Source organism: Aureisphaera galaxeae, from assembly GCF_028561275.1.
Classification (GTDB): domain Bacteria; phylum Bacteroidota; class Bacteroidia; order Flavobacteriales; family Flavobacteriaceae; genus Aureisphaera; species Aureisphaera galaxeae.
Map to the genome: position 1 here is coordinate 288357 of NZ_JAQQTF010000002.1, position 230686 is coordinate 519042.

At 42.0% G+C, this 230686-nt stretch carries 213 protein-coding genes and 1 tRNA gene (2 of these 214 only partly in view); 134 read left to right on the forward strand and 80 right to left on the reverse strand.

All coding sequences use genetic code 11. From position 1 onward, the window contains the following. Window positions 1–772, forward strand: partial view of an amidohydrolase gene (locus tag POV27_RS01110; protein WP_272860882.1) — the 3' portion only. The gene continues 8 nt to the left of window position 1, outside the view; the window shows 772 of its 780 coding nt (coding positions 9–780); the start codon falls outside the window, past its left edge; its stop codon occupies window positions 770–772. Here POV27_RS01110 and POV27_RS01115 read toward each other — a convergent pair. Next, window positions 759–2384, reverse strand: coding sequence for an Ig-like domain-containing domain (locus tag POV27_RS01115; RefSeq protein WP_272860883.1), 1626 nt, complete (start codon window positions 2382–2384; stop codon window positions 759–761). The two genes, POV27_RS01110 and POV27_RS01115, sit on opposite strands and share 14 nt — an antisense overlap. A 300-nt stretch (window positions 2385–2684) precedes the next feature. Between POV27_RS01115 and POV27_RS01120 the strand changes: the two genes are divergently transcribed. Beyond that, on the forward strand, window positions 2685–3260 hold the full coding sequence (locus tag POV27_RS01120) for a TetR/AcrR family transcriptional regulator (protein WP_272860884.1): 576 nt from the start codon (window positions 2685–2687) through the stop codon (window positions 3258–3260). A gap of 22 nt (window positions 3261–3282) precedes the next feature. On the opposite strand, the gene POV27_RS01125 is transcribed toward POV27_RS01120, so the two are convergent. Next, on the reverse strand, window positions 3283–3813 hold the full coding sequence (locus POV27_RS01125; protein WP_272860885.1) for a ComF family protein: 531 nt from the start codon (window positions 3811–3813) through the stop codon (window positions 3283–3285). 217 nt (window positions 3814–4030) lie between these two features. On the opposite strand from POV27_RS01125, the gene POV27_RS01130 reads away from it, so the two are divergent. After that, window positions 4031–4912, forward strand: coding sequence for a hypothetical protein (locus POV27_RS01130; protein WP_272860886.1), 882 nt, complete (start codon window positions 4031–4033; stop codon window positions 4910–4912). 63 nt (window positions 4913–4975) lie between these two features. After that, complete coding sequence (locus tag POV27_RS01135; RefSeq protein WP_272860887.1) at window positions 4976–6511, forward strand: glycine--tRNA ligase; 1536 nt, start codon at window positions 4976–4978, stop codon at window positions 6509–6511. A 16-nt stretch (window positions 6512–6527) separates the two neighbouring features. Here POV27_RS01135 and POV27_RS01140 read toward each other — a convergent pair whose 3' ends face one another. Continuing rightward, a complete protein-coding gene (locus POV27_RS01140) occupies window positions 6528–6920 on the reverse strand; it encodes a hypothetical protein (RefSeq protein ID WP_272860888.1) in 393 nt (130 codons plus the stop codon). A gap of 271 nt (window positions 6921–7191) precedes the next feature. Between POV27_RS01140 and POV27_RS01145 the strand changes: the two genes are divergently transcribed. Then, window positions 7192–9888 (forward strand): GEVED domain-containing protein, encoded by a 2697-nt coding sequence (locus POV27_RS01145; RefSeq protein ID WP_272860889.1) that lies wholly within the window; start codon window positions 7192–7194, stop codon window positions 9886–9888. Window positions 9889–10141: 253 nt separating this feature from the next. After that, window positions 10142–13099 carry a proprotein convertase P-domain-containing protein gene (locus POV27_RS01150; protein ID WP_272860890.1) on the forward strand — a complete coding sequence of 986 codons (2958 nt, stop codon included), beginning with the start codon at window positions 10142–10144 and terminating at the stop codon, window positions 13097–13099. A gap of 55 nt (window positions 13100–13154) precedes the next feature. Here POV27_RS01150 and POV27_RS01155 read toward each other — a convergent pair whose 3' ends face one another. Next, window positions 13155–16571, reverse strand: coding sequence for a hypothetical protein (locus POV27_RS01155; protein ID WP_272860891.1), 3417 nt, complete (start codon window positions 16569–16571; stop codon window positions 13155–13157). Window positions 16572–16694: 123 nt separating this feature from the next. On the opposite strand from POV27_RS01155, the gene POV27_RS01160 reads away from it, so the two are divergent. Together POV27_RS01160 and POV27_RS01165 are read left to right on the forward strand one after the other, a co-directional pair. Beyond that, window positions 16695–17459, forward strand: a complete 765-nt coding sequence (locus POV27_RS01160; protein WP_272860892.1) for an exodeoxyribonuclease III — start codon at window positions 16695–16697, stop codon at window positions 17457–17459. Between the two features lie 92 nt (window positions 17460–17551). Next, window positions 17552–18505, forward strand: coding sequence for an OmpA/MotB family protein (locus POV27_RS01165; protein ID WP_272860893.1), 954 nt, complete (start codon window positions 17552–17554; stop codon window positions 18503–18505). A gap of 92 nt (window positions 18506–18597) precedes the next feature. On the opposite strand, the gene POV27_RS01170 is transcribed toward POV27_RS01165, so the two are convergent. Together POV27_RS01170 and POV27_RS01175 are read right to left on the reverse strand one after the other, a co-directional pair. Then, complete coding sequence (locus tag POV27_RS01170) at window positions 18598–19332, reverse strand: hypothetical protein (protein ID WP_272860894.1); 735 nt, start codon at window positions 19330–19332, stop codon at window positions 18598–18600. 6 nt (window positions 19333–19338) lie between these two features. After that, window positions 19339–19923: an RNA polymerase sigma factor gene (locus POV27_RS01175; protein ID WP_272860895.1), complete on the reverse strand. Its 585-nt coding sequence runs from the start codon at window positions 19921–19923 to the stop codon at window positions 19339–19341. Window positions 19924–20052: 129 nt separating this feature from the next. Between POV27_RS01175 and POV27_RS01180 the strand changes: the two genes are divergently transcribed. From POV27_RS01180 to POV27_RS01215, 8 genes are all read left to right on the forward strand, one after another. After that, entirely contained in the window at window positions 20053–22617 is a 2565-nt protein-coding gene (locus tag POV27_RS01180; RefSeq protein WP_272860896.1) for a T9SS type A sorting domain-containing protein, read from the forward strand. Window positions 22618–22752: 135 nt separating this feature from the next. After that, the gene (locus POV27_RS01185; protein WP_272860897.1) at window positions 22753–24495 is read left to right on the forward strand and encodes a T9SS type A sorting domain-containing protein; all 1743 of its coding nucleotides are present in this window, start codon (window positions 22753–22755) and stop codon (window positions 24493–24495) included. Between the two features lie 151 nt (window positions 24496–24646). Further along, the gene (locus POV27_RS01190) at window positions 24647–25678 is read left to right on the forward strand and encodes a hypothetical protein (RefSeq protein WP_272860898.1); all 1032 of its coding nucleotides are present in this window, start codon (window positions 24647–24649) and stop codon (window positions 25676–25678) included. 117 nt (window positions 25679–25795) lie between these two features. Continuing rightward, window positions 25796–26791, forward strand: coding sequence for a hypothetical protein (locus POV27_RS01195; protein ID WP_272860899.1), 996 nt, complete (start codon window positions 25796–25798; stop codon window positions 26789–26791). Between the two features lies 1 nt (window position 26792). Beyond that, entirely contained in the window at window positions 26793–28787 is a 1995-nt protein-coding gene (locus POV27_RS01200) for a DUF7849 domain-containing protein (protein WP_272860900.1), read from the forward strand. Beyond that, on the forward strand, window positions 28775–31384 hold the full coding sequence (locus tag POV27_RS01205; protein WP_272860901.1) for a CHAT domain-containing protein: 2610 nt from the start codon (window positions 28775–28777) through the stop codon (window positions 31382–31384). The genes POV27_RS01200 and POV27_RS01205 overlap by 13 nt, the downstream gene beginning before the upstream one ends. Before the next feature lie 76 nt (window positions 31385–31460). Beyond that, window positions 31461–32501 (forward strand): NADP(H)-dependent aldo-keto reductase, encoded by a 1041-nt coding sequence (locus POV27_RS01210; RefSeq protein ID WP_272860902.1) that lies wholly within the window; start codon window positions 31461–31463, stop codon window positions 32499–32501. A gap of 111 nt (window positions 32502–32612) precedes the next feature. After that, window positions 32613–34052: a hypothetical protein gene (locus POV27_RS01215; protein WP_272860903.1), complete on the forward strand. Its 1440-nt coding sequence runs from the start codon at window positions 32613–32615 to the stop codon at window positions 34050–34052. Window positions 34053–34057: 5 nt separating this feature from the next. Here POV27_RS01215 and POV27_RS01220 read toward each other — a convergent pair whose 3' ends face one another. Both POV27_RS01220 and radA read right to left on the reverse strand, forming a co-directional pair. After that, entirely contained in the window at window positions 34058–34474 is a 417-nt protein-coding gene (locus tag POV27_RS01220; protein WP_272860904.1) for a nuclear transport factor 2 family protein, read from the reverse strand. Window positions 34475–34578: 104 nt separating this feature from the next. Continuing rightward, window positions 34579–35943 (reverse strand): DNA repair protein RadA, encoded by a 1365-nt coding sequence (radA, locus tag POV27_RS01225; RefSeq protein WP_272860905.1) that lies wholly within the window; start codon window positions 35941–35943, stop codon window positions 34579–34581. 28 nt (window positions 35944–35971) lie between these two features. Here radA and POV27_RS01230 point away from each other — a divergent pair, with 28 nt between their 5' ends. From POV27_RS01230 to POV27_RS01265, 8 genes are all read left to right on the forward strand, one after another. After that, a complete protein-coding gene (locus POV27_RS01230) occupies window positions 35972–38986 on the forward strand; it encodes a sensor histidine kinase (RefSeq protein WP_272860906.1) in 3015 nt (1004 codons plus the stop codon). Further along, window positions 38983–39630 (forward strand): response regulator, encoded by a 648-nt coding sequence (locus POV27_RS01235; RefSeq protein ID WP_272860907.1) that lies wholly within the window; start codon window positions 38983–38985, stop codon window positions 39628–39630. Before POV27_RS01230 ends, POV27_RS01235 begins: the two co-directional genes overlap by 4 nt. 89 nt (window positions 39631–39719) lie before the next feature. Beyond that, window positions 39720–43850: an HYR domain-containing protein gene (locus POV27_RS01240; RefSeq protein WP_272860908.1), complete on the forward strand. Its 4131-nt coding sequence runs from the start codon at window positions 39720–39722 to the stop codon at window positions 43848–43850. Window positions 43851–43855: 5 nt separating this feature from the next. Next, entirely contained in the window at window positions 43856–44350 is a 495-nt protein-coding gene (locus tag POV27_RS01245; RefSeq protein ID WP_272860909.1) for a T9SS type A sorting domain-containing protein, read from the forward strand. Window positions 44351–44358: 8 nt separating this feature from the next. After that, window positions 44359–45036 carry an outer membrane protein gene (locus POV27_RS01250; protein ID WP_272860910.1) on the forward strand — a complete coding sequence of 226 codons (678 nt, stop codon included), beginning with the start codon at window positions 44359–44361 and terminating at the stop codon, window positions 45034–45036. 5 nt (window positions 45037–45041) lie between these two features. Beyond that, on the forward strand, window positions 45042–48386 hold the full coding sequence (locus POV27_RS01255; RefSeq protein ID WP_272860911.1) for a hypothetical protein: 3345 nt from the start codon (window positions 45042–45044) through the stop codon (window positions 48384–48386). A 10-nt stretch (window positions 48387–48396) separates the two neighbouring features. After that, window positions 48397–51822: a translocation/assembly module TamB domain-containing protein gene (locus POV27_RS01260; protein WP_272860912.1), complete on the forward strand. Its 3426-nt coding sequence runs from the start codon at window positions 48397–48399 to the stop codon at window positions 51820–51822. Beyond that, window positions 51806–52384: a hypothetical protein gene (locus POV27_RS01265; RefSeq protein ID WP_272860913.1), complete on the forward strand. Its 579-nt coding sequence runs from the start codon at window positions 51806–51808 to the stop codon at window positions 52382–52384. The genes POV27_RS01260 and POV27_RS01265 overlap by 17 nt, the downstream gene beginning before the upstream one ends. Window positions 52385–52463: 79 nt before the next feature. Here the strand turns inward: POV27_RS01265 and POV27_RS01270 are convergent, their stop codons facing one another. Genes POV27_RS01270 through panC form a run of 4 tightly spaced genes read right to left on the reverse strand, consistent with a single transcriptional unit; the run spans window position 52464 to window position 55887 of the window. Then, complete coding sequence (locus POV27_RS01270; RefSeq protein ID WP_272860914.1) at window positions 52464–53618, reverse strand: alpha/beta hydrolase; 1155 nt, start codon at window positions 53616–53618, stop codon at window positions 52464–52466. A 54-nt stretch (window positions 53619–53672) separates the two neighbouring features. After that, on the reverse strand, window positions 53673–54638 hold the full coding sequence (locus POV27_RS01275) for a lysylphosphatidylglycerol synthase transmembrane domain-containing protein (protein ID WP_272860915.1): 966 nt from the start codon (window positions 54636–54638) through the stop codon (window positions 53673–53675). Between the two features lies 1 nt (window position 54639). Then, window positions 54640–54990, reverse strand: coding sequence for an aspartate 1-decarboxylase (panD, locus tag POV27_RS01280; RefSeq protein ID WP_272860916.1), 351 nt, complete (start codon window positions 54988–54990; stop codon window positions 54640–54642). Between the two features lie 45 nt (window positions 54991–55035). Then, window positions 55036–55887, reverse strand: coding sequence for a pantoate--beta-alanine ligase (gene panC, locus POV27_RS01285; RefSeq protein WP_336375824.1), 852 nt, complete (start codon window positions 55885–55887; stop codon window positions 55036–55038). 101 nt (window positions 55888–55988) lie between these two features. Here panC and POV27_RS01290 point away from each other — a divergent pair, with 101 nt between their 5' ends. The 13 genes from POV27_RS01290 to nagB all read left to right on the forward strand — a co-directional run bounded on the left by POV27_RS01290 (window position 55989) and on the right by nagB (window position 71709). Continuing rightward, window positions 55989–56798 (forward strand): glycogen/starch synthase, encoded by an 810-nt coding sequence (locus POV27_RS01290; RefSeq protein WP_272860917.1) that lies wholly within the window; start codon window positions 55989–55991, stop codon window positions 56796–56798. Window positions 56799–56820: 22 nt separating this feature from the next. Beyond that, window positions 56821–58422 carry a BamH family beta-barrel-assembly machinery protein gene (locus POV27_RS01295; protein ID WP_272860918.1) on the forward strand — a complete coding sequence of 534 codons (1602 nt, stop codon included), beginning with the start codon at window positions 56821–56823 and terminating at the stop codon, window positions 58420–58422. 15 nt (window positions 58423–58437) lie between these two features. Beyond that, window positions 58438–60285, forward strand: a complete 1848-nt coding sequence (gene glmS, locus POV27_RS01300; protein ID WP_272860919.1) for a glutamine--fructose-6-phosphate transaminase (isomerizing) — start codon at window positions 58438–58440, stop codon at window positions 60283–60285. Window positions 60286–60414: 129 nt separating this feature from the next. Continuing rightward, entirely contained in the window at window positions 60415–61920 is a 1506-nt protein-coding gene (gene atpD / locus POV27_RS01305) for a F0F1 ATP synthase subunit beta (RefSeq protein ID WP_272860920.1), read from the forward strand. Between the two features lie 75 nt (window positions 61921–61995). Continuing rightward, entirely contained in the window at window positions 61996–62271 is a 276-nt protein-coding gene (locus tag POV27_RS01310; protein ID WP_272860921.1) for a FoF1 ATP synthase subunit delta/epsilon, read from the forward strand. Between the two features lie 50 nt (window positions 62272–62321). Next, the gene (locus tag POV27_RS01315) at window positions 62322–63458 is read left to right on the forward strand and encodes a hypothetical protein (RefSeq protein ID WP_272860922.1); all 1137 of its coding nucleotides are present in this window, start codon (window positions 62322–62324) and stop codon (window positions 63456–63458) included. A gap of 107 nt (window positions 63459–63565) precedes the next feature. Next, on the forward strand, window positions 63566–65941 hold the full coding sequence (locus POV27_RS01320; protein WP_272860923.1) for a TonB-dependent receptor: 2376 nt from the start codon (window positions 63566–63568) through the stop codon (window positions 65939–65941). 4 nt (window positions 65942–65945) lie between these two features. Continuing rightward, a complete protein-coding gene (locus POV27_RS01325; protein ID WP_272860924.1) occupies window positions 65946–66791 on the forward strand; it encodes a DUF4249 domain-containing protein in 846 nt (281 codons plus the stop codon). A 103-nt stretch (window positions 66792–66894) separates the two neighbouring features. Next, window positions 66895–67428, forward strand: a complete 534-nt coding sequence (locus tag POV27_RS01330) for an RNA polymerase sigma factor (RefSeq protein WP_272860925.1) — start codon at window positions 66895–66897, stop codon at window positions 67426–67428. A 2-nt stretch (window positions 67429–67430) separates the two neighbouring features. Next, window positions 67431–67967: a hypothetical protein gene (locus POV27_RS01335; protein ID WP_272860926.1), complete on the forward strand. Its 537-nt coding sequence runs from the start codon at window positions 67431–67433 to the stop codon at window positions 67965–67967. Next, window positions 67945–69030, forward strand: coding sequence for a hypothetical protein (locus POV27_RS01340; RefSeq protein WP_272860927.1), 1086 nt, complete (start codon window positions 67945–67947; stop codon window positions 69028–69030). Before POV27_RS01335 ends, POV27_RS01340 begins: the two co-directional genes overlap by 23 nt. Before the next feature lie 18 nt (window positions 69031–69048). Next, complete coding sequence (locus POV27_RS01345) at window positions 69049–69708, forward strand: hypothetical protein (RefSeq protein ID WP_272860928.1); 660 nt, start codon at window positions 69049–69051, stop codon at window positions 69706–69708. Between the two features lie 84 nt (window positions 69709–69792). Next, window positions 69793–71709 carry a glucosamine-6-phosphate deaminase gene (gene nagB, locus POV27_RS01350; RefSeq protein ID WP_272860929.1) on the forward strand — a complete coding sequence of 639 codons (1917 nt, stop codon included), beginning with the start codon at window positions 69793–69795 and terminating at the stop codon, window positions 71707–71709. On the opposite strand, the gene POV27_RS01355 is transcribed toward nagB, so the two are convergent. The 5 genes from POV27_RS01355 to POV27_RS01375 all read right to left on the reverse strand — a co-directional run bounded on the left by POV27_RS01355 (window position 71710) and on the right by POV27_RS01375 (window position 77843). Continuing rightward, window positions 71710–72249: a GNAT family N-acetyltransferase gene (locus POV27_RS01355; protein ID WP_272860930.1), complete on the reverse strand. Its 540-nt coding sequence runs from the start codon at window positions 72247–72249 to the stop codon at window positions 71710–71712. A 93-nt stretch (window positions 72250–72342) separates the two neighbouring features. Then, window positions 72343–73875, reverse strand: a complete 1533-nt coding sequence (locus POV27_RS01360) for a S8 family peptidase (protein ID WP_272860931.1) — start codon at window positions 73873–73875, stop codon at window positions 72343–72345. A 147-nt stretch (window positions 73876–74022) separates the two neighbouring features. Further along, complete coding sequence (locus POV27_RS01365; RefSeq protein WP_272860932.1) at window positions 74023–74760, reverse strand: MIP/aquaporin family protein; 738 nt, start codon at window positions 74758–74760, stop codon at window positions 74023–74025. 22 nt (window positions 74761–74782) lie between these two features. Continuing rightward, on the reverse strand, window positions 74783–76273 hold the full coding sequence (glpK, locus tag POV27_RS01370; RefSeq protein ID WP_272860933.1) for a glycerol kinase GlpK: 1491 nt from the start codon (window positions 76271–76273) through the stop codon (window positions 74783–74785). A 7-nt stretch (window positions 76274–76280) separates the two neighbouring features. After that, window positions 76281–77843, reverse strand: a complete 1563-nt coding sequence (locus POV27_RS01375) for a glycerol-3-phosphate dehydrogenase/oxidase (protein ID WP_272860934.1) — start codon at window positions 77841–77843, stop codon at window positions 76281–76283. A gap of 148 nt (window positions 77844–77991) precedes the next feature. Between POV27_RS01375 and POV27_RS01380 the strand changes: the two genes are divergently transcribed. The 4 genes from POV27_RS01380 to bioA are packed head-to-tail and all read left to right on the forward strand — an operon-like array spanning window position 77992 to window position 81463. Further along, on the forward strand, window positions 77992–79137 hold the full coding sequence (locus tag POV27_RS01380) for an aminotransferase class I/II-fold pyridoxal phosphate-dependent enzyme (protein ID WP_272860935.1): 1146 nt from the start codon (window positions 77992–77994) through the stop codon (window positions 79135–79137). After that, the gene (locus POV27_RS01385; RefSeq protein ID WP_272860936.1) at window positions 79134–79547 is read left to right on the forward strand and encodes a putative signal transducing protein; all 414 of its coding nucleotides are present in this window, start codon (window positions 79134–79136) and stop codon (window positions 79545–79547) included. The genes POV27_RS01380 and POV27_RS01385 overlap by 4 nt, the downstream gene beginning before the upstream one ends. Further along, window positions 79544–80161 (forward strand): dethiobiotin synthase, encoded by a 618-nt coding sequence (gene bioD, locus POV27_RS01390; RefSeq protein WP_272860937.1) that lies wholly within the window; start codon window positions 79544–79546, stop codon window positions 80159–80161. Before POV27_RS01385 ends, bioD begins: the two co-directional genes overlap by 4 nt. A gap of 36 nt (window positions 80162–80197) precedes the next feature. Continuing rightward, window positions 80198–81463: an adenosylmethionine--8-amino-7-oxononanoate transaminase gene (bioA, locus tag POV27_RS01395; RefSeq protein WP_272860938.1), complete on the forward strand. Its 1266-nt coding sequence runs from the start codon at window positions 80198–80200 to the stop codon at window positions 81461–81463. On the opposite strand, the gene POV27_RS01400 is transcribed toward bioA, so the two are convergent. Further along, window positions 81460–81894, reverse strand: coding sequence for a cytochrome c oxidase assembly factor Coa1 family protein (locus POV27_RS01400; RefSeq protein WP_272860939.1), 435 nt, complete (start codon window positions 81892–81894; stop codon window positions 81460–81462). The two genes, bioA and POV27_RS01400, sit on opposite strands and share 4 nt — an antisense overlap. A 46-nt stretch (window positions 81895–81940) precedes the next feature. Between POV27_RS01400 and POV27_RS01405 the strand changes: the two genes are divergently transcribed. From POV27_RS01405 to POV27_RS01435, 7 genes are all read left to right on the forward strand, one after another. After that, window positions 81941–83113, forward strand: coding sequence for a beta-ketoacyl synthase N-terminal-like domain-containing protein (locus POV27_RS01405; protein WP_272860940.1), 1173 nt, complete (start codon window positions 81941–81943; stop codon window positions 83111–83113). A gap of 65 nt (window positions 83114–83178) precedes the next feature. Further along, a complete protein-coding gene (locus tag POV27_RS01410) occupies window positions 83179–83754 on the forward strand; it encodes an SH3 domain-containing protein (protein ID WP_272860941.1) in 576 nt (191 codons plus the stop codon). A gap of 1 nt (window position 83755) precedes the next feature. Further along, the gene (locus POV27_RS01415; protein ID WP_272860942.1) at window positions 83756–85156 is read left to right on the forward strand and encodes a flotillin family protein; all 1401 of its coding nucleotides are present in this window, start codon (window positions 83756–83758) and stop codon (window positions 85154–85156) included. 70 nt (window positions 85157–85226) lie between these two features. After that, complete coding sequence (gene bioB, locus POV27_RS01420; RefSeq protein WP_272860943.1) at window positions 85227–86318, forward strand: biotin synthase BioB; 1092 nt, start codon at window positions 85227–85229, stop codon at window positions 86316–86318. Between the two features lie 107 nt (window positions 86319–86425). Further along, window positions 86426–87067: a fibronectin type III domain-containing protein gene (locus POV27_RS01425; RefSeq protein ID WP_272860944.1), complete on the forward strand. Its 642-nt coding sequence runs from the start codon at window positions 86426–86428 to the stop codon at window positions 87065–87067. A gap of 170 nt (window positions 87068–87237) precedes the next feature. Continuing rightward, window positions 87238–88128, forward strand: coding sequence for a fibronectin type III domain-containing protein (locus tag POV27_RS01430; protein WP_272860945.1), 891 nt, complete (start codon window positions 87238–87240; stop codon window positions 88126–88128). Between the two features lie 99 nt (window positions 88129–88227). Then, window positions 88228–89088: a cupin-like domain-containing protein gene (locus POV27_RS01435; RefSeq protein ID WP_272860946.1), complete on the forward strand. Its 861-nt coding sequence runs from the start codon at window positions 88228–88230 to the stop codon at window positions 89086–89088. Here POV27_RS01435 and POV27_RS01440 read toward each other — a convergent pair. The 7 genes from POV27_RS01440 to POV27_RS01470 form a co-directional block, all read right to left on the reverse strand. Beyond that, window positions 89085–89936 carry an HAD family hydrolase gene (locus POV27_RS01440; protein ID WP_272860947.1) on the reverse strand — a complete coding sequence of 284 codons (852 nt, stop codon included), beginning with the start codon at window positions 89934–89936 and terminating at the stop codon, window positions 89085–89087. The genes POV27_RS01435 and POV27_RS01440 overlap by 4 nt on opposite strands. A gap of 1 nt (window position 89937) precedes the next feature. After that, window positions 89938–90627 carry an SDR family NAD(P)-dependent oxidoreductase gene (locus POV27_RS01445; RefSeq protein ID WP_272860948.1) on the reverse strand — a complete coding sequence of 230 codons (690 nt, stop codon included), beginning with the start codon at window positions 90625–90627 and terminating at the stop codon, window positions 89938–89940. Beyond that, on the reverse strand, window positions 90627–91349 hold the full coding sequence (locus tag POV27_RS01450) for a phosphoribosylaminoimidazolesuccinocarboxamide synthase (RefSeq protein ID WP_272860949.1): 723 nt from the start codon (window positions 91347–91349) through the stop codon (window positions 90627–90629). Before POV27_RS01450 ends, POV27_RS01445 begins: the two co-directional genes overlap by 1 nt. Beyond that, window positions 91346–91957 (reverse strand): type 2 periplasmic-binding domain-containing protein, encoded by a 612-nt coding sequence (locus tag POV27_RS01455; protein WP_272860950.1) that lies wholly within the window; start codon window positions 91955–91957, stop codon window positions 91346–91348. The genes POV27_RS01450 and POV27_RS01455 overlap by 4 nt, the downstream gene beginning before the upstream one ends. 16 nt (window positions 91958–91973) lie before the next feature. After that, the gene (locus POV27_RS01460) at window positions 91974–93395 is read right to left on the reverse strand and encodes a phenylacetate--CoA ligase family protein (RefSeq protein ID WP_272860951.1); all 1422 of its coding nucleotides are present in this window, start codon (window positions 93393–93395) and stop codon (window positions 91974–91976) included. A gap of 120 nt (window positions 93396–93515) precedes the next feature. After that, a complete protein-coding gene (locus tag POV27_RS01465) occupies window positions 93516–93920 on the reverse strand; it encodes a hypothetical protein (RefSeq protein WP_272860952.1) in 405 nt (134 codons plus the stop codon). Window positions 93921–94118: 198 nt separating this feature from the next. Further along, window positions 94119–94595: a regulatory protein RecX gene (locus POV27_RS01470; RefSeq protein ID WP_272860953.1), complete on the reverse strand. Its 477-nt coding sequence runs from the start codon at window positions 94593–94595 to the stop codon at window positions 94119–94121. A 140-nt stretch (window positions 94596–94735) separates the two neighbouring features. On the opposite strand from POV27_RS01470, the gene POV27_RS01475 reads away from it, so the two are divergent. Then, window positions 94736–95467, forward strand: coding sequence for an energy transducer TonB (locus tag POV27_RS01475; RefSeq protein ID WP_272860954.1), 732 nt, complete (start codon window positions 94736–94738; stop codon window positions 95465–95467). 44 nt (window positions 95468–95511) lie between these two features. On the opposite strand, the gene POV27_RS01480 is transcribed toward POV27_RS01475, so the two are convergent. Both POV27_RS01480 and POV27_RS01485 read right to left on the reverse strand, forming a co-directional pair. After that, window positions 95512–97056, reverse strand: coding sequence for a ribonuclease E/G (locus POV27_RS01480; protein ID WP_272860955.1), 1545 nt, complete (start codon window positions 97054–97056; stop codon window positions 95512–95514). Between the two features lie 334 nt (window positions 97057–97390). Next, window positions 97391–97681, reverse strand: a complete 291-nt coding sequence (locus POV27_RS01485; RefSeq protein ID WP_272860956.1) for an HU family DNA-binding protein — start codon at window positions 97679–97681, stop codon at window positions 97391–97393. A gap of 136 nt (window positions 97682–97817) precedes the next feature. Between POV27_RS01485 and mutY the strand changes: the two genes are divergently transcribed. The 9 genes from mutY to POV27_RS01530 all read left to right on the forward strand — a co-directional run bounded on the left by mutY (window position 97818) and on the right by POV27_RS01530 (window position 105093). Continuing rightward, window positions 97818–98879 (forward strand): A/G-specific adenine glycosylase, encoded by a 1062-nt coding sequence (mutY, locus tag POV27_RS01490; protein ID WP_272860957.1) that lies wholly within the window; start codon window positions 97818–97820, stop codon window positions 98877–98879. A 60-nt stretch (window positions 98880–98939) separates the two neighbouring features. Further along, a complete protein-coding gene (locus POV27_RS01495) occupies window positions 98940–99419 on the forward strand; it encodes a single-stranded DNA-binding protein (RefSeq protein WP_272860958.1) in 480 nt (159 codons plus the stop codon). Window positions 99420–99440: 21 nt separating this feature from the next. Next, a complete protein-coding gene (locus POV27_RS01500) occupies window positions 99441–100751 on the forward strand; it encodes a gliding motility-associated protein GldE (protein WP_272860959.1) in 1311 nt (436 codons plus the stop codon). Between the two features lie 10 nt (window positions 100752–100761). Beyond that, the gene (gldD, locus tag POV27_RS01505; RefSeq protein ID WP_272860960.1) at window positions 100762–101337 is read left to right on the forward strand and encodes a gliding motility lipoprotein GldD; all 576 of its coding nucleotides are present in this window, start codon (window positions 100762–100764) and stop codon (window positions 101335–101337) included. Window positions 101338–101455: 118 nt separating this feature from the next. After that, complete coding sequence (locus POV27_RS01510) at window positions 101456–102358, forward strand: DMT family transporter (RefSeq protein ID WP_272860961.1); 903 nt, start codon at window positions 101456–101458, stop codon at window positions 102356–102358. A gap of 67 nt (window positions 102359–102425) precedes the next feature. Next, the gene (locus tag POV27_RS01515; protein WP_272860962.1) at window positions 102426–102863 is read left to right on the forward strand and encodes a DUF4199 domain-containing protein; all 438 of its coding nucleotides are present in this window, start codon (window positions 102426–102428) and stop codon (window positions 102861–102863) included. A gap of 121 nt (window positions 102864–102984) precedes the next feature. Beyond that, window positions 102985–103701 carry a 50S ribosomal protein L21 gene (rplU, locus tag POV27_RS01520; RefSeq protein ID WP_272860963.1) on the forward strand — a complete coding sequence of 239 codons (717 nt, stop codon included), beginning with the start codon at window positions 102985–102987 and terminating at the stop codon, window positions 103699–103701. A 36-nt stretch (window positions 103702–103737) separates the two neighbouring features. Then, window positions 103738–104001 (forward strand): 50S ribosomal protein L27, encoded by a 264-nt coding sequence (rpmA, locus tag POV27_RS01525; RefSeq protein ID WP_272860964.1) that lies wholly within the window; start codon window positions 103738–103740, stop codon window positions 103999–104001. Window positions 104002–104154: 153 nt separating this feature from the next. After that, window positions 104155–105093, forward strand: a complete 939-nt coding sequence (locus POV27_RS01530) for a hypothetical protein (RefSeq protein ID WP_272860965.1) — start codon at window positions 104155–104157, stop codon at window positions 105091–105093. A 4-nt stretch (window positions 105094–105097) separates the two neighbouring features. Here POV27_RS01530 and POV27_RS01535 read toward each other — a convergent pair whose 3' ends face one another. Together POV27_RS01535 and POV27_RS01540 are read right to left on the reverse strand one after the other, a co-directional pair. After that, window positions 105098–105640: a DUF1569 domain-containing protein gene (locus tag POV27_RS01535; protein ID WP_272860966.1), complete on the reverse strand. Its 543-nt coding sequence runs from the start codon at window positions 105638–105640 to the stop codon at window positions 105098–105100. An 11-nt stretch (window positions 105641–105651) separates the two neighbouring features. Further along, complete coding sequence (locus POV27_RS01540; RefSeq protein ID WP_272860967.1) at window positions 105652–108030, reverse strand: TonB-dependent receptor; 2379 nt, start codon at window positions 108028–108030, stop codon at window positions 105652–105654. A 250-nt stretch (window positions 108031–108280) separates the two neighbouring features. Here POV27_RS01540 and POV27_RS01545 point away from each other — a divergent pair, with 250 nt between their 5' ends. Beyond that, a complete protein-coding gene (locus POV27_RS01545; RefSeq protein WP_272860968.1) occupies window positions 108281–109351 on the forward strand; it encodes a sensor histidine kinase in 1071 nt (356 codons plus the stop codon). Then, a complete protein-coding gene (locus tag POV27_RS01550; RefSeq protein WP_272860969.1) occupies window positions 109351–110103 on the forward strand; it encodes a LytR/AlgR family response regulator transcription factor in 753 nt (250 codons plus the stop codon). Before POV27_RS01545 ends, POV27_RS01550 begins: the two co-directional genes overlap by 1 nt. Window positions 110104–110124: 21 nt before the next feature. Here the strand turns inward: POV27_RS01550 and POV27_RS01555 are convergent, their stop codons facing one another. The 14 genes from POV27_RS01555 to POV27_RS01620 form a co-directional block, all read right to left on the reverse strand. Beyond that, window positions 110125–110655 (reverse strand): hypothetical protein, encoded by a 531-nt coding sequence (locus tag POV27_RS01555; RefSeq protein ID WP_272860970.1) that lies wholly within the window; start codon window positions 110653–110655, stop codon window positions 110125–110127. A gap of 2 nt (window positions 110656–110657) precedes the next feature. Then, the gene (locus POV27_RS01560) at window positions 110658–111368 is read right to left on the reverse strand and encodes a hypothetical protein (RefSeq protein ID WP_272860971.1); all 711 of its coding nucleotides are present in this window, start codon (window positions 111366–111368) and stop codon (window positions 110658–110660) included. Between the two features lie 208 nt (window positions 111369–111576). Further along, on the reverse strand, window positions 111577–112833 hold the full coding sequence (locus POV27_RS01565; RefSeq protein WP_272860972.1) for an ABC transporter permease: 1257 nt from the start codon (window positions 112831–112833) through the stop codon (window positions 111577–111579). A gap of 4 nt (window positions 112834–112837) precedes the next feature. Continuing rightward, the gene (locus POV27_RS01570) at window positions 112838–113242 is read right to left on the reverse strand and encodes a hypothetical protein (RefSeq protein ID WP_272860973.1); all 405 of its coding nucleotides are present in this window, start codon (window positions 113240–113242) and stop codon (window positions 112838–112840) included. 9 nt (window positions 113243–113251) lie between these two features. Next, window positions 113252–113623: a DUF6804 family protein gene (locus POV27_RS01575; protein WP_336375825.1), complete on the reverse strand. Its 372-nt coding sequence runs from the start codon at window positions 113621–113623 to the stop codon at window positions 113252–113254. An 18-nt stretch (window positions 113624–113641) separates the two neighbouring features. Next, entirely contained in the window at window positions 113642–114010 is a 369-nt protein-coding gene (locus POV27_RS01580) for a hypothetical protein (RefSeq protein ID WP_272860975.1), read from the reverse strand. Window positions 114011–114152: 142 nt separating this feature from the next. After that, window positions 114153–114602, reverse strand: a complete 450-nt coding sequence (locus tag POV27_RS01585) for an SH3 domain-containing protein (protein ID WP_272860976.1) — start codon at window positions 114600–114602, stop codon at window positions 114153–114155. A gap of 4 nt (window positions 114603–114606) precedes the next feature. Beyond that, complete coding sequence (locus tag POV27_RS01590) at window positions 114607–114792, reverse strand: YegP family protein (protein ID WP_272860977.1); 186 nt, start codon at window positions 114790–114792, stop codon at window positions 114607–114609. A 12-nt stretch (window positions 114793–114804) separates the two neighbouring features. Continuing rightward, window positions 114805–115086: a membrane protein insertion efficiency factor YidD gene (gene yidD / locus POV27_RS01595; RefSeq protein WP_272860978.1), complete on the reverse strand. Its 282-nt coding sequence runs from the start codon at window positions 115084–115086 to the stop codon at window positions 114805–114807. Further along, window positions 115083–115313 (reverse strand): hypothetical protein, encoded by a 231-nt coding sequence (locus POV27_RS01600; protein ID WP_272860979.1) that lies wholly within the window; start codon window positions 115311–115313, stop codon window positions 115083–115085. Before POV27_RS01600 ends, yidD begins: the two co-directional genes overlap by 4 nt. A 45-nt stretch (window positions 115314–115358) precedes the next feature. Next, complete coding sequence (locus POV27_RS01605; RefSeq protein WP_272860980.1) at window positions 115359–115529, reverse strand: hypothetical protein; 171 nt, start codon at window positions 115527–115529, stop codon at window positions 115359–115361. A gap of 94 nt (window positions 115530–115623) precedes the next feature. Beyond that, window positions 115624–116292, reverse strand: a complete 669-nt coding sequence (locus POV27_RS01610) for a DNA-binding response regulator (RefSeq protein ID WP_272860981.1) — start codon at window positions 116290–116292, stop codon at window positions 115624–115626. Window positions 116293–116302: 10 nt separating this feature from the next. Next, a complete protein-coding gene (locus POV27_RS01615) occupies window positions 116303–118264 on the reverse strand; it encodes a tetratricopeptide repeat-containing sensor histidine kinase (RefSeq protein ID WP_272860982.1) in 1962 nt (653 codons plus the stop codon). A gap of 35 nt (window positions 118265–118299) precedes the next feature. After that, the gene (locus POV27_RS01620; RefSeq protein ID WP_272860983.1) at window positions 118300–118449 is read right to left on the reverse strand and encodes a hypothetical protein; all 150 of its coding nucleotides are present in this window, start codon (window positions 118447–118449) and stop codon (window positions 118300–118302) included. Between the two features lie 332 nt (window positions 118450–118781). Here POV27_RS01620 and POV27_RS01625 point away from each other — a divergent pair, with 332 nt between their 5' ends. Together POV27_RS01625 and POV27_RS01630 are read left to right on the forward strand one after the other, a co-directional pair. After that, window positions 118782–119513 (forward strand): hypothetical protein, encoded by a 732-nt coding sequence (locus POV27_RS01625; RefSeq protein ID WP_272860984.1) that lies wholly within the window; start codon window positions 118782–118784, stop codon window positions 119511–119513. A gap of 67 nt (window positions 119514–119580) precedes the next feature. Continuing rightward, the gene (locus tag POV27_RS01630) at window positions 119581–120312 is read left to right on the forward strand and encodes a hypothetical protein (protein ID WP_272860985.1); all 732 of its coding nucleotides are present in this window, start codon (window positions 119581–119583) and stop codon (window positions 120310–120312) included. A 21-nt stretch (window positions 120313–120333) separates the two neighbouring features. On the opposite strand, the gene POV27_RS01635 is transcribed toward POV27_RS01630, so the two are convergent. Together POV27_RS01635 and ahcY are read right to left on the reverse strand one after the other, a co-directional pair. Beyond that, window positions 120334–122334, reverse strand: coding sequence for an endo-beta-N-acetylglucosaminidase (locus POV27_RS01635; RefSeq protein WP_272860986.1), 2001 nt, complete (start codon window positions 122332–122334; stop codon window positions 120334–120336). A 240-nt stretch (window positions 122335–122574) separates the two neighbouring features. Further along, a complete protein-coding gene (gene ahcY, locus POV27_RS01640; protein ID WP_272860987.1) occupies window positions 122575–123885 on the reverse strand; it encodes an adenosylhomocysteinase in 1311 nt (436 codons plus the stop codon). Window positions 123886–123959: 74 nt separating this feature from the next. Here ahcY and POV27_RS01645 point away from each other — a divergent pair, with 74 nt between their 5' ends. From POV27_RS01645 to POV27_RS01690, 10 genes are all read left to right on the forward strand, one after another. Beyond that, window positions 123960–124598: a 4'-phosphopantetheinyl transferase family protein gene (locus POV27_RS01645; protein WP_272860988.1), complete on the forward strand. Its 639-nt coding sequence runs from the start codon at window positions 123960–123962 to the stop codon at window positions 124596–124598. Then, entirely contained in the window at window positions 124598–125215 is a 618-nt protein-coding gene (locus tag POV27_RS01650; protein ID WP_272860989.1) for an HD domain-containing protein, read from the forward strand. Before POV27_RS01645 ends, POV27_RS01650 begins: the two co-directional genes overlap by 1 nt. Continuing rightward, window positions 125215–125907, forward strand: a complete 693-nt coding sequence (locus tag POV27_RS01655; protein WP_272860990.1) for a geranylgeranylglyceryl/heptaprenylglyceryl phosphate synthase — start codon at window positions 125215–125217, stop codon at window positions 125905–125907. The genes POV27_RS01650 and POV27_RS01655 overlap by 1 nt, the downstream gene beginning before the upstream one ends. A gap of 1 nt (window position 125908) precedes the next feature. Next, on the forward strand, window positions 125909–126169 hold the full coding sequence (locus POV27_RS01660; protein WP_272860991.1) for a thiamine-binding protein: 261 nt from the start codon (window positions 125909–125911) through the stop codon (window positions 126167–126169). Next, window positions 126153–126785, forward strand: coding sequence for a nicotinamide riboside transporter PnuC (gene pnuC, locus POV27_RS01665; protein ID WP_272860992.1), 633 nt, complete (start codon window positions 126153–126155; stop codon window positions 126783–126785). The genes POV27_RS01660 and pnuC overlap by 17 nt, the downstream gene beginning before the upstream one ends. After that, entirely contained in the window at window positions 126746–127306 is a 561-nt protein-coding gene (locus POV27_RS01670; protein WP_272860993.1) for an ATP-binding protein, read from the forward strand. Before pnuC ends, POV27_RS01670 begins: the two co-directional genes overlap by 40 nt. 6 nt (window positions 127307–127312) lie before the next feature. Further along, window positions 127313–128839, forward strand: coding sequence for a DUF4301 family protein (locus tag POV27_RS01675; protein ID WP_272860994.1), 1527 nt, complete (start codon window positions 127313–127315; stop codon window positions 128837–128839). Continuing rightward, window positions 128839–129243 carry an alternative ribosome rescue aminoacyl-tRNA hydrolase ArfB gene (gene arfB, locus POV27_RS01680; RefSeq protein WP_272860995.1) on the forward strand — a complete coding sequence of 135 codons (405 nt, stop codon included), beginning with the start codon at window positions 128839–128841 and terminating at the stop codon, window positions 129241–129243. The genes POV27_RS01675 and arfB overlap by 1 nt, the downstream gene beginning before the upstream one ends. Before the next feature lie 212 nt (window positions 129244–129455). Beyond that, window positions 129456–129764 (forward strand): hypothetical protein, encoded by a 309-nt coding sequence (locus POV27_RS01685; RefSeq protein ID WP_272860996.1) that lies wholly within the window; start codon window positions 129456–129458, stop codon window positions 129762–129764. 121 nt (window positions 129765–129885) lie between these two features. Continuing rightward, entirely contained in the window at window positions 129886–131235 is a 1350-nt protein-coding gene (locus tag POV27_RS01690) for a sigma-54-dependent transcriptional regulator (RefSeq protein ID WP_272860997.1), read from the forward strand. On the opposite strand, the gene POV27_RS01695 is transcribed toward POV27_RS01690, so the two are convergent. Continuing rightward, entirely contained in the window at window positions 131225–133687 is a 2463-nt protein-coding gene (locus tag POV27_RS01695; RefSeq protein WP_272860998.1) for a hybrid sensor histidine kinase/response regulator, read from the reverse strand. The two genes, POV27_RS01690 and POV27_RS01695, sit on opposite strands and share 11 nt — an antisense overlap. A 373-nt stretch (window positions 133688–134060) precedes the next feature. Between POV27_RS01695 and POV27_RS01700 the strand changes: the two genes are divergently transcribed. Further along, window positions 134061–136451 (forward strand): TonB-dependent receptor, encoded by a 2391-nt coding sequence (locus POV27_RS01700; RefSeq protein WP_272860999.1) that lies wholly within the window; start codon window positions 134061–134063, stop codon window positions 136449–136451. An 81-nt stretch (window positions 136452–136532) separates the two neighbouring features. On the opposite strand, the gene POV27_RS01705 is transcribed toward POV27_RS01700, so the two are convergent. The 3 genes from POV27_RS01705 to POV27_RS01715 form a co-directional block, all read right to left on the reverse strand. Further along, window positions 136533–138806: a hypothetical protein gene (locus POV27_RS01705; protein ID WP_272861000.1), complete on the reverse strand. Its 2274-nt coding sequence runs from the start codon at window positions 138804–138806 to the stop codon at window positions 136533–136535. A gap of 179 nt (window positions 138807–138985) precedes the next feature. Then, window positions 138986–139753, reverse strand: coding sequence for a hypothetical protein (locus POV27_RS01710; RefSeq protein ID WP_272861001.1), 768 nt, complete (start codon window positions 139751–139753; stop codon window positions 138986–138988). Between the two features lie 74 nt (window positions 139754–139827). After that, a complete protein-coding gene (locus tag POV27_RS01715) occupies window positions 139828–140271 on the reverse strand; it encodes a hypothetical protein (protein WP_272861002.1) in 444 nt (147 codons plus the stop codon). Between the two features lie 182 nt (window positions 140272–140453). On the opposite strand from POV27_RS01715, the gene greA reads away from it, so the two are divergent. Next, window positions 140454–140930 carry a transcription elongation factor GreA gene (gene greA, locus POV27_RS01720; RefSeq protein ID WP_272861003.1) on the forward strand — a complete coding sequence of 159 codons (477 nt, stop codon included), beginning with the start codon at window positions 140454–140456 and terminating at the stop codon, window positions 140928–140930. Beyond that, window positions 140930–141319, forward strand: coding sequence for an HIT family protein (locus POV27_RS01725; RefSeq protein ID WP_272861004.1), 390 nt, complete (start codon window positions 140930–140932; stop codon window positions 141317–141319). The genes greA and POV27_RS01725 overlap by 1 nt, the downstream gene beginning before the upstream one ends. Before the next feature lies 1 nt (window position 141320). Here the strand turns inward: POV27_RS01725 and POV27_RS01730 are convergent, their stop codons facing one another. Further along, the gene (locus POV27_RS01730) at window positions 141321–141659 is read right to left on the reverse strand and encodes a hypothetical protein (RefSeq protein WP_272861005.1); all 339 of its coding nucleotides are present in this window, start codon (window positions 141657–141659) and stop codon (window positions 141321–141323) included. Between the two features lie 2 nt (window positions 141660–141661). Beyond that, a complete protein-coding gene (locus tag POV27_RS01735; protein ID WP_272861006.1) occupies window positions 141662–142819 on the reverse strand; it encodes a sensor histidine kinase in 1158 nt (385 codons plus the stop codon). Between the two features lie 305 nt (window positions 142820–143124). Here POV27_RS01735 and POV27_RS01740 point away from each other — a divergent pair, with 305 nt between their 5' ends. The 6 genes from POV27_RS01740 to POV27_RS01765 all read left to right on the forward strand — a co-directional run bounded on the left by POV27_RS01740 (window position 143125) and on the right by POV27_RS01765 (window position 148950). Further along, window positions 143125–143964: a flavin reductase family protein gene (locus POV27_RS01740; protein WP_272861007.1), complete on the forward strand. Its 840-nt coding sequence runs from the start codon at window positions 143125–143127 to the stop codon at window positions 143962–143964. 19 nt (window positions 143965–143983) lie between these two features. Further along, window positions 143984–144361, forward strand: coding sequence for a DUF3127 domain-containing protein (locus POV27_RS01745; protein WP_272861008.1), 378 nt, complete (start codon window positions 143984–143986; stop codon window positions 144359–144361). A 64-nt stretch (window positions 144362–144425) separates the two neighbouring features. Continuing rightward, complete coding sequence (locus POV27_RS01750; protein WP_272861009.1) at window positions 144426–145799, forward strand: short-chain fatty acid transporter; 1374 nt, start codon at window positions 144426–144428, stop codon at window positions 145797–145799. Window positions 145800–146004: 205 nt separating this feature from the next. Further along, entirely contained in the window at window positions 146005–146646 is a 642-nt protein-coding gene (gene aat, locus POV27_RS01755) for a leucyl/phenylalanyl-tRNA--protein transferase (protein ID WP_272861010.1), read from the forward strand. A 54-nt stretch (window positions 146647–146700) separates the two neighbouring features. Continuing rightward, window positions 146701–148440: an agmatine deiminase family protein gene (locus tag POV27_RS01760; RefSeq protein ID WP_272861011.1), complete on the forward strand. Its 1740-nt coding sequence runs from the start codon at window positions 146701–146703 to the stop codon at window positions 148438–148440. A gap of 168 nt (window positions 148441–148608) precedes the next feature. Continuing rightward, window positions 148609–148950, forward strand: coding sequence for a tetratricopeptide repeat protein (locus POV27_RS01765; RefSeq protein ID WP_272861012.1), 342 nt, complete (start codon window positions 148609–148611; stop codon window positions 148948–148950). Here the strand turns inward: POV27_RS01765 and POV27_RS01770 are convergent. Next, window positions 148947–149507 carry a DNA-3-methyladenine glycosylase I gene (locus POV27_RS01770; protein ID WP_272861013.1) on the reverse strand — a complete coding sequence of 187 codons (561 nt, stop codon included), beginning with the start codon at window positions 149505–149507 and terminating at the stop codon, window positions 148947–148949. The genes POV27_RS01765 and POV27_RS01770 overlap by 4 nt on opposite strands. Window positions 149508–149584: 77 nt before the next feature. Here POV27_RS01770 and POV27_RS01775 point away from each other — a divergent pair, with 77 nt between their 5' ends. Next, complete coding sequence (locus POV27_RS01775) at window positions 149585–150196, forward strand: thioredoxin family protein (protein WP_336375826.1); 612 nt, start codon at window positions 149585–149587, stop codon at window positions 150194–150196. Here POV27_RS01775 and POV27_RS01780 read toward each other — a convergent pair. The 6 genes from POV27_RS01780 to POV27_RS01805 all read right to left on the reverse strand — a co-directional run bounded on the left by POV27_RS01780 (window position 150193) and on the right by POV27_RS01805 (window position 153955). Further along, a complete protein-coding gene (locus POV27_RS01780) occupies window positions 150193–150903 on the reverse strand; it encodes an energy transducer TonB (protein ID WP_272861015.1) in 711 nt (236 codons plus the stop codon). The two genes, POV27_RS01775 and POV27_RS01780, sit on opposite strands and share 4 nt — an antisense overlap. A gap of 63 nt (window positions 150904–150966) precedes the next feature. Next, complete coding sequence (truB, locus tag POV27_RS01785; protein ID WP_272861016.1) at window positions 150967–151659, reverse strand: tRNA pseudouridine(55) synthase TruB; 693 nt, start codon at window positions 151657–151659, stop codon at window positions 150967–150969. Continuing rightward, a complete protein-coding gene (locus POV27_RS01790) occupies window positions 151656–152450 on the reverse strand; it encodes an undecaprenyl-diphosphate phosphatase (protein WP_272861017.1) in 795 nt (264 codons plus the stop codon). The genes truB and POV27_RS01790 overlap by 4 nt, the downstream gene beginning before the upstream one ends. A gap of 3 nt (window positions 152451–152453) precedes the next feature. Continuing rightward, window positions 152454–152714, reverse strand: coding sequence for a DUF3098 domain-containing protein (locus POV27_RS01795; protein WP_272861018.1), 261 nt, complete (start codon window positions 152712–152714; stop codon window positions 152454–152456). A 2-nt stretch (window positions 152715–152716) separates the two neighbouring features. Continuing rightward, window positions 152717–153070 carry a hypothetical protein gene (locus tag POV27_RS01800; protein ID WP_272861019.1) on the reverse strand — a complete coding sequence of 118 codons (354 nt, stop codon included), beginning with the start codon at window positions 153068–153070 and terminating at the stop codon, window positions 152717–152719. Between the two features lie 6 nt (window positions 153071–153076). Then, window positions 153077–153955 (reverse strand): cell division protein FtsX, encoded by an 879-nt coding sequence (locus POV27_RS01805; RefSeq protein ID WP_272861020.1) that lies wholly within the window; start codon window positions 153953–153955, stop codon window positions 153077–153079. A gap of 111 nt (window positions 153956–154066) precedes the next feature. On the opposite strand from POV27_RS01805, the gene POV27_RS01810 reads away from it, so the two are divergent. From POV27_RS01810 to POV27_RS01820, 3 genes are all read left to right on the forward strand, one after another. After that, the gene (locus POV27_RS01810) at window positions 154067–157132 is read left to right on the forward strand and encodes a leucine--tRNA ligase (RefSeq protein WP_272861021.1); all 3066 of its coding nucleotides are present in this window, start codon (window positions 154067–154069) and stop codon (window positions 157130–157132) included. Continuing rightward, window positions 157132–157395 (forward strand): SemiSWEET family sugar transporter, encoded by a 264-nt coding sequence (locus tag POV27_RS01815; protein ID WP_272861022.1) that lies wholly within the window; start codon window positions 157132–157134, stop codon window positions 157393–157395. The genes POV27_RS01810 and POV27_RS01815 overlap by 1 nt, the downstream gene beginning before the upstream one ends. A 92-nt stretch (window positions 157396–157487) precedes the next feature. Continuing rightward, window positions 157488–158177, forward strand: a complete 690-nt coding sequence (locus tag POV27_RS01820) for a zinc metallopeptidase (RefSeq protein WP_272861023.1) — start codon at window positions 157488–157490, stop codon at window positions 158175–158177. 81 nt (window positions 158178–158258) lie between these two features. Here POV27_RS01820 and POV27_RS01825 read toward each other — a convergent pair whose 3' ends face one another. Beyond that, a complete protein-coding gene (locus tag POV27_RS01825; RefSeq protein WP_272861024.1) occupies window positions 158259–159629 on the reverse strand; it encodes a saccharopine dehydrogenase family protein in 1371 nt (456 codons plus the stop codon). 69 nt (window positions 159630–159698) lie between these two features. On the opposite strand from POV27_RS01825, the gene POV27_RS01830 reads away from it, so the two are divergent. Together POV27_RS01830 and pckA are read left to right on the forward strand one after the other, a co-directional pair. Continuing rightward, window positions 159699–160094, forward strand: a complete 396-nt coding sequence (locus POV27_RS01830) for a DUF423 domain-containing protein (protein WP_272861025.1) — start codon at window positions 159699–159701, stop codon at window positions 160092–160094. Between the two features lie 71 nt (window positions 160095–160165). Further along, window positions 160166–161773 carry a phosphoenolpyruvate carboxykinase (ATP) gene (pckA, locus tag POV27_RS01835; protein ID WP_272861026.1) on the forward strand — a complete coding sequence of 536 codons (1608 nt, stop codon included), beginning with the start codon at window positions 160166–160168 and terminating at the stop codon, window positions 161771–161773. Window positions 161774–161853: 80 nt separating this feature from the next. Here the strand turns inward: pckA and POV27_RS01840 are convergent, their stop codons facing one another. After that, window positions 161854–162603 (reverse strand): uroporphyrinogen-III synthase, encoded by a 750-nt coding sequence (locus POV27_RS01840; protein WP_272861027.1) that lies wholly within the window; start codon window positions 162601–162603, stop codon window positions 161854–161856. A gap of 28 nt (window positions 162604–162631) precedes the next feature. Beyond that, window positions 162632–163285 (reverse strand): DUF4271 domain-containing protein, encoded by a 654-nt coding sequence (locus tag POV27_RS01845; protein WP_272861028.1) that lies wholly within the window; start codon window positions 163283–163285, stop codon window positions 162632–162634. Window positions 163286–163424: 139 nt separating this feature from the next. Between POV27_RS01845 and POV27_RS01850 the strand changes: the two genes are divergently transcribed. Genes POV27_RS01850 through POV27_RS01860 form a run of 3 tightly spaced genes read left to right on the forward strand, consistent with a single transcriptional unit; the run spans window position 163425 to window position 165963 of the window. After that, on the forward strand, window positions 163425–164156 hold the full coding sequence (locus tag POV27_RS01850; protein ID WP_272861029.1) for a polyprenol monophosphomannose synthase: 732 nt from the start codon (window positions 163425–163427) through the stop codon (window positions 164154–164156). Continuing rightward, window positions 164153–165496: a dihydroorotase gene (locus POV27_RS01855; RefSeq protein WP_272861030.1), complete on the forward strand. Its 1344-nt coding sequence runs from the start codon at window positions 164153–164155 to the stop codon at window positions 165494–165496. The genes POV27_RS01850 and POV27_RS01855 overlap by 4 nt, the downstream gene beginning before the upstream one ends. Next, the gene (locus tag POV27_RS01860) at window positions 165496–165963 is read left to right on the forward strand and encodes a DUF4296 domain-containing protein (protein WP_272861031.1); all 468 of its coding nucleotides are present in this window, start codon (window positions 165496–165498) and stop codon (window positions 165961–165963) included. The genes POV27_RS01855 and POV27_RS01860 overlap by 1 nt, the downstream gene beginning before the upstream one ends. Here the strand turns inward: POV27_RS01860 and POV27_RS01865 are convergent. Beyond that, on the reverse strand, window positions 165945–166952 hold the full coding sequence (locus POV27_RS01865; RefSeq protein ID WP_272861032.1) for an NAD-dependent epimerase/dehydratase family protein: 1008 nt from the start codon (window positions 166950–166952) through the stop codon (window positions 165945–165947). The genes POV27_RS01860 and POV27_RS01865 overlap by 19 nt on opposite strands. Before the next feature lie 98 nt (window positions 166953–167050). Between POV27_RS01865 and POV27_RS01870 the strand changes: the two genes are divergently transcribed. Continuing rightward, window positions 167051–167866, forward strand: a complete 816-nt coding sequence (locus POV27_RS01870; protein WP_272861033.1) for a class I SAM-dependent methyltransferase — start codon at window positions 167051–167053, stop codon at window positions 167864–167866. 48 nt (window positions 167867–167914) lie between these two features. On the opposite strand, the gene POV27_RS01875 is transcribed toward POV27_RS01870, so the two are convergent. Continuing rightward, entirely contained in the window at window positions 167915–168562 is a 648-nt protein-coding gene (locus POV27_RS01875) for a TIGR02117 family protein (RefSeq protein ID WP_272861034.1), read from the reverse strand. A 139-nt stretch (window positions 168563–168701) separates the two neighbouring features. On the opposite strand from POV27_RS01875, the gene POV27_RS01880 reads away from it, so the two are divergent. Then, window positions 168702–169853 (forward strand): T9SS type A sorting domain-containing protein, encoded by a 1152-nt coding sequence (locus tag POV27_RS01880; protein ID WP_272861035.1) that lies wholly within the window; start codon window positions 168702–168704, stop codon window positions 169851–169853. A 64-nt stretch (window positions 169854–169917) separates the two neighbouring features. Next, the gene (gene tyrS / locus POV27_RS01885; protein ID WP_272861036.1) at window positions 169918–171213 is read left to right on the forward strand and encodes a tyrosine--tRNA ligase; all 1296 of its coding nucleotides are present in this window, start codon (window positions 169918–169920) and stop codon (window positions 171211–171213) included. 125 nt (window positions 171214–171338) lie between these two features. Here the strand turns inward: tyrS and POV27_RS01890 are convergent, their stop codons facing one another. The 4 genes from POV27_RS01890 to POV27_RS01905 all read right to left on the reverse strand — a co-directional run bounded on the left by POV27_RS01890 (window position 171339) and on the right by POV27_RS01905 (window position 175661). After that, window positions 171339–171854, reverse strand: coding sequence for a DUF350 domain-containing protein (locus tag POV27_RS01890; protein WP_272861037.1), 516 nt, complete (start codon window positions 171852–171854; stop codon window positions 171339–171341). 7 nt (window positions 171855–171861) lie between these two features. Further along, window positions 171862–172893, reverse strand: a complete 1032-nt coding sequence (locus tag POV27_RS01895; protein ID WP_272861038.1) for a hypothetical protein — start codon at window positions 172891–172893, stop codon at window positions 171862–171864. Beyond that, entirely contained in the window at window positions 172890–173867 is a 978-nt protein-coding gene (locus POV27_RS01900) for a LuxE/PaaK family acyltransferase (protein ID WP_272861039.1), read from the reverse strand. Before POV27_RS01900 ends, POV27_RS01895 begins: the two co-directional genes overlap by 4 nt. A gap of 93 nt (window positions 173868–173960) precedes the next feature. Then, window positions 173961–175661: a T9SS type A sorting domain-containing protein gene (locus POV27_RS01905; protein ID WP_272861040.1), complete on the reverse strand. Its 1701-nt coding sequence runs from the start codon at window positions 175659–175661 to the stop codon at window positions 173961–173963. Between the two features lie 212 nt (window positions 175662–175873). Here POV27_RS01905 and POV27_RS01910 point away from each other — a divergent pair, with 212 nt between their 5' ends. After that, entirely contained in the window at window positions 175874–176557 is a 684-nt protein-coding gene (locus POV27_RS01910) for a response regulator transcription factor (protein ID WP_272861041.1), read from the forward strand. Beyond that, window positions 176557–177600, forward strand: a complete 1044-nt coding sequence (locus tag POV27_RS01915; RefSeq protein WP_272861042.1) for a sensor histidine kinase — start codon at window positions 176557–176559, stop codon at window positions 177598–177600. Before POV27_RS01910 ends, POV27_RS01915 begins: the two co-directional genes overlap by 1 nt. On the opposite strand, the gene POV27_RS01920 is transcribed toward POV27_RS01915, so the two are convergent. After that, on the reverse strand, window positions 177553–178665 hold the full coding sequence (locus tag POV27_RS01920; RefSeq protein WP_272861043.1) for a glycosyltransferase: 1113 nt from the start codon (window positions 178663–178665) through the stop codon (window positions 177553–177555). The two genes, POV27_RS01915 and POV27_RS01920, sit on opposite strands and share 48 nt — an antisense overlap. 85 nt (window positions 178666–178750) lie before the next feature. On the opposite strand from POV27_RS01920, the gene trmB reads away from it, so the two are divergent. The 17 genes from trmB to POV27_RS02005 all read left to right on the forward strand — a co-directional run bounded on the left by trmB (window position 178751) and on the right by POV27_RS02005 (window position 194555). Beyond that, complete coding sequence (gene trmB, locus POV27_RS01925; protein ID WP_272861044.1) at window positions 178751–179431, forward strand: tRNA (guanosine(46)-N7)-methyltransferase TrmB; 681 nt, start codon at window positions 178751–178753, stop codon at window positions 179429–179431. 31 nt (window positions 179432–179462) lie between these two features. Continuing rightward, the gene (locus POV27_RS01930) at window positions 179463–180089 is read left to right on the forward strand and encodes a lysine transporter LysE (protein WP_272861045.1); all 627 of its coding nucleotides are present in this window, start codon (window positions 179463–179465) and stop codon (window positions 180087–180089) included. After that, entirely contained in the window at window positions 180089–180418 is a 330-nt protein-coding gene (locus tag POV27_RS01935) for an MGMT family protein (RefSeq protein ID WP_272861046.1), read from the forward strand. Before POV27_RS01930 ends, POV27_RS01935 begins: the two co-directional genes overlap by 1 nt. A gap of 83 nt (window positions 180419–180501) precedes the next feature. After that, window positions 180502–180993: a T9SS type A sorting domain-containing protein gene (locus POV27_RS01940; protein ID WP_272861047.1), complete on the forward strand. Its 492-nt coding sequence runs from the start codon at window positions 180502–180504 to the stop codon at window positions 180991–180993. 8 nt (window positions 180994–181001) lie between these two features. Further along, the gene (locus POV27_RS01945) at window positions 181002–181643 is read left to right on the forward strand and encodes a hypothetical protein (protein WP_272861048.1); all 642 of its coding nucleotides are present in this window, start codon (window positions 181002–181004) and stop codon (window positions 181641–181643) included. Window positions 181644–181670: 27 nt separating this feature from the next. Further along, the gene (locus POV27_RS01950) at window positions 181671–183878 is read left to right on the forward strand and encodes an autotransporter outer membrane beta-barrel domain-containing protein (protein WP_272861049.1); all 2208 of its coding nucleotides are present in this window, start codon (window positions 181671–181673) and stop codon (window positions 183876–183878) included. A gap of 176 nt (window positions 183879–184054) precedes the next feature. Next, complete coding sequence (locus POV27_RS01955) at window positions 184055–185194, forward strand: Mrp/NBP35 family ATP-binding protein (RefSeq protein WP_272861050.1); 1140 nt, start codon at window positions 184055–184057, stop codon at window positions 185192–185194. Between the two features lies 1 nt (window position 185195). Next, window positions 185196–185438: a NifU family protein gene (locus POV27_RS01960; RefSeq protein WP_272861051.1), complete on the forward strand. Its 243-nt coding sequence runs from the start codon at window positions 185196–185198 to the stop codon at window positions 185436–185438. A gap of 65 nt (window positions 185439–185503) precedes the next feature. After that, a complete protein-coding gene (locus POV27_RS01965; RefSeq protein WP_272861052.1) occupies window positions 185504–186556 on the forward strand; it encodes an NAD(P)/FAD-dependent oxidoreductase in 1053 nt (350 codons plus the stop codon). Window positions 186557–186569: 13 nt separating this feature from the next. Next, a complete protein-coding gene (locus tag POV27_RS01970) occupies window positions 186570–186899 on the forward strand; it encodes a 2Fe-2S iron-sulfur cluster-binding protein (protein ID WP_272861053.1) in 330 nt (109 codons plus the stop codon). Window positions 186900–186956: 57 nt separating this feature from the next. Then, window positions 186957–188084 carry a tetratricopeptide repeat protein gene (locus POV27_RS01975; protein WP_272861054.1) on the forward strand — a complete coding sequence of 376 codons (1128 nt, stop codon included), beginning with the start codon at window positions 186957–186959 and terminating at the stop codon, window positions 188082–188084. 26 nt (window positions 188085–188110) lie between these two features. Further along, complete coding sequence (locus POV27_RS01980; protein WP_272861055.1) at window positions 188111–189250, forward strand: tetratricopeptide repeat protein; 1140 nt, start codon at window positions 188111–188113, stop codon at window positions 189248–189250. A 54-nt stretch (window positions 189251–189304) separates the two neighbouring features. Next, the gene (locus POV27_RS01985) at window positions 189305–190435 is read left to right on the forward strand and encodes a tetratricopeptide repeat protein (RefSeq protein ID WP_272861056.1); all 1131 of its coding nucleotides are present in this window, start codon (window positions 189305–189307) and stop codon (window positions 190433–190435) included. A 176-nt stretch (window positions 190436–190611) separates the two neighbouring features. After that, complete coding sequence (locus tag POV27_RS01990; protein WP_272861057.1) at window positions 190612–191760, forward strand: tetratricopeptide repeat protein; 1149 nt, start codon at window positions 190612–190614, stop codon at window positions 191758–191760. Between the two features lie 83 nt (window positions 191761–191843). Next, window positions 191844–193037, forward strand: coding sequence for a helix-turn-helix domain-containing protein (locus POV27_RS01995; protein ID WP_272861058.1), 1194 nt, complete (start codon window positions 191844–191846; stop codon window positions 193035–193037). A gap of 122 nt (window positions 193038–193159) precedes the next feature. Beyond that, complete coding sequence (locus POV27_RS02000; protein WP_272861059.1) at window positions 193160–193654, forward strand: DoxX family protein; 495 nt, start codon at window positions 193160–193162, stop codon at window positions 193652–193654. A gap of 13 nt (window positions 193655–193667) precedes the next feature. Further along, a complete protein-coding gene (locus POV27_RS02005) occupies window positions 193668–194555 on the forward strand; it encodes a GIN domain-containing protein (RefSeq protein ID WP_272861060.1) in 888 nt (295 codons plus the stop codon). On the opposite strand, the gene POV27_RS02010 is transcribed toward POV27_RS02005, so the two are convergent. From POV27_RS02010 to POV27_RS02020, 3 genes are all read right to left on the reverse strand, one after another. Then, window positions 194548–195444, reverse strand: coding sequence for a metallophosphoesterase family protein (locus POV27_RS02010; protein WP_272861061.1), 897 nt, complete (start codon window positions 195442–195444; stop codon window positions 194548–194550). The two genes, POV27_RS02005 and POV27_RS02010, sit on opposite strands and share 8 nt — an antisense overlap. A gap of 105 nt (window positions 195445–195549) precedes the next feature. Beyond that, window positions 195550–196728 carry an acyl-CoA dehydrogenase family protein gene (locus POV27_RS02015; protein ID WP_272861062.1) on the reverse strand — a complete coding sequence of 393 codons (1179 nt, stop codon included), beginning with the start codon at window positions 196726–196728 and terminating at the stop codon, window positions 195550–195552. A gap of 85 nt (window positions 196729–196813) precedes the next feature. After that, window positions 196814–197902: an aromatic ring-hydroxylating oxygenase subunit alpha gene (locus tag POV27_RS02020; RefSeq protein ID WP_272861063.1), complete on the reverse strand. Its 1089-nt coding sequence runs from the start codon at window positions 197900–197902 to the stop codon at window positions 196814–196816. Window positions 197903–197976: 74 nt separating this feature from the next. Here POV27_RS02020 and POV27_RS02025 point away from each other — a divergent pair, with 74 nt between their 5' ends. Beyond that, window positions 197977–199287: an amino acid permease gene (locus POV27_RS02025; RefSeq protein WP_272861064.1), complete on the forward strand. Its 1311-nt coding sequence runs from the start codon at window positions 197977–197979 to the stop codon at window positions 199285–199287. Next, entirely contained in the window at window positions 199284–200162 is an 879-nt protein-coding gene (locus POV27_RS02030) for a dimethylarginine dimethylaminohydrolase family protein (RefSeq protein ID WP_272861065.1), read from the forward strand. Before POV27_RS02025 ends, POV27_RS02030 begins: the two co-directional genes overlap by 4 nt. Here POV27_RS02030 and POV27_RS02035 read toward each other — a convergent pair whose 3' ends face one another. Genes POV27_RS02035 through POV27_RS02045 form a run of 3 tightly spaced genes read right to left on the reverse strand, consistent with a single transcriptional unit; the run spans window position 200163 to window position 201959 of the window. Then, complete coding sequence (locus POV27_RS02035; protein ID WP_272861066.1) at window positions 200163–200876, reverse strand: tRNA1(Val) (adenine(37)-N6)-methyltransferase; 714 nt, start codon at window positions 200874–200876, stop codon at window positions 200163–200165. It lies immediately after the preceding gene. Beyond that, window positions 200876–201400, reverse strand: a complete 525-nt coding sequence (gene rimM, locus POV27_RS02040) for a ribosome maturation factor RimM (protein WP_272861067.1) — start codon at window positions 201398–201400, stop codon at window positions 200876–200878. The genes POV27_RS02035 and rimM overlap by 1 nt, the downstream gene beginning before the upstream one ends. Before the next feature lie 10 nt (window positions 201401–201410). Then, complete coding sequence (locus POV27_RS02045; protein ID WP_272861068.1) at window positions 201411–201959, reverse strand: 30S ribosomal protein S16; 549 nt, start codon at window positions 201957–201959, stop codon at window positions 201411–201413. A 131-nt stretch (window positions 201960–202090) separates the two neighbouring features. On the opposite strand from POV27_RS02045, the gene POV27_RS02050 reads away from it, so the two are divergent. Continuing rightward, complete coding sequence (locus tag POV27_RS02050) at window positions 202091–202909, forward strand: DUF6252 domain-containing protein (protein ID WP_272861069.1); 819 nt, start codon at window positions 202091–202093, stop codon at window positions 202907–202909. A gap of 133 nt (window positions 202910–203042) precedes the next feature. Beyond that, on the forward strand, window positions 203043–207395 hold the full coding sequence (dnaE, locus tag POV27_RS02055; RefSeq protein ID WP_272861070.1) for a DNA polymerase III subunit alpha: 4353 nt from the start codon (window positions 203043–203045) through the stop codon (window positions 207393–207395). Here the strand turns inward: dnaE and POV27_RS02060 are convergent. Further along, entirely contained in the window at window positions 207392–207805 is a 414-nt protein-coding gene (locus POV27_RS02060; protein ID WP_272861071.1) for a DUF3052 domain-containing protein, read from the reverse strand. The two genes, dnaE and POV27_RS02060, sit on opposite strands and share 4 nt — an antisense overlap. A 256-nt stretch (window positions 207806–208061) precedes the next feature. Between POV27_RS02060 and trxA the strand changes: the two genes are divergently transcribed. The 5 genes from trxA to POV27_RS02085 all read left to right on the forward strand — a co-directional run bounded on the left by trxA (window position 208062) and on the right by POV27_RS02085 (window position 210687). Then, window positions 208062–208382, forward strand: a complete 321-nt coding sequence (gene trxA, locus POV27_RS02065; RefSeq protein ID WP_272861072.1) for a thioredoxin — start codon at window positions 208062–208064, stop codon at window positions 208380–208382. A gap of 142 nt (window positions 208383–208524) precedes the next feature. Then, window positions 208525–209070, forward strand: coding sequence for a ClpP family protease (locus POV27_RS02070; protein WP_272861073.1), 546 nt, complete (start codon window positions 208525–208527; stop codon window positions 209068–209070). Window positions 209071–209122: 52 nt separating this feature from the next. After that, window positions 209123–209476, forward strand: a complete 354-nt coding sequence (locus tag POV27_RS02075) for a four helix bundle protein (RefSeq protein ID WP_272861074.1) — start codon at window positions 209123–209125, stop codon at window positions 209474–209476. A gap of 50 nt (window positions 209477–209526) precedes the next feature. After that, a complete protein-coding gene (locus POV27_RS02080; RefSeq protein ID WP_272861075.1) occupies window positions 209527–210456 on the forward strand; it encodes a DUF58 domain-containing protein in 930 nt (309 codons plus the stop codon). A gap of 157 nt (window positions 210457–210613) precedes the next feature. Next, window positions 210614–210687 (forward strand) — tRNA-Asp (locus POV27_RS02085). A 228-nt stretch (window positions 210688–210915) separates the two neighbouring features. Here POV27_RS02085 and POV27_RS02090 read toward each other — a convergent pair. The 3 genes from POV27_RS02090 to POV27_RS02100 all read right to left on the reverse strand — a co-directional run bounded on the left by POV27_RS02090 (window position 210916) and on the right by POV27_RS02100 (window position 214474). Continuing rightward, the gene (locus POV27_RS02090) at window positions 210916–212427 is read right to left on the reverse strand and encodes a tetratricopeptide repeat protein (protein WP_272861076.1); all 1512 of its coding nucleotides are present in this window, start codon (window positions 212425–212427) and stop codon (window positions 210916–210918) included. A 194-nt stretch (window positions 212428–212621) separates the two neighbouring features. Further along, window positions 212622–213356 (reverse strand): LytR/AlgR family response regulator transcription factor, encoded by a 735-nt coding sequence (locus POV27_RS02095; RefSeq protein WP_272861077.1) that lies wholly within the window; start codon window positions 213354–213356, stop codon window positions 212622–212624. Beyond that, window positions 213353–214474, reverse strand: coding sequence for a sensor histidine kinase (locus POV27_RS02100; RefSeq protein WP_272861078.1), 1122 nt, complete (start codon window positions 214472–214474; stop codon window positions 213353–213355). Before POV27_RS02100 ends, POV27_RS02095 begins: the two co-directional genes overlap by 4 nt. Before the next feature lie 278 nt (window positions 214475–214752). Between POV27_RS02100 and POV27_RS02105 the strand changes: the two genes are divergently transcribed. Then, window positions 214753–215247 carry a hypothetical protein gene (locus tag POV27_RS02105; protein ID WP_272861079.1) on the forward strand — a complete coding sequence of 165 codons (495 nt, stop codon included), beginning with the start codon at window positions 214753–214755 and terminating at the stop codon, window positions 215245–215247. An 86-nt stretch (window positions 215248–215333) separates the two neighbouring features. On the opposite strand, the gene POV27_RS02110 is transcribed toward POV27_RS02105, so the two are convergent. Next, entirely contained in the window at window positions 215334–217526 is a 2193-nt protein-coding gene (locus POV27_RS02110) for an amino acid permease (RefSeq protein WP_272861080.1), read from the reverse strand. Window positions 217527–217883: 357 nt separating this feature from the next. Here POV27_RS02110 and POV27_RS02115 point away from each other — a divergent pair, with 357 nt between their 5' ends. The 11 genes from POV27_RS02115 to POV27_RS02165 all read left to right on the forward strand — a co-directional run bounded on the left by POV27_RS02115 (window position 217884) and on the right by POV27_RS02165 (window position 227861). After that, entirely contained in the window at window positions 217884–219710 is a 1827-nt protein-coding gene (locus POV27_RS02115) for an ATP-binding protein (protein ID WP_272861081.1), read from the forward strand. A gap of 4 nt (window positions 219711–219714) precedes the next feature. Continuing rightward, entirely contained in the window at window positions 219715–220134 is a 420-nt protein-coding gene (locus tag POV27_RS02120) for a response regulator (protein WP_272861082.1), read from the forward strand. A 19-nt stretch (window positions 220135–220153) separates the two neighbouring features. After that, window positions 220154–220843, forward strand: coding sequence for a hypothetical protein (locus POV27_RS02125; RefSeq protein ID WP_272861083.1), 690 nt, complete (start codon window positions 220154–220156; stop codon window positions 220841–220843). A gap of 6 nt (window positions 220844–220849) precedes the next feature. Further along, a complete protein-coding gene (locus POV27_RS02130) occupies window positions 220850–221617 on the forward strand; it encodes an ABC transporter permease (RefSeq protein ID WP_272861084.1) in 768 nt (255 codons plus the stop codon). 22 nt (window positions 221618–221639) lie between these two features. After that, entirely contained in the window at window positions 221640–222632 is a 993-nt protein-coding gene (locus POV27_RS02135; RefSeq protein WP_272861085.1) for an ABC transporter substrate-binding protein, read from the forward strand. Between the two features lie 6 nt (window positions 222633–222638). Next, window positions 222639–223427, forward strand: coding sequence for a class I SAM-dependent methyltransferase (locus POV27_RS02140; RefSeq protein WP_272861086.1), 789 nt, complete (start codon window positions 222639–222641; stop codon window positions 223425–223427). 46 nt (window positions 223428–223473) lie between these two features. Further along, window positions 223474–224226 (forward strand): ABC transporter ATP-binding protein, encoded by a 753-nt coding sequence (locus tag POV27_RS02145; RefSeq protein ID WP_272861087.1) that lies wholly within the window; start codon window positions 223474–223476, stop codon window positions 224224–224226. A 12-nt stretch (window positions 224227–224238) separates the two neighbouring features. Continuing rightward, the gene (locus POV27_RS02150; RefSeq protein ID WP_272861088.1) at window positions 224239–224874 is read left to right on the forward strand and encodes a DUF2490 domain-containing protein; all 636 of its coding nucleotides are present in this window, start codon (window positions 224239–224241) and stop codon (window positions 224872–224874) included. A gap of 181 nt (window positions 224875–225055) precedes the next feature. Beyond that, window positions 225056–226690 carry a hypothetical protein gene (locus POV27_RS02155; RefSeq protein WP_272861089.1) on the forward strand — a complete coding sequence of 545 codons (1635 nt, stop codon included), beginning with the start codon at window positions 225056–225058 and terminating at the stop codon, window positions 226688–226690. A 97-nt stretch (window positions 226691–226787) separates the two neighbouring features. Continuing rightward, window positions 226788–226976, forward strand: a complete 189-nt coding sequence (locus tag POV27_RS02160; RefSeq protein WP_272861090.1) for a hypothetical protein — start codon at window positions 226788–226790, stop codon at window positions 226974–226976. 498 nt (window positions 226977–227474) lie between these two features. Further along, complete coding sequence (locus tag POV27_RS02165; protein ID WP_272861091.1) at window positions 227475–227861, forward strand: hypothetical protein; 387 nt, start codon at window positions 227475–227477, stop codon at window positions 227859–227861. Window positions 227862–227877: 16 nt separating this feature from the next. On the opposite strand, the gene POV27_RS02170 is transcribed toward POV27_RS02165, so the two are convergent. Continuing rightward, a complete protein-coding gene (locus POV27_RS02170; RefSeq protein ID WP_272861092.1) occupies window positions 227878–228327 on the reverse strand; it encodes a hypothetical protein in 450 nt (149 codons plus the stop codon). Between the two features lie 658 nt (window positions 228328–228985). Here POV27_RS02170 and POV27_RS02175 point away from each other — a divergent pair. Continuing rightward, window positions 228986–230686: the 5' portion of an alkaline phosphatase PhoX gene (locus tag POV27_RS02175; protein WP_272861093.1), read on the forward strand. The gene runs 153 nt beyond the window's last position; the window shows 1701 of its 1854 coding nt (coding positions 1–1701); the start codon lies at window positions 228986–228988; the stop codon falls past the right edge of the window.

Sequence of the window (230686 nt, forward strand, 5' to 3'; positions counted from 1 at the left end):
CACATTAAATGTAACCATCATTCAATCCCATCTTCATTGGGAGAATGCCGAGGCCAACAGAGCGATGTTTTCGGAAAAGTTGGTATCCATTCCCGAAGGGACCGATCTCGTTATTTTACCAGAAATGTTTACTACGGGCTTCACCATGAACGCGACACCCCTGGCCGAAACTATGGAAGGGAATACGATTGCTTGGATGAAACAAGAAGCCATTCGCAGCAAAGCTGCCATTATGGGTAGTATCATTATTGAAGAAGAAGGCAACTATTACAACCGACTCATCTTCATGGATGAAAAAGGGGAATGGCAATCGTACGATAAAAGGCACACCTTTACCCTGGCAGGCGAACATAAAACCTATACACGAGGCGAAGCGCATTTGTTGTTGGAATACAAGGGATGGAAAATAAATCCCCTTATTTGTTACGATCTCCGTTTTCCGGTATGGGCAAGGAACACCCAGAATTATGACCTCCTCATTTATGTAGCCAATTGGCCTAAGCGGCGTATTGTGGCTTGGGATGCCCTGTTAAAAGCAAGAGCCATTGAGAATATGGCGTATTGCATTGGGGTGAACCGCGTAGGATTGGATGGCAACGGCCACGAGTATGTTGGGCACAGTGCCGTATATGATGTATTGGGGGAGCAAGTATCCACAGAAGATTTTGAAAAAGAGTTTGTAGAACACCTTGTGCTTTCCAAAGAACACATAGAGAAAAACCGAAGGCATCTTCAGTTCTTAAATGACAGGGATGCTTTTAGTCTAGAATAAAAGTTTCTGGCAGACTCCAGTTAGCACGGACCTCGATGGGTTTAGGATAGTACGCCACTTCTTCGGGCTGTACCTTCATTAAATAATTACCTGTATCCCAACTTCCATTTTCGTTTTCATCGTAGATAATCCGAATGTAGTAGTTGTCGGGTTCCAAAAAGTCGAAAAAGGAAGGAGCGTCTTCGGCCGAAGTGATGTAATTGCTACGGATCAATTTGTATTTACTATCTACCAATTCCACTATGATAGGGAATTTTTTCGCATTCTGAAGGGTAAAGGTAATGGTGCCATAATCGGCTTCCGTTTGCGTCCTAAAATTATATGCCAAGGTATCCAGGCTCTTGTTGCCATAGAAATCGGTAAAGGCTTCTGGAAGGATTTGAACGCTGTAAAGTTGGTCCACTTGCTTTTCAAAAATTAAGGAAGCCACATTGTAGCGTTCATCTATATAGGTGGTGACGGGTATTTGCATGGAATCCTTGTCCATGACCGTAATCTTTTCTGTATCCAAGGCCACCAACGGATTGTTCCCTTTTAGCTTAATACTGTCTCTAGGGATGACAGTTCCTGGGCTCACTTTCGATATTTTCAAGGTATCCAGATAAAGGTCTTTCATGACCACTGTTAATGTGTCCAGTTGCTCGCGATTCTGGGCCAAGAATTGAAGGGTGTCGGTAGTTGTTTCAAACTCAAAAGGAGGCTTAAAGAAGTAATTCAAGGTATCGGTAGCCGATTCCCAATAGGTTTTGTATTCGTATCCTTCGGGCAAATCGAACAAGGGAGTAAGCTTTAACGAATCTACATTTCCTTCGTATCCAAAGATGATTCTTTGCTTGCTTGGATAATTAGGGCGGGCCATGCGGTATTCCAGAACCTCTTTGAACATTTTAATCTGGAAGGAACTATCGGTTGGCGTACTTACGACACCCTCTATAAACCCAATTTTGTCGGTTTTGGGTTGAAAGATATAATCGTTCACGCTTTCCTGTAAGGCTACCAAGAGAAAGTTACCTTCCTTTATATTGGTAAGTTTGTATGCATAGGTAGAATCTCTTGTGGTGGTGATATAGGTTGGCTTTTCTAGGTAGACGATGGAATCTGTAAAGGCTTCGTTTCGTTCGTACAACATAACGGTAACCGGGTCCTTCGATTTCAATAACAGCGCATCCTTTATAGTTCCTTCTACGGTGAGACTGTCGATAAAGTCACCCGTTGAGAATACATATTTATAGTAGTCGAAACTGTTATCCTCGTTATTGTCTACGATACTTTTCCCAAAGTTGAAAGAGTAGGTGGTGTTTTCCTTTAATGTATCCTGAATCTGAATCTTCAACACTTTAGAAGTACTCAAAGGTGTAATTACAGGCTGGTTGGTAAAGGGAGGGGATACGATTAAATTACTCTGAAGGTCTTTCAGTTTAATGTACTCGTCGAAATAAATTCGAATTTCATCTCCTTCATATAAAGTGCTGTAGTTCTCAGGATTGCTTTTTATGATCACTGGCGGAATGGAATCCTTGGGACCTCCCGAAGGGGTTCCCCTCTTGGCACATTGCGAAAAAAGCAGGATACAGCCGAAAACCAATAAGAAATGTAGGAGTTGCCTATTCATCGCCGCAAAATTAAAGAAATTGTATTAGGCAATAACGGCTTTTTGTCAATACTATTAAGTTACCCCTTATAAATTCTAAAATCTGTCTGTACTTGGCTTCTTGTCAATAGTTCCCTGTCGGATTTCACGACTTGTTACGGAATGAACTCCGAAAGCGTGCCTCAAATTCGAAAAAATCATTAAGTTAGGGGGCAAAAAAAAGAACTCAACCGCCTGTGAAACAACCTCAAAAGCTTCCGTGGGGAGAAGAAATGGAAAGGTGAAAAAGGAAAAGGATTGGGATCCCAAATAGTTTGAATTATGAACACTGACACGAAAGACGTTCGAAGCGCTATTATTGACACTGCCTCACAACTGTTCTACAAAAACGGATACAATAATACAGGAATAGACGAGATCCTTACGGAGGCAAATATTAATGAAAAAACCCTGAATACGTATTTTGATTCGAAAGAAGAAATATGCCTTGCCCATCTAAAGCATAGGAATGAAGAGTTTTCAAAACAAGTATTTTCTTACACACAACAAGCACCGGAGGGTAAGGATAGAATCCTAGCCGTGTTTAATTTTTTGGAACTTTTTTATAAGATGGAAGAGTTTAATGGGTGCTGGTCGGTCAAGGTGTTGTCCGAACTTCCTCCCAATAACATTGTGTTACGATCTGAAATCATGTCGCAAAAAAAGGGTTTACTCGGTTTCATTGAAACACTGCTGGTTGAAAACGCACAAAAGGGTTCCAAGGAAGACTTCAAAACACTGGCACAAAGAATATATCTGCTATTAGAAGGAGCAGTAGCCCAAAGTAATATTCACAAGGAAGAATGGCCCATCGTACAGGCCAAGGAAATGTGCCGCAATCTTTTGAAGGATTTCTAATGACCTTTTTTGAACGGGTTTGTTAAGCAATCGCAATCGTGGCAATACTAATTTTAGCGCCAGAATCTTTCAATAATTGCGTGGCGCAGGATTCTAGAGTGGCTCCTGTCGTAATGATATCGTCTACCAATAAAATGTGCTTGTTTCGAAGTGGGTCTGCGTTGGGCACGGTAAAGATTTCATCCGTTCCAAATCGGGTAATCCGTTTTTTAAATACCTGCGAATTGGTTTTAGAAGTCTTTAGCAGGACCTTTTCAGAAAAAGGAACCTCCAAGGCCTTTGCGATTTCCATTCCGAATCCTGTAACTTGATTATATCCCCTTTTCCTTCGCTTCTGTCTGTGTATGGGTACTGGAATCACCATATCAATATCCCCATAGCTTTCTATGGTTTGCAATTCGCTCCCTAACCACTCCCCAAAAAAGGGCGAAATTTTTTCTTGTCCACGATATTTTAGGTTATGCAAAATCTCCTGCGTTATACCATTTTTTTGAAACCGAAATAGAGCGGTAGCCTCGACCAAAGGAAACCTTCCATAGAAGATATTTCTCATACTTGGGTCGCCAGATCGATGATGACAGGCCAAAGGCAAGTCATGCCTGCATTTCGTGCAAATAATCCGTTCCGCCTTTAATAACGGGGCTTTACAGCCATTGCAAATTTTTGGAAATAAGATATTTAACATATTTTAATATTTTTTACCATTTCCTAAACTTTCCCTATTTTGGCCTTTTATTACATTTGACCTACAAACCTAAATCTTACATGTTATGAGTAACGAGAATAACAGTACAAAGTTTAAAGTACTAATTGGATTACTTTCCGCAATGTTAATTGCTTTGGCCGTTTACACGGTCTCACTTTACAATGATAGTAAAAGTAATATAACAACGCTCGAAACCCAAAAAACCGAAATTGAAGACGAATTACAAGAACTTATCGCCAATTACGATGAGGTAATTCAAGACAATGAGCTAAAGGACAAAGATCTTTTGGCCGCGAAAGAGCGTATTGAGGTATTACTGGATTCTGTAAAGACAGCAGAAGCTAACGTCGCTTTAATTAGACGCTATCGCGCCGAAATTGGAAGATTGAAAGATGAGCGAAAGATACTTTTTAGAAGAGCCGATAGTTTAGCAAAAGCCAATGAAATGCTAGCCATGAGAATGGATAGCACCACCACTATCCTTAACGAAACCATTCGCGTGGTAGACTCTGTAGGAGAGGAAAACATCGCCATGGCAGAAACCATTAAAAGAGGTTCTGTGGTAAAGGCTACCGATCTTCGTGGAGAGGCGGTAATTGTTCGTAAAAGTGGTAAAATAGTAGATACCAAGCGATCCAGTAGAGCCGATAAGGTAAGAGCTTGTTTCACATTGGCTCCCAATATCATCGCCAAAAAAGGAGATCGTCTGTTGTACATTCAAGTAATTAATCCGAAGAGCAACTTACTAGGAGATAAAGCCACTATGGAGTTCGAAGAGGGGACACTTGATTACAGTGCTACTACCAAAGTGTTCTATGAGCAGGAAGAATTGGATGTTTGCGTATTGGTAGATGCGACCGAAGAAGACCTTGTGGAAGGAAGATATATCATCAATGTTTTCGATGGTGCTACGCAAGTAGCGACAGCTTCCATGACGCTTAAGTAAATACATCTTAAAAAAGATAGAGCCGCTACGATGTTATCGTAGCGGTTTTTTTATTTTTGCGCCATGGCAAATAAGGAAGATCACTTTAAGAAGGTAATATCGCACGCCAAAGAGTATGGGTACATATTTGGATCCAGCGAAATCTATGATGGATTGAGTGCGGTATATGACTACGCGCAGAATGGTGTAGAACTCAAAAAAAACATTCGGGAATACTGGTGGAGAAGCATGGTATACATGCATCAGAACATCGTGGGGATCGACGCTGCGATCCTTATGCACCCTACGACCTGGAAGGCCTCTGGTCACGTAGATGCATTTAACGATCCACTTATCGACAACAAGGATTCTAAGAAGCGCTACCGCGCCGATGTTTTGGTCGAAGACTATGCCGAGAAACTGAATCAGAAAGCACAAAAGGAAATTACCAAAGCCAAGAAGCGCTTTGGGGATGCTTTCGATGAAGCCCAGTTCGTAACCACCAATCCACGTGTGGTAAAGTATCTTTCTCAAAAAGAAGCGGCTTTAAAGCGCTTGGCCAAGTCATTGGAAAATGAGGATCTGGCCGATGTAAAAGCCTTGATCGAGGAGCTAGAAATAGCCTGTCCCGAAAGTGGATCCAGAAATTGGACCGATGTGAAGCAATTCAACCTTATGTTCGGGACCAAATTAGGAGCTTCTGCCGAGAGTGCTACCGATCTTTACTTACGCCCAGAAACCGCACAAGGGATCTTCGTCAACTTTTTGAATGTTCAGAAAACCGGTAGGATGAAAATTCCTTTCGGAATTGCACAAACCGGTAAGGCGTTCCGTAACGAGATTGTAGCGCGCCAATTCATTTTCCGTATGCGCGAATTCGAACAAATGGAAATGCAGTTTTTCGTGCGCCCAGGAGAGGAAATGAAGTGGTACGAATACTGGAAGGAAACGCGCCTTAAATGGCACCTGTCCTTAGGAATGGGAGAGGAAAACTACCGTTTCCACGATCATGAAAAACTAGCGCATTATGCCAATGCTGCGGCCGATATAGAATTCAATTTCCCATTCGGATTTAAGGAATTGGAAGGGATTCACTCCCGTACCGATTTCGATTTAAAAGCACACGAAGAATACAGTGGTAAGAAACTACAGTTCTTCGATCCTGAGATGAACGAAAGCTACGTTCCCTATGTGGTGGAAACTTCCATTGGATTGGACCGTATGTTCTTGGCAATTTTCAGTAATTCCTTGAAAGAAGAAACGTTGGAGGATGGAAGTTCCCGTGTAGTACTGAAGATTCCTTCTATCCTGGCACCAGTAAAAGCCGCTGTTTTACCTTTAGTGAAGAAAGATGGGTTGCCTGATATCGCTAAGGAAATCGTAGATACACTACGTTGGGATTTCAATGTAATTTATGATGAGAAGGATGCTGTAGGGCGTCGTTATAGAAGACAGGATGCGGCAGGTACTCCGTTTTGTATCACCGTAGATCATCAGACGCTCGAAGATCAAACAGTAACCCTTAGGGATCGGGATTCTATGGAGCAAGTGCGTATTCCTATTGCTGAAATTTCTACACACTTAAAAGACACCATTTCCTATCAGAAATGGCTATCATAAAGTAAAAGAGCGGAATCTATTCCGCTCTTGCAAATATTTCGGTAATTTCTACGGGTCTGGCTTCTGGACAACGATTCTGCATACGTAATCCACGGAATTTTATCCACACTTTCTGAGTATCGCTTTTAAACGCATCGGTGAGGTTAGTAGGGTCCACTTTTTGCTCTGCAAATCCACCCTTAACATCGATCACATATTCACAGGAGCCTTCGCCTTTTCCAGCGACAATGACACCTTTTAGATAGCCTTCGCTTTCCATAGTGGCGGCACTTTTATCTGTTGTTTGCATATCTTGAGTATCGGTCACTTCTTCGGTAGCATCTGTGGCTTCAGTGACGGTCTTTTTTGTCGAATTACAGGAAGCAATAGCGATGCAGGATAATAGAATGAGGGTTTTCATAAAGTTCATGGTGTACGATTTAATTATCTGAAACTAAAATTACAATAAATATGCCATTCGTGGGTCCAACGGCATATGTATGGGCTTTAGAACCCCCTCATTTTTTTCTCATAAGTAAGTATTTAAAAACTCCTTAAAATCTCCTAGAAATAGGCATAAAAATGATTTAATCATCTGTAAATCAATAATTTAATAAAATTAGGGGATTTTGTAATGGGTTGATTTCTAAGGTTTTGATAAATACTTTTACTTCAGCTAAAACCTAAAAAATTGCTCAGATATGAAACTTTATTATGTAGTAACTATGTTGTTGCTTCTTATTGGAATAGAAGCATCGGCACAACAAGCCCCCAACGTGGAGTCGCCCGCAACCTATCATTCGGAATCCGTCTCCATGTATCATGTAGCATCCCTGGCATCTAGAGTCACAGACCTAGTTCCTGCGGATACTAGCCCTAAACCGATTAAAGATAAGCGCCACTTTGGAAATAAGGTGATTATCGGAAAAGACCCGCAACGCCAAAACGATTATTTGGCAAGCAACCCGCATCCTAACACAGGAACCGTTCGCGTATCTCCCCCAAGTTTGGTGTTCGATTCTTACAGTACGGGCGGGTCTCCTTCCGATCCAGCATTGGCCGTGGGGCCCAATCACGTATTTGTGGTGTTCAATACTGGATTTATCATTTATGACAAGAACGGAAATGCCCTTACCGCACAATTGGACGACAGTAACATCTTCACCAATAACGATACGTGCTGCGACCTCACTGTATCTTACGATGCAGCAGCAGATCGTTGGGTGTTGAGTATTCTTTCGGCCACCGCGGCTGGGAACTCCTTTAGTGGTATTCAAGTAGCCGTATCCGATGGCCCTGATCCTGTTACCGCAGGCTGGAATAGCTATCAATTCAATATGAACACAGATTACCAAAAGTTATCCGTTTGGAGCGATGGCTACTATATAGCTGCCAACAAGGGTGGAGGTGAAAAAATCCACGCTATAGAAAGAGATGCTATGCTTGCAGGTGCTGCAAGTGCCGGAATTCAAGGATTCGACTTGCCGGGAATCCAGACAGGTCCTGGAGGATTTTTTGCCCCACAAGCTTTCAATGTTGCAGATGATAACTATCCTGCTGCTGGAGATGTTCCTTTTGTGTTTCTACAGGACGACGCCTTTGGTGGTATAAGCGATGACCACATTAAACTATGGACCGTAAATGTAGATTGGACAACGCCTGGAAATTCTACCGTTTCGGCTGCTACCGAATTTCCGGTAACCCCTTTTATAGGTGTATTCGATGGGGGTGGATTCAGTAATCTGGACCAGCCGGGCGGTGGAGTAGCCATCGATGCCATTCAACAAACCATAATGAACCAAGCTATGTTCCGCAAATTCGGAACGCACAACTCGGCTGTGTTCTGTCACGTAGTAGATACTGATGGTGGTAGTGGAGAGTTAGCAGGGATTCGTTGGTACGAATTCCGTCAGAATGGCGATGGGCAACCTTGGTCTTTGTACCAAGAAGGAACATATACTTCGCCTAATGGAAAGCACGCTTGGATGGGAAGTTTAACGATGGATTCTAACGGAAACATCGCCATGGGATATTCTGCCATGGCCGGACCTACCACGCCCAACCCTACCGATTTTAGGGTAAGTTCTTACTATACGGGAAGATTTGAAAGTGACCCTCTTGGGACCATGACCGTAATTGAAGAAAACATTGATATGGGAACCGCTAACATTGGTGGATTCCGCTATGGAGACTATGGTAAAATAGACATAGACCCTACTAACGACGGTACGTTCTGGTACATCACCGAATACAGAAAAAGTGCTACCCATGGAGTAGTGGGAGCCTTTACCATTGAGCCTCCGGGGCCAGACGATATTGGTGTTATTGCCATTACGGAACCTAACGACGGTATCCTAACCGCAAATGAGGATGTTACCATCGAGATTAGAAACTTTGGTAGCAACGATATTACCGATCCAGAGGTACAGTACACCATCGATGGGGGAACCCCTGTAGTAGAAAATTACTCAGGAACCATTGCTGCAGGAGCCATCGAAACTTTCACTTTTGCGACACAGGCCGATTTGTCGGTGCCTGGCGATTATACCATTGTGGCCCAGACCAATCTTTCTGGGGATACCAATACTTCGAACGACGCTACAACGAGGGTCGTAACGCATGGGATTTTGTATTGCGAGCCTACTGCGGTACAAGGGTGTAACTTGGACGGAATCAAGAAATTTATCCTGAATACCATCGATGCCGACGACGGAGGCGATGGATGTAATACAGAGCCAGCATCAAGCCCTGCAGGGTATGCAGATAGAACTCACTTGTCTACTGTACTGAGCAACCAGGCAGGATCTAATGTGTACACCTTGCAGGCACAACATAACTGGGACGCAGGAGCCGGTGTAGAAGCATTATCGGTATGGATCGATTTTGACGACAACGGCACCTTCGAACCGACAGAACAATTAATCGCAGGGGAGTTCTTCCAAAGTGCCGATGTGCTTGAGGACTTTACCCTAACCATTCCTGTAGGAGCACCCATAGGGCAGCACCGATTAAGAGCAAAATCTATCGACACTTCTGCAGATGGTGATGTAAACGATCCTTGCACGGATTTCGCGTACGGGGAAGTACAGGATTACACCGTAGATATTCAATCTGTTTTAGGTGTGAACGACCTTTCCATAGAAGCTGCCGAATTATTGGTAGTGAACAAAGGAAACAATCAGTTCGAAATCTCCTTAAGAACATCGTACGATGCGGTAGGTTCCATTGGAGTTTATAATCTTTTGGGACAGCAATTGGCCTTCAATAATATAGAAAAAGAAGGTGACCGTTATCTATACGATTTGGATATGTCCTATGCTTCTAAAGGTGTGTACCTCATTAAAATGGGGAACCTAGGACTAAGAACCTTTAAGGCAGTTAAAATTGTAGTTCAATAGTAGTTAAATAAGTTTTTTTGTGAAAGTGAAAAGAGCAGGATCCGTCCTGCTCTTTTTCGTTCGTAGCCGTTTACCTACCTAAACATTACCCTTTTTTTAGTTCAAAACCTACCAAAACAATAGGAAAATAAAACATAAAAGACTGAAATTTAACTGTTTAAGCTATTCAAATAATTGGCTTAAATGCTTGATATTTAAAGAAATGGTAGTATTTTTAAAGCCTCAGTAAAAATTTAACCAAAAACTTGTTGAAATGAAATTAACTTACGTATTACTGTCGTTTCTACTCCTTGCCAGTTTTGGAGTGGTAGCGCAGGAAAATCAACCTGACGGTCCCTTCTACGTAGGGGAGATTACAAGGACTTACGTTCCTCCGATCAATCAGAGATTGTCCGAGATCCCTCAATGGGTAGACAACAACGAAGAGAAGTTGGATGGTCGTTCTTCTAGAGCTAAGGTTGTTCCTGGAAAGGACAAACAAACCGAAGACGATTACTTCTCAAGAAATCAGCACCCGCTTACTTCAAGTATTCAGGCACAACCGCCAATCTTGGTATTCGATGCTGCTGTTTCTAGTTCACAACCAACCGATCCTGCCTTGGCAGTAGGACCGGATCACGTACTGGTTGTATTTAACACAGGATTTATTGTATACGACAAAAATGGTGTTGCTCAATCAGGGCAAATGCCACCTAACCCATCTATTTTCCCAAGTAGTGGTTGTTGTGACCTTACGGTTTCCTATGACCAAGCTGCAGAGCGTTGGGTTCTTTCCTTCTTAGGAGGTGGAGCGCAAATCGCTATTTCCGATGGTACCAGTACTGACCCATTGGCTACTGGATGGAACGTATACAACATTCCTCAGATTAGTGATTACCAAAAACTTTCTCAGTGGAGTGATGGATACTACTTAACCGATAACACGGGAAGTAGTAACCGTGTTTGGGCAATGGACAGAGCCGCAATGATTGCTGGTGATGCTGGAGCGAGTATCCAAGGTTTCGACCTTCCTGGTATCGTAACTAGTGGTTTCTACAGCCCACAAGCACTTAACGTAACCGACGATAACCTACCTGCTCCTGGAGGTCTTCCGGTAGTATATCTGCAGGATGACGCATGGGCTGGTGTATCTACGGATCACGTAAAACTTTGGACCATTGATGCCGACTTTGCAGACCCAGGTAACTCTACCGTTTCTGCGGCTACCGAATTAACAGCTACTCCATTTATCTCTGTATTCGATGGTGGTAGTTTCTCTAACTTAACACAGCCAGGTGGTGGTATTGCTATCGATGCATTGCAAGCTACTATCATGAACCAAGCTCAGTTTAGAAAGTTTGGATCTCACAACTCTGCTGTCTTCAACTTCGTTATTGATGTAGATGCTTCTAGTGGTGAGAAAGCTGCAGTTCGTTGGTACGAATTGCGTCAGTCTGGCGACGGAATGCCATGGTCTGTATTCCAAGAAGGTACTTACGAATCTCCTGATACTCCAACGGGAGGTGAGAAGCACGCTTGGCATGCGAGTATGATGATGGACGTTCAAGGAAACATCGGTATGGGATATTCAGCGATGACTGTAGATCCAGGAGATCCTAACCCAATCCAAGTAAGTTCTTACTATACAGGACGTTTTGCTGCAGATCCTCCTGGAACCATGACGATCGCAGAGGAGCTTATCCGTAATGGAGACGCTAACATCCCTGGATTACGATACGGTGACTACAGTAAGATCGATATTGATCCTGCCGATGATAAAACATTCTGGTTCATCAACGAATACATGAGCCCAGAGCCAGGTACTTCTAGAGCCGATGTTGTTGGGGTATTTAAAATTGCTCCAGACTTTAATACAGACGTAGGAGCTATTAGTATCGACGCTCCTAACGATGGTGCTTTAACTGCTACAGAGCAAGTTGATATTACTATCTTCAACTTCGGACAAGACCCACAGTCTAACATTCCTCTTGAGTTGTACTTGGACGGATCTTTAGTTGCTACAGAAAATTTCGCTGGGCCACTAGATCCTACTACTAACGACACATATACATTCACCGCTACCTTAGATCTTTCTACAGAAGGTCAGACATACGAAATCGAAGTTCGTACCAACCTAGGGGGTGATGAGGACAACAATAACGATGGTGTTACCAAGATGGTAACTCACGTATTGGCTAACGATATTGGTGCTATCGAGATCACTTCTCCAAACACAGGTGAAGGTCTAGGGAACGAAGATGTAACCATTACTATCGAGAACTTCGGTACTGCCGAGCAGTCTAACTTCGATGTATCGTATACTATCGACGGAGGTACTCCAGTAGTTGAAACGGTTGCAGGTCCTCTTGCGGCTGGCGGAACTATTACGTACACGTTCGCTCAGCAAGCAGATCTTTCAACACCTGGACAGTCTTACCTTATCGAAGCTTCTTCCGAACTAGGTTCAGACGGAGATGCTTCTAATAACAGTGTGGCTAAAGGTGTTACTCACTTAGTATGTTCTACACTTACTAATGATACAGATCAGCCTGTAGGTCCAGATGCTGGAACCGTAACTGTCTCTACAATTACTGTTACCAACGATTTCACGATCAATGATGTAAATGTTACTCTTAACATCGATCACACTTGGGTAGGAGACTTGGATATTCAGTTGGTTCACCCAGATAACTCTACTGCGATCACATTGATCGATCGAGTATGTGGAAACTGTCAGAACTTTACCAACACTACTTTAGATGATGAAGCTACCGATCCTATCGCAGGAGGTACACCACCATTTACTGGATCTTTCCAGCCAAGTGAGCCATTGTCTACTTTCGACGGTCTTTCTTCTGTAGGAGATTGGAGATTGGTAATTACGGATAATGCGAACCAAGATGGTGGTACACTACTAGACTGGACACTTAACCTATGTGAAGGTGGAGTCTTAAGTGTAGGTGATGAAGTTGCCAACAACTCCGAGCTTGTTGTATTGGATCAAGGAAATGATCAGTACAAAGTGTTGTTACCAACTACTACTGTTACCGAAACATTAGAATTCAGCGTACTAAATATGAGAGGTCAGATTTTGGCATCTTACCGTTTGAATAACGAAAGCGGAACTGGGTACGAGTATGATCTAGATATGTCTCACGTTCCAGCGGGTGTTTACATCATTAGAATTGGAGACAAGAACTTTGGAGGTGTAAAACGAATTATCGTGAGATAAGCGTAAGCACATCAATTCATATAGAAGAGCGGGCTTTGTCCCGCTCTTTTTTGTTTTAGAAATATGCCCGTAATTGAATGGTTCCTGTATGAATGGTGCTAGAGGATTCACTCTTCCTTCCGAAGTAGGAGAGATTAGCATCGAGGTATTTGGTTATACGTTTTTGAAACAAAAGGTTCCAAGTAAAGTTCACCCCAGGTTGTAGTCCTTCTAACATAGTATAGGCAACAGGAGAAAAAGCAGCCCCTTCGAATGCGTTGTCTATATAATTGAACTCTCCCGAAATGGAAATTTTCTGAACATTGTTATAGGCAAAGGAAACCCCAATTTTCTGTTGGTCCAGGGTTTCCATAGCACCCAGTGCATTTTCCTTATTTAGGAACTGATAAAAAACATCGAATCGTGTCTGCCGGTTTAGGAGGTAAGACAGTTTTGGGTTAAGGGAATAGGTGTCCAGATCGAAATTTCTATTTTCAAAATTCTCTGAACGACTGTCCGTATTCCCTAAGGTAGCCTTTAGATTGGCTAGCCAAAAGTCCTTGAATTTATGGTTGAAGTTGAGTTGATGACTCTCTAACATGTTTTCCTGAAGCCCTAGGGAAATAAGATTACTGGCCGAACTGGAAATATAGGTATAGCTTGTGGTATACTTCTGCTTTCCACGATTGAAGAACAAGGCATTCCTGAAATTTAAGGTAAGGCCCAATTGCCCATCACCGCCACCCTTAAAAGGATTGATATCCGCAATATCGTTGGTGCGTTCTATTTTGCGATCTATGACATAACTCGTCTGATTGTAAAAATGGGAAAGGAACTTTTTGAACCCCGTAGCATTCTGCCATGATTTGGGATTCAAGGTGACGGTCTGGCTCAATTTGTTGTTCCGAATTCGCACAAATATCTGATTGGGCAATAATACACGAACATATTCCGCCTGATCCTGAAACTGGGCCACTTCAAATTCATTCAGTTCTTGGACGCCATTGTCATTGTAATCGATCCAGGTAAAGGTTCCCTGTCCGGGTTCTACCTGTACAAATGTGAATTCCTGTTGTGGAATTACACCGCTATTGGATTCTATAGCGGTATTTAATCGAACACCTCCTTTCCAAAGGTTTTGGGAGTACAGCAAACGGGTGTTGATGATCTTTTCATCCTCTTGGTTTTCGTCTTCATTTTCCAAAAGACGATAGCTTCCAAAAAGGGATAATTGCGTGTTTTTATTTTGAATGAGCCGCGCATTGGCAAAGTAGTCATGAGAAGTACTTACCCGTTCCACTCGGTTATTTCGAAGACTGTCATTAATCCGATAGCGATATCCTACCTGTCCATATACTTTTGTACTGTCACCTACACCAGTATATACTTCGTACGCAGCAAAACGTTGGCTTAAAGGTGTAAGACTATCGTTGGCAATGGCTTTTACCTCGTTGTCTTCTGCGAGGTACTTGGCACCCACCCATGCTTTTTCAAAAGAATAGGCCGCATTTACCTGTCCCCTTGCGAATTTGGATTCTAGCACTTCCCCCTTGCTATCCAAATAACTACCATTCAGCAATAACTGTAGTTTGTTCCATCGAGTGTTCGCTGCAAGGACATGCCGCGTCCCTTCAAAATTTTCGGAATAGTCTAGATTTTGGAATTCGTAGCGCCCCCCTCCATATTTGGGATGCGAAAGTTCCACTCCGGAAGTGACAAAACGTTGGTCTCCCAGTGGATTTTCAAGGTTCCAATCTCTATTGAATTCAATATTGTACAGTCGCTCTATGGTTTGGAAATCCTTATGTAAATAATCCAAGGATGCAAAGGCATCGACCCTAAGGGTATCTTGGGTGGTCCACAGGCGTTGTTTGGCTTTAAAATGTCCCCCAAAGCCATCGTTGTCACCGTTATCTATATTCGAGAAGAGATTGACATCGTTGATGCTTCCAGTAAGTTCAAAATCCACGAGTGTCTTTTCGGAAGGGCGGTAACTTCCATAGACACCTCCCAATTGTAATTTCTCGGGAGCGTCTAACCTAATGATGGGCTCATAATTTCCTTGTGGAATACCATCTATGGGAGCAACGTATTCAAAAATACGGGTAATGGCACTTTCGTCGCTAATAATATAATTTCCCAAATTATCCCCCACCAAACTGAAACGGACATTGAACAGTTCATCTTCAGGATTGTTGGAAAACACAAAAATTTCGGTTCCGTTAAGGTCTTCCTTTCGGTACAAAATCTTGTTTTCAGAAAATGTATCGGGAACGGCACTTGGAGCATTCATGAGATTCAAATTGTCACCAGCAGCGGAAAGAATACCCACTTGTTCTTCGGTGAGACTTTGTTGCAGCGGCTGATTTTTAGCATCACTTTCAGAATACACATAGGCACCTACCTTAAATGTTTCGGCTTCGTATTCACCGCCACCATACCCGATAAAACGGGTGTAGCTCTGGTCGGTAAACTGGTATTCTACCGTAATACGCATATTGGCATTGATGGGGTATGTGGGATTGAATTTTATTTCCCCTGCGTTGTAATCGATTACATAATCCTCGTTTTCCCCGCGCTTTAGGAGTAGTCCATTCACATATACGCGCTCACTGCCGGAAACAATAAGAATAAAGAGTTCGCCATTGGGACCTACAAGTTTATAGGGTCCTTGATTTCCTTCCTGTCCTTGAAATTGACTTCGTTGAAAAACCCCACGTACCAGAGCACCGGAAGCATAAGCAGAAGTTTTAGAACCATCTTTATGGTCGAAAGTGCCGCTTAAGGAAATCCCCTGCACTTTTTTGGTAAAGCGCCCAAAATAGGTATGACTGTTCTGAAGGTCCACATCTCCTGCCCGAATGTTCCATTTATCGCCGTACAATTCAATAAAAATCTGGTCGAACTCGTCCAAGCTTTGGGAATAGCCCCCTTCTTGGGTAGGAATGTTGGCATCCTGTATGGAAGCCCGGATATTGATTTTATCACTCAGTTTTCCTGTAATCTGAAGATCAAGCTCGCTATTAACCACAGCATTCTGGTTACTTCCTATGGTAATACCCCGGGTAATGCTTCCCAAGGTGTTCAATCCCGCAAAAGGGGAATTGGTGACGGTTCGATTGCTTTGTCCCAAGGTATATAACTGATCCAGTTTTCCTGTGTTTTCAGAAATAATGTTAGGATCTAACAAGAAGTAATCCTTAGTGAGATAGGAAGGGTATTCCAAATAGTTGATGGTAATGGTGTCATGCCGTTGTAATGCATCTTCTGGAAAGACCACCCAACCCTTTTCGAAATTGATTTGGTAGGAGATACTATCGATAGGGGTTCCCGCTTTGTCCAGTACCGAAAACTCAGAAGGATTTATACCTGCTTTGTTCAGGTAAATGGTATCTTTTATAGGGAGCCGTTTCGTTTTGTAATTGGAAAGGGTATCCTGTGCATGGACAGTAAGGCCCAAACAAAATAAAAAAAGACAGAAATACCATTTCATACGTACTACAACTTGCCCTTAGGGTTTTTATTTTGTTGATTGTTTTGTGAAAACCTTTCTGGGGAGCCTATCTGTAAATATACATTGTTATTTATTTTAGCCTAACTCGTAACAGATCAGAATATGAAAATAATATCCTATAATGTAAATGGTATTCGTGCGGCCATGAGAAAGGGGTTTCTGGATTGGTTAAAAAGTGCTAATCCGGATGTTATCTGCATCCAGGAAACCAAGGCCATGCAAGAACAAGTGGAGGTATCAGAAATTGAAGCTGCCGGCTATCCGTATCACTATTGGTTCAGTGCCGAAAAGAAAGGTTACAGCGGAGTTGCTATTTTTTGTAAAGAAGAACCCAAGCATGTGGAATACGGTACCGGAATTGCCTCTATGGATATGGAAGGACGTAATATAAGGGTAGACTATGATGGAGTTTCTATTATGAGCCTCTATCTGCCCAGCGGGACCAATCTGGCCCGATTGGAACATAAGTTGGAATACATGGCCCTTTTTCAGGAATATGTGGATGAATTGAAAAAGTCTGTTCCCAATTTGGTGATTTGTGGCGATTACAATATTTGCCATGAAGCCATCGATATTCACGATCCTGTTCGTAATAAAAATGTTTCTGGGTTTCTTCCTGTAGAACGTGAATGGATCGGGAATTTTATAAAAAGCGGTTTTATAGATTCGTTCAGACATTTCAACAAAGAACCCCATAACTATACGTGGTGGAGCTATCGCGCTAACTCTCGAGCCAACAACAAGGGCTGGAGAATCGATTACAACATGGTGGCACAGCCTTTGCAAGAAAACCTGAAGCGGGCCGTTATATTACCCGAAGCGTACCATAGCGACCATTGTCCGCATATGGTGGAATTAGAATTTTAATGACATCCTTTGTCTGGTCGAGCGCAGTCGAGACCTTGTAATATTTAAACCTCTCGACTGCGCTCGAGGAGACATCCCCAAAACCTAACATCATGAAAAGAATAATCCTAGGAACCTTACTTATAGCACTTACCACTTCCTGTGTATCCTCGAAAATATACGAAGACCTGAAGGCCCAACACGATGCCCTTAAAGCCGAAAATGAAGCCTTGATGGCTCGATTGGATGGAGAAGGAGGCGGAAATGGTGAAGCCTATACCATAGAAAACCTGAGAAAAGAACTGGAAAAGCTACGCGCTGAAAAGACTCAGGCCGAAATGGAATTGGCTGCGGCCAAAAGCAATTATGATCGTATGAAGGAATCCTACGACGCACTGGAGGCCAATAGTTCTTCTACTTTGACCGAAAACCTAGAGCGCAATAGAAGGCTGCTGGAAGAATTGGAAGCCAAGGAAAGAGCCCTTATGGAGGAGGAGCAGCGATTGGCCGAAATTCAAAAACAGTTGCAGGAACGGTCCAACAGGGTGGACGAATTGGAATCCATCATCGCTTCCAAGGATGCCAAAATGAGGGATCTTAAAAATGCTATATCGGATGCCTTGACCAATTTTGAAGGAAACGGACTCACCATAGAACAACGGGATGGAAAAGTGTACGTTTCCATGGAAAACAAATTACTATTCGAAAGTGGAAGCTGGGCAGTGAATACCCGTGGACAAGAAGCCGTAGTGGCTTTGGGAAGGGTGCTGGCCCAGAACAAGGAAATTGCTGTGCTCATTGAAGGGCATACGGACAATGTCCCTTACGGCGGAAATGGAAACATAAAAAACAACTGGGATCTTTCTACGAAAAGAGCCACAGCTATTGTAAATATCCTCGCCCAAGATCGAGGAATTCCCAAAGAAAACCTTACAGCAGCTGGCCGGGGGGAATATGCACCAATCGTTTCTAATGCTACCTCCGAAGGACGTGCCAAAAACAGAAGGATAGAAGTGATCTTAACGCCAAAGCTGGATGAGATTACCCGTTTGTTGAATGATTTATAACAGGTCTCCTCGAGCGCAGTCGAGAGGTCCTATGAACGTATGTAGGTCTCGACTGCGCTCGACCTGACATCCCATTAAAGACATAACTCCGTTTATAGTTTCTTCAAAATATGCTGAGCGTCCTTGTATTCGTCCGCAGTATCGGGAATCGTTCTAAAGAGGGCTTTAGCCTCTTCTATATTATTCCTTTTCCATAAGCTAACGGCCTTATAGAAGGTCGCTTTGTACTTGTAGAGCGAATTGCCCGTTTGTAGACGCTCGTATAGACTGTCCGAATCCGAATATTGCGCTAAGGCATCATGGGACAACGCCTTGTAGAAAAGTAGTTCTGAGTTCTCAGAGTCATTTTCCAATGCAATGGTGAAATTGGCAATTGCATCTTCATAGGAACCTTCATTGAATGCGGTTTCCGCTTGCTTAAGGACTTCAGTATCTGCACTACGTTCGGTTAAGGTGATTTGCTCAGAAAAGCTGTAATCTCCAGGTGCTGCAGGCCCCATATTCTGAATCACAAAAAATCCGATGAGTAGCGCTATGGAAGCTGCGATTCCGTATTGCCAAGGACGGAACTTGATTACTTTGGTTTCTTTCTCTTCAGAAGACCCTTTGTCGAAATAGTCATTTCCTATGTTTTCCAGTTGGTTTTTGAAATCGGCCCGTTCTTCAGAAAATTCGTGCGCCAAATGGGTCCTAAGTTCTTTGTAAGTATCAAAATCCTTGGCGAAGGATGTATCTTCGGCCAAGCGTTTTTCGAATGCCAATCGATCGGCTTCAGAAAGGAGTCCTTCCAGATAATCTTCAAATAATATGGTAGTAGCCTCGTCCATGGGGTATTAAAGTTCTTTTAATTGTTTGTACACTTGGGATTCCTGAGCCCACTTGGTGAGTTGGCCAATACAAAGGGACTTTTTCTTTCGCGCATACGCATAGGAAATATTAAGCTGTGACGCTATTTCTTCCATAGAAAAACTTCCGAAGGACAACTGCAAGATTTCTTTACAGGTATCTCCCAATTTTTGAAACAGTTCCTTGAACAGCTGCATTTTGGTTTCGAAATGTTCGGTTTGCTGCACCTGATCTTGTAGTGTTTCAGAATCAAATCCAGCTAAGGGGTCATTTGTTACCCTTTCCTTCGCACTTTTTTTCAATCGAGTGAACCACTTCCGCTTACAGATCATAAAAAAGTAAGCATCGAAAGGACAGGTAAGCTTTAAATCTTTGGTTTTGGCTTGGTCATAAATAATGAGTAGTACTTCTTGGATAAGATCCTTGGCGGCGTCTTCGTCACCACTGTTTTGCTTTACAAAGCCAATCACCTTAGGAGCGAATTTGGTATAAATCTCTTGAATGCGCTTGCCATCGTTCTGTAGCAATGCATCGATATATTTTTGGTCATCATGAACCGTGTTTTGCCCCATAAACACTTGTAAAAGTAGTTTAAAGGTAAAAAATTTATCACAGAGGGGTAACAATTAAAAGGCTAGTGGATATAGGAATATGATTCCAGTGAAGAACACTGAAACTAATAACCTTAAAACCTTTTAATTATGAAAACTATCCATTCACTTACAATGCTATTGCTATTGTTCGTATCGAACGTGGTAATAGGACAAATGAAGGACACCTTAGTGACCTTTCAAGGAAAACAACTCCATTTCGATTACGATGTGAGTTGGTCTCCTTCCGAATTTCAGGACCGGCTTAACGAATTTAAAGCCAATCAAGCCATGCGTTCGTTTAAGGCTTCGCCTTCTATTAGTGCGATTTTAGACGACATTCCCATTAGCAACGACCCTTGCCGTAATGGTGGGTTCGAAGATGGGTATAACGATTGGACCGGATTAAGTCTCACACACAGTTTAACCACCATCCCTATTGAAAATGGTTTGGTAACCAGCCCAGGAATTGCACCGCTTCCCTTTACCGGAACGGGTTTTGGACAGAACTATACTTCTTTGGAAACTACGGGGCTTGACCCGGTTATTTCGGTAGCTTCCCCACCATTTCCCCTTCAGCGAACGGCTCCCGGAACTTCGGGAACGCAATCCTTACGATTGGGGAACGATCAACCCGGCTTCGGTGCCGAAGGAGTAGCCAAGCGATTCATTGTGACTCCAGACAATGCCGAATATTATTTTCAGTATGCCATTGTCATGGATAGGAGCCATTCCAATCCCGATGGCTCTATAAACGGGACAGAGGTATTTTTTATCGCTGAGGCCTCAGACATGTCCGGTGCTACCATCGACAAAGTAGTGGATGTGGGTAATCCGGGAAATCCATTCATCAATGCCGTTAACGGCGGATCTACTTACTTCCGCGATTGGCGTTGTGCTTATTTGGACCTTACGTCGCATATTGGACAGGAAGTGGTGATCATGTTCATCAATTCCGACTGTTCTGCTGGAGGGCATAAAGGGTATACCTATGTTGATGATGTTTGCGAAGAATGCGAAAACGTAAACGAAGGGGATATCGATTTGAACCTTGAAGATGGCGATTGCTTGTACTTCCCATATACAGTAAATGGAGACTTCTTAGTCCCTGCGGGAGCTACGAGTGTAAACATTACGTTAGAAATTTATCAAAGTAATGTACTGGTAAACACCATTACCTCTCCTTCCATTTCGCCACCTAACTACTCCTTCACTTTGGCGCCGACAGATTTTCCAGATCAGACCCCGGGTTCATGTTATGACTTGGTTGCCGTACTTACCTTCGATCTTGTAGATCTTAACGGAAACGTAGTAACAGTAACGCAAAAGTCCTCCAAGGAGGTATTGGGCGTACAGGATGGAGAGCGTCCAGGGCTTAACAATGATGTTTGCTTCTGCGATGACAGCCAGAATGGTGAAGAAGGATCGTATTGCTGTCCAGGAGAGAACCTAGTAACCAATGGGAATTTCGAGTTTGGAAATACAGGTTTCTCCAGCAGTTATATTCAAACTGCTAGTACCTATCCAGGCGAATATGATGTAACGAATACGGCTGCGAATTTCGGCGCTACGGTAACCGATCACTCTTTCTGTGAAGATCCTATTACCTATGCAGTGAACGATCAGTTTATGGTCGTAAATGGTCGCACTCAACAAAGTGGTACCGCAATTATTTGGGATCAGACGCTCACCGGTTTGGAGCAAGGGGAACGTTATAAGTTCTGCGCGAATTTCAAAAATATGCCGCAATGTACTTTCGATATTCTACCTGTAGTTTATATGAATGCAGGAACGACTTCCTCGGGAGCACAGACCATAAATACCAACCCCACCGATCCTTGCGATTGGCAGACGGTGGAAATCACTTTTACCGCTAGTGGAGGTTCTCAAAACATAAGGATCTTGTTGGATGAAGGCGGCAATGGAGATGGCAATGACGTGGCCATAGATGACATTTTTGTAGGGCAATTGGCCGATCCGGATTTGCAAATTACCGTACAACATGATGGTACCACTAATACCATTACCGGCTCTTTGAATACCATTTCCACGACCGATGATACCTTACACGGTTCCGACTGTGAGTACTACTGGTTTGTGGCAGAAACAGGATTCCCGTTGTCCATTGACTTTAGCACTTTCGCTTATGGAAATGGCAGTGGTAGTATGTTACCTCCGTTTGCATCAGTGCCAGGACCTGCATGGGGACTAACGACGAATTTCCCAGGGTACACCTTTGTGGACAATCAACTTTACATTATAGGGATGTACACGCCAGAATGTGGTTGCTACGATGCTGGGTTTACCTATCAGTTAACCTTTAACACCTTGCATTCGCAAGATATGGAGGATCAAATGCGGGAGGCTATTATCGATGCCATCCTCAATGGACTCGACGGTACACTATCCAATGATAATGAAGTGGAGATAGTACAGGAGAAGATGGTACTCTATCCAAATCCTGCGGAGGATGCATTTACCATTCAATTATTGGATGATACCATTACCGAGATTCAAGTTTTGGACATTAGTGGAAAAACGGTAATAGGAGAGAAGAGAAGAGGAGAAAATCAAGCAGAATCTATCGATGTAGCTTCCTTGTCTACCGGAGTATACTTCGTGAAAGTACAGAGTGCACTTGGTAAGTCCTATAAATCGAAATTAATTAAGCGATAGCCTTAGAGCCCTTCGCTAAAAGCCCTTTGGATACCCTATCTCCAAGGGGCTTTTTAATTTTTTTCAAAATAAGGGGTAACAATGTTTAGGGTGGTGGATATAAGGTCAAATAACAAAAACTAAAATCTTTCAATTATGAAAACTAAATTACTTCTTTCGACCCTAACCTTTTTTATGAGCCTTTACATGGCCGCGCAGTACCAAACCAATGTAAGCGTAGCCAATGAACACTATCACGATCTAAATCAGACTATCATTAACGATGGTACCGATGACATTATGGTCGCTTCCAATTTATTCGATCCCGGTATGACCAATCAAGTAATTTCTTTGAAGAGAATTAATCAATTTGGAAATGTAGTTTGGGCAAGGGAATATGACGCCCTTCCTTTGGTAAACGCAAGGGTATTCGACATTGTAAACCGTTTCGATTTGGTATACATCACCGGATCGGTAGATGTAGGAGGAATTAAGAGAGTCTTTATCGCCGAGATTGACGCTGCCACTGGCGGGGTATTAAACTCACAATTCTATGACATTGTTTCTCCTAACTTTAATTCAAGAGGATTGCATATTGAATACACCGAAAGCGACGCCGATGGCGATGGAGCTCCAGACCCAGGATTGGTAGTAGGTGGTTTCTTTAGCGATTGCTATAATTTGAGTACTACCTGTATTAACAATATAGGGTTTGTATTACGCACGGATGCTGGTCTAAACCACATTTGGGCAGCTGAGTTAGATGCTCTGGCTCCCGGTGCTTCGGCAGACTACGATTTTGTAAACCGTATCACAGAAACCAGCGATGGCTTTTTCCTTACCGGAAGTGCTACAGGATTGAATTCCTCTAGCTTTACCCAACAAGGAGTATTGGCCCATAAGATCGATTTTATGGGGAACCCGATTTGGGACAATAGCTATCTCTTTGGAAACTCTCAGGATGTCAGTGTAGATGCTTACTATGATGCTGGAACCAATGAGATTTATATGTTGGCCAACTATTCCGTTTCCCACTATTTCGGGGTAACGGTTTATAATAATACCACAGGTGTAATCAACCTCACCAAATCTTGGTATGCTAGCTCTGGTGACTTGGACCGTTACGGATTCACCATTATGGAGTCCCTTTCCAACCCTAATAACTTGGTAATTGCTGGATACGACCGTGACGAGAATTGGACCAGTGGGGGAACCTCCTTCTCTGGACAGAGCAATGTGTTCGTATACGAATTTGATAAGGCTTCAGGAAACCCGGTGGGAATCAACTACCAATTCTTGGTGCCTCATACAGAACCTATCGGAGATGAATTCAATTTCTGGATCGGGCAGATGCCATTAATCTACTATCCGGAAATGAGTTTCGTTCATAGAAATGCTGTAGGAACGGTAAGCGATTACTTCCACGTAGGATACAGAAGAAATAACACGGCTAGTTTTACGGCTGCCGAATTGTACAAAACGGATCTTACCAAACGTAATATCTGTGAAAACCTGTTGTTGAATATCGGTCCAGTTGGGATAAGCACCTTTACGATTCAGGTGAGTTCTGGGGTCATCCCCGCATTCACCTCGCCTTTGGGGATGAATGTAAACGCATACAACTATACAGAAGATCTTTGCGATACAGGATTATCTACAGGCGACCAAGAAATAAAGACAGGGGTCATCTACCCGAACCCGGTGAGCAATACCTTATATACCACGATCACTGGAGCTACTTCCTACATCATCCATGATGCCCTGGGAAGAAAAGTAGCCATGGGACAGTTGGATGCTTCAAAAGCGATTAACGTAGAAGGCTTTACTTCGGGCATGTATTTCATCTCTATTACCGACGATAGCAGAAGTGCTCAGACCTTTAAATTCATTAAGAATTAATAGCCAATTTCAACTGGCTAACCTTAGGTTCCGTATGCCCTTGTGGTGTGCGGGACCTTCTTTTTTTAGGGGCTCGATAAATTTTTTCCATAGAGGGGTAACAATTCAAAACCGTATGGATATAAGGGTGTAAAACACTAAAATAAGAATTATGAAAACTGTACAAATGAACAACATCATTACAACAAGCTTTTTGAAGAGAACACTCACAAATGGATTGATAGCAACGGCCCTATGCTTGGGGATGACAAGTTGTGACATATCCGACGATAACGATCCAGTGGTCGTTGTAGACCTTCCTATAGAAATTGATGGAACCGAATTGATGAATGATATTCAAAGCAATCGTGAAGAAGCCTTACAAACCTTCACCATCGATGCAGGTTTTGGAGGAACGGCTATCGGTGCCCAAGGAACCAATGTGGTATTTGGTCCAAATGCCTTTGTAGATGCCAACGGAGATCTAGTCACCGGAGCAGTAACCTTAGAATTACTGGAGGTATATAACAAAGCAGCAATGGCTCTTCAACGCTTAGCTACCAATGGAAAAAATGACAACGGTGATGTAGAAGCCCTAATTTCTGGAGGTGAATTTTTTATACGTGCCGATAAGGACGGAGAAGAGGTTTTTCCTGCCAATCCCTTTCAAGTATTTGTGCCTAGCGAAACTTTCGATCCCGACATGAGACTATTCTCTGCCGAGGGCGGTTGCGATACCCTAGACTGTGAAGTAGTTTGGGAAGAAGATGAAGAAGAAGTGATGCAAGGAGAAGGTATGGGACCTGATGGAACCTATGTTACAGGTTATGCCGGATTTAGAGAAGAATTCGGGTGGACCAATCTAGACAAGTGGTATAACTATGCCGGTCCTAAGACTATGATTTTTGTAGATACGCCAGAGGGATATGACGAAACCAATTGTAGTGTGTTCATTTCCTATGATGGGGAACCTGGCCTGGCCCTGTTGGATATTTATGATGAAGAACAAGGCATGTTTACCGAGCACTATGGACAACTGCCAATTGGACTTGAAGTGCATATTATTTTCATGTCCAAGCAGGATGGAGATTATATCTACGCCATTCAGTCTGCCACTATTGGAGCAGATCATATAGAGGTGATTGGTGCGACGCAAACCGCTACCGAAGCCGAACTTTTTGCCCTAATCGACGCACTTCCCTAGGATGTTGTTGGTTTGTTGATGGAGCGTCCCGGTGAGAATGGAATTCGAGCCGGGATAGCTCCATATATAAGCTGTCTAGTCAATTTTTAGTAACTTTAAACAACTAAACTAACCGCCATGAAAATCAGTAACTTCACATACATTCTGCTGGCATGTACGTTATTGCTGTCCTGTTCCAACGACGGTGATGAAAACTGCGAGGTAGGGGCCATTCACAGCCCCAATGCCCAAGCTCCTATAGATGGAGCTGAATATCAGGCAAGTTTAATGGAGTGCCGAATGCCCAGGGTACAGAATTTTAGAGCTTCCAACATAGCAGGAGCCGAAATAGAGGCAGCACAGGGAACACGCATTTTTGTGAATCCACAGACCTTTGAACAAAACGGGATCTTCATCGATGGCGATGTGGATATTGCTTTGATAGAAATGTACGAACCTGGCGAGATCATCGCTTGCCAATTGTCAACCAATGGAATTAATTTAAGCGGAAATGTGGAGCCTCTTTTTAGTGAAAGTATCTTCTATATCGATATTACCTACCAAGGAGAGCCCGTATCTTTTCTTCAACCCATTCGGGTATTTGTGCCATCCGATAATTTAGGGGAACATCAATTCCTTTTTTATTCGCCTACCTGTCCAGAGCTGAATTGCACAGTACTATGGGAAGAGGAAATCACTTCTGTCCCCGTTTTCGAAAAACCTATTGTAGATGCTACAGGAGTGAAGATATTTGGCTATCAGACCATATTGCAAACTTTAGGTTGGAAAAACATCGGTAGATACAATGAGGACACGGCTCCGAGAACCATTGCATATAATAAAGCGCCCACGGGATACAATAAAACCAATGGGAACGTATTCCTGTGCTACAATACGGCCAGTACAGCTATAGGATTGTTCGATGAATATGACAGTAATTTGGATGTCTATTCCGAAACCTACGCCCAGATTCCGGAAGGAGTTACCACAGATGCTATTTTCGTGACCCTTCAGAATAGTCAATACGTTTATGCAACAAAACGAGGCACAGTTACTTCGGACTTTTTAACGGCAACGCTCAACACCCAATTGACAGACGAAGCCGGACTTATTAATGCCATAAATGGTCTGTAAGATGAAAACAAAATTGTGGATATCGATATGGGTCTTATTCCTTTTTACAGGAAGCTTTGTATGCGCACAAGAAATTCAGCAAGATACGCTTACCCGAAATGCACCGGTCTTTTACGATGTGTTGGGGAACCGTGTGAACTTCCGGGCAGAGATGCCGCCTCTGAACCAGATTGCGGGTGCACCCAAAGCCTTTTATACCTACTATTGGGAGTTCGGGGATGGAAACTATAGCTTCAAAGAGAAACCGTCTCATAACTATGAGAAGCCTGGGGAATACAAAGTCAAATTGTGGAGTACCAACAATTATGACAACGGGAAACCACCTGAAAGTAGACCCGAACAGGTATCGGTGAACTTTCCTCCCGAGGATCAAACAGATATGGCAAGTTCGGAAGAATATGCTCCCTTTGTTGGAGAAGATGATTTATTGGTTAGAACCAATAGGGATGCCTTGCCAGAACAAGAAGTAGTACTTATTACACGATACAAGAATACCAAGGATTATGTAACCAACGGGAAATTATATCTGTTTTATAATGATACCCAATTCAAAGACAACAACTTTATCTTAGAGGATACACGGACGCACCATGGGGAACAAATTTCCAGTGAAATTCTATTTGCGAATACGAGGGAAGCCAATGATAGTAGAAGTTATTGGGCGTCCGAAGGCAATGAATTGATAATTCAAAAACAAGCGGTTCAGGATACCACCAAACGAACCGTGCTTCCTGCCACTTTGGAAGAGTCCGAAGAATTGTATCGCGACTATCAGGTGATTGAATTCAATGATATGCAACCAGGAGAGGAACGAAACCTTTTCAGGACCCTTAGGACCACCCCAGAAATGTTGAAGGACACCAGTGCCATCGTTACCTTACGAAGCATCTATGTACCCGATGAAAACTTTGGAAACCACACCGTAAAGGATACCGAATTGGAAATTGTCACTTCACATGACCCTAATAAAATGTCTTCCAGCGGAACCATTATGAACTATCGTTTTATCCGTCATAAAAAGGTGAAGTTCAAGGTGCGCTTTCAGAACGACGGAGAAGGACCTGCCAATACCATTCGGTTGGAGGTTGATACCCCAGAAATGTTCGATAAATCAACATTAGAGGTCATGGACATGTATCCCAAATGCCCTATTTGTCCGAAGCGGGAAGTCAATTATTCCTGTTTGGATACAACCTCAACAGACGACAAACTCATATTTACGTTCAAGAAAATTTATTTACCGGGGACCGCCCAAAAAGGGGTAACCCAAAAGGATTCTACTAAGGGATTCGTAAAGTACAAGATGAAGTTTGGCAAGGACTTCCATAAGAAGAAAACCAGGAGCCGAACGGCAATCTATTTCGACAAAAACGAACCTATCTTGACCAACTACAGTACGACTAGATTTCTGCCAGGTATTTCCATTGGAGCCAAGGCGGGCTACATTTTCAATCCAGATTTGGACAATAGCAGGGAGTATTTTGTAGGGGCGACCTTATCGCCTTTTAAGAGTTATCGTGGCTATTTACAAGCCGAGGTAATGTTCTCTGCGAAGTCCTTTGATGATCTGAAGAATTTTGAAACCATCAATGTCAACGACATTGGCATTTCCGAAATCGTCCGATTTACAGAAGCCAATGAAGAAAAGGGAATTACAACCTATCTCGTACCTATTTCCTATAGATACAATCTCAATAATTTTCTGGCAGTAGGTGCTGGAGTACAGCTAAAACTGGATTTAAGCACTACCTGCATTTCGGAAACCACAGGGGAGTTCTTTTTGGATATTCCTGGGGAAGGCGAAATACGGGACACCACTAGGGATACTTTTCAACGGATTGAGTGCGACGAGAGTTTTACGAATTTCCAAAGCGGGGTGTTTCTTGGAGCCAATGTGGGAGGTGTGCGAATTGGTCCTAGTGTAGGCGCTCGGTATGTATTTAATTTTAACGAACCCACCTCACAGATTCAAGTGTACGGAATTTGGAAATTTTAAGATGCATTATCCTCTGTTTGGGGCTTGTTTTCATTACATCCGAAGGATTTTCGCAAATCAACTCGGCAGAGGAAGCCTATGAAGCATTGGATACCTTTCGGATAAACCCCACAGAAAACGCGACCGCAGAATTTTCAAAAAAGCTACAAGTCTGGGAACCCAAAAATGAGGAGGAGTACCTAGCCAAGGTCATTTCCTATTGCAATGTAGGGTACTTTCAATATCAATTCTTTCAGTTTCAAGAAGCCATTATAAGCTATGAGACAGCCAAACGGATTTTTCAGGAAAATGGGCTGAAGCGCTACGACATGATCAACTTTTGCTACAAACCCTTGGGAAATTTGTATACCAAAACCAATGCATTGGCCGAGGCCGAAAATACGATCCGCGAGTATATTCTACTAGCACAACAAAAAGGCCTAAAGGCGGAGGAAGCTTCTGGACTATTGAACCTTTCGGTGGTTCTTCAGAATAAGGGGAATTATAGGCAAGCTATTCAGGTGTTGGAACAAGGAGCACAATTGGCAGTGGAAGACGATCGATTTCTTCAGAACATGGCAACTAACTATGTTAGCTTGAATGAAGTGGATACAGCAGAAAACCTTGTAGGGATCTTGCTGGAAAAGAATGAAGACAATGCCAAGGCACTGCAATTGCTGGCTACTATTCAGTTGAAAAAAGGAGCTCCAAAACAGGCACTGTCGACCTTAGAGAGATGTCAGGAGTTACTTCAAGAATCGAGAGGAGCTTCTTTACGGGAATGGGCAAAATTGAAGTTGATCTTGGCACAAACAGAACGGATTTCAGGAAGTACGCAGAGGGCATTGAGGTATTTGGACGAATTGTACAGGATATTAATGCCCCATTTTAAGGGAGAGACGGAGTTCCCAGCAGAACATCAATTGTTCCCAGACAATACTTTGGTAGATGCCTTCGATCTGCACGCGGAAATCCTGAATAGCGAAAACAGGAAGGAAGCAGCATTAGAAGCTTACGAAAGGGCCTTTTATATGGCCGATTTATTAGATACACCTTCGGGATTGCAAGACTCAAAACTATTACAACAGAACAACCGCAAAATTAGAACCGAAAAGTGTTTGGACATATTGTTTTCACTATATCAAAAGAAGAAGGAGGCCATTTGGTTGGAGAAGGCGTTCTCCCTAGAACAAGCATCCAAACATCCCGTGTTGCAGGAAGCAAGGTATCTGCAGGAGTCGCTTTTGCAGGAGAACGATACATTGGCGGAACAGATAAAGGGAACAAGAAAGATACTTGCCGCAACCACAACTGAAATGGAAGAGTTACGTAGGCTTGGGCGGTATAACGGTCAGGATTTTCTTGAATTACAGGAAGCCTATAATAGTGCATTGTTAGCACAGCGGAGGTTGTATGATACCTTGAAGAAAAGGAATCCAAATACTCAATGGATACAAGCCATAGATGTTTCGGCAGTAATGGATTTTATGCAGGAAAGGGATGAGATTGTTGTAAGCTATTTCTTTGGAAAACAAGCGGTTTACCAATTTGTTGTAGATGATCAGAGCATCACTTGGCAACGCTTAGCCCAGTCAGAAGAGGAAGTAAATGTAATATTGCAATATATAACTAATTATATAGGCTATTTTGAAACTTCCAATCGAATTGCCAATGACATTTCGGGATTTGTGGTATCTGCCCATCAACTTTATTCCGCACTTCAGCTTCCTTCTAACGAAAAATTGATTGTAATTCCAGACGGCCTATTAGCCTTTGTTCCTTTTGCATCCCTTTGTACGGAAGAATCATCCACCATACAATTCGACAAGATGCCTTTTCTTATAAATGAGGTCCAGGTTTCGTATGCACTGTCTGCAAGTGATTATATGAATGGTATTTCGGAAAAGACCGAAGGAAAGACGAGCGTACTGGGCGTATTTCCCGTGTTTAGTGACACCCCTAGAGCATTGACGTATTCTTTGGAGGAAGCCAAGGGAGTCAAAAAATATAGTAAGACGACTTTACTCATGAACGAAGAAGCCACTGCTGATGCATTTTTTAAGCAGTCTTTGGATCACTCCATTTTACACATTTCTACCCATGCCCAAGGAGGGACTTTTTCGACCCCAGCGGCTATAGAATTTGTAGACAGGACCGTTCCCTTGGAGGAATTTTATGGTTATGAGTTCGATAAGGAATTGGTAGTGTTGAGTGCTTGCGAAACAGGAGTAGGGAAGGTGATTCGGGGAGAAGGGGTTCAAAATATGGCTAGGGCTTTTCAGTATACTGGGACAGATAATGTCCTTTTCTCCTTGTGGAATGTAAACGACTACAGTACTTCCGAAATCATGCGTTATTTCTATATGGAATTACATGTACAACGTATGAAAGGCACTTCACTTCGCAATGCGCAATTGGGTTATTTAAAAGATACGCGTTTGGACAACACCAAAAGATCTCCATATTACTGGGCAGCCTTTGTTTACTATGGCGATGCCGAGGTTCCAGAAAGTGATTTGCGAACCATTCTTTGGTACCTCTTTTGGGCTGCTCTTGTTTTTGTGCTACTCTTTATTTCGCGCAAGTATCTAAAGGGAAAATTGGGGCGCGAAAAATGAGTTGAAATCCGTACCTTGCTGTTCCAAATTTTAGTAACCTCTAATGTCACCCCGATCTTAATTGAGGGGTTCCAAGATGAAATATACGCAACTACCCAACACCGATCTTCAGGTTAGCAAAATCTGTTTAGGAACGATGACCTTTGGTCGTCAGAATACGGAAGCTGAAGCCCATGAACAATTGGATTATGCCCTAGAAAAAGGAGTGAATTTTGTAGACACTGCCGAAATGTATGCAGTGCCCTTCACTATGGAGACCCAGGGACTGACCGAGAAATACATCGGGACTTGGCTAGCCAAAACAGGAAACAGGGATAAGATCGTCTTGGCCACAAAAATCACTGGGCCGGGAAGAGGAATTTTTAAAGACATTCGTCCTAAGTTGGATTTCAGCAAGGAATCCTTGGAAGATGCCCTTCATAAAAGCCTGAAGCGATTGCAAACCGATTATATTGACCTGTATCAGCTGCATTGGCCAGAGAGAGCGGTGAATGTATTCGGGGTACGTGATTACAGCCATGTTCCAAATGCGGAGTGGGAAGATAATATTGGTGAAATTTTGGACCGATTGGAAGGGTATGTAAAACAAGGGAAGATTCGGCATATCGGACTTTCCAATGAAACGCCTTTCGGGATTATGCGATACATGGAAGAGCATCGGAAAGGAAAACTGAAGATGGTCTCTACTCAAAATGCGTATAGTCTTTTGCAACGTAGGGATGAGGTAGGACTTACCGAAGTCTTGCAAATGGAAAACGTAGGGTATTTGGTGTATTCACCTTTGGCTTTCGGTGTGCTTTCAGGGAAATACTTGAACGGTCAGAAACCGGAAGGTGCAAGGGTAACGTTGTTCCCCAACTACAGTCGATACAGTAGTGATTCTTCTTTGGCTGCCACACAGAAGTATGCGGATATTGCAAATAAGCACGGTATGTCCCTTTCGCAAATGGCCTTGGCTTTTGTCAATGAGCGTCCCTTTGTGACTTCGAATATTATTGGAGCGACCTCTCTGGAGCAACTTTCAGAAAATATAGAAAGCATTACTATATCCCTGTCTGAAGAGGTCTACAGGGACATTCAGAAAGTGCATGCCGAAATGCCAAATCCTGCGCCTTAACAACAGATTCTCTCAATTAATAGGTCGGTTCCCTCAATGGAATGAACTCTTAACGCATTTTATGTAACAAGAGGATTATTCAATCGTTAGTTTTATTGAAAACTACTGATTATGAGATTTCTATTCATCCTTTTCTTTTGTCTTTCTTTTGCCTTTACCCACGCTCAAACTGAATTCGAAGCCCACGAGAATGGACTTATTTATTCGCCCGAAGCCATGTCCAAACTTTCAGAGATTGTGGCGATGGAAAATCAGCAGTTCCGTGTATGTGATTTATCCAAAGACTTTAAATCCAATTTACAGACGACGGGTTATGTTCTTAAGGTATCCGATAAACATAGAAAGGACCTCGCACGAGACGTAAAGGCATCCATTCCCTTATCGGATTTCTTGGAAAAATACAAGGTTGAACTTGGGGATAAACAACTCATGGTGCTGAGCGAGTATGAAGGCTATGACGGGGAGATGATTTCCGAATTAAACACCTATCCCGCGGAGAACTCCTTTTACATAAGTAAAGATGAAATCCAACCGGGAAAAGGAAACCCTTGGATGATGCGGGATACCTATGGCGGTAAAATCCGTTTGTTGTACATGGAACGGCCAATGACAACTTCAAAAGTGCCCTATAAATATGCCCGAATGATTCAGTACTCGGAATGTTTGGTAGATACCACGGCGACCATTCACCCGAAAGGGGCTAAGGAATCCTATTTTAACTTTTCAAATAAAGGCAAAAAGCTGAAGCAGGGTCAATTGATACAGGAAATCAGCTCGAAATTTGGTAAAGAAGAACCTGAACCGAAATATGGTAATATGGGCGAATATGAGGCCTATCAGGAAGATTTGAAGGCTTATGAAACCGAAATGTTTGCCTTCGCAAAGAGAGAACTCATGGGCAACGCCGATTTCGATCAACTGCTAAAGGAGTCGTATGAGGAGGCTTTGGAGCTCAAGATGTCTTCGGAAACCTATGAACGATATGTGGCTGGACTACTTTCAAAAAAAGAAGCTCTTCAATTAAAGCGTAATAGAATTGTAGTAGGAAGTTGTAGTCAGGATTCAAGTCCGAGATATCATGCCATGGATATCGCCCAATTATCGGCCGAAAGTTATAGTTGGGAAATCTTCCTAAGGGCCCATTTGGATATTATGAACGATAATTTTCGACGTGCTTCAGATGGCAGTTACGCTTGGGGTAGAAGGCATACATACATCAAGGAATTGGAAGAACTGGACATCAATGTTCCCGATTTATTGTTGGGGATTACTTTAAGAACTTCCAATCCGTCCAAAAATCACTATTACGGAAGCATACGAAGGGTAGGTAGAGCCATAGCCGAAAGCAAAGACTTGGACGTTTTTAAAACCGAAATATTAAATGCAGTGGGTAATGAAGAACTGGACGATTACAATAGATTAATGTTTTTCTATACCTACGCCAGTCTTCAGTACAATTTGGATATGAATCAGGAAAAGGAGTTTAACAAGACCAAAGTAGAAGGGGTTCGGGATCTGTTACCGAAACATTTAAGAACCATAGAGTACTAAAGGTACTACTCGATGAAATACCAAGATCGGGTAATCTTTCCATCCTTTATTTGGTAGGCTCCCATGGAAGAGGATTGCACCTTTTTGCCCTCTTTGTTGAGATAACTAACGGTTTCCTTAAAACTGATAATACTTCCTTGAACTACGTATTCGGAAATTTCTGAAGTGACCTTTATACCGGAACCGAAGTACTGTTCCATCGCGTTTCTAAAGGCTTCTTTTCCCACCACTTCCAAGACCAATTCGTCCTTGGTGATGTAGAAATATTTGAAATCTTCACTCACATTATTCACCAAGGCATCTACATCCTGAGTGTTGAATGCCTTGATCTGACTTTGGAAGAGCTCTAACAACGAACCGTCCTGAGCCCAAAGTAGGGAACCAGATAGTAAAAAAACGAGGGCAAAAAGATACTTTCTCATATGGGTTGAAATTTGCTAATACTCAAATATATAGATAATATTACGTAAATCGCTAATAAACGATTTAATAATGTTGCCTTGAGTCTTTTCGGAACTGTTACATCCTAACCGAATAGATGCTGAACTACGTCATGCACCTTGGCCAATTTTATGACCTGGATACCGTAGTTCTCTTTGGGAAGTTTGCAGTATTTAGAAATGATGATACTTTCAAAACCGAGCTTTTCGGCTTCAGAAATACGCTGATCTACACGTGTCACGGGCCGAACCTCGCCCGCTAGGCCGATTTCAGCAGCAAAGCACATACGCTTATCGATAGCGATGTCAATATTGGAAGATAGAACCGCAGCAACTACGGCCAAATCGATCGCTGGATCGTCAACCGAGATGCCGCCCGTAACATTCAAAAAGACATCCTTAGCGCCCAGCTTAAATCCGGCGCGTTTTTCGAGAACGGCCAGTAGCATATTCAATCGTTTCACGTTGTATCCCGTAGTGCTCCGTTGAGGAGTTCCGTATACCGCTGTACTCACCAATGCTTGGATTTCGATCATCAATGGGCGCATGCCTTCCAAAGTGGCAGCGATGGCGGTACCGCTGAGGTCTTCTTCATTTTTCGAAATGAGAATTTCACTGGGATTGGGGACTTCCCTAAGGCCGCTTCCCTGCATTTCGTAAATGCCCAATTCGTGGGTGCTTCCAAAACGGTTTTTATGGGCGCGTAGAATACGGTACACATGATTGCGATCTCCTTCAAACTGCAACACAGTATCTACCATATGTTCCAAAATCTTAGGCCCAGCGATATGCCCATCTTTGGTAATATGTCCAATAAGGATTACCGGTGTGGCTGTTTCCTTGGCAAATTTTATGAGCTCCGCTGTGCATTCCCGAATTTGGGATACACTTCCGGCACTGCTTTCAATATGATTGGTTTGCAGGGTTTGTATGGAGTCGATCACCAAAATATCCGGTTGCATTTCCCCGATATTCCTGAAAATGTTTTGGGTATTGGTTTCGGTAAGAATAAAACAATGTTCCGAATTGGGATGAATGCGTTCCGCACGCATCTTTATTTGTTGTGCACTTTCCTCCCCAGAAACATACAGGGTTTTATAGGGTAACTGCAATGCCACTTGAAGCATCAAAGTACTTTTTCCAATGCCAGGTTCCCCGCCCAAAAGCGTAAGCGAACCGGGCACCAAGCCACCACCCAACACACGATTCAATTCTTGATTTCGAGTATTGAGGCGCGCTTCTACCGTGGTATCAATTTCGGAAATGCGAACAGGTTTCGCCACCCGTTTACTGGGGGGTTCTGAAGTGGCATCCCAACCTGTTTTTTGGGTTTTCTGAACCACTTCTTCGGCAATGGTGTTCCACTCCTTACAAGAGGTACATTGCCCTTGCCATTTAGAGAATTGAGCGCCACAATTTTGGCAGAAAAAAGTAGTCTTGGTTTTGGCCATAATGGTTTCAGCTAAAATAGATATATTTATGATCGTGGTAAAAAAAATACTCCCCTTCTTTTTTTATTTCCTAGCTAGTAGTGCCTTGGCGCAATCGGGGAACGTAATTCACAAAACCTTTACGAAACAGGACGGATTGGATTTGGATGTAATCCATACCGTAGCGTTCGATGATGACGGATTTCTGTGGCTAGGGGGAGCGCAACTTGAAGTTCGGGATATTATATTGAGCGATGAGAAAATATCCCTACATCGTTTTAACGGGGTTTCCTTTCATCAAATTCCCTTTCCGGAAGGGGATCCTAGGATTCTTAGTGTGCATGAGTTGTACAAAAGAGATGACGGGCAGTTCTATGTAAGTACTCGAACCCCTGAGGGAGATGCTCTTTTCCTATTCAATCCTTACACGACACAATTTATCCAGGTAGTACTTCCCAGTTCCAATACCTTCGATGTGGCCATATCGAAGGTATTTCGTTATAAGGATAAGGATTACATACTAACGCAGTTGCATAGGGAGATCACCCTCAATATCCTCAATGAGGACGTAACGCTCACCCCTTTATTCAGTTTTACCAGTAAAGAAAACAAGTTCCGCTTAGATGAATCCACTAGATTCATTCCTTATGAAGACCAGCTCATCATAGGTGATGACAATTTCGCGATTGTGTTTTTGGATTGGAAAGGCAATGTGCTAAAACGATTTTCTGAAGATACCTTTTTGCGAGACCGTGATTCGACAGTTGACAAATTTTGGTTGGACGAAATATTCGAAGCCAACGAAAAAAAATATGCTTTTGTAAATGGAAGGGAACAATTACATGAAGTTTTAGATTCAGATAAGGATATAGTTCCGGTTGAAGGGGATGGGTTCCATCTGCCTTCAGAAGTATTGAAAGCATATAACGATCCCTCGGGGAATCATATCATTGCCAATAAAAACAAGGGTCCGCTTAAGTTCTATGCAAAGGGAAAAGACGGATTTGTCCAACTATTCGAAAGTGATGCCTTTGAAAATACGAGTTCGGTAGAACTGATTTCCAATGACCTGACCAAAGATGTGTGGGTGACTTCTAATTGGGGCGAACTGCATTACTTCAAATTTCGCGAACAAAAAATTAAAACCTTTCTGCCCGATAAACAATTAAGAACCCTAGCTTCTTTGGGAGAAGACAAGTATATGGTGGCTACAGAAAGCAAAGGTTGGTTCGTTTTGGATTTGAATTCAGGAACAACAGAGCCATTCATCCTCAGGGAAAACGATAGGGTCTTTTCCCCAACATCTTCCAGAACAATGATGCAAGAAGGCGACTTTATTTGGAGCACCAGTTTTGGAAATATTTTGAAAGTAAATGCACAAAATGGAGAAACCATTTCTTATCGTCATTATCCAGTGAACAGTATGGTGGCTCCCACCGATTCTACTTTCATTTATGCTACCAACGGATATCACTTAATGGAGTTCAATAAGAACACCACCAAACATAATAAACTAGTGTTAACGGATACTTTGAAGATGTTCGATCTTGAGTTTCGTGATGAAGGATCCGTAGTTGTTGGAACAAGCAATGGAGTGCTCATCTATGATCTCCAAACCAAAAAAGCGAAGTTATTAAATGATACTACCCAACTTGAGGATCCCTATATTTTAATGATGGATTATCACCCGGATTATGGCTACCTGTTGGGAACCCGAGCCGGTCATTTAGTGGCTTTCAATTTACAATCGGAAACCTTCAATACGCTGTATAAGGATGATCTCAAGGCAGGAATCGCCACTGTTCTTTTTGAAGGTGATACTTGGTGGATCAACACCTTTAATGGTATTGTAGCCTATAATATGAACGACAAATCTAAAGTGCGCTTTTCCGAAAATGACGGATTGAGTAATAAAGAAGCCAATCGATACAGTGCTCTGGATACAGGCGATGGTTTTTTGGTAGGCTGTATTGCAGGGCTCAATTACTTTAAGCCATCCGAACTAAAACCGGACGTTTCCCATTCCGAACTTCGATTGTTGAAAGTGAGAAATTACGACAAGGAACAGCGTAAAATTATAGATCGTTTGGATCGTGAATATTTAGATGAACAGTCCCAAATTGTCCTTCCCACAGAATACAAAGAGCTGCAGGTAGATTTTGCTTTGACCCATAATGTGGAAAACAGAGATCATTCCTTCCGCTATCGCATGGACGATCAGGATTGGGTTGATCTAAAACAAGAACAGTCTATACGTTTTCCCAATTTGGGAGCAGGCACCTATCGCTTGGAGATAGAGGCCCTTAATTACTCGGGGAAGAAGATGGGGGAATCGTTGGTGCTTTCCATCAACTCCAAAAACTTCTTTTACAAAACCTGGTGGTTTTATTTGCTCATCACCGTGGGCGGTATAGGTTTGGCGTTCTATTTTCTGAAACAGTCCCAGGACAAGAGAAGGTTGCAAGAAGATTTTTCTGAAGGACTGTTGCTTTCACAAGAAAATGAGCGTACCCGTATCGCCAAGGAACTGCACGATAGTGTAGGGCAACAGCTAACACTTATTAAACGTAGGGCGCAGGATCTTTCCCAAGATGAAATTTCGAATATGACACATAGCGCGTTGGAAGAAATTCGAAGTATTTCCCGCGGACTGTATCCAGCAGTACTAAAGCAATTGGGCCTTTCTGAGAGTATCGAGCAATTGCTATATGATTTGGACGAACAAACCGAGTTATTTTGTACTTCGGAAATTGATGACATAGATCGTTATTTTTCTGAAGAGGATAGCCTAAATTTTTATAGATTTATTCAGGAAAACATTTCCAACATACTTAAACATGCAGAAGCTACCTCTTTGGTGGTCATGGTGAAGGATCAGGGGAAAAAAGTATGGGTTAGGATTAAGGATGATGGCAAAGGATTTACGGTAACCGAGGAAATGAAAAACAATAGTTTAGGATTGAAGACCCTTTCGGAAAGGATAAGGATACTGAAGGGAACCTTGCAGATAAACAGTAAAACAGGAGGAGGCACCGAAGTTGTAGCCGAAATACCCATTTCATGAACAAACAGGACATAACCATATTACCGGCCGATGATCACCCTATGTTGTTGAAGGGGCTTTCCGATCAATTAAAGGAATCGGGTTTTCCGGTATTGGAAGGTGCCCTAAATGGAGCACAGGCACTGGATAGTATTGTAAAGGATGATCCCACCATAGCCATTTTGGATATTGAAATGCCCCTGTTGTCGGGTTTCGAAGTGATAAAAAAATGCAAGGAAAAAGGGGTTTCCACTCGGTTCATCATCCTTACTTCCCACAAGGAAAAAGCCTTTGTACTTAAAGCCAAAAAATTGGATATTTCTGGGTATTTATTGAAAGACGAACCTTTTTCTGAAATAGAGGCTTGTGTTTTGGCTGTGGCTAACGGGAAAAGCTATTTCAGTAGTGCGTTCGATGATATTTTCAATAAAGAAATTAGTCCCCAACTGGAAAAAATAAAGTACTTATCTCCTTCAGAAAGAACAATTGTTCGACTCATCGCCCAGGAGAAAACAAGCAAGGAGATTAGTGACCTATTGAGTATTTCCCATAGGACCGTCCAAAAACACCGCGCCAATATCATAGCAAAGTTGGATCTTCCTAAAAATGTAGACTCCCTATCTGTTTGGACTTCAGAAAACAGGGAGATTATTCTTTCCCTCTAACTACGTACCCCTACGTATTTTTTGACTAGTCGTACGTATTTTCTTGCGTTGGTTTAGCGGCTACTTTTACCGTAGCTAAATTCTCAACCATGAAAAAGGTCATACCCCTAGTCTTTTTTCTTACCAGTTTCTTGACTTTTGGTCAGGATACCAACCCGCCTACGGCCGTTTGTACAAACTTTACTGCTTTGTTAGATGCCACGGGCTCGGTTACCATAATGGCGAGCGATGTAGACGGAGGATCCTTTGATGCCGAAGGCCCGGTGACCCTATCCATAGATATAGATACGTTTACCTGCATAGAAGCAGGCCCTAATACGGTAACCCTCACTGCAACGGATGGGGGAGGCAATACCGATACATGTATGGCCACTGTGACCGTTGCCGATTTGCTTGCGCCTACTGCGATTTGCCAACCCGTGACCCTAACGTTGGATGGTACAGGGAATGCGACATTACTAACCAGTCAAGTAGATAATGGATCGTCCGACAATTGTGGAGCTGTGTTTTTCTCCCTTTCCAAAACCAACTTTACTTGTGCCGATGTAGGGTCCGAAATGGTCACCCTTACGGTAACCGATAGTTTTGGTAATGCTTCCAATTGCATGGCGAACATTACGATTCAAGAAATGACAGAGCCGGTACAAGCTAATTGCCAGGATATCACCCTAACTCTAGATGCATCGGGATCAGTTTCAATCGTAGCACAGGATTTGGATGACCCTGGCAATCCTTCTACCGGATATAGTTCGTGTGGCACGCTTTCATTCAGTGCAAGCCAAACTACTTTCGATTGTGACGATGTGTTGAATCCATTACCCACCCGTGAACTTATTCTTACTGGAGTTATAGGTGACACGGCGACTACAGGGAGACCAAGGGCTATAGAATTGTATGCCATAAAAGACGTTCCCGTTGGCGATTTGGATCTATATGGTTTGGGATCGGCCAATCCGGCCGAAGGGGTAGTGACTCAAGAATTTACCTTTCCCAATAACGGTTCGGTCATTCCTGCAGGAACCCATATCACCATTGCACAAGATAATACGGTATTTACCAATTTCTTTGGGATTTCGGCAGACTATGTAGCCAGTACCGCTGCAGATATAGATGGAAATGATGTAGTGAGCCTCTTCTATAATGGAACTGCAGTAGATACGTTTGGAGATATTAATGCGGTCGAAATTCAACTAGGCGTAGAATTGGGCCGATTGGATCGTTGGGCCTATACCAATGGATGGGCGTATCGTATTGATAATACCGAACAAAACGGAGGCGTTTTCGATTTCGACGATGCTACGTGGGCCTACAGTAGTCCAGGAGCACTGGGAACATTCTTAACCAATCCTGCACCGCCACCACCGCCCGTACCACCGATTAGTGGAACCGGATTTCCCATAAACACCTATACATTTACCCCCTTTGGAGTGCAAAGCCCCCTTCAAGTTACTTTAACCATAGACGATGGTAACGGAAATACCGATAGTTGTATTGCCAATGTCACAGTAGTGGACAATGTGGTACCTACCTTCTTGGTCATGAACATCACCAAGACACTGGATGCAATGGGAAATGCCTTTGTGGAAGCTAGCGAATTATATACGGCAGAAGCAGTAGACAATTGCAATGGAGGTCAAGTACTCCGCTATCGTGTAGAACCCAGTCAATTCAACTGTAGCGATATTGTTAGTAATCCGAATCCCGTAGTGGTAACGGCCATCGATGTATTTGGCAATGAAACCAGTCAAACAGCTTTTGTGACCCTTCAGGATACCACAGCACCTCAAAATCTATGTGCAAATATTACAGTCACTTTAGATGCCAACGGTATGGCTACGATTACGCCAGCCGATATTCTCGGAGCCAGCGAGGACCCGTGTGGAATCGATGTTCAAAGTATTGACGTTTCTACCTTCGATTGCTCCAACATCGGTGTAAACAATGTGGTGTTAACCCTTACCGATCCCTATGGAAATACGTCTACCTGCACCGCTCAAGTAACCGTTCAAGACACAACAGATCCCAATGCGATTTGCCAAGATATCACAGTACAATTGGATGCCAGTGGAAATGCTACCATTACCGCTTCACAATTGGATAATGGAAGTAACGATGCCTGTGGAATTGCATCGGTAGTCGCGGACATCACAAGTTTCAGCTGTTCTGATATTGGGGTAAATGATGTAGTACTTACGGTAACCGATACCAATGGAAATATCGCAACATGTACCGCACAGGTAACGGTTGAAGATGCTATGAATCCAACGGCTATGGCTAGTGATATTTCAGTAGTATTGAATACCAGCGGGCAAGCATTTATCTCCGGTAGTGATATCGATAACGGTTCTACCGATAATTGTACGATTGTCTCGTTATCCGTTTCCCCGGATACATTTACTTGCTCGGATACAGGAAGTCCCGTAAGCGTGACCTTAACGGTGACCGATGATTCTGGAAATACCGATACGGCCACTGCCAATGTAACTGTTGTAGATACCACCGCTCCAGTAGCGAATTGCCAAGACATAACCATACAATTAGATACCAATGGAATGGCTTCCGTTACTGCTGCGGATGTAGATGGAGGAAGTACCGTTTCCTGTGGTACAGCTACGACAAGTATTGATATTGCCTCTTTCGATTGTTCCAATATTGGGCCCAACAGTGTGGTATTAACGGTAATGAATGCCAGTGGGTTGACCACCCAGTGTACAGCTGTGGTTACGGTAGAAGACACACTTCCACCCACTGTGAATTGCCAAGACATTACCGTTATATTGGATGCTTCGGGAAATGCAAGCATTCTGCCAAGTGATGTGGATGCAGGCAGTTCAGATAATTGTGGAATTGCATCTTCCAGTTTGGACATAAGCAGTTTTAGCTGCGCCGATGTGGGGACGAATACTATCACCCTTTCGGTGATGGATGTCAATGGAAATACAGCCAGTTGTACCGCTATGGTAACTGTGCTGGACGATATAAACCCAACGGCTGTTTGCCAAAATATCACTCTTCCTTTAGATGCTAATGGAAATGCAACACTCGATCCTTCACAGATCGATGCCGGTAGTTCGGACTTCTGTGGAATCGCTTCCCTAAGCGTTTCTCCAAATACTTTTGATTGTTCCAACCTTGGAGCCAATGCGGTAACCCTAACAGTGACCGATACCAGTGGAAATACGGATACTTGTACCGCCATTGTAACAATAGAAGATGATACCGATCCTGAAGCCGTTTGTCAAAATATTACCGTACAATTGGATGCCAGCGGAAATGCGTTTATCTCGGCAGCCGATATTGATGGTGGAAGCACGGATGCCTGTGGCATTGCAAGTATATCGGCTAGTAATACCCTTTTCAATTGTACCAATGTAGGATCCAATACGATATTGCTTACGGTTTTGGATACGAGTGGTAATGTAGACAATTGCAGTGCCATAGTCACGGTTGAGGATAACGTACCACCAGCGGTTATCTGCCAGGATATCACAATTTCATTGGATACTTCGGGAAGTGCCTTTATAACAGTAGCCGATATCGATGGAGGTACTACGGATGCCTGTGGCTTATCTTCGGTAACCATAGATACGAATACCTTCGATTGCGATGATCTAGGGCCTAATAATGTTACTCTCACAGCAACGGATATTTATGGAAATACAGCTAGTTGTCTGGCCGTCGTTACCATAACGGATACTACCGATCCAACGGTTTTCTGTCCCTCCAATCAGACAGAAGTAATCCTTATAGGAACTCAATTTACAGTACCGGATTACTTTGCCTTAGGATTGGCAACGGCAGACGATAACTGTACCGATCCTATTACGATCGTTTCCCAAAACCCTACACCAGGCACTCAATTAACAGAGGGAACCTATACCGTTTCCATCACTGCCGAAGACGACAGCGGAAATAGTGAAAGTTGCAATTTCCAGTTGATCGTAGATGAGGTGCTTGGGGTAGAAGAAGCAGGAAATCCATTTTCGGGCACATTGGTTCCCAACCCAACTTCAGGAGAGATCTACCTAAGACATTCGGGCACGGTTCAGATTGAAAAAATAACCATTTACGATCTATTGGGCAGAGTGCTTATGGAAAAGGAAGAAGGACTTTCCAGTACCGAAATCTCCATGGATGTTTCCCTATTGCCTTCGGCTCAGTACATCGTGAAGGTAACTACGGTTAATGGGATTTGGATTCAGCAACTCATTAAAGAATAAGGATTATGAAAACACGCTATATCATTGTCTTTTTCCTCCTTGGAAGCCTAACGGCAACTTCCCAACAAGTGATTCGTACGACGGTAAGTTCAGCAGGTGGATCGGAAACGGTCGCTGTGGGAGAGCAGGAATATACAGTACAACAAACCATAGGGCAGCAAAGTGTTATTGGTACCTATGCCACAGAAAGTATTACAGCGAGACAGGGATTTATTCAACCACCGATCAGGGTTCGAGGTATCATTGAGGAGGACACCGATCTCGATGCGGTGGTATATCCCAATCCGTTCGAAAGTTCCGTACGGATAAAATTCAATGAAGAAATCAGCGGGCCATTATCGGTAGTATTATACGATATGCAAGGGCGGTTGGTGTATGACAAAGCGTATGAGCCCGCAGGAGAAATAGAAGTGCAATTGGACTTCCTTTCCAAAGCCGCCTATGTGCTTTTGGTCTCTTCAGAAAACAAACAACTTAAGGCCAATCTATTAAAAAACTAACGATCGATATGAAAAAACTACTACTCCTAGTCTTTATATGCATCGGATCCTTCAGCTATGCACAACAAGTATTTGTAGAAGCTGGAAGGAATACCTCGCACTTCAAATTCAAAAACGATAGTGGAGAGGAATTAGAGAACCTTCAATCCAAAACCAAAAGCTACGTAAGTGCTGGGTACAAACATAAACTGTACAAGAGTTTGTCCTTGACCTCGGGCCTTGCCTATCAAAGCTATGGAGCTATAGGAAGCGATGACGTGCTCGGTAATTTCTTTGAATGGGATATCGACTACCTGAGTGTTAACCTTGGGTTGGATTATGATTTTACCATTACCGAAGATGTATCCTTTTATCTCATCGCCACTTTCAATGCAGAGGTAATGGTAGATGGCGTACAGACTTTAAATGGTCAGGTTTTTAACGTAAAGGATGTTGAAGAGTTTAACGATGTAGCAATGTTTTTACGGAGCGGAGGGGGAGTTCGCTTCGATATTTCCGAAAAAGCAAAAATCTATGCCCAATACCTGTACGGATCTGGATTGGTATTGGACGACGAAAACAACTCTGCCAATACAGAATTGAGAATCAACGTCCATTCCTTCGGAATAGGTGTTATGGTCGATATCCCCTGTAGAAAGCAAGAAGAATTTCCGGTAGAAGGAACCACTAATGAAACCCAAAACTAGAAGTCATGAAAAAGTTACTACTTCTATTGTTTATAGCCATCATTTCTGTAGCAACCTATGCTCAAACCGATGGATTGCATTATCAAGCCATGATCATAGATCCCAATGTGCAGGAATTGCCTGGGAACAATGCTACGGGGAATATTCTCCCCAATACGGATGTAACATTGCGTTTTACCATTTTTAATGCAGCAGGGAATAGGGATTATTCCGAAATTCAGAATACACGAACCGACGCTTATGGAATGGTAAACGTCATTATCGGTCAAGGACAACCCCAAGGAACCGATCTGTTCACTGAGATTTTCTGGGATGGAACACGAAAGGATTTAAAAGTGGAGATTCAGTTCAATGGTCGCTTTACCGATTTAAGCAACCAGTCACTTACCTTCATCCCTTATGCGTTTCATCGTGATATCATCGCGACAGGAAACATGGATGTAGATGGTAATGTCATTTTAGGGGGCAATCTGGTCGTAGAAGGCACTACCGATTTAAACGATCGCCTTTTGGTCAACAATGAGAGCCCAACCTTATTATCGGGATCCCTTACGGTAGACGGTGCCACCAATCTTAACAGCACCCTCGATGTGACCGACGAAAGTCCTACGCATCTCACGGGAATTTTACTGGTGGATTTAGAGACCCAACTGAGAAGTACCTTGGAAGTTGATGGTTTTACCGTGTTGAATGATAACCTAAGGGTAGAAGGAGCTACCGAATTGAATAGCACCTTGGGAGTAGATGGTGTTACCAATCTGAATAGTACATTGGAAGTAGACGGAGCCACGCAGTTAAACAGCACCTTAACCGTAATCGATGCTACCCAATTGAATAGCACGTTAGAAGTGGATGGAGCCACTACCTTAAACAATACCCTGGATGTAACCAATCAAAGTCCGACGCGATTAACGGGAACCTTAACGGTAGATGGGGTTACCAATCTGAATGACAATGTTTCTATAAACAATAACAGTTCCTTGAATGTTTCAGGGGATTTAGTGGTGCAAGGGTCTACTCTCTTTGAGGATGACCTCACCGTTGATGGGGATACCAATTTAAATGGACTTCTAAATGTAAATAACAATAGCCCCACCAACTTAAGTGGGACCTTGAATGTAGCCAATGCAACCACCTTGGGAAGCTCCCTTACCGTAGATGGCCCCACGAACTTGGAAAATGAGCTTAATGTGAACAATCAAAGCCCAACCAATCTTTCGGGAAGTTTAACCGTCGATTTGGGTACGGAACTCAACAGCAGCCTTTCGGTGAACAATGGAAGTCCAACGCTATTAACGGGTACCCTGGATGTAGAAGGAGCCATGAACCTTAATAACAACCTTACGGTAAATGGAGTAACCAATCTGAACAGTTTTGTTTTTGTGAATAATGGGGCGCCAACCAATTTGTCGGGTGAATTGAATGTAGCTGGAGATACTGATATGGATGGTACTTTAATTGTCGATGGAGCGACTACATTGAACCAAGGATTAACGGTTGCGAATGCTAGTGATACGTATTTAACAGGAACCTTGGAGGTAGATGGCGAAACCACTTTGAACAATTCGTTGGATGTGACCAATCAGAGCCCAACGTACCTTTCGGGAACACTTACGGTAGATGAGGCTACTACATTGAATAGTAGTTTGGATGTGACCAATGCGTCTCCTACAACACTTACGGGAACCTTGGATGTCGATGGAGCTACTACCATTAATAATTCGCTTTCTGTCTTAAATGGTTCGGAAACCAAATTAACAGGAACGCTTACCGTAGATGAGGATACCAATTTGAATAGCAATCTTACGGTGCTCAATGGAAGTGATACTAATTTAAGTGGGATTCTCAATGTTACGGGTGCCACTACTTTGGACAACACTTTGACGGTAGCTGGAGCGACTACCATAAATAACGATTTAACTGTAACGGGGAATACGTTCTTGGGAAGCCTCAATACCCAAAGCATCAATATTTCTGGAGATAATCCAGCTTTTGTGGCTACTTTCGAAAATACAAACACAGGAGATGGAGATGGTATTGCGATTCGTTTGGGGAAAAACCACGGTGCTTGGGACGGAACTCAAATCCTTCAGATTGTAAATCCGTTAATTGGTGATCCCGATGCTGGGATTCCGCCGATTGATCCTACCTATCAGAGTGCCATAAATATTATAAAGACCCAGTTTCAATCCCCCGGAACCTTTTCGGTTTCCGATATGATCAACTTAGCCCCAGGGGGGCTGCGATCGGGCGGTATTCTTTCGATTAATGAATTTGTGTTTCAGCAAATGAATTCCAGTTTGGGACTTCCCAAGAATTTACCTGGAGTGAATTTCCCTTTCACCACCTTGACTCAGACACCAACACCGCCACCACCGTTTCCAGGGGTGACCATTCCTTTTGTAAATGTGACTATTCCTGGATGGCAGGTGCCTTCGGTGAGTATTCCGAGCCAGGTGTTGAACAGTCCTATTGGCAATTTTATCCCTTCCTTACCCCTTACGGGAGATAATACGGGGGGATTACCAGGAATTGACTTTCCCACCATTCCTACCCAGGCCATTGCAGGTTCCCTGAACAAAAACAACGAATACGTTTCCTTCCAAGACAAAGATGGACGGGTAACAGGAAGCATCCGAGCACAATCCTTACAGGATTTTGCCAATGAGACGATTTGTAATCCAGTGTATTTAATGAATGTGATCTCCAAGTTCATTGGAGTGGACCTATTGGATAAAGTAGTGGCCGGATCGGTAGAGATGACCAATCTTATCGAAAAGTTCAATCATATTGGGGTAGAGTACACTTCGGGTAATGGGGATTACGCGGAATGGTTGCCCAGATCGAATGCCGAAGAATACATTACAGCAGGTGATATTGTAGCCGTGAAAGGCGGATTTATTACCAAAGATTTGGAAAATGTAGAACAGATCATGGTGGTTTCGCACCGTCCAATCATTTTAGGAAACACCCCCGATCCCGAGCGAACCCATTTGGGTAACAACGTGGCTTTTATGGGGCAAGTACCCGTTAAGGTCATGGGACCTGTGGAAACGGGAGATTATATCGTAGCAGATACTACCGTTCGAGGGTATGGTGTTGCGAAATCCCAAGAGGAGATGCAAGCCGAAGATTTTGTCTTGGCTGTAGGAAGATCTTGGGAAGAAAACCAGAACGAAGGTCCCAAAATGGTAAATACAGTAGTTGGGGTTCATAATGGGGATTGGGTAAGCGTAGTACAGAAACTTCAACAAAAACAGAAAGCCTACGAAGCACAATTTAAAGCCATAGAAGCCAAAGTAAATGCCTTGGATCAAAAGGCCGAAGAACTATTGGAAAACAATCACTAAATCCAAAACCATGAAACGTCTCTTACACATATTGATTTTTCTGCTTGGGGCTGGATTGTACGCACAGACGGACGGACTCACTTATCAGGCTGTTATTCTAGACCCCAATATTCAGGAATTACCTGGGGTAAATGCTAGTGGGAATATTTTACCCAATGCAGCGGTTACCTTGCGATTCACCATTACAAATAGCAATGGCGAAGTAGACTATCGTGAACAGCACAGTACGCAAACCGATGCGCACGGGATCATAAATTTGGTCATAGGGCAAGGAGAACAGATAAGCCAGAATGCGTTTACCGACATTTTTTGGAATGGCGCTCCTAAAAACTTGAGGGTAGAAATTAACCTCGGGGATCGATTCAATGACCTCAATGAACAGACATTGACATTTGTTCCCTATGCCTTTCACAGGGACATTACCGCCACGGGCACATTAAGAGCTGAAGGAGATGTGCTATTTGGAGGGAATTTAGTGGTGGACGGAATTACGAATTTGAATAGTTCGTTAGATGTGAATAACGAGAGCTCTTCGGAGCTAACAGGAATTCTACAAGTCACAGGTGCCACTCAATTGAATAACTCCTTAGATGTAAACAACCAACAACGAACACTTTTTACAGGGACTTTGGAAGTGGATGGAGCCACCCAATTGCGCAGTCGACTAACCGTGGCAGATTCAACCCAATTAAATAATACCTTGGAAGTAAATGGCCTTACACGATTGAAAAGTACATTGGATGTTGAAGGCGCTACCCGTCTGGGAGACCGTCTTATTGTGAGCGAGGCCACACAACTGAATAGCACGTTAACGGTAGAAGACGCTACTGTTCTAAGAAGAACCCTCGATGTGGATGGAGCTACGAGTTTAAACGATGATTTACGAGTGGACAACCAACGGCCCACATATTTGTCGGGGACACTTACGGTAGATGGGGAAAGCAATTTCAATTCGAATGTTCTTGTAAACAATGGGAGCAACGTGAATGTTTCTGGCGATATGTCAATCGGCGGGGATACGGTGCTTCAACAAGATGTCACCGTCGAAGGGGATACAAACCTTAATACCTCCCTTTCGGTTAACAATGGAAGTCCAACGACTTTAAGTGGTACTCTCAATGTGGAGGGACAAACGGCTTTAGCCAGTGAACTATTGGTCCTTGGAACCACAGATCTAAATAACTTTTTACGCGTAAACAATGCCAGTGAAACCCTATTAACGGGAGGACTTACGGTAGGCTTAGCTACGCAACTCAATGGGCGGCTTTTGGTGCTTAATGGCAGTCCAACCTTCCTTTCAGGACCCTTGAATGTAAACGGAGAAATCCTATTTGGAGATGACATGACGGTAACCGGAATTGCCAATTTTAATGATGAGCTCAATGTTCTTAATGGCGCCGCAGTCACCTTGTCCGGAGATTTAGATGTAGAAGGGAATACTAGTTTGGGAGGAATCCTAGATGTATTGAATCAAACGACCCTCAACGATGACCTTACGGTAACCAATACCGAAGCATCTGCGTTCACGGGAGCGCTCGAGGTAGACGGTAGTACCACCATAAACAATATGTTTCAGGTTACCGCTCAATCTCCCTCCTATTGGAGCGGTACCTTGGTGGTAGACGAAGCAACCGTTATCAATAATTCACTGGACGTTACCAATGGAAGCGCCACTGCACTTACAGGAAGCTTAACGGTAGATGGAATTACCTCGGTACAATCCAATCTTGATGTAACCAATGGGAGCCCTACCTTTCTTTCGGGAAGATTAGGGGTGGAAGGAATGACCGAACTCAACGCGCTTAATGTGAACAATGTTGCAGAGACGCGATTGAGCGGCACCCTAAACGTGGCGGGCGCCGTGAATCTCAACAACGTATTTACCATTGCCAACGCAACTACCGTAAACAACGACCTTACGGTAACGGGAGGCGCTAACTTAACGAGCCTTACCACTGGCGGAATTTCAGTCATCGATGATAACCCCAACTATTTGGGAATCTTGTCCAATGCCGACCAAGGAGATGGAGGAGGAATCCTCATTAAACTGGGTCGTGATCATGGTAGATGGACGGGGAGTAGTATTCTGAAAATCGATCAGACGCTCATTAGTAATGATCCAGTGAACAATACACCGCCTACGGATCCTTTGTATGTTACCGCACTGAATACGGTGAAAACCAAATTCCTGAATCCAGGACCATTCACCATGGGAGAGATTGTGGGACTGAGTCCTTTGGCCTTAAGAGCCGCTTCTATTGGGAATATCAACAATTTGGTCTTTCAAGAAGTACAAGCGCAACTTAATTTCCCAAAGAATGTACCTTCGGTTACCATGCCTTCTTTTGCCGTTCCTGGTTTCGAAAATGAAATCGTGTTCTTCAATGGGCTATCTCCCATTTGTTCAGGGCAATACTGTTATAGTGTATGTTTTCCATTTGCGGGTTGTATTCGGGTATGTATTCCTCCAGTGAATGTATGCGTGCCAACCATTCCAAAAATTGCATTTCCGGCTTTGCAGGTACCACAGGTGAATGTAGCGCCTACTTTCAATAATTTTCTTCCAGCATTACCAACTTTAAGCGAAGCTGGATTGCCAGATGTGGGAATTCCGAGCATCCCAACCGTACCTTTCCAAAATTCACTTTCTAGGGAAAACGAGTACATGACCTTTCAGGATAGGGATCAGAGAAAGACAGGAGCCATTCGTGCCATGTCTATAGCCGACTTTGCCGATAGTACGATCTTGGATGATGTTTACGCGATCAATGTCGCTTCCCGATTCATTAACATCGATTTATTGAAATCGATAGTGCGGGGAGGGGCCACGATGGTAGACCTTATCAATAAATTCAACAAAATGGGTGTGGAGTACACTTCGGGTAACGGGGATTATGCCGAGTGGTTGGAGCGCTTTTCACCGAGTGAATACGTAACACCGGGTGATATTGTTGGTGTAAGAGGCGGTAAAATATCCAAGGACCTTACCCACTTCGAACAATTGATGGTAGTATCGCATCGCCCCATTGTTTTGGGGAACGATCCTACGCATGAAAAGAAGCATTTAGGTAATGCGGTGGCTTTTATCGGTCAAGTACCTGTGAAGGTGATCGGACCCGCGCATAAAGGGGATTATATTGTTGCCAATCCTGACTTTTCAGGATACGGAAGGGCCATTGCCCCAGAGAATATGAAGACCGAAGACTTCCGATATGCCGTAGGGCGCGCTTGGGAGGAAAATGAGAACCCTGGCCCCAAGATGGTAAATACTGTAGTGGGGATTCACAATGGTGACTTTGCGAAAGCCCTTCAGCAGATAGCCTCACAGCAAAACTCCTTGGATTCAAAATTGAAAACACTGGAGGAGAGAATCGAAGAAATTTCAGAAAAACTCAATACAACAACTCAAATTGAAGATTATGCAGGTAAGGAATAAATTATGGTTAGGTCTATGCCTACTAATGGTAACCCTAGGATGGGGACAAGAGCAAGATACTTTTTACTTAAGTCAAGAGCAGTTAACGCAGATTCAAAAAAGTGAAGAAGCCTTAAGCGTTTGGTTCGAGGAAATAAAAACCCCAGGCGTGAAGATTGAAGGAAACCAAATGATCTTTAGTGAGGAAGCGCAGAAATTGATTAAAGATGTTTCATACCGCGAAAACGTGTATAAAGAAAACTATTCGTTCGCAGATGTACAACAGAGCTTGGCAAGGTTCGAAATGCAAAAAGCCTTTTGGCAAATGCTGAATTTATATCCGGACCACAAGGAAGATGTCGTGCGTTATATTTATGCTTATGACAAAGCTTTCCCAACCGATGAGGTGGTGGTAGCTTCCTTTTACACCTATGCTTTCTTCGATCCGGCCATTACGGATTTAAGCGAAGGGAAACCCAATGTTCACCGTCCCGATATTTTCGAGGACTACTTGCGAAGAACCCAAGAGATTGTTACGTATATCGAATACTTCCGAAACGAGGAAGCCAAAACCAAATCCTAATTTTCATTTCAACAACTAACCCAATTAAAAAGCCCTCACTGTTACAGTAGAGGGCTTTTTTTTGGAAAGGGATAAGCGGTTAGTACCCGAAATCCTCTTTTATTTTATCCGCTTTGTCCAGCATAAGGTCTGTGGTGATAAAGTCTACTTCTTCCTTGTCGAAAGCTCCCTGGAAGATACGCATGGCCTTTTTGGGTTCGCCCACTTCTTCATAATAGCGACCCAAATAATAGTCTCCCAAATTGGTATCGGGATATTGTTGTTTGGCCATGATGGCAATTTCTTTTAATGATTCCCACTGCTTTCGCTTTTCGCTCGCACGTGCCGTTGCTAAATAATCGTTCACACGAATGGGATTGGTAAGCCCAAAAAGATCTTCTATGGTTTTGTACTTATCAACGAGATACTGGTGAATGGGCATCTCCGTTTTCAGTAAAACATCTTTGTACTCTTGTTTTGAAATAGGGCGGTATACCGAAAATATCTTCTCCATGGCCGATGGAATGGCGCGCGCTACCAAAGAATAGTGCGTAGCACCTTCGAAGTTATCGTAGTAATAGGAGAAAGTTTCGGACTTTAACGGGCTTAGCTTCTTGTTAAGGTCTTCGGTTATTTCCATCAAGTCCTTAATATCGTCCGTTCCCGTAGCCATATAATAAAACAGTTTGGACTGAATGTTGGGAATTCGCTGTGGAAGGCGATCATCCAACATAGGAGCCAAGTCCGGGCTCAAACTAATGTATCCATTGAACAACGGCGGGTCTTTGAAAAGGTAATAATTAATGTAATTGGCCGTAAAGTCATGTCCTACGGCAATCACGAATTTGGCCGTACGGAAAGCACTATCAATATAAGGCATCAATTCTAACCCTACGAACTCGAAGAAATCGGCTCCCGTTTCTGCGGGCATAAAATTGGTGTCGTCGTAGTGACAGTCGTCATAGCGTTTATCCCCCTGCATGACTCCCACAACGATGGCCTCTGGCATGTCTTCCCAATAACTAAAGTAATCTACATTCCCTGCTACCGGTTCGAACAGGTAATTGGCATCTAGTACAAGTACTATAGGATAGGACTTGTCCACATTTTCTTCATAATCCCTCGGCAATTGAATTTTTAACCTTCGGGATTCCCCTAATTTCATAGAGGTAATCTCTTCATAAATAACCTTAGATTGGGCCAGACCCGAAAACGCAAGTAGTAAGCCAAAAACAGGTAGTAGGATTCGTTTCATGTTCAGCATTGATTTAGGAGGGTAAGATAGTAAATTTTGAAAAGCGATGTTCCCTTATAGCCTATTCCTATTGTATATAGGCAGGAAAATAAAGGAAAGTGCCCCGAAAAGTAAAATGGCTGCGATATTGGAGGTCCATACGATCCATCCGAAAGCCGTTCCCAAGGTTTCGGGAATGCCAAATACCAACAAAATTCCCATAATGGCTGCTGGGTAGGTCCCAAAACCGCTATTGGTAAAGGCGAAGGCAAAACTTCCCACAACGAAGGTAATGATCACCGTCCCGACACTAATTGTGGAAGTGTCTGGTAAGGCTTGGGTAGCCGTATAGAAGGATAGGATGTACAAAACCCAAATAAGAAGGCTGTGAATAATAAATGGCACTTTTTTGCGCATAGTAGCGATACTCAGCACACCATCCTTTAGTCCAGAAATCAACTTTTTTATTTTTAGGCTAAGCGCGTTTTTGGAGTATTTCATAAACAGAAGGAAGAGAATTCCCAATAGGGCCAGTCCAGCAATGGCAATACCGATTTTTTTAACCGGGACGATTTCCTTCAGATAGGTATACAAAGTGTCGAATTCCAATAACAGGGCAATCATAGTAAAGAGGAAAAGTAGAATAAGGTCAACGATCCTTTCAGAAATGATAGTCCCAAAGCCCTTATCGAAAGGAACCTTTTCGTATTTGCTCAATACTAAGGCCCGCGAAACTTCTCCACTTTTCGGAATGAAAATATTCATGACATAGGCAATGGAGACGGCCATGAAATTGTTTAGGAGCTTGGGGCGATAGCCAAGGGGTTCTAGCATGAAATTCCAACGATAGGCGCGTATCACATGACTAAAAATGCTCAGTAACACAGCCAATGCTACTATGGCGTAATTTGCATTTTTAAAATGAAACAACACCTGCTCCTTCTGTTCCGGCGTAAATTTTCCGTAGATGTACCAAATAAGGAATATCCCCAAAGCTAGGGGAATGGCAATTTGGAGGAATTTTGAGAGGGATTTATTCAAACTAGATGAGTAGGTTATTCTCCTCGTTAGGGAATACCAAAGCAGGCTTAAACTGCTTGGCTTCCTCTATACTCATAATGGCATAGGTAATGAGAATAAGGATGTCCCCAGGTGCTACTTTTCTGGCTGCAGCTCCATTTAGGGTGATTTCCCCACTGTTTCTCGGGCCAGGAATCGCATAGGTTTCGAGGCGCTCGCCATTGTTATTGTTTACAATTTGCACTTTTTCGCCTTCCACTATATTGGCGGCGTCCATAAGATCCTCATCAATTGTGATACTACCTATATAATTAAGGTCTGCACCCGTTACTTTTACTCTGTGAATCTTCGATTTAACTACGTGAATTTGCATGGCGCAAAGATACGATTATGATTTTAGTTTTTTTGAAACCCCAATTTATATTTTAGGGAGTTCCATATTGTCTATGAGTCTAATTTCCCCAGCATAGGCTGCCACGAAAGCACGATACGAATTGCCTTTTCGTTTTCGTCGCGCGGTCTTTAGATTCTCGATATTGGCGATTTCGAAATATTCCAATTCCAAATGAGCGCTTTCTGCAAAGATCCCCTCCGCCATAGCTTGTAGGGTAGGGATGCTTTCTTCGAGAAAATGTTCCCGTACCTTTTTCAAGGTCTTATAGATAAGATCGGCTTCCTTAAACTGTGTTGCCGTAAGTCGTTGATTGCGGGAGCTCATAGCCAGCCCGTGAGATTCCCTTAAAATAGGGCAGCCAACAACGGTAACCGGAAGTTGCTCAATCGCTACCAATCTGCGAACGATTTGCAATTGTTGAAAATCCTTTTCTCCAAAATAGGCTCTTGTGGGTTGTAAGGCACGGAACAACAAATTAAGCACTGTACCTACACCATCGAAATGCCCCGTTCTGTATTTTCCTTCCATGGCGTGCTCCAATCCACCGAAGTTATATTTTTTGGATATAACAGTTTCTCCATAAAGATCGGCCACATTGGGTGCGTAGATGAAAATGGTTCCCTTCAGGGTGTTGAGTAATTGGGCATCGGCCTTCAAGGTGCGGGGATACTTTTCGAGGTCGGAAGCATTATCGAATTGGGTGGGGTTTACGAAAATACTTACGACAACCACTTCGTTTTCCGAAAGGGCTTTTTCTACTAGTGAAAGGTGACCTTCATGCAATGCCCCCATAGTGGGAACAAAGCCAACGGATTGCTTTTTTTGAGAAAAAGAATCCAATTCTTTGCGTAGGATTTCCTGTTGGTGATATATCATAATAGAACGAAATCGCGCAAAATTAAGATATAAAGCGCAATCTGCATAAATTTTCGTAATTTTGCGCATTCTATAAATAAGCCAAGTAAATAATAGAATTTATGAAAGATAAGAGAGTCTTGTATGTGTCTTCTGAGGTGATTCCATATCTTCCGGAGACCGAGATTTCTTCCATGTCGTTCGAAGCTCCGCGCATGGTCAATGGCAACGGTGGTCAAATACGCATCTTTATGCCCCGATACGGAAATATTAACGAGCGTCGTCACCAACTTCACGAAGTCATTCGTCTTTCTGGGATGAATTTGGTCATCAATGATTTGGACATGCCCCTTATCATAAAGGTAGCCTCCATCCCCAAAGAGCGTATGCAGGTATACTTTATAGACAATGAAGATTACTTCAAGCGTAAGGCGACCTATGCAGACGAAGAAGGGAATTTTTACCCAGACAATGATGAGCGTGCGATCTTTTTCGCCAAAGGAGTGATCGAAACCGTGAAAAAACTGAATTGGTCTCCGGACATTATTCACGTGCACGGTTGGTTGGCTTCTTTCTTGCCGTTGTACCTTAGGACTTATTATAGTAACGAACCGTTGTTTGAGAACAGTAAAATAGTTACCTCTTTATACAATCAAGGCTTCAACGACACGTTAAATACAGAGCTGATCAATAAAATTAAATTCGACGAAATCCCTGAAGAAAAAGTGGCACACCTGTCCAGTCCGGATTATTTCAACGTAATGAAGACGGCCATAGACAACAGTGATGCGGTGATTGTAGCATCTAACGATATTTCTTCCGATTTCGATGCGTATCTTAAAAAACTCGAAAAGCCTGTGTTAAAATATCACAATAAAGAAGAAGTTGAACGGGCTTATTTGGACTTTTACCAAACAGAAGTGCTAGATTAATACCTTTATTTGAAGTATGAACATGAAGAATTTATTACTCAAGATCGGAGTAATTTTCACCCTTATCGTAGCCCTTGCTTCCTGCGAAGAAGATTTTAGTACCATAGATACCGATATCATTGTTCAAAATTTCACCACCCCAGATACGGTGATGGATGTTACCGCCTACAGTAGGGCATTGAACGGTGTACAGACCAACGGTTTGTCTGCTTATCAACTGGGAATCTTCAACGACCCGGTTTATGGACAATCCAAGGCTAATTTCTTGGGACAGGTGCTTATGGCGAATCCAGACCCTACATTCCCTAACGACACCTTAAGTCCAGAAATAGAAAGAGTCGTATTATACGTTCCTTATTTTTCCAATAACACCACTACCGATGGTGAAACTACCTTTACATTAGATTCGGTAGTTGGGAGTACGCCAATGCGTGTGTCTGTATACGAATCGAATTTCTTGTTGCGAAACTTAGATCCCGATGCCGATTTTGAAGAGGCACAGCAATATTATTCCAATCAGGCCAGTGAATTCGATCCAGAAATGGGAGAGTTATTGGCACAGGTTGATGATTTTGTGGTTTCCGATCAGGAGCAAGAAGTGATTTTTGAAAGTACGGGAGATACCATTACCCTAAATCCAGGATTGGTAATGGAGCTTCCCATTAGCTTCTTTCAGGAAAAGATATACGATCGCGAAGGTCAACCGGAATTGTTGACCAACAATAACTTCACAGAATTTTTCCGTGGATTATATATAAAGGTAGAAGAAGCCCAATCTGGAGATAATCTTTTCCTTTTCGATGAGCAGGAAATGACCCTTACCATGCATTATTCATCCGAAACTACAACCTTGGATGAAAATGGCAATCAGGAGACCGATGATAACGGTGATATTGTTCGTGTCCTGAGTAATTTTGAAATGAACTTTAGGGGAATTAATGTAAATGTATTCGATACAAATGTTCCCGCAGGCATTGCAGCACAGCTTAGTAGCCCCAACACAACAGATGGGGAAGAAAGGTTGTATGTAAGAGGAAGTGAAGGTATTGTCACTATGATTGACCTTTTCGGTACCGATGACAATGGCAATGGGATCGATGATCTTGAGGAGCTACGTGAGGAGGATTGGATCATCAATGAAGCCAACCTTATTTTCTATGTGGACCAATCCCAAATTCCTGGGGGTGCTAAAGAACCGGAAAGACTTATCATTTACGAAACCAAGAACCAAAGGGTATTGGCCGATTATTCGGTAGACCTTACCTCTAGTAACCAACCCGTTGATGCCATCACTACGCATTTGGGAAGGTTGGAGCGCGGTTCAGACAATATTGGGGATTTCTATAAAATTAGAATCACCACACACGTAAGTAACCTTATCAACAGGGATTCCCTAAACGTTCCCTTGGCACTTTTGGTTACCAATAATGCGAGCCAGGTGGATTTTAGGGACCTAAGAAACCCTATCGAAGTAGATGCTTCCGATCCATCCAACGTAATTTCGTTGGAAAGACTTCCTGCTACCTCAATTACTTCTCACGAAGGAACCGTATTGCATGGTAATAGATCTACAAATGAAGACAAAAGGCTAAGGCTGCAAATCTTCTTTACTGTACCTGAATAATTTAAAGTAAAGTTTATGTGTGGAATTGTTGGATATATTGGAGAAAGAGAAGCGTACCCAATCATCTTAAACGGTCTAAAACGACTAGAATATAGAGGGTATGATAGTGCGGGGGTAGCCTTGTACGATGGGACACACATTCAAGTTTCCAAAACAAAAGGTAAAGTAGCCGATTTGGAATCCCGCGTCGCATCGGAGATTTCTACTCAAGGAAAATTAGGGATAGGACATACCCGATGGGCAACCCACGGTGTGCCGAACGATATCAATTCGCACCCTCATTATTCCAATAGTGGGGACTTGGTGATTATTCACAACGGAATTATAGAAAATTACGCTTCGATCAAGCAAGAATTGCTAAATCGAGGGTATACCTTCACTAGCGACACCGATACCGAAGTCTTGGTGAACCTGATCGAGGAAATCAAGAAACAACATAATGTAAAGCTTGGAAAAGCCGTTCAAATTGCCTTGAATCAGGTGGTTGGGGCTTATGCCATTGCTTTATTCGATAGAAACAAGCCCAATGAGATTGTGGTGGCCAAATTAGGAAGCCCCTTAGCCATTGGTATGGGAGACGATGAGTTCTTCGTTGCCAGTGATGCTACTCCCTTCATTGAGTTTACCAATAATGCCATCTATTTAGAGGATGAAGAGATGGCCATTATAAGCAAAAGGAAAGGTGTAAAAGTTCGGAAGATAAAGGACGACAGTCTTGTAGATCCGTACATTCACGAATTGGCGCTGAATCTAGAGCAGATAGAGAAAGGTGGTTATGATCACTTCATGCTGAAAGAGATCAACGAGCAACCTTCCGTAATAAAAGATACGTATCGCGGTCGATTATTGGCCGATCGTGGGATTATCAAGTTGGGTGGATTGGAAGATCACATCCAAAAATTCCTGAATGCAGATCGCATCATCATCGTTGCCTGTGGAACCTCATGGCATGCAGGCTTAGTAGCCGAATATATCTTCGAGGATTGGGCCCGTATTCCGGTGGAAGTAGAATATGCTTCCGAATTTAGGTACCGCAATCCAGTGATCGGTGAAAAGGATGTGGTCATTGCAATTTCCCAGAGTGGTGAGACCGCAGATACCTTGGCAGCGATTAAATTGGCTAAAGAGCGCGGTGCTTTTGTATATGGGGTGTGTAATGTAGTAGGATCTTCCATTTCTAGGGAGACCCACAGTGGAACCTATACCCACGCTGGTCCCGAAATTGGGGTAGCGTCTACCAAGGCCTTTACGACCCAAATTACGGTTTTAACCATGATCGCTTTGCGACTCGCCAATGAAAAAGGAACCATTTCTAAAGGGGATTATATGACCCATCTTCGTGAATTGGAAATGATCCCATCGCATGTGGCAGAAGCGCTGAAAAGCGAGCCGAATATCAAAGAGATCGCGCATGTATTTATGGATGCGGCCAACTTCCTGTACTTGGGAAGAGGGTATAATTTCCCAGTAGCTTTAGAGGGTGCGCTTAAACTGAAAGAGATTTCCTATATCCATGCCGAAGGATATCCCGCAGCCGAAATGAAGCACGGTCCCATTGCTTTGATCGATGAGCAGATGCCCGTAGTTGTTATTGCGGTAAACAGTAACCACTATGAAAAAGTGGTAAGCAATATCGAGGAAATCAAGGCCCGAAAAGGAAAGATCATCGCTGTGGTAACCGAAGGAGATACGGTGGTAAGAAACTTGGCCGATTATGTGATGGAGGTGCCTAGAACCCCAGAAACCTTGAGTCCATTGGTAACTACGATACCTTTACAATTGCTGTCATATCACATTGCGGTGATGCTAGGTAAAAATGTAGATCAGCCGCGTAATTTGGCGAAGAGCGTTACGGTAGAATAATCCCGAAATTTCCATTCAAAATTTTACTTCATTCGGTTGCATTTTTGTGACAGAAAAACCTATCTTTGCACCGATTTTTAGGAGTGGGATTTTCCGTTCCTAACAGTACTAAAAAATAAACACTTAGAAATGTCACAAGTTACAGGAAAAGTTGCACAGATTATCGGGCCGGTAGTAGACGTTGCGTTTGCTACGGGAACAGAACTTCCGAAAATTTACGATTCATTAGAAGTACAGAATAACGGAGTTACCTTGGTACTAGAGGTACAGTCTCACATTGGTGAGAACACCGTACGTACCATCTCCATGGACTCTACCGATGGTTTGAGCCGTGGTGTGGATGCTGTAGCAACTGGAGCGCCTATCCAAATGCCAATTGGTGAGGAAGTATACGGGCGTTTGTTCAACGTAATTGGAGATGCGATCGATGGTATTGGGAACCTTCCTAAAGCAGGAGATAACGGTCTTCCTATCCACCGTGAAGCACCTAAGTTTGAAGATTTATCAACTTCTACCGAAGTGTTGTTTACCGGGATCAAGGTAATCGACCTTATCGAGCCTTATGCAAAAGGAGGTAAGATTGGATTGTTCGGTGGTGCCGGGGTAGGTAAAACCGTATTGATTCAGGAGTTGATTAACAATATTGCAAAAGGACACGGTGGTTTGTCTGTATTTGCGGGAGTAGGAGAGCGTACTCGTGAAGGAAATGACTTGCTTCGTGAGATGTTGGAATCCGGAATTATTAAGTATGGTGATGACTTCTTGCATTCTATGGAAGAAGGTGGTTGGGATCTTTCTAAAGTTGACAAAGCTGTAATGAAAGAATCCAAAGCAACTTTCGTATTCGGACAGATGAACGAGCCTCCTGGAGCACGTGCTCGTGTAGCACTTTCTGGATTGACCATTGCAGAGTATTTCCGTGATGGAGCTGGAGATGGACAAGGAAAAGACGTACTTTTCTTCGTAGATAACATTTTCCGTTTTACACAGGCCGGTTCTGAGGTATCTGCACTTCTAGGGCGTATGCCTTCTGCGGTAGGATATCAGCCAACCTTGGCAACCGAGATGGGTACCATGCAGGAGCGTATTACCTCTACTAAGAAAGGATCCATTACTTCTGTACAGGCGGTATATGTACCTGCGGATGACTTAACAGACCCCGCACCAGCGACAACTTTCGCCCACTTGGATGCAACTACAGTATTGTCTCGTAAGATTGCCGAGCTAGGTATCTATCCTGCGGTAGACCCATTGGATTCTACTTCTCGTATTCTTACAGCCGATATCCTTGGAAATGAGCACTACAACTGTGCACAGCGTGTAAAAGAGTTGTTACAACGTTATAAGGAGCTTCAGGACATTATTGCCATCTTGGGTATGGAAGAATTGTCTGAAGAAGATAAGCTTGCGGTAGGACGTGCACGTCGTGTACAACGTTTCCTTTCCCAGCCTTTCCACGTAGCAGAGCAGTTTACAGGAATCCCAGGATGTTTGGTAGATATTAAAGATACCATCAAAGGATTTAACATGATCATGGACGGTGAGTTGGATCACCTACCAGAAGCAGCTTTCAACTTGAAAGGTACGATCGAAGAAGCGATCGAAGCTGGAGACAAAATGTTGGCGGAAGCTTAAAAATTAAGTATACAGTTTACATAAGCAGTTTGCAGTTACTGCTTACTGAAAACTGAGAACTGAAAACTGAAAAACATGTATCTAGAAATAGTAACTCCAGAAGCATCTTTGGTAAGCGGTGACGTAGAAAGCGTAACGGTTCCAGGTGTGAATGGTGAATTCCAAATGTTGAACGGTCACGCACCTATCGTATCCTTGCTAGGAGAAGGAAAAGTGAAATTTGCTGGAAACCCTACTATTGCAGAAGGTTTCGAAAGCAAGTTCACCCAAGCAGACGGGAAATGGATATTGGAGATCAACAGCGGTACCGTTCAGATGAGTGACAACAAAGTGATTGTATTGGCTGACTAAAAAAGCCTAGTTAGGTCACTGAGTGATTCTGCTTGCAGAATTGTATCGAAGTGACAAAACACATCATTTCAAAATACGAATCCCGAATTCCGAAAGGAGTTCGGGATTTTTGTATTATTGCCCCCATGGCAGGAGTAATGGATTACGTCTATAAAATAGAAGGAAGACTATCCTATGGTCGTCGATTTCTATCGCTTTTCTTCTTTACCCTTTCCTTTTTCCTCGTAATTTACGGTTTTACGGTTCCTTATATTTTTGAAAACTACGACTCCAGAGCCTACCACCCAATCGCAGGATTCTTTGTAGCGACTATTCCCTTTTATGCCGGTTTCGTGCTAGGAACCCAAATTGACGTGCTTGTAAATGTTTCAAAAAAGCACATCGTCATTCATAAAAGTGTCGCTGGGGTTGTTTTTAAGAGATCGATTATAAAGTATGAACGTTTGGAATATGTTTCGGTATTGCGAAGCTATACAAAGCATCACGAAGGAAGGTTGTTCTACGATGATCATAAATACTTGAATCTATTCGAAATAAGGAAAGAATGGAAGGCCCTAAGCCGAGTGAATGAAATAAGCAACGCGCTTTCCATTCCCGTGCATAATGCGATTATTGAAGAATACTGGAAAAATAAAAAGGCCCCTTATGTATCTCCAGAAAACCGGGAAATTAGTGCCTATTTCAGCGAGGGGAAGCGTCCCTTTTGGCAAAACGCTCTGGCCTTGTTTCTTTTTGGTGCTGCGTTGATGGGCGTATTTTTCTTAATCGATCTTTGGGTGAGACAAGATTTTCAATTCGAAAAAGGATTACCCTTGCTGGGATATATAGTTCTTATGTTGACGGCTTTGGCGGCTACGCTCTTTTTGGTGAGGGACTATCTGTTCGATTTTAAAAATGGACAATACCGAAGAATCTATAGAATGGGTCCTTTGGAATACGGTCACTGGATGCTCATTAGAAACTATGAATATGTATCTGTATACAAGACGAAGGACGAAATGTACCGCATTCGTTTTGGATATAACAGAGACAAGTCTTTCAAATTGGGAAAATACGGGGACTATGAAACAGCCCTAAAAATGGGAAAACGATTGGCCTTAAAGTTTAACGTAGACCTCATCGATGAGACGGCGCCCTCTGGTCCAAGGAGCATTAAGAACGAGGATATTGATCTTCTTTCGTCGTAAGCGAGTCCTTCATTTGTTAAGTTTTTCTAAAGTTTCTCCCTTCATGCAACCCTTCATTTTGTGAAATGTCTATAGCAATGTAATAGCTAAAAAAGACAATCCATAAAATGAAAAACATCCTAATTGCATTCATCCTTTTGGCTTCCTCTCAAGCCTTTGCACAGAGCAAATACAGTATTAGGGGAACCGTAGAAGACAAGAAAAATGGGGAAACCGTTATTGGAGCGACCGTGTACTTGGAGGGCACCAATATTGGCGCCATGACCAACGAATACGGTTTTTTCTCCCTTACGGCTCCCGAAGGAACCTATCAATTGGTGATCTCCTATCTGGGTTACGCAGAGACCCGTACCGAAGTGATCCTGAATTCGAACCAAACCCTCAATTTTGAAATCAGTGAGTCCCGAACTGCTTTGGAAGAAGTGGTAATTACTGCAGAGGAATCGGAACGGATCAACATCCGGGAACCACAGATGGGAGTCACCAAACTAAAAGCCGAAACCATAAAACAAATGCCAGCGGTTTTGGGAGAGGTAGATCTTATTAAATCCATACAGATGCTCCCGGGAGTTACCCAGAATGGAGAGGGATCAGCAGGATTTAATGTACGCGGAGGAGCGGCAGATCAGAATTTAGTGTTATTGGATGAGGCCATTATTTACAATACCTCCCATTTTTTCGGATTCTTCTCCGTATTCAATCCAGATGCCATCAAAGACATTAAGCTCTACAAGGGAGATATGCCTTCCAAATTTGGGGGAAGGGTGTCTTCGGTATTAGATGTACGACAAAAAGATGGGAACAGTAAAAACTTTGGAATGACTGGGGGAATTGGTGTTATTTCCAGTCGACTTACAGCCGAAGGGCCTTTATTCAGTAAAAAGGGATCCTTTTTGGTAGCGGGAAGATCCTCATATGCACATTTGTTCACTCCGGCCATTGAAGAGGTGAAGGACGACAAAATTTCTTTCTACGATCTCAACCTAAAAGCCAATTATGAGATCAATGACAACAACCGTGTGTACCTTTCAGGATACTTTGGAAGGGACATCTTCAATATTTCGAATTTTATAGAAAACAACTACGGTAATTTTTCTGGAAATCTACGTTGGAATCACGTGTTCAACGATAAATTGTTTTCCAACCTTTCCCTTATCTACAGTAAATACGATTACCAAGTTGTTTTGGATTTCGTAAAGTTGGATTGGATTGCCGACATCCAGAATCAGCATCTTAAATACGACTTTGGGTATTATGCCAGCGACAAGCTGAAATTGGATTTTGGGGTAAGCGGTATTTATTATCGCCTGAATCCCGGCGAAGTACGACCCACTTCCGACGATTCTCCCATCAATTATTTGAAGTTGGATCAAAAAAGAGCTCTGGAAACGGGCGCTTATATAAGTGCTGAGCATAAGCTAACCGATAAACTTACAGCGCGCTACGGATTGCGATACAGTGCATTTTCTAGAATGGGAGGGCAAAATATTGCCAATTATGTGGACGGTCGTCCGGTAGTGTACAATGAGAACCTTGGAATTTATGAAGAAGGCGAAATCGTAGACGAAACCTTTTATGAGAAAAGCGAAAGCATCAAGAACTTCGGGAACCTGGAACCGCGTTTGGGATTGGCCTATCAATTGAATAACAATGCTTCCGTTAAGGCCAGTTATACCCGTTCTGCCCAGTATCTGCATCTATTGTCCAATACCTCTTCGGTTACGCCTTTGGATGTTTGGACCCCTAGTGGACCCTATGCCGATCCCCAATTGTCCAATCAATATTCGGTAGGGTATTACCGAAAATTCAATGACAATACGTTCTCTTTGGAAGTAGAAGCCTATTACAAGAACGTAGAGAACAGAATTGATTATGTAGACGGTTCGGATCTTATAGGAACCAATACGATTGAGACCGAAATTTTAAGCGGAGAAGCCCGTGCATATGGACTTGAAGTGTTGCTTCGGAAGAACAAAGGAAAGTTCACAGGATGGCTGGCTTACACCCTTTCCAAATCAGAACAAAGAACCCCTGGAGGAGATGCCGGAGGTCCCGGGATTAATGATGGAAAATGGTACAATACCCCATTCGATAGAACGCATGACTTTTCCTTAACGGGGTCGTATAAGTTGAGCGATAAATGGACCTTCAGTACCAATCTGGTTTTTCAAACAGGACGTCCGGTGACCTACCCAAATGGACAATACGAATATGAGGATTTGTCCATAGCCAGTTATTCCTTGAGAAATGAAGATCGATTGCCAGCCTATCATCGTTTGGACCTTTCGGCCATTTATCGTCCAAATAGTAAGAAGGATCGTCGTTGGCAAGGAGAATGGGTATTTGGTATTTACAATGTGTACAACAGAAGAAATGCCGCGACGATCTCCTTCAACCAAAACACAGAAACCGGGCAGAACGAATCTACCCGATTGTCCATCTTCGGAATCATACCTTCCATCACCTACAACTTCAAATTCTAAGAACATGAAAGCACTTATAAAATTCAGTTTAATTGCAATGGGAATCATTTTGGTTTCCTGTGAAGACCCTATTTCAGTAGATCTTAACGATGCTCCACCAAGATTGGTGGTAGAGGCTTCCCTAGATTGGGAAAAGGGAACCTCTGGGAACAATCAGACCATTAAATTGACTACCTCTACGCCGTATTTCGACACAGAGATTATTAATGATGTATTGGGTGCCTCTGTTAGGGTGACTAATACCAACACCCAACAGGTATTTATTTTTCAGGATCAGAACAATGGCTTGTACACTACTTCCAGTTTTGTGCCTAGAAGGAATGATCCCTACAGGTTAGAAATTCAATACAACGGGGAAACTTATACGGCTACGGAGACGTTGACGCCGGTAACTGAAATATTGGAAGTATCCCAGTCCTTGGAAGGTGGGTTCGACGATGAACTATTGGATGTAAGCATCTTCTTTCAGGATCCGGACGAAGAAGGAAACTACTACCTCATGCGTTTTATTGAAGAAGGGGATCAATTCCCGGTATTGGAGACGGAGTCCGACGAATTTTCCAATGGAAACCTCATCGATGAATTCTTCGAGAAGGATGGAGATGCAGGGACGCAAGAAGAAGAATTTCAGGTGGGCGATACCGTTACGATCTCGCTGTACGGAATTTCAGAACAGTACTTCAACTATATCGATTTGTTGATAGAGCAGTATGATAGTGGAGGCGATCCGTTCGCAACCACTCCGGCCCGTATACGGGGGAACTGTATCAATACCTCGAATCCCGATAACTATGCCCATGGTTACTTTAGGGTAACCGAAGTGGATGTTGTATCTTATACATTTGAGTAAAATTTTAAAAAAAAATTCGAATTGGTGCAACCCTTTATCCCCCACATGTGTCTATAGGGGTGATATATAGCAAAAAAAGGACAAATACATAGGCATCGTAATAGTGGATCAAGCCATACTATTTACACATAAAGAGCTTATAGAGAAAAGTAAGATTGGAGACCGCAAAATGCAGTACAAACTGTATTCCTTGTACGTGGATGCCATGTTCAATGTAAGCATACGTATTGTAAAAGTGAAGGAAGATGCCGAAGACATTGTACAGGACAGTTTTGTGAGTGCCTTTAAAAATCTGGATTCTTTCAAGTATCAAAGCACTTTTGGCTCATGGTTAAAGCGTATTGTGGTAAACAAGAGCATTAACTATTTGCGGGTAAAAAGGGTTCCTTTGGTGGCGTTGGAAGAACAAGAATATTGGCTTACCGAACCCGAGGAGATCGAAGACTCCAAATTGGACGTAAAGCGTATTAAACAAGGCATCGATGCCCTTCCCCAGGGCTATCAGACCATCATCAACTTGTACTTAATTGAAGGATACGACCATGTGGAAATTGGCGAGATTTTGGAAATAAGTGTTTCTACTTCCAAATCCCAATACCACAGGGCGAAGAAAAAATTAATTGAATTAATAGACTGATTATGAAGGATGAATTGAGAGATTTTATACAAGAGCATAGGAACGAATTCGATGAGCACAAAATCGATAAGGATGCCCTATGGAGTAAAATTGAGGCCGAACTGGAAGAAGAACCCAAGAAGGTAATTCCCTTGTGGAAACGACACCGTTGGAAAATAGCGGCCAGTATCCTAATTATTCTGGGAAGCACATTTTTCTTTGGTTACCTAAATTCCCCTGGTATTGAAGAAAACATAGTATATGAAGAGCTTCAGGAAGTGGATAATTACTATGGGTCTTTGGTGAATCAACAAATTCAACTCATTAAAAACCATCCCAACCTTTCCCCGCAGGAGCAAGAAGATTTCTTGGCCCTTATCGATGAATTGGACGTGGAGTACAAGGGACTGAAAGAGGAGCTAAAGGAAGGGATAAACAATGAAAAAATCATTGAAGCGATTATTCACAATTATCGCCAAAAAATAGAATTGATGGAAAAACTTTTACAAAGGTCACTTCCATCCAAAAAGGAATACGATGAACAGGAAATTGTATTATAGAAGTATCCTGTACCTGTGCATGTTACTACCCGGCATGCTCCTAGGACAGGAAACGGTAAGCAAGCAAATAGAGGAGTCCCGCGATTTTTCGGTAAACGGATCCCTTCTCATCGAGAACAAATATGGAGACATTTATGTTCAGGGATGGGATCAAGACGAGCTTGCCATTACCATAGACATTAGTGCAACGGACAATGATCCCAAAGAAGCACAGGCGCTTCTGGACCGAATTCGCCCAACGATCAGCGGATCGGGCAATCAAGTGATTATCACCTCGGAAATTGCTAAGAAAGAAGCAGGGCTTGTAGAACGGTTCTTCAATAGATCGAAGTCGGGAGGAAAAAAGGCGAAGTCCCAGATCGACATTACCGTGTATCTTCCAAATAATGCAAGGGTAGTGTTGACCAATAAATATGGCGATGTCATCGTTTCTGATTGGGATGGAAACTTGGAAGCTACCGTAGAGCACGGAGATATCAGATTACCGGACGCTTTGGATAGTTCCGAGCTTTCCATTAAATACGGAAAACTGAAAGCCAGTGCGTTGACCACTGCCAAGATAATGGCCAATAATGCCACGGTAGATGTGAGTAATGCGACACAATTGAATGTGGAATCGAAGAACTCAGAATTTACACTGGGAGACATCGCTTCCCTCACGTTAGACTCCAACAAGGATGAAATTGAAATAACATCCATGGGAGCCATATCGGGCTATGTTACCTATTCTAATGTGGTATTGGACAATGTGACCGAAAGTATCAATTTGAATTTAAACTTGGCCGAATTACGGGTCATGAAATTCTCTGATCCTGCTCCCAACGTTCGCGTGGATCAGGAAAATTCGGAAGTGTATATGAATATTCTGAATACCAGTTTCCGATTCCGTGCCAATCTGGAACAAGGAGTACTGCGTATTCCGAAAACCATGCAGGACATTAATTCCACCCTTTTGGACAAGAAGAAGAAAATACGGGACATCTCTGCGACCTATGGGAGTGAAAAACAAACGGTTTTTTCGTTTACCGGGAGGAAAGGCGTCATTATCTTAAAAGAACTATAACAACATCAATCAAATACAATGAAGACACAAATTGTTTTAGGGCTACTCATCTTTTTGGGCCTCACCGCGCTGGGGCAGACCGAAACAGATGATTATGTAGAATTCGATGACCGGAAAAATGTGGTGCATGGCGTCTATTTTGGGTTTAGTGGCCAATATGGACAGGTGGAAGGCAAAGGGACTGCTTTCGGAACCATGAAATTGGCTTATGTGGCCAATCAGCAATTGGAAATTGGGTTTGCCGCTACCGGGTTTTTCAATGACCGTCCCAACAATAGACCCGACCTATTCGATGGAGACAAAGTTGCCTTGGTAGGTGGTTACGCTGGATTTCATGTAGAACCCATTCTATTCGGAAAACGCTTTATTAGTGTGTCTTTTCCTCTTTTGGTAGGAGGTGGTATAGCAACCTTCACGGGAGTGGACACCTTGGAAAATGACGAAGATTTGGACAGTGATGATTTCGACGATTTTTTTATTGTAGAACCCGGAGTAAACGTACTCTATAATCTTACGCGGTATACGCAATTGGAAACAGGGGTGCGTTATCGGTTTACCAGCAGTTACGATTTATCACCTTTTAACGAGGACAACCTGAATGGGTTTTCGTTGGTTTTCGGGCTCAAGGTAGGGATCTTCAATATGGGAAGGAAGAAACCCGTTAAGGATAGGTTTTAATCTTTACGATTTTACGGGCGTTATACTAAATTGTTAATCAACAATTTGGTAACTTAGTAGGCTTAACCTCGTAAGCCGTATTGTATGTATAAAGCACCGTCCATTACTTACAAAGAACCGGGGATGTTTGAGGAAACCCGCTTCGAAAAGATCCACAACGTTATTTTCAATTCTTCCCTAGAAGCTTCCGCACTGGTCGCTAGAGAAATCGCTGAACTCATTCGGAAAAAGCAGCAAAAAGGACAGCTTTGCGTCCTTGGACTCGCCACGGGATCGTCTCCTATAAAAGTGTATGAAGAATTGGTGCGCATGCACCGTGAAGAAGAGTTAAGCTTTGCCAATGTCATTACTTTCAATTTGGATGAATACTACGGCATGGACCCGGGCAACATTCAGAGTTACTACTACTTCATGCACGAGCATTTGTTCAATCACGTGGATATCCCTCCTGAAAATGTAAATATCCCAGACGGTAGGGTAGCGGCTGAAGATCTACGGCAATATTGTCTGGATTATGAAGCCAAGATCAAGGAAGTAGGCGGTTTGGATTTTCAGTTGTTGGGCATTGGTAGAACAGGACATATCGGTTTTAACGAACCCGGTTCCCACGTTAATTCTGGGACAAGGATCATAACCCTGCATCATGTGACACGAGTAGATGCGGCTCCAGCATTTTTGGGAATTGACAATGTTCCGCGAAAAGCCATTACCATGGGGATAGGAACGACCAAAGGAGCTGGCCGTATTGTACTATTGGCTTGGGGAAGCAATAAAGCAGAGATCATAAAAAAGACGGTAGAAGGGGAAATTACCTCGAATGTGCCCGCTACCTATTTGCAGGATCATAACAATACCACCTTTGTACTCGATGAAGCCGCTTCGGCCGAACTTACCCGAATAAAAACGCCTTGGTTGGTTACCTCCTGCGAATGGGACGAACCCTTAAAACTGAAAGCTGTCGTTTGGTTGAGTGAATTGTTGGAGAAATCCATCCTCACCCTGACCAATAAGGATTATGCCGATCATGGCTTGGCCGATTTGCTCGCTGAGGTAGGATCTGCCTACGACCTGAATATAGAAATGTTCAATAGACTGCAACGCACCATTACTGGATGGCCCGGGGGAAAACCCGAAGCAGATGACACCTATCGTCCAGAACGCGCCGAGCCCAAACAAAAAAGGGTGCTTATTTTCAGTCCCCATCCGGATGATGATGTTATTTCCATGGGGGGAACGCTAGATCGACTCATTGAACAAGGGCACGACGTTCATGTAGCCTATCAAACCTCGGGGAACATTGCCGTTTCCGATAACGAAGCCTTGAAATTTGCGAAGATTGCACAGAGTCTGAATCCCGAGGCCGAATCGGTGAATAGGATTGTTGATTTCCTGACTTCCAAAGAAGAGAATGCCATAGATAGTCTTGAAGTCCGAAAGCTGAAAGGCCTCATTCGCAGAAACGAATGTTATTTGGCCGCCAAGTATTTGAGTTTGGAAGGGGAGAAGCTCCATTTTATGGATTTACCATTTTACGAAACCGGGACGATTAAGAAGAACAAACTATCTGAAATGGATGTGGAACTAATGTGCGCCCTTATTGAAGAGATCAAACCCCACCAAATATATGCGGCAGGAGATTTGGCCGATCCGCACGGCACCCACAAGGTTTGCTTGGATGCCTTATTTGAAGCCCTCGATCAGTTGAAATCCAAAGACTATATGAAAGATTGTTGGGTATGGTTGTACCGCGGTGCGTGGCAGGAATGGGAGCCCTATGAAATTGAAATGGCTGTGCCCATGAGTCCGGATCAGGTATTGAAGAAACGACATGCGATTTTTTACCATCAGTCACAAAAGGATGGCGTTATGTTTCAGGGGAATGATACAAGGGAATTCTGGGTACGCGTGGAAGATCGAAACCGACTCACCGCCTCAAAATACAATCAGTTAGGCTTGGCAGATTATGCCGCCATTGAAGCTTTCAAAAGGTATCATTTTTAATTAGGTAAGCACGATCAATTCCCAATCCCTTCCCCCAAAATGATAGGTGTGCAGGGTCTCAAAACCAATCGCCCTATGAGCTTCTAGGGATCGTTTATTTCTGTGGTCCACTTCCGTGATAATGCATGAATAAGGAGGAATTAGAAACTCTTTCATGGATTCATACAGCTTTCGGAAAATACCCTGTTTTCGGTAGGTAATGTCTATACATACTTGTCCCATGACCACGTAATTTTGGTATTCCTCCATATCGGCAATGGCCTTTTCAATCTCGGCAAACATAGGAACGAGCACTTCAATTTCATCCCCGAATTTGGGATGCATGGAAAGCGCATATCCTACCACTTTGTCCCCATCTTTGGCAATAGTATGTGGACAAGCATCGTTCATGGCCTTCAACAAATCGAAATCGTGATGTACTGTCACGAAGCCTTCGGCCTGTTGCTCATCTTCGGATAAGGCTTGTGGCAAATTGGTCTTTTGCAGAATAAGGATTTGGTCCAATTCCGAAAAGGTCTTACAACGTGAATAAGTGATCATGATAACTGGTTTGCTTCTTCAATATACACCAATTATCATAAAAAAAGCGCATCCATAGGACGCGCTTTTAGGGTTGTTGATGGTAGTGATTGATTATTGAACTGCCTGTAGGGCATCTATGTTCCCATAACCATAATTATTGCTTGGATTGTTATATAATTCTGCCGATTGGCGCATTTTCTGAAGCACCTGTTCACGACTCCATCCCGGATGTACAGACCATACCAAAGCGGCGATTCCAGCGGTAGTAGCGGTCGCTACCGAAGATCCTCCGATATAGGCATTGTCGCCGGCATAGAATCCTAAGGTAACTCCCATGCGGCTTGTGTCGTTTTGACGTTCCATGATCACCGTAAACTCTATTTGGGAACCGTCATGGCAATTGTTGCATTGGTCGTAAGAACCATTGCTTAAATCCCGAACGCCCGTTACCGCAACACATTCGCTCATATTGGCTGGGAAAATTACGGGATACCAGTTGGTCAATGCGGTGGAAGTCCCTCCAGCGGCAAAGATTAACTTGCCTCGATTGTGGGCATAACGAACTGCATCGCGAACGTTACCAATACCCCAAGGATATCCTATGGACATAGAAATGATTTTTACATCGCTTCGGTTGGCCAAGGCTTTTAAGGCATTAGAAACCCCTTTACGCTCATGGTAATCGTTAAGCACCACATCGGCCGTTCCACGATAAGAAATTAGATTACAGTTATAGGCTACTCCCAGTGCTTGTTGATCGTTATTGCGCGGGGCAGCTACGGTGGCGGTCATGGAAGTCCCGTGACCACAGCGGTCGTCTGGACCGTCTATATTGTTGCTCCACCACCAAGGGGAATCGATGTATGTACCGTACTTTTCTACGGTTCTGCTCGATACCGACCCGTCTGTGTTGAATTCGTTGTTCAGCTTGGGTTGATTGGGAGAAATCCCTGTGTCGATAACACCTACGGTGATGCCTTGTCCAGTACTTTGAGCCCAAGCCTGTGGAATGTTATGACGATCGAATGTCCATGAAACATAGGCTCCTGGGGATACGATGGAGAAGTCATTAGAATTAAGGTTGGAGGCGGACATATCGCATCCTGCGCTACGTTGGGTCGGTCCTTCCTTGGTTTTTATCTCGTAAAAAGAGTAGGCATTCGGTTCTAGATAGCGGATGTTGTCCACTTTCCTAAGGGCTTCGACCGTGACATAAGAGGTCACTTCCACATCGATATAATTAAAGGTGTCGTCTTCCAATACTTTCAAGGATTTTCTTGAGGTCCCCGAGGTATTGCTAATGACATCTATAATATTATCCTTAATGTCTGCGTATTGGTTGCTGCCCCTTTCCCGAAAACTGGCACCTTCGGGGCCATAGCCAATCGTGAGCATTTCTTCCCCGTGTACGGCGGCACTCCATAGTACGCGGGTGGTAGCTTCACTCCAATCGAAATAACCTTTGGTTTCGAAAGAGTTGTCGATAAATTCGTTGATTTCTTGAATACTGAGGAGCCGGGTTCTGTCGGCCAATTCACTTGTTAGGTCTGAGGAGGAATCGTCCAGTGGGGTTAGTTCCTCTGTACTGCATGAAGCTAAAAGCAATAGAATGCAGCTCCCAATTAAGGGTAAATGTTTTTTCATGTTGATGGTTTTTTGTGATTAAGCTAAATGCTATGCATGCATAGCATCTTATACTAAAGTTAGAAAAAAACTGAGAATATGATAATTTTTTAATTAAATATTTTTCAAATTCTCAACAAAAACACTCTAAACATAAAAATAGTGCGGTTATGACGTAAAGACAAGGTATAATCCAGCCGCCAATCCTCCGCCTAAAATGGGAGCAATAACCGGAATCCATGAATAGCCCCAATCGGTTTGTTTGTTTTTCAACGGAAGTAGGGCATGTACGATTCGCGGACCTAAATCACGCGCTGGATTAATGGCATATCCTGTGGTACCTCCCAAGGAAAGTCCTATAGACCAAACGACGAGGGCAACGGGTAGTGCACCCAAGGATCCTAATCCAATGGTTGCTGCTTCTCCTGAAGCGGTGGTAAATTCTGGTCCCGCGATATAAAACACGGCAAGCAAAAGCACGAATGTGCCAATCACTTCCGAAAAGACGTTGGAACCTGTATTTCGAATGGCTGGAGCGGTACAGAAAGTAGCCGCAATTCCCCCAGCATCCTCGGTCGTATCGTAATGTTTTTTGTGAAACAACCAAACACAAAAAGCCCCCAGCATGGCACCAATCATCTGCCCCGCAATGTAGGTGGGAACCAAGGCCCAATCGAAGAGTCCCGCAACGGCTAAGGATACAGTAACGGCAGGATTAATATGTGCTCCGCTCACGGGTCCAGCGATGAGCACTGCTACATATACAGCCAAGGCCCATCCCGTAGTGATGACAATCCAGCCCGAATTGTTTCCTTTGGTTCCATTTAAAACTACATTGGCAACCACACCATTCCCCAATAGAATGAGAATGAATGTTCCAACGATTTCTGCGATAAAAGGTGTCATATCTTTCTATTTTTTTGGTGAGTTATTCGATCCAATTTTTGCTTCTACCCACAGCTTTATGCCATTGGGCTATGAGTTGGGCTACCGCATCCGAATCCAGGGCGGGTTCGAAAGTTCTATCCTTGGCCCATTGTTCCTGTAAGCTTTCCTGATTTTCCCAATATCCTACCGCCAAACCTGCGAGGTAGGCCGCTCCCAAAGCCGTACTTTCCAATTGCTTGGGCCGCACCACAGGGAACCCAAAAATATCGCTCTGAAACTGTAGTAAGAAATTATTGGCTGTGGCACCACCGTCCACTCGCAGCTCACTGCCTTCTGTGTTGGCATCGGCTTCCATGGCCTTCACGATATCGTATACTTGATAGGCAATGCCTTCGAGTGTGGCTCGGGCAATATGCGCATGGGTACTTCCTCGGGTGAGTCCCACAATGGCACCCCGTGCGTAAGAATCCCAATAAGGAGCTCCCAGTCCTGCAAGCGCCGGCACAAAATACACTCCCCCGTTGTCTTCTACACTGGTGGCCAAAGCTTCGATTTCTTTGGCATCTTTTATAAGTTGTAATCCGTCACGAATCCATTGTACCGCAGCACCTCCCACAAAGACACTTCCTTCCAAGGCATAATGCACTGTATCGCCAATTTTCCAAGCGATGGTGGTAAGTAGATTATTTTCTGAGTAGACAGGTATTTCTCCTGTATTCATTAAAAGGAAACAGCCCGTTCCATAGGTGTTCTTTACCATTCCTTTCTGGGTACATTGCTGTCCGAAAAGCGCGGCCTGTTGATCCCCAGCGATTCCTGCAATAGGAATTTTGGTCGAAAAAAGCCCTTCATGCGTTTTGCCTACAACTTCGCTACTTCCCTTCACTTCAGGAAGAATAGCTTTGGGAATGTCCAATAGTTGGAGCAATTGCTCGTCCCATTCCAACGTATGAATATTGAATAATAAGGTCCTACTTGCATTGCTTGGATCGGTCACGTGAACCGCCCCATGGGTAAGTTTCCAAATGAGCCAACTATCAATCGTTCCGAAGCATAATTCTCCGTTTTCTGCTTTTTCACGAGCACCTTCCACATGATCTAAGATCCATTTCAGTTTGGTGCCGGAAAAATAGGCATCAATTACTAATCCGGTTTTCTTTTTGAAGGTTTCCACATGGCCTGCATCACGCAAACTGTCGCAAAATTTAGCCGTTCTTCGATCTTGCCATACAATAGCATTGTGAATGGGTTCGCCCGTTTGCCGATCCCAAACCACGGTGGTCTCCCGCTGATTGGTAATACCTATAGCCGCGATATCATTCCCGGAAGCATTGGCACTTGCCAGCGCACGTTCTATCGCAGTCCATTGAGAGTCCCAAATTTCTTTGGCATCGTGTTCTACCCATCCGGGTTGGGGGAATATTTGTTGAAAATCCTGCTGTCCCACGCCTTTGTTTTCCCCTTGTTCGTTGAAGAGAATGGCACGCGAGGAAGTGGTTCCTTGATCAATGGAAAGAATGTAAGTGCTCATGCGTTCGTTAATTTAAAATGTACTTCTCGGCAAGTGCCGAAAATTGCGATACTTGCTCTTCCTGCCAAGCAGGAGTTTGGTTGAGTTCCCGGGCCATAAGCTCGGCAACTTTTGGCGCAATGGTGACAGCTGCTCTGGCATCCAATAATAATAACCGAATACGCCGCGAAAGGAAATCTTCGATGGTTCGTGCCATTTCATGGCGCACCGCCCAAATCACCTGTCCGTTGGTATACGGATATCTGGGGTGCAAGGGTTGCTGGTAAAGTGGGTCCGATGACTCTAAAGAGGTGTAGGCCTCCAAATCACTCCCATAAGGTTTCAAATGTTCGGCATGTATCATATCGGAAGTATTTCCGTGAATGGGGATGGTTTTAGTAAGACATGCTACCTCGGGCAAGTCGAAGTGTTCGATAGCGGTATCGATAGCATCCTCGGCCATTTTACGATAGGTCGTCCATTTTCCCCCAACAATGCTAACTAGGTTGTCATCTACAATGATTTTATGCCCTCGGGATACTTCTTTGGTATTGGTCTCCTCTTTTTTTGGTTTGGCCAAAGGCCGCAGACCACTGAAGACTGATAGTACATCACTTCTGCTGGCTTTTTTGGTAAGGAAGGTATTAATGGTTTCCAAAATAAAATCCACTTCCTCCTGCAAGGGAACGGGTTCTATTTTCGGTTTTTTAATGAGTGTATCTGTAGTGCCGGCTATAACTTTGTCGTGCCATGGAATAATAAAAAGCACCCTGCCATCGGACGTTTTGGGAATCATAAGTGCTGCATCGCTATCCAAGAAGGAACGTTCTAACATCAAATGAATCCCTTGGCTGGGGATGACCGTTTTTTTGTGCGTGGGATCTTTCATCTTCAAAATCTTATCGGTAAAGATTCCCGTTGCATTGATCACCACTTTGGCCTTAATGTTATAGCCTTCCTGAGTTTCCGAATCGGTAACGACGATACTATCTACAGTAGCATTTTCTGTACTGTTAAGGGCAGAAACAGGGAAGTAGTTAAGAACGGTGGCCCCATGCTCAACCGCAGTTTGGGCTAGGTTAAGTGCTAGTCTCGCATCATCGAACTGGCCATCGAAATAAGACACTCCGCTACTTAAGTTTTCGGTCATTAAAGTAGGAAGCGCTTCGATAACGGTTTCCCGTTTTAGCCATTTGGAGCTTCCCAAACTCAACCGCTTGGCAAGTACATCGTAGAATTTAAGACCGAAGGTATAAAATGGACCGCCCCACCATTTGTAGTTGGGAATGATGAACTCTTGCTTCTTAAACAAATGTTGGGCATTTCGAGCCAAAAGCCCTCTCTCTTCCAACGCCTCCGATACCAGTTTTACGTTCCCCTGCGCTAAATAACGGACTCCCCCGTGAACCAGTTTGGTGCTTTTGCTGCTGGTGCCTTTGGCAAAGTCGTATTTTTCGAACAAGACGGTTTTAAAACCTCTTGAAGCAGCATCTACTGCGATGCCCAAACCGCTTGCACCACCGCCAATAATGGCAATGTCCCAGAGCGGTGTTTCGTTGAGATTTTGAATGAATTCGGAACGGGTTTTCAAGATGTTGGTTGGAAATAAATTCGTATAAGTTATAAATCTAGTGAAAAAGTAGGGAATGGCTAAAATGTTGAAGATCAATTTTTGGGAAGAAGAATTCCGCAGAAAATATTTTCCTTTATATGTGATTTCAAGATCGTATTTTTGAACCATGAAAGGACTCCCAGGGAAGCTTCAACAAAAACTATCCGAACGTAATGAGAATGGTTCATTACGACAGTTGGGAGTACCTAACGACCGTATCGATTTTTCTTCCAATGACTATTTGGGATTTGCCAATTCTGAAGTTTTATTCGATCGTGCGGAACACATTCTAGTTTCCCACAACCTTAAACAAAATGGAGCCACGGGATCGAGATTGCTTTCTGGAAATCATGAGTTGTATGAAATTGCGGAGAAGACGATTGCCCAATTCCATGAGGTGGCATCCGCCTTGATCTTTAACAGCGGCTATGATGCCAATGTGGGTATTTTCAGTAGCATTCCCCAAAGAGGCGATATCATATTGTACGATGAATTATGTCATGCCTCCATTCGGGATGGGATTAGAATGAGTCATGCCAAGGCCTACAAGTTTGACCATAATGATCTTACCCATTTAGAACAATTATGTCAAAGGCACCAAGCGGAAGGAGCCGAAATCTATGTGGTGACGGAATCCGTCTTTTCCATGGATGGTGATGCACCCGATCTGAAAGCATTGGTAGCCATTTGCAAAAAGCATAATGCCCTTTGTATAGTAGACGAAGCCCACGCATTGGGAGTGGTAGGAAAAAGAGGAGTAGGTGCCGTTCAGGACTTGAATCTACAGGATTCGATTTTTGCCAGAGTGGTGACTTTTGGAAAAGGGTTGGGAGTGCATGGTGCAGCTGTATTGGGCTCGAAGGAATTAAAAACCTATCTACTCAATTTCGCCCGAAGCTTTGTATACACCACGGGACTGCCGCCGCATTCGGTAGCTGCGATACAGGCTGGATATACCCAATTAAAGGAGAATTCCGAAGAAAACTCCATACTTCATTCTAATATTGCAATATTACGTAATCAAATAGAGGCTAGTGGATTGTCCGAGCGATTTATTGATAGCCAGTCGGCCATTCATTCCATGATACTGCCAGGGAACAAACAAGTGAAAGCCGCCGCCGCATTTCTCGCCGAAAATGGATTGGATGTAAAACCCATTCTTTCCCCTACGGTACCCCAAGGACAGGAGCGTTTACGGATATGCGTGCACAGCTTTAATTCGGAAGCCGATATTCGGAAACTTGTGCAACAATTGGCTACTTTTACGGCATGAACAAAACCTTTGAAACGGTAGCCCGTTTTACCTATCCCTCAGAAGCACAAATTGTAAAAGGACGATTGGAATCTGAAGGAATTCCTGCGTTTATAGTAGATCACAATGCGATCAACGTAGATCCGCTTGTGGTGAGTGGTAGCGGTGGGGTAAAACTGAATGTATACGTTGAGGACAAAGAGCGGGCACTCAAAATAATGAGTGAAATAAAGCCCTTTTCATTGGACGACGAAGGAATGGCCATACAATGCCCCGATTGCGGGAGTGATGAGATCGAGTTCTTCTCGAATGCAAGAGAGCATGCCTCCTTTATAGGTTCCTTGGCTCAATTGCTTTTCGGAAGATTTACCAAAAAAAGCGCATACGATTACCGTTGTAAAAGTTGTAAATACAAGTTCCTACTGCCATGAGTCAATCTTATTTCATTACTGGAATTTCTACCGATGTTGGGAAAACAGTGGTTTCTGCCATCATTACAGAAGCCTTGGAGGCCGATTATTGGAAACCCGTTCAAGCGGGCGAACTGGATAACACCGACCTGCATAAGGTGAAGCAATTTGTATCGAATACAAAGACCATTTTTCACGAAAGTGAGCACAACCTCGAAACGCCCATGAGTCCGCATGCCGCAGCTGCTATAGATGGAGTAACGATTTCAAAAAAGGACATCGTCCGACCCAAAACCAAGAACAGTTTGGTAATAGAGGGTGCGGGAGGACTGTTGGTGCCACTCAATGATACGGAAACGGTGGCCGATCTTATTCAGTCAAAAGACAAAGTAATTATCGTATCCCGCCACTACTTGGGAAGTATTAACCACACCTTGCTTACCATAGAAGCGCTTAAAGCGAGAAAGCTGAACATTTTGGGCATCATTTTTAGTGGGGATGAGCATCCTACGACGGAGGACATTATTAAAAAAATGGGCGGTGTTCCCATCTTATGTCGTATCGATGAGGAACCCTATTTCGATGCCAACGTTGTGAAAGAATATGCCGAAAGATTTAGGGAAATACTATTGTAACCGGAAAATCGTTTCGTTTTAAAACCAACTACCTTCATGAGTCTATCCCAACGCGACCGAAACCACATTTGGCATCCCCTAACCCAACATCAAAACGCACCCGCACCTTTAGGTATTGTTAAGGCCAAGGGAGCTTTCTTTTGGGATGAGGAAGGAAACGACTATATCGACGGAATTGCCTCTTGGTATACCGCCATGTATGGGCATTGCAACGATCATATCATTGCTGCCGTAAGCGAGCAGATGCGTCAGTTGGACCTAGTGGTCTTTACAGGATTTACCCACGAACCTGCTGTACAACTTTCTGAAAAGTTGATGGGGATTTTACCCTCTAATCAACAAAAGATTTTCTTTAATGATAATGGTTCCACAGCCGTAGAAGCAGGGATGAAAATGGCTTTGCAATACCATTTTAACAAGGGGCAAAAAAGGGATACTTTAATTGCTTTCGAGGAAGGCTTTCACGGAGATACCTTTGGAGCCATGAGTGCTTCGGGACTTTCGGTGTACAATGGTCCTTTTGAAGATTTCTTTTTGAAGGTGGTTCGTATTCCCACACCAAAGAAGGACAATCTTGAGGAAGTTGTATCTCAATTGAAACAGCTCATTTCTGAAAATGAATGCGCTGCCTTTGTGTACGAACCATTGGTGCAGGGTGCTGCAGGCATGAAGTTTCATTCCGCAGAAGGTCTGGAACAGCTCCTTCAACTGTGCCAAGCCAATGATATTCTTTGCATCGCTGATGAGGTGATGACTGGATTTGGAAAAACGGGTAAGCATTTCGCTTCCCTTCATTTAGATACCTTGCCAGACATTATTTGTTTGAGTAAAGCCCTTACCGCAGGTGTGGCTCCCATGAGCATTACCAGCTGCTCACAAAAGGTGTTCGATGCCTTTTTGGATGAGGAAATCACCAAAGGCTTTTTCCACGCCCATACCTACAGTGCCCACCCATTGGGTTGTGCGGCAGCCATTGCGGGGATCGATTTGCTCACTTCAGAAACCCTTCAAAAAGATATACAGCGTATCCAAACATCACATGAAGCTTTTGTAAAAGAAGTAACATCTCATCCTAAGGTAAAGGAAGCAAGGTCATTGGGCGTTATTCTGGCCATCGACCTTGCATTAGAAATGGATCGTTATGGCAAACTTCGTAACGAAATGTACCAGTACTTTATGAGCCAAGGTGTGTTCCTTCGTCCTTTGGGTAATACGATCTATGTGTTGCCACCGTATGTGATCACCAACTCCGAATTGGAAAAGATTTACAGTGCCATTCGTGGGATGTTAGAAGCTATCTAATCCAACAACTCCCGACTTTCCAAGAGATCGATCACCATGTCGGCTTCGTCGATATAGACCTTCATTTTATCGTACGTCCAGTTGTCACCTCGACCTTCTCCTTCCACGGAAATAACAGCTTCTCCTTTGGGTCCTCGAATGGGGATGTCGATGTCTGCTTCGCCTCCGCCATTGGAGTAACTAATGTTTCCACTCATCATACCATGACTTTCGAGAGGTTCTCCAAGCAATTCGATCACCTGTGGATGGGTGGATGCAGCATCTAAGGCATCTTTGTAAGCCTGCGAATCGCTCATCATACTGGTTACCCCAAAGAATAGGGCACCAAAAAACGCGATGAATAGGACTATGGCTACGAGACAACCGCCTACAGGCACGACCCAAGGCCAATTTCTTCCAAACCAACTTTTTCTTCTGGTAGTTTCTTCCATGATTTTCTAGTTTTTTAAGTATCTACAATTCCCAGAACCTTTATTTTTGCTGAAATTATCAAAAATCTTGCAACAGCCCATTTCAATTACTGGTATTGCTTCTGTTTCTGCTCTAGGAATGAGTCTCCCCCAAGTGTGGGAATGTTACAAACGAAGCGACTCAATCTTTACCACAAAGAGCGTTTCTGGCCAACGGGTGGCGCTATCTAAAGTGACTCCAGAAATTGAAGAAGCCCTTTCCGAATTGAAACAGTCGCACAGCGCTTACAAGAAATTGGACCGTTCCGTACTATTGGGAATATTGGCTGCACGAATGGCATTTCCGAAGCACTTGAAAGATAAATTGGTAGGGGTAACCATTGGGTCTTCCCGAGGAGCTACGGGTTTATTCGAAAAATACCATGAACAATTTAGAAGCAAGGGAAAAGTATCGGCATTTTCTTCGCCCACTACTACCTTGGGGAATATTTCTTCATGGGTAGGCCAGGATCTGGGAGTTCAAGGCATTCAGGTAGGACATTCAGTCACTTGTTCTACGGCATTACATGCGGTACTCAATGGAATCGCTTGGTTGCAAGCAGACATGGCCGATGCCTTTGTGGTCGGTGGAAGTGAGGCCGCACTCACGCCTTTCACGTTGGCCCAAATGCAGGCCATGAAATTGTACAGCACCTCTCCCGAAGCATTTGCCTGCGAGTCCCTTCGGTTGGACAAAAAGAAGAACACCATGGTTCTTGGTGAAGGCGCGGCTGTAGCCGTGTTGGAAAAGGGAATTTCAGAAAATAGAATAGCGAGCATTAAAGGATATGGTTTTGCTTCCGAAAAGATCGCCCACGGAAGTGCTATTAGCGAAAATGCCGAATGTTTTCAGGAATCCATGAAGAACGCCTTGGACAGATCGGGCCTTAAAACGGTGGATGCCATCATCATGCATGCCCCAGGAACCGTTAAGGGAGACACGGCCGAATTCAACGCGGTAAAAGAGGTGTTCCGTAACAAATTACCTCTTTTAACGACCAATAAGTGGCTTTTGGGGCATACCTTCGGAGCTTCAGGTATGATGAGCGTGGAAATGGCCATCCTTATGTTGCAACACAATCAGTTCATCCCCAATCCATTTTTTTCCAACAATATTCCAACAAATAAACCCTTGGAACACCTTATGGTAAATGCTGTAGGTTTTGGGGGTAATGCGGTGAGTATCATTGTTGGTAAATAGGGAACCGCTTTTGGTTAAGCAGCGGAAAAAGTTACTATATTTCATTACTAACTAAATTAAATTCTATGGGCGATTGGTTTACTGCATTAAGTACCTTCGAAAAGGTATATTGGATCACAGCCATTGTTGCATCTGTCATTTTCTTAGTCCTTGTTGTTCTTACCTTCGTTGGAGGGGATGTGGATGATATGGGCGATGTAGATGCCGAGATCGAAGGGGATGCTGGGATCGGTTTTCAATTTCTTTCCTTTAAAAACCTAATGGGCTTCTTTACCATCTTTGGATGGTCCGGAATTGCGTGTATCGAAGAGGGATTATCCACTGGGATGACCATTGGTATTTCCGTGATTTGCGGATTGTTAATGATGGTGGCCATGGCCACACTGTTCTACTATTTGGGGAAATTGACCAGCGATGGTTCTTTACGATTGAAAAATGCTTTGAACAACGTGGGCGAAGTGTATCTAACCATTGGTGCCAATAGATCGAGTATTGGAAAGGTGCAGATTCAAGTACAGGGAGGACTCCGTGAGTTGGATGCCCTTACCGATGAGGATCACGACCTCAAACAAGGTGAAGTAGTTACAGTAACCCAGGTTACCGATAGCGGATTATTAATTGTAAATAAACACACAAGCTAATATGTTAACACTACCATTACAAGTGGAGGGCTTTGCGCCCCTCCTGGCAATTGGTTTTGCCGTTTTATTTTTCTTTATCATTATCATTGCCTTCATTAGAAGGTACAAACGATGTCCTTCGGACCGTATCCTTGTTGTGTACGGAAAAGTGGGAAGCGGGAACTCCGCAAGATGTATTCACGGAGGGGCGGCCTTCATCTGGCCGGTTATCCAAGACTATGAATTTTTAGACCTAACCCCTATTTCTATAGAGGTGAATTTGGTCAATGCCTTAAGTAAACAGAATATTCGTGTAAACGTACCATCGCGTTTTACCATTGGTATTTCTACCGAACCTGGCGTAATGCAGAATGCTGCTGAACGACTTCTTGGTCTTGGATTGCAAGAAGTACAGGACTTGGCGATGGAAATTATCTTCGGACAACTTCGTCTGGTGGTTGCTTCTATGGACATTGAAGAAATTAACAGCGACCGTGACAAGTTCTTGAGCAATATTTCGCACAGTGTTGAAACCGAATTGAAGAAAGTAGGGCTTAAGTTGATCAACGTAAATATTACCGATATTCATGATGAATCCGGTTATATTGAAGCACTGGGTAAGGAAGCTGCGGCGCATGCAATCAACGAAGCACGTAAGTCGGTGGCCGAAAAGAACAGGGATGGTTCTATTGGAGAGGCAAATGCGGTACAGGATGAGCGTACGCAAGTAGCCGCTGCCAATGCGAAAGCCGTAGACGGAGAGAATATTGCAAAAATCGATGTGGCGAATTCTAACGCCAAGCGTCGTCAGAAAGAAGCTGAGGCAGAGCGTATCGCAATTGCTTCCGAGAAAGTACAGGCGGCAAAGGCATTGGAAGAGTCCTATGTGGCGGAAAAGGAAGCGGAGGTTACGCGTGCTGAACGTGAACGTAGTACACAATTGGCAGATATTATTGTACCAGCTGAAATCGATAAAAAGAAAGTAGAGATTGAAGCCGAGGCGGAAGCCGAAAAGATTAGAAGACAGGCAAAGGGTGAGGCAGATGCTATCCTTTTCAAGGCTCAGGCCGAGGCACAGGGTATTTTTGAAATATTGACCAAGCAGGCAGAAGGATTGGATAAGATCGTACAAGCTGCTGGAAATAATTCTCAGGATGCTGCACTATTACTTATAGCCGATAAATTACCTGAATTGGTGAAACTTCAGTCTGAGGCGATCAAGAATATCAAAATCGATAAAGTAACCGTTTGGGAAAATGGAAACTCCAAGAACGGTAAAACTTCTACCTCCAATTTCATTTCTGGCATGTACGGGGCAGTACCTCCGCTTCAGGAAATGTTCAATATGGCTGGGATGCAACTTCCCGACTATTTGAAGGGTAAAGAAATTGAGGATGCCGAGGATATTTCGGAAGAAGAATAGTATTTTTGTCGCATAACTAATTACAAAAACAGACCTGCGGGAATTTCTTGCAGGTCTTTTTCACAACCCTATGAGTGAGATAAAGCACAACTGGACCAAGGAAGAGATATTAGAAATTTACAACAAACCCATTATGGAACTGCTTTATGAAGCAGCCACCGTTCACAGAAAATTTCACGATCCCAATACGGTTCAGGTGTCTACCTTACTCTCTATTAAGACAGGGGGCTGTCCCGAAGATTGTGGTTACTGTCCACAGGCAGCACGTTATCATACCGACATAGAAGGAAACGACCTCATGACCGTTTCCCACGTAAAGGCCCAGGCGCTTCGTGCAAAGGCCAGCGGAAGTTCCCGTGTGTGTATGGGAGCCGCTTGGAGAAACGTGAAGGATGGGGAAGAATTCGATCAAGTATTGGAAATGGTTCGTACCATCAATAAGTTGGATATGGAGGTATGTTGTACCCTTGGGATGATTACCGAAAACCAAGCCAAGCGTTTGGCCGAAGCTGGACTGTACGCATACAATCACAATTTAGATACTTCCGAAGATTACTATACCGATGTTATTTCTACGCGAGCCTATCAGGACCGTTTAGATACCATTGGCAACGTGCGTAAAACCAATGTTACAGTTTGTAGCGGTGGAATTATAGGAATGGGAGAAGCTACAGAAGACCGAGCAGGAATGCTCGTGGCGCTTGCTTCTTTAAGCCCGCAACCGGAAAGCGTGCCGATCAATGCTTTGGTAGCGGTAGAAGGAACGCCGATGGAAAATCAGGAGCCCGTTTCTATTTGGGAAATGATCCGTATGGTTGCTACCACTAGAATAGTGATGCCACAGACCCAAGTGCGTCTTTCTGCCGGTAGAACAGAAATGAGCCGAGAAGGACAAGCCATGTGCTTCTTTGCAGGAGCCAATTCCATTTTTGCTGGGGATAAGTTATTGACCACTCCAAACCCCGATGTGAACGAGGATATGGAGATGTTTCAATTATTGGGATTGAACCCTCAAAAACCTTTTGTGAAAAAGGCACAGCCGGAAACCGTGGAAGCAAAAGATTCGGAATTCGAATCCATGGGCGAAAAGCCAAAATGGACCCGACCTGGGCATACGATAGAGCGTAATGAAGCTGCAAAGACGAAGGCTTCCGCAAAATAAAATCACCTTCAGATTTCCGCAAGGAACACAAACGCGTACAATTTTTAAGATAATTTTTACGTTCTAGGTACCTGCCAAACATTACCTAATCTTAAAAACCTGTACTTATGAAAAAACTGCTCTGGTTAGCAGTGGCTTGTGCGTTTTTGTTTGGCTGCTCTAACGATGATGACTCTAATTCTACCAACAATAATTGTTCTAAAGCAGAAAACCTTTCTATTGATCAGGTAAACAGTACCTCCGCTTTCTTTAGTTGGGATACGGGAGGGGAATCGGCTTTTGAGTTCGAATATGGACCTAATGGCTTCACATTGGGTTCGGGACAAAAGGTCCAAACCTCACAAACGGAATTCCTTATTGAGAATTTAGAACCTTCTACTACCTATGAAGTCTTCTTGCGATCCAATTGCGGAAGTGACGGATTTAGCGATTATGTTTCTGCACTTTTTCAGACCTTGGAAACCGTAGAATTATGTAACAGGCCCACCAATTTGGCGTTGGTAACCGTAAGCGATACCACCATAGAGCTTACGTGGGATGAAAACAACGAAACAGCCTGGCAGGTGGAATTTGGCAACATTGGGTATATCCCGGGAAGTGGAACCCCACAGGCTACCACCGTTCCCAATTATGAAATTACGGGACTTCTGCCCGGAATGACCTATGAAATCTATGTACGTGCCGATTGCGGTACCAATGGATTTAGCGAATACAGCCAGCAACTGGTTGTAACAACAGATGGCAATTAATTAGCTATCGATTTTGCCATGTGCCTGAGCGCAGTGGATTCGCTATGGTCTGCTGCGCTTTTTTTTGCATTGAATATTTGAAAAGATTAAAGAAAATAGACTAACAAGAAAGAATCTGTGTTTGGCAGATTCTTTTTTTGATTACTTTCGCTCGATCAAATTGGCAAACTATGAAAAACGGTATTTTTTCCCTTCTATTCTTAACGCTATTGGCAGCCTGTTCCTCGGACGATGCTGGTAACAGTAATTCACAATGTGACATTCCAGTTATCACAATATCCAACGAAGGACTTTCTTCTGTAACCGTATCTTGGACACAAGCCGATGCTTCTTCGGTAACCCTTGAGTATGGAGAGGCTGGATTTACCCAAGGATCGGGGATAGAGATAACCGCGTCTCAATCCGTTGATATCAATAATCTCATGTCAAGTACAGATTATGAGATCTATGCTAAGGCGAATTGCGGCAATGGAGGAGAAAGTAGTTTTTCCACACCCATAAGCTTTTCTACGCTACAATGCATTCCAGCTACCGGGGCAGATGCGTTTTCCATTACTGATGTTACAGCGGCAATAAACTATAATGTAGGTTTTGCTGAGAGCTACCAAGTTGAATACGGCCCTACAGGTTTCACAATTGGTAGTGGCACTTTAATGGATATTCAGCTTGGACAATTTCAACTTACAGGTCTTACGCCCAATACAACATACGATGTTTACTTAGTGTCACTTTGCGGAGGTTCTTCATTACCTATTTACACACAACCCATACAATTTACTACAGACACTTCTTGTAGAACGCCAGAATTTTTTGGTATATGGTATGTAGCCGATACGGCAGTCGGACTTTCTTGGTCTGCCCTAGAAACGGCTTTTGAAGTAGAATATGGATTGGTTGGGTTCGAATTGGGAACAGGTACCGTAGTGCCAACCTCTATTTCGGATGTTGAGATCACGGGATTGTCTTCTGGTACCACATACGAGTTTTACTTGAGAGCGAATTGCGGTTCTGAAGGGTTTAGCAATAACGTTGGCCCGTTGGTGATCACCACCGAAAATTAGACCGCAAAAAAAGCCCATTTTCCTTTCGTTAGATTTTTGTGCTGATTGGTATTGGTGGGATTATTGCAAAGTTTTGTAATTTGCCCTACTTTTTCATTTATGCAGTTACGAGAAATAGATAGGGTGTCTTCCATTACCAAGGAAGAATTCATTAAAAATTACTTTAGACCTCAAAAGCCTGTCATCATAGAAAACTATGTGAATGACTGGCCGGCCATTCAGAAATGGAACCTGGATTATATGGCTGAGATAGGTGGGGATAAAGTGGTGCCCCTATACGATGATCGGCCTGTACGTCACGATGAAGGGTTTAACCAAGCGCATGCTGAAATGAAGATGAGCCAGTATGTAGAACTCCTCAAAAAAGAACCTACACGTTATCGTATCTTCCTTTGGAATATCCTGAAAGAGATTCCTGAGCTACAAAACGATTTCTCCTACCCCGATTTCGGATTGAAACTCATGAAAGGCCTCCCCATGCTATTTTTTGGTGGAGAAGACAGTTACACCTTCATGCATTACGACATCGATTTGGCCAATATTTTCCATTTCCACTTCCATGGAAAGAAACAAGTCATCCTATTCGATCAGAAACAGAACAATTATTTATATAAAATCCCACATTCTCTTATCGTTCGGGAGGATATCGATTTCAAAAATCCGGATTACAACAAATGGCCAGCTTTAAAAAAGGCCAAAGGATTTGTGGGGAATTTAGAGCACGGACACGTCCTGTATATGCCCGAAGGCTATTGGCATTATATGCGCTATGTTACGCCTGGTTTTTCTATGAGTTTACGTGCCATTGCCCGAAATCCCAAAAACTTAGGAAAAGCCATCTATAATATTTTCTGGATGCGCCATTTCGACAATATGATGCGCCGTTGGAAAGGACAGGCTTGGATCGATGCGAAGAATGAAAAAGCGGTTACACGCACGCATGCTAAGCTAGGACTTTAAGGAGCCACCCTTTCTACCAAATATTTAGCTACGCTATCTTCATTGTTGTTGCCAATAATCACATCCGCTTTTTGCTTCACGGTTTCTTGAGCGTTGCTCATGGCCACTGCTGTATGGGCCAGCTCGAACATGGGAAGGTCGTTCATGCCATCCCCAAATACGGTTAGATGCTTTTCAGAAAGGTTGTAGTGTTCTAATATGTGGGCTATCGCGTTGGATTTTGTGGCTCGAGCACTGTGAACCGTAAGCCAGAACCAACCTCTTGAATACATATTTTCGAATAAATGCAACTCCGTTTCCGATCCGTGATGTTCTTGTAGGTAATCGTGAAGATCCTTTAGCTTTTCTTTTCTGTTTACAAAGGTGAAGCAAGTAATTTTATGGGAGTCCAAACTACTTAGGCGATCAATCCCTTCGATTTGTTGTCGCGGACTGCCCTTACGATCCTGCACGTACCATTGTTCTCCCTCATTTTGAAGATAGATATGCGATATGGCGTCTTTTCCATTTTTATGGGTGGAGAGAAACACGCCTGTTTCATTCTTGTCGATGTATTGAAAAAGATCCTGTTTTACCGTCCCATTAATATCATTGATCTGTAAGTGCCTTTTTGTTTTTATATCCGAAATATAGGCCCCATTTAAACTTATTACAGGCAAACTTATTTCCAACCCCCGCATCATGGTTTGTATAGTATCCAGATTCCTTGCACTGGCAATTCCGAAGCGAAGGCCCTTTTGCAACAGTTCTGTAATAAGGGCATAACTGGTATCCGACAACCGTGCTTCTTGGTTGAGCAGGGTGCCGTCTAAATCGGAAAAGAATATACCATTAGAAATTGTTGCCATGCTAGATGTATTGTAGTTTGGAGATTCCCTGCTCATTCGATTTTAAGGGGAGGGCAGGTCTCAATTCTATTTCCCCAAAGATGATTTCCGGATTCGAATGTACCAAATCGAATAGGAAACGGGCAATGCTTTCGGGTTGCATCTTTTTGTCTTCATTCCCTTTGGGACGATTATTAATGGCTCCTGCATTAATAAAAGTGGTCCGCATACCATATTCCCTAGTTTCCTGTATGAAAACCTCCACAAGGGCTTTTAAAGCAGCTTTCGTGCTGCAATACGCAGCGCCCCCTTCAAAATAATGGGATCCCGCATGACTTCCCATGACGATGGTGTAGGTATTGGAGACTTTGAAAAGAGGCAGTAAATACTTCAGCATATAAAAAATGGAGGAGTAGTTGGTACTTACCGAATCTTCCCAGTCGGTTTCCGATAATTCTTCAATATAAGAAAGCCGTCTAATGGCGGCATTGAGAACACAGACATCGATTCTGTTATGGTTGTGAGAAATAAGTTTGCAAGCGGCAATGACATCTTCGCGCTTGCTTAGGTCGCATTCAATTTCGCCCAACCAAGGTTCCTCTTTCAATGTTTTATTTAAAGAAACGATACGAAAGCCTTTATTATGAAAATATTGGGCGATACCGTATCCCGTTCCTCGATTGGAACCCGTTATGAGCATTGTTTTTTCCATTATGAATGTGCTTTCATGTGTTGAATGAGTTGTGTCCAAATGGCAATGATTTCCTCATGGCTTTTCCCTTGTCGGAATAAATCCTTGTCCAACGATTCCCCGGTCTGTGATTTCAACCTCATACAGTCTGGAGAAATTTCGGAAGTGATGCAAATATCCCCTTCGGCATTCTTTCCGAAGATGAGACAGAAATCCACCAATACGGATGGACTTAACCATCCTAATAGTATTTCGTTCGTTTGTAGAGCAATTCTTTTCAAAGCATCGGGATCTTCACCGTAGGCCCTAAGGTAATCTTCTGCGATGGGTTGATCTTCTGGATCGATACGGTAATCGAACTTTACGATGGGCGGATTAAAAGGTGCATTTTCGGGGAACAAACCCGGATATTTTCTAAGAGTAGAACCCACGGCAAAATTCTTTACAATAACTTCAAAGGGCGGATTGGAGCATTTTCTTGTAAGGTAGGTAACCTCGTCGACCCGTTCTACAAACGCTGTTTTAATACCTTGATTGTTGAGCCGCTGCACAGCCATTTCGTAAAAGTCCAATCGGAGGGCATCCGTTTTCTCCACCATCTCATATCGGTTGTAGGTAAAGCTGGATAATGAAGGGATCAACCTAGCGATATAGTGATTGTCATCGTAATGAAAAAGATGCTTGCTTTTGCCTTTTACGATAGGTTCTTTGGCGAGTATTTCGGTAATGTCTATTGTTTTCATTGAATCAGGTTGTATTTGGATAGTTTTCCTTGTCGTACTTCCGAAACGAAAGTTTGGAGGTCTTCCCTTTCGTTATTCAGCCATATTCCATGTTCCACAGGAGCCAATCGCACTAGCTCCTTGAAATTGTAGAGGGCAATGGTATTTCCGGTTTTAATGACATCCACAATGGCATCGCAGCTATCATTAAGAAGCCAAGATTCTAGGCAGCCCGAGAGTTCCATAATTTCGGGATGTAAGTTCAGCTTGTTGAGCTTTCCCACGGTAACTCTAGGGTAGCGGGTCCCTACAATACGAACATCCTGTAGCGTGCTGTCGGCTTTTCCTATAAGCGATAGGCGGCAGTCACTTATGGGTAATGCCCCCATGTACTGCATTTTATGGATGATGTTTTCGGCGAACAGTAATTGACTGCCAATTGCTATGTCTATGAAATTGTTTTTGGCGGCATAAGCAAGGTCGGCACCACGAACGATAACCACCTCCATCGTATCGTCTTTATAATGAAGTCGGTCCTCTTCCATGATGGCCTTGTACACTTCTGGATTTCCCAAAAGCGCAATGCACTTATCCAGTCCCCGTCCTTTTGCTATCCCGATTCTTTTCATGGCGTTTGGTTTCTCGTTACAAATTCCAATAGTCCCGCCCTTCCAAAGTGTTGGGAGGAATGAATTGAAATATTATTTTTTCTGAATTTTGATGCATCCAGGAGGTGATGGAATCTGGCAATTCTTCATCGATTTTCTTCTGAATGCGTTTTTTCACTGCTTCCGTTTTTGAAGGATCCGTCTCTGGGTCGAAAGCAAGTTCGAACCGAAGGATCAAGTTGCCTTTATCCAGCTTCATTTTGAACAAAGGCCAGTTGTTTTTGTTGTTATCCTCAAAAATCCGGAAGTGCGTATCCGCTCGGTTTATGGCTTCAATTTCATCAATGGCTTTGGCCATTTCGGCCTCACCCAAATAGGTGGAATCTTCAATTTTTAAGCAGCGTTTTAGACGTCCCCTGAACCGATATGCCAAGCTACCCTTAGGGCAATTTGTTTTTACTACATCGACCAAATCCCCAGTTCGGTAGCGAAGTAAAACGAATCGTTGTGTGAATGGAAAAAGCGGTGTGAGCAGTAATTCCCCTGTGCCTTCAGAAAGTGTTTCTCCTGTGTTTAGATCGATCAATTCGGGAACGACGAAAGGGTCGAAATGATAGCCATCGCAATCATGACAATAGCGCGCTCCCCCGAACATTTCGGACATGGAATAATTATCATTGATGGAAATTCCGAAAAAGGATTCCATTTTTTTCCGTCGACTTTTCGGGATGGGCCATCCAAAGACTGTAATGTTGTTCAGTTGCCCTTTTGGGATTTCAATATTGTTTTCAACTAAATACTGATGCAGATAACAAAGCCCCATAACAGTGGTTTGTAAATGACTTACCTTACTTTCATATCCCTTGAAGTGAAATTCGTTTTGTAATAGCCAAGCGGTACGGATGATGCCGTAGTCCTTGGTGAGCTCAATCATAAAGCTATATCCCACTCCGGGCAATCGAAGTACAGAACCATGGTTCATGGAGCCTTCGGCGATGCCTAAAGGTTTTGGGTCGATTTCATGTGCCTTGCTTTGTAAAAGATTAAAGAAATTCTGCAGGTATAACTGTTCTTCTTGTGAACGTTCAATAAGCAAAGGTGGTTGATTTGTAGTACCTGTGGTGAAGGATACGAAACCGAAGGTGGTAATGGCCGATAAGATTTCTTTTTGATGTTCGTATAAATCCGATTTACGAATGGGAGTGATTTCAGAAAGACGTTCCAACGACCAACAAATGCCTTCTGTTGGGATGTTCTTATAATAGGGCGCATGCATTTGTGCCATTCGTACCGTAAGGTCGAGCAATTTGTCTCTAAGGGGAGCAAAGGCTTGCTCATATTTTAAAGGCTCGGCGATGATATGCGAAAACAGCGGCGCAAGAACATGGGACCCTACATCTTCGGGTGCCAGTTTATCTGGTAGTTGTTGTATATGTTCTAAAAATATATCGGGGTTCATGATTGGCAAAACTATCCCAGTACACACAAGGCGCATAGGAGGTTATACATTCTGAACAAAAGAAAAAGGGCAAGAAAATGGAGTTAGCACTGCCTTGCCCCTAGATGCTAAGCAGGTTTGTTATGGCTTTGCAATCTCTGAAATAACTTTAGAAAGTGCTTTTCCGAAAGCAACAGGCTCCGCGGCTGCAATTTCCGAGAAAACCACAGGTTCGGCGGCTGCAATTTCCCCAATCATTGCGGGTTCTGCAGCAGCGATTTCCGAGAATAGGGTAGGCTCTGCGGCCAATAGGTTTCCTAGGATAACAGGTTCGGCAGCGGCGATTTCCGTAAGCATAGTAGGCTCGGCAGAAATAATTTTTTCGAGCATAGCGGGTTCTGCCGCTAGCAATTCGCTAATCATAGCAGGCTCTGCGGCCGCTATTTCATTCATTAATGCACTTTCATTGGCTTGAAATCGGCTGATTTCTCCAGCCTCTTGTTGCATCGATCTAAAAGCATCGTATTTTCCACTTTTTTTCCCCATGATATTTAAATTTTATTGATTAGTCCGATTTTATCCTTTATTGGGGAGGTTTCTAGCTTATGGGAACCGGGAAATTGTCCCGAAAGGCCTTTGTGAAACAGAAAGGATGTTAAAGGTAGCTAATAATCAGCATGTTATGTAGGGGAAAACCCCCAAATTAATTAGGGTTTTACCCGTACTTCTTGGAGTTTTGGGAGGCTATTGGGACAATTCGTTGGCTTTTTCCCACACCCAGGAAGATTCCCATCCTCTGTACAGGAGATAATCGACGAGCTTCTTCTTTTTCCGCAGGATAGCCGTTTCCCCCTTTAATTGTTCCCATCTTTTTTCGGCCAATTGGTGGAAGGTTGCCGTGTATTCACTTTCAGAAATTTCCTTAAGGGCTATTGTAATATTGTATTTAGAAATATCCCGCAATTTCAATTCCCGAACAATACGATTTCGCCCCCATTTCTTGGTGTGGAATTTCCCACGGGCAAAACTTTGGGCGAAACGGGTTTCGTTGAGGTAACCTTCGGTAATGAGATTGTGCACAATAAGATCAATTGCATCCGGTATCATACGCATTTCCCTAAGCTTGGAGACCACTTCTTTATGACAGCGCTCCTGATAGGCGCAGTAGCGTTGTAAACGTCTTTTGGCTTCGGTTACCGTGTAGGTCTTGTGTTTCTCCACAGGGCGAAGATATACTTTTCGATAATAATGCTATGGCTTTGTAAATAAGTGAATTACTGATTTCGGTCATATTTTTCGAGAGGATATTGAGCTACATTTCAACATGAGATAGCATAGGTTACTAACTAAATCTTCGCATTATGGAACTAAAGAAAAATCCCGAAGCAAGTCTACATCGCTGGAGTACGGTTTTCTTCTTACTCGGGCTTGTGTTCATATTATTCATTACATGGAGATCGGTAGAATTGAAAACCTTTAACCATCAAGAAGAAGCACAAGCCGTACAGATCGTAAGCGACGATTTGGAAAGCGATATTCCTGTAACACAACAAGTGATCCCGCCTCCACCACCACCTCCGCCTATGGCGGCATTGCCTCAAGTAATTAATGTTGTGGAAGATACAGAAGAAGTGGAGGAATCTGTTTTTGAGTCGACCGAGACGGATCAGACCCAAGAAATTGTTGAAATTGAAACCATAGAGGAATTTGAAGAGGAGGAGGAGATTGTAGATATCCCTTTCGCTGTTATCGAGCATGTGCCCATTTATCCAGGCTGCGAAGGGTTGAGTGACAATGCCGCTCAAAAGAAATGTATGGCAGATCGTATTATGCAGTTTGTGCAAGTGAACTTCAATACCGAACTGGCCAATGACTTGGGGCTAGAGGGACAACAACGCATTAATGTTATGTTTAAAATAGACCATAAAGGAGATGTGGTGAATGTGCGTGCACGTGCCCCACATCCAAAATTGGAGGAAGAAGCGATTAAGGTAGTACGGTCACTTCCCAAAATGACACCGGGTAAACAACGGGGCCGACCTGTTGGAGTGCTGTACGCGTTACCTATTTTGTTTAAGGTAGAAGTAGGGTAAAAATAAAAAACCCTCCGTCGCATGAAGCTAAGGAGGGTTTTGAGTTATTTAATCTCGTTCCCATCTTTATCGTGAAAGTGGTATTCGAGGTATGTGTAAGCATCTCTAGGTAAAATTTTAACCCATTTTTTGTGCTCCATGAACCATTTGGTTCGCACAGATGGAAAGCCTTTGGTTAAAAAGGCCGCTATAAAAGGATGTGTGTTTAGGGTTACCTTTTTATAGTCTTTGTTGAAGAGGCGTTTTAGCTCCTCTTCCATTTTTTGCACCAATACGATTGGGGCTTCCACTTCACCGCTTTCTCCATTATTTGGATTTTCTTCACGGGTCTTAATGTTTACCTCTGGTCGTACTCTTTGGCGCGTAATTTGAACCAAGCCAAATTTACTTGGGGGAAGAATTTTGTGCTTCGCTTTGTCGTCTTTCATTTCGTCCCGGAGGTGATTGTAGAGTGCTTTTCGATTTTCGGGTTTCCCCATATCGATAAAGTCTACTACAATGATTCCGCCCATATCACGAAGCCTAAGCTGTCGGGCCACTTCACTGGCCGCTATGAGGTTTACTTCTAGTGCGGTTTCTTCTTGGGTTTTAGACTTATTGCTTCGGTTACCACTGTTCACGTCTATAACGTGCAGTGCCTCGGTGTGTTCTATCACCAAATAAGCCCCTTTTGCTCCAGAGACGGTTTTACCAAAGGAAGTTTTTATTTGTCTCTCGATCCCGAACTTCTCAAAAATGGGAACCCTAGAATCGTAGAGCTTAACAATATTCTCTTTTTTGGGTGCAATTTCTTGCACATAATCTTTTATTTGTAGGTAGAGGTTTTCGTCATCTATATGAATGGCAGAGAACGAATCGTTAAAAACATCCCTAATAATGGATGCCCCTCTGTTTAACTCTCCTAACACCTTTGAAGGGTGGTGCGCTCCCCGTAGCTTTTTGCACATCGCGTTCCAGCGATCTACGAGATTTTGTAAATCTCTATCCAGTTCTGCTACTTTTTTGCCCTCGGCTACAGTTCGTATGATAACACCAAATCCTTTGGGCTTAATACTATTGATTAAGCGTTTAAGCCTGTCTTTTTCTTCACGGGTCTCTATCTTTTGTGAAATAGAAACACGATCCGAAAATGGAACCAAGACGATGTACCGTCCGGCTATGGAAAGCTCGGAGCTAATACGTGGTCCTTTGGTGGAAATGGGTTCCTTAACGATCTGAACAAGAATGGATTGATTGTTTTTAAGGGCATCGTTTATGCCTCCGTTTTTATCAATCTCCTTCTCAAATGGGAAATTTTTTAAAGAGTAATCTCTTAGTTTACCTGTGCTTACACGTTTTACGAACTTGAGCAAAGAAAGGACTTTGGGTCCCAGATCATGATAGTGCAAGAATGCATCTTTTTCGTAGCCTACATTAACAAATGCGGCATTGAGTCCGGGAACAGTTTTCCGTATTTTGGCGATAAACACGTCACCAACGGAGAACTTATTGTTTTCCTCTTCTTTGTGAAGTTCGACTAGTTTTCCATCTTTTAAAAGGGCAAAATCAACTTCTTGTGAACTGGATCTAATGAATAATTCGTAGCTCACGTTGCTTGATTTTTATCCCGTACCCATATATGGGTTTCGGAATGGATTAAACAATATTTTATCACAGGAATTTTGTAGTCCGCATGTAAACGGACTGGGTAAAACCTGCAGAAATCGAGTGTTTTAATTTCGATTTCGTTGTCAAAGAACGATTTATAAGTTAGTTTCCTAAAAGAAAAAAGTAGTTAAAAACTACTTCTTCTTGTGGCGGTTAGCGCGACGTCTTTTCTTGCGCTTGTGTGTTGCAACCTTATGTCTTTTTCGTTTTTTACCGCTTGGCATATTGATTTTTTTATGGAAGTCCCACAAGGCTACTGTGGGACCCTATTGGTTATTACTTTACTTCGACGTTGGTCTTAACTCCTTCCACAAATACTTTAGCTGGCTTAAAAGCGGGGATGTTGTGTGCAGGAATTTTAATAGTTGTGTTCTTCGAAATGTTTCTTCCAGTTTTCTCAGCTCTCTTCTTGATGATGAAGCTTCCAAAACCACGTAGATATACGTTGTCTCCGCTTTCAAGAGAATTTTTTACTTCGCTCATAAAGGATTCAACTGTAGCTTGAACGTCTCCTTTTTCCATTCCTAGTTTTTCCGAGATCCTTGCTACGATATCTGCTTTTGTCATTCTGTTAAGTTTAAATTAATAAATAAGTACAATCAAATTGGGTCGTTTTTCAAGACGGCAAATATAAACATTTTACTTTCAAATAATCAAATCGTAATTGGTTAAATTATAAATAGATAACGCTTACATTTACCGGATGCCAAAAAATACAACTTTTTTTTCTAAAAAACTCATTTTGTGGTATTTACAAAATGGACGGAATTTACCTTGGCGGGAAACGCGCGATCCATACCACATTTGGCTGTCCGAAATTATCTTGCAACAAACCCGCGTCGCACAAGGAATGCCATATTACCTCAAGTTTACAGAAACGTTTCCTACGGTTTACGAATTGGCACGGGCTCCCGAAGAAAAAGTACTGAAATTGTGGCAAGGATTGGGGTACTATTCCAGGGCTCGAAATTTACATTTCACCGCTCAGACCATCGTAGATAAATATGAAGGTGTCTTTCCAAACAACTACAAAGAATTATTGTCCTTAAAAGGCGTAGGTGACTATACGGCCAGTGCCATTGGTTCCATTTGTTTCGACCTCCCCACAGCAGTGGTAGATGGCAATGTATATCGTGTGCTTTCAAGGGTGTTCGGAATCGATACTCCGATTAATAGTGTTGCCGGTATAAAAGAGTTTAAAGAGTTGGCCCAATTACTTATAGACGAAAAGCAACCCGGTACCTTCAACCAAGCCGCTATGGAGTTTGGTGCCAGGCATTGCACGCCCCAAAACCCTGATTGCGATTCCTGTATTTTCAATACACATTGCGAGGCAAGGCTTCAGACACGAGTAGACTCCCTTCCGGTAAAACTTCAGAAGAACAAAATAAAAACACACTACTACAATTATATTGTTCCTATATATAATGGAACTACTTTTTTGGAACAGCGAACGGGAAAGGGGATTTGGCAACAACTTTATCAATTCCCGTTGGTGGAAAGCCCTAAGGAAATGAATACTAAAAAACTGGAGGGACTATCCGAATATCAAACACTGAAAGAAAAGTTTGGTATTGAGGAGATTACCCTTTTCAATACGGAAACCATAGTTCACAAACTTTCGCATAAGCATCTGCATACGCGCTTCTGGATTGCCGAGGCAAGTGCTGTGGAAAATGGAATCGAATTTTCTGAAGTGGAAAAATATCCCGTTCCCATTCTGATCGGAAATTTCATTCAGGCATTTGGAGCATTCCACGGATAAAAAACGTATATTTATTTTTACAATATGTACTTTTGTAAATCAGAATTTTAGAATTAAACCATGAGTGGAACATTGAACAAAGTCATGCTGATAGGGCATACAGGAGATGAAGTAAAAATGACTTATTTTGAAGGTGGTGGTTGTATTGGAAGATTCCCTTTGGCGACCAACGAAACCTATACCAATAGAACAACAGGCGAGCGGGTATCCAATACCGAGTGGCACAATATTGTGGTACGCAATAAAGGCGCAGAGATTTGTGAAAAGTACCTAAAGAAAGGGGATAAGGTGTATATCGAAGGCCGTATTAAGACACGAAAGTGGCAGGACGAGCAAGGGAACGACCGGTATAGTACCGAAATTCAATGCACCGATTTTACATTCCTTACCCCAAAGAACGAAAGCAATATGATGGGTGGCCAAGTTCCTTCACAGGGCACTAGTCAACCTGTGAACCCAGTAACTCCTTCTCCTGCGCAACCACAGGCGAATCCGGTTCAGGAACCGATAGGGGAAGAGGATGACGATCTGCCGTTCTAATGTTAAACGAAATTCGGGAATTTGGATCCAGAACCTCCTAGCTTACTTTTTATTTCGTTACTGAGTCTCTCTCAGATTTCCGGGATTGTATTCTTATTCATTTTGTTGGTTTGCTCCGCCCTTATTTCGGGCGCAGAAGTGGCCTTTTTCTCTTTGGCCCCGACCGATTTCGATCCCAAGGATGGAAAGCCCTCTAGGCGTCTTGAGTTGGTAGAGAAGTTGCTGTCCAAGCCCAAGAAATTGTTGGCTACGATCTTGGTGGCCAACAACCTTATTAACATCGCAATTGTACTTTTGTTCGCAACGCTATTCGATCCGTATTTTGAAGGAATTGCAGATAAGTACACCCGATTTTTACTAAAGGTGGTAGGGGTTACTTTCCTAATCCTTTTGTTTGGTGAAATATTGCCGAAGATCTACGCCAGCAGGAACAAGATCTCTTTTTCCACCTTTATGGCTTACCCTATTAATGTATTGAGCACTCTGTTCGCTCCACTTAGCAACCCTATGCGTTCCATCACCCTGTTTATGGAAGATCGATTTGGGAAGCATAAATCGAACATTAGTGTAGATCAATTATCGCAGGCATTGGAGCTTACCTCGGAAGAAGATACCACCCAAGAAGAACAGAAAATACTGAGGGGGATTGTTACTTTTGGAAATACCGATACCAAGAATGTCATGCGCCCTCGAATGGATATTTTCGCACTGAACGAAGAGTCGTCCTATATCGAAATCATGCCAGAAATTATTGCCAAGGGATACTCACGGATCCCTGTTTATAAAGAAAGCATTGATAATATTACCGGAGTGCTGTACGTGAAGGATTTACTGCCTCATTTAGATCGGAAACAATTGGATTGGTTATCGTTGAAAAGAGAAGCCTATTTTGTTCCAGAGAACAAGAAGTTGGACGATTTGCTGAATGAATTCAAAGACCGTAAAATGCACTTGGCCATCGTGGTAGATGAGTACGGCGGAACCAGCGGATTAATTTCTCTGGAAGATATTATTGAAGAGATTGTAGGGGATATTAGCGATGAGTTCGATGATGACGATCTGGAATTCTCCAAACTGGACGATACGACATATGTGTTCGAAGGGAAGACGCCCATCAAAGATTTCTACAGGGCCATTAAATTAGAGGAAATCGAACCTTTCGAAGAGGTAAAGGGAGAAGCCGAAACCTTAGCTGGGTTCTTGTTGGAAATCTCTAAAGGGTTCCCAAAGAAGAAAGAAGTAATAACTTTCCATAATTATTCGTTTACGGTAGAGGCATTCGAGAACAAACGAATAAAACGCATTAAACTATCGATAAACCCCAAAGCTTAAATCCATCTGTATGTTGAAATTGAGAAATCTATTGGGAGGATTCCTTGCGATTGTATTGTTGCTCTGCTTTGCGGCATGTGGCGATGAGGTGATCGTAAAGCCTGCTTCCAAATTGCGGTTGGATTATGATTTGGCAAAATACGATAGCGTTTCTACGAAATGCCCATATTCGTTCGAGAAGAATCACTTATCCCGACTGGTGAAAAAGAGAGGTTGTGGGATTAACTTGGAGTATCCGCATATGAGGGCGACGGTGTACCTTACCTATCAACCTGTACAGAAAGACAACCTGAAAAAGTTATTGCAGGACGCTCAAAAGTTAACCTACGATCATACAGTGAAGGCCAATGAAATTTTTGAGCAGCCACGGGTGGATTCCATCAATAAGGTGTATGGAATGTTCTATATGATTAATGGAGATGCCGCTACCCAGTCGCAATTTTATGTGACGGACAGCTTGAATCATTTCGTGACGGGATCCCTTTATTTTGAATCTAAGCCCAATTTCGATTCTATTTACCCGGCAGTGGTGTATTTGCGGGATGACATCCGTCGCATTATGGAAACCATTAGTTGGGAGGAGTAGGAAGCAACCTCACGACCTATTGCGTATCTAAGCAAGGCAATCTGGTATTGTTAAAGTTATATTATAGCCCATTTACAGGTTCAATTTATTTCCCAATTTTGTTTCTTGAAAGCTGACCATGAATAACTACACCCTCAAGTGGTTTTATCTTCTTATTCTCTCCCTTATTTGGGGAAGTTCCTTCATACTTATTAAGAAGGGATTGGTGGGCTTAACCGATTATCAATTAGGGTCATTGCGTATCGTACTCACTTCTATATTTCTCTTTTCCGTAGGGTTTCGAAGCATGCGGCAAATTGGGAAGCGAGATTGGCTATGGGTAGCCATATCTGGATTTTTGGGAACCTTTTTTCCTTCCTTTTTATTTGCCATTGCCCAGAATCATATCGATAGTGGTGTTACCTCCATCCTTAATTCCACCGTGCCTTTAAACACCTTGATTGTAGGGGCCGTATTATTTGGTATAGGCGTAACCCGAAGACAGGTTTGGGGCGTGTTTATAGGACTTTTGGGGACCATTCTGCTCATCTTCGCAGGAATATGGATGCACCGCAATGGAGTAGATGAAAGTGCGGTTGCAGATCGCAATCATTGGTATGGAGGGCTCATCATCATTGCGACTATAGGGTATGCATTTAATGTAAACATCATTAAGAAGTACTTGAGCAATGTAAGTGCATTGGCAATTACTACGGGAAATTTCTTGTGTATCATCGTACCCGCTTTTGTCATTTTGTATTACACTGGTTTCTTCGATGTGATCATGAGCGATCGACAGATGCAAATATCTTTTTGGTATGTGGTCATCCTCTCCTTGTTTGGGACGGCACTTGCTAAAGTCTTATTCAATAAACTGGTACACATTGCCAGCCCAGTCTTTGCTTCCTCGGTTACATATACCATGCCTATTGTAGCTGTTATGTGGGGGGTTATCGATGGAGAGCATTTTAGTTGGTTGCAATTGGTTGCAGCGATAATTATCCTGTTTGGGGTGTATCTTTCCAACAAAAGAGCGAATTAATATCCTCTTTTTCAGTGCTTTCTGAAAATTTTTCCCGAAATTTATAGAAACCGAAATCTGTAAAGTCATGGGAAAGTACTACATAAAATACGGTCTTGGGATTGCCGCAGCGCTTATTGGATATTTTCTACTAACCAACATCATCGGGCTTCATAAGTATCCTGTTTTAAGTGCATTGAACGGGGTCATTATCGGGGGTGGGATTTTCTTTGCCTTAAAGAATTACAAGGCGAGTACCAAGGAATTTAAATATCAGGATGGATTTCAACTAGGACTTTTTACTGGCGGATTGGCCACTTTGATTTTTGGAGCTTTCATGGCATGCTATATATTTTGGGTCGATACGCGTTTTGCGGAGGCCATTTTAGACTCTTGGAACCTTAACTTTAATAAAGGTTCGCTTATATTGATCATCTCTTTAATCATCATGGGCTTTTCCACTTCTTTTGTGCTTACATTGGCTTTTATGCAATTGCTAAAAGAATCATGGAACCCAAGACGCTGAAAAACACTGTTTTTTAAGGGGAAACCTTTTGTCATTTTCAATTTTACACCTATATTTGCACCCGCTTTTACCATAGGGTAAAGGCTATTGATTTTAAAAAACCATTATAAACGTTTACGCTATGTATGCAATTGTAGAGATAGCAGGGCAGCAATTCAAAGTTGCGAAAGACCAAAAAGTCTACGTAAACCGTTTGACCACAGAAGAAGGAAAAAAAGTCGCTTTCGACAATGTACTTCTTATTGGTGACGGAGATAAGGTGACTATTGGCGCCCCGGCTATAGACGGAGCTCAAGTTGGAGCGAAAGTCGTGAAGCACCTAAAAGGTGATAAAGTTATCGTTTTCAAAAAGAAAAGAAGAAAGGGATACCGTGTAAAGAACGGTCACAGACAAGCTCTTTCTGAAATCGTAATTGAAAGCATTGTTGCTTCTGGAGCTAAGAAAGCTGCTCCTGCAAAGGCTAAAAAGGCAGCTCCTGCTAAGAAAGAGGCAGCTCCAAAGGCCGAAGCTAAAAAAGAAACCAAAGCAGCCCCTAAAGCAGAAGCTCCTAAGGCTGCACCAGCTAAAAAGGCAGCTCCAAAGAAAGCTGCAAAAGGAGATGATCTTAAGAAAATCGAAGGGATTGGACCTAAGATTGCTGAGACTTTGACTGCTGCTGGTATTGCCACGTTTGCGGATTTGGCAAAAGCTAAACCTGCAGATATCGCTGAAATCATCGCTGGAGTTCGTGGAAACCACGTTCCAGATACTTGGCCACAACAAGCCCAATTGGCTGCTGATGGCAAGTGGGATGAACTAAAAGAATTGCAAGATAAATTAGACGGTGGGAAGGCGTAAGCTCCACTAATGTATAACGTATAAAACCGTAAAGAAATGGCTCACAAAAAAGGAGTTGGTAGTTCCAAGAACGGTCGCGAATCAGAATCGAAACGCCTAGGGGTTAAGATTTTTGGTGGTCAAGCAGCAGTTGCTGGAAATATCATCGTAAGACAAAGAGGATATACACATCACCCAGGTGAGAATGTATACGGTGGAAAAGACCATACCCTTCACGCCAAAGTGGACGGTGTTGTTAAGTTCACCAAGAAAAAGAACAACAAATCCTATGTTTCTATTGTTCCTCACGGAGAAGCATAAAACATAGTAGCGATACGAAAATGAACCCTCAACCTTGGTTGGGGGTTTTTTATTTTCTCATTTTTTGCTCATTACGATAGGGTTAAGGATCGCCATGTCTTCCGAAATACCCAAAATATTGATTATACTTGTAATCCGATTTTATTTTTAACTATGAAATCATCCATTGTTTTAATTTTTCTGTTGTGTTTATTCTCTCAGAAACTCAATGCCCAAGACGAGTATGTTTTTGAAGGGGTCATTAAACTGAGTGGGTTATCATTGTATACCTATAGCATTCATTTTTATGAAGAAGAGGGAGTCATTGAGGGATATTCCGTTACCGATCAGGATGGAGCATATGAAACCAAATCTTTGGTGTCAGGTTCTATAGATCACAAAACTAAAATAATTGAATTTTACGAAAGTGAAATCCTTACTGCTAAGTCCTCAAAGTCTTTGGATGGTTTCTGTTACATACATTTTAACGGAACCTTGAAAGAAGGAAAGGAGCAACAGGAAATTTGGGGGAAATTTAATAGTAAGTACAAAACCGGGGATCTATGTATAAATGGTGTCATTTCAATGACCAATAAAGGGCCTGTTTTTAAAAAGAAGGAACGTCCCAAAGTGGAATTGGCTGGAGGAATAAAGCAAGAAGATAGAATTGAACAAGAAACTAGAATTGAACAAGAAAGTAGAATTAAACGAGAAAGCAGAATTAAAATTAAGGAAAAGAGTAAAAGCTTAGTGAGTAAGGCCAATAACATACGTATCAATACCGTGGCTACCAATGAAGTACTTCATGTATTTTCCAAGGATGATGAACTTTCAATGTTAATATACGATGAAGAAGTTTCTGATAACGATAGGATCAATCTTTCCATAAACGACATTCCTATTTTAGTAGACTATGGGGTTACCAAACGCTCCAGAAAAGTTACCATACCAATGGACCGAGATCGGGTGGAGGTAAAGGTTACTGCTTTGACCAATGGAATCATTGGTAAAAACACCATTCGTTTCGATATTACAGATAGCAACAATCTTACCAGAACCGTTACCAATCTTGAGGTAGGCGAGACTGCAACTTTGGTTTTCCTTAAGCAGTAATTGCTTATTCCCCAAGGATATCCCGCATGATTTTTAGGTGGTGCTCTGTATGCACTTCCAAAAATCGCAAGGTATTTCCCCGTGCAATGGTGCCGAAAACAGGATGTTCAAAATGTACATTCTCATCCAATTCGAACACTTTTTTCATGTTTTCCCGGGCTTGCGTTAATTGCGCATACAAGGCTTCTGTCTCAATAACCTCAGGCGGCCGAACCGATGCTGGCGATTCTGCCCTTCCCCTAGGAATGAAATTCATTGTAAGGGACATGGTTCGGATGGCACTGAAACTACTGTCGAAATCTTCCGGATTGGAAGCCTCTAACGAATCATAAATGCCGTTAATGGTCTTTAAGCTATGGTCCAAGTGCCAAGCCACAGGAACCTTCGATACGTCTTCGTTTTGAACGTCCCTTGAGGAGATTTTAGCCTCTAGTTCGGCAAAATGATCGTCTAAAAAATTGGGATTTGTCGTGTTCATGGCAAATTTGGAATAGATCGCAAATAGTACGATTAGGAGTAGGACTGCTAAGGTGATTTTTTTCCACATAGTTTGACGTTTTAAAATTCGAATCGATATCCAAAATCTGGGAAGAATCCTATTTGGTCTACCTGATCTACCCGATTGGTCAATCGGTTATAACGGCGTACAAATACATTCTCGTTATTGGTTACATTCTGAATATCGAAATACAATTGATGCGATGTTTTGTTCGTTTTGCTGTTTATTTTGAAACCGGCTTTTACGTCCCACCTAAGATAACCATCATATTGTTCGCTAAAAGCCAAGTCTTCTTGAAGCACTTCGAAACCGGCTGCTTGAGATGCTTCTAAATCTACGGGAGTAAAATATCGTCCACCAGAAACCGTGAAACGGGTGTCGAAGAACAGTACATTTTTCTTGGCTTTCCCTACCGCAAATTCCCGTCCAGCTAGAACATTCACTACATATCCATTGTTGAAAGGAGTATTTCTTTCAATACCGTCACTGCCTTCATACTTGCTTTCAAAAAGGGAAGTAGTCAATAGACCGTAGTAGCCATCGCTAAAGAACTTTTCAATAGTGATTTCCACTCCCTGATTAAATCCAGTTCCTTCATTCACCAAGGAAACCCGATCATTTTCGAAAACAAAGTCGGCTCCTTCAGTTAGGGAGGAATAACTGGAAGGGAAGGGTTCTACTGCAGCATTATCGATGCTTTGATAGTATACTTCCAACTTACCGCGCCAGTTTTTGGCAAAGCGGGTATCGTATCCCAAAACGAAATGATTGCTTCGCACAAAATCCAAATCGGCATTGGTTTGTTGTAGGGTTCCGTTTACATCTTCATTCAAAAATAAAATAGGTAATGATACCGGTTGGTGGTGCAATCCGTAACCCAAACTCAGTTGATGCCTAGGTGCAATTTTATAATTCACCGCAGCTCTGGGTTCCAACACAAATTGTTCATTCAAAGTACTGTATTGTGCATGCAAACCGGTGTTAAGGGTCAATGTCTCTGTAAGGCGGAACTGTCCCTGTGCATAGGGTTGTACCAAGGTGAGATTGTCATCCACATCCAAATAAGTGAACAGATCGGGATCGCCATCGCCGTCTAAATCTGGCTGCATTTCCCGATCCTTCTGGGTCACATCTATTGCCGTCGTCTCAACCAATAAGCCCGTTCGGAAGGTGCTTCGGCTGCTTAATTTAGTATTGAACATAGTCGAGGTACTGAATCGAGTTTCAAGGTTGTCGGCTTCGGTGTATCGGAGCATCCATTCTTCTGCGCTGTCCTTATCGATAAACCGATCCTGTTTAAAATCACTTCCGCTGTAGGATCCTGCAATAATGGTTCTTAGATAGGAGTTTTTAGAAAGTCCTATTTGATGCTTTAAACCTACCACACCAAAGCCCGATTCGAAGAAGGAATTTTCATCTTCGGCCGCGAATAGATCATTTTCGTCTATATCATCTCCCAAAAAGTCAATGTCTGAGAAGCCAAGAATTCCGAAGAGTGAGAAATTACCCTGTTTGCTTTTTCCAAGGTCAATGTTAAAGGAAACATCATTGTAATTGGGCGTGGCCGAAGTTCCGCCAGCACCTACGCCCAAAAGGCTTACCAAGGAATAGCGTCCAGATAGTAAAAAAGAGCCGTTGTTCTTTCCCAAAGGACCTTCTGCCATTGCCTCCACTCCCGTAAAGATGCCCACTTGGGCGGTAAATTCATAGCTGTCCTTGTTCCCTTTACGGAAGCCCAGATCGAAAACCCCGCCGAGGGCATTTCCGTATTCTGCGGGAAATGCCGAGGTGAGGAAATCGGAGTTCTTGAGGAGGTTGGGGTTTAAAGCCGAAACAGGACCGCCTGTGGTGCCGACAGACGAGAAATGGTTGGGACTGGGAATGGGGATTCCCTCGAGGCGCCATAACAGTCCTGTTGGGGAGTTTCCTCTTACAACAATGTCGTTTCTACTATCATCGGGCGCAGAGACCCCAGCAAAATTGGCGGCCAAACGACCTACATCGCTGCGTCCCCCGGAAAAGCGATTCACTTCTTCCAAACTGAATTGCCGTGAGGAAATTGTGGCGAGCTTATTTACAGATCGATCTTTATTGGTTGAGGTGATGACTACCTCGTCCAATTGATCGAAGGCTTCAATAAGGTTGACGGTAACCACAGCATCTTTTCCGGAGGTTACCACGATATTTGGGAGGGTGATACTTTCGAAACCTACGTAACCAACGCGAATGCTTTGTCTTCCTACGGGAACGTTGTCCAGACGGAAGTAACCGTCGAAATCGGTAATGACGCCTGTAGCTTCCACGCCCAATAATTCTACCGTAGCTCCATTAAGGGGCGCTTCACTTTGTTTGTCGATTACAATACCCTTAATGACTCCAGTTTGCGCGAAAGAGGCAAGGCCTAAGAATAGTACAATGAGTTGGATTCCTTTTTTCATTTTTTTGAATTTTATCCAAAGGTGTCTTTCCCTTTTCGGAAGTACAATTGAAAAAAGTTGAAGTGTTGTCTTATGGTTTGAATTGTAGCTATATCGGTTTTATGGTAGTGAAGGGAGGAGCTTAGCTATGGATTCGGTTCAACAGAGTAAAAGAACAATTCAGGTTGAAATTCGACAGTTGAAGATTCTCCCGGGAATTCCCTGTACAACATTTTGTTACTTTGTTTGTTGATCCAGTATCTTTATGGAAATGAAAAAGAAAGGCTTACAAAAAATAGCGGTGCGGTTTCTTATCGTAAACGTCGTTTACTTTCTCATTAAGTTAACCATAGACCATGGAGGGAAAGCTCCCAATCTCTTTAGTGGACAGGCCGTGTTTTATTATTCTTCGGCCATAGTCCTTTTCTTTAGTACGTGGGAGATCAACGATCGGCTCATTAAAAAGTACCAGGAAAGGAGAGGGGCTTTATCACCCAAGGATTATACGGCTATTATAGGTTGGACCATGGCCATTATGACTCCTCTGGCGGCTTTATATTATTACATCGGGATTTTTCATTTAAATCACATTTGTCATTTGCATGATGGAGATCCGTGGTTGCAATGGCGCATCGATTTCTTTAGGGCTATGTTGTTGAGCGTTGCGGTAATACTCTTCAATGTTTTTTATCATGCCTTGTATCAGAAGCGCGAATTGGAGAATAAAATGACCGCCTTAAAGAAGGAAGTGGTCACTTCGAAATACAAATCTCTGAAGAGTCAGATAAGTCCACATTTCCTTTTTAATAGTCTGAATACACTCACGAGTTTGATGTACGAAGATCGGGATTTGGCATCCGATTTCGTTTCCCGTTTGGCTTCCTGTTATCGATACATTCTGGACAATAGGGAAGAGGATTTGGTTTCTTTGGAGAAGGAACTCGGATTTCTCGATTCGTTTATGTTTATGATGAATGTACGGCACGAAGGAGCCCTTACCATAAAGACAAATATAAAAGTGTCTCCAGTGGAATATCTCATCCCAACCCTTACCTTGCAGATGTTGGTGGAAAATGCGATGAAGCATAATTTCTATTCCAAAGAGAAACCTATGGAAATTTTGGTAGAAACCCGAGGAAAGCAGCGTTTGGTGGTTCAGAATACCTTTAGAAAGCGGGCGCTTGAAGAGGAGTCGACCGGATTGGGAATTCAGAATGTAAAGAACCGATATGCTTTTTATACCTCCCAGGAAGTGTTGGTAGAAGAAAAAGAAGATGTATTCGTGGTAGAAATTCCTTTGTTGCCTAGGGATATAAAGGACATTAAAATGATCGTTTCCTAATGAAAGCTGTGATTGTAGAGGACGAAGCCATTGCTTCCCGCCGTTTGGCCAACCTTATTGGCGAATTGGCCCCAGAAATGGAAATTGTGGGGCAGGTGACCTCGGTGGAGAATGGCAGTCGTTGGTTTGCTGAAAACAGCATGCCCGATTTGATCTTTTTGGACATTCAGTTGAATGACGGTTATGGCTTTGATATTTTGGATCGATTGGAAGATCATCCACCAGTCATTTTTACCACGGCTTATAATGAATATGCTATCCGCGGATTTAAGTACAACGGCATCGATTATTTGCTCAAACCGATTGACAAGAATGACTTGCGAGATGCCTTGTATAAATTTCGGAAGAACAGTGTAGCAGTTCCTTCGGAAACGGACAAGATTGCCGAGTTGAAAAAGTTATTCTCGAAGGAGTTCAAGAAACGGTTTATGGTGAAGGTGGGGAATCATTTCAATACCTTTCAAGTAGAAGACATTGCCTACTTTAAGAGCCATGACGGTCTTATTTTCCTGCACTCACATTCTGGACAGGAGTTCCCGATTGAATATTCTATAGATCAATTGGAGGATATTTTAGATCCGGTACAGTTTTTTAGGATCAACCGTAAGTTCATGGTTTCCGTACAAGCAGTACAAGAGATCCACACCTATTTCAACAGTCGATTGCTATTAAAACTACAACCCAAGGAAGAAGAGCAGGTCATTGTTTCCCGGGAACGCACCAGTAATTTTAAACGGTGGTTGGATTTGTGATGTCCTATTATTTGCAGAAATTCACTGCTCCATAAATACGATGCACATTGATGCTATTTCCGCAACTTCATTGTCGTCGGAAAGTGAATGGCCTTTAACAGCTTCGTCGATACAATTGCTTAATTCAATGGCTTTACTTTTGATAAAATCAAGTGAATGCCCTTTGTATATATGAGCTAAAAAGTCACCGCAAGTTGCTAATTTGTTTCTTTTGGCTGAGATCTTCCATTCCGAAATTTTAGACTTATGAAGAGATCCACCAACATACCATTCTTGACTATTGTCAGAGACATGTTTTTCTGGACCATCCAAACAAGAAATCATTATAATGGGAATGCAGAATAGAAATACTAGAACGAAGAGGCATCCTTTCCCTGTTGATTTATTAAAGTTCTTTCTATAGGTGAGCCCAGGAATTCCGGTTCTAATGGAAAATCCTTTTGTGCTTACCGAACCTTTTTTGGAACGGTAACTAGGATACATTCCTTTTTTGCTAAAGTTGAGTCCGAATCCTTTGCCAAGATTGACTCGTTTTCTGTATCTAAATCCCATGACTAATGTTTAATGATGAAGTCGGAGATTATTTTTTTCATGTTCGAAGGTAACTCGGCATTTCTCACTTCATAATAATTAACTTTCATTTCCCTGAACCATTTCTGCCAGTATTCCTTTATCAGGTCATCTTCATAAACATTTCCTTCTATAGGATTAATTCCTAAAACAAGGACATCTAGATTTGATAGGTCGTTTTCGGCTACTAAAAAACCATAATTTTTCTGGTCCATTTTTGCTTTCCAATTGATGGAGTTGAGGTTTTCGCTTTTTACATATTGAGGGGTTAAGTAAGTGGTCAAGTGGTCTTTTTCTCTAAGATTGTTTTTATGGAACATATAACCATCAGTTAGAATTATTAAAATATTCCGTGAATCATTCTCAATACAAAAATCCCTGACATTATTTTTGAAAAATCCCCAAGTATCAGATCCTATATAGTCTCTGTCTTTAATTGAAAGCTCATATATTTCTTTTGATTTTGACACATATGCTGGTGTGATCTCATCCAGTAAATCCATAGATGCATTAGCTCTTGTTATATGGAACTTTAGGCTTTTTGAAATTTTATTGATTTTTAGATTCTTTGGCTCTGGATCGAAATACAGGGCTATTCTGTCGTCCATTTTTCTGACTTTCTTGACTTTAAGGTGATTGACAAACGTTTCAGCGATTAATTCTATATAGCCTAAGTCCCTCTTATAATATTCCATAGTTTTATTGTGAAACTTTATGGTGTCAATTCTATCCGATAGGTCTAAGAGAATGCTAATGTTTAAATTGATATCTCGGGTTTTATGGATAGTAGACTCTTGACCTATTATTGGTTCCTCTTTTTTTACATCTTTGTTGCAAGAGAGTAAAGTGGTAAGCAATAGATATAACGAGATTTGATTGATCGAACTTTTCATAACGTTAGCATTAAGTGAAGATCAGATTCTGGAAATCCATTTCTGTTAGGTTAAGCTCCTGAAGGTGTTTCTTTGCGACTTCTTCACATTTGTTTCGGAGCTCGTTTTTTTCCTTAGCTGGCAAAGCTAGTTCTGCATTGATTGCTTGATACCATCCCTCTCTATATTGATAATGATAATGTAAGTATTCTTTGACGGGAAAAATGAATCCGTCAATCTTGGCTTGTAGTTCGGCTATTTTCCCTTGTATGGAAGAGATTTCTTGCTTTATTATGCTGATTTTACTCAAAAGATCATTTTTGTGTATGTTTAAATTGTGTATTTCTTCTTTTTTAGATCTAATAAAGGCTTTTATTTTATCCACATTTTCATGTTCCTTCATGATAAAGTCAAATACTAATCCCCATATTATATAGACCACGAATCCTGCGAAGATAATTCCCCAAAAGTTTACACTTTGGATCGCATTCCAAGGGGTAAATTGTTGACCAATTATTGCATCGAATAAGAAAATTTTCTTTTCTATGAGGTAGGCTAGGATTACATCAAAAAGGAAGGTGAGTATAAAAAGAGCAGCTAATTTCATGAAGACTTTCCACCCTTTCTTTTTTTGAAACATGTGAATTAAATACCCAAGTCCCATAAAGACGAAGGGTATTGTTCCAACAAATATTGCTTCCAGCCAACCATCTGAAATCGCTTTTCCTAGAGCGTTAGAATCAAAGATTGCCGCCGTTAAGCTATCGGATTCAAAATTTTTGAAAAAAGCCGAGTAAGAGGCGGAAATGTAAAAGACAAAGAGGTAGATCGTTATCGGAAGAAGAATTGAAATTCCAATGTAAAATTGGGCTTTCGGCCGTTTGTCTGCATCAATACCATATCGTTCTGGATTTTGCTTAACATCTATCATTTCAAACTGTCTATCTTTTATTGTGGATGAGATGGTTTTTAATTGATCTTCTGTAATCGCAATTACGGTTTCCCTCTTCTTAAGTTCCGTTTTACATTTTTCCTGTTCCTCTTTATAAGGCTGCTTTAGCCGTAGTTGTTCATTGAGTTGTTTGCGACATTGATCTTCAAAACTGTTATAAAGGTTTTTAAGTCCCACCCCGAACGTGACAGGCTCACCCGAAGCTTTGGTAGAAGCCCCATAACCACTTTGAAAATAAGTGATTCGAATCTGCTCTTTGGATTCTGAAGATGTACTTTTAGACTCTTTTTCTATACCGTTCTTTTTTAAAGCAAAGAGGTTTTTGATGTTTTCCATGGTACTATGCCTTTAGATTGTTTAGAATGTCATCTTTACTAACCTTCTTATTGGCGCATTCCAATAAGTATTCAGTTATGGGAATTATTTTATCATCCTCAAAGTCAAATTTTTTACAGTACTTTTTTAAAGTATTGTATTCATCTTCGGTGACTTTTCCATCAGCCCAAATCATTAAGGCTAAATCATATAAATATTCTACCCGACCTTCTAGGGTCTCAGGAATAGTCGAATAGGAATCAGGACTTAAAAGCAAGCCGTTTAGTTGGACTTTTGAAATACCTCGGTCCTCAGCAAACTTGTATAGCATTCGTAACTCAAGAACATCAAAGTCCTCATCGGAAAGAGCAATTTGATATAGTCTTAGAAAGTGACTTTTTAATTCTGTTGAAATAATAATTTTTTCCATAATAGATGATTAAACCATTCGATCTCGGTCCAGTATTTTTTCATTTCTTATTGTCGCTTTTTGACTCTGGTCTGTCCTTTTTTTGGGTGCAAAAACCTGAAGCAGAAACAAGATGCCTACAACAATGTCTATGGGAATCCATTTCGATTTTTGGTACAGGTATACCGGGTAAATGGGATTGAAAACGATTGCTACGACCGAAAATAGAGCCACCCAATACCATGTTTTCACCCGACTTAAAATCACCCAAAGGGAGCCTATGAAAACCACAATCCGCAAGAAGGTGTAGTATTCTATGGGTAGATGTAGTATTCCCATGAATAATAGGATGGCACAGATTCCTGAAATAATTGTATTTAATTGGCTGGGAGAGTTTGACATTTTTTTGGGAATAATAAATTATCCTAATGTTGATCCATTCTGTAAAATCACTTTTTCAGGATTCCAGATTAGCTTAATATCCTTTAAGTCTTTGTCTCTAAGAGCCCTATCTTCGGATCTGTAAGGATTATATTCAGTGGTAGCATTCCAGGTTACTTTTCCTCCTGCCTTAATAGGTTGATCATAAACAAAACTCATTGATTGAATTTTTTCATCAAAGATGTTATTGAAGACGACTTCTCCTTTAATCGCCCTTATACCATTGTCAGATTTATTATGGATTAGGAATGTATACGTTATAAATTCTTCATAATCGTATTCTGTATATCCCTTTTTTGAGCAATGAACTTCTATTAATTCTTTCAGATTATTATTGTTTAATTCCATGATTTAATGTTTATAAGTTGGCCTTTTACAAGGCTTCCCTGATTTTGCGTGAATTCAGCTAGTTTCCAGTAAATCGAATTTTTATTGTGTAATGGAAAATGTCCTGATTCAAAAATTCTTAGCTAGATTTAAGCAATCATGATTATTGCTTGATTACATATTTTTTAAAGACATACCCTGAGAGGGTTTTGTTCAAGAGCTTTACCCGAATCCAGGATCCGGAAGCCTCAACCAGTTCCAGTTTTTCATTTTTTGCTAACTTTTTCAAGACGTCGTATTTCGTGCCGGGACCTTTTCTTAGGTTCAAGGTCTCCGCAGAAACCACAAGGATATCGCCCGTACGAAACGTTGGTTTCTTAGTATTAAAAGAAGAGGGTCGGGAAACACTGGAAGATCTAGGGCTGCAAACGCCACAAGAGCCTCCATTCTTTGCACAGTGCCTACATCCCGTGCAATTTTTACACGCGGTACAGTAAGCGGAACCCGTACATCCTCTTTCGGTTGTGCAACAGGAAGCAATGGCATCGGTGTTTTGCACGAGTGCTGCGACGTAGATGAAAAAAAGGAAAGGCAGAATTAAAAGAGTTTTCATAATCTTATGTATTGTCCTCCTCTTCAGCAATTGGAGCATTCTTTCTTACCGATTCAATTCCCTTTTCGCAGGCTTGTTTAGAGTTGTACATTTCACTAGTAGCAATGATTTCTCCGTTTCCTGCCTTTAGATTGAAGAAAAAGTACTTGTCGTTTTTACTTTTTTGGATTGTAAATTTTGGTTTTCCCATGTTGTGTACATTTTAATTAATGAATCGTTTTGCTATGTCTTTTTCTGGTATTACTTGATTGTTTTTCAATAAAACTTGAGTTTCCTGTGTAATCGGATTCTTAAAAGTTTCGAAACCAGGCCGGCAGTTTTTGTATCGAAAAACCAGAGCTTTTAATCCACTTATTAATCCGTTTTCTCTAGTCGTCTTGTATACATGTTGCGAACAGGACATTCTGAAAATACACCTACCTCTTTTTGAAGCAGGAATTATATGCCAATACCACTTAATAGCGAATAGTAATAGATGTTTCATTTTCTAAATACCGCCATTTGTCTGTGAGTAGTAAACCCAGGCTGAGCACCAATTCCAAAACATCCATTAATGGGATTTACAAATGAGGTTACGCTTTCCAGCCGGACATATTCCCAACCGAGGTTTGTTTGATTTTGAATCAAATCCTCTAACTGTTCTGCAACCTGCTTTTGTGTGTTCTTGGCCCTGTCAATTGAAGCGACAAAGGGTACTACCTTGTATTCCATAACTTAAAAGTTTAGAAGGAGGCCTTAATTAAAGCCTCCTTGATTCTAGGCGTATGCGATTAATTTCCAATCGGTTGAATTTCCATTGTGTGGAGGAAATGTTTCGCCCTCAGAGAGTGGAATGGTATCTATGGGAGGTGATTGCGCCTCCCAAACTCCTGATTCTGGACATTTTTGTCCTGTGTGTCTAATTGTTCCCAATGGTGTTCTAGCCATAGTTTTAAGTTTTAGATTTATACTCCAAACCTAAAACCCTTAGCAGTCAAATCCTTGCGGGAATCCGCGAAGCAAAAAAAAATGTGAAAAGAAATTAGAGAAACCCCAATTTGGTGGCCTTATGTACCAATTGGGCAGGAGTAGAAGCATCAAAATGGTCTTTTAACCTACTAATACGGTCTTCTACGGTACGCATACTATTGGGAGAAATATCTTCTTGTTTCAGATGTTCAGGAATATCTATTTGCTTGATACCTCTGGCAAGCAATCGCATTAAATGAATTTCGTATTCGCCTATTTGTAATACGTGTTTTTGTTCCAGAAAGGATCGCGTAACCGGGCAAATATAGGTCTGTCCCTTGTGTACAAGATGTATGGCTTTTGTAAGTTCTTTAAGACCATTAAGCCCCTTGCAAACATGAGCCTCAACTCTCAGGTCGTTCATTAGCGACTTGATGATACCTTGCTTTCCATTTCCCGTAAAAACAATAATCTTTAATTCCGGTTGTATTTCCCGTACACGTTTTATGAGTTCTTCCCCAGATGGAATCTCATCTTTTCCGAAAGAGGAGGTGAATTCCAAATCGGTAATGAGTAATTCGAAGGGTGCTTCCTCGAGCAATGCCTTTTTAATTTGCCAGTAAGTGTCTATACAAAAAGAGGTTTGTGAAATGGTCGGAATATTCAGTTCCTTAAGGGCTGTCATCATCCCTGTTTTGCTATCTTCATAATCTTCGGCAACAATTACTTTGGTAAAGGACATGGTTTTCAATTTAAATAGGGATTTCAATTTTTAGGGTGAATCCCTGTTGTAAATCCGATCCTAAATTAAGTCTGCCGCCCAGTTCTTTCACGCGGGTTTCCGCACTGCGGAGTTTGGGCTGAGCGACTTCCGTTCCTTTTCCGTTGTCGGAATAATTAATGATAAGTGTTTTGGGTTCTTTGAAAAAAGTGACCGCAACCAAGGTCGCTTCGCTATGTTTCTTCATATTGGTAAGCAACTCTTGGACGAGACGAAAAACCCCTTCTTTGGTTTGGGCCTTGATATTGGCCCAAAATTCAGGTTTTTGGGGTGTCGTTACGATATTGGTTTTTGTATTTCCATAGGAATTGAGAAGGGAAAGCAGTTCGTCTGGATAATTTTCTCCAGTATCTACAGCCGAATATTCCCGGGAAATATCCCTCGCCTTGGAGTAGATGGATTGCAAGCCATCCAATACCTTATATCCTTTTTTCTCTAGAAAATCAGGATTGTGTTGGATTTGCGTCATAAGATAGTACAGATCATTACCTACTTCGTCATGTACTTTTTTTGTAAGTCGATTTTCGGTTTTATGACGTTCTTGGATTTTAGCTAATTCGGCTCTCTGACGACCTCGTTGCTTCAAGAAAAAATAAATGAAAAGGGTGCTAGCCAATGCTATTAAACCAATGAATAAGAAAATGTTTTTCAAGTTTCTTTGATTTGAACTTTCGAGTTTCTCTTCCTGAATATTTTTTGTGAGCAGTTCATTTTCATAACGTGTAGGTGCATATATCTCCCTTAGTTTGTTTCGTGCATCTGATATCTCACGATAAAGATTATTTAACCTTTTTGATGATTCCAAATCTAGACCTTCAATTTTTTCGATGCATTCGAGTGCCTCAATTTGAGCCATTGGATTCTTGAGGCCTTTTGCAAACCCAAAGGCAATGGTTGCATGTTTTAAGGCTTGCTCAGGATTAATTTGGCTAAAATATTCTGTTAGTTTTATGTTACTGGAGATTAAGTCTTCATTTCTTTTTTGCCGTATATCAAGTGCCTCCAATATCAGGTTTAGTGATTGGTTATTCGTTGAGTCCTTCTTCCATAGTACATATCCAAGGTTGTTCGTCACTCTGGCGTACTCCGTTGAATCTTTTATAACTTCAGGTGTATTACGAAGAGAATCTAGAAGTGCTATAGACTTATCAAACTCACCTCTCTGCTCATAGATGTTGGCTTTTGTGTTGAGAAAAGTAAGAACCTCATTCATGCCCACTTTTTTGAAAGCAATAGAATCTTTAATAAGATCTAATACTTTTTCATTCCATTTCAGAGCATTGGAGTCTTTTTTTTGCTCTTTATAACAGACTGAAATAATATGATATAAACCTGAAATGGTTCTATAATCATCCGTTTTGTCGTTAAACTCGAGACCATCGATCGCCGTTTGTAAACTTCCTCCATAATCACCCATTCTTTTTTGAATGTTCGCCATGGCCATGCATCGTTTCCCGGCTTTCAAACTGTCCCCAATGTTCCGATGTATCTTAAAAGATCTATTGTAGTTTTCGAATGCTTTGGTCCATTCTTTTTTCTTTTTGTTATAAAGCCCAATTTTAAAGTAAGCCGTTCCTATATAGTTACTATCTGATTTAAGTTGCGCTTTTTCCAATAAAACATGAGAAGCTTGTATGGCTAAATCCCATTTGTCTTCATCATTATAAAGTGAAGCTTTTCTGCTATATCCTTTTAAGATGAGAGAGTCGATATTAAATTGGGCGGCTCCTTCTATAAATTGATTTACTGCTTTATGTTTTTCGTCATCCGATAGGCTGTCTTCTTTGCTCAGCGAGTAAAAGACAGAAAGACTATCAATTCTAGATTGTAATTCAGGAGGCAGTGAATTCTCCTTATCTCCTAAGCAAGAAAAAAAAAGAGGGATAAAGACCAGAGAGAACAAAAAGAGGGATGAAAATCTAACACATTTCATCCCTCTAAGTTAAGAAATTAAGTAACTAAGGCTACTTATTGTCCATCCTCATCTTCCTCTTCAACTTCGCCATCATCACCTTCGGTAGATTTTTCTACTGGGTCAACAATAGGAGTGGGGGTACAGGAGGTAAAGGTCGGGCCCAAAGCTAATAGGGCTGCTAAAACTAAATATATGATTTTCATTGTTTTAAAAATTTTCATTAGAAATCTGCCCCGAGACTTTCTCGAGTGAGTTTCCGGGGTCTAGAAATCCCGGACGGAGTATGTATTACTCCACTGCAGTGTTTGGAAAGTGGAATCTTGAAGTGCATTCGTGATAGCTACTTTCCATCGAACTATTCACACACGCACTGCGGATTCCCGCGGGATGCTAAGGGTCACTTTAGCTATGTTAGCACTACATAACCCGAGCAGCATCTGAAGCAAATATTGGGGAGATTTCTGAGGATGCACTGACATAGTACAGACATTACAAAGACATTTTGTAAGTATCTAACAATCAAATATATATAGTCATGAAAAAAAGAATGGGCCATCCCCGATCCAAGGAATATTTTGTTGAATTATTAATGATTCTGGTATTTGAAAAGGCCAAGAAAGATTCAAATGAGACCCTGAAGCAGAAGCTGGCAGAGCATTTAGGTGCAAGGATAAAAGACCCAATAGATGACCGAACCTTTATACGATACTATAATGGATATATCCTAGGGGGGAGGAAGAGGATGCCTCAGAAGTTTACCTTAAAAGTATTAAGCAGATATTTAGGGTTTGAAGACTTTGAGGATTTTATGCAACAAAAAGAAGTAAGTGTGGAGAAGGATATAATGCTATTAGAAAGAGTGAAATTAAGACAAGAAATGAGAAAAAGAACTCAATTAGGAATTGGCTTAATCGTACTGCTGTCTATTGCACTCATATTTTTCATTTCCAAATACTACAAGAAAAATTGTATGTTGTGGGTAGATGATCATTTTGAAAAAATTCGGTGTTCGGGACTGGAACTGGAAGAACCCTTGGAACCTTTAAGACTGGCCAATTTTAGAAAAGTCGAAGTTTGCCAGGACAGTATTTTCTTTAAGGATGGGGAGCCAGTGAAATTCTATTTGAAACATCTAGGGAATATTGAGTTTTTCACCTACCCTGGTGAACATCCAATATACAACGGGAAGCACTTGGACCCTGTGACACCCACTATTATTCGATCGTGGGTACCACCCTGCAACTCATTGCAAAATGAAAACCCCTAAAATATGAAGCTCTGATTTCCGTTATTTCAAGGTGAAATGGGTTTTACTATATATTCTGTTATTTCCAATGGTTCTGCTAGCTCAAAAGACTGAAGAAACCAAAACCATCCACGTCTATGTAGCCCTTTGCGATAATGAAAACCAAGGCATTGTTCCGGTTCCCAAACAGTTAGGAGATGGACAGGATCCAAAATCTAACCTGTACTGGGGCGCTTTGTATGGTATGAAAACCCACTTTAAACGAAGCGCCCAATGGAATTTGATAAAAACCCTTCAGTCGCAAAACCCCCATGTTTTGGAACGAGTGCTTTTTAAGCATAAAAACACTGAAACCTATTTACTGGCTGATGCCTACGACGGGAAATACATTAAAAAGACCACCATCGATTTCCTAAAAGCATCGTCGGGGGATCTTCAGGAGAAGATCGACCATAGCGGGAAGACACTTTTGTTTGGCGGAGGAGCCCAACTATTGGCGTACATAGGTCATGACGGACTTATGGAATTCGACCTGGAGGAATCTTTCAAACCCTGTGATGGAGAAGAAAGGGATGCGGTAATTTTGGCTTGCATCAGCAAGGAGTATTTTAAGCCCTATCTTCAACTTACCAAAGCCAATCCGTTGGTGTGGTCTACAGGATTAATGTCACCCGAAGTATACACTTTGGAGGCAGCGATAGAAGGGTGGATTGCCAACGAAAGCGATGCCCAAATTCGCGAACGGGCGGCGCAAGCCTATCACAAATACCAAAAATGTGGCATAAAAGGAGCCCGCAACCTACTGGTTACGGGCTATTAAAAAATGATCTTTGCTTTCGTCTTATCGAATCAGCACCTTCTTCGTCACCTTCCTTCCGGTGCTATCGGTAAACTGAACCAAGTAAACCCCTTGGGATAATGTTTCGGTAGGCAATCGATAGACTTTTTCTTCCATGGAATGGGAAGACAATAGTTGCCCTTGTAGATTGTACACGCCAAAATTGATGGCCTCATCAGTCGACAGGGTCGAATGGATTAAAATTTCTTCAGCATTCGGATAGGAAATCACTAATGCATTATCTAATGAAGAAACACCATCTACTGAAAGTCCGGGACCTTCATGTACTCGGATGTTTCCAATGTTTACTATATAATTTGCATCGGCAATTACTGGGCCATCCATTCGAACCCCTATGGTTGCCAATTCTCTCCCAGCATAGGCACCTAGCAATCTCGTTTTTGGAATCCATTCCCCAAATGTAAAGCTGGTAACATCCATGGCAAGGGTTTCGTCTGGCGCATCGGCAAAGGTTAGAATAAGGGATAGTGTATACTCTTCTTCAAAATCCTGAATATAGTATATGATGTCTATCTTACTGTCTGGGGTAAGCGTAATATTCGTTTTATATAGGAGTAAATCATCCAATTCTGGACTCACGGGGTCACCGTCAATACGAAGAGAGGATCCGCCATTATAGGCTAGGTCGAAATCCCAAGAGGCACTAAAAAATGCATTCTCGGAAAAAGCAAATTGCCATGTGGGCAAGATATCCTGATCATTCAGATTGTGCCACGGATCGGAACTCGTTTCTGTCCCTTCCGTAAATTTTTTCAATCCATGTCCTGTGTTGAAATTGGTTTCAAAAGGGATTTCGGTAATTGTGGAGGCGGCTGGAATCCAATTCGCATATCCTTTAAATCCGGAAGGGTCTTCCACCCTTGGATTTCTATCCGCTCCAGCGAACATATGGCGTTCTTCACTATAAAAGTTGGCATAATCGGCAGGGTCGGTATTAAAAATACTGTACTGGCTGTTATTGAAAATACAATTGGGAGCGAAAAGTCCTAAAGAAGTGTACGGCGTTTGCTGATTTTCATGCAGCCATCCCATCCAAGCATTTCCGCCAGTTTCAAATGGGGCTTGGTTCCTGCCGGGCCATACATCGACGCCAGTAAATACCTCAAATTCGGAGCGGCCAATTTCCTGAGCTCGGTTACGGGAAGCGATGGGTGGCGGTGTTCCGCCCCAAAAGAAATTGATGAAGATATTACTGCTTACGCGTTGTTCGAATCCATTGCCTGAATTCCCGTCTTCGTCATTCTGTACAAAGGGACTGTTGTTGGCGTTCAAGCGGTTTTGCCAATCCACATTTCCACTCAATAGCATGGCATCGTACCACATTACATCTTTGCCCACGACTTCCACCGCAGTGGTAAGATCCCTTAGGAATTCATACATCAACTGCGCAGTGGCAGAATTGGTATTGGTTTCTTCATTAATAAACCAACCATCGAAGTTATAGTGTTCCATAATCTGCACCATGATGGGGATCACAACAAAGTCTCCATTGCCATCCTGTTCCAGGAAATTCTGAAGGATGGCCGTGGTTCCGCCAAAGACATTGGGAGCGAAAAACACATTGGCATATACTTTCACACCATTTTTATGAGCGGTATTTACCCATGGGGCAGAAGGTAATTGTACGTTTTCCTCGAAGGTACCCCCAAACCAAACCAATTTGTCGATGTAGGACCAGTTAGTGAAGTTGTAGAGATTGAAGACGTCCTGCTCTTCGCTATAATTGGCAAAATTCCCCATGCCATCGGGTAAATAGGCGATTTCCATATCGTTGGAAAGCGTTGGATCGAATTGCGTATCGGTGTTTACGAATCGGGGAAGTAGCTCCTGGGTTGCGATGAGTGCATCATCTGCCGTAGGACCAGTAGGCGTCCAAGCCTTTAGTTCATCTATGCTCAAAACATAGGGTGGCGCCACTGTGATTTGTGCGCTCAGGGCATAACTAACGAAAAGGGAAAGGAAGAGAATGTAATTTTTAATCATAGTAATTTGGTTATAAGATTTTAAAGGTACTACTTAGAAGGGAAAAGCAAGAAATAATGGAGAGGTGATTTCCGTAGGAAATTATATAGGGCCCGAAATAGTAAGAATATAGTAATGGACTCCGAGTTTTTCGAACGGAGTTCGGAATATATCGAGGAGTCGCGGTAGAATAAGTCACCAAAAACAAAAACCCCCGCCACTTGGCGAGGGTTTCTAATATCTAAATCTAGTATCTCACTACTAGTATCTGTAGTACTCAGGTTTAAATGGACCTTCCACTTTAACACCAATATAATCGGCTTGGTCTTTACGAAGTTCTGTCAGCTCCACTCCGATTTTGGCTAGGTGCAATTTTGCAACTTTTTCATCCAAGTGCTTAGGCAACATATACACTTTGTTCTCGTAGTTTTCTATGTTGTTCCACAATTCGATCTGAGCCAAAGTTTGGTTGGTAAAGGAGTTACTCATTACAAAACTCGGGTGACCCGTAGCACATCCTAAGTTTACCAAACGACCTTCTGCCAATAGGATGATATCCTTTCCGTTAAGGTTGTACTTATCCACTTGCGGTTTGATTTCAACCTTCTCGCTGTTTGCGTTCAACCAAGCAACATCGATCTCGTTATCGAAGTGACCAATATTACATACGATGGTCTTATCCTTCATCGCTTCGAAATGCTCTCCGCGAACGATGTCTTTGTTTCCAGTCGTAGTGATTACCACATCGGCATTACCTACTACAGTTTCCAAACGCTTCACTTCGAATCCGTCCATAGCAGCTTGTAAAGCACAAATAGGATCGATTTCAGTAACGGTTACGATAGATCCAGCCCCTTTAAAAGAAGCCGCGGTTCCTTTTCCAACATCACCATATCCACAAACAACCACACGCTTTCCAGCCAACATTACGTCGGTAGCACGACGAATGGCATCTACCGCACTTTCCTTACATCCATATTTGTTGTCGAATTTAGACTTGGTCACACTGTCGTTTACGTTAATGGCAGGCATAGGCAATGTTCCATTTTCCATGCGCTCGTACAAACGGTGTACCCCAGTGGTAGTCTCTTCAGATAGACCATTAATACCAGGAACCAATTCTGGGTATTGATCCAATACCATATTGGTAAGGTCCCCACCATCGTCCAAGATCATATTCAAAGGTTGGCGATCTTCCCCAAAGAATAGGGTTTGCTCGATACACCAGTCGAATTCCTCTTCGTTCATTCCTTTCCAAGCATATACCGGAGTTCCGGCAGCAGCGATAGCTGCAGCAGCTTGATCTTGGGTAGAGAAAATATTACAAGAACTCCAGGTTACTTCCGCTCCCAAAGCCTGTAGGGTTTCAATAAGTACGGCTGTCTGAATGGTCATGTGCAAACATCCAGCAATACGAGCTCCTTTTAATGGTTGCTCGTCCTTATACTCTTCTCTTAAGGACATAAGACCAGGCATTTCGGCCTCTGCCAATTCTATTTCTTTACGACCCCAATCGGCCAATGAAATATCTTTTACTTTATACGGTACGTAGGGTACAGTTTTCGTAGACATATTGTTATCTTTGAAATGTTATGTTTCTCTGAAAAATTTCAGAATGCAAAATTACGGAATATCCTTGTAACTAGATGCCTCTTTACAAAACAATAACAGTTAACGATAGGACTAATGTCCTCATTTGGAAGATAGAAGAGTCTTTTGAAGAACTTTCTGATGGAATTTCCCTAACACAACATTGCCGTTCCCGAGTGGATGGAATGAAAAGCGACCTGCACCGTCGTGGCTTTATGAGTGTACGCCATTTGCTGAAAGAAGTAGGCTATACCGATCATGATTTGTACTACGATGACAAAGGGAAACCCCATTTGCAAGACGGTAAAAAAATCTCCATTACCCATTCGTATACCTTTTCCGGAATTATTGTGAGCGAAGATGAAGTGGGGATCGATATTGAAATGCAACGTCCTAAAATCCTGAAAATCGCCCATAAGTTTACACCCATTGAAGAATATAGAACCTTAGCCAATGATGACGCCGTGATGCGAAAACTTACTATGGTTTGGGGTGCCAAGGAAAGCCTTTATAAGAGCTTTGCCGAAAAGGGAGTCAGCTTTTTACAGCATATATACGTGAACGACTTCCGATTGGACAGCATGGAAACCGTTGCCGAAGTGGGCTTTGAAGGTCGATTGGAAAAATACCATGTATGGTTTATGGAGTTCGAAGGGTTTACGGGGGCCTATGCCATCATAAACAATGGGCACTGATGAAAGCAATGCTGAAAGAAACCTTCCTGAAACTCATGGGAGCCTATACCCAAGATACGGCCTATGCCGAAAATTGTTGGCAGGAATTGGAAATGGCCTACACCCAATCCTCAAGGTACTATCACAATTTGAAACACCTTCTGCACATGATCCAAGGATTGGAGGAAATGGAGGATTCTGTAAGCAACCATGATTGCTTGTTGTTCGCTATCTTTTATCACGATGCAGTATACAATGTAAAGCGACAGGACAACGAAGTGAAGAGTGCCGATCTTATGGAAAATCATTTGCGCAAGACCTCTTTTGATGACATCCCCGTATGCCGACAACTCATTGAAGCGACCAAATTGCACGAAAGCGCGAATGATGATATGAGAATCCTAATGGATTTGGACCTCGCCATTTTGGGTCAGGAGGCTGAGGTGTATGAAACTTATTCAAAAAACATCCGAAAGGAATATAAGATGTATCCCGGGTTTATGTACAGGAAAGGCAGGAAGAAGGTGTTGCAACACTTTTTGGAAAAGGACCAGATCTTCATGACCGATCATTACCTTGAAAACTATGAACAGCAAGCCAGGGAAAACCTGAACCGCGAATTGCAATCCCTTTCCTAATGACGTTCCTGCAATCCCTTCAACAAAAAATACAAGAAGGTCAACGACTGCTGGCCATACTTATAGATCCCGAAAAATTTGAAACGGAGCAGGCACCTGCGTTCATGCGAACCCTTCCCGTAGATACCACACACATTTTTGTGGGCGGAAGTACCGTGCCCGAAGGAAGAACGGAGGCGGTTGTGGAGGCATTAAAAGGATGTACCTCGAAGCCTATTTTCATTTTTCCGGGGGATTACAATCAGATAGCCGATAATGCCGACGCCTTGTTGTTTTTGAGTTTGTTATCGGGACGCAATCCCGAATACTTGATCGGACAGCAGGTGAAAGCCGTTGCCAAACTAAGGGAAGCAAAACTGGAAGTAATACCCACAGGCTATATTTTAATTGATGGTGGAAATGAATCAGCCGTGCAACGAGTAACTGGAACAGCACCACTTTCGCAAGAGAATATTCAAGAAATTGTAGATACTGCTAAAGCAGGCGAACTCATGGGTGCCCAATGGATTTATTTGGAAGCGGGCAGTGGTGCACAGATTCCCGTTTCCCAAGATATTATAAAAGCAGTGAAAGCCGATATCACCGTTCCCTTGATTGTGGGTGGTGGCATTCGGTCCGAAATACAAAAAGTAAGAGCGTACAATGCAGGTGCCGATATGGTTGTTATGGGTACCATATTCGAAAAAGAATAACATGGAAATATCAGTAGAATTAACTCTAACTCCTATTCAGGATGATTTTGAACCACCGATTATAGAATTCATACAAAACCTACGTAATTCGGGTCTTACCGTTATGGAAAATCCTTTGAGCACTCAGGTATACGGAGAGTATGAAGCGGTGATGGGCGTGCTTCAAAAAGAAATGAAGACGGCCTTGGAAGCCATGGAGAGAGGGCTGTTGTATATGAAAATCGTAAAATCCAATAGAAGCGACTATGAGCCTCATTTTTGATTTCCTTTTCGGCCAATATTCCGAATACGAAACCCTAGATATCGTTCTGGAAATTATAGCCGTGTTTTTTGGTCTGCTTTCAGTTCTTTTTTCCAAACAGAACAATGTGTTGGTGTTTCCCACAGGCATGATTAGTACGGCCATTTTCGTATACCTATTATTGAAATGGACGCTGCTAGGGGATATGATGATTAATGGATACTATTTCATTATGAGCGTATACGGTTGGTATATCTGGACCAAAAAGGTGGATGAATCCCACGTGACCCCTATTTCCGAAACGACCTCCAAAGAGAAAGGCTATTCCGTTTTCATCTTTATCGCTACCCTTGGGTTTGTTTATTTGGTCTATACTTCTTTCGATAAGTGGAACGATTGGACGGCCTATGTGGACACCTTAACCACTGCCATATTTTTTGTGGGAATGTGGCTCATGGCCCGACGTAAAATTGAAAACTGGATTTATTGGATTATTGGTGATATCATTTCGGTTCCGCTGTACTTTTATAAAGGATTCACCTTTACCTCTCTGCAATACCTTATTTTTACTTTCATAGCTATTTTCGGTTATCTCGCATGGAAAAAACACTTAGACAAATCCCCAGCGATTGCTTAAAAATCGTTCTCTTCGGGCCAGAATCCAGTGGGAAGACCACCCTTGCCAAGGCCTTGGCCGAAAAGTACGAAACGGAATGGGTGCCTGAATTTATGCGTGGGTACCTTCAGGAAAAGTGGGATCTTCATGGAGAGCATATCACAAAGGAGGATCTCATTCCCATTGCACAAGGCCAAATTAGAACCGAAAATGAAAAGGCCCTGAGCGCAAATTCGTACCTTTTTTGTGACACGAATTTGCGTGAAATGAAGGTGTATTGCGAGTATTACTACGACGGATTTTGCCCTGAAGCCATCCTAGAAGCCTGTAAAAATGAGCAGTACGATCACTACTTTCTAACACAGATAGATATTCCGTGGGAAAAGGACGACTTAAGGGATAGACCCGATGATAGATTAACACTATTTCGTACTTTTGAGTCGGAACTGATAACAAACCATCTTCCTTATACCCTTCTGGAGGGCACTTTGGAAGAACGAATTCACGCAGCATCCCAAGTCTTACAAACACTTAAAGAATAGCGCTTAATGCTAACGGAAAAGGATATAGATCAAATAGAAACCCATGGACTTACCCTACATAAGGTCTATAAGCAATTGGAAACCTTTAATCGCGGGATTCCGTTCGCCAACGTCATAACCACGGCCTCTATTGGCAACGGTATTCAAGAAATTGACGAGAAGGAGCGTAAGCAGTTGGAACACTATTTTGACGAGAAAAAGGATGATCTGGACATCGTAAAGTTTGTTCCGGCGTCCGGAGCTGCCACCCGTATGTTTAAGTTCCTTCATGAGTTTCTGGAAAGTTTCGATCCGGAAAAAGATGTTTTCCGTACCTATGCCAAAAAGAATCCCAGCGAAGATCTGGAAACCTTCTTTTCTTCCTTGAGTGAGTTTGCCTTTGTAAATGAAGTGCGTAAGAAGATCCGGGAAATGTACCCCGACTACAAGAAATCATCCAAAGGACAGCGCTATCACTATTTTGTAAATGCCATGTTGAGTGAAGAGGGGTTGAATTTTGGGAATAAACCCAAAGGCCTTGTTCCATTCCACCGTTATAAAAAATACGCAACAACGGCTTTTGAGGAACAGCTCATAGAGGCAGCTAGTTATTCGGCTGTGAAAGATGATATATATCTTCATTTTACCTTTTCGGAAAATCATGTGGACGCTTTTAAGGAAGAATTCAATGCCGTAAAAAGTCGCGTAAGCCGAAAAACAAAAAAGACCTACCATATTTCGTATTCCTTTCAGAATAAGGATACCGATACCATCGCCGTAGACCCAGATAATAAGCCCTTCAGAAATACAAATGGGAAATTGGTGTTTCGACCTTCGGGGCATGGCGCTCTGCTTAAGAACCTAAACGACGTAAATGCGGATATTATCTTCATCAAAAATATAGACAATGTTGCCTCTCAGGAATACAATCCGGAAATTGGTTGCTATAAGAAGGTACTAGCAGGTAAACTATTACAGCTTCAGTCCAAAATCTTTGGCTACCTCAAGAAATTGGAAGGCGACATTACTTTAGAAGAAGTGAAGGAAATACAATCCTTCGTTTGGAACGATCTGGATGTTAAAGATATTCCCCATGGCATTTCTGCCATGACCGAATTCCTAAATAGACCCATACGCGTTTGCGGCGTAGTTCGTAATACAGGAGCACCAGGTGGAGGTCCGTTTTGGGTGAAGAATGTTGAAGGACAGGTTTCCCTTCAGATTGTGGAAAAATCGCAAATTGATATGGACAACGAGCGCCAGCGAAGTATTGTGAATGAAGCTACCCACTTTAATCCGGTAGATATTGTTTGCGGGCTGCGTGATTATAAAGGGGAGAAGTTCGATCTTATGCAATTTGCCGATCCTTATACCGGAATCATTTCAGAAAAATCGGAAAGTGGTAAGCCCATTAGGGCGTTAGAACTTCCTGGCTTGTGGAATGGGGGTATGGCACAATGGAATACGGTCTTCGTTGAGGTTCCTTTAATTACCTTCAATCCCGTAAAAACCGTAAACGATCTTCTTAAAAAAGAGCATCGTCCCAATGCCTGATGCAAGTCGATGTACTTTTAAAAGAACTTCAATTTAGAACGGCACGTAGTAGTGGACCGGGAGGTCAGCATGTAAATAAGGTATCCTCCAAGGTAGAGGTACTTTTCCATGTTTGGGATTCTGAAGCCCTTACAGAAAAGGAAAAAGAACTTCTCAAAGAGCGTTTGTCCCATCGTATTTCAGAAAAAGGATTCCTCATTGTAAAAGACGAATCCAACCGCAGTCAACATCGCAATAAAGCTTTCGCTATCGATAAGTTGGTCGAATTACTTCGTGAACATCTTAAGGTGCGTACTCCCAGAAAACGAACCAAGATTCCCAAAAGCGTAATTGAAAAGCGATTGAAGGCGAAACACCAAAAGGCACTTAAAAAGCAAAACCGAAAACCACCCAAATGGGACTAGTGCACACAAAGTGTGTAAAAACTATACAGTTTGTGTAGGAGATTACACACATGAGTATCGCTCGACAAATTTCTCAATAACTTTTATTTAACTGAATATCAAATACTTAAGCGTTAATTTGCTAATTCTGGAAGTTTGGTATCGATTTTTCTATACTCTAAGCGATAAGGAAAATGAAAAATTGTTGATTATCCCCACAAAAAATTAAATCTATGAAAAAGTTAATGATCGCTACAGCGATAATAATGGTATCACTAACCTCAATCAATGCCCAGTCATCTTTGAAGGAATCTCCATCAAAAGCGCAAGTTGCCTCCTCACAAGATGATTATAAAGAAGTAAAGGTGTCTGAATTGCCCCAAGCTGTAAAGGATGCTATCGCCAAAGACCTCGAAGGCGCTACAGTATCCAAGGCTTACGCTAATGAAAAAGGTGAATTCAAACTAGTTGTGACCACTGCCGATAAGTTAAGTAAAACATTGTATGCCAACAATAAAGGTGAGTGGATTAAAAAGCAGTAAGCTGCAGGTATTTTTAGATTCAATACTTCGCATGGGTGCCCTTAGGGGCACCCTTTTTTTATGATAAATTTTACGTTGACCTAAGGTATACTTCTTATTTTTACGGAGTTATAACAAACCTATGGCCGATACAATCTTAATCCTCGAAGATGATATCGCCTTTCTTACTATGCTGTCCACCTTCCTGGAAAGGAAGGGTTATTCCGTGGAGGGAGTCTCCTCTATGGCCGAAGCTGAAGGAAGGTTACTAGAAAAATCATTTTCCCTACTCATTACCGATCTTAAACTGCCCGATGGTTCGGGACTTTCCATTTTGGAATATGCCAAAGAGAAGTCACCATCCACCCAAGTCATCCTCATGACCGGCTATGCCGAAGTTTCCTCTGCCGTGAAAGCAATTAAAAAAGGGGCCTTGGATTATATTTCCAAACCTTTTCGTCCTGAGGAACTGCTCATGATTATGGAACAGACAAAAGAGGTAGAGCAAACACCGAAAAAAGAAAAAAAGACTGCCCCGTTGCCTCAGTTAAATGATGAGGTGAAAAAAACCAACTTCGTGGCTGGTATTAGTGAAGCTTCTAAGAAATTCCATCAGTACCTAAAATTGGTGGGTCCTACCGATATGGGAGTGCTCATTCAAGGGGAGAGTGGAACGGGAAAGGAAGTTGCGGCACAAGCCATTCATGCGTACAGTTATAGAAGCGCCAATAATTTTGTAGCTGTCGATTGCGGTGCCATTCCCAAGGAAATTGCAGCCAGTGAGTTTTTTGGGCATGTTAAGGGAAGTTTTACAGGTGCAGTAAATGACAAAAAAGGTCATTTCGAAGCAGCCCATGGCGGCACCCTCTTCTTAGATGAAGTAGGGAACCTTTCCTATGAAAATCAGGTGCAATTGCTGCGTGCCCTTCAGGAGCGTAAAATAAAACCGGTAGGGAGCAATTCAGAGATTGAAGTGGATGTGCGTATTATTTCCGCGACCAACGAAGATCTTCTGGATGCAGTGGCCAAAGGGAATTTTAGGGAAGACCTATATCATAGGCTTAACGAATTTTCCATTCAGATACCTTCCCTGTGCGAACGAAGGGAGGATTTATTCCTGTATACCGAATATTTCCTGAGTGAAGCCAATGAATCTCTGAACAAGAATATTCTTGGCCTTTCATCGCAAGTTGAATTGGCTTTCAAAAACTACAACTGGCCTGGAAACCTTCGGGAACTGAAAAATGTATTGAAAAGAGCTGTTTTATTAACACCCGGTTCGCATGTGGAGATCGATGCAATTCCTCAGGAAGTTGTAATAGGGTCGGAACCGAGACCTGTTAGGAATTTCTCTAAAAGTTTCAATGAAAAACAGCTCATCATCAATGCACTGGAAGAGACAGGGAATAATAAATCCAAAGCAGCGCGATTGCTCAATATTACCCGAAAGACACTTTACAATAAAATGGATTTGTATGACCTTAAGCTGTAGCTTTTTCCCTGTTTTTTAGGGCATCGGTCAGTTTTTTTACTTCAACTTTTAGGTTGGCGAAGAGACTCTCCATTTCAGATTGTGTGGTTTCCCCTTTGGCACAATGTTCCATGGTTTCCAAAATGGGATTTATTTTCTTGGCATTCAACTGCCGGCACATGGTCAACATGCGATGGGCCGTATTGGCCAATAAAGGACAATCGAATGTGGCGATGGCTTGTTCAATATGTTTTACATCCTTTTCCGTTTGTTCGTAGAAAATACTAAGAACTTCGTCCACACTTTCGGGATTATTCAGAAAAGATTCCAAGAAGGAAAGGTCGTATAAGGCGTGCGACGGATTTTGGAACACCTTTAATTCTGGAAGATGCGTTTCTATCTTGTTTAAGAATAGCGGGCTTAGTGCTGCAATGAGTTGATTTTTACTGAAGGGTTTCTGAAGCATATCTGTAAACCCCGAGTCCAGATACTTGCTACGCGGATGTTGTCGGGCACCCGTCATGGCAATGATGGGCTGATTGGTATAGGATTCCAGCACTCCGCTTTGTAATTGTTCCACTACCTCAAAACCACTGGTATTCGGCATTTCAATATCGGTGAGTATAAAATCGAAATCCAAATGCGGATGCTTCAAAATTGAATCGAAAGAAGTGAACCCATATACCTCGATGTTCATTTGCTCAAAGAGTTCCTTCAGTAATTTGATCATGGACGCATCATCATCGATAATGATGGCTTTCAGGTTTCCATTAAGTGCGGCTATGCGTTGCGGAACAATGGATTGTGCTTGTTGTGCCGCAACAGTCTGAAGCGGTAGCGTAAAATAGAACGTACTTCCTTCTCCCAAGGTACTTTCTACCTTCAGGGTTCCCTCCAATAGATTGGCAATCTTTTTGGAAATAGCCAGCCCCAATCCGCTTCCCCCAAATTTTTGAAAGGTATCACTTTCTGCTTGGGTAAACTCCTTGAATATGAGTTGTTGTTTCTCTTTTGAAATACCTATTCCAGAGTCGGTCACAGCAATTTCTACTTGGTAGGTGTCATCCTTTAGACTTAGCACATTGGCCGTAATTTGTATACGTCCCTTTTCGGTAAACTTGTAGGCATTGCTCACCAAATTATGGACGATTTGTTGGATTCGAAGGGGATCACTTTCAAACACCTTTCCCTCTAAGGTTTCATCGATATAGAGGTTGAGGTCTATGGGTTTTTCTATGTGAAGGTCTTTGGAAGCTTTGGCAATTTGGTGCAATAAGTTTTCCAAGGAGAAAGGAACCTTATCTATGGGTAATTTCCCTGCTTCCAATTTTGAAAAGTCCAGCAGGTCATCCACCATTTTACTAATAAAATGAGCACTGGAGGCAATTTGCTGGGTGTAGTTCTGCTGTTTTTCTGAAAGCGGTGTGTGGGTGAACAATTCGGAATAACCGACAATAGTATTTAATGGAGTCTTCAAGTCGTGGCTCACAGTGGCCATTAATTGGTCCCTGGTCTTTAAAACTTCATCCGAATATTGCTTTTCGCGTTCCAGTTTTCGTTTTAATCGTTCCGTTTTAAAGAAATCATTCAAAATGAGATAGGAAAATAGAATGATCACTCCGAGTCCGAGAACCCCAGCAAACCGAAGGACCTTTTTTGTTTTGGCTTCCGAAGCTATTTTTTGTTGATCCTCAACGAATCGATTGCGGCTCATTTCTGCATCGAAATCGGCAATCATTTCCCGCAGACGGTACGAAATGTCCAGTTCGTTCTGCAATAACTCGTTTTCTTTTTCCTTCAAAGCATTCCGGGTACGGGAGTTTTCCCTTTTGGCTTCCAAAACGATATAGCGGGAAATTTTCACCAAGCTATCTATCGTAATGCTGTTTACTTGGGTGGTATCGAAGCCTACGTTCGTTTCGGTGAAATAATCGGCCCATTTGGCCCATGCTTTGCGCTTGGCATAACTCAATTTACTAGGCTCCCTTATGATGTCTTCGACACTGAGGCGTCCTGTTTTACGATCAAATTTCTTGAATTCGCGAAGGATGTCATCCAAAGAAGTATTCTGTTCGCTGGTCAATTTTAAAACCCGTAGCTGTTCTATATTCTGAATTTTCCGTTGCAACAGCATCTTTACACTATCCAATTGTACTTTTTGGGCGGAATCGGTAATAATGGACTTTAAAGTGTCTATTTTTTTGTAGAGTGCATTGCTCTTTTGAAGGTATTGATCGAAGTCCTCTTGTTTCTGTGTAAGCAAGGCAATTCGGGAGAAACTATCGGTTTCGTACACCTCATTGATAAGGGTTCCCGTTTCAATGATTTTTTCGGTTTCCGTTTCCGCTCCCGAAGCGGCTATATAGGTTCGGTACTCTGTATACAGGAAATAACTTACTACCACTGCCAAGGCACCGAGCACAAGGTAGCTTACAATGATTTTTAGGGGAAAGCGGGTTTTAGGTTTGTTCACTAGTTAAATATACAGATAATCAGGGGTTTATGCAATTTAAAAATCTCGAAAAACTCCTTTAAGTTTTGCTTTTTCAATAAAAAACACTTTTGTACTTTTGTCGCGCATCTCAAAGGGGTGCTGTTTTTCAAGAACGACTTCTATACTAACAACAAAGACCGGTATTTGTTGTTTAGTTGGAAGTTTGAAAAATGGCTGAGATTATACCCATGGAACCTGGGCGGGTAATGCCGCTAAGGGAAGCCGAAAACAGGAAATGAAGCGTTCATTTTCTGGATAGGCGCTGGACGGCAGGGAATATCCCTATGCCGGATTTACTAATAATTTATAACCAAGAATAATAACCCCTTTTATTCGTAACCTAATTGTACGAATGAAAAAGTTATTTTTTTCTATTTTTTTGGGACTCACCACTATGCTTGTGATGGGTCAAGAATTTACCGTTTCGGGGACCATTACCGATGAAACGGGCATACCTTTACCAGGTGTAACGGTAACGGTTAAGGGTACTTCGACTGGGACACAGTCCGACTTCGAAGGAAGGTATAGCCTTTCCCTAACCGAAGGATCCTATGTTTTTGTCATTAGCTATGGGGCGTATGGCGGACCTGAAGAATTAAGGGTTCAGGTATTCGAAGATTCCGTAGTTAACTATCAAATCGGTCAAAGAGAAGTGTTGGACGAGGTATTTCTAAGTGCGATACGCGTTTCTGCCGATTCTCCCATAACCCACTCCAATGTGGATAAGGAGGAAATCGAAAAGCGCAACTTAGGACAGGACCTTCCTATTCTTTTAAATTACCTTCCTGCAGTTGTTACGACTAGTGACGCCGGGGCAGGGATAGGATACACCGGAATCCGTGTACGGGGAAGCGACGCTAGTCGTGTAAACGTAACCATCAATGGAATTCCTTACAACGACTCAGAAAGCCAGGGAACCTTTTGGGTAAATCTACCCGATTTTTCATCTTCTGTAGAGAGTATTCAACTGCAACGCGGTGTAGGAACTTCTACCAATGGATCTGGTGCTTTTGGAGCTAGTCTTAACATTTTAAGTGATGGTGTTCAGGAAGAAGCCTTTGGACAATTATCCAATTCCTACGGTTCTTTCAACACTTGGAAACATACCGCTAAGTTTGGAACTGGATTGTTGAAAGATAAGGTGGAATTGGTAGGACGTCTTTCCAAAATTGAAAGTGATGGATATATAGATCGCGCTTCAAGCGACTTAAAATCCTATTTTCTTCAGGGAACCTACAAAGGAGACAATACCTTGCTGAAGGCCCTAGTGTTCGGTGGAAAGGAAATTACCTATCAGTCCTGGTTTGGGATCGACGCTGCTACATTAGAAAGTGACCGTACCTTCAACCCAGCAGGAGCTCGATTTGATGCTGATGGAAATTTGGACGGGTTTCACCCGAATCAGGTAGACAACTACACCCAAGATCACTATCAGTTACTTTGGAATCAGCGATACGATAATAATTGGAGCACCAATGTAACCCTTAACTACACCTATGGTCGTGGATTCTTCGAGGAATATGAAAACGACGCCGACCTTGATTTTCACGGTCTAAGTTCTGTAGAGGTAGGAGGCGAAACCATTTCCAGTGCCGATCTTATCCGTCGTCGTTGGTTGGATAACAACTACTATGCTGCCAATGCCAATGTAAACTATAAAAATGATCGTTGGGATACCAGTACGGGTGTTTTCTATAGCTACTACGAAGGGCTTCACTTCGGGGAAGTAATCTGGTCCCGTTTTAATGTAGATGGTGAATTGGGGGACCAATACTATTTCGGAACAGGGGATAAGCATGAGTTCACCGCTTTCTCTAAAGCGACCTTCCAAGTGAATGATCAATGGAGCGTGTATGGAGATTTACAGGCCCGAATCGTAAATTACAAAACGGGTGGATTAACGAGTGACAAGATAAATCTATTGGTGGATGAAACTTTTGAATTCTTCAACCCGAAATTCGGTGCTAGTTTTTCATTGAATGATACCAATCAGTTTTACTTTTCCTACGGAAGGGCCAATCGCGAACCGCGAAGAAGCGATTTCGAAAATGGTGTGACCAAGGCCGAAAAGTTGGACGATTACGAATTGGGATGGCGTTTCAATAGCGAAAAAGTACAGGTGAATACCAACTTGTACTATATGGATTACCAAGATCAATTGGTATTAACAGGCGAATTGGATAATTCGGGAGCCCCTGTAAGAGCCACCAGTGGTAAAAGCTACCGATTGGGATTGGAAGTGGATGCTGCCATTCAATTAGGGGACAAAGTAACCCTACGCCCTAACATTGCGGTAAGCAGCAACAAGAACAAAGATTTCGTTACTTCAAGGGATGGGTCTTTGGTGAATCTAGGAAATACCAACATCTCATTTTCTCCTTCAGTAATAGCAGGAAATAGTTTAGAGTATGCTCCCGTAGGCAATCTACGACTAGCGTTCCTTTCCAAATATGTGGGAGAGCAATACATGGGGAACATTGATAGTGAGACTTCCAAATTGGACAGTTACTTCATCAATGATTTTAACGTAAGTTATACGATCGAAAATGTTCCTTTTGCTAAATCCATTGTATTGTCTGGATTGGTAAATAACCTATTCAATGTAGAGTATATATCCAATGGATATTTCTTTACGTATGACGATGATTTCAGTAACCCGGGAACCATTACCACCATTGAAGGTGCTGGGTTCTATCCACAGGCGACCATCAATTTCTTGGTAGGCGCCACCGTGAATTTTTAATAGCTAGCCAAATTAAATAAGTGAAAGAGCGGTCTCTTATATAAAGAGCCGCTCTTTTTTATTCCATAACTGCCATACGATTTAACAACAGTTAGAGGTGTTACAGTTTCGCTTAAAGGCAATATTATTGTCAAAACGAGCCAGTTTCATGGCATTTACCGAAAAACCGGGTCGAATGATCTCTATGTTCGACATATCTGCTTCGGTGCTCACTGAGAATAATAGAGAATCGTCCTTACTGCAGGGAATCCATTTAAACGGTCCCACTACCGCAAAGTCACCTGGATTTATGTCATCAATTCTGCGAACAGGTGTTTGTAATGGCATGAAATCCTGTGGCCAGCAAAGGTCTTCTTTTGCTTTATCGCAACAGTTCGGGGTATTCCTGAACCCTTTCACTTCAACCGGTACGTCTTCCAAGCCCCTGTTTCTAACAATGACATAGGCATAATTCACTTCCCCACAAATAGGCATTTGGTTTTCATTCCCATTGTCGGGCTGATGGCGGTTCCAAATGTCTAATGTATCGCAAATGTCTTCAGAGTATTCGTATTCCCCGTTTCTTCCGTCGTCGATGTACACATCATATACCGGAGGCAATCCGTTAAAGGCATTCTGCTTTTCGAAGGCCCAGCGAATTACTTTATGCACTACCCGTCCTATATGGCATTCGAAATCTACGGTGACCATATCCGATTGCATCATTACATTGGCCCAGTTTTCGGGCGAATTACTATTGGTAACCGGAGTTAAGGACCCCACCGAGAAGAAAATAAGATAAGCGGTGTACCTCGCGGCCCATTCTCGGGTACAGAGGTCATCACTGTCCCCTCCCAAGGCTTGGTACAGTCTAAAATGGCAAGAAGATAGGATTTGCTCACTTCCGTAGCCACCATCATCATTGGCGCCATACCATCCCCAGCCTGTTGCTGTGGTTCGGTCGTGACGTCTATCGATTCCGGGATTGGATATGGTTAACCAAGGGAAGGTTAGGAAACGGTCTGGATCTATGGATCTGGGATCCATGAGTACCGCAGCCAAACTATCTCCTACACTATGGCAGAAACCTAGGTTGGGAGAATGTACGTTGTCCCAAAGTACGGCATGTCCAAATTCGTGCAGTGTAATACGTTTGCTCAACGAGATTCCCACCGTCGTTCCGGCTTGCATTACCCCATAATGGAATCCACCCGAACCATCCCCCGCTGCATTACCGGGAGCACAGGCATTTACACAACCAAAGAAGCCGTCGTGGTCTACCGGTACTGGGAATGTAGTTCCGTCAAAGTAAACCGACATATCGAAGCCCATATCCGATACCAGTCGGAACAGGTAGTCATTATGTACATAGGCATTCACTGCTGCGAAATCGGCTGTGGGTACATCATAATTGAAGTTTCCAGGTGAAGTTGGGTCTACGGTGGCCGGTGGCGTAAGGTTCACCAATTCTACATATTCTCCACTTAATACATAAGGAGGAACCAATGAATTGAGATTGGCAATGGCGCGAGGGTTTCTTATGCCATTCAATACGGCTAATGGCGATGTTGGTAAAATGCTAATATCGCCAGTCATGGCACTGGGTGCGTCATCGTATACAAATCCGCCAAGATTATCAGCAAATACACGTACATATAAGACGCTTCCGGAGTTATTCTCAACGATCATACGCCAGTTGATGGCCCCCCAAGGCATGTTGGTAGAAAATAAGACCTCGGTAGCACTGTAGAAAGTGCCTTCTTTAATGTCTTTGCCTAATTCTGGGATTCGAAGATGAGGGAGCTCCCTGAAGATTCCGACGTTTTCAAGATCATGTCCACCTTTTTCATCCCCATGGCTATGTTGGCGCTCTTCCTCTCTGTACTGATAAATTATAGGTTTTTCGGAGTTGATCTTGATCCCAAATTCGAAATGGGAAGGATCTATCTTAAGCACTTTCAATCGCTTAATGTTTCTGTCTATATCCAATGCCTGCGAAATGAACTCGGGACTCACCCTTTCGTAGAGCTTAGATACCTTCAGCTTTTTCATTTTAGATGGCATCTTGGCATCATATCCTTTGGATGCCATGGACAAAACCCCATAGCTTTCGCTTTCGTAAGTGAGGTTAATTCCGTGGTCCCATACAGGAACTCCTTGGTAGTATAATTGATATAAGGTAGTGCTAACTCCTTTTAAGGTTCTGGAAACGGAAGGCATATAATACAATGCATCTCCCGATTTTACTTTTTTAGTGGCTTCTGAATAAAACGGAATTTCACCTGTAAATTCCTTACGCAGATACGCCCCCAAATTTCTCTTTCCCCTTTGTTTTCCTACAAAATAGGGGGTTGAGTGAAATTGCTCTGTCTTCATGATATCTATGATTTAATTTTGCTGTTTTCTCCTTTTTTGCAAACCGATTTCATCGGAATGAGCAAAAGCATAAAATTAAAGCATGGAAGTCATGATTTTTAGGGTTAAATAGCTGATATTCAATAGGAAAAACCCTTAATCTTTGGAATGGGTTTTAAGATAGTCTCTGTAAGGAGGACTTAATTTTTCTTTTTTGAAGGTGGAGGAGGTGGAGGTGGAGGTGGAGGTGGAGGAAGTAAGCCTGTGTTTTGCTTTTCCCTTTCCTTGTTTTTCAACGCTATCTCGGCTTTGGTAAAAAATAATAATTCGTCGATCAATGTATCTTCCTCGTTTTTGAATAGCACTTTAATTAGTAAATTCTCGTCTCCCGTTTTGTAATCGAATACATTGATTATAAAAACCGACCCATTTTCTTCGTATTCAGACCAAATAAAATAGTGCCCAGAATTTTGTTTGTATTTGAACATTTCGGTCTGCAATGCATCTAATTTGGCTGCTAGGGGAGTTCCCCTTTTCACTTCGTCGAAAAAAGAGGAAAGCCCCGTAATGCTAGTGCCCAATTCGGTCGCAATAATGAATTCCTTAACCTTTAAATATAGGTTCCTTTTATTGGGCTTCTTTTTGAGATAGTCGTCGATTAGGTTATCTGCAATTTTGAAATTTTCACAGGACAACCGCAGTCTATGGATCAATAATTCATCAAAAACAGTATATCCGTTATTCCTTGAATTTTCAATCTTATCCAAGGCGTTATTCCATTCCATTTGGTTTGCGGAAAGTGCGGTGGTAATCATAGACCGCACCTTGCCTTCGGTCAATTGCGTACTATTTTCAATTGTATTTAACTCGTTACAAATCTCGGCAGCGACTTTATCCACAATGGCAGTTTCCGATTGACAATAGGTGTGTAAAGGGATAAGAATAAGTAATAATGCAATGAGTCGCATACAACGGTCTTTTCGGAGTTTCTTGCTAAATACGGTGTATCATTACCGGAAAGAGCAAATTCGACATCCGCTTCTTAATTTGTTATGATGATCGTATTCCCGCTTTTCTGAACCCGATATTGTAGCATAGGAAATAGGTCCTGATCGCTTTCATGCAGGCCGAATAACGCCAAAGCATAGGAGTTTTCATCGTCCGTACATGGGCAGGTCGCAATAATTCCGTTGAGGTCCATACCCGAACAACCGTTAGGTACATGGTTGGGATCACTTAAATCATAGGCAAATATCTGGGTAGCACTTTGGCGATATACGGCAATGCCGCGAATCCCCTGAGAGGGCAATACTACTGTGTTTCCGTCGAAATTAAGGGGGTTGAATTGAGGTAAATTAAGATTGAGACTCAAGTTTACCAATGGTGGTGTGAGATATGGATTATTATCATTCCCGTTGCCATTATCATCATTTTTACAGGCAACCAGCAATAAAATCAGCGAAAAAAGGGTAAAAAGTCGTTTCATAGCAGCAGTATATTAGCCGAATACGAAAGTACGTAAAATCGGCAAAAAACTAATTTTTTGTATATTTGTATAACAAATCCCGTCCCGTATGGGATTTTTTGTGTTTAAATGTAAGGGCTTTGCAAAAGCGGGCACTTACATTTTAGATTGTAAACGTGTTCGAATACACAAACGATGAAGTTATGAGTAAAGTATCTTATTATACTGCAGAGGGACTAAAAAAATTAAGGGACGAGTTAAATCAACTAAAAGATATAGAACGTCCTAAAGCATCGCAGGCGATTGCTGAAGCACGTGATAAAGGAGATTTGAGCGAAAATGCCGAATACGATGCTGCAAAAGAGGCGCAAGGTCTCTTAGAAATGCGTATATCCAAACTGGAAGAAACATTGGCGGGCGCCCGATTAATAGATGAATCGCAATTGGACACCTCTAAAGTGCTGGTACATTCTACGGTGAAGATTAAAAACCAGATGAATGGAATGGAAATGACCTATAAATTGGTAGCCCAGAGTGAAGCCGATTTAAAACAGGGAAAAATCTCTGTAGATTCTCCCATTGGGAAAGGTTTGCTTGGAAAGGAAGTTGGCGATGTGGCCGAAATCCAAGTGCCCAACGGGATCATGAAATTTGATGTTATTGAAATATCACGCGACTAGTGCCTTCGATTTTTACCAAGATAATAAACGGTGAAATCCCTTGCTACAAGGTAGCAGAGGACGAAAACTTTATTGCCTTTTTGGACATTAACCCAAATGCCAAGGGCCATACGTTATGTGTGCCCAAACAGGAGATAAATCGCATATTCGATATGGAAGAAAAGCATTATCTGGATCTTATGCGATTTTCACGAAAAGTGGCTAAGGCATTGGAAAAAGTAATTCCCTGTGATCGTATCGGTATTTCTGTGATTGGGTTAGAGGTTCCGCATGTGCATGTGCATCTCATTCCCATCAACGAAATGAAGGATATGACCTTTCAGCACAAAGTGCAACTCACTTCCGAAGAAATGGCGGCTTTGGCCCAGAATATACAGGAATCCCTGTAAATTACTTAAGGAAATAGATAAGAGCAGCAATGGCTACGGCATCCAATAGGATGATGATGTAAGCCAAGGGCTTTAGCTTCATGCCCGTTCCTTTGGGCTGTACCAATTTCCTGTGGTATTCATATACCCGTTCTATATCGTCGGTCCATTTTACAGGAAAGATCTGCTGTTCGCAGCTGTGGCAATACAGAACTTCTTTTATGTCTTTGGAAGCTTTACTGTACAGTTTGTTTTCTTTCTCTTCTTGCGAAAATGAAAATTCAAGCCCTTCGGTAGAATAGCATTCGGGACAGTTGTTATTTACTTTTGAAGTGTGTAGGAGATGGGTTTTCGTTTCCATGGTTAGCGGGTGTATGCCAGTGCCATTTCAAACGTTGTGCCTTCATCTTTAGTGCTTTTGGAAACGTATATTTTTCCTTTGTGATATTCTTCAATAATGCGTTTTGCCAAGGAAAGTCCTAATCCCCAACCGCGTTTTTTGGTCGTAAAACCAGGCTTGAATACCCTTTTGTGATCCCTTTTGGGAATTCCTTTTCCCGTATCACTAATACGAACAAGGGCATACTTTCCTTCCTGACGGACAATTTCTATAGTTATCTTTCCCTGTCCCTTCATGGCATCGATTCCGTTTTTCACCAAATTCTCGATGGTCCAACCATACAGTTGCGAATTGAGGCGCACGGGAATATGGGCTTGAGGGACTTTCAGTTCAAACTCTATCAATTTTGAACTACGGCTTTTCAGGTAGTCGAAAGCCTGTCGTGTTTCTTCAACAATATCTACATTCTCCAGATTGGGAACTGATCCTACTTTCGAGAAACGTTCGGTAATGGTCCTGAGGCGAGAAATGTCTTTCTCCATTTCGACAATGTACTCGGGATTTACATTTTCAACCTTTAAGATTTCGGTCCATCCCACCAGAGACGATAATGGTGTTCCAATCTGGTGTGCCGTTTCCTTGGCCATCCCAGCCCATAGCTTGTTTTGCTCAGAGGATTTGGAGGTCTGATAGAAAAAGTAGATGGCTACAAATAACAGGATAATGATGAGAATGAGCGCTGCCGGATAGTACTTAATTTTATTGATGATGGGCGAGTTGCCATAATACAACGTAGCCATTACTTCATCCTTATAGGTGATATCTATGGGTTTGTATTCCGTCTTGTAGCGGGCAACCATTTTTTTTATTTGAATGGTATCCTTTTCTTCAACACCTTCAAGATTTTTAAGTGTGTATATATTCTCTTTTAGGGTGTGTAAAACCATGGGAGTGGTTTCATTTTTAGTAACGATATCGATGAGGAAACTCCCTTCATCCCCCGAAGAATTAACAGACAGGTTTTGCATCTCCTGTTGCGCTGCCGCCCAGATCTCCATTTTATCACGCTCGTTATCCTTTAATTGATTGAAAAATTGAGTGGTGTTCCAGATAACAAGACCAATAATAATAATAGAAACAACAACAAATAACCAACGGGTGAGCGTGGATTTACTAGGCATATAGGCTACATTTTGGAGCTAAATATAGTCCAAAATATGTAACTAAGGTTCCTTATCCGAAGAAGGATGATCTGGCAATAAAGGACTGGAAGGAAATATGGATCGCAGGAACGCGATGGTTTCTTCTGTAGAAACTTCTGAAGACTCTTTAAATTTCATTCAAAAACTAATATGAAGCAAAGATAAAGGGCCGAATTCTGAACCGTTTTCCGCTAAACAAGAATATGAACCGTTAAACGAAAACCGTTAATAAGATTCCCTTCGCAAATTTTTAGAACCCACGGTCTTTGGGTACATTTGCAGGAATGTTACGAATAGATCCGAACGAAATTTCGACTCCGCAATTGCATGGCTATTTGCTAGGTGCCGTAGCGCCCAGACCGATCTGTTTTGCGAGCACAGTAGATGGAGCGGGAAATGTGAACCTATCGCCCTATAGTTTCTTTAATGTCTTTAGTGCGAATCCTCCCATCATGATATTTTCACCAGCCCGAAGGGTGCGTGATAATACGACCAAGCATACGTTAGAAAATGTGCTCGAAACCAAGGAGGTAGTTATTAACATTGTAAGCCATGCCATGGTACAACAAATGAGTTTGTCTTCTACCGAATATGCCAAAGGAGTGAATGAGTTTGTAAAGGCGGGTTTTACCGAAGTGCCTTCGGAGAAAGTGGCACCCCCTCGTGTAGCCGAAGCTCCCGTTCAGTTTGAATGCAAAGTGAACGATGTTATTGCCTTGGGCGAAGAAGGAGGCGCGGGAAATCTCGTGGTTGCCGAAGTGGTACAATTGCACATTGATGAAGCGATATTGAATGAAGAGGGTAAGATAGATCCGTATAAGATCGATACCGTATCCCGACTGGGAGGCAATTGGTACAGCAGAGCCAAAGAAGGTTTGTTCGAGGTAGAAAAACCCTTGCGAACGCAGGGAATAGGGGTAGATGCCCTTCCCAAAGCTATTCGATTGAGTACTGTTTTAACAGGAAATGATCTTGGACAATTAGCCAATGTAGAAACATTGCCAACGGGAGCCGAATTTTATGTCTCTGAAGCCGAAGATCAACACAAAAGAGCCCATGATTTACTGGAACAGGGCCGTGTAACAGATGCTTGGACAGAACTACTAACCAAATACGATAATTAGGAATAAATTTATAGATACGATGGAAGTACAAGGAAAAATAAAGATGATCGATGAGACCAAAACCTACGGAAACAACGGATTCCGAAAAAGGGAGTTGGTCGTAACTACAGAAGAACAATACCCGCAGCATATTTTAATTGAGTTCGTTCAGGACAAGACCGATTTATTGAATCAGTACCAAGTTGGACAAAGCGTGAAGGTAAGTATCAACTTAAGAGGACGCGAATGGGTAAACCCACAGGGGGAAACCAAATATTTTAACTCTGTGCAGGGATGGCGTATTGAAAACCTAGAGCAAGCAATGAATGCTCCAGACATGCCGCCCATGCCTCCAGCCGATGCTTTTGAACCAGCGACCAATTTTAATGAGGAGGATCATGACGACCTACCGTTTTAAGCTGTAAAGATTTTAGACACAATTGAAATCCCGCTCATGGCGGGATTTTTTTATTTTTAACCCTATGAACATCACCCAGACCATCGAATCGCTTTTTAAGCGCTTTTTACCTTCTCCGTTTGCCATTGCCATTATCCTTACTATTGTTACCATGCTATTGGCATGGCTTTTTACCGAAGCCCCCGAAGGGGAAAACAGTTTTCTAGCGGTGCTATCGTATTGGGAAAGTGGGGTATGGAGCAACGGATTGTTAGTGTTTGCGTACCAAATGATGCTCATTTTGGTATTGGGACATATCCTAGTGCTGAGCCGTCCCATGAACAGCCTTATTCAAGGCCTCACCAACTATGTAACCAACACCACCAATGCTGTGGTATTGGTGAGCGTTACGACCATGCTGGTGTCTTTCTTCAATTGGGGATTGGGGCTTATTTTTGGAGCGATTTTGGCCCGAAAGGTGGCAGAATCGGCCCAGCGCAGGGGATTTAAGATTAACTATCCTTTGGTAGGTGCCGCGGGTTATGTGGGGTTGATGGTTTGGCATGGTGGAATAAGTGGATCGGCCCCGTCTAAAGTGAGTGAGAGTGGTCATTTGGCCAGTTTTATGAACCAAATGGATCCTTCCCTGCAATCGCAACTCCCAGACCTGATTCCTTATTCCGAAACCATTTTCAGTATGTCCAATTTGCTGCTCTTTGGTCTGCTTTTGATACTGGTACCGCTATTCTTGAGTTTTATTTCGAAGAAGTTGCCCACCACCGAAACAAAATTACCGCTTTACAAAGCTTGGGAACCCGAAGATAGAAAGCTAAAAGGTGCTGAGCGCATCGATCATTCCAAATGGATCGGGATAGGCTTTGGGCTTATCGTATTGGTGGCGTTTTTCTATCAGTATTTTGGGAATCTCAGTAAACTGATTATTACCCCCAATATGTTGAACTTTTTCATGTTGGGTCTTGCTTTGATACTGCATGGTAGCTTTGCAAGCTTCTTGAATGCCGTAGAGGAGGCTATTAAAGGAGCTTCGGGAATTCTGATACAGTTCCCATTGTATTTTGGAATTATGGGAATCATGAGTGGAAGCGGAATGGTGGGTCAGATTTCCGACTTTTTTGTCTCCATTGCTACCGAAACCACCTTGCCGTTGTTTACTTTTTTCAGTGCAGGATTGGTGAATATTTTTGTGCCTAGCGGCGGCGGGCAATGGGCAGTACAAGGTCCTATTGTCATAGAATCTGCTTTGAAACTAGGTGTACCCTTGAATAAAGCCGTGATGGCATTAGCGTATGGAGACCAAATCACCAACATGCTACAACCTTTTTGGGCATTGCCCTTATTGGGAATCACCAAATTGAAGGCCAAGGAGATTTTACCCTATACCCTGTTGCTGATGATTTTGGGAAGTACAGTTTTCTTGCTAGGATTGTTATTGCTCTAAAAAGGTAAAACCCCACTGATAATAACTTCATATGTCACTATCAGCGAGGTTAGCTTTGGGTTAGGTCCCGTTTTGAAAATAATTCAAATAACAATGATGATCAAAAAGTTTAGCCGATTTCAAAACGGTTCTTTAAATTTCATAAAAAAAGAGGAGATTTCAAAACAAAACCACTCAATTTAACATGCTTTTTTGCTGAAAAACAATGATTTACCTTTCGTCCGATTTATGGTTCCCGCCGCATGAATACACCACCGAAGAAGGCCTGTTAGCGCTAGGGGGCGATCTGTCATCGGAGCGTTTGTTGCTGGCCTATCGGTCGGGAATTTTTCCTTGGTTTAGTGAAGGGGAGCCTATTTTATGGTGGTCGCCCGATCCTAGGATGGTATTGTTTCCCGACGAATTGAAAGTTTCCAAAAGCCTAAAAAGAACTCTGAAAAAGGAAATATTCAAGGTTACTTTCAATACCCATTTTTCTGAAGTCATTCAGCAATGTGCACAAAAGGTACGTCCTGGACAGGAAAGCACTTGGATTACTCAAGAAATGATCGAGGCTTATGAAAAGCTTCACGAAATGGGACATGCCAAATCGGTTGAAGTGTGGAAAGATGATCGACTAGTGGGAGGATTGTACGGCATCGATCTGCCTGAGTACAAAGTATTTTGCGGAGAAAGTATGTTCAGTCACGAAAGCGATGCCTCCAAAGTAGGCTTTTATTATTGGGTCCAAGAATTGAAGAGTAGGGAATATCGCCTCATCGATTGCCAAATACACACCGCACATTTAGAAAGTTTGGGCGCCAAAGAAATCCCGAGAAGTACTTTTATGAGATTACTAGGAGATTAATATCCCGCTTATTATCAAGCATTTTGCGTATTTTCGTAGTCCAAATATGAGAATATGAAAAACAATTTCTTTACCTACTTGCTAGTATTAACCCTATCCTTTAGTTCCCTATCTCTTATTGCACAGGAGGTTTTGCCCAAAGGATTTACCGAGACTGAAAGACAATTAATCGAAGACTATCAATTTAGTAGTCGATTCACCGATCCGCCAGAAGGCCCTGTTCGAAATATGGCCGAATGGGAAGAAGTGGAATATGTAGTTATTACCTGGGAACCCAGTTTTCCGAACATCCTTCGTCAAATTGTAGCTGCTGCAGTAGAAGAATGTAAAGTGATTATTACCACCCAAAACGAAACTTCGGTAGCCAATTACTTAAGCTCTAATGGAATTGACCTTACCAATGTTAGCTTCTTGGATGAAAACTGGAACAGTATCTGGATTCGAGATTACTTTGCCAATACCATTTATAGTGATGATGTAGGGGAGCTTGGTTTGGTAGATTGGATCTACAATCGCCCACGACCCTTTGACGATGTAATGCCAGAAGCGCATGCGGCTATGTTGGGGATTCCCTTTTACAGTACCACAACGGCACCCAATGATCTAGTAAATACAGGTGGAAATTATATGAGCGATGGTTTAGGAAATGCCTTCGCATCAGAGCTTATTCTCGAAGAAAATGCAGCCGGAAATCCGTATGGGGTAACCCCTAAAAATGAAGCCGAGGTAGATGCGATTATGGAAGCTTACCTAGGGATTACCAATTACATAAAAATGACTCCGCTGCCTTATGATGTCATTAACCATATTGATATGCACATGAAGCTTCTGGACGAAGAAACCTTATTGGTAAGCCGCTATCCAGATGGAGTAGCAGATGGGCCACAGATTGAAGAGAATATCAATTACGTTTTGAATAATTTTCAGTCGGCTTTCGGAACTCCCTATAAAATCAAGCGAATCGATGCTCCGCCAAGTTCTGGAGGATTGTATCCTGATAACGGAGGGTATTACCGAAATTACACCAATGCCCTTTTTATCAATAAAACAGTTCTATTGCCCTTGTATAGACCCGAAGTAGATGGGCCTGCCATAGCGCAATGGGAAGAAATGCTTCCTGGGTATAATATTGTGGGTATTGATGTGGATAACCCTGGGGAAAACCTAATCTCCTTGGTAGGCGCCATACACTGTATTACGCATACTATCGGAGTGGAGAACCCACTATGGATCGTACACCAGCCCGTTACCGAAGCTGCTGGCGGATCTTCCGTGCAATTGGACGCGATGATTAAGCATAATAGCGGTATAAGTAGCGCTTCCGTTTATTGGAGGGAAGAAGGTCAGTCGAGCTATACCGAAGTTCCGATGAGCTTAGATAGCGGTGATAACTGGACGGTTAATCTTACGGTGCCAAATGACAACGTAGTTTTAGAATATTATATCGAAGCAGAAGCTGTTTCTGGAAAAGTTCAGGTAAGACCCATTGTTGCACCCGAAGGTTATTGGCAAATGGAGGTTGGACAACTATCGGTAGATGAGTTTGCCGAAAATAATATTTCCCTACCGTATCCTAACCCTACGCAAGGGGAATTAAACTTCAATCTAAATCAAATTCAAGGGAATGTTACCATGACCATGACCAATATGCTGGGGCAGCAATTAATGCAACAACAGATTCAGAATGCTAATGGAGTGGTGAGCCTTCAATTAAATGATGCATGGAATGGAATTTTACTGGTGACGTTTGAAGGGGATTTCGGTAAGATTACTCGAAAAGTACTGAAGCATTAAGCATCATATACCTCAAAATAAAAAAACCACTTATGATCTAAAGTAAGTGGTTTTTTTATTGTCATTACTTTTAAAAAGACGTTAAATATCATGTATTTCATCGAATAAATTTGCTTTTAAGGCAGATTATCAGCACATTGGGATCAGAAATTTCCCAAAGAAATACTTATGAAACGTATTGCCCCCCTCTTGTGTATGCTGTGCCTTTTTGTGGCTCCTCATATTTCAGCTCAGACCAATACCAAAACCGACGTCAATAAGGATATTGATGTGGCCAAGGTGTATGAGCAAGTGGTAAAAGAAGGCTACGGAACGCCAGAAATCTATCTAAAGCTGGCTAACGAATATTATTTTCAGGGAAATTATCCTTCGGCCAGAAAATGGTTCGAAAAAGTGTTCGAAACCGAAAAACCTACCGACAAGAAGGTTCTGTTTCGTTACAAACAAACCCTTAAGGCTCTAAAAGTGCGATTGGAAGGGAATCCACATCTCGCTGCACTCAACAATTAAACTTCCTCGTACCGAAAACAATCCATTACATGATCGTTGACCATGCCCGTTGCTTGCATATGGGCATATACCACGGTGGTACCTACAAATTTAAACCCGCGCTTTTTTAAGTCTTTACTTATTGTATCACTCAAAGGGGTATTGGCAGGAATGTCCTTCATCTCCTTGAAGGTGTTTTTTATGGGTTTACCATTGGTAAATCCCCAGATGTACTCACTAAAGCTGCCAAATTCCTCTTGTACCTGCATAAAAGCTTGGGCATTGGTAACTGTGGCGTTTACTTTCAGTTTATTCCTAATGATCCCAGGATCCTGCAATAGGGAATCGATTTTTTCTTGATCGTAAGTCGCGATCTTTTTATAGTCGAAATGATCGAATGCCTTTCGGAAATTTTCACGCTTTCGCAGAACGGTAATCCAACTTAATCCTGCCTGAAAGGTTTCCAAGATCAGGAATTCGAAAAGAGTATCATCATCTTTTACGGGGACACCCCATTCTTCGTCATGGTAGGCTACATACAAGGGATCATCCCCACACCAGGCACATCTGTTTTTCATTTGTATCACGGTTTCGGTTGTGTTGAGTGAAGTTAGTAAGATTTCAATAATTTTGCGACTTATTGGTTATGGAAATAATGACAAAAACTTCAAATAAAGAAACCCTGGTCAAAGAACATCTTGCCAAGGGAACATCATACGATACCTACCGAACTTTGGTAGAAGCACATGTTGAAAAAGGAACCAGTACTGGGCCCGAACAAACGGAATCCTTAACGCAATATACCCTGTTGAATCATTCGCGCATGAAACGATTGGACAAGACGGTGAAGATTCCCGAAGCCATTCAGCAGAAATTTGAAAATTTCAAAGGGAAGCAAACTTGGCTGGTCTTGACCGAAAGCTGGTGTGGCGATGCGGCTCAGTCCATGCCCGCCATGAATAAATTAGCTGGATTTACGGAGCATATCGATTTCAAAGTGCTCCTACGTGACGAACACCTAGATTTAATGGACGAGTTCCTTACGAACAACGCTATGTCCATTCCTAAGCTTATTGTTTGGGATCATGAAAAGGAAGAAGTCGTTGCCGATTGGGGCCCTAGACCTTCCATTGCTACGCAAATGGTGAATGATTTTAAGGAAGAGCATGGAACCTTAACTCCCGAGTTCAAAAAAGATCTTCAGGTGTGGTACAACAAAGACAAGTCGCAAAATATTATTGAAGATCTTAGTGATCTTATCCCTTAATGCTGTCCCGGAAATAAATAGGTGATGGTACCCAGCTGCTTGGGTTTGTCACTTTTGGTGGTGAACTTGGCTCTACGGGCATAGGTGAGGGCACTTTCAATGAGGCATCCATTGGTCGTGGTAGAGCTTTGTTTGTTGTAACTGGCTTTGGTTACATTGCCCAAGGCATTTACTTCGATATTTACGACTACGGCACCGCCACTTTCGCAGGTATACACTGGATTCCGAAGGGAAAGGGCCTTTCTGCCATTCAATAGATAACTAATAGTTGTTTTACGATTTACTGCGGTAGGATCGTCTTCCGATTTGTTGGAATCGCGCTTTTTGGAAAGCTTTTCTTTCATTTTTTCTAGGTGATCCTTCGCATCGGTCAAGGCAATATCGTTGGACGAGGTGTCTATTTCTGAAGATTCTTCAATTTCTTGAGATGTTTCTTCTTCATTGAGGGTTTCGGCATTCCGCTCATTCTCTAGTTCACGAATAAACTGCTCGGCTTCATTGTAGGCCGAGTGGGTTTCTATTTTTATATCTTCCGTAGAAACCACAGCAAGCTCTTCTTCCAGAAGCTCTTCCGCATATTCTATAGGAACGCCTTTTTCTTCGGGTTCCTCCTTCTTATGAAGCTTCACACTTACCATAAGCAGCACTAAATTACCGACCAAAAGGCTGGTAATTAAGAAAGCACGGTAGGAATAATTGAAGTTCATAGGGGCAAATTGACTATTTTTTTGGAAGTGCGCAAGAATTTTTAGCAGGATTTAACGCATGGGTTAAGAAGTCTTTATGGTTTTTTCGAAGGTTTCTATAGTTACCGCATCCTTTACATCGAAGTCTCCAATCTTGGTTCTGCGTAGGGCCGAAAGGTGAGCACCGTTGTTCAATGCCTTTCCAAAATCATGGGCCAAGGACCGAATATAAGTACCCTTGCTACAGGTCACACGGAAGTCGATTTCAGGTAACTCAATACGGGTGATTTCAAAATCGGAAATATGAATGGTCCGCGTTGGAATGTCCACTTCTTTGCCTTGTCTAGCAAATTCGTACAGTCGTTTTCCATCCTTCTTCAAAGCTGAAAATACAGGCGGCTGCTGTTGAATATCCCCCATAAATTGTTGAGTAGTTTTGTGGATCATTTCTGAAGTAATCCCCGAAATATCGAAGGTATTGTCGATCTCCGTCTCCAAATCATAGCTTGGTGTAGTAGCTCCCAAGGTAAAAGTGCCGGTGTATTCCTTTTCCTGTGCTTGAAAGGTTTCTATTTTCTTGGTGAATTTTCCGGTGCACAGAATAAGTAGGCCAGTAGCCAAAGGGTCCAATGTTCCGGCGTGTCCAACCTTGATCTTTTTTAGGTTGAATTGCTTGCGGATTAACCAACGTACTTTGTTCACCACCTGAAAGGAAGACCATTCCAAGGGTTTATCGATAAGAAGTACCTGTCCTTCTTTGTAATCTTCGACCGTCATGAAACAAAGCTAACAATAATGGCGGTGATTCCCACCAGTACACAGTAGATCGCAAACCACGTTAATTTGCTTTTGCGTACCAAGGCAATCATCCATGTACAGGCCAACAGTCCTGCAATGAATGCTGCCACAAATCCTAGGCCTAGGGTAGTGAAATTGGCTGTATCCGTGCTGAGGTCACCGCTTACAATATCCTTCGCGATCTTTCCGAAGATCAATGGAACGACCATTAAAAATGAGAATCGAGCTGCCTTGCTTTTGTCGTTGCCTAATAACACTGAAGTTGATATGGTAGCGCCACTTCTCGATATTCCGGGTAGCATGGCAATGGCTTGGGCAATTCCAATGACAAAGGCGTTTTTATTGGATACTTTTTTGTTGGTGTCTTTTGCCTTATCGGCCAACCAAAGCAAAACAGCAGTGATGATAAGCATGGCTCCCACAAAAGCGATATTGCCACCAAAAAGGGATTCCAATTGTTCTTCAAACAAAACCCCTACAATAACCGCAGGGATCATGGAAATGATGATTTTTACCGAAAACTGGGATTCTTCGTTCCATTTAAACTGGAACAATCCTTTAATAATATCCCAAACATCCTTTCTAAATACGACAATCGTACTCAATGCAGTTGCAAAGTGCAAGACTACGGTAAACAATAGGCTTTCTTCGGGAACGGATTGATCGCCAAGGATGGCTTTTCCCAATTCAAGATGACCACTGGAGGAGACCGGAAGGAATTCGGTCAAGCCTTGGACAATGCCCAAGACAATAGCTTCCCAAGCATCCATATATTATTTCTGTTTGTGGGGGTTCAATAAGATGGCATATACCTGAAAACCAAATCCGATAAGCACCAAGGCAGGAGCTAAACGGATACGTCTCCAACTATAGATTTCGGGATTGAAAACATTGGGATCGTCACTTCCTCCACCTGCCATAAGAATAAATCCAAGGGCGATGAAAGCCACACCAATAAGCATGAACTTGTAGTTTTTCTTTTCAAAAATGAACGAGATGTTCTTAGCGGCCTCTTTTCTCTTTTTCTCTCCCATGATTATTTGAATTCGGTATATATAACTTTTTGCCTACAAGTGAGTTGTGCAATATGGTTGCTGGTAACCAAGCCAAACAATTGCTTAGGCAGGTGCAAGGTAACTTTTTTATTTTTAATCTCCTTTTTCATTTCATCTATGGTAAACCCTTGTTCCAACCCACGGTTTATGTAGTAGGAATCCCCATTGGGAGCTTGGATGAATACATCCTTTTCACCACCTTCATAAATTTTGGTAGCTGTTATCTCAACCGTCTCGCAATTGTAAATAGTAGGTTTTATGATAATCCAGTCTATAAATAATGCAATGACTAGTACAACGACAAGAACAACAATATACTTAATGGGCTTTTTCATAACTGATTAATAGTATAATTCGTCCGTTCGTAAATTCAGGAAACGCTGCGTGGCAAAGAAAGTACTGATCCACGTTATAACGACTCCTACCACCAATAGAAAGACAAACAATCCTGCCACGAGAACTGTATTGTCCATAAGCCCTAATTGAGGCCATTCTTTGTCTAAAAAGAATAGTACAGCGGCTACACCTATCATGGCCAAGAAGGATCCCAAAATGCCCAATCGCATGCTTTTCCAAATAAAAGGACGGCGAATGAACCGCTTGGTTGCCCCCACCATCTGCATAGTCTTTATCGTAAATCGTTTGGAGTATACCGAAAGACGGATAGAACTGTTTATGAGCAATACTGCAATAACCAGGAATAGGGCGCTAAAAACCAAAACCCAAAAACTGATCACTTTTATGTTTTTGTCAAAAAGTTCTACCAAGACCTCGTCGTATTCTACCTCTTCCACAAAATCCTTGGCACTGATCTCATTAGCAATCTCTTTCAATTTATCGGAAGAGACAAATTCTGCCAGCAATTCTACATCGATACTGTTTTGCAAAGGATTGTATCCCAAAAACTCCAGATAGTCTTCCCCAATGGCTTCCGAATGCTGTTCGGCTGCCTCTTCTTTGGAAACATAAGTGGCCGATTTGGTGTACTCGGCCATTTCCAAACTCTGTTTTAGCTGGTTAATCTCTACTTCTTTTGCGTTGTCCTTTAGGTAAATGGATAGTGGGATCTGCTCTTTAAAATAGCGAGACAACTGATTGCTGTTAATTACAAAAAGCCCTAGTAATCCCAATAAAAACAGGACGAGCGAGATACTTATCACTACACTGAAATAGGAAGAAATAAGTCTGCGTTTTTGGTATTTTTCGAATGAGGTTGCCATATAAGAATGGGTTAAAAATACAACGATTTTTGTATCTCACACTTACTAACGCACAAACTTTTCTCTTTCGTACAATAGGCGTAAATTTGCCACTTCTTAGAAAGCAAGACGATGAGCAAGTATCACTTTAATGAGATAGAAGCCAAATGGCAAAAGTACTGGGCCGAAAACGGAACCTTCCATGCGCAAAACGATAGCGATAAGCCCAAATACTATGTATTGGATATGTTCCCCTACCCTTCAGGGGCAGGATTGCACGTAGGGCATCCGCTCGGTTATATTGCTAGTGACGTGTATGCGCGTTTCAAAAGGCACCAAGGATACAACGTCTTGCATCCTATGGGATATGATAGTTTTGGACTACCAGCAGAGCAGTATGCGATTCAAACAGGACAGCATCCTGCCGATACGACCCGTGTGAACATAGAAGGAGGAGTAGACAAAAAAGGAAATAAAATTGCTGGGTATAGAAATCAGTTAGACAAGATTGGTTTCTCTTTCGATTGGAGTCGTGAAGTGCGAACTTCCAATCCCGATTACTATAAATGGACACAATGGATTTTTATCCAGTTGTTCGAAAGTTGGTATGATAATGCCTCCGATAAAGCGCGATCTATAGAAGCGTTGATTTCCATCTTTGCTGAAGAAGGAAACGAGCATGTGGATGCTAGTTGCGACGATGATACTCCATCCTTCACGGCTGAAGAGTGGAATGGATATGCCGATGCCGAGCAACAAAAAATCCTATTGAAATACCGATTGACCTACTTGGCCGAAACGGAAGTGAACTGGTGTCCTGAACTGGGAACTGTATTGGCCAATGACGAAATTACCAATGGTGTTTCCGAACGAGGAGGCCATCCCGTGATCCGCAAAAAGATGATGCAGTGGAGCATGCGTATCACCGCTTATGCCCAACGCTTGTTGGATGATCTAGCTAAGATCGATTGGCCACAGCCGTTGAAGGACTCCCAAACCAATTGGATTGGACGTTCCGAAGGAGCGAGTGTAACTTTTAAAGTGATGCCTAATGTCACTTCGAGCGCAGTCGAGAAGGGCCACACCATAGAAGTATTTACAACAAGACCTGATACCATTTTTGGGGCCAGCTTCATGACCTTGGCACCCGAACATGATTTGGTGGCAAAAATTACCACTCCCGAGCAAAAAGCGGAGGTGGAGGCCTATGTAGAGGCTACCGCCAAGCGAAGTGAACGCGATCGTATGGCCGATGTAAAAACCATTAGTGGCGTGTTTACGGGAGCTTATGCTGAGCATCCTTTCACAGGAAATCCTGTGCCGATTTGGATAGGCGATTACGTATTGGCCGGTTATGGTACCGGTGCTGTAATGGCAGTTCCCTGTGGGGACCAGCGGGATTATGACTTTGCCAAGCATTTCGGAATTGAGATCCCAAACATTTTTGAAGGAATCGATATTTCTGAAGAAGCCTTTGCCGATAAAGAAAATACTATCATTGCCAATAGTGACTTCATCAATGGATTGAATTATAAGGATGCCACGCGAAAAGTGATTGACGCGTTGGAAGCCAAAGGGCAGGGAAAAGGTAAGATCAATTACAGACTACGGGATGCGGTATTCTCCAGACAACGGTATTGGGGAGAGCCATTCCCAGTATATTATAAGAACGGACTTCCACAAATGATCGATTTGGAGCATTTGCCATTGGAATTGCCTGCTGTTGAAAAATATTTGCCCACCGAAACGGGAGAGGCACCTTTGGGTCGAGCTAGTGTTTGGGCTTGGGACACTAATCTGAACAAAGTAGTATCCAATGATCTTGTCTCCCCGAGCGGAGTCGAGGGGTCTGAAAGTGATAACGGGGTCTATCCACTAGAACTTAACACCATGCCAGGATGGGCAGGAAGTAGTTGTTATATGTTCCGTTATATGGATCCGAAAAACCCAGAGATGTTGGCTTCTGAGGATGCCTTGAAGTATTGGGGCAATGTGGATCTGTACATTGGTGGAAGCGAGCATGCGACCAGTCACTTGTTGTACAGTCGTTTTTGGGTGAAGTTCCTATATGATCGCGCAGTACTTCCTGTGGATGAGCCTGCCAAGAAGTTGATCAATCAAGGGATGATTTTGGGTGAGAGTGCGTTTGTTCACCGTGCGCTCCCAATTTTGCTTAGTCCACAAAAAGGGATAAAAGAACTGAATTTTTTACCCTTTCAAATATTCGCTTCTGAGGATTTAATTTTAAATGGAACTTTCAGAGAGGAGCGAAATACAAAACATGCTGAGGCGGCTTCTTTAGTCTGGGATTGGATGCTAGAGAATGGCTATGAACATGCGGAAGGAGATGCCATTGAATTTAATTTTCAAGCCATTCACGCGGATGTTTCGTATGTGAATACTTCTAATGAATTGGATCGTGAAGGGTTCATGGGTTGGAGGCCAGAATTTCAAAATGCCAAATTTATTAATACTGATGATGGGGCGTTTAAGGTTTCCAGAGAAGTAGAGAAAATGTCCAAATCCAAGTACAATGTCGTAAACCCAGATGAAATCTGTTTCCAATACGGAGCCGATACCCTGCGCATGTACGAAATGTTCTTGGGGCCTTTAGATCAGGCGAAGCCTTGGAGTACCGCTGGGATCACGGGAGTGCATTCCTTCTTGAAAAAACTTTGGAAATTGTACCATGGAGGAGCAGAAGGAGCTTTCCAAGTTTCTGATGCCACTCCGACGAAGGATAATTTGAAGACACTTCATAAGACCATCAAAAAAGTGGAGGAGGATATTGAAAACTTCAGTTTCAATACGTCTGTATCTACATTTATGATTGCTGTAAATGAACTTACGCAACAGAACTGCAATAGCCGTGAAATTTTGGAACCTTTACTTGTTCTAATTTCTCCATACGCACCGCATATTGCCGAAGAGTTGTGGAACAAATTGGGTCATACCCAAAGTATTGCTACAGCAGCCTTCCCAAAATACGATGCTTCACATTTGGTGGAAAGCAGTAAGGAATACCCCATTTCTTTTAATGGGAAAATGCGCTTCAAGCTAGAATTGCCATTGGATATGAGCAAAGAGGATATTGAAGCAGCGGTGATGGCACATGAAAGAACCCAACAACAATTGGACGGGCGCACACCCAAGAAGGTGATTGTGGTACCTGGGAAAATCGTGAACATAGTAGGATAATGGAGTTCAATGCTACGGAGGTTTTGGGCCTAGTGGCAGCCGTATGTACTACATTCGGTTTTGTTCCGCAGATGTACAAGACTTGGAAAACGAAGGACGTGAGTAGTCTTTCCTTGCCTATGTATTTGGTGCTCTGTATGGGAACTATACTTTGGCTTGTCTATGGTTTACTTATAAACAGCACTGCGGTAATCATTGCCAATATAGTGGCTTTACTATTTACCTTTTCCTTGGTTGTGGCTATATTCAAATACCGAAAATAGCCACCTCTTTTTGACGGTTTGTCAGTCATTTTGCTTCGGAATCATTTTTGCTAACTTTTAGGTATATTTAATACACCTAAATTTTAAAGAATATGATGGGATATTATATACTGGCAGGGGTACTCTTTTTGGTGAGTAGCTTTGTGAGTAATCGTTTAAAGAGCAAATTCAAGAAATACTCCAAAATCCATTTACGAAATGGGCTGAGCGGTGCCGAAATTGCACAGAAGATGCTACAGGATCATGGTATTCATGACGTGGACATCATTTCCACACGCGGACAATTAACAGATCATTACAATCCGCAAAATAAAACCGTAAACCTGAGTGAAGTGGTCTATTCGCAACGAAATGCAGCGGCAGCAGCCGTAGCCGCCCACGAAGTGGGACACGCCATACAGCATGCCACGGCCTATAGTTGGTTGCAGATGCGAAGCAAGATCGTTCCTGTAGTTGGGATTGCCAGTAGGCTGTCCAATATTGTTATCATGGCGGGAATTGTTCTATCGGCTACGGGAAGTGTCTTGGGATCTAACATTTTCCTTATTGGAATTTTATTATTTGCTGCAACCACGGCTTTCGCCTTCATTACCCTTCCGGTAGAATTCGATGCCAGTAAGCGTGCTTTGGTATGGTTGCAGAAAGAAAATATGGTTACCCAAGAAGAATATGCCGGAGCTAAAGATGCGTTAAAATGGGCCGCACGTACCTACGTAGTGGCAGCCTTGGGATCTTTGGCCACCTTGCTATACTTTATTATGATTTTTATGAATCGGAGGTAATTTTCGATTTCAGGAAAAGAAAAGCCCTCCAAATGGAGGGCTTTTTTTATACTATGAAACAATTGTTTCTTCAAGTGCTCTTCAACCGGCGACGCCCTCCGGATTGTATCCTAAATAATCTGCGAAGTTTTCTTTAAACGTGATGCCGTAGTCTTCCAATTCCTTCAAAATAGGCTCGTATACTTCTTTTGAAATCGGAATCTGTACCCCAGGAGTCGTTATTTCCTTGTTCAGGATGCGCAAAGCAGCCATGGCAACGGGAAGTCCTACAGTTTTGGCCATAGCCGTATAGGTTTGGTCTTCCCCGATAAGCACCATATTACTATCGATCTGCTTTTTCTTTCCATTCAATTCGTACCCAAATTTGTGGTACATCACGATCATGTCCTTGTCGTCTTCCTTCAAGGTCCATTTATCCATCAAGATTTTCTGAAGGGCCTGTGCTGGCGTTGCATTTTCAATTCCGATTTTCTTTTCAGCATTGAATAAATCCAGTTCCAATAGTTTGTACCACATCAAATCGTCCTGATCTATCTTCAGGGCATAACGGGTCTTCAGTTCTACCGAATCGGTTGGGTGATAGGGTAGGAATAGGTTGATGAAGTCGCGATAGGTAAGTTCTTCAGAATTCGGAATGGTATAGCCATCATCCGTCATTCCTAATTGTACGAACATGTTCCATGCTTTACTGAAACCAACACGGCGCATCGTTCCCCGATATAGGGTAAGAATATCATCCAAGCCATACACACTTCGGTATTTCAGGGAATTTCTATTGGCGTAGGCTTCGAAGCGGCCATGCCCTTCGATATCCAAAAATTCGGTACGGCGAAACAGTTTGTGATATGGGATGTATTTATAAGTGCCTTCCTGAATAAACTCTGCAGCACCCCCTTGTCCGGCAACCACCACGTTCCTTGGGTTCCAAGTGAATTTATAGTGCCAAAGGTTGTCGTCACTTTCTGGAGCGATAAGTCCACCAGTAAAGGATTCGAACAACAGCATTTTTCCGCCGCCATCGCGAATACGATCTATTACTTGCATGGCGCTCATATGGTCAATCCCGGGATCTACCCCGATTTCATTCATAAATACGAGCCCTTTGGCTTTGGCTTGTTCATCCAACGCCTGCATTTCTTTACTAACATAAGAAGCGGTAACGAGATGTTTTCCATAGGTGATACAATCTTGGGCCGCTTCTATATGAAAGCGGGCTGGAAGCATGGAGATCACCAAATCGGCTGCCTGAATGGCCTCTTTACGGGCTTCTTCATCGAAAACATCCAAGTACACGCCTTTGGCATTGGGGTGTCCTTGGGTAAATTTCTTGGCATTTTCTTCAGAAAGGTCACCAATGGTAATGAATAGGTTTTCCGCTTCAGATTTGTCGAGTAAATACTTAATGAGACTTGTGGCAGAACGGCCAGCACCTATGATAAGAATATTTCGCATCCCTAGTTATTTCGTAAATTTGTACGTCTTTGTCCGATCGTGGCGAATGTACTAAATAGCGCAATACCTATGAATAAATTCAACAAAAAAATTCTCATCATTTCCTCCTTATTGGGAGCTATCACCATCGCCATAGGAGCTTTTGGAGCACATGGATTAAAGCAAGTAGCGGATGCTCAGTCCGTTGCCAGTTTTGAAACCGGGGTGCGCTACCAAATGTACCATGTCATCGTTTTGTTTATTGTAGGTTTTATCCCATACATGACCGAGAAAGGAAAAAAATGGGTTTTCCGGCTATTTTTACTCGGAATTTTATTGTTTTCGGGCTCAATTTACCTCTTGGCATTAAAAGAGGTAGTACCCATTTCTTCAAAAATACTGGGTCCTATCACACCTTTGGGAGGTTTGGCTTTTATAGCTGGTTGGTTGCGACTTGCGTACGATTTCCGTACGTTAAAATCGTAAGAATTCTAGATAATTTTCGGGGCTATCTCTATTAGTTTTTTTACTTTTGCCAACACAACAAAAACAAAAGTATGGTGGATAACAGCCAAACTACGAAAACGATTTCGCTGGAATCTTACGGAATCAACCCCTCGAAAGTTAATTATCAACTTACCTCCGAACAACTTCACGCAGAAACATTAGCAAAAGGACAAGGAAAAGAAGCAAGTTCTGGTGCTATTGCTGTGAATACTGGAGAGTTTACAGGAAGATCTCCTCAAGATCGTTTTATCGTAAAGGACGATATTACCCAAGACAGAGTATGGTGGGGTGATATCAACATTCCGTTCGATCCGGACAAGTTCGATGCTTTGTACGATCGAATCACGGAATATTTGAATGGGAAAGAAGTATATGCAAGGGACTGTTACGCCTGTGCCGATGTAAACTACAAGCTCAACATTAGGGTAATTAATGAATACCCTTGGAGCAACATGTTTGCATTTAATATGTTTTTACGCCCTACAGAAGAGGAATTGGACGGTTTCGATCCAGAATGGGTTATTGTAAATGCCCCTGGCTTTATGGCAGACCCAGAACGTGACGGAACAAGACAACACAATTTTGCCATCCTTAACTTTACCAGAAAAGTTGCCATTATTGGTGGTACGGGATATACGGGTGAGATTAAGAAAGGAATTTTCTCTGCTTTAAATTTCATTCTTCCTGTATTTAAGAACACCCTGCCTATGCATTGTTCTGCAAATGTTGGTGAAGATGGGGATACTGCCATTTTCTTTGGTCTTTCCGGAACAGGAAAAACCACGCTTTCGGCAGATCCTGCACGTAAATTGATCGGGGACGATGAGCACGGATGGACCGCAGAAAACAGTGTGTTCAATTTCGAAGGCGGATGTTATGCCAAGGCCATAGATCTTTCCGAAGAAAACGAACCCGATATTTATAGAGCAATTAAACCGGGTGCCATCCTCGAAAATGTGATTATGGACGACAACGGGGTAGTGGATTTCAGTGATATCTCCATTACTCAAAATACCCGTGTAAGCTATCCTATCTATCATATTGATAACATTCAGGTGCCTTCTATTGGCTACAATCCTAAAAATATCTTCTTCCTTACGGCAGATGCCTTTGGGGTATTGCCTCCGATTTCCAAATTAACACCAGGGCAAGCAGCCTATCACTTCATTAGTGGTTATACTGCGAAAGTAGCTGGAACGGAAGCAGGAATTACCGAGCCTGTGCCGAGTTTCTCGGCTTGTTTTGGCGCTCCCTTTATGCCTTTACATCCTACAAAGTATGCCGAAATGCTAAGCACGAAGATGCAGGAAGCGGGTGTGAATGTGTGGTTGGTGAACACGGGATGGACAGGTGGACCTTACGGAGTAGGAACCCGCATGAAGCTTAAGTATACCCGTGCTATGATTACCGCCGCTATGAACGGTTCTTTGGAAGAGGCTAATAAAGACAACTATCATATTCACTCCGTATTTGGAGTACAACAACCAAGGGTATGTCCTAATGTACCTACGGAAGTACTGAGTCCGAGAAAGACTTGGAATAATGATGAGGCGTATTATGAAACGGCCTTTAAACTCTCCAATTCGTTCCGTGAGAACTTTAAGAAATTTGAATCCTATGCCAACGGTGAAATCTTGGCGGGAGGACCTTTGAGATAACAAACCAACTTACAACTGAAAAAGCCCCATGCTAACGCGTGGGGCTTTTTCTATGCAGGTAAGTTTAAGCTAAACTTGTTTTATTTCTTTCCGTTTACTTCTTTAATGTATTTCTCCAGCGCCATGGTCATGGAAGGAGTTTCTGGAGTAGGTGCTTGTATGTCTACACGTAGTCCTTTTTCCGTAGCAGCTTTTACGGTTGTATTTCCGAAAACGGCAATTCGAGTGTTATTTTGCTCGAAATCCGGGAAGTTTTCGAAAAGGGACTGAATGCCGCTTGGACTAAAGAATACCAAGATGTCATAGTACACATTGCGCAGGTCACTTAGGTCACTTACTACGGTCTTGTAAAAGGTCGCCTGTTTCCAATCTACGCTTAGGTCGTTCAAAATCGCAGGAACGGTAGGCTTCAACTTGTCCGAAGAAGGCAATAAGAAGGATTCCGTTTTATACTTTTTGATAAGCGGAGATAGCTCTGCGAAGGTTCTCTTCCCTACATAGATCTTACGCTTTCGGTACACCACATATTTCTGAAGGTAAAAGGCAACGGCCTCACTCTGGCAAAAATATTTCATGGTATCTGGAACCTTGAAACGAAGCTCTTCTGCAATCCTAAAGAAGTGATCTACAGAATTCCTACTGGTTAGTATGATTGCCGTATACTGGCTAAGATCAACTTTTTGGGTACGTACCTCTTTACTGGAAACACCTTCTACATGTATAAAAGGTCTAAAATCAATCTTTACTTTTTGCCTTTCGATAAGGTCGAAGTAAGGAGAATTTTCAATTTTAGGTTCCGGTTGAGAAACCAAAATAGTTTTCACTTTCATAAACAACTACATTTGTTAGTATCCTCCTTTAATCGAGTAATTTATACAAGACAATGAAGGGTGCTATTTCAAGTGCGCAAAGATACAAAATAAAATAGAAGAAATATCTTAAAATTAGATTTGCATTTCTTTTGAAGCTGGAAATAAGGGAGATAACGAATAATACGAGTATTGTGCCCGCGAAAACCCATAAAATCAGTGGGTTTGGTGGGATTGCATAAAAAAATAAAATATTGAAAACGAGTGCTAAAAGGGAAATTAGGCTCGCATAACTCAATTTTTCGTACAAATAACTATTCACAACCGCCTCCATATTAAAGATATTGGCAATCATTTTTTCAATTACGTACTTCCCAAATAGAAAAATGGATACCCCTGTGAGCAACTGAATGTACAACCAAGGTTGTTTTGTGGGTATTTCGGGTTCTCTTTGCAGTAGAATGAGGTAAATGAACAGTGAAAATGAAACCACTTGTATACCAAACAGGGCGACATTGAAGGGATGCTTTATTTCATAGCCTTTTCCCTGCAATGCGAAATACTTGTCGGTTATGGGGAGCATCATAAACTCATAGAACCTGCGTGGATACAACCATCGGGTAAGAGCCAATACACCAAATGTCCCTACAAGGACGTAGGTGATCCAATCTAAATGTTCTATAGTCCGTAGGGTGTAATCCAAGGGATTCTGCTTTGCCGGTAAAATTACCTAAAATAGGGGAGTTCTTTGTAATCTAGAGCAATTATAAAATTTTCTAAACGGCGCTAATTATTGGCCTCTATTTTTAAAAAAGGGGTACTTTTGTTTCAAAATTGGTCTTATGGCAGGTGCCTTAGTGGTCATCCCTACATTTAATGAAATTGACAACATAGAAAAATTACTTCGCAACATATTTTCGTTGCAAAGAAAGTTTCATGTTTTAATAGTGGATGACAACTCACCAGACCTCACAGGACTTAAGGTAAAGGAGTTGCAGGAAGAGTTTCCCGAGGCCCTCTTTTTGGAGGAGCGAAAGGGGAAGTTGGGGCTAGGAACCGCCTATATACATGGGTTTAGATGGGCATTGGAGCGGGATTATGAATTTATTTTTGAGATGGATGCCGATTTTTCTCACAACCCTAACGATTTGTTACGACTTTACAATGCTTGTGATAAGCAGGGAGCCGATATGGCCATTGGATCCCGATATATTACAGGGGTTAATGTGGTGAATTGGCCTATGAGCAGGGTATTGCTGTCCTGGGGTGCTTCCAAGTACGTGCGATTTGTTACGGGAATGCCCATTCATGACACCACGGCGGGGTTTATTTGTTACAAACGAAAGGTGTTGGAGCAAATAGATTTGAATAAAATACGTTTTGTAGGGTATGCCTTCCAGATCGAAATGAAATTTAAGGCCTATTTAAAGAAATTTAAGATTGTCGAAGTACCGGTAATCTTTACAGATAGAACGAAAGGAGAAAGTAAAATGAGCTCCGGAATTATAAGCGAAGCCATTTTTGGGGTAATTTCCATGAAGTGGAAAAGCCTTTTCAAAAAAAAGGATGTATGACGAATACGATACTTATTAAGAACGCGCAAATTGTAAACGAGGGCAAGATATTCGAAGGGGATGTTCTCGTAGTTGGGGATCGAATTGCGGAAGTTGCAGAAAGTATTAGCGCAAAATCTGCCGACACCAAAATTATTGAAGCAGACGGATCCTACCTTATACCGGGAATGATCGACGATCAGGTGCATTTTCGGGAACCAGGCCTCACACACAAAGCGACCATCGAAACCGAATCGAGAGCCGCCGTAGCGGGTGGGATTACTTCATTTATTGAGATGCCTAATACCGTACCACAGGCAACAACCATCGAGCTTCTTGAGGACAAGTTTGCCCGGGCAGCCGAAACCTCTTGGGCCAATTATTCTTTTATGTTTGGGGGAACCAACGACAACCTTGAGGAAGTCCTGAAAGTGGACGAAACCAAAGTGGCAGGGCTCAAGTTGTTTTTGGGGTCTTCTACGGGAAATATGTTGGTGGACGACCCTGAAGTACTGGAAGAAATCTTCAGTAAGACCAATTTGCTTATTTCGGTGCACTGTGAGGATGAGACCACTATTAAAAACAACCTGGAAAAGTTCAAAAGTGAATATGGGGAAGATATTCCTATCGCTTTTCACCCAGTCATTCGAAGTGAGGAAGCTTGTTATCTGTCCTCTTCAAGAGCGATCGAACTAGCAAAGAAAACAGGGGCTCGATTGCATGTTTTCCATCTTTCTACCGAAAAGGAAACACACCTTTTCAGTAATAAAATTCCACTTTCAGAAAAAAAGATCACTGCCGAGGTGTGCATTCACCACCTATGGTTTACCAATGAGGACTATGCCGAAAAGGGAACCAAAATTAAATGGAATCCGGCGGTAAAGACCCAAAAAGATAGAGACGGGCTATGGAAGGCATTATTGGATGACCGAATCGATGTCATTGCCACCGATCATGCACCGCATACCTTGGAAGAAAAGGATAATGTGTACACCAAAGCTCCTTCAGGAGGGCCTTTGGTACAACATGCTTTAGAAGCCCTGTTCGAAATGCACCACAAAGGAAGAATTTCGGTAGAAAAGATTGTGGAGAAAACAGCTCACAATCCTGCGATCCTCTTTCAGGTGAAAGACAGGGGTTATATCCGTGTGGGCTACAAGGCCGATTTGGTATTGATAGATCCTAATGCGCCATGGCGTGTTTCCAAAGAAAATATTGCCTATAAATGTGGTTGGTCCCCGTTTGAAGGTACCACCTTTACCTCCCGTGTTATGTATACGCTTGTTAATGGAGTGATTGCTTTCGAAAACGGTAAATTTCCCAATCGCAGTAATGGAGAGCGATTAACCTTCGATCGTTGATGAAAAAAGCCTTTTTTACCATAGGATTGCTTTGGGTTATGGGGTGTCAGGATGTAAAAAAACCTGAACCTCCGCAGAATCTTATTTCCAAAGACGAAATGGTGGATATTTTGGCCGATGCCTATATTGGAAATGCCGCCAAAAGCATCAATAATAGGATGCTGCGTACCAAAGGCATCTATTTGGATTCTGTTTTGTATCAAAAATTCGGGATCGATAGCCTGCAATTCGCTTTGAGCAATGCTTATTACGCATCCGATCTTAATGGATATGCAAAACTACTGGAACAAGTAGAAGAGCAACTGGTAGAGCGAAAAGCTGTAGTGGATAGCCTTTATGAGATTGAGAAAGAAGAGGCCACTCTAAGAAGAGATAGTATCCGTAAAAAAGATAGCATTCGCGTCGATTCCATAAAAAAGCAAAAAGGAGGAACGCTCACCGATCCGGTTCAGGACGAGGAAGAATAGTTTTTAGCGACTCGGCTTATGGTTTCCTCTAAGGGTGTGAATTTCATGCCCAATTGCTGCTTAATTTTCTCAGAACTAAAGGTGGAAACAGTGGTAAGGGAGGCTACCGATTCTTTGGTAAGCCTGCGATGTTTCCCTAATAAAAAACTAACGAAGCCGTCCAAATAGCTCAGCCAGGTTAGTGTTCTTTTGCTCACCGATTTTTTGGGTTCTGGAAGGGAAAACCCCTTCATTAACAATTGCAGCAATTCGCGATAGGTTGCATTGTGCCCCACCAAAATGTAACGTTGATTGGTAATTTGCTTTTCCGTAAGGGCCAACATACTTGACACCACATCTTTTACGTCTACGAATCCACTACCTCCAGAGGTATAGTGTTTCATGCCTTTGGAAGCCTTTTTGAAAATACGGCCACTACCAGAATTCCAGTTCCCCTCACCTAAAATCACCCCCGGATTAACGATCACTGCTTTTAGGCCTTCTTGGGTTGCTCGCCAAACATGCATTTCGGCGCCATACTTCGAAATGGCGTACACATTGTTGTTTTCTTCTGGGTTCCAATGGGAATCCTCGTTGGCTGTAGCTCCATCTATTGGAGTTCCCAAAGTAGCAATAGAACTTACATAGCACAGATAATCTACCTTATGCGATAGGCACAAATTCACCACATTGGCTGTTCCGTTATTATTGATGGATTTCAGTTTTTGATAATCGTGGGTTCTAAAGCTGATATAAGCAGCGCAATGAAACACCTGCGTAACTCCCTGAAAGGCAATTTCCATAGCCGGAAGATCGGTGATGTCGGCCACTACCCATTCTATGGTTTTAAATAATTGTGAGGCCTCTGGGGTAAAATAGGCGAAGATTTCTTCTACCCTTTTTAGGTTGCTATCCTTTCTATGGGTTGCGCGAACCTTTTGTCCATTCTGGGTTAATTGAAGCAGCAAGTGTGCCCCCACCATGCCTGTACCGCCCGTTACTAGAATCATAGGGCTAAGGTAGTACTTCTCAATGAAATCATCTGTCGGGTTTTAGCAAACGGCGATATAATTAATTCTATATATTTGATTATAAGGACAAATGGAAAATGGATATACCAAAGGAAATATACGATCATTATCAAGAGGCTGATGAAGACGGGAGGCTTAAAAGGAGTAAGGGAATTTTGGAATTTGAAAGATCGAAGCAGATCATTGAACGGTTTCTGCATGGAAGGAATATGAGAATATTGGATGTGGGAGGTGGAACAGGGGCCTATTCCTTTTGGCTAGCTGAGTTAGGCCATCAGGTCATTTTAATGGATCCCATGCCCAGCTTGATAGAGGTGGCTAAGAGAAATCCAAGATCTAAAGAGTTGCATGAGATTTGTCTGGGGGATGTTAGGGAAATAAATAGTGAAGAAACCCCTCACGATTTAATTTTATGTTTTGGACCATTTTATCATTTAACCGATTCTGATCAGAGAGAAATAGCACTGCAGGAGCTATTTAGAAATTTAAAACCCGGTGCTTTCGTATTAATTGCTGGAATTAGTAAATATGTTTCTTTGATTCAATCCGGATTCTTTGACGGAATGCTAGAAGAAGATGTTTTCAAAAAAATAGTGGAACAAGATTTAAAAGATGGGCAACACAGAAATCCAGTGGATAATACTACCTATTTCACGACCTCTATTTTCATGGAACCTAAGGCTTTGGAAACAGAAGTATTAAAAGCGGGCTTCGTTAATATTCAAACAATTGCAGTCGAAGGTCCAGGGTGGCTTCATAAAGACCTCAAGGAAATTGTAAAAGACAATGCAAGGTTAAAGGAATTGATGAGTTGGATTACAAAAGTTGAAGGTATTGAATCGCTAATGGGAATGAGTACGCATTTTATGGTCGTAGGACAGCGACCTAATTAGCACTAAATCAAAAGCCCTCGCATCATATTGATGCCGAAGTCCAATGCCTTACTCGTACTTATTCAACAATCCGAAATCGAAAGGAGTCCAATAAGAGGCTTTCAAACCACTTTCTTTAAAGCCACTGTTTACCCAAGAATTACAAGTTTTTACAAAGGAATAGCTTCCTTCGGCCTTATAAAAGTGGTCGTTATGGTAATATCCGGTATTTGGAAGTTCTATTTTGCCACCACTAGCGTCAAGGCTGAACGACTTTAAAATAAAATCATTCAGTTTTTCCAGTTTGTTCTTGTCAATGGGGACCGCAACCCAACTAGAACGTTTGCTTTTGTGTCGTGTTAGGTGCACAAGGGAAGAACTCTTAAGGAACATGGCCCGAAACGCATTTTTAAAGGTGAGGTCGCCCCAAGTAGGGGTGTTGAGATAAAAATTTTCATCCCCCCAGCCAAAGGCCACGTATTGATCGTCTTCCAAAAACCTTAAATCCCTTGAGAGATTTTCACTTAGACTTTCCCTAGGTATGACGATGTCCAAATGTACCCCGTTAGTGCTTAAATAGACGATGTCCGTTCCTTCGGAATTCGAAGACGCCTTGTTCACAGTAATGGTAGATAGCAACAATGCAATAAGGAAATAAGCCACAGGGACAGCGATCATGTATCCGAGTACTTTCAGTATTTTTTTGACGAGTCTCATCTCTTTGAATGGTTAGTGAATAGGTTTTGGTCAAAAAAAATGCACAGAAACTATGCCATTTTAGACAATTTGGGAATTCACCCTTAATGGATTAGAATTCATATCTTTATAGGGTTATGAAAATTAGAAAAATTAAAATATGAAATTAAAATTACTCTCCCTCCTATTCTTATTCTCGGGTACGGTAGGATGGTCACAAATTGTGGACATTCCCGATGCTGCTTTTAAATCTGCCTGTGTTAACTTACCTATAGTCGATTTTGATGGCGACGGTGTTCCCGAAGCGGATGTGGATACCAACGACGATGGTGAAATACAGGTAAGTGAAGCCGAAGCCGTCCAGAATTTTTATCCCCGAGGGATAGGAATCCTTTCTATGGAAGGCATAGAAGCGTTTTCCAATTTGATACGGATCAACTGTAGTCAAAATTCTCTGTCAACATTAGATTTTTCCCAAAACGTCCTTTTGGAAGAAGTGAGCTGCTTTTTTAATGTCCTAACGAGTTTGGATGTTACAGGGTTGCCCAATCTAAGAACCTTAAGTTGTGATTTTAACGACCTTACTTCCTTGGATGTCTCGCAGAACCCAAATCTGGAACGACTGGATTTTCCTTTCAATCAATTTACCAGTATCGATATTTCCCAAAATCCTGCATTGGTTGCTTTGGATGGGGATTCCAATGGTTTAACTACGATCGATTTTTCACAAAACCCCGCCTTGGAGGTGCTTTCTATAGAGAGCAATCAATTGACAACGATCGATTTTTCTAACAATCCGTTATTGCGTGTCGTCGATCTTCACGATAACAATTTTACGCAGTTGGACCTTTCTGCCAATACCAATCTGGATAAACTCTGGTGCTATGAAAACGATTTGGTTTCGCTCGATATTAGGAACGGAAACAATATGGCCATTTCCATTCTAAATGCATTGGACAATCCGACCTTAGAGTGCATACAGGTAGATGATGTGGTGTTCGCAGGGAATCAGTCCAACTGGTCCATAGATGATTCAGCATTTTACAGTGAGAATTGCGTTTTGAGTGTTTCGTCTGTTTCTGAAGTGAGCGTATCCATTTACCCGAATCCAACTACTTCATCCCTGTTTATAACCGTAGCTGGGACGGAGCAAATTACCGACCTTCAAATTCATGATGTTTTGGGCAGACAAGTATATCGATCTGCAGTACCAACGGAGGAAGTGAATGTGAGTAACTTGAAATCTGGGCTGTTTTTCCTAACGGTTACCTCCGAAACGGGAAAAACCACAAAACAATTTATGAAACGGTAGCTTTTTCATCGAACACTTTTCTCTTTAGAGGCATCCCATTATCTTTGCGCAAATTGTAAATGAGATGCCGAAAAACTTTGTAGAAGAACTTACTTGGAGAGGGATGATTCATGATGTCATGCCCGATACCGAAGACCACCTTAATGAAGCCATGCGAGCTGCCTATGTAGGATTTGACCCAACGGCCGATTCCTTACATATTGGGAATTTGGTTCCTATTATGCTGTTGGCCCATTTTCAGCGATGCGGGCATAAGCCCATTGCTTTGGTTGGAGGGGCTACAGGAATGATTGGAGATCCTTCTGGAAAATCGGCAGAGCGCAATTTGTTGGATGAAGCAACCCTACGGCACAATCAGGAGTGTGTGCGAACACAACTTTCCCAGTTTTTGGATTTTACCTCGGGAGCGGATAATGAAGCGGTGATGGTAAACAATTACGATTGGATGAAGGAGTTCAGTTTCTTGGATTTCATTAGGGATGTGGGAAAACACATTACCGTAAATTACATGATGGCGAAGGATTCGGTAAAGAATAGAATCTCCAACGAAGGTTCTGAAGGAATGTCTTTTACCGAATTTACCTACCAATTGGTGCAGGGATACGATTTCCTTCACTTATACAAAAAAGAAAGTTGTACCCTTCAGTTTGGAGGAAGCGACCAATGGGGTAATATCACCACAGGAACCGAATTGATTCGCCGTATTGGTGGCGGAAAAGGATATGCCTTAACCTGTCCATTAATTACCAAAAGTGATGGTAGCAAGTTCGGGAAGAGTGAAGGGGGCAATGTTTGGTTGGACGCAAAACGAACTTCTCCCTATAAGTTCTATCAATACTGGTTGAATTCCAGCGACGAAGATGCCGAAAAATATATCAAGATTTTCACCTTTTTGGATGAAGCTACCATAACAAGCTTGGTCGAAGAGCACAAAGAAGCGCCGCATATGCGATTGCTTCAGAAACGATTGGCCAAAGAGGTGACCATTACGGTGCATGGAGAAGAAAACTATAACAATGCTCTTAAAGCTTCTGAAATTCTCTTCGGAAAGTCAACAAGTGAAGACCTAAAGTCATTGGATTCTGAAACATTCCTTGATGTTTTTGAAGGCGTTCCCCAAGCTGAACTATCCCTTTCTGAATTGGAAGATGGATTGGATGTCATCGGTGCCTTGGCCGAAAAAACAGGGTTCTTAAAATCGAATGGAGAAGCGCGCCGCGCTTTGAAGGAGAATTCCATTTCTGTAAACAAAGAAAAGGTAGGAGAGGGTTATAAGTTGACCTCCAATGATCTTATCAATGATACTTTCATATTACTTCAACGAGGTAAGAAGAACTATTTCGTTATTAAAGTAGGATAAAAAGAAAACCCCTTGCAAGCACAAGGGGTTTCCAAACTAACTAACCAACCAATTATGAAGGATCTTAACATCCCTTTTTCATAACACTGGTTAAGTCGCAGTTTATTTTTATTCCTTACACCACCCTACAAAAAATTTGAAACTTCCGGATAGGGGATGATCGAGCTAATGAGCAATGCGATGCTGTCCTTTACGATTAAGGTAATACTCAACAAGGTTGCCACTACCAAAATAGACACGGACATATTGTCGTCTTTAATGGCTTGAAATTCGTTAATTCCTCGCGTTAGGATAGAAAACAGGAAGAATACGGAAGCATTGATAATGACCGCTGCCAAAAATCCGATAAGCAAATAAAGCCCTCCATACTGAACAATGGTGCCTACATCTATCGCATCGGTTTGCGTGGTCGATAAACGGACCATATTGGTAATGGAAGGGATGATTTCACTTAAGATAAGGCCTATGGAAAGTACAATTCCTGAGGTGAATACCGTAAATGCTGCATTGCCACCCTTAAGGTCTATGTTCTTAAAGAACAACCGGTGCAATATGCTGTACGAAATATAAATAATGACTACTGAAACCAAAATGGCCAGGATAATTTCGAAAAGTGCTAGGGTAAATAGTTTTTCGTTCATCGTTTTGTTATTTGCTGGTTAAAACCACATCCCAATAGGATATGTCGTTGAAATTAGACGGGAGGGTGCCCGCTTCATAATATTTTGCAGTGGTTTCCCAAACCACATATTTTTTTCCTCTATATACCTTGTTTAGACCTGTAGCAGGTAAGTTGATTCCCAAAATGGAGTGTCGGTAATGCGAACTGTTCAATATGGCTACATCGTAATCGAAGTGCTTTAAAATGGAATAAATAAGCACGGTACGTGTATCGCAGTCTCCCTTCAGATTTTGAAGAAATGCCACCGGATTCTGAATGCCAAACGGCACATTCCCCATGCAGCACTCTGGGCAATCTTCCAATATTCTCCGAATGGAATGTTCGTATAGATTGGCCTCCAAGCATTCATCCTGAAAAATGAAGGAATAGGGAATATCCTGAATGCAGCTTACCACCATTTCGGCGAATTCCATTTGATTGAGTCGCCTGTCGGTATGGATCTGTTGAAAGGTATTGATGACCAAGTCCAAATAAGGACCGTCTTTCTGATCGATATATTCATACAAATCTCCCCAAAAATTCCCACTTGCCTTCGGCTTATACGTTTGTAAATGGTTCCTTAAGTAATTAAAATCACTTTCCCGCACCATAAAATCTCCTACGTAATCATTTCCGTAGTTATCTCTCCAAATCCTATGGCTAGAATAGACCGTTACGGTGTCCAAATCTTCAACAATGGAACTGAGCACTACTCCTTCTTCTTTTTTGAAATTGGTTTCTTCAAAATCCATTTTTAGGGTGTCCAGAAAAACACCTCCCAGAAACTTGAAGCCAAAAACCAGAAGGCTAAGGATAATGAGATTGACAAGGATACCCTTAATCGTAGGCCTCCCAATCCATTTGTAAGTTAGGAATCCTGCTAAGACAAGCGCAAGGATACCGGAAGCACGACTCGGAATTTTAAAAACGATTTCTATAAAGATCCAACCAAACAGACTAAGAATTCCAAAAAGGAAAATCCATAGGCAGCCATTGCTTTTTTGCTTGGGTGAATTCATAAAGATACCATCAGGTTGCAGCCACGAATGTCGCTATTGTCAAATCTACCTAAAATTTCGAAACTTCCATCGGCATGTTTCTTCCCCAAATCTTGAGTCGCAATAAAGGAACAGGAAAACAGGTTCGCCAGATCGATTATATTCAAGCCTCCCGTTTTTCCATGGACCCAAGAAAGTGCGTCTTCAGGATCGCGGGTAAGTACATCCATCCAAGGTGGGCAAAAGAAAAGACCTTTGCCATTAGAGTATGCTTGCGAGAGTAATTCGGTCATGCCGTATTCGCTGTGTATATGAGGCACACCAAACCCTTGGCGTAGGTGTTCATGTAACTCTTCCCGAATCATTTCTTTTCGTCTTCCCTTCATTCCACCAGTTTCCATAACCACCGTATGTTTTAATTGAAATTGATGGGTTTCCAAAAGATCGAGCAACGCGAACGATACTCCAATCAGTAATGTTTTTTGCCCTTTTGCTTCTAAGGCATGAATTGTTTGGGCCAAAGCATCGTGATCGTATAAGTAGAAATTGCTTTCGGGGTGTTTGCTTTTCTTAATGAGGGCATCTACCATATAAATTAGGGAGGAGCCTTCACGTTCCAAATAGGAAGGTAGCAACGCCAAAATAGCCCATTCACCTGGATTTCCGTAGCGCATTTCAAAACCATTCAGGAAACTGTGTTCGTAGATTTGGGTTTTGACCACTTTGTGGGTGCTGGTTTGTTGTCCTGTGGTACCACTGCTGGCAAAAGAAATTTGAGATGGCATTCCACTGGCAATAACGTCATGTGTCTTAAAAAAGGAAATAGGCAGAAAAGGTATTTTTTCTACGGAAGTTACCTCGATTGGATCTGTATGCAAAAGGTCGCAGAATTTTCGGTACACGGGTACCTGTTCGTATTGCCATCGAAAAACTTCCAAAGCGGTTGCTTCGAAGGTGCTTGGGGATTGAATTTCGAATATGTTTTTCTCTAGCATTACGGGATGCCTTATTGGACGATCACACAAAAATAACCATAAAAAAAGCTTCTGCGGGAAACAGAAGCTTTTTCAAAAAAGTATGTGATTCGATTATCTCACAATCAACTTCTTGGTAGAAGTAGCACTTTCTTGAGCAATTTTTACGATGTACATTCCGCTAGTTAATTGAGAAATGTCCAAGGTGTCGTTGCTCATTGTTTGATCGATTACTTTCTTTCCAGAAATATCGAAAATGGCCACAGTCTTCTCTCCGCTTAATTGAGAAACAATGTTGATTTGTGTTTGTGCTGGATTCGGGTATAAAACGAAAGCATTGTTGTCGTTATCCCCAATTCCCAATGTAGTAGAAGCATCATTGTTATCACGAGCAGTGATGTAGTATCCTCCGTCATCGGCTCTTTCAGTAATGATACCTGCAATGAATACAGCATTTGTTGGGATGTCTTGCCCAATGTAGTTCGCATCGAAGAAAGACGTACGGAAATTAAAGCTTCCGTCTCCGTTGGTCAAGGAGTATACAGTTCCTACTTCCCAGAATGGGTTTGGTGCTCCACCAATGTCAACTGCTGGGTTAATGCTTACATATTCAGATTCGTAATTTTCGGCATTACTGTTCAACTCGGTAATGGATACTTCTTGTGGAGTAACGGTGTTGCCTGTACTGGTAGGTGCTCCTGGATCGGTAACAGGAACAAATTGCATCATTCCATTGAAAGAACTCAAAGTACCGATAAGACCAGAAATACCGTCACCAATGGCATAGGTAGTTGTAATGTTGGCAGCTGTATCATCGATTAGGATGGCTCCAGTAGCGTCCTCGATGAACTTTTGGTTTCTGAAGTCCTGTTGGAAAGTCAAAATCGCTTCTCCCGTTAAGGTATACACATTTCCTTCTACAGATCCTCTTAGCGTAGCGATATCGGAAACATCGGTTCCAGGATCACAGTCGGGAGCGTTGATGGTATTTGTAATGTTACAAAGTGTACTGGTAACGGAGTAATCGAAATCTACACCTTCATTCACTCCAGAGATGATGATTTCACCTGTAGCTTGAGAAGAAGGATCGTCTCCAGAGATAGTCCCTTCGGTTGAGGTGATCGTATACGTATCGGTTCCACCACCTTCAAAGTTTAGAGTAGTAGTGTAAGTGTCGGTTCCAGATGTAATGGCGTCACAGGTTACGTCTACTACGAATACATTTAGTGCACAAACAGCACCACAGTCAATGTTAGCAGCTCTTAAAGTGGGAGCTCCTACGCAGAAAGTATCACCGCTTCCTCTTTGAATGGATTCGATGTCTTTATTTCCGTTGGCATCTTCGTTGTATTGAACACTTAGTCCCAATCCAGCAAGAAGCTCAGGATCGTCATTGTCATTGGTATCGTAAACGATTGCGTCTATTAAGTTAGTAGAAGTTACAGGGGTTCCGTCAGGGAAGTTGGCAGCACTATCTTGGTAAATGGCGATCGCATCTGCACCATTTTGAATGGTGTTATCAGCTCCTAAAGCGATATCTACACCGGGTACTGCGTCGCTACCAATGATTAAAAATCCATTAGCATCGGTTGTAAAACCATTAAGGTCTACTGTGGTGTAGCTGGTATCTCCGTTTCCGTTATACAGGACAACGATATAGCCATCCAAACTTTGGCTAGGGTTTTGCGACAATAGCTCGATGAACTCCATGGTGTCCGTAGAAGTCTGGTCGGCATCAACTTCATTGATCTTTACCGCTTGCGCGAAAGTGAAACTTGCACAGAATAAGGCAAGTAAAAGGGTAATTCTTCTCATTAGTTATAATTTTAATTTGGTGTTGCAAAGATAAAAATAATACCTAGGTAATTACTAGGGTATTCTACCTTTTACTATAGGATAATATTCTTTTACTTTTTTTTCCTAAATTGTTTCTTCAATGTTACTTAATCGTTAATATGTTGTATCACCGTTAAGTTACGCTCGATAATGGGTTATATTTAACTCGTTTTAATCAGTAATTGCCAAAAATGAAGAAAAAACACACTAAGATTTTACTCGTCGATGATGAACCAGATATCTTAGAAATCATTGGGTACAACCTTTCTAGCGAAGGATACCAGATCTACACGGCAGAAAATGGTATTGAGGCCATTTCGCAAGCCAAAAAGCAAAAGCCCCACCTTATTATTCTGGATGTTATGATGCCTGAAATGGATGGGATTGAAGCTTGTGAAAAATTGAGAGCGATTCCAGACCTATCCGAAACTGTTATTACTTTTCTAACAGCAAGAGGAGAGGATTATTCGCAAGTGGCGGGCTTCGAAGCGGGTGCCGATGACTACATTACCAAACCCATTAAGCCTAAAGTTCTTGTAAGCAAGGTAAAAGCATTGCTTAGGAGATTTAAGGAAGCCGATGAGCAAGACGCTAGCATGAAGTTGGGAAATCTTGTTATTAACCGTGAGGAATACAAGGTGCTAAAGGGGAAAGAAGAGATCATTCTTCCCAGAAAGGAATTCGAATTATTGGCGCTTTTGGCTTCAAAACCCGGTAAAGTTTTTAAGCGTGAAGACATTTTAGATCGTGTTTGGGGGAATGAAGTAGTTGTAGGCGGTAGGACAATTGATGTACATATTCGTAAATTGCGGGAGAAAATCGGAGACGAACGATTTAAAACCGTAAAAGGAGTAGGGTACAAGTTTGTTGTTTAATGGCTAAAAGCTTTAAGAAAACATATAAGTTCGCAGGGTATACCTCGACTTATCTAACGGTATTTTTAACACTCGTTCTGGGTGTTTTTTTTTACTTGTTGGGTGATGTAAGTTGGTGGTTACTCATTCCTTTCGTTGTCGCCTGTTTTCTATTCTCTTTTTTCATCATCCAGTATCGGGTAGAGAAGTTTATCTACAAAAGGGTAAAACGTATTTATGACGATGTACGTTTGCTCGATGCTTCTACCTTCGACAGGAAGCAGATCACTACCGATATGGAAACCCTTACTAAAGAACTGGAGCGCTTTGCCGAAAACAAGAAATTGGAAATCGAAACCCTTAAGGTAAGGGAAAACTATCGTAAGGAATTCATGGGGAATGTTTCACATGAACTTAAAACGCCTTTGTTCACAGTGCAAGGGTATATTCTTACCCTTTTGGATGGTGCAATGAAGGATAAAAACGTTCGAAAAAAATACCTGCAAAGGGCAAGTAAAGGAGTTGAGCGCCTTATCTATATCGTGAAGGATTTGGATATGATTACTAAGTTAGAAGTTGGGGACCTTATGCTTTCACGGGAAGATTTCAATATTATTGAATTGGTACAGAATGTATTCGATCTCTTGGAAATTAAGGCGAACAAAAAAGAGATTTCTCTCACCTTCGATATTGAATATGACGATAGCATTATGGTGAATGCAGACAGGGAGCGCATTCAGCAAGTGTTGACGAACCTCGTGGAAAACTCCATAAAGTATGGTAAAAAAGGCGGTACGACCGAAGTGAGCATCGAAGACTTAATAAAAAATAAAGTGATTCTTCGTGTCACAGACAATGGTGAGGGTATTAGCGAAGAGCACATTCCCCGATTATTCGAACGTTTCTTCCGTGTCGACAAAAGTGGTTCCCGAAAGGAAGGGGGAAGTGGTTTAGGTCTGGCGATCGTGAAACACCTGATTGAGGCCCACGATGAAAAAATTTATGTGGAAAGTCAGTCAGGAATAGGTTCCGAATTCTCTTTCACCCTCGAAAAGGCCAAATAATGTTCCATAGTCCAATTCGGTCTTAAAGGATTTTAATCCGCTGTACAGTGGAATCTTCCCTAACTGATCTAGACTGAATTTTTCTTGTTTACAGGAAGGTACGATCCCTTTTTGCTTTAATTGCTTTGCTAAGTATTTCTGTTCGTATTGCCCGGGCGTAGGAATAAAAAAGGCTTCCTTTTCCATGGCGGCCAAGTCCATAATGGTGGTGTAACCCGATCTGGATACAACAATTTTACTTTCGTTAATGCATCTTTCCAAGTCCCTGCTCTGCATGAAGTTTACGATGGTAATATTGTCTTTAACATACACTTGGTTTTCTTCTTGAACCACTCCACGGACCAAGATTACTTTTTTATCGGTATTGAGGAAAGCATCCATCATTTTTACTTCCAGAAGGGTTCGTTGCGGTTCGGGACCAGATAATAACACCAATACGTCGTATTTCAAATCCAAATCCTTCTTTTCCATACGGCTTAGTGGACCTATATATTTCACTGGAAAATTCAACTGTTTCGGGTGCCCCAGTTTTCCGGTAAGGTTAATGGAATCCTTTACATCGGGCACCCAACATTCGTGGTACTTCTTAATGATGCGTTGATGCATTTTACTACTGAAGAAAGACGTATTTCCGCTAAGTACATTGATTTGATGTGTAAGAAATACGGAAGGCACTTTCTTATTCCTTATCCCCATTCTGTTATCACTAATGATTCCTTGAATCTTCCCATCGGCTACGAGTTGCTTTACCAACTTTTTTTCGGCGGTCATGGCCTTTTTTATACTGGGTAGCTTGAGGAACATCTTTAACTTGAACCATTCTCCCTTTTTTGGATAGGTAATGTCATAGGAGGGAAGTTCTACAAAAGGTAGGTTGGGGAATTCTTTTCTCAATATAAGTAACGCGGCTCCGTCACTACCCAAGAGTACATCGTAACCTTCCTTCATCAATTCCTTGATAATGGGGATGCATCTGGTCGCATGACCCAGGCCCCAATGCAATGGAGCTACCAATATGGTCTTGTTCTTTTTCAAATGAGGGAACTTGTCATTAAATTCTTTCATTTCTGAATAAAAACAAAGGTAAGGATTCTTACACCCCATTAATATTTCCTTAATTTTACCGAAATTTTAATCAACCATTAAATTTGTGGGAAGTAAGAATAAGCTCAAGCGGTTTAAAGAGAATGAAACTTTCAAAAATGTGCTACAGCCAACCCGTGAGGAGGTGGTGAATGGCAGCTTTTCTTTGAAGGGAAAATGGAATTCCGATTTTTTTGAAAATGACCAGCCCATTGTGCTGGAATTGGGTTGTGGAAAAGGGGAGTATTCCGTGAATCTTTCGAAAAGATATCCAGAGAAAAATTTCATAGGTGTAGATATAAAGGGGGCCCGTTTTTGGAGAGGGGCCAAAACCGCATTGGAGGAAAACCTGACAAATGTTGCTTTTTTAAGAACACAAATTGAACTTATTGAAGGTTGCTTCGATTCGGATGAGGTGGATGAAATTTGGATCACCTTTCCCGATCCGCAGATTAAGTACAAAAGAACCAAGCACAGGCTTACAAATACCGCCTTTTTAGATCGTTATCGAAAGATTCTAAAGCCCGGTGGCTTCATCCATCTTAAAACGGATAGTGAATTCATGCATGGGTACACATTAGGTTTGTTGCATGGGATGCAGGAAGAGATTTTATACGCCCATCACGATGTTTATGGAAGTGAAGGCTCGCCACCAGAAGTTACCTCAATACAGACTTTTTATGAATCCCAATACTTAGAGGAAGGCAAAAAAATAACCTATATAAGATTTCAACTGCGTTCTAAATAAATCTGTATCTTCACCCGTACAAACCAACTGAATGTCTATACTTTCTAATTTCCTTATTGGCTTTCTTGCAGCGTTAGTAGGGGTAATTCCTCCCGGTCTTTTAAATATGTCCGCGGCAAAGATTAGTATGAAACAAGGGCGAAAAGTGGCGCTGTTGTTTTCTGTTGGTGTGAGCATAACAGTGTGCATTCAGACGTTCATTGCCCTGCTTTTTGCAAGGTATTTGGATATGCATCCGGAAGTGGTTGATATTCTTCAGAAAGTAGCTTTGGGGATCTTTTTGTGCATTACCATTTACTTTTTCTTTATAGCCAAAGATACCCGAAGGGAGGTTCCCAAAAGTGTGAAAAAGTCCAAAACGAACCGATTTTTTTACGGAATGCTATTGGCTGCACTTAACCTATTGCCCTTACCGTATTGGGTATATATAAGCATCACATTTGGAGCCTTTGGTTGGTTCTCATTTGGGCAGATTGAATTGTGGTCGGCTGTTATAGCTTCCGGTCTTGGGACTTTCGTTATGTTGGCGATCTATGCACAATTCTTCCGAAGGAAAGAGGAAGCACCCGTGTTCAATTTTAATATGAACTATGTCATAGGTTTACTTACGGCTATTATTTCGGTGATTACCTTAATAAAAATCATGAATGCAATCTAATGGCCGAAGAGAAGAACTTTTTCGATAAAGTATATGATGTGGCCCGTTTAATCCCCTATGGTAGGGTAACGAGTTATGGTGCCATTGCACGTTATATTGGAGCTGCGGGCAGTGCTAGAATGGTGGGTTGGGCCATGAATGGAGCCGGAAAACATCCCGATGTTCCAGCCCATAGGGTGGTAAATAGAAAAGGACTTCTTACTGGAAAACACCATTTTGATGGAACCAACTTAATGCAGCAATTATTGGAGAGCGAAGGGATCGAAGTGAAGGAGAACGCCATACAGAATTTCGAAACTGTTTTTTGGGACCCCGGTAAGGAGCTGTAATATAATTCTCTTATTAATCTCAACTTTATTTTTTTATTGCTCGATTGGTTTTATATTGCGGAGCCAATCTACAACTTACTGCAATGAAGTATGTGTTTAGTTTTCTTGGTTTTATGATGGTTGCGACCCTCTTTGGGCAGCAAGCGCAGAGAACCAATGTGGGCATGAGTGGTGGCTCTTATACCGTAGTAGATGGAGAGTCCCAGCTGTATGTGTCCCAGAGCATAGGACAAGGCGGGATTATTGGAAGTTCCCAAGGCTCCGAATATGGAGTGCGACAGGGCTTTCAGCAACCTCCCATTAGGGTGGTTTCCGTGTCTCAAAGCGATAATCCACTCTCAGCTGTGGTATTTCCCAATCCTGTAGTTACTTCGGTCACCGTAAAGTTCGGAGAATCTGTTCAAGGAACTATTAAAGGAAAACTTTTCGATGTTTCCGGAAAGGAAATATTCTACCAAGAATACGAACCCGTACAAGCACTTTCTGTCGATTTATCGCATTTGCCAGCTGGCACCTATATCTTGGTGATAGCTGCACAAGGAAAACAGTTTACTTCTCGACTTATTAAAAATTAATATCCTGCATGAAATTATTTTACTTAATCATAAGTTTTTTTACCATTTCCACTTGTGCACTGAATGCACAAGAATTATTTGTTGAAGGGGGTAAATCCATTACTTCTTTTTCTTTTCGGGATGTTTTTGCGGATGAGTTGGACAACTTGCGTTCTACAAATCATACCTATATCGATCTAGGATATCGAGGGAAACTATTTGGGGAACAAGTACAATTCATAGGTGGATTGGGATTGCATACCTACGGAACCATTGGAAGTGATAACACCCAAAACACCTATTTTGAATGGGAAACGACCTATGCCAGCATATATGGTGGTATCGATATTAGAGTTATTCAGGCGAACCGTTTCTCTTTTCATGTTAGGGCCACAGTGGCTCCCGAATTTCTGATGCAAGGAACCCGGGTTCTCAACAATGAAGTTTTGGACATAAAAGGAAGAGAAGATTTTGACACGCCCATCATCTTTTTGAGGGGAGCGGCTTCTTTCGAATATAGGATAAATTCATACATGGCGGCCTTTCTACAGTATCGTTATGGGCAAGGAACCCAATTGGAAAAAAGTGCTTCGGGAGGAGAACTTACCTACTTCGCTCAGGATTTCGGATTGGGTCTCATATTTAGTATAAAAGAAGGGGCTTCTCAGTAGGCTCTTTTAAGATAATTAGTTATGAAGATGAAGAAACTACTCACAATAATCGCATTCGCTTTTGCTATAGTAGCTCAAGCACAGACCGAAGGAATCAATTATCAAGCGGTCATTATTAATCCGGATGACCAGCAAATTCCTGGACCCGATGCCAATGGAAATGTGCTGGCAGAAGCAGAGGTTTCCTTGCGCTTCACAATATTGAATGAAGACGGTTCGGTAGTGTACCAAGAAGTTATTGAAACGATAACCGATCCTTATGGGATGGTCAATGTCTTCATAGGTTCTGGAACTTCTTCGTCCATTAGTAATTTCAACGAAATTAATTGGGATGCAACCCCAAGAAATTTAGGGGTGGAGTTGGATATAGGACGTGGTTTTGTATTTCTTAGCTTGGAGCGCCTCACTTTTGTTCCTCAAGCATATCACAGAAATATCATTGCCGATGGAGACTTAACGGTACAAGGAACTGCGACCTTTAATAGTGACTTTATCATAGAAGGACAAACCATCATTAATAGTGGTTTGGATGTGAACGGTGATCTCAATGTAGGGGAAGATCTTAACGTAGCAGAAGATCTTAATGTGGGTGAAGATATTGTGGCTGGTGATGACTTAACCGTAAACGGACGTACCGATCTTAACGGGAATGTCTACATTAACAATCAAAGTGCAACTTTCCTAAGTGGAAGATTGGAAGTAGAAAGAAGTGTAATTGTTGACCAAGCGCTTTCTGTTGGAGCGGGAGCCATAATTGGTGGAGATATTAATGGTGAAAGTGGTATGCGCATCGCTGGAGATCAGACTATCGGAGGACGATCCAATGTAGTAGGAAGTCAGGGTGTAGCAGGCAATCAATCCATCGGGGGACGCCAAACGGTTGTGGGTGATTCCAGGATTGAAGGAGACCAACTTGTTCTTCAGGACCAGAGGGTGAATGGCGAGCAACTTATTATTGGTAGCTCGGTTATTGAGGGAGATTCGAGCGTGTTGGGAGCTGTTGATGTTGGTGGTAGTCTTGATGTAAGCGGACCCGGTAATTTCAGCACAAGCATTACTGTAGATCAAGAAAGTAATTTATTAGGTACACTTACCGTAGAAGGTGCTACAGCCATAAACGACGATGCTGCCATCACTGGAAGTTTGGATGTAGGTAATTTCTTGAATGTGGGAGACGGAGGAACATACGGCGGTAATCTGGATGTGTTTGGGAAAGCTACCATTACACAATCGTTTACTGTGAATGGAGCCACTTCACTTGAGGGCACTTTGAAAGTTAACAATGGAAGCCCTGTGTTTTTAAGTGGTGCCCTAGGAGTAATGGGCCGTTCTGTATTCGAAGATGAAATCAATGTAATTAATTCGGCGCCTGTGAATTTAGGAGGTACCTTGGACGTTGTAAAAGACGCCTTTTTCGGAGATGATGTTATCATCGATGGAATGCTTACAGTTAACAATAACCTGTCGCTCGACGGGCTTACAGTAAGCGGCAACAGTGGTGACCACATAGCAGTGTTCGAAAATACTGGAAATGGCGGTGCAGACGGTATTGCCATTCAGATAGATACTCCGCAACTGGATTCGGATAACCAATTCATTACTTTCTACGGACAGAATGATTATGTAGCGGGAAGGATTGAAAGCTATGACGCTACAGGGATGTCGGGTCAAGGAGGTGTTGTATACGGTTCTACAGGTGCAGATTATGCCGAATGGTTGGAAAAGGAAACCCCAAGTGAAAATTTTAAAATTGGGGAAGTTGTTGGAGTAAAAGGTGGAAAAATTTCAAGAAATACCGAAGGAGTAGATCACGTACTTACCATTTCTATGGCTCCAATTGTACTGGGTAATATGCCTAATGAAAGTAAGAAAGAAGCTTACGAGAAGGTAGGTTTTATGGGGCAAGTACCTGCGCTGGTTAAAGGGAAAGTAAACAAGGGCGATTACATTATCGCTTCAGGAAATAATGATGGTTATGCGATTGCGGTAGCTCCAAATGCTATAGGATTGGAACATTTGAAACGAGTTATTGGAAAGGCTTGGTCTTCCTCACAAACCGAAGAAGCATCACTTATTAATGTCTCAGTAGGACTAAAGAGTGGAGAATGGGTGCGTATTTTAGAACTACAGGAAGCTCGAATTCAGCAAATGGAAGCAAAGATGAAATCTTTGGAAAACCTTTCGGAAAGAATGAAGAAATTAGAATCCAAGATGGACGTTCTGGACATGAACTAAAGGGATTCTTATAAAATATTAATGAAGAGTCCGTCCTTTTTGGATGGGCTTTTTCTATTTATACTACCATAAATCATTTCAATAGATACCTTTTAAATTACCAAAACTACGCCGTATCTTTGCATTTAGAATAAGTCTAATTAAAGACGGTTAAAAATAATTGCATTTTCAACTAGATGAAATTCAATAAAAAAGAAATACTTAAGGCCTTAGAAACCATTACGCTGGCAGGAGAAGGCAAAAACATGGTAGAGAGTGGTGCAGTGACCAATGTGATCACCTTTGCTAATGAGGTGATCGTTGATTTAAAGATGACTACCCCAGCCATGCACATAAAGAAGCGGGCCGAGGCAGATATTGTGAATGCCATTAAAGAGCATATATCCCAAGAGGCAGAGGTGAAGGTAAACATTAGGGTAGAAACGCCTCAAAAGCCAGAAAACCCAAATCTGATCAAAGGGAAGCCGATCCCCGGGATTAAAAATATTGTAGCTGTAGCTTCTGGAAAGGGAGGTGTAGGAAAATCTACTGTGACTGCGAATTTGGCAGTGACCCTTTCTAAAATGGGCTTTAAAGTTGGAGTGTTGGATGCGGATATCTACGGACCCAGTATGCCACTTATGTTCGATGTGTTTAACGAACGGCCCTTGTCGGTAAATGAAGGGGGAAAAAGTAAGATGAAACCCATAGAAAACTATGGGGTTAAGATTCTTTCCATCGGATTTTTCACCAAGCCCAACCAAGCCGTTATTTGGAGAGGCCCTATGGCATCTAAAGCGCTTAATCAATTGATTTTCGATGCTGCTTGGGGCGAGTTGGATTTTATGTTGATCGACTTGCCACCGGGAACTGGGGATATACACCTTAGCATCATGCAATCGCTCCCAATTACCGGAGCCGTTATTGTGAGTACCCCACAAACTGTGGCCTTGGCAGATGCCCGCAAGGGAGTCGCTATGTTTCAACAAGAGAACATTCAGGTACCAGTATTAGGAGTGATAGAAAATATGTCTTATTTCACTCCTGCCGAATTACCAGACAACAAATATTATATCTTTGGTAAGGAAGGAGCCCATAATCTTGCGGAAGATTTAGAAATCCCATTCCTAGGTGAAATTCCACTGGTGCAAAGTATTCGTGAAGCAGGCGATGTAGGACATCCGGCTGCCTTGCAAACCGCCACACCTACCGAACAGGCATTTGAGGCCGTAACACGCAGGGTAGTGGAGGAAACCGTTCGAAGAAATGAAGATCTTCCCCCAACGGAGGCGATTAAAATAACAACCATGGCAGGCTGTAGTGCCGTAAAGAAATAGTATGAGTCAAGACGAGTTAACCCAAAAAGTAGAAACTGCCCTGGAGGAGATACGTCCTTTCCTTCAGAGTGATGGAGGAGATATTTCCCTACTTTCCATTGAGGATGGAAAAATTGTGAGGGTACAATTGCAGGGAGCATGCGTGGGCTGTAGTGTAAATCAAATGACCCTAAAGAGTGGGGTGGAAATGACCATCAAAAAACACGCACCTCAAGTGGAACAAGTGATCAATGTTGAAGTGTGATAATGATCATGTTTAGTGTTTTGCAATCCCGCTATTTTTGCTGCTAATATGATACGCCCGTTGGTATGATAAAAACCGATATTCTTATAATTGGGGCAGGCCCCACCGGTTTGTTTACTGTTTTCGAAGCAGGACTTTTAAAATTGAAGTGTCACCTTATAGATGCGTTACCACAACCTGGTGGACAATGCGCCGAAATTTATCCCAAAAAACCCATATATGATATTCCTGCCTTTCCCGAAATCCTAGCGGGAGACTTGGTAGATAACCTGATGAAACAAATTGAGCCTTTTCAACCCGGATTTACACTGGGAGAACGGGCAGAAACCATCGAAAAACAGGAAGATGGAAGTTTTATTGTTACTACCAATAAGGGAACTTTGCACCAAGCACCCGTTGTGGCAATTGCCGGGGGACTGGGCAGTTTTGAACCTAGAAAACCCCCTATTGCTTCCATCGGAAAATACGAAGATAAGGGAGTAGAGTACATCATTAGGGACCCAGAAATATATCGAGACAAAAAAGTGGTTATCGCTGGAGGCGGAGACTCCGCGTTGGATTGGAGTATTTTTCTAGCAAATGTAGCCTCGGAAGTAACCCTTATCCACAGAAGGAATGAATTTAGGGGAGCCTTGGATTCTGTTGAAAAGGTACAAGAGCTGAAAGATCTTGGAAAGATTACTTTAATTACCCCTGCCGAGGTAAAGGATATCATTGGGGAAGATAAAGTTGAAGGAATTTTGGTGAAGAAAGAGGATGAATCTTTTACTATTGAATGCGATCACTTCGTTCCTTTATTTGGGTTGGCTCCTAAGTTAGGTCCTATAGCCGATTGGGGATTGGAAATTGAAAAGAATGCTATAAAAGTGGATAATAGTTTGGACTATCAGACCAATATTCCTGGCATCTATGCCATTGGGGATGTGAATACCTATCCTGGAAAACTGAAACTCATACTTTGTGGTTTTCATGAAGCTACTTTAATGTGCCAGAGCGCCTATCAAAGAATCCATCCCGATAGACGTTATGTTATGAAATATACCACAGTGGGAGGTGTTGAAGGATTCGATGGCAGTAAGAAAGAAGCCCCAAAAGCTGTAGTTAAGGCCATAGAATAATATACCCGCTATTTTGCAAGATATTACCCTACATATTACCGATCGGGAAGGCGTTACTCATGAAGTTTTAGCCCCAACCGACATGAATATGAACCTGATGGAAGTAGTTCGTTCCTACGAATTGGCCCCAGAGGGTACCATAGGCATTTGTGGCGGAATGGCTATGTGTGCATCCTGTCAGTGCTACGTAACCAGCGATCATGAACTCCCGGAGAAGAGTGATGACGAAGAAGCGATGCTGGCCGAGGCCTTCTATGTGGAGGACAATAGCCGGCTGGGGTGTCAAATTCATATTCACCCAGAATTAAACGGATTGCAGGTCCAATTAGCCCCAGAAGAGTAGTATATTTCTTACAAATCTTAAAATTTATATATTTGGGAACTAGCTAACTAAGTTTTCATGGGCTCCCGAATTATCCTGTTGCTGCTTCTGGTAGGCATCACTTCTCCCTTATGGGGACAGAATTCCCGTATCGATAGTCTTAAGCTTCAACTGAAAGAAAAGAAATCTTCTGAAGAGCGGGCTAAGGCACTATTGGATATTGGAATGGAGTATCATAATAGACAGGTATATTTCGACAGTGCTTTTTTCTACAGTGAAAGAAGTTATAAACTAGCCAAAGAATACAATTTAGAAAATATGCAGGCCCACGCGCTGTTTAATCTGGGCGTCATACACAATTCTACCAACGATTATACCACTGCTATTTCGTATTACAATAAGTCGAGGGAAATCATTGAAAAGCTCGAAATGAACAGACCTTTAGGAGGTGTTCTCAATAATATTGGTGGATGCTATTTCGAATTGGAGGAATATGACACTGCTATTCAATACTATAGAAGAGCACTAGCCGTAGCTGAGGAAATGGAGGATTACCATAGTTTGGGGATCGATTATATGAATATAGGCGAAGCGCTGTACATGAAAGGAGATTTACGAGGTTCCAAGGAAAATTTAGAACATGCCATTGAAACTTTGAAAATTGCCGAATTCGACCCGTCTACGGTGCACCTCTTTTATGGTAGGACGCTGTTGGCACTTCAGGAGGTTGAGGCTGCTAGGGACGAAGCAGAAAAGGCTCTTCAAATTGCCCAAGAAGATAAGCATACTCGGTATGTTTCAGAATCTAGCCAGTTACTTTCCGAAATCTATTCGCAATTAAATAATTATGAAGCTGCCTATACCCATGAGAAGCGATTCAGGATTTATAGCGATAGTCTAAACACGGCCAAAGAGCAAAATGAAATTGAGAAATTAAAGCTCAATTTCGAATTGCAAGAGAAGAAAGAAGAATTGGAAATTATCATACAAAAGACGAAATATCAGAACATTATATATATATTGGCATGTTTTGGAGTCTTAATGTTGGTGATATTGGTATTCCGTCAACGAAAGATTGTAAAGATGACCAAAGAGATTCATCTTATCCAGAAAAGATTGGTGGAGCAGGAGCTTAATAAACGGGAATGGAAGCTTCAAAATCCAGATGCCACATCCTTTGATGCTACTAGACAGCAGGATTTATAGTATTTCGCATATTAATTGATGTTCTAATGCCGCTTCGTAAATACATACTTCTTTATTTTCTACTTGTTTCTGCCTGTGCATTGGGACAACATTCCAGAATCGATAGTTTGCGAGTACTTGCAAAAGAAACCAAATCCAAAAAAGAAAAGGCAAAGCATTACGGCAATATCTCTATGGTCTACTGGCAAACCCAGCTTCATTATGACAGTAGTTATTATTACAATGAAAAGGCCTTTAAAATAGGGCAAGAAATTGAAGATACTACACTCTATGCCAAAGCGTATTTCAATTACGGGGGTATTTATATGATGCTGGAACAATACGACATGGCGTTGGAGAATTTGGCCAAGGCCCTGGTGTATGATAAATCACTCAAAGATACTTTTAACATTGCTGCAGACTACACCACCATGGGCGGTGTGTACTATTACAAGAAGGATTTTAAGAATGCAAGAAACTATTATTTAAAGTGTTCCGATCTGTATGGGCAAATAGATAATAAGACTGGTTTACAGGTAAGTTTGTCCAATTTATCGAAAACTGAATTAGAGATAGGGGGAAGGTTAAAGGAGGCTAAGGAGTATATGGAACGTGCTAGGGATTTATCCGAACAAACGGGATTTTACTATCCTAACCTTTATATTGGGTACGGAAAAATCCTATTTCAGGAGAATGATATCGATGGAGCACAAAAGGAAGTGGAAAGAGGTTTACAGTTGTCCAAAGAAAGAAATGAGGCATTAACTACAGTCGAGGCTTTAGATCTTCTTTATAATATTGAAACCCAGAAGAACAATTTGCAGGCAGCTATAGAGATCCTAAATGAAAAAATGGTCTACGAGGATAGTTTAAGTTTGGCCAAAAACGAAAAAAGCATAGAAAATCTTAAGCTCAATTTCATGATTGCAGATGGAGAGGCGGCCCTCCTTCGTTTATCTCAAAAACGCAAGTACGATACCATTATTTACGCACTTATCTTCTTGGCCGTATTGTTATTGTTAGGGCTATTTTTTAGGCAGATGAAAATCCGGGAAATGGCAAAGCAAATTCATGGTATTCAACAAAAGCTAATCGAACATGAAGGGAGTACACCAGGATGGAAGCCCAAAAATTCAACGAATTCTTCTATGGGAACCCAGGGCATAGAGGATTCGGAAAAGGAATAATCCCACAGTCTTAAAATGGTTCTTACATTTGTGAAACACTAATACATGCAGCTTATGTCCCTTTTATCCCCAAATAGCTTCAAAGGACTTAGAAATTCAAAAGTATACGTAGTTTTTAAGAGGATGCTCTTTGTGGTTGCTTTTTCCTTGTCGGCATCATTGCAGGCACAAGGGACCGATGTGGATAGTTTGAAAGTGCTTTTAACCAAGGCAAAAACAGACAATGAAAAAGCGGACTTGTACTGGAGTCTGGGAAAGGCATATGAAGATACCTACAACCAATATGATAGTAGCTATTTTTATATTGAAAAGGCACATGAGATCGTAAAAGAGACCTTGGATCCCGAAATTTCGGGAAAAGTATATGCCGCTTATGCGCATCTGTACCTGAAGCTAGACGATTATGATAAAGCTGTGTCCAATTTCAGTAAGGCTATAGAACAATACGAACAATTGGGAAATCTGGAGCGGCAAAGCGTATTTAATAGCAACCTGGCAAGTTCCTATTTCTATAAGAAAGACTATGAAAAGGCCAAAGAACATTATCAAATAGCCATTGATCTATCTAAAGAGATCGCTGACTCTGTTGGCATCTTAATAGATCATTCCAATTTGGCCCAAACCGAGATGAAACTCGAAGGAGGGATGCCTATTGCCAAAGCGTATTTCGAATTCGCACGAGGCCTTTCTAAAAGGCTGGAGTATGAAATTCCACCCATTTATGTGTCGTATGGCAAGATATTGTATGAGGAAGGCGATGTAGAAGAGGCGAAGAAAGAGGTGCTTTTTGGGTTGGAGGTAGCCAAAGATGTAAGAGATTTTTCTGAGATAACGGAAGCCTTAGATTTATTGTATAAAATTGAATTGGAGTCGCAAAACTACGAAGAAGCCATTCGCATGTTCGATTTGAAGTCCCAGTACAAGGACAGTATCAATGAAACCAAGAATGCGATGGCTATAGAAAATTTGAAGCTCAGTTTTACCATCAAGGAGCAACGGGAAAAATTACAGAGTCTATCGCAAGAGCGATCCTATCAAACCATTATCTATATATTGGGAGGATTAGGGGTTTTGCTTATGATCGTATTGGTATTCAGGCAACGTAAGATAGACAGCATTACCAAGAAAATCCACAATATTCAAAGAAGATTGATAGATCAGGACTTGGGTAAAAAGAAGGATTAAAGTGTAGTTTATCAGCGGTATAGGCCTTGTCTTCAATAAATTAATTTATCCATTACATCGTACGGGGAATATGGGATGTTGCTATTTGCTAGCTTCCAAACTCTTTTGTTAAAAATAATATAATTATCTTTCGGCGTTGTAGACCATTTGATTCCCAATAATTTATGGGGTTGTTCATGATTAGTATGACCGTGAAACGCCTTTTATTTACATATTTTCTTCTGTTCCCCGTGTTTGTATTTGGCCAATTGCCCAATATAGACAGCCTTAGAACCGTTGCCAAAAATGCAAAAACCGAATATGATAAAGCCTATTCCTACTGGCGGATAGGGGTCACTTTTTGGCAAGGGCAACTTCATTACGATAGCTGTTATTACTACACCGAAAAAGCGTACGACATTGCTAGAAGAATTAAGGATCCGAACCTAATTGCAAGGGTATACTTCAATTTTGGAAGTATTCATATGCGAATGGAGGAGTATGAAAAAGCGTTGGAGAATTTTGAGGAGTCCCTGGGTTATTTTGAGATGTTAAAGGACTCAACTAATATAGGGATTCTTTACAGTAGTATGGCGGCTGTGAACTACCATAAAAAGGATTATTTGCAGGCAAAAGAATTTTATGAGAAGTCATATACTCTTACTAAAAAGGGTAGGAGCCCTTTAAGTGCAATGGCGGATCTGGCCAATCTGGGCGAAACGGAACTGGAAATTGAAGGCATGATGGATTCTGCCAAGAAAAATTTCGAAAAAGCCCGAGAACTTGCCAAGGAAGCTAACGTTGAGTTTCCATCCTTACATACCCCTTATGGCAAGATACTTTTTGCTGAAGGGGATGCTGAAGGAGCTAGGCTCGAGGCTGAAAAGGGACTGGAAATTGCGAAGAGGGATCAAAATATTGAAGCTATAGCAACGGCACTGGATCTCCTGTATAGAATCGATGTGGCCGAAGGGAATTACAAGGAAGCTGTTCAGCTTTTTAATCTAAAGACGGTCTATCAAGATAGTATCAATGAAGCCAAAAACGTATTGGCTATCGAAAACTTGGAGCTCAACTTCAAAATTGAGGAGCAGAAGGAAGAACTGGAGCAATTAACACAGAAAAAGGCCTATCAAACTATGATCTATGTATTGGTTGCCCTTGGTGTTCTGTTGTTGATTATATTGGTTTTCAGACAACGAAAGATTTCTGGTATGACCAAGGAAATTCACAAGATTCAGAAAAAATTGATAGAACAGGAACTTCAACAACGCGAATGGCACCTCCAAAACCCGAATACGACGGCATTTCAAGCGGCAGCCATGAAGGATCCAGATGAGGAATGATCATTTTCTGTGAGCATCTATTAGGAATATTATTCCTTCCATTGCGTAATACCTCTCTCACTAATAATTTTTAAATTTAAGGGATGTTAGTTCAACTCCCACTTACATTCCCCAGTTTCAATTTATACAGTACCCCATTGCTCATACTAGTGCTTCAGGGATTGGTGTTTGCTGGTCTTTTGTTCGTGAGGTATGGGTCTAAAAAGAATATTTCCGACCTGTTGTTAGGTTCTATTTTACTCATTACTTGTTATCATCGCACTACATATACCATTGGGTTTATGGATTGGTACGATACATACCGAAATACCAAAATAAACTACTATCTAATCAACTTAGGCTTGGTGTTGGCTCCGCTCCTGTATTTTTATGTAAAGAGTATTACCGTTTCCGATTTCAAATTCAAGAAAAAAGACATTTGGCATTTTGTTCCATGGATGATCTTCTTTGCTTTAAAGATGGTTATCTTGATCTACGATGCGCAACAACCCGGATTTTCTGAAACGCAAAATGGTTACTTGGTGGTGAACTTTCAGTGGAAATATTTAGATCCGTTCCACAGTGTACTCCTTTATTCACAAATGCTGTTGTATTTAGCGTTTACTTTTCAACTCTATTATCACTACAGGAAAAATATTCAGCAGTTCTTTTCGAATGCCTATAGTTTGGAACTGAACTGGATCCGGAATTTCCTTTTTATTTATGCCTTATTGTTTTTGTACGACATAGGACAAACCATAGTAAATTTGGCGATAACAGAGTTGAGCTGGACTCAGAAATGGTGGTTGCACTTCTTTAATGCGTTAGCGATTATCTACATCGGCGTAAAGGGATACTTTACCGATACCGGTAAGTTGAAAGGCCTTCAATTCGATGGAAGTAAAGCACTGCTTTCAAAAGAAATGGGTGTTTCCGAAAAACCAAAAGAGTTGGTTGCCAGTTTGAAGGAAAAAGTGATTAATATTGAGGAGTATTTTCAGAATGAAAAACCCTATCTCAATCCAGAACTGAATCTGGTGAACTTATCCGAAGCACTTTCTATGAACAGGGCAGAACTTTCGGAAGTGATCAATGTAGGGTTCAATAAAAACTTCAATGACTTTGTGAATGCCTATCGCGTAGAAGCTTTCAAAGAAAAACTTTCTGAAGGAAAACACGAACAGTTATCCCTTCTAGGAATAGCCTATGAATGTGGATTCAATTCCAAAGCTACTTTTAACCGGGTGTTCAAAAAACTCACCGAACAATCTCCTACTCAATACCTTTCCTCCCTATAACGCCGATTTTATGATGTTTTGGGACGGCTCAAATCGTATTTGAGACGGCTCTATACTATTTGAAGCGCACAGGTCGTGCTTGTTTTTCAATTTTGAACCATCGAACCAAAAAAACAAACACGATGAAAAAAGTAATTCATAAAATCATTGCACCCACGCTTCAGAAACACTGGATCGCCGACTTAACATTTGCTTTCGCTCGATTCATATGTGGGATGCTATTGGCCATCGATTTTGGAGCCAGCAAATTTGGGATGCCTTGGACACCACAGGATAAGAACCTCTCTTTTTTCGAAGTGGTAGATTGGTTTCCGAAAGATGTCGCTGCCTATGGAGGCCTTTTCGAAATGTTCCCCGTGTTTTTTGCATGGATGGGAGCTTTCAGTGAAGCTGTAGGAGGATTGTTCTTGGCTTTCGGGCTTAAGACTAGGATCTTCTCCTTTTTAATCATGTGTACCATGCTCGTTGCCATCATCTTTCAGAAATGGGGCGAAGGAACTTGGGGCATGCTGCCAGCGATGGGATTCCTTTGGATCTCAATCTATCATCTGTACCTAGGCTCCGGTCGATTTGGGGCAGATTATCTCATTTCAAAATATATCACTCGCAATGCTTAATATATCAAACAAAATGAATCAATTATTCATAGGGCTTTGTTTCGTCGGGATGACGGCCTTCGCCCAAGTAAAAGGAAACCAACAGATCACTACCGTTACATTGCCAACGGAAGGAAACCTTACAGCCCTCGAAATGGGTCTATATGCCAGGGTAGAAATTGACGCTTCCGCAAGCTCAGAATTTATTACGATCACAGGAGATAGTAACCTAATCCCTTTAATTGATACCGAGGTGGTAGATGGTACTATGAAGCTGACACAGACGGAATGGATTCAACCCTCACAAGACATTGAGATTACCATGGGTGCCCCCAACTTAAAGCGCTTACAGGTCGGAGTACATGAAACCGTCCTTATTGAAAATGTATTTTCCGATAACCTAAACATTACGGTCTTGTTGGGTAAGGTGATCGCCATCGGGAAGGTGAACAAGGTATCCTTTGGAGCTGAAAATGGGGAAATAGATGCTTCCCAGCTAGCGGCAAATGAGGTTAATCTCAATATTTGGGGAAGGGGGAAGGCCATCGTCAACGCCACAGAAACACTAACCAGTACGTTGAGCGACGATGCTCGGTTGGAACTCATTGGGGAACCCAAATCCATGAAGGGTGACACGAAAAAGGTCCTGAGCAAGAAAAATGAGGCAACCTACGTGAATGCCGACTATATTTCCTTCAAGATTAAGAACAATTCGTGGAACCGACACAACTTTGTAGTCATAGGTCCTAAAAAGGACGGGAGTTCTTTTAGTTATGGATTTCCCATGATGCCTGGAGCGACTAAAAAAGAACGATGGACTGTCGGTACCAAGGTGTATAAAAGGACGAAGTTAGGGATGAGAAAGCTGTTGGTAACCATTACCGAAAAGGATGCTGGTACTACTCTGAACCTATTTAATTAGCTTGATAATCCGCTAGTTTTTGAGGTCCCTCCAATAATTTTCTAATGACTTTTAAGGTACCATCTGGTGTGGTGGCGATCTGCCACTTGATCAATGAGATGGTGCCTTTTTCAATTTCAATACCGGTAATACTTCTTGGGTGTACACAGCTTCCGTCATTAAACAAGGGGATTTCATGCGGTTCAGGAAATCGAGGTCTGTGGGTGTGGCCGGCTATGGTGATGAGGTTGTCGTTTTCTATGATCCAACGTTTTAAACGTTTTTCCACTTTGATCAGTTCACGATAATTCTTGGCGGGACTGGTAGGGTCTCCAATACCAAAAATCTGTAATTGACGCCATAGTGCAAGCACCATAAAACGATTGAATTTCCACCCGTGGTAATTCATCCAATCAGCCTGATGGCCATGAAGCATAAAGATTTCCTGTCCACTTTCCTCGTGTTGCAACACCAAGCCTTCAGTAAAAATAATATTGGGGAACAAGGGATCTTCTTTGCCCGTTATCTTATTAAAATAAGTGTAGAGGTGTTTTTTTACGTAGCTCTCCCTTTTATACACCATGTCGTGGTTCCCTAGCAAGCGATGAAGTCGATCTTCCTGAAAGAACTTTTGCATGAGTTCGAAGACATTTTTATGCGCTTCCAAGATCGCTTTAAAGTCTGTATTCTCCCACAGTTCGTCACCGTCGCCTAATTCGCAATAGGTGAAGCCTTCGTTATAGTAATGCTGAAGCGCGTGAAAGTAGATGTTCCTATTGTTGGCAAAATCATCGGCAAAGCTATTATCGCCTCTATGGCAATCGCTAAATATGATAAACTTGGAGTCGTCATTAAAAGAAATCCTAGGGGCAGTTTGGTAAGCTTTGGAGATCCTTTTTCTTGATGACATGGGAGATTTTTGTTTGTTTAAAGATACAATATGCGATTGCTTCTGCAAACTACCGTAATAAAAAAGGCCCCCAATTGGGAGCCTTTCTTTTTATAGAGATGTAAATTATTTGAAAGCGTTGTGCCCAGTAATATCCAAGCCAGTAATCAATAGGTGGATATCGTGCGTTCCTTCATAAGTGATCACACTTTCCAAGTTCATCATGTGGCGCATAATGCTGTATTCGCCAGTAATTCCCATTCCACCCAAAATCTGTCTTGCCTCACGGGCTATTTTAATGGCCATGTCCACGTTGTTTCGTTTAGCCATGGAGATTTGAGCAGAAGTAGCTCGGCCTTCATTTTTTAATTGCCCCAAACGAAAAGCCAACAATTGCGCCTTAGTAATTTCGGTAATCATCTCGGCTAATTTTTTCTGTTGCAATTGGAAAGCAGCAATGGGCTTACCAAATTGGATACGTTCCTTAGCGTATCGAAGCGCGGTATCGTAACAATCCATAGCGGCTCCAATGGCTCCCCAAGCAATTCCATAACGGGCAGAATCCAAACACCCTAGAGGAGCTCCCAATCCAGATTTGTTGGGCAATAGGTTTTCTTTGGGAACTTTTACGTCTTGAAAGATCAATTCTCCAGTAGCACTCGCACGCAGTGACCATTTATTATGTGTTTCTGGAGTGCTGAATCCTTCCATCCCGCGTTCCACTACCAATCCATGAATACGTCCTTCTTCATTTTTAGCCCAAACCACGGCAACGTCACAGAAAGGAGAGTTGGAAATCCATAGTTTTGCACCATTCAAAAGATAGTGGTCGCCCATATCCTTATAGTTTGTGACCATACCGGCAGGGTTACTTCCAAAATCTGGTTCGGTAAGTCCGAAGGACCCCATCCATTCACCTGTAGCTAACTTGGGAAGGTATTTGTTGCGTTGCTCTTCGGTTCCGTATTTCCAAATAGGGTACATCACCAAAGAAGATTGTACAGAAGCCGTAGATCTAACCCCACTGTCCCCTCTTTCAATCTCCTGCATGATCAATCCATAGGAAATCTGATCCAATCCTGCACCTCCATACTCTACCGGAATATAGGGGCCAAAAGCACCGATTTCGGCTAAGCCGGGAATGATGGATTTTGGAAATTCCGCTTTTTGGGCAGCATCTTCAATGATAGGGGAAACATCACGCTTTACCCAAGCACGGGCAGCATCACGAATTAACTTGTGTTCTTCGGTTAAAAGATCGTCCAGTAAGTAGTAATCTGGCGCTTCGAATAAGTCAGGCTTCATCTGATTAAATTTTTGGTCGTCAAATTTAGTTATTGCAGATGAATAACGCATTTATTTAAAGCGAAATATTTGAAGAAATTACAAATTATTGGTTCAGGAATTCGGCCAATAATCTATGAAAGTGGTGTACCCCTTTTTCACGTTTCGGAGAAAAGCGTCCCGCTTTGTAAAATGTAGAGTTCACCCCTTTCTGTACATTTTCTACTACAAACTCATCTTCACGCTCCACTTTTTCCAAGGCACTTCCAGCCCCCTTGTCCAGTTTTGATGGATCGTACACATAGGAAATAAATGAGACCTTGGTTCTATTTATATCGATGGGTTTTACCACATTGACAGAAAGGCCCCACGGGTAAAAATTGAACATCATATTGGGAAAAACCCAATAGTAATAAGCCGCAACGTTCTTTCCATAGTCGATATGCCCTTCAGGCAAGTCGAAAACTTCGGTGGCTTCGTTGGTATACCCTATCTGAAGGTTGCAATAATCGTATACTTCGGTGGTATAGCTTCCGTAATCCAATGCCTTGCTCAATCCCTCATGGACGAAGGGAATATGAAAACCTTCCAGATAGTTGTCGCAGTACAAGGCCCAATGCGCGTGTACTAGAAAATCCTTGCAAAGTACTTCGTTCAATTTAAACTCATGAAGCGGCAAGAAACCGACCCGTTCATTCATTTTTTCAATAACCGAAGTAAAGTCGATACGGGTATCCAGGCCTACAAAAAGGAAAGGCCCCCATTTTTCTAGTGGAAATCTATGAAGATTGTCGCAAGGTCTAGGGAAATCCTCAGCTTCCTCGAACTCTGGCATGCTTTCAAACGTTCCGTCAAGATCAAAGCGTCTGCCATGGTACATGCAGATGAGTCGCTTCGATTTTCCGGGGTGCAGGGCAACCAAATTCCCTCTATGGGTACAGACGTTTGTTAGGCAACTAATATGGTCGTCTTCATTTCTAGTGAGGAGGAGAGGCTCTGTTAGGTAATTTTCCAATAGCACAAACGGATATACCGATTGGGGTAATTGAACCAAGTCTTCATCCCCAATCCATTGCCAGGATTTCAAGAAAATCTTTTCCTTAATGGCATCAAAAACCTCCTGATCCCTATAGAAAGATGCTGGGAGTGTTTCGGCTTTGGTGATATCTGGATGAATGTGAAATGTACCTTTCATGTAGCTAATAAATGTATATTTAGCATTCCTTAAATGTAAGTAATTAAAAAATAAGACTCTTTCATAGGTAGCCTATGGGCAAGGAACCGCAAAAAATTGGACTCATCATTACGACTGCCCTAGTGGTCGGAAATATGATTGGTTCCGGGATATTTGTGTTGCCTGCTACGTTGGCCTCCTATGGTAGTATTAGTCTTGTGGGATGGATATTTACGGCAGCAGGTTCATTGGTTTTGGCCAAGGTGTTTAGCAATTTCAGTAAGCTAATTGTGAATAAAAGCGGTGGTCCTTATGCGTATGCGAGGGCTGGTTTTGGCGATTTCATAGGATTTTTAGTCGCTTGGGGCTATTGGGTTTCCATATGGATCACAAATGGAGCTATCGCGATAGCCATTGTGAGTGCCTTGAGTTTCTTTTTTCCCGTGCTAGAAACCACGCCCGTATACTCCATTAGTTTGGGATTGGCTTTTATTTGGTTCTTCACTTGGATCAATTCCTTGGGAATAAAGGAATCCGGGAAAATTCAAGTAGTCACAACCGTGTTAAAATTATTGCCCCTGTTTTTCGTAATAGTGGTAGGGATTTTCTTTTTCAATAGTGCCCATTTCCCATCTTTCAATGAATCTGGCGAAAGTACCTTTTCGGCACTTTCCGCCGTGGCTACTCTTACGCTGTTTGCCTTTTTAGGATTGGAAAGCGCAACCATTCCCGCTGCAAATGTTCATGAACCCCAGAAAACCATACCGAAGGCCACTATGTTGGGAACACTCATTGTAACCTTGGTGTATATCTCGGGAACCGTCGTGCTCTTTGGAATTTTACCTCTGGACACCTTAGCGAATTCCCCAGCACCCTTTGCCGAGGCTGCGAAACAAATAGGCGGGGAATATGCTGGTTATTTTGTAGCCGCAGGAGCCGGAATTGCTGCTATTGGGGCTTTGAACGGCTGGATTTTGATCATGGGGCAGATTCCCATGGCATCCTCAAAAGATCAATTATTCCCAAGAGTATTTAGAAAGGAAAACAAAAAAGGGGTTCCTATTGTGGGATTGATCATAGGAAGTGTTTTGTCTTCTTTGGTCATGTTAATGAATTATACCGAGGGCTTGGTACAGCAATTCGAATTCATGGTTTTGCTCACCACCTTGTGCTGCCTTGTCCCTTATTTATTTACGGCGGCATCCTATGCTTTGGTGAAAATTGAAAAAAAGTTTCAGGTGCATGAGAAACTATATGCGATAGTGCTATCTGCCTTAGCATTCGCGTATTCCATTTGGGCCATATACGGATCGGGAAGTGATACCGTTTTTTATGGTTTCCTATTGTTGTTAATGGGGGTTCCCCTATATGTCCTCATGAAATGGAACCAAAAAAATAATCCATGAAAGAAACACATCATTCAGAATACTTAAAACTTAATTCTGTGTTCATTAAACCCGCAGCGAATGCGTTTGTTTCTAATGAGCTATTAGAGAAGCAGTGGAACGAACTAAACTACTTGTCCCAGCCCGATTTCAATGAAGCTCTTGCCGAATACGAATCTTTTGAAGCTATACTTTCTAATAATGGAGTCGAAATGTTGCATTTTCCGAAGGATCATGCAGTGACTATCGATTCCATTTATTGTAGGGATGCGGCTATAGCTACAGACTACGGAATGATCATTTGCAATATGGGTAAATGGGACAGAAGAAATGAGCCGAACTCACAGAAACAGACCTATCTGGAAAAGAAGATCCCAATCCTCGGAGAAATCGAGGCACCTGGCACTTTAGAGGGCGGCGATGTGGCTTGGTTGGACAAGAGGACGCTGGCCGTGGGGCTTACCTATAGAACCAATAGTGCATGGATTTCACAGCTTAAGGGACTCCTAGAGCCTAAAGGGATTACTGTTTTGGTGGCTGAAATGCCCCACTATAAAGGCCCGGAGGATGTTTTTCATCTTATGTCCGTTTTAAGTCCGGTGGATAAGGATTTGGCGGTTGTTTATTCTCCCTTAATGCCTATTTCATTTAGAAATGAACTCCTTGAACGGGGAATACATCTAGTTGAGGTTCCAGACGATGAGTTTGAAGCCATGGGATGCAATGTATTAGCATTGGCTCCTAGAAAATGTGTTATGGTAGAAGGAAACCCTAAGACTACGCAAGCCTTGTTAGATGCGGGTTGCGAGGTAATGTTATACAAAGGAGAGCATATTAGTGTTAAGGGAGGCGGTGGTCCTACCTGTCTTACACGTCCTTTGTTGAGAAGCTTTTAACTACATTTTCAGATAAAAATCCTTGACCAATTCCACGTATTCAGGAGTATATTGGTGTCGCTCTATTTCTATGGTAAGATGTTCATGAACGATTTCCGAAGGCTGAAATGAAAACTCGATTAGGCTTCTTTTTTCTTCGGAAGTGGAGGTGCCTTTCACACGGCAAATTCGGTTGGGGTGTAAACCATGTTCTTTGGCTAGTGAAACAAAGGATGATTCCTCTTTTCTAGGAAGCACAACCGCGAAACGGCCCTTTTCGGATAGTAAATGAGCTGCGCAAACGATTAAATGCTGAAAAGGAAGGGCGTCTGCAAACCGTGCTGTGTTTCTGGAATCATCATTGCTTTTGTAGTCTTCCGAATAAAAAGGAGGGTTGGAAATAATAAGATCGTAACTGTCGTCCATTTCGCTTGCGAATTCCTGAACAGAGGCATGATAACAGAACAACCGATCCCCCCAAGGAGAATTTTCGAAGTTTTCCGAACACTGTTCGTAAGCATCGTCATCTATTTCGATGGCATCAATAACTTCTGCAACACTGCGCTGTGCCAATTGTAGCGCTATCACACCAGTTCCTGCACCTACATCAAGGATGCTATCGGGAGCGTGTTCCAGAGAAGCCCAAGCCCCCAATAGGACACCGTCGGTGCCAATCTTCATAGCACATCGGTCTTGGGCCACAGTAAATTCCTTGAATTGAAAGGGAACACTCATTATAGGTAGAGTTCTATAAGTCCTTCGGGTGCTTCCAATACCATCTTTTTGTTTGCTCGATCTACTTCTTTGATGATATCGTCGTTAATGGGAATAAGTACTTCTTTTCCCTTGTGGTCTATTTCCAACAAATGTTGTGAGGTAGCATCATTTACCCCGATAATTTCTCCCAACTCCCCGAAATTCACATCCGTAGCCGTAAATCCAATGATTTCATGGTAGTAAAACTTATTCCCGGTTAATTTGGGAAGCAAATTCAAAGGGAGAAACAGTTCTTTTCCCAATAAGGCTTCCGCGTTCGCTTCGGTTTCCACTTCTTCAAACTTTATACGCAGTAAGCTGCTTTTGTGTAGGGAAAGTTGTTCTATAAAAAATGGAATCAAATTTTTGTTGGTTTCAACAAAAACAGATTCCATTTTTAAAAACTGTTCGGGATCGTCGGTATCTAATTTTACCAATAACTCTCCCTTAAAACTGTATTTTTTTACGATTTTGCCAACGAAGAAACAATCCTTCTTTTGCATCGTAAAGGATTTACTCCTCCTCTTTAGCAGCCTCTTCAGTTGCTGCTGCAGGAGCTTCTTCGGTAGCAGCTTCCACTGCTTCTTCTGCCGGAGCCTCTTCTACTTCTGGCTCTGGGTTGTTAGCAGCGATACGAGCTTCGTTTACTGCTTTTTCAGCTTCTAAAGCTTCGGCTTTCGCTTTTGCCTTAGCATCCGCCAATTTTCCTTTTTTGGCATCTACCGCTTTTCCTTTCTCCTCTAACCAAGCATTGAATTTCTCTTCCGCTTGCTCTTCGGTCAAAGCACCCTTTCTCACACCTTCTGCCAAGTGCTTCTTAAGCATAGCTCCTTTGTATGAAAGGATAGCTCTTGCGGTATCTGTAGGCTGAGCTCCATTCTGAAGCCATTGTACGGCACCGTCTATGTTAAGGTTGATTTGGGCTGGGTTTACATTGGGATTGTAAGTACCTAATTTCTCTAGGAATTTACCATCTCTTTTTGCGCGACTGTCTGCCGCTACGATCCAGTAAAAAGGCTTTCCTTTCTTACCGTGTCTTTGTAATCTGATCTTTACAGGCATAATAATTAATTTTTGAGGTACACGACCTCGGTTTTAATTTGAGTGCGCAAAGATACCATTATTTTACTTTAAAATTAGGTAGATCGAACTTTTATTTTATATTTGTTACAACCTATTTATGCAAAAATACCATGAGAAGACTAATTCTACTAGTAGTATTAGTAGCAACTGCGTTTATGGCAGGATGTGAAACTACCGAAGACAACAGCCCCGCTCTTCAAGGTCAGATGGAAGATTTTTTCTACAAAGCCGCTGATGTACGGGCTCAAAAGAACGTGGATGGTACCTATACCATTCAGGGTGTTACCCAAGATGAGAAATTGACACTTCATTTACGAAGTGGACAATTATTGACGTATCCGCTAGGAGAAGGTTCTCCAAGTTATGCAACATATGAAGATCCCTTCGGAAATGTATATACAACATCTCCCTACGGTTCTGGTGAAATTACACTAACAGATCGCTGTATTTCCTGCGGTTGGCTTACCGGTAAATTCACTTTTACGGCCATTCAAGAAGGGATAGATACTATTACTGTGGATAAAGGTGTATTCTTCAAGGTCTCCTTCTTGGAAGGAGGATTACCTGGAGGGGATATTGATCCACAAGCTTCCGATGGAACCATGAGCGCAAGGGTAGGAGCGTTAGATTATGACGCCAATACCGTTATTGCTACGTTGGAAAATGACATCATTAAGATAGAAGGTTTTCAAGGAGGACAGATTATTAAAGTGATCATTCCGTTCGACGGAGTATCTGGAAACTATAATCTTCCTACCGAAGGATTCTCCGCTTCTCTTACCACAGATGGTACGGAAGACCCGGCGGTATCTGGACTTATATCCATTAATTTTAACAACACTACTACCCGACAGGCCCGAGTGTTTTTCTCTTTCGTTACAGCAGGCGGAGTGGAAGTCACTATGGGGAATACAAGGGTAAACTATTAAACACTTATAGCAAATTGAAGAAACCGGGCATTTGCCCGGTTTTTTTTGTTTATAACTGAAGGGGTTTTGTGTACAACTTTCAGAATCCCATAAGGGCTTTATTTCTTACTTTTACCTATTCACGAAAGTCCTTATGTATTTAATTTTCGATACCGAAACTACGGGGTTACCCAAAAACTACAATGCCCCTGTAACCGACACCGATAACTGGCCTAGATGTATCCAAATTGCATGGCAATTGCATGACGATATGGGAAGGGTAGTTTCGCATGAGGATTATTTAATACAGCCCGACGGATTCGACATTCCTTATGATAGTGAGCGAATCCATGGAATTTCTACCGATTTGGCTCGAGAAAGAGGAGTTCCGTTAAGAGAGGCTTCCGAACGTTTTATAGAAGCCTTGTCCCAAGCAACATATATTGTAGGGCAGAATGTAGGGTTCGACGTGAATATCATGGGTTGTGAATTTTACCGATTGGGAATGGATAACCCTATGCCCAATATGCCCGTATTGGACACCTGTACGGAGACCACGGCACAACTTTGTCAGATTCCGGGAGGACGAGGAGGAAAATTTAAACTTCCCACCCTTACAGAACTGCACCAATTTCTGTTCGATGTACCATTTTCTGAAGCACACAATGCAACGGCAGACGTAGAAGCTACGACCCGTTGTTTCTTGGAATTGGTAAGAAGGCGCATTTTTACGGAAGAGGAGTTGGATGTTGCTCCCGATTATTTTGAGACATTCTCCAAGGAGAATCCACAGCCCATAGCGTTCATCGGGCTAAAACATATCAACTTAAAAGCGGCTTCCGATGAAATTCGAAAGTCACTGGAGTCACAAACCCAAACCACCGAAATCTCTTCCGAAGAGATAGAGGAGAACATTGCAACGCTCCAGGACCTGCCGTTCGCACATTTACACAATCATTCGCAGTTCTCCATACTACAATCGACTTCGGCAACCAAAGATTTGGTAAATGCAGCCATTGCCGATGGGATGCCCGCTGTCGCCTTAACCGATACGGGAAATATGATGGGGGCGTTTCATTTTACCAAAGCTGTAAACGATTATAATAAGTCCTTAGAAGAAGGCGAAGAGCACAAAGCCATTAAGGCCATAGTGGGATGTGAGTTTTTCGTCTGCGAAAAGCACGATGACAAAACCGTAAAGGACAACGGGTATCAGATTGTGATGTTGGCCAAGAACAAGAGAGGTTATCACAATTTGGCCAAAATGGCGTCCATTGCCTACACCCAAGGGTTTTATTATGTCCCTAGGATCGATAAAGAGGTCATAGAACAGTACAAGGAGGACATCATAGTACTCACTGGAAGTCTGTATGGGGAAGTGCCTTCAAAGGTTCTGAACATTGGTGAAAAACAAGCCGAAGAAGCCCTTTTGTGGTGGAAAGAGACTTTCGGGGAGGACCTGTACATAGAAATCATGCGGCACAATCAGGAGGACGAACAACGCGTGAACGGAACCCTGATAGAGTTTTCGAAAAAACATGATATAAAACTCGTAGCCTGTAACAATACCTATTATATATCCAAGGAAGATGCAAATGCCCACGATATTTTGTTGTGTGTAAAGGATGGTGAGAAACAAGCTACACCTATTGGAAGGGGGCGCGGTTATCGTTACGGATTGCCCAATCAGGAATACTATTTTAAGAGTCAGGAAGAGGTAAAGAAGTTATTCCAAGACCTTCCTGAAGCGATAGCGAACATTTCAGAAATTATAGATAAAGTAGAGCCATTTTCCTTGGCAAGGGAGGTTTTACTTCCAGCATTCGATATTCCCGAAGAGTTTCAGGATCCTATGGACAAAGAGGATGGCGGCAAACGTGGTGAGAATGCTTATTTGCGCCATATTACTTATGAAGGAGCCAAGCGTCGATATGAGGAGCTTACCGATGAAATTAAGGAGCGTTTGGACTTTGAGTTAGACGTAATTGCCAATACAGGATATCCGGGATACTTCCTCATTACTGAAGACTTTATTAGGGAAGCCAGAAATATGGGTGTTTCCGTAGGACCCGGAAGGGGTTCTGCTGCGGGAAGCGCCGTGGCCTATTGTTTGGGGATTACGAATATAGACCCGATCGAGTACGACCTCCTTTTTGAGCGTTTCCTGAATCCAGATCGTGTGAGCATGCCCGATATCGATATCGATTTTGATGATGAAGGTCGTGGTAAAGTTATGGACTATGTAATTAATAAGTATGGGGAAAACCAAGTAGCCCAGATTATTACTTACGGTACCATGGCGGCCAAATCCTCCATTCGGGATACGGCTCGGGTACTGGATCTTCCTTTGAATGATGCCGATCGTATTGCGAAGCTCATTCCGAATATGACCAAATTGAACAAGATCTTCGCCATGGACGAAAAAACCTTGCGGAGTAAGTTCAGGAGTGATGAATTGCCTAAGGTGAATGAGTTGCTCAATCTATCTGAAGGAAGCGATTTAGAAGCGGACACAATTAATCAGGCAAAGATTCTGGAAGGATCCGTTCGCAATACAGGAATCCATGCCTGTGGGGTGATCATTACGCCCGATGATATCACCAATTTTGTACCTGTAGCTACAGCCAAAGATTCTAATCTGTACGTAACCCAGTTCGATAACTCGGTTGTGGAAAGTGCTGGACTACTGAAGATGGATTTCTTAGGGTTGAAGACCCTGACCCTTATCAAGGATACGGTGAAGATTGTTTGGCATAAACATGGAGTGGAATTAGATCCCGATAATTTCCCGTTGGATGATGAGAAAACCTATGAATTGTTCCAACGTGGGGAGACGGTAGGGATATTCCAGTACGAATCCCCTGGAATGCAGAAGCACATGAAGGACCTAAAGCCGACGGTCTTTGCGGATCTCATCGCCATGAATGCCTTGTACCGCCCGGGTCCTATGGAATACATTCCAAGTTTTATTCGTAGAAAGCACGGCGTGGAGGAGATTTCTTATGATTTGCCGGCCATGGAGGAATATTTGAAGGAGACCTACGGAATTACAGTATATCAGGAGCAGGTGATGTTGCTGTCGCAAAAACTGGCAAACTTTACCAAGGGTGAAGCCGATGTCTTGCGTAAGGCCATGGGGAAAAAACAGAAGGCTGTACTGGATAAGATGAAGCCTAAATTCATTGAGCAGGCCGAAAAGAACGGCCATCCTGCCGAGGTGTTGGAAAAGATTTGGAAAGACTGGGAAGCCTTTGCGAGTTACGCCTTTAACAAGTCGCACTCTACCTGTTATGCTTGGATTGCCTATCAGACGGCCTATTTAAAGGCACATTATCCTGCCGAATATATGGCGGCGGTGCTATCTAACAATATGAACGATATTAAGCAGGTTACTTTCTTTATGGAAGAGTGTAAGCGCATGGGATTGGATGTATTGGGGCCGGACGTAAATGAATCTTTCTATAAGTTTACCGTGAATGATGAAGGTGCCGTCCGATTTGGTATGGGCGCTATTAAAGGAGTGGGTGGAAATGCCGTGGCTACTATTGTAGAACATCGTAAGGATGGCAAGTACAAGTCCATTTTCGATTTGTCCAAACGCATCGATCTTAGGGCTGCGAATAAAAAAGCATTTGAAAACCTCGTATTGGCAGGTGGTTTTGACAGTTTTGGAACACATAGGGCGCAGTATATGCACGATGAAGGGGATGGAGTATTGTTTTTTGAAAAGGTCTTGCGCTATGCGGCAAAATATCAAGAAACCCAGAATTCGAGCCAAGTGAGCTTGTTTGGAGATGCCAGTGAGGTGCAAATTCCCGAACCCCAAGTGCCTCCATGCGAAGAATGGGGCACTATGAAGAAATTGAAGCAGGAGAAGGAAGTAGTCGGAATCTATATTTCGGGGCATCCTTTGGATGACTTTAAGACGGAAGTAGAGAATTTCTGCAACGTAAAGGTGTCCGATTTCCATGAAATGGAGCGTTTCGTGAACCGTGAAGTATGTTTCGGTGGAATTGTTTCTGAAGTACAGCACCGGGAAAGCAAGCAGGGAAAAGGTTGGGCTATTTTCACGGTGGAAGATTATGACGATAGTTACGAGTTCAAGATTTTTGGGGAGGAATACCTAAAATGGCGCCATTTCTTGGTGCCCAATTCATTTATCTATGCCCGCGTATTTGTAAAGGAAGGTTGGGTAAATCGAGATACTGGCAAGAAAGGTGATCCTCGTATGCAGTACAATAATTTTACGATGCTGCATGATGTAATGGAGCAACAGGCTAGAAAGTTGACCATACAAATGCAAATCGATGAATTGGCCGAAAAGCGAATTGCTTTGTTGAAAGACTTATTCCGAACCCACAAGGGCGACAAGCAGCTTCATTTTACCATGTATGATATGAAGGAAAAAGTGAAGTTGAACATGCCCAGCCGAAAGACCAAAGTGGCCATTAGCAAGGAGTTGCTGGACGAATTGAAGGAACAAGAAGTGTCTTACAAGCTGAATTAGCGATCCTTTAGACGGTATACGAATTTAAGTCCGCTCCAATCTTCGTTTACAGCACATACTTTTGTGTCCACTAATCCGGCAGCAAGCAAATGATCTCTAACACTTTCCCGATTTATTTCTGATGGAATTTTAGAACTTCCTTTGGGCCAGCTCATCCATAGCATTCCGGTTTTCTTAAGTAGCGGAATAATAGTGTTGGCGGCTTCTTCCAATTCGTTAAAGGTGGTACAAAAGGCATGGGCAAAATCCAAGGATTCTGGTATGGGCTGTTTTGGAAAGGTGATATCTTCCGGTAAATCATCAAACAAGGAGGCGTAGGGAAGCGGCTCGTTGTGTACGTAAAGGGAGAATCCCGGTTTTATGCCCAGTTTTTTTGCCAATGGAGTTCCAGAGTAGCCTGCTGTTGCCATATAGATTGATGTTTGCTTTAAAGGTAGCGAATTTCTCCGGGGAGGGATGGGAGCGGCATCCCCTGTAGTAGAGTTCCTCACTACAGGGATACAGCGGACAGCCCGGCCCTGTCTGTCGGAGCCTTAGCGAAGGCAGGAAGGGACCCGCCAAACTATAGATAAAAACAATCTGCCAATTAGTCAAAGCTATGCTTCCGTTGTAAGTTTTGGAATAAAATTTGACTACTTTTGCGTAACCTTTAAATATATTAAGACAATGGCTTTAGAAATAACGGATGCAACATTTGAAGAAACTGTGTTAAAGAGTGACAAACCAGTGATGGTAGACTTTTGGGCTGCTTGGTGTGGACCTTGTCGCATGGTAGGACCTGTAATCGACGAGTTGAGCAACGAGTACGAAGGAAAAGCAGTGGTAGGAAAGGTAGATGTAGATGCAAATCAGGAGTTTGCTGCTAAGTTTGGTGTGCGTAACATCCCAACTGTATTGGTTTTCAATAACGGTGAGTTGGTAGGCCGTCAGGTAGGAGTAGCTCCTAAGAATGTGTATGCCGAAGCTTTGGATTCACTTTTAAACTAGAAAAAGAAAAATAGTTTGAATAAAGGCTCTCTTTTGGGAGCCTTTTCTTATTTTAGTAGGCAGTCAGGTCGAGCGCAGTCGAGACCTTTTTGCTAGAATCTTAGACCTCTCGACTGCGCTCGAGGGGACAGTAAATTTTACTATGGAAAAAGTATATAAAGTACAGGATCAAATAGACAATGTCCTTTTAAAGGATCGAAAAATATTTTTATGGGGAATGGTAGACGACGATAGTGCCAAGCATGTGGTAGATCGTTTGTTGTACTTGGATTCCCTAAGTAATGAAGAAATCAAGTTATACATTAATAGCCCAGGGGGATATGTGACCTCCGGATTTTCCATGTACGATACCATTAAGGCGGTAAAAAGTCCCGTTTCGACCATTTGTACTGGATTGGCGGCTTCTATGGGAAGTTTGCTGCTTTCGGCTGGGGAGAAGGGACGTAGGTTCATTCAGCCGCATGCCCGGGTAATGATCCATCAGCCCAGCGGCGGAGCCCGAGGACCGGCTAGTGATATTGAAATCACCGCTCAAGAAATCATTAAGACCAAAGAATTGAGTGCACAGATCTTGGCAGATAACTGTGGCCAGACTTTTGATAAGGTAATGAAGGATTTTAACCGTGACCACTGGATGGGTGCTGAGGAAAGCGTAGAGTACGGTATTGTGGATGGAGTTTTGGAGTGAAAGGTGAGGAGTGAAAGGTGAAAAGTGAGAGGTGATTAGAGGATTTTAGGATATGGATCATAAGGAAATGGAGGTGTGGAAGAAAAGTATGTTGCTGGCAGAAGTGGTGTATGATCTGACTAAAAACTTCCCTGATAATGAAAGATTTGGATTGACAAGTCAAATAAGACGCGCAGTGGTATCCGTTCCTTCCAATATTGCCGAAGGAGCCGCTAGAATGAGTGATAAGGAATTTATACGGTTTCTAAGTATTGCTATGGGCTCTTTGTCTGAAGTTGAAACTCAATACCATTTGGCATTAAGATTTGGTTTCGTTGAAAGAAATAAAAGGATAGAAAAATTGATTGACTCATCTAGAGGATTGATAATAGGAACGCGAAATTATTTATTGAAAAAGGCGGTATAAATCGTCACCCATCACCCATCACGTATCACATATCACGTATCACAGAAAAAATGAATATAGAAAAAGAAATAAACGAAATCACTGGGTTTAAGAACCTGGAACTACTGGCTACACAAGTGGTAGAAGGGTTTATTTCTGGTTTGCATAAAAGTCCGTTTCACGGATTTTCGGCCGAGTTTGCCGAGCACAAAATCTACAACAACGGGGAAAGTACTAAGCATATCGATTGGAAGCTCTACGCCAAAACCGATAAGCTGTATACCAAACGGTACGAAGAAGAGACCAATTTGCGCTGTCATCTTATTTTAGACAACAGTAGCTCCATGCACTATCCGAAATTGAAGGAGTTTCATATCGATTCCCTCAATAAAATTGGATTTTCGGCTTTGGCCATTGCTGCCATCATGAATTTGCTGAAGAGGCAACGGGATGCGGTAGGAATGAGTATTTATAGTAATGCTTACGATTACTATGCCCAGGAAAAAGGAAGTGAACGCCACCATCATATGCTTTTGGCCCAATTGAATCAGGCCATAGCCAATAGAAGGAAGGAAATAACAACAAAAACCTACACCCACCTGCATTTAATTGCTGAAAAGCTGAAGCGCCGATCCTTGGTGTTTTTGTTTACCGATATGTTTCAGACCGAAACGGAAGAAGAGCAATTGTTTGAGGCGCTACAGCATTTAAAGTACAACAAGCACGAAGTGGTTTTGTTCCATACCTATGATGGACAAAAAGAATTGTATTTCGATTTTTCGAATCGGCCCAAGCGTTTTGTCGATGTGGAGACAGGCGAGCATGTCAATTTATATGCGGATACCATTAAGGAGAATTACCAAAAGGCTGTAGAGGACTATTTCGGGGAATTGGAGCTGAAATGTGGGCAGTACCGAATTAAATATGTGAAGGCCGATATTAATGAAGGATTCAATAAAATTTTGACCACCTATTTGGTCGAAAGGCAGAAGTTTGGATAGGGGCGCATTTTTTTCTGAAAATTGTTTGTGAAATAAAAAAGACGTGATATATTTGCATCCGCCTTTGCAATCAAGGTCACACCTTAAAAAGCAAAGTGGTAACAATTTCTTTTACGCCTAGCTGTTGCTAGGGTCTTTGCAAAAAGATAAGAAAATTGGTCTGGTAGTTCAGTTGGTTAGAATACCTGCCTGTCACGCAGGGGGTCGCGAGTTCGAGTCTCGTCCAGACCGCAACAGATTCTGAATCTGGTTCAGAATTACGAAGTTGTGTTGAGATGCAGAAATGCATCGAGTGGTTTAGAAATAAACCAATGAAGAGCTTATCCGTTTGGATGGGCTTTTTTTGTTTCTGGGTGTCACATCCATCGAAGCCCTAGCGAAGATGAAGGCTTTTTTTGTATCACCCTTCATAGCTTCAGCGAAGAAGGGTTCCTGCCTTTTGAAATACCTTACCCAACCCTACATATTTTCAATAGCCTGGGTGGGGCGAAGGCGTCTGGGGCCAATCTTTAAGGTAAGCTCATATTGCTCCTTGGCCTCTTCCATCCTTCCTTGAGCTACAAGCCAGTCGGCATATAGTTCGCGAACCGGTTTTTGAATTTTCGGAGGGCCATAACTGAAGCTCATTCCTTCGAAGAGTTCGATAGACTTTAATAAATGGGCTTCTGTCTGTTCTGTATTGCCATTCAACCAGGCCGCCAAGCCCAATAATTGCTCTATTCTTACTTCAGATTGGGTAATATCCATTTGGTTGGCATCGGCCCTAGAAATGTTAGAACACAGTTTGCTGCTTCCTGCTTTTATAACAAATTTTTCTCGGTCAATGTTATTCCGAGCTACAAGAATTAAGCTGTCCAACGCATTTGAATTCGCATCCTTAAAAGCTTTCATTCCTTCTAGAAAATGGTATTGCGACCTAACAGAAACATTGAGGTCTGCCGTTTCAACTGGAATGTCTGCGATTGTAGAATCCCAATCATCCGTTTCCACAAGATAGGTGCCTTTTAAAAATACCATGTGGGCACGGGAACGTGCAGAAGGCGATTCGCTCATGAATTGTTGCATCTCCCAAACCATTTCGGCCGCTTTTTCCTTATTTCCTTGCTGAAGATGGCCATATTCCAACCAATGAAAGGCGTGGTATCCACGTGCATTGTTGTCGAGACCCTTGCGTTTCATTCTGCTCAGACTCGCATTATAGGAGGCTATGTTGGAAGATACAACTTCGTCCCACATCCCCATGGCAACGTAAATATGTGAAGGCATGTGTAAGGCATGACTGGCATCTGGTGCAACCACTGCATATGCATTCGCAGCGTCCAAGGCCATGTAAGCATGCTTTGGGTCGTCATAGGAATGGATGAGGTAGTGTAAAGCCCCAGGGTGATTCGGATTCTCAGCAATAATCCCTTGGGCGATCACAGCTCCCTTTTCATAAATTTCTTCATTACGTCCTTCAGAAACTGAACCGAGTAGTGAAAGGGCGTAAAATGCAGCCACTTCATGATTATCCGGATATTTTTGATGTAGAGACTCCATATACGCCGAGTAATTGTCGTCCCGATCCAACTTTTCTGTTTTTTTGGTATATAATATTTTCAGGGCCTCAATTAGATCCTTTTCAAGCTGGGTGCAGTTCGCTTTATAGTCCAGCTTTTCAAGTTTTTCCATAATGGGCAAGGCCTTATCGTAATCCTGCTCACTCCAAAGGCTATGATTATGGGTCATGGCTTCACCCCAATAGGCCATAGCCATTTCCGGATCTGCCAACTGGGCCTCTTTAAAAACCTCTCTGGCATCCTCATATTCAAATGAATGCAAAAGCAATAAGCCTTTTTCAAAATGGGCGGCGGCCTGGGGTTTTCCTGTAACCTCAAGTGAAACAACACCTAAAAAGGATGGGGAAGGACCATTTTTCTTACAGGACCCTGCGAGAAAAAGAACGATTAAGAGAAGATATATGTTTTTCATTTATGAAGAGCCTTTTGATCGGTTTTACTTGATTTTCGCTACTATGAAAATACGGAAAATTAGGGAGTTAGATGGATTTGCCGTATGCTGGTCAAATGATGGAAAGATAAATGAAGAGCTTATCCGTTGGTATACCCGCCCGCCGAAGCTTCAGCGAAGGAGGAGGCTTTTTTGTTTGTACTAATTTTCAGAAACTAACCCCGTTCCTGTCTCCAAACCGTATTGCCAAGCACTTTCTCCTTTACCTCTTTCCTGAAATTGCGCCCTATGGGGATTTTATGAGAGCCAATTGTGAGTTCGTGCGATTCCATGCGATCAATTTTGGAAATGGAAACGATATAGGATTTATGTGTCCTTATGAAACCATGATTTTCTAAGTTTCCTTCAGCTTGTTTTAAGGGGAGCAGAGAAACGATTTTACCTTGAGTAGTGAAAAAAGTAACATAATTCTGAAGGGCCTGTACGAATAGAATATCGTTGAAATAGATCTTTTCATATCGGTTGTCGCACTTTACAAAGAAGAAATCCTGTTCGATAGAAGCTTCGGGATGTATTGGAGAGGTAATAGGGGAAGGAATATGAAGTTTATAGGCCTTGGTAACTGCCTTTAAAAAGCGATTGAAGGTAATTGGCTTCAAGAGATAATCTACCACATCCAATTCAAAACCTTCCAAAGCATAACTGGGATAGGCCGTAGTAAGAATCACCTTAGGAAGATTGGGTGTAATTTTCAAAAACTCTATACCGCTAATAATGGGCATTTGGATGTCCATAAAGATAAGATCCACTTCTGTATCGGAAAGCAATTTGTTTAACTCCAATGCATTGGCGCCTTGCCCGGCTAAGGAAAGGAAATCCACTTCCTTAATGTAGTTTGCCAAACCTTCTCTGGCCAAAGGTTCATCGTCTATAATTACACAGCGTATCATATGGCTTTCGGAATTGGGATGGACTGAGTATCGGCTTCCAATGTCATACGCAGTGACACTTTATAGGTGTTGAGTGAATCCGAGATGTTTAGCTCATGTGCGTTGGGATAGATCAATTCTAATCTGCGTTGTACATTTTTAAGTCCTAAGCCGCCGTAATCGACAACTTCGACGATCGAAGGTCCAGTAGGAGGCTTGCTATTGATGATTTCAAAACTTAACTGGTCGCCTTCTAGATGAAGTTTTAAATGCACCCAACTGGGATGCTCTTTGGTGGGATGGAAATGTTTAAAGGCGTTTTCAATAAAGGGCATCAATACGAAAGGAGCAATGGTCCATTGGGTGTCGTATGTCTTTGGGAATTCGGTTTTAATCTCCACATGATCATCGTAACGAAGTCGCTCTAATGTTAAAAAACTCTGGATGAATTGAAGCTCTTTGGAAAGTGGAATCTGGGGTTCATTACATTCATATAGCTGATAACGGAGTAACTCCGAAAATCGGGAAAGCGATTCGCTGGCCAACTTAGAGTTCTTATCGATGAGTACAAAAATGGAATTGATGGTATTAAACAGAAAATGGGGGTTAAACTGTGATTTCAGGAATTTTAATTCGGATTCCAGTTTTTCGCGTTCCAATTCCTGTCTTCGTCTATTCGAATCGAGCCAGTTCTTTGCCAATTTTATGCTTATCCCAAAGGTCATGGAAGAAACCGAAGAGGGGAAAGCATCTTTTTTAAATACCGTTGTGACTGAATCCACATGATATTTGAAAGCCCCGCCATAATCCATTCCAGCCAATGCTGTTGCCATATAAATACCAAGCATGATAACAAATGCCATGAAAACCACAGTAATCAAAGTCAATAATAGAAATGACAGTATTTTTCCTTTCTCTAGAAACTTGGGAATGAGATAATACAGGCAAAAGTAGACGCCAGCGGCTTGAACCAGTACGAATAGAAGAAACTTGGTCAAGTAAATGGGTGTTCCCAAGGATTCGAAAGCCGTTATGCTACTATTCATATAAAAAGACCACCAGAGATAGTGGTACACCGACCAGAAAACCAGATGGTGCAACTTATACCTAAAAAACCAGTGTGTTTCAAGATTTTGCATTTCTTTTTAGGGGTAAATCCTATAGACAAACCTATAGTAAAAGACAGAATTTTAACAGATTATCGTATCAACGGTACAAGATAATTGATCAACGACATTCTTTACGCGATAACCGTTTTTTTTAAGAATACTTTGTCATAAACTCATCTTAAAGTACGGAAATACTTGCGATGATCAAGAATATCAAGGAGCTGGTCAATGTCCTTTTTTAATGTAGTGAAGTAGGACAATATTTGTCATGTCCAACAAATAATCTAACATTAAAAATAGTATCAATCATGAAAACGCTCTTATTTAGTTTGGCATTCCTAACAGCCACCGTGGCTGGTTTTGCCCAGAACACTCCCGGAAATGAAGTCACCTCGGTGATGAACTTAGACTATATGAATGCCGTACAACAAAAATCGGAATCAACCAGTATTGGTGAACTCCAGCAACAAGTGGCATCTTGGGATGTTCGTAAACAGAAAGAATTCGACAGAAGACAAGATTTATTTACGGTTGTTTTTAAATCGGAAAATGGAAATATTGAGGCCACTTTCGACAAAAATGGCGAAATATATTCCACTTCAGAAACCTATACGAATATGGTATTGCCGAAAAAGATTCATCGAAAAGTAATGGAACAGTTTCCAGGATGGGAAGTGGTGAAAAGCAAACAAATCCTTACATACAAACGCTCACAAGAACCAGAGGTTTGTTATTCCTTGAAGTTGACGCAGGGTTCCAAAAGAAAAACGATTCGTTTGAACGAAAAGTCCGAAAAAATATAAAGGGGGATAACCTCGAACTTTTAAAAAACTCCATACCCGTCATCCTTGGAAGGCGGGTTTTTATATTATAACTAATGAAGGCCTAATTAAGCCAAAATACTTTCGTGTCCAGAATCCTTTACAAACAGGCACGAGCTATTGGTTTTTTGGGTCATCTCTTTCACAAACTCGAAACGTAGATCGGCATTCATGCCGAAGATGTTTAGGTCGGCTCGAGGTGCTTGGGTGACAATGGTCCTGAAATTACCCACATGGACTTCCTTTAAGGTATCGGGAAGACGCGCAAGATCGGTGAGTTTATTCAGAAAGTTGGTGGCGTTTTTAAGTTCTGCTTCATCATCAATCACCATAATCAATCGAATTTTGGCATTCCAATTTTTCTTCAGTTTATAGGCAATAAGGGTAGAAAGGTCCAAGTTACCAATATCCCAACCCAAACTCCAATTGTCCTTCCTATCACTAAGCCAAACATTGATGGTATTGCGTTGCCCCAATAAGGCGGTTGGATGCGACTGATACACCAAACAACCAACCTCCAATCGAATGCATTCTCGAATTACAGGACGTAATTCCGTTTCGTAATCATCATGTTGTTGGAGGTTTAAAAAGACAATATTGGGTCTGAAGAAAGCACCTAATAACGCCTGATTCCCATAATTAACACCCTTGGCAAATTCGGTGGTGTTTATGATGGTCCAGCTAGAGAATACATCCTTATCCCGAAAGGCTTGAGCCAAGTTTTCCAGTTCTGAAGGCATGGTGCTGTCATTGGAATCCGGTTCTATCCCCAATAGTTTTATCGAGCCTTTGGGATGCGAAATACTGTGCAAAAAATCGAAGTTACCCCGAGCTCCCGTAAGATCACGTACTGGAACCATGAGATTGGGTTTCCAGGCACGTTGCTGCATTTTTTTCATTCCCCAAGTGTGTTTGGCGGCCCATTCTGCAAAGGAGACAAAGAGTCCGGATCGAACGTCCTCGAAAGGCGTTTCCAAATTCTGTCGGGATAAATACCAGTATACCGCCAGAACAATACCGATGGTTATCAAACTTATGGTAGGATTGATAATGAACATGGCCAATACCGATGAGATCAATCCCAACCACGGAATCCATCGCCTTACTTTAAAAATGGGCCTGTAGCTTATTAATCCCAATTTCTGTTCTATGATGACTACGATATTGATCATGGCGTAGGTCACCAAGAAGAAAAGCGTAACCAGGGGAGCTACGGCATTCAGGTTTCTAAGAAGCATGGTGGCGAAAATCAGGATTCCTGTGACAATCATGGCGTTTCTGGGTTGTCCGTTGGCGCTCTTTCCAGCCAGAAATTGGGATTTTGGTAACACCTGATGCTCACCCATGGCAAATAGGATTCGTGATGATCCAACAAGGGAAGCCAATGCCGATGAAAATGTGGCGCCTAGAATTCCGGCGATGATCAATGGGCCGAAGTAGGCATTGTCGATGATGATATTATAATTTGAAACCAATTCCTGTTCTGTAGCAGATCGCGCCAGCCAAAAGGCCAACAACATATAGATAACGAAGCTAACTCCGATTGCCCAAAGCGTCCCTACCGGAATACTTTTGCGAGGATCTTTAAGTTCGCCGGACATGTTCGCACCTGCCATAATTCCGGTTGCAGCCGGGAAAAAGACGGCAAAGACCAACCAGAAATTGCTACCTTCAAAGTCGTTTTCTGGCGAACCTTCAAAACTACCCCAACTTAGGGCTTCTTTGGTTGGAATGACCATGGATCCATCGTAAGCCGCCAAGACCACGGATACCAAGGAGGCTATGATAATGACCATGATGATGTACTGAATCTTAATAGCCAAGTTGGCACTTATGTAGGCAATGGTTAATAGTCCTGCAAATACACAAATATCGATCAAAAACGGGTTGTGATCTGGGAATATACCCAACCAACCTTCCCGAAAACCGAAGATATACATGGTTACGGCTAATCCTTGAGAAATATATCTGGGGATGCCCAAGCTTCCACCTACTTCTAGACCGAGGGACTGCGAAATAATAGCGTACGCACCACCGGCTCCAATTCGGATATTGGTAGTAATGGCCGACATGGATAGAGCCGTACAAAGCGTGATTAAAAAGGAAATGATGATGACAAGCCAAGCACCCAATAAACCGGCATTACCCACAACCCATCCCATCCGGAGGTACATGATTACCCCTAAAATGGTAAGCAAGGTAGGTGTAAAAACACCCCCAAAGGTTCCGAATTTTTTGGCTTTCGATAGATCCTGCTCCATGGCTACTACAATATTAGCGTTTTTGAGGGATTATTTTGAACAACTATAATTAATAGCGCCATGTGCTATTTGACAAATGATGAATCTAAATACCGATCAGAGGTTATCTCATACGTCCAAATCTCAAGGGATTGAGAGCTTTGCATAAAAGGACGGTTAATCAAAATAATTGCGTGGGTGCTTGTTTAATTGTCAGGTGATTATATGTCGTTTGTCAACTTTGTCTAAATATTTGATCGTTATGATTTTAATTGGTAAAGTTTGTTAAATTTTATCTCTTCCTGTATATTTTGAGTTAAATAAACTATATTTGATTGATTTAAAAAGATATTTTTAAATCAATCAAATATTTAAGATTTGAATCAGTTTTTTAAAGAGAATGAAGATTTAAGTTTTTTCGATGATCATTTTAGGTGGTTGGTGCGCGCATTTCCGGTACTTGTTTGTGGGCTTCGGCAGGATGCATTGTATGGGAGGACTTTGGATTTAGGAAAGCTAGGAAAGAATGATCGGTTGGCCTTACTTATTATTTTAAGAGCATTTCATTTAGGGCAGGAACAAGATTGTAATGATGAGTTGCGGGATGATGCGAATAGTAGGCTCGATCGGGCTGGAATTAAAGTAGGGCATATTGAGATTGCTTACGGCTATTACATCAAAAATGGTTTGTCTGCATTAAGAGATAAGCTGATGCTCATCGAGAAAGGTGCAGGCCAAAATATATCGATTTTTGGAATAAGGAATGGGAAAAAGAACCCTACCCTTACTAGGAGGTTGGGTGATTTATTGAAATTTTCAATTTTAATTCCGTATGACCTGAAATATCTGCGAGACCCTTTGAACAATGAGCTTTATGCAGGTATTCGAACCCAAAGTAATAGTCCTGGTGGGGAGAAGATCTATTTTGTGAACAGGTCTGGGACTTCAAGAGACATAAGGTATTATATAACTCCGGTGGCAAGATTGCTGATTGAATATGCTTTTGAGCCAGAAGTTTTATCGAGGAAATTTATAAAGGGGATGGTGTTGGCTCAGCTGAATTTAGAAACACGTAGAAGCAATAAAGAGAATAAAATCTCCGTATTCCGCCCATACTATTTTTTTGATATGGACGAAATGGCTCAGCCAAGCTTTAGTGTTAATGAGAAGTTAGAATTCACACGTGTGTCTCATAGATTTCTGGAAGTCTTTGCCCCGAATAGTGATAGAGTTTTTATTAGAGGGTATAAGCTAATGGATTTTTTAAAAGAGCAGAAATTTGAGATTTATGATGCTTTTGGCAATGAGACTCACGGCTCGCTTGAGAAGGGATTAGAGAGTATACTAGATTCTCAGTCTTCGTTTGCCGATTCTCGAACTAAAAAAGGGGTGAATTATCTTAATATTAAAAAAGTTGATCGAAATAATAATGAATCTTATTTTGTTTTGTTTATAACGTTTCAGACTAGACATGTTGGTCTTCAGGGAACAATTGTTGATGCGACTTCTAAAGTTGATTTGAGTAGGGAGTCTAATATTATGGCAACTAGAGCTTTTGAAGACTTTGTTCACGATTTCAAACAGCCTCTTTCAAACATTATACATTGTGTTATGAATTGTGAGCTGATATTTGAGTCTAGTTCGTTTCCAGAAGATTCGTATAGTTTGCTAAAACAGGAATTTCTCGAGCTGTCGAGTGAGATTAGTTCACTTGAAAGAAGATCGAATATAACCATGATGAACCTGAGAAGTCATCTTCACAATTATTATACAAGCAGTAGAACTATTTCAGAGTCTATTTTTGCAGGGGTAAGTGCTGTAAGGTCTTCTGTTGGCGAGTTAGATGTAAATGTAGAATTGAATGATGAAGTCAAGGAGGTTACCATTCAAGAACTAGACCTCACTTCTATCACAATAAATATTCTTAGAAATTCATTTAGTCATAATCGATCTGAAAAAGAGAATCTCAAAATTCGCATTATTGGAGAAATGGTAGATTCAAAATCCAACATTGTGAAAATTAGCTTTGAAGATAATGGTGCTGGATTCGAAGCTGATATTATAGATAAAATTAGCGCTAATGACTTTCCATCTAAATTACAATTAATCAAGCAAGTACTCGAAAGGAGGGGTGGTGTTTTCGATGTTTCAAATAAGAGTGCTTTTTTGGGAGGAGCTTCTGTTGAGTTGAAATTCAAAATTTAATTTTATGAAAGAACTTAAGATTTTGATTGTCGAGAATATAGATTATAAACAGAATCTGTGGATTAAAACTTTCCAAATAATATCCAAGATACATAAATTGAAAATAGGAGCCATCCACACTGCTAAAAATGGGGTAGAGGTCGAAAATTATATAGAGAGCAATGTCTATGATTTGGCGATTTTAGATATACAATTAGACATGCCTTTAGAAAAAGATGGTATTTATCTTGCTCATTTATTGAGGAATAAAGAAAAAAGCCAGCTTATATATTTGACCACGGCTTATCGTAAAGGACAGTACGAAGAACAAGTTCAGAATTTGTTAAAAAGTGGAATAATCAATGGGTTTATTCATAAAGCAGATGGAGGAGTTCCGACTTTGAAGAAAGAGATTGAGGATATAAAAAACTTATTAATGGAATAGATTTACCAAGAATATTCTTATGGAAGGCAATCAACAAGATCAAGAACAAAAACTTAAAAATGATATCATGGAGTTTCACGATTTCATTGAGAAGGAATATGGAAAATTAAAAAGCTCTCTTGATATAGACAAAAATTATCCCTATTATCTTGATGCGAATAAGAAATTTGTATCGACTACACAGGAATACTTAGGCGCATATAAGAGTAAGGATTTGCAATTGATATATATAACCGGGCTTAGAAAAATTAGGAAACTTTCTAAGGACAATGGAGATTTAGAATCGGGGAAGTACTTGTGGGTCTCCGAAAACGATGCACGAAAAAAAACCTACTTAATTGGGAAGAGCAAGAGTTATACAAAGTGGTTGTTATTCAAATTTTGGAGGGCAATTAGTGTTTATGGCACAAGCTTTTCAAGAATTTTATACATAAGCTTCATAACAATTATTCTTAGTTCTATTTTAGTAATGATTGCAGACTATGGTTTTGGGAATACGGAATTTGTCGGTTTTTCTGAGGAGTCTTTTAGATACGTATTTAGAACAATTTATTCTTCTTTTTCCGCTTTTGTTGGTGTTGGCGTAATTGAAATAGCGAACAATAATCCTTTGGTCTATCTGATTTTGATGCTTGAGACTATAATAGGGTATTCAGTTTTTGCAGCTTTCCTGTCTTTGATTTCAGTTCAAATATTTTATACAGATTAAATCACTATGAGGAGAATTTCAAAAATATTTGGCGCGATATTAATGCTATCTATAGCATTTGTGTTTGTTGAATACTTCTTGAAATGGTTAGAGGTGCCGAACTATCTGATACCAAGGCCTACAGAGGTTTTTGAGGTTGTCAAATTAAAGTTCAATTACCTTCTTGAGAACACCTTTACCACTGTTGTTGAGTCAATCTTGGGGTTTTTACTTGGGAATTCCATTGCATTTTTATTAGCGGTAGGTTTTCATCTTTTTCCAAGAATTGAGAAAGCAGGTCTTAGCGTTTCTGTAATGATTAAAGCAATTCCCATAATTGCCTTAGCACCTTTATTTGTGATTTGGTTCGGCAATGGGATGTTTGGTAAGGTTTTAATGGCGGCCTTAGTGTGTTTTTTTCCAATGCTAATAAATACTATTTCTGGGATTAAAGACGTAGATCCAAATCTTATCGATTATACCAGGAGCTTATCTCTTTCGAACATTCAAATTATTAGATTTGTTAGAATCCCTTCCTCTCTTCCCTATGTTTTTGCGGCACTTAAAACTTCGTCAACAATTAGTGTCGTAGGAGCTATAATAGCTGAACTTACAGGGTCCGACGCAGGTATTGGACATATTCTACAGGTTTCTGTGTATCAATTAGAAACCGATTTAATGTTTGCCGCTATTCTTTTTATTACAGTATTTGGTCTAACATTCTATTATTCCATTGAATTCCTTGAACGTAAAATTTTAAAAAAATATAGTTATGTACAATATCAAAATAATTAGGAAGGGTCGTAGATTGACCTTTATGGCGATTCTATTCATTGCAACAATTCCATTTGTTGGATGTAAACAAACTAACAAGAATGAAGAACTCACTCAAATTTCTACAAGAATTAAGTGGTTTACTTATGCATCTTATATAGGCACTTATGTGGCAAAGGACTGGGGGTACTTTGAGAAAGAGGGACTTGATGTTACAATTTACGAAGGAGGTCCTCAAGTCGATGCTACTAAACTTGTGGCAGCTGGCAACAATGATTTTGGAATCTGCGGAGGGGATCAGCTTATTGTTGCACGCTCTAAAGGCCTTCCAGTTGTTGCTATCGCAGCTCTTATGCAAGAATCTCCGGCTGGATTTATGGTATTAGATACTAGTGATATCACTTCAATGGAGGATTTTCCTGGTCATAAAATTCGAATTATTCCAGGGCACAATACAGAAATTGAGTATAGGGCAGTAATGAAAAAGTTAGGTATAAATACCGAAGAAAGTATGGACGAAATGGTAAACTTTACCGAGCTTCAATTGCTTTTGAATGGCGATATTGATATAGAACCGATTTATTTGAACAATCAACCTTCTAAGGCAAGGGATTTGGGTGTAGAATTTAGAACTTTTACACCTACGGATTATGGTGTTCGCTCCTACGGAAATGTATATTTCACAACGGAAAAGATGATCGAAGAAAAACCAGAAGTTGTCCAAAGTTTTTTGAATGCTATTATAAAAGGGTGGAGCCAAGCATTCGAAACACCAGAAGCGGCGGTAGATTCCTTAATTACACATTCAGAAGTTTTAAAAAAATCTGTTGAACTAGACAAACTCGAAAATACCAGACCACTTATGTTTAGAGTAGATGGCAGGACTGGATTTATGGAAAAAGAAAGATGGGAAGATATCTATAGTGATTTGCTTGAGACAAATGTTATCAAGGACAGTGTTAACATATCTAAACTATTTGACAATAGGTTTATACAGAATATCTATAAGCAAGCTCAAATAGAAGTTGAGCATTAGGAAGATATGAATTTCGATTTTGAAGGTTATATAGATTTTAAATCTTTTGTTGGTCGTTATGATGTTTTACCAAATAAGATTGTAGAGTTGTTCAGAGAATTTGAACATCCAAAAAAAATAAATATTATTGATTTGGGGTCTGGTGAGCTTACCTTACTGGAAAAAATGAATGACGCCCTTTCCAAGCATTACAACACCAATTGTATCGCTATAGATGATTCAAAAGATATACTTGGAAATATTTTGATTAAATATGGAGGAAGTTTGCCTGATTTTCTTCACGAATTTGTTCAACAAGATATAGAGGAATACATTAAGCAGAATGACGGTTCCTGGAATCTCATTTTGTTAAGCCATGTTATATATCACATACCCTTGTCCAATTGGATACAATTAATTAAGAGGCTTCAAAACCAGTTAGCAGTGAACGGGAAATTGTTTGTTGTTGCAAGGAGCATCAAGGGAGAATGGTGGAGTATATTTGAAAACCTTCAAAGAAAGATTGAACAATTTCAATTAAGTACGTATCGATTTTCCGAAGACTTTGAAAAAGCGTTGCGAGAGACAGGGATTAACTATCATAAAACAGGTGTGAGCTATATCGGGACAGTGAATAATTTAAGTCAACTTGTAAATGCTTTTGAATTCCTTTATAGATTGCCAAGCGGATATGTTGAACCGGAAAGCAATCTCCATAAGAGCATTGCATTTTCTGCTCAGAACAAGATAGTCAATGGAGATTGCCAATTTGGGTTTATCGATGAAATATTTATGATATCCAGTTTAAATGAATAATAAAATGGAGGGTTTATCGATGAAATATTTATGATATCCAGTTTAAATGAATAATAAAATGGAGGGTTTGTTTATTGAAGACTTGGCCATAGTTTATAAAACTAATCAAGGGCCACTTTTGGCAATAGATAAGGTTACCTTTAAAGTCCCAATGGGGAATAAAGTAGCCATTTTGGGCCCATCGGGCTGTGGAAAAAGCAGTGTCTTGAAAGCTATATCTGGATTGGTTCCAAAAACTTCGGGGGCCATTAAGTTTGATTCAAAACTAAGTTTTGGGTATGTTCCACAAACCACAGCTCTCTTTAATTGGAAAACAGTTGAAGAGAATATTAGCTTCCCATTGCAAATAAGAAACTTCGATGAAACTTATAGAAAAGAAAGGGTTTCGCAATTAATGGATGTTTTCAGACTTAGCGAATTTGGTAAGTTGTACCCAAGAGAGTTGTCTGGAGGAATGAAATCACGAGTAGCTATTGCTAGATCTCTTTCAGACAAACCGGACGTTCTTTTGCTAGACGAATGCTTTGGAAATTTAGACGAACTTACTAGGGAGGCTTTATATATAGAACTTACAGCTTCCTTTGAACAGCTTGGCACCACGATATTATTTGTTACTCACTCGATTCAAGAGGCTGTATTTATGGCCGATAGCATAGTGGTTTTTTCTAATGCTCCTGGAAGGATTAAAAACATTATTGAGATTCCAAAGACTTATTCAAAAACAAAGACTTTTTTTAAGTCCGAACAATTCCATTCGCTTTGCTTAAAAGTGAGGGAAGCATTAGAAAAAAATAACTAAAACAAGAGATAAGTGCATAGATTTTATTTTTTCGTTGCAATCATAATTATTCCAATCATATCATTTGCTCAAGAAAACGACTTAACTTCTTGGACATGTTTCCAAGTCAAACACAAACTAAATGATAAATATCAAATTTCTATCAAGCCTACCCTTCGTAGTAATAACGACTTATCTGAATTTGATAATATCTTTTTTGATGTGTCAGTAAATAGAAAGTTTGGAGAGAATTTAAGTTTTAAAATCCTTAATCGACTTGTTACAGATTTCGATAATAGATTTGGATCTGTTTTTTTCTTCGACATGTCCTATAAAACCAAGTTAAGGCAAAATCTGACATTAACAGGGCGCTCTAGGTACCATTTAGGGATTAATAAGAATTATTTTGGCTCCGATTTCTTGAGAATAGAACCTAAGGTTAAATTCAAAGCTTCCAAAAATTATAATCTATCAGCAGCTGCAGATTTTTGGTATCACACTAATGAAAGTTTTCGCTTGCAAAGAATAAGATATCAGATAGGTGTAGGCTTTAGAATGACAAACCGTACTAGTTTTCAATTAGCATATTGGTTGGAGGACTTTAAGAGATTAAGAAGAAATAGTAAAATCCATATTATTGTAACAAATCTTGTTTTGGATATTGAATAAATCTATTTCGGAAGATTTGTAACCTCTTCTTGTTTGCTGTCCAAGTAGCATTTCTTGATATACTAGTAATTGATACAATCTCTATCCATTAATTTCCCCCTGCACCCCATTTGCACCCCTCTTTTTTTATCAGTTCAACGATTTATTTCTTTATTTGTACTCGTAACCAACCGGGACCCCCATGAAACACTTTTGTAATCGGATGTTAATCCGCCCCCTTTTGGTGGTATTCTCACTACTGTCCCTTTCACTTTCTGCTCAAGAAAGCACAGATTCGGAGAAAATTGCCTTGGCCGATAGTATATACGCCGAAGGAAGAAAATATCAAATCTCGGACCCAGAAAAGGCAAAGGAATTCTATACCCGTTCCATCGATCTCATCGATGCGGTGCTTCCAATAGTGGATAGTACAAAACCCTATCTCTATAAAAAAGCGAATGCCTATCGGGTTCTAGCAGGGTACAATGCTATGGACGACAAACCCCTCGAGTCCCTCGAAATGCACGAAAAAAGCTTGGCCATTAAACGTGAAATTGGGGATCGGGAGTCGCAAGTGCTGAATTACCAACAATTGGCCAGTCTCTGGGGAACCAACGAAGATTATGAAAAAGCGGGCATCGCAGCCGATTCCGCCTACAGGATTGCCCTCGAGACCCAATCGAAAAAGTATTTAAGTAATGCCGCCCGTGGAAAGGCTGCATTTTTCAGGGCAACGGAACAAAAAGATAGTGCCGACCATTACTTTAGATTGGCCATCCGTGCGTCAGAGGATTCCCCGAATAAAATACCAGGCTATGCGGCCCTAGACATGTACAGCAGATTCTTACGGGAGCAAGGGAAGACACAAGAGTCCCTTACATATTTGAATCAATTCTTGGATAAACTCAAGGATAATAACGATACCATATTCTTTACCTCGGCGTATTTGAGCAGAGCAGAAATGCAGCTGGCATTGAATAATCCCGATGCTGCCATAGAAAATTTCGAAAAGGGGATTTTCTATGCCGAAAAAACGAATCAAAGGGACGATCTTATTGAAATGTTCAAGGGTTTAACCCAAAGCTATGAACTGAAAGGGAATTACAGGAAGGCCTATGAGAGTAAAAAGCTTTACTTCGATGAGTATAAGCGTAGAAGGGATACCTCTGCTTTTCGGGAACGTGCAGAAATTGCATTGAAGTATGAATACGATCTTAAAAAAGCCGTGGACAGCACCAATTTCGCCCAGCAGAAACTCATCGACGAGAGCGAATTGAAGCGCAAGGCCAATACCAAATTTTGGATTGTGGTTACAGCCCTTTTGGTGATACTCTTTCTAGCGTTAGCCTATTATCTGATACAACGACGAAAGGCAGCAGAATATGCCCTTAGAAACGAGTATTTAAGTGCAGAAGTGGATACCAAAACGGAAGAGATCAACGAATTACTTACCGAAACCATTCAGCATATAAAGAGCAAGGAACGCATTGCTGAAAACCTTCAAAAACTATCAAAAGAAGAAGAGGGGATCTCCTTGAAAAGTATCCTAGTAGAACTGCAAGCTTCCAAAGCAGACAATGCGAAACTGATGCTAGTAAAGCAAAATATTGAAAAGGTAAACTACGGTTTCATAAAGAACCTAAAGGAGAAGCATAGAAACCTTACCAATACTGATCTTGAGATATGTTCTTTCATTCGAATAGGTCTTAACCGAAAACAGATTGCGGCCTTACGGAATACCTCCATTGCGGCCATAAAATCTTCTCGATTTCGGTTAAAAAAGAAGCTTTCCCTTAGCCCTGAGGATTCCTTGGATGATTACATAAATTCCTTATAGTTAATCAATTAAGATGGTGCACCCATATTTGCACCCCTAAGTTCCTTTTGCAATGAAAATGGGGTGTCTATCTTCGTTTAGAGATTAGAAAACAACCATGTCTTCCGAGAACGGAAATAACGACCATAAAAACAAACCAAGGAATGATTCTGGGGCTATAAAGCTGGTTCAGAAGGACTGTCAGTATTTTTTGAGAATGCACAATCGTCGCTTGGAACAGCAGTTGAAAGCCCTTCAAAAAATAGAGGATAAACTTCTTGAACTGCGTAAGGATATGAAGGGATAGTTGAGGCTGATCTCGTTTAAATGGCTTAAAAACAGTAAATTATGATGAATGCATCCCGTGTTGCACCCTAAATTTTAACAATTGAACCCCTATTTGCATCCCCTTAAAATTTCATAGGGGACTGAAGGCATACTACTTTCGTACTAGAATTAACCAATAAAAGCCAGATGTATGATATTCCCCAGTTATATTTCACAGAATGGCACAATTAACACCTTGTTCTTTTGCCTACTCGCTTTTGCCATTTGTATGTGTATTTATTATTTGGCAAAGGCCCATGCAGAGTATAGAAACATATTGAATCGATCTCATAAATGAGTCTGAGTTTCATGACAATAAACAAGTTTGACTAAAAACTTGAATTTTTTGTGAGAAGAATAAAAAAGCCACACCAACCGCAGTTATGGTTAGGGGTCAACACCGGTCGCTGCGGGTGGCTTTTTTGTTTTTTTTGGATTGTAGTATATTTAGAGAACCTAAATCCTTAATCTTACCCTCATGAAGTTCATGAATCTACCGACCCGAATGTCCAGCTTTCTCTTGGCTTTGTTATTTGTCCTACAAGGCTGTACCGTATACAAAGGATCCATCACTTTAGAGCAAGCCGTTAATGGGCAAAGAAAAGTAAAGGTCATTACGTCCGACAGCGATACCCCAAAGGAGTACGAGAAAATTACCCTTGTAGATGGTGAATACCGCGGAACCCCGAAACGCTACAGCCAAGGTACTGAAGAAGTGATTGATACTTCCAAGATTGTCGAAATTAAAGAGCACGACAAAACGCTCTCTACCATTATATCCTTTTCACCTTTGGTAGTTATTGTAGCAGCAGGAATCCTACTCTTTTCCAGTGAAAGTGAGAATGAGGATAGGGAAGAAGAATAACGGTTTTTTAAGCAGCCTACTCTATCTTTTTGTAATTTTCTGAATTGTACCGATCGCCATCTGAATCGTGCGAAATTTGGCTATAAGTGTTTTCTCCCAGTTCCAGTTCGAAACGGAACACCTGGACGGTGTCCACAATCTTCATCATTTCGTTGGAAGCATATTCCAGTCGTTCTTCTAAATAACCATCCACGATCCTATAGGTGCCATACCCAAACCACTCATTGGTGTCTTTTGGGTTGAATCGTGTCCACATGACCTTACCCTTACTGTACATCTTCACCTGCCTGTATCCTTCCAGATTATACAGCGTATCCTGAATTTGATTTTCCTCATAAATGAATTGGTGCTGGAGTTCCCAAACACCCTCTAAAGTGATGGTATTTGATGGGGAGTTGCTTTCGGTAGCCGAGCCGAGGAAAAGCAAGGCAACAATACAACCAGAAATAAGACTAATTCTCTTCATGGCTATGAATCTTTTAGGTTGATTTTTAACGATTTACACCTATAAGATACGAAAAATTCGCGGCTTTTGAAGGACAATTGTTAAAATACATCCAAGAAATAGGTAGTTTATCGACGTTTTGAAGAAAACTCCTGCACTTGAACGAAAACCCATTTTCTATGCATGCATAGATTTTTTAGAACGTAAAAGTGTGTTTATTTTTGTCCCGTTAAAGAATTGATTACAAGTTAGATAATTGATTTTTTTTCATATTTAAAAATTGGTTAGTTTTTTAGCCTCCATAAGCATCCTACTTGTGGGGGCTTTATTTTTTTGGGAGCTACTGCACGTAAAATGCTGTTTAGACGAGGTCTAAATAACATCCTGTAAGATTTTTGTTTCAACTCCCTAACTAGTATGGCATGCGTGCCCTGTATACGTAATCCATTCATTTACAAAGGCTGAGGGCAATCCGTTAATTTTGCTTATAAGTTGCTATAACTAAGAGTGTTATTAAATCCTGAAATTGTGCTCTTATATGTTAGTTTTTAATAAACTTTAGTTATTCTAGATAACTTTCCCATTACGTTTCTTTTAAATACGCTTTAATGTTTCGTAACACTTGAAATCTACTTTTAGGTGTCTAAAAAAATTAACTCGTAAACCAAAAAACGAAACAATGAAACGTACTTTACTTACCTTATTATTATGTGTTGCCATGGGAGTTGCCATGACAGCCCAAAATGACTTTCCTTCCCGTGTTGTGGAAATCGATTGGGAAGCTACCGAAGTGGTAATTCCTCCCTCTCCCTTCCAGTACCAAATTCTTTTCATCGGAGGAGAAGACATGGTACAGACCGGGATCAACGAAGAAGTGCCTGCAAAGCAGTGGCATGACTTCATCGGATTCACCCCTATTACAGCCGAAGACTGCGTAGATGATCCCAATGCTATTGGTTGGGTATCCATTAACCACGAAAGAATCCAGGCCGATGACAAAATCGGTGATGGTGGTGGTATGACTGCTTTCCTAATGGGAAGACAGCCAAGTAATGATTTACTTTATGTAGTTCCTCAAACGTTGAGCGACGGTCGTAAAGGAGATTTCTTCAACGTAGACTTCAAGAATGTTGGAGAAACGGGTATGAACTGTGGAGGGATCAACTCCATCGTAGATGGTCGTATCTGGACAGCAGAAGAGTGGTTCAGAACAGATAACGCAAGTATCTATGCCGATGGAAATGGTGTTCGCGACACGACTGCATATACGATTAAGTATACCGAATTTGAAATGGCTAACTTCCAAACCATTCCGAAATACCAAAACTTCAACTGGATGGTAGAAATCGATCCAAAAGAAGCCAAAGCCGTTCGAAAGCAATACAATTGGGGACGTCAGCCATTCGAAGGAGGAACGGTAGCAGCCGATAACAAAACCGTATACTTAGGGGCAGATGCTACTCCTGGATTCTTAAGCAAATTTGTTGCCGATACCGAAGGTGATTTCACCGTAGGTACTACCTATGTATATAAGCACGATGCGGCCGGTGAACCATGGGTAGAAATCGACAATGCCGATTTCTCAAAAATGCTCAATTTCAAAGACGAAGCAGTTGCTGCTGGAGCTACCATGTTCAACCGTTTGGAATGGGTTACCATTAACAAGAACACTGGAAAAGTGTATATGACCGAAACAGGACGTGACAATCCTGGAGATCGTTGGGCAGATGAGGCTGCAGCCGGTGCTGTGTACGCTCCTCACCACATTCAAAGAGCTTCAGATCAAGGAGTATCTGGTCCAGACGATGAGAACTATTGGGATTATTACGGAAGAATCCTTGAATTCGACCCAGCTACGGGAGACGTAACCATTTTCGTGGAAGCAGGTCCTTTCTTCCCTGTAAGTCCAAGTGTAAACGATTACCCAGCCAAACACCTTTCCAATCCTGATGGATTGAACATGCTATACGTAAACGTTGCGGGAGAAGATAAAACGTATATGTTGATCAACGAAGACCTTAACGGAACTTCTTTCGGTCGTACTCCCATCGAGTACCCAGATGACAGAATGTGCGAAATGTACATCTTGGATATGGAAGTTGCCAATCCAACTATAGATGATCTTATCCGTTTGACCCAAACTCCGCGTGGAGCAGAGATCACAGGAGCTTGTGCTACTGCCGATGGGAAGTCTGTTTTGGTAAACTCTCAGCACCCTGATAGTTCTAACCCATTCCCTTACAACAACTCATTGACCTTTGCTATTACTGGATTCGATGATTCTGGAGCTTTAGAAACCTTGAGCGCTCCCGATTTCCAAGGAGCTCCTGCCGATAGCTTTATCATCTATCCAAACCCAACCGAACGTATTGTATACTTC

Coding starts and splice junctions, on each gene's coding strand:
- POV27_RS01115 (WP_272860883.1), bottom strand. CDS start 2,384: ATGAATAGGCAACTCCTACATTTCTTATTGGTTTTCGGCTGTATCCTG.
- POV27_RS01120 (WP_272860884.1), top strand. CDS start 2,685: ATGAACACTGACACGAAAGACGTTCGAAGCGCTATTATTGACACTGCC.
- POV27_RS01125 (WP_272860885.1), bottom strand. CDS start 3,813: ATGAGAAATATCTTCTATGGAAGGTTTCCTTTGGTCGAGGCTACCGCT.
- POV27_RS01130 (WP_272860886.1), top strand. CDS start 4,031: ATGAGTAACGAGAATAACAGTACAAAGTTTAAAGTACTAATTGGATTA.
- POV27_RS01135 (WP_272860887.1), top strand. CDS start 4,976: ATGGCAAATAAGGAAGATCACTTTAAGAAGGTAATATCGCACGCCAAA.
- POV27_RS01140 (WP_272860888.1), bottom strand. CDS start 6,920: ATGAACTTTATGAAAACCCTCATTCTATTATCCTGCATCGCTATTGCT.
- POV27_RS01145 (WP_272860889.1), top strand. CDS start 7,192: ATGAAACTTTATTATGTAGTAACTATGTTGTTGCTTCTTATTGGAATA.
- POV27_RS01150 (WP_272860890.1), top strand. CDS start 10,142: ATGAAATTAACTTACGTATTACTGTCGTTTCTACTCCTTGCCAGTTTT.
- POV27_RS01155 (WP_272860891.1), bottom strand. CDS start 16,571: ATGAAATGGTATTTCTGTCTTTTTTTATTTTGTTTGGGCCTTACTGTC.
- POV27_RS01160 (WP_272860892.1), top strand. CDS start 16,695: ATGAAAATAATATCCTATAATGTAAATGGTATTCGTGCGGCCATGAGA.
- POV27_RS01165 (WP_272860893.1), top strand. CDS start 17,552: ATGAAAAGAATAATCCTAGGAACCTTACTTATAGCACTTACCACTTCC.
- POV27_RS01170 (WP_272860894.1), bottom strand. CDS start 19,332: ATGGACGAGGCTACTACCATATTATTTGAAGATTATCTGGAAGGACTC.
- POV27_RS01175 (WP_272860895.1), bottom strand. CDS start 19,923: ATGGGGCAAAACACGGTTCATGATGACCAAAAATATATCGATGCATTG.
- POV27_RS01180 (WP_272860896.1), top strand. CDS start 20,053: ATGAAAACTATCCATTCACTTACAATGCTATTGCTATTGTTCGTATCG.
- POV27_RS01185 (WP_272860897.1), top strand. CDS start 22,753: ATGAAAACTAAATTACTTCTTTCGACCCTAACCTTTTTTATGAGCCTT.
- POV27_RS01190 (WP_272860898.1), top strand. CDS start 24,647: ATGAAAACTGTACAAATGAACAACATCATTACAACAAGCTTTTTGAAG.
- POV27_RS01195 (WP_272860899.1), top strand. CDS start 25,796: ATGAAAATCAGTAACTTCACATACATTCTGCTGGCATGTACGTTATTG.
- POV27_RS01200 (WP_272860900.1), top strand. CDS start 26,793: ATGAAAACAAAATTGTGGATATCGATATGGGTCTTATTCCTTTTTACA.
- POV27_RS01210 (WP_272860902.1), top strand. CDS start 31,461: ATGAAATATACGCAACTACCCAACACCGATCTTCAGGTTAGCAAAATC.
- POV27_RS01215 (WP_272860903.1), top strand. CDS start 32,613: ATGAGATTTCTATTCATCCTTTTCTTTTGTCTTTCTTTTGCCTTTACC.
- POV27_RS01220 (WP_272860904.1), bottom strand. CDS start 34,474: ATGAGAAAGTATCTTTTTGCCCTCGTTTTTTTACTATCTGGTTCCCTA.
- radA (WP_272860905.1), bottom strand. CDS start 35,943: ATGGCCAAAACCAAGACTACTTTTTTCTGCCAAAATTGTGGCGCTCAA.
- POV27_RS01230 (WP_272860906.1), top strand. CDS start 35,972: ATGATCGTGGTAAAAAAAATACTCCCCTTCTTTTTTTATTTCCTAGCT.
- POV27_RS01235 (WP_272860907.1), top strand. CDS start 38,983: ATGAACAAACAGGACATAACCATATTACCGGCCGATGATCACCCTATG.
- POV27_RS01240 (WP_272860908.1), top strand. CDS start 39,720: ATGAAAAAGGTCATACCCCTAGTCTTTTTTCTTACCAGTTTCTTGACT.
- POV27_RS01245 (WP_272860909.1), top strand. CDS start 43,856: ATGAAAACACGCTATATCATTGTCTTTTTCCTCCTTGGAAGCCTAACG.
- POV27_RS01250 (WP_272860910.1), top strand. CDS start 44,359: ATGAAAAAACTACTACTCCTAGTCTTTATATGCATCGGATCCTTCAGC.
- POV27_RS01255 (WP_272860911.1), top strand. CDS start 45,042: ATGAAAAAGTTACTACTTCTATTGTTTATAGCCATCATTTCTGTAGCA.
- POV27_RS01260 (WP_272860912.1), top strand. CDS start 48,397: ATGAAACGTCTCTTACACATATTGATTTTTCTGCTTGGGGCTGGATTG.
- POV27_RS01265 (WP_272860913.1), top strand. CDS start 51,806: ATGCAGGTAAGGAATAAATTATGGTTAGGTCTATGCCTACTAATGGTA.
- POV27_RS01270 (WP_272860914.1), bottom strand. CDS start 53,618: ATGAAACGAATCCTACTACCTGTTTTTGGCTTACTACTTGCGTTTTCG.
- panD (WP_272860916.1), bottom strand. CDS start 54,990: ATGCAAATTCACGTAGTTAAATCGAAGATTCACAGAGTAAAAGTAACG.
- panC (WP_336375824.1), bottom strand. CDS start 55,887: ATGATATATCACCAACAGGAAATCCTACGCAAAGAATTGGATTCTTTT.
- POV27_RS01290 (WP_272860917.1), top strand. CDS start 55,989: ATGAAAGATAAGAGAGTCTTGTATGTGTCTTCTGAGGTGATTCCATAT.
- POV27_RS01295 (WP_272860918.1), top strand. CDS start 56,821: ATGAAGAATTTATTACTCAAGATCGGAGTAATTTTCACCCTTATCGTA.
- glmS (WP_272860919.1), top strand. CDS start 58,438: ATGTGTGGAATTGTTGGATATATTGGAGAAAGAGAAGCGTACCCAATC.
- atpD (WP_272860920.1), top strand. CDS start 60,415: ATGTCACAAGTTACAGGAAAAGTTGCACAGATTATCGGGCCGGTAGTA.
- POV27_RS01310 (WP_272860921.1), top strand. CDS start 61,996: ATGTATCTAGAAATAGTAACTCCAGAAGCATCTTTGGTAAGCGGTGAC.
- POV27_RS01320 (WP_272860923.1), top strand. CDS start 63,566: ATGAAAAACATCCTAATTGCATTCATCCTTTTGGCTTCCTCTCAAGCC.
- POV27_RS01325 (WP_272860924.1), top strand. CDS start 65,946: ATGAAAGCACTTATAAAATTCAGTTTAATTGCAATGGGAATCATTTTG.
- POV27_RS01335 (WP_272860926.1), top strand. CDS start 67,431: ATGAAGGATGAATTGAGAGATTTTATACAAGAGCATAGGAACGAATTC.
- POV27_RS01340 (WP_272860927.1), top strand. CDS start 67,945: ATGAACAGGAAATTGTATTATAGAAGTATCCTGTACCTGTGCATGTTA.
- POV27_RS01345 (WP_272860928.1), top strand. CDS start 69,049: ATGAAGACACAAATTGTTTTAGGGCTACTCATCTTTTTGGGCCTCACC.
- nagB (WP_272860929.1), top strand. CDS start 69,793: ATGTATAAAGCACCGTCCATTACTTACAAAGAACCGGGGATGTTTGAG.
- POV27_RS01355 (WP_272860930.1), bottom strand. CDS start 72,249: ATGATCACTTATTCACGTTGTAAGACCTTTTCGGAATTGGACCAAATC.
- POV27_RS01360 (WP_272860931.1), bottom strand. CDS start 73,875: ATGAAAAAACATTTACCCTTAATTGGGAGCTGCATTCTATTGCTTTTA.
- POV27_RS01365 (WP_272860932.1), bottom strand. CDS start 74,760: ATGACACCTTTTATCGCAGAAATCGTTGGAACATTCATTCTCATTCTA.
- glpK (WP_272860933.1), bottom strand. CDS start 76,273: ATGAGCACTTACATTCTTTCCATTGATCAAGGAACCACTTCCTCGCGT.
- POV27_RS01380 (WP_272860935.1), top strand. CDS start 77,992: ATGAAAGGACTCCCAGGGAAGCTTCAACAAAAACTATCCGAACGTAAT.
- POV27_RS01385 (WP_272860936.1), top strand. CDS start 79,134: ATGAACAAAACCTTTGAAACGGTAGCCCGTTTTACCTATCCCTCAGAA.
- bioD (WP_272860937.1), top strand. CDS start 79,544: ATGAGTCAATCTTATTTCATTACTGGAATTTCTACCGATGTTGGGAAA.
- bioA (WP_272860938.1), top strand. CDS start 80,198: ATGAGTCTATCCCAACGCGACCGAAACCACATTTGGCATCCCCTAACC.
- POV27_RS01400 (WP_272860939.1), bottom strand. CDS start 81,894: ATGGAAGAAACTACCAGAAGAAAAAGTTGGTTTGGAAGAAATTGGCCT.
- POV27_RS01410 (WP_272860941.1), top strand. CDS start 83,179: ATGGGCGATTGGTTTACTGCATTAAGTACCTTCGAAAAGGTATATTGG.
- POV27_RS01415 (WP_272860942.1), top strand. CDS start 83,756: ATGTTAACACTACCATTACAAGTGGAGGGCTTTGCGCCCCTCCTGGCA.
- bioB (WP_272860943.1), top strand. CDS start 85,227: ATGAGTGAGATAAAGCACAACTGGACCAAGGAAGAGATATTAGAAATT.
- POV27_RS01425 (WP_272860944.1), top strand. CDS start 86,426: ATGAAAAAACTGCTCTGGTTAGCAGTGGCTTGTGCGTTTTTGTTTGGC.
- POV27_RS01430 (WP_272860945.1), top strand. CDS start 87,238: ATGAAAAACGGTATTTTTTCCCTTCTATTCTTAACGCTATTGGCAGCC.
- POV27_RS01435 (WP_272860946.1), top strand. CDS start 88,228: ATGCAGTTACGAGAAATAGATAGGGTGTCTTCCATTACCAAGGAAGAA.
- POV27_RS01440 (WP_272860947.1), bottom strand. CDS start 89,936: ATGGCAACAATTTCTAATGGTATATTCTTTTCCGATTTAGACGGCACC.
- POV27_RS01445 (WP_272860948.1), bottom strand. CDS start 90,627: ATGGAAAAAACAATGCTCATAACGGGTTCCAATCGAGGAACGGGATAC.
- POV27_RS01450 (WP_272860949.1), bottom strand. CDS start 91,349: ATGAAAACAATAGACATTACCGAAATACTCGCCAAAGAACCTATCGTA.
- POV27_RS01455 (WP_272860950.1), bottom strand. CDS start 91,957: ATGAAAAGAATCGGGATAGCAAAAGGACGGGGACTGGATAAGTGCATT.
- POV27_RS01460 (WP_272860951.1), bottom strand. CDS start 93,395: ATGAACCCCGATATATTTTTAGAACATATACAACAACTACCAGATAAA.
- POV27_RS01465 (WP_272860952.1), bottom strand. CDS start 93,920: ATGGGGAAAAAAAGTGGAAAATACGATGCTTTTAGATCGATGCAACAA.
- POV27_RS01475 (WP_272860954.1), top strand. CDS start 94,736: ATGGAACTAAAGAAAAATCCCGAAGCAAGTCTACATCGCTGGAGTACG.
- POV27_RS01485 (WP_272860956.1), bottom strand. CDS start 97,681: ATGACAAAAGCAGATATCGTAGCAAGGATCTCGGAAAAACTAGGAATG.
- mutY (WP_272860957.1), top strand. CDS start 97,818: ATGCCAAAAAATACAACTTTTTTTTCTAAAAAACTCATTTTGTGGTAT.
- POV27_RS01495 (WP_272860958.1), top strand. CDS start 98,940: ATGAGTGGAACATTGAACAAAGTCATGCTGATAGGGCATACAGGAGAT.
- gldD (WP_272860960.1), top strand. CDS start 100,762: ATGTTGAAATTGAGAAATCTATTGGGAGGATTCCTTGCGATTGTATTG.
- POV27_RS01510 (WP_272860961.1), top strand. CDS start 101,456: ATGAATAACTACACCCTCAAGTGGTTTTATCTTCTTATTCTCTCCCTT.
- POV27_RS01515 (WP_272860962.1), top strand. CDS start 102,426: ATGGGAAAGTACTACATAAAATACGGTCTTGGGATTGCCGCAGCGCTT.
- rplU (WP_272860963.1), top strand. CDS start 102,985: ATGTATGCAATTGTAGAGATAGCAGGGCAGCAATTCAAAGTTGCGAAA.
- rpmA (WP_272860964.1), top strand. CDS start 103,738: ATGGCTCACAAAAAAGGAGTTGGTAGTTCCAAGAACGGTCGCGAATCA.
- POV27_RS01530 (WP_272860965.1), top strand. CDS start 104,155: ATGAAATCATCCATTGTTTTAATTTTTCTGTTGTGTTTATTCTCTCAG.
- POV27_RS01535 (WP_272860966.1), bottom strand. CDS start 105,640: ATGTGGAAAAAAATCACCTTAGCAGTCCTACTCCTAATCGTACTATTT.
- POV27_RS01540 (WP_272860967.1), bottom strand. CDS start 108,030: ATGAAAAAAGGAATCCAACTCATTGTACTATTCTTAGGCCTTGCCTCT.
- POV27_RS01545 (WP_272860968.1), top strand. CDS start 108,281: ATGAAAAAGAAAGGCTTACAAAAAATAGCGGTGCGGTTTCTTATCGTA.
- POV27_RS01550 (WP_272860969.1), top strand. CDS start 109,351: ATGAAAGCTGTGATTGTAGAGGACGAAGCCATTGCTTCCCGCCGTTTG.
- POV27_RS01555 (WP_272860970.1), bottom strand. CDS start 110,655: ATGGGATTTAGATACAGAAAACGAGTCAATCTTGGCAAAGGATTCGGA.
- POV27_RS01560 (WP_272860971.1), bottom strand. CDS start 111,368: ATGGAATATTATAAGAGGGACTTAGGCTATATAGAATTAATCGCTGAA.
- POV27_RS01565 (WP_272860972.1), bottom strand. CDS start 112,833: ATGGAAAACATCAAAAACCTCTTTGCTTTAAAAAAGAACGGTATAGAA.
- POV27_RS01570 (WP_272860973.1), bottom strand. CDS start 113,242: ATGGAAAAAATTATTATTTCAACAGAATTAAAAAGTCACTTTCTAAGA.
- POV27_RS01575 (WP_336375825.1), bottom strand. CDS start 113,623: ATGTCAAACTCTCCCAGCCAATTAAATACAATTATTTCAGGAATCTGT.
- POV27_RS01580 (WP_272860975.1), bottom strand. CDS start 114,010: ATGGAATTAAACAATAATAATCTGAAAGAATTAATAGAAGTTCATTGC.
- POV27_RS01585 (WP_272860976.1), bottom strand. CDS start 114,602: ATGAAAACTCTTTTAATTCTGCCTTTCCTTTTTTTCATCTACGTCGCA.
- POV27_RS01590 (WP_272860977.1), bottom strand. CDS start 114,792: ATGGGAAAACCAAAATTTACAATCCAAAAAAGTAAAAACGACAAGTAC.
- yidD (WP_272860978.1), bottom strand. CDS start 115,086: ATGAAACATCTATTACTATTCGCTATTAAGTGGTATTGGCATATAATT.
- POV27_RS01600 (WP_272860979.1), bottom strand. CDS start 115,313: ATGGAATACAAGGTAGTACCCTTTGTCGCTTCAATTGACAGGGCCAAG.
- POV27_RS01605 (WP_272860980.1), bottom strand. CDS start 115,529: ATGGCTAGAACACCATTGGGAACAATTAGACACACAGGACAAAAATGT.
- POV27_RS01610 (WP_272860981.1), bottom strand. CDS start 116,292: ATGTCCTTTACCAAAGTAATTGTTGCCGAAGATTATGAAGATAGCAAA.
- POV27_RS01615 (WP_272860982.1), bottom strand. CDS start 118,264: ATGAAATGTGTTAGATTTTCATCCCTCTTTTTGTTCTCTCTGGTCTTT.
- POV27_RS01620 (WP_272860983.1), bottom strand. CDS start 118,449: ATGAAAATCATATATTTAGTTTTAGCAGCCCTATTAGCTTTGGGCCCG.
- POV27_RS01625 (WP_272860984.1), top strand. CDS start 118,782: ATGAAAAAAAGAATGGGCCATCCCCGATCCAAGGAATATTTTGTTGAA.
- POV27_RS01630 (WP_272860985.1), top strand. CDS start 119,581: ATGGTTCTGCTAGCTCAAAAGACTGAAGAAACCAAAACCATCCACGTC.
- POV27_RS01635 (WP_272860986.1), bottom strand. CDS start 122,334: ATGATTAAAAATTACATTCTCTTCCTTTCCCTTTTCGTTAGTTATGCC.
- ahcY (WP_272860987.1), bottom strand. CDS start 123,885: ATGTCTACGAAAACTGTACCCTACGTACCGTATAAAGTAAAAGATATT.
- POV27_RS01645 (WP_272860988.1), top strand. CDS start 123,960: ATGCCTCTTTACAAAACAATAACAGTTAACGATAGGACTAATGTCCTC.
- POV27_RS01650 (WP_272860989.1), top strand. CDS start 124,598: ATGAAAGCAATGCTGAAAGAAACCTTCCTGAAACTCATGGGAGCCTAT.
- POV27_RS01655 (WP_272860990.1), top strand. CDS start 125,215: ATGACGTTCCTGCAATCCCTTCAACAAAAAATACAAGAAGGTCAACGA.
- POV27_RS01660 (WP_272860991.1), top strand. CDS start 125,909: ATGGAAATATCAGTAGAATTAACTCTAACTCCTATTCAGGATGATTTT.
- pnuC (WP_272860992.1), top strand. CDS start 126,153: ATGAGCCTCATTTTTGATTTCCTTTTCGGCCAATATTCCGAATACGAA.
- POV27_RS01670 (WP_272860993.1), top strand. CDS start 126,746: ATGGAAAAAACACTTAGACAAATCCCCAGCGATTGCTTAAAAATCGTT.
- POV27_RS01675 (WP_272860994.1), top strand. CDS start 127,313: ATGCTAACGGAAAAGGATATAGATCAAATAGAAACCCATGGACTTACC.
- arfB (WP_272860995.1), top strand. CDS start 128,839: ATGCAAGTCGATGTACTTTTAAAAGAACTTCAATTTAGAACGGCACGT.
- POV27_RS01685 (WP_272860996.1), top strand. CDS start 129,456: ATGAAAAAGTTAATGATCGCTACAGCGATAATAATGGTATCACTAACC.
- POV27_RS01690 (WP_272860997.1), top strand. CDS start 129,886: ATGGCCGATACAATCTTAATCCTCGAAGATGATATCGCCTTTCTTACT.
- POV27_RS01700 (WP_272860999.1), top strand. CDS start 134,061: ATGAAAAAGTTATTTTTTTCTATTTTTTTGGGACTCACCACTATGCTT.
- POV27_RS01705 (WP_272861000.1), bottom strand. CDS start 138,806: ATGAAGACAGAGCAATTTCACTCAACCCCCTATTTTGTAGGAAAACAA.
- POV27_RS01710 (WP_272861001.1), bottom strand. CDS start 139,753: ATGCGACTCATTGCATTATTACTTATTCTTATCCCTTTACACACCTAT.
- POV27_RS01715 (WP_272861002.1), bottom strand. CDS start 140,271: ATGAAACGACTTTTTACCCTTTTTTCGCTGATTTTATTGCTGGTTGCC.
- greA (WP_272861003.1), top strand. CDS start 140,454: ATGAGTAAAGTATCTTATTATACTGCAGAGGGACTAAAAAAATTAAGG.
- POV27_RS01730 (WP_272861005.1), bottom strand. CDS start 141,659: ATGGAAACGAAAACCCATCTCCTACACACTTCAAAAGTAAATAACAAC.
- POV27_RS01735 (WP_272861006.1), bottom strand. CDS start 142,819: ATGCCTAGTAAATCCACGCTCACCCGTTGGTTATTTGTTGTTGTTTCT.
- POV27_RS01740 (WP_272861007.1), top strand. CDS start 143,125: ATGTTACGAATAGATCCGAACGAAATTTCGACTCCGCAATTGCATGGC.
- POV27_RS01745 (WP_272861008.1), top strand. CDS start 143,984: ATGGAAGTACAAGGAAAAATAAAGATGATCGATGAGACCAAAACCTAC.
- POV27_RS01750 (WP_272861009.1), top strand. CDS start 144,426: ATGAACATCACCCAGACCATCGAATCGCTTTTTAAGCGCTTTTTACCT.
- aat (WP_272861010.1), top strand. CDS start 146,005: ATGATTTACCTTTCGTCCGATTTATGGTTCCCGCCGCATGAATACACC.
- POV27_RS01760 (WP_272861011.1), top strand. CDS start 146,701: ATGAAAAACAATTTCTTTACCTACTTGCTAGTATTAACCCTATCCTTT.
- POV27_RS01765 (WP_272861012.1), top strand. CDS start 148,609: ATGAAACGTATTGCCCCCCTCTTGTGTATGCTGTGCCTTTTTGTGGCT.
- POV27_RS01770 (WP_272861013.1), bottom strand. CDS start 149,507: ATGAAAAACAGATGTGCCTGGTGTGGGGATGATCCCTTGTATGTAGCC.
- POV27_RS01775 (WP_336375826.1), top strand. CDS start 149,585: ATGACAAAAACTTCAAATAAAGAAACCCTGGTCAAAGAACATCTTGCC.
- POV27_RS01780 (WP_272861015.1), bottom strand. CDS start 150,903: ATGAACTTCAATTATTCCTACCGTGCTTTCTTAATTACCAGCCTTTTG.
- truB (WP_272861016.1), bottom strand. CDS start 151,659: ATGACGGTCGAAGATTACAAAGAAGGACAGGTACTTCTTATCGATAAA.
- POV27_RS01790 (WP_272861017.1), bottom strand. CDS start 152,450: ATGGATGCTTGGGAAGCTATTGTCTTGGGCATTGTCCAAGGCTTGACC.
- POV27_RS01795 (WP_272861018.1), bottom strand. CDS start 152,714: ATGGGAGAGAAAAAGAGAAAAGAGGCCGCTAAGAACATCTCGTTCATT.
- POV27_RS01800 (WP_272861019.1), bottom strand. CDS start 153,070: ATGAAAAAGCCCATTAAGTATATTGTTGTTCTTGTCGTTGTACTAGTC.
- POV27_RS01805 (WP_272861020.1), bottom strand. CDS start 153,955: ATGGCAACCTCATTCGAAAAATACCAAAAACGCAGACTTATTTCTTCC.
- POV27_RS01810 (WP_272861021.1), top strand. CDS start 154,067: ATGAGCAAGTATCACTTTAATGAGATAGAAGCCAAATGGCAAAAGTAC.
- POV27_RS01815 (WP_272861022.1), top strand. CDS start 157,132: ATGGAGTTCAATGCTACGGAGGTTTTGGGCCTAGTGGCAGCCGTATGT.
- POV27_RS01820 (WP_272861023.1), top strand. CDS start 157,488: ATGATGGGATATTATATACTGGCAGGGGTACTCTTTTTGGTGAGTAGC.
- POV27_RS01825 (WP_272861024.1), bottom strand. CDS start 159,629: ATGCGAAATATTCTTATCATAGGTGCTGGCCGTTCTGCCACAAGTCTC.
- POV27_RS01830 (WP_272861025.1), top strand. CDS start 159,699: ATGAATAAATTCAACAAAAAAATTCTCATCATTTCCTCCTTATTGGGA.
- pckA (WP_272861026.1), top strand. CDS start 160,166: ATGGTGGATAACAGCCAAACTACGAAAACGATTTCGCTGGAATCTTAC.
- POV27_RS01840 (WP_272861027.1), bottom strand. CDS start 162,603: ATGAAAGTGAAAACTATTTTGGTTTCTCAACCGGAACCTAAAATTGAA.
- POV27_RS01850 (WP_272861029.1), top strand. CDS start 163,425: ATGGCAGGTGCCTTAGTGGTCATCCCTACATTTAATGAAATTGACAAC.
- POV27_RS01855 (WP_272861030.1), top strand. CDS start 164,153: ATGACGAATACGATACTTATTAAGAACGCGCAAATTGTAAACGAGGGC.
- POV27_RS01860 (WP_272861031.1), top strand. CDS start 165,496: ATGAAAAAAGCCTTTTTTACCATAGGATTGCTTTGGGTTATGGGGTGT.
- POV27_RS01865 (WP_272861032.1), bottom strand. CDS start 166,952: ATGATTCTAGTAACGGGCGGTACAGGCATGGTGGGGGCACACTTGCTG.
- POV27_RS01870 (WP_272861033.1), top strand. CDS start 167,051: ATGGATATACCAAAGGAAATATACGATCATTATCAAGAGGCTGATGAA.
- POV27_RS01875 (WP_272861034.1), bottom strand. CDS start 168,562: ATGAGACTCGTCAAAAAAATACTGAAAGTACTCGGATACATGATCGCT.
- POV27_RS01880 (WP_272861035.1), top strand. CDS start 168,702: ATGAAATTAAAATTACTCTCCCTCCTATTCTTATTCTCGGGTACGGTA.
- tyrS (WP_272861036.1), top strand. CDS start 169,918: ATGCCGAAAAACTTTGTAGAAGAACTTACTTGGAGAGGGATGATTCAT.
- POV27_RS01890 (WP_272861037.1), bottom strand. CDS start 171,854: ATGAACGAAAAACTATTTACCCTAGCACTTTTCGAAATTATCCTGGCC.
- POV27_RS01895 (WP_272861038.1), bottom strand. CDS start 172,893: ATGAATTCACCCAAGCAAAAAAGCAATGGCTGCCTATGGATTTTCCTT.
- POV27_RS01900 (WP_272861039.1), bottom strand. CDS start 173,867: ATGCTAGAGAAAAACATATTCGAAATTCAATCCCCAAGCACCTTCGAA.
- POV27_RS01905 (WP_272861040.1), bottom strand. CDS start 175,661: ATGAGAAGAATTACCCTTTTACTTGCCTTATTCTGTGCAAGTTTCACT.
- POV27_RS01910 (WP_272861041.1), top strand. CDS start 175,874: ATGAAGAAAAAACACACTAAGATTTTACTCGTCGATGATGAACCAGAT.
- POV27_RS01915 (WP_272861042.1), top strand. CDS start 176,557: ATGGCTAAAAGCTTTAAGAAAACATATAAGTTCGCAGGGTATACCTCG.
- POV27_RS01920 (WP_272861043.1), bottom strand. CDS start 178,665: ATGAAAGAATTTAATGACAAGTTCCCTCATTTGAAAAAGAACAAGACC.
- POV27_RS01930 (WP_272861045.1), top strand. CDS start 179,463: ATGTCTATACTTTCTAATTTCCTTATTGGCTTTCTTGCAGCGTTAGTA.
- POV27_RS01935 (WP_272861046.1), top strand. CDS start 180,089: ATGGCCGAAGAGAAGAACTTTTTCGATAAAGTATATGATGTGGCCCGT.
- POV27_RS01940 (WP_272861047.1), top strand. CDS start 180,502: ATGAAGTATGTGTTTAGTTTTCTTGGTTTTATGATGGTTGCGACCCTC.
- POV27_RS01945 (WP_272861048.1), top strand. CDS start 181,002: ATGAAATTATTTTACTTAATCATAAGTTTTTTTACCATTTCCACTTGT.
- POV27_RS01950 (WP_272861049.1), top strand. CDS start 181,671: ATGAAGAAACTACTCACAATAATCGCATTCGCTTTTGCTATAGTAGCT.
- POV27_RS01955 (WP_272861050.1), top strand. CDS start 184,055: ATGAAATTCAATAAAAAAGAAATACTTAAGGCCTTAGAAACCATTACG.
- POV27_RS01960 (WP_272861051.1), top strand. CDS start 185,196: ATGAGTCAAGACGAGTTAACCCAAAAAGTAGAAACTGCCCTGGAGGAG.
- POV27_RS01965 (WP_272861052.1), top strand. CDS start 185,504: ATGATAAAAACCGATATTCTTATAATTGGGGCAGGCCCCACCGGTTTG.
- POV27_RS01975 (WP_272861054.1), top strand. CDS start 186,957: ATGGGCTCCCGAATTATCCTGTTGCTGCTTCTGGTAGGCATCACTTCT.
- POV27_RS01980 (WP_272861055.1), top strand. CDS start 188,111: ATGCCGCTTCGTAAATACATACTTCTTTATTTTCTACTTGTTTCTGCC.
- POV27_RS01985 (WP_272861056.1), top strand. CDS start 189,305: ATGTCCCTTTTATCCCCAAATAGCTTCAAAGGACTTAGAAATTCAAAA.
- POV27_RS01990 (WP_272861057.1), top strand. CDS start 190,612: ATGATTAGTATGACCGTGAAACGCCTTTTATTTACATATTTTCTTCTG.
- POV27_RS01995 (WP_272861058.1), top strand. CDS start 191,844: ATGTTAGTTCAACTCCCACTTACATTCCCCAGTTTCAATTTATACAGT.
- POV27_RS02000 (WP_272861059.1), top strand. CDS start 193,160: ATGAAAAAAGTAATTCATAAAATCATTGCACCCACGCTTCAGAAACAC.
- POV27_RS02005 (WP_272861060.1), top strand. CDS start 193,668: ATGAATCAATTATTCATAGGGCTTTGTTTCGTCGGGATGACGGCCTTC.
- POV27_RS02010 (WP_272861061.1), bottom strand. CDS start 195,444: ATGTCATCAAGAAAAAGGATCTCCAAAGCTTACCAAACTGCCCCTAGG.
- POV27_RS02015 (WP_272861062.1), bottom strand. CDS start 196,728: ATGAAGCCTGACTTATTCGAAGCGCCAGATTACTACTTACTGGACGAT.
- POV27_RS02020 (WP_272861063.1), bottom strand. CDS start 197,902: ATGAAAGGTACATTTCACATTCATCCAGATATCACCAAAGCCGAAACA.
- POV27_RS02025 (WP_272861064.1), top strand. CDS start 197,977: ATGGGCAAGGAACCGCAAAAAATTGGACTCATCATTACGACTGCCCTA.
- POV27_RS02030 (WP_272861065.1), top strand. CDS start 199,284: ATGAAAGAAACACATCATTCAGAATACTTAAAACTTAATTCTGTGTTC.
- POV27_RS02035 (WP_272861066.1), bottom strand. CDS start 200,876: ATGAGTGTTCCCTTTCAATTCAAGGAATTTACTGTGGCCCAAGACCGA.
- rimM (WP_272861067.1), bottom strand. CDS start 201,400: ATGCAAAAGAAGGATTGTTTCTTCGTTGGCAAAATCGTAAAAAAATAC.
- POV27_RS02045 (WP_272861068.1), bottom strand. CDS start 201,959: ATGCCTGTAAAGATCAGATTACAAAGACACGGTAAGAAAGGAAAGCCT.
- POV27_RS02050 (WP_272861069.1), top strand. CDS start 202,091: ATGAGAAGACTAATTCTACTAGTAGTATTAGTAGCAACTGCGTTTATG.
- dnaE (WP_272861070.1), top strand. CDS start 203,043: ATGTATTTAATTTTCGATACCGAAACTACGGGGTTACCCAAAAACTAC.
- POV27_RS02060 (WP_272861071.1), bottom strand. CDS start 207,805: ATGGCAACAGCAGGCTACTCTGGAACTCCATTGGCAAAAAAACTGGGC.
- trxA (WP_272861072.1), top strand. CDS start 208,062: ATGGCTTTAGAAATAACGGATGCAACATTTGAAGAAACTGTGTTAAAG.
- POV27_RS02070 (WP_272861073.1), top strand. CDS start 208,525: ATGGAAAAAGTATATAAAGTACAGGATCAAATAGACAATGTCCTTTTA.
- POV27_RS02075 (WP_272861074.1), top strand. CDS start 209,123: ATGGATCATAAGGAAATGGAGGTGTGGAAGAAAAGTATGTTGCTGGCA.
- POV27_RS02080 (WP_272861075.1), top strand. CDS start 209,527: ATGAATATAGAAAAAGAAATAAACGAAATCACTGGGTTTAAGAACCTG.
- POV27_RS02090 (WP_272861076.1), bottom strand. CDS start 212,427: ATGAAAAACATATATCTTCTCTTAATCGTTCTTTTTCTCGCAGGGTCC.
- POV27_RS02095 (WP_272861077.1), bottom strand. CDS start 213,356: ATGATACGCTGTGTAATTATAGACGATGAACCTTTGGCCAGAGAAGGT.
- POV27_RS02100 (WP_272861078.1), bottom strand. CDS start 214,474: ATGCAAAATCTTGAAACACACTGGTTTTTTAGGTATAAGTTGCACCAT.
- POV27_RS02105 (WP_272861079.1), top strand. CDS start 214,753: ATGAAAACGCTCTTATTTAGTTTGGCATTCCTAACAGCCACCGTGGCT.
- POV27_RS02110 (WP_272861080.1), bottom strand. CDS start 217,526: ATGGAGCAGGATCTATCGAAAGCCAAAAAATTCGGAACCTTTGGGGGT.
- POV27_RS02120 (WP_272861082.1), top strand. CDS start 219,715: ATGAAAGAACTTAAGATTTTGATTGTCGAGAATATAGATTATAAACAG.
- POV27_RS02125 (WP_272861083.1), top strand. CDS start 220,154: ATGGAAGGCAATCAACAAGATCAAGAACAAAAACTTAAAAATGATATC.
- POV27_RS02130 (WP_272861084.1), top strand. CDS start 220,850: ATGAGGAGAATTTCAAAAATATTTGGCGCGATATTAATGCTATCTATA.
- POV27_RS02135 (WP_272861085.1), top strand. CDS start 221,640: ATGGCGATTCTATTCATTGCAACAATTCCATTTGTTGGATGTAAACAA.
- POV27_RS02140 (WP_272861086.1), top strand. CDS start 222,639: ATGAATTTCGATTTTGAAGGTTATATAGATTTTAAATCTTTTGTTGGT.
- POV27_RS02145 (WP_272861087.1), top strand. CDS start 223,474: ATGAATAATAAAATGGAGGGTTTGTTTATTGAAGACTTGGCCATAGTT.
- POV27_RS02155 (WP_272861089.1), top strand. CDS start 225,056: ATGAAACACTTTTGTAATCGGATGTTAATCCGCCCCCTTTTGGTGGTA.
- POV27_RS02160 (WP_272861090.1), top strand. CDS start 226,788: ATGTCTTCCGAGAACGGAAATAACGACCATAAAAACAAACCAAGGAAT.
- POV27_RS02165 (WP_272861091.1), top strand. CDS start 227,475: ATGAAGTTCATGAATCTACCGACCCGAATGTCCAGCTTTCTCTTGGCT.
- POV27_RS02170 (WP_272861092.1), bottom strand. CDS start 228,327: ATGAAGAGAATTAGTCTTATTTCTGGTTGTATTGTTGCCTTGCTTTTC.